Source organism: Bacillus sp. 2175, from assembly GCF_057812155.1.
In genome coordinates this window covers 4,019,725-4,250,410 of sequence record NZ_CM173819.1, presented here as the reverse complement: position 1 = coordinate 4,250,410, position 230,686 = coordinate 4,019,725, and the positions used below count along the sequence as shown (strand labels likewise).

The following is a 230,686-nucleotide window of genomic DNA, read 5'->3' as shown; positions in this document are numbered from 1 at the left end:
TTGATTCATTACGGTGCAGATCGCGTTGTGACAGTTGAAAATGATAAATTAAAATCATATACATCTGATGGTTATGCACAAGCGTTTTTAGCTGTACATGCTGAAGAAAATCCAGAAGGTATTGTCTTGGGACATACAGCACTTGGCAAAGATTTATCACCAAAATTAGCAGCGAAGCTTGAAGCTGGTTTAATTTCTGACGTAACTGCTTTAGAGGTTGAAGGTGGAAATGTTATCTTCACTCGTCCAATTTACTCTGGTAAAGCATTCGAGAAGAAGATTGTAACAGACGGCATCTTATTTGCGACAGTGCGTCCAAATAACATTGCAACTCTGGAAAAAGATGAGTCTCGCAGCGGTGACGTATCTTCTATTACAGTTGATGTGAAAGATTTACGTACAATCATTCAAGATGTTGTCCGTAAAACGGCAGAAGGTGTGGATCTTTCTGAAGCGAAAGTTATTATCGCTGGTGGACGCGGTGTGAAGAGTGAAGAAGGTTTTAAACCATTAAAAGAGTTGGCTGACGTACTAGGCGGCGCTGTTGGGGCATCTCGTGGTGCTTGTGACGCTGAATACTGTGATTACTCATTACAAATTGGTCAAACTGGTAAAGTTGTTACCCCAGACTTATACATTGCATGTGGTATTTCTGGTGCGATTCAGCATTTAGCAGGTATGTCTAACTCAAAAATAATCGTTGCGATTAATAAAGATCCAGAAGCAAGTATCTTTAAAGTAGCTGACTACGGTATTGTCGGTGACTTATTCGAAGTTGTACCTCTTTTAACAGAAGAGTTTAAAAAGTTAAAAGTACATTCATGATTTTAGTACCCTTGAGTTCCAAGTGAAGTACCCCTATATATAGAAAAAGGTGAGAGATCCCCTGTCTCTCATCTTTTTAGTATTTAATCCGTATTTTTATATAGTATAAAGGAACATTTTTTTGTTACAATACATAACGATACATATTATTCGCCACGTATATAAGTTAATGATATACTCTTGGTAGAATATACTTGAAGGAGGAAATAAAATGGCAATTGTAAACGCAAATGACCAAAGCTTCGCAGCTGAAACTAGCGAAGGTGTTGTATTATTAGATTTCTGGGCACCTTGGTGTGGACCTTGTAAAATGATCGCTCCTGTATTAGAGGAAATCGATGCAGAACTAGGCGAAAAAGTAAAAGTAGTAAAAGTAGACGTTGATGAAAACCAAGAAACTGCTCGTCAATTCGAAGTAATGAGCATTCCAGCTCTTTTCGTATTAAAAGACGGTAAAGTAGTTGATCAAGCGTTAGGTTACAAACCGAAAGAAGCGTTAGTAGAATTAGTTTCTAAACACTTCTAAAATAAAAAAAGCTACCATTTGGTAGCTTTTTTTATTTTCTTTTTTACAGTCTTTCCGTTACAATAAAAGAACGTATGTTGGGTGTTTGGGCATAGTATGTTTTCAAGGGAAAATAAAAATGCTAAGTATGTAGAAATGGAGGGAGACGAGTGCACGAACATTTGAAAGAGAAGTTGGCTATTTTACCAGATCAACCTGGTTGTTATTTGATGAAAGATAAGCAAGGAACGGTTATATATGTCGGAAAGGCAAAAGTGCTTAAAAATCGTGTGCGCTCGTACTTTACTGGTTCACATGATGGGAAAACACTGCGGCTTGTAGGAGAAATTGTTGATTTTGAATATATTGTAACTTCTTCGAATTTAGAAGCACTTATTTTAGAGTTAAATCTAATTAAAAAATATGATCCGAAATATAATATTCAATTAAAAGATGATAAAACATATCCTTTTATTAAAATTACAGCGGAGAAGCAACCTCGCTTACTCATTACTCGAAACGTAAAAAAAGATAAAGGGAAATATTTTGGTCCTTATCCAAATGCACAATCTGCTCATGAAACGAAAAAACTGCTAGATCGTATGTATCCACTTCGGAAATGCACGAATATGCCAGATAAAGTTTGTTTGTATTATCATATGGGTCAATGTTTAGCGCCTTGTGTGAAAGAAGTGACGGAAGAACAAAATAAAGAAATTGTAGATGAAATTATTAAGTTTTTAAATGGTGGACATAAAGAAGTTCGTTCAGAACTAGAAATAAAAATGTATGAGGCCTCAGAGAAACTAGAGTTTGAACGTGCAAAAGAGTTGCGTGATCAAATTGCTCATATTGATGCGATTATGGAAAAGCAAAAGATGATTATGAGTGACTTAGTGGATCGTGATGTGTTTGGATATGCAGTGGATAAAGGATGGATGTGTGTTCAAGTTTTCTTCGTTCGAAAAGGAAAGCTAATTGAACGTGATGTTTCTATGTTTCCAATTTACGATGAACCAGAAGAGGGTTTTTTAACGTTTATCGGCCAATTTTATGAAAACAGTAGTCATTTTAAGCCGAAGGAAATTGTCGTTCCAGGAAGTATAGACTCGGAATTAGTAGAGCGCTTTTTAGAAGTGGAAGCGACGCAGCCGAAACGTGGTAAGAAAAAAGACCTTGTAGAATTGGCAAATAAAAATGCGAAGATTGCTCTTGAAGAGAAGTTTTACTTAATTGAACGTGATGAAGAACGAACGATTAAAGCGGTAGATCATTTAGGGAAGCAGCTTGGGATTGAAACGCCATATCGTATTGAAGCGTTTGATAACTCAAATATTCAAGGAACAAATCCCGTTTCTGCAATGATTGCTTTTATCGATGGGAAACCGGCGAAGAAAGAGTATCGAAAATATAAAATTAAAACGGTTCAAGGACCAGATGATTATGAGTCTATGAGAGAAGTTGTGAGGCGCCGTTATACAAGGGCGCTTAAAGAAAATTCACCTTTACCTGATTTGATTATTATTGATGGAGGAAAAGGCCATCTAGCGGCTGCAAGTGATATTTTAGAGAATGAGCTCGGATTATATATTCCGATGGCAGGTCTTGTAAAAGATGATAAACATAAAACCTCCCATTTAATTATTGGGGATCCACCGGAACCTGTGATGCTTGAGAGAAATAGCCAAGAATTTTATTTATTGCAGCGTATTCAAGATGAGGTGCATCGATTTGCGATTACATTCCATCGTCAATTACACGGGAAATCTGTTATTCAATCAGCATTGGATGATATTCCAGGAATCGGTGATAAACGGAAAAAGGTATTGTTAAAACATTTTGGTTCATTAAAGAAGATGAAAGAAGCTTCTATAGAGGAATTTGTCGAAGCGGGTATGCCGAAAAATGTCGCGGAGACGATTTATACGTATTTAACAGATAAGAAGACGTTGTAGTTTACAACGTCTTCTGTTTTTTGGTATAATTTCTGAAGATTTAAAATAAATGCATCTGAATGAAAATACAAAAAAGTCAACTAAACTGATATGTCTAGTTGACTGTAGGTAATGCTTACACTTCAATGAGATCTTTTATATCCCATTTTACAAGAAATGTAATAGAGTCAGAACGTTTTTTCTTTTCTTCGTATGACTCTGCAACGACGTTCCGTTGCTTTTGGATTTGTTCAGCGATGAATCCGGCTTCTAGTTGATAAGAAGAATGTCGTTTTTGTTTTTGACGTTCTGCGATGAGTGTGCCTTTAAGTTGGAACTGCATTTCACGACGCTTATGTTCAACAATGCTTAAAGTGCCCCAGCCAGCCTTTTCAAAGAACTGAATGACTTCTTCAATTGTTTCTAGCGGATATTTTCTTGCAAGGTTTCTACCAGACCAGTATAAAATACCATCTAAATCGTTGCCGATTAAATCAGGTAGTAATTCTTCACGTAGCAATTCATAAGCGAAGGCGTTCAATGAAACATCTTCTAAAGATGTTGTATCGATTGTATTTTTACTCACAATATTCCCCTCTTTCTATAGGGAGTATTATATAACATTTCACATTTATAAAAACAGATTTTTCTTTAGGAAAATCTGAATATATAAGAAGAAAAAAAGAATTGGCAAATTATATGCAAATTATGTATACGTTTTCTTGACGCTTCGACAAAAATAGGAGTAAAATGAACTTGGTATCAAATTATGCTGAAATATTTCGAATAATTTTTTCAGTTTTTCTTATGCCAATAGTGAAAAAACATTATTGTCATAAACTAATCTGAAAACAGCAGTCAAACATTCAAGGGGGGTAATGGGGACATGAAAGGCCGCGAGTATACGTTTCGTAAGTGGCACTCATTAATGGGGGTCATCCCGGTTGGTGTCTTTTTGACGCAACATTTAATTGTAAACAACTTTGCAACACGAGGAGCAGAGGCTTTTAACAAAGCTGCAGGCTTTATGGAGCTCCTTCCATTCCGGTATGCGCTAGAAATTTTCATCATCTTTTTACCGATACTGTACCATGCTATATATGGCTTATATATTGCATTTACAGCTAAGAACAATGCGGTTTCTTACGGTTATTTCCGTAACTGGATGTTCGTTTTCCAAAGAATTTCAGGTATCGTTACGCTGATCTTCATTTCTTGGCACGTCTGGGAAACTCGTATTCAAGCAATGTTAGGTAAAGAGGTAAACTATGATATGATGGCAGATATTTTAAACAATCCAGCTATGTTTGCATTCTACTTAGTTGGTGTTGTTTCAACAATTTTCCACTTTGCAAATGGACTATGGACATTCTGCATCAGCTGGGGAATTACAGTATCTCCACGTTCACAAAGAATCTCTACTTATGTAACATTAGCTATTTTCTTAGGTTTATCTTATGTAGGTGTGAGTGCATTATTAGCGTTCATCGATCCACAGCTAGCAAACCAGTAAGGAGTGGGAGAGCATGAAAGGGAAACTTATAGTAGTCGGCGGTGGCTTGGCTGGCTTAATGGCAACGATTAAAGCGGCAGAAGCAGGAGTAAATGTTGAACTGTTTTCTTTAGTACCAGTAAAACGTTCACATTCTGTATGTGCTCAGGGCGGAATTAACGGTGCCGTAAATACGAAAGGTGAAGGGGATTCTCCATGGATCCACTTTGACGATACAATTTATGGTGGGGACTTCTTAGCGAACCAACCACCAGTTAAAGCAATGTGTGAAGCAGCACCTGGTATCATTCATTTAATGGACCGTATGGGTGTTATGTTCAACCGTACGGAAGAAGGACTTCTTGATTTCCGTCGATTTGGTGGAACGCAACATCACCGTACAGCATTTGCTGGTGCAACAACTGGACAGCAATTACTTTACGCATTAGATGAGCAAGTACGTCGTCACGAAGTAGCAGGACTTGTAACGAAATATGAAGGTTGGGATTTCTTACGAGCTGTTGTTGATGATGAAGGTGTGTGCCGAGGAATCGTTGCACAAGACTTACAAACTATGGAGATTAGAAGTTTCGGAGCAGATGCCGTGATTATGGCAACAGGGGGCCCTGGTATCATTTTCGGAAAATCAACAAACTCCATTATCAATACAGGTACAGCAGCTTCTGCTGTATATCAACAAGGCGCATATTATGCAAACGGTGAGTTCATTCAAATTCACCCAACGGCAATTCCTGGAGACGATAAATTACGTCTTATGAGTGAATCTGCACGTGGTGAAGGTGGACGTGTTTGGACATATAAAGATGGTAAACCATGGTACTTCTTAGAAGAAAAATATCCGGCTTACGGAAACCTTGTACCTCGTGACATCGCAACGCGTGAAATCTTTGATGTTTGCGTAGAGCAAAAACTAGGTATTAACGGTGAAAACATGGTGTACTTAGATCTTTCTCATAAAGATCCAAAAGAACTAGATATTAAACTAGGTGGAATTATTGAAATCTATGAGAAATTTACAGGGGATGATCCTCGTAAACTACCGATGAAAATCTTCCCAGCTGTTCACTATTCAATGGGCGGACTATGGGTTGATTATAAACAGATGACAAATATTCCAGGTTTATTTGCAGCAGGTGAGTGTGATTATTCTATGCACGGTGGTAACCGTCTTGGTGCAAACTCACTATTATCAGCAATTTATGGTGGTATGGTAGCAGGACCAAACGCAATTGAGTATATGAAAGGTCTTTCTAAATCATCTGATGCTGTTTCATCTACTGTATATGAGCAAAATGAATTAATCGAAACAGAGAAATTTAACAATATTTTAACGATGGATGGTAACGAAAATGCGTATGTTCTTCATAAAGAGCTTGGAGAATGGATGACAGATAACGTTACAGTAGTTCGTGAAAATAAAAAATTATTAGAAACAGATGCGAAAATTGAAGAATTAATGGCTCGTTACAAACGTATTAACATTAACGATACAGCAAGATGGAGTAACCAAGGTGCTTCATTTACACGCCAACTTGCAAATATGTTTGAGTTAGCACGTGTTATTACAATTGGCGCATATAACCGTAATGAGAGCCGTGGGGCGCATTACAAACCTGAATTCCCAAATCGTGATGATGCAAACTTCTTAAAAACTACGATGGCAAAATTTGAGGGAGAAGGAAATGCACCAGCATTCCATTACGAGGACGTTGATATTTCGTTAATTAAACCACGTAAACGTGATTATTCTTCAAAACACGATGTAGCTGCTAAGGGTGAAGAGAAGGGGGATAAACAACATGTCTGAGAAAACAATCCGCTTCATCATTACGAGACAAGACGGGCCAGATGCGCAAGCGTTTGACCAAGAGTTTGAAATTCCATATCGTCCGAATATGAATATTATCTCAGCACTTATGGAAATCCGTCGTAATCCTGTTGATTCAAAAGGGAACCAAACAACTCCGATTGCATGGGATATGAACTGCTTAGAGGAAGTATGTGGTGCATGTTCGATGGTGATTAACGGAAAACCACGTCAATCATGTACGGCACTTATCGATCAATTAGAGCAACCAATTCGCTTAAAACCGATGAAGACATTCCCGGTTGTACGTGACTTGCAAGTTGATCGTAGTCGCATGTTTAATGCTCTAAAACGCGTTAAAGCGTGGATTCCAATTGATGGTACGTATGACCTAGGTCCAGGACCAAGAATGCCTGAGAAAAAGCGTCAATGGGCTTATGAGCTTTCAAAATGCATGACATGTGGTGTTTGCTTAGAATCATGTCCAAACGTAAACAGTAAGTCTGACTTTATTGGACCAGCACCGTTATCACAAGCTCGCTTATTCAACTCACATCCAACGGGTGAAATGCATAAAGCAGATCGCTTACGTGCAATTATGGGAGATGGAGGACTAGCAAACTGTGGTAACTCTCAAAACTGTGTGCAATCATGTCCGAAGGGTATTCCTTTAACAACTTCAATTGCGGCATTAAACCGTGATACAACAATTCAATCGTTCAAAGATTTCTTTGGTAGCGATAATAACTATTAATAAATATTGCCTCTTCATATCGAAGAGGCAATATTTATAACTTTATTTTTCTGTTTATTCTGTTTATTTAAAGGTGAAAAGGGGAGATAACAATGAAGAGGATTTCTTATATTGAAGACTTTGAGCAATGGGAAAGTGGTTTTTCGTTTTACAACCCTGTAAAGGTTCGTTTTGGTGAAGTAGATATGTTTGGACATGTAAATAATGTCGTTGCTTTTACTTATTTTGAAGAAGCTCGTATTGCGTTGTTTAAAGAACTTGGATTTATGCAAGAGTGGACACATGCATCATCAGAAACGATGATCGTTGTTGCGGATTTACAATGTAATTTTATTAAGCAAATATATTTTGATGAACAGCTGAAGGTGTATGTAAAGGCAGGATCGGTCGGGAATTCTTCTTTAGATTTACATTATATGGTGAAGAATGCAGCAGGAGAGGTTTGTTTAGTAGGTCGTGGAATGATGGTTCAAGCGTCGAAAAAAACAGGAAGAGGCGAACCATGGCCTGAAGAATGGAAGAAGAAATTACTACAATAATAGAGTGAAAGAAAAATAAGAGAGCAATTTGCTCTCTTATTTTTTGTCTTCCATCGCTTCTTCTAATGTTAAGTGATGTTTATATAGGTATGTAGCGTATGGATTACCAACGTAGCGTAAGTGCCATGGTTCATATGCATATTCTGTTGTATCTGTTTTATCTTCTAAGTAACGAATGACAAAGCCGAATTCATGAGCGTGTTCTGCGACCCATTTTCCTTCTGCTGTCTCCCCGAAGATAGGCTCTAATTGAAATTTAGCTGATTTTGAACTAATATCCATTGCTAAACCCGTTTGGTGTTCACTTGTACCAGGAATTGCGCTTACCGAATTAGCTTCGGCTTTTCCCTGGCGTCTAACGTATGTATCATGCAACGATTTTTGGCGTTTGTATGAACGATAACCAGATACAGCTGTAAGATCAAGCCCTTCTTTTTTCGCAGCTTTAAACATGTTTTCAAGTGCCTCTGCAGCATCTTTTCGCAGCAATGTTTTTTCTTTATCTTTTGGACTAATAAATGGTACATTTGGTCTCGTTAAGTCTTCAGGAATGTATCCATCTGGTAGTTTTCGATGTTTATTAATTAAGACAAGATTAGATTTGGGATTTGTTACCACTGAAAAGTCATTGTCTATTTTCTTTGCATTATGATCAGCTTTTGGAAAAGCAGGAATCTCTTCTTTTTTATGGTTATTATGCTTTTGACTTTCGACAGCTTTTGCTTCATTATGTAGTGGTGTTTTAGAACCAAAGTAAGCGAAAGATGTGATCCCGATTACAATAGTAGTGGCAGAAATAATTATTATCTTTTTCATGATGCCTTGTAATCACAGTCCCTTCTTAATAAAATGTGTAATGTTTTTTTATTATAAATCTAGTTTGTTGGAAAAGGAATATAAGAGTCATAACGTAATAGAAATGCAAAGAAAATGTCAGAAAATGTGTGAATTTGTAGTATTTTTTTATATAATTCATTTCTTATCTTTCATGAAATGCATTTTTTATGTAATATATATACATAAGAAGATGTAGCGATTATCGAGAATAGAGAACTTCTTGTATAGACTGGGAGTGAATGGGAATGGATTTTGCAACAATTATTGGACTTATTTTAGGATTTGTAGCAGTGGTAGTAGGGATGGTCGTCAAGGGCGCTGACATAACAGCCTTATTAAATCCTGCCGCAGCATTAATTATTTTTATCGGTACATTTGCTGCAGTATGTATTGCATTTCCGATGAATCAACTAAAAAGGGTTCCAAAACTATTTAAAGTTCTTTTTGGTTCAAATAAAAAGGATTTAAGTTATGAACAGTTGCTAGAATTATTTGTTCATTGGACATCTGAAAGTAGAAAATACGGTATTTTGTCTTTAGAGCAACAATTAGACAAAATTCAAGATGAATTTCTTTTGCGCGGTATGAAATTTGTGATTGATGGCGTATCCGCAGAAGATTTGGAGCAGATTTTGGAATCTGAATTAGAGGCAATTGAAGAAAGACATGCAAAGGGAGCTGCTATTTTTTCACAAGCTGGTACGTATGCACCGACATTAGGAGTTTTAGGTGCTGTTATCGGTCTTGTAGCTGCGCTTGGTAACTTAACTGATATTGAAAAGTTAGGTCATGCTATTTCGGGTGCGTTTATTGCAACGATTTTTGGTATTTTTTCAGGTTATGTATTATGGCATCCATTTGCAAATAAGTTAAAGCAAAAATCTTCAGCTGAAATTGAGAAAAAACGTTTAATCATTGATTGTTTATTAATGTTACAAGAAGGTACATATCCGTTTATTATGAAGAACCGCATTTTAGGTGCACTTTCTGCAACTGAGCGTAAAAAGCTAGAAAAAGGAGCAGAAAAAAATGCGGAGTAAGAAAAATAGAAGAGGCAAAAAGAAAAAACATGATGAGCATATCGATGAAACGTGGTTAATCCCATATTCTGATATGTTAACGTTGTTATTTGCATTGTTTATCGTTTTATTCGCAATGAGTAGTATAGATGCTGCGAAGTTTAAACAGATGGCAGTTGCTTTTCGAAGTGAATTAGCTGGGGGAACAGGTAACAAAGAATTTTTAAGTGATCAAAAGCCAAATGATGAAAAAGAATTATCAGCAAGTAGCCTTGAGGCAGAACAAGCAAAAAAACAAGAAGAAGCTAGAGCTAAAGAAAAAAAAGAGATGGATGAATTGAAAGCATTACAAAAAAAGATTGATCAATATATTAATGAAAAACAATTATCCTCTTCTTTTCAAACTAAATTAACTGAAAAGGGATTAATGGTGACAATATTAGAAAATATACTGTTTGATTCGGGGAAAGCAGATGTGAAATTAGAATCTTTAGGGATTGCAAAAGAGATGTCTAGCTTACTTGTTTCAGCGTCACCTCGTGAAATTACAGTATCGGGTCATACGGATAATGTCCCTATTGCCAATGCGCAGTTTGCGTCGAATTGGGAATTAAGTACGCAGCGGGCAGTTAATTTTATGCAAGTATTACTGCAAAATAAAGAATTACAACCAGAAAAATTTAGTGCGATTGGATACGGAGAATACCGTTCAATTGCTCCAAACGATACACAAGAAGGAAAGGCAAAGAATAGACGTGTGGAAGTATTTATCTTGCCTTTAACAGAGAAAGTAAAATAAAAGAGGATGGCGAATGCCATCCTCTTTTATTTTACTTCAAATGATTTTAAGTTGTCGCGACGGATTTTATCTTTTTCTGCATCTGATTTTTTGAAATCATAATCATATAAAGCGCCTTCCCAATCGCCATACATTGGATTCGGGAAAATAATGAATTTCTCACCAAATTGTGCTTTTGAATCTGCTACTGTTTGGTTACGATCTTTTACAGATTTTCCATCAAAACCTGTGAAATCAGATAAGTTATCACCGAAGAATAAGACAATATCATGAGTTTGAGAAACGAGTTCACGGCGTTTTTCTTTTCCTTTTTCTTTCGGATCTTGTAGTAATATATGTTCTTTCGTTGCTTGAGGAGCACCTACACGCTCAAGATTTTTAATTGTCGCATCTAGTTGATTCGTTTTACGATTTGAGATGTAGTAAATATCTACACCTTTAGACTCTGTATATTTTAAGAAATCAATTGCGCCTGGAAGGGCTTCAGCCTCAGCTTTGTTAATCCAATCATCCCATTTGTAAGGATAGCCTTTGCCTGTTTTTACGCTCATTGCTTGATGAGGACTGTTATCTAAAACAGTTTCGTCTAAATCAAGCACGATAGCAGGTTTTTTCTCTGTCCCTTTTGCAAGAATTGTATCAAGCTTTAATTGACCAATGTTGTACCCTTGGTAGTAAAGTGCTTTCGTTTCACCGGCTGTTTGATACCATAAATCAGCCATTAATTGTTGTTCTGTTAATTTTACTTTCTCTTCTTTTGCCACTGTTTTCTCTGGTGTTCCTGAACATGCTACAAGTGATGTAGATAGAACCGCTACAGATAATAAAGTGGTAATGCCCCTCTTCATCTTCATATGTATCCTCCTTGATGTTAGAAAATCATTTTATATTATATATTAAAATATAATATTTTTATATGAACATTTGCATATTGTCTTTTGTATATATAGTAGTATGTCCTATATTAGAAAGATGAGCAAAATAATAATAGTTGTTTTGACAATTTTTATTGTCGTAATGACAATTATAATTGACAAAAAGAACTTTGTTATTTACAATTTTAACTAAATAGAACAAATGATGGATTAATGACGATGTTTACATATAAGAGGATGAAGCGCGGTGCTATATTTTGTCTTGAATAAACATAGTCTTTGAAAGAGAGTACGAATGATACTAAAGGGGAGGCTTTATACTTGAGTTTACAAATTCAAAACTTAACGAAACAATTTGGGGAATCAAAAGCAGTTAACGGTTTGCAAATTTCGTTACCAAAAGGTGAAGTACTAGGGTTACTTGGACGAAATGGTGCAGGGAAAACAACAACAATCAAAATGCTTCTCGGATTATTAACGCCTAATGAAGGTTCGATTACATGGGATGGAAAAGCATTTGGAAATAGTGGTGTAACAATTGGGTATTTACCAGAAGAAAGAGGTTTATATACAAAAAGTAGAGTAATAGATCAGCTGCGATATTTTGGTAGATTAGAAGGAATGTCGAAGAAAGAAGTGGATCACGCTATTGATCACTGGTTAGAGCGTTTAGCGATACCAGAATATAAATTTAAAACGGCTGGAGAGCTTTCAAAAGGGAATCAGCAAAAAATCCAATTAATTGCTGCTCTTCTTCATAATCCGGAACTTCTCATTTTAGATGAACCATTCAGCGGCCTTGATCCAGTTAATGCTGGGATGTTAGCTAGTATTATTGAAGAACAAGTACAGAGCGGAAAGACGATTATTTTATCAAGTCATCGTATGGAACAAGTAGAGGCTTTTTGCCAACATGTATGTATTTTGAAAAAAGGTGAAGCAGTCGTAAAAGGACAGCTAAGTGATATTAAGAAAGAATACGGTTTCCGTAATTTAACGATTGAAGATACAGTAGAGAATGAAAAGGGATTAGAAGCTATACATGTATCGTATGAAAAACAACAAGGCCTTCTTTATGTGAAAGTACAAGACGATGCGGAAGCTCTCAAGATTTTGCAACAGTTGCAAGAGCAAGGTGTTAGCTTACGACAATTCAAAATGTTAGAGCCGACGTTAAACGAAATCTTTGTAGAGAGGGCGAAATAACGATGCGTAAATTTTCTCACGTATTTTCATTTTATTTTAGGGAAGCATTTTTATCTAAAAAATCATTAATTACGAGTGCGATTTTATTTTTAGTTGTGTTTGGGATTTTTGCATTTAATCATTTTACTTCAGGCGATGATAAAAATAAGGATAAAGATAAAATTGCAGTTGTAGTAGAGAGTTCCACATATAAAGTACAAAAAGATGAGCTAAATAAGCTATTGCCATCAGCAAAAATAACAATTGGTTCAAAGGATGATTTTGATAAACTGCATAAGCAAGTAGAAGAAGGCGATTTAGATGGTCTATTCCATGTGACGGAAAAGGATGGGGCTCCATCGATTACATATATGTATAATGGATTTCCAAGCCAAGCAACTTCTGCAATTATGGCAGGATATTTAAAGCAACAATATACGATGGTGACGATTGCCAAAAATAATGTTTCACCAGAAATTGCACAGCAATTACAAACAGAAATTCAAGTAAAGCAAGAAGCGATAAAAGATCGTACATCTTCTTTCGGAATTGCCTATTTCTTTACATTTGCTTTATATATGTTTATTGTAGCGTTCGGAAATACAATCGCAATGAATATTGCATCTGAAAAGGCGTCACGTGTAATGGAAGTAATGCTTCCGAAAGTGAAGCCTCTTACGATGATGTATGCGAAAATTTTAGCGGTTGTTTCAACGGCGTTATTGCAACTTGTCATATTGGCGTGTGGTTATCTTATTCCATATTTGTTAGGTTGGGTCGATTTAGAAAGTGCCTCACTACTTGGTATTCCAATTGACTTTACGAAATTAGATGCAAAGGTTATCAGCATGTTTCTTGTTTATTTCATTACGGGATATTTACTTTATGCGATGATGTATGCTGCTGCTGGAGCTGTCGTGTCTAAGACGGAGGATTTACAAGCTGTATCTTTCCCGGTAATGATTTTAATTATGGCTGCATTCTTTATTAGTATTAAATCATTAAGTGATCCGAATAGTACTATCGTCGTTGTAAATTCTTACGTTCCCTTTTTTACACCGATGGTTACCTTCTCACGTATTGTAGCTGGTGAAGCAGGTATGCTAGAAATTACGATAACATTAGCAGTCTTATTGGCGACAATTGCGGTATTAAATGCTGTTACAAGCCGCATTTACGTAAACGGCGTAATGAATTACTCAGATAAAGTGAAATTTAAAGATTTAGCGAAATTTATAAAGCGTCAATAATGAGAGAAAAGCATGATTTCCTATTGAAATCATGCTTTTTCTTTATGTATAAATTAAAAATAGTATATAATGATAAGAGTCGTCTTTTAATAGAATGAATAAAAAGGAGGGTGTGCAGATGGGGATTAGTAGTCGTTTTACAGTAGGTGTTCATATGCTGACATTACTTGCGATAGATCGAAACTCTCGCTGTACCTCTGAATGGATTGCCGGTAGTGTGAATACAAATCCAGTTGTGATTCGTCGCATTACAGGAATGTTGAAGAGAGCAGGACTTGTTGATGTACAAGCTGGTAAAGGTGGTACGACACTTGCTCGAGATTTAGAAGAAATTACATTACTTGATGTATATAAAGCAGTGGAAGTTGTAGAAGAAGGACAGCTATTTTCCTTCCATGAAAATCCCAACATTGAATGTCCAGTAGGAGCTAATATTCAATCAGTATTAGAAATTATTTTAATGCAAGCGCAAGAAGCGATGGAAAACGTACTTGCAAATGTAACGGTAGATCAATTAGTTACAAATTTAAAGTCTAAAATGAAAGAATAAAAAAAAGCGAGCTTCCTCATAATGAGGGCTCGCCTTTTTTTATTCAGAAATATTGAAAATTCTATTTTTCAGTATTTAAAATGAATTTACCTACGATAGCTGCGAAGATACCACCAAGAATTGGTGCTACGATGAATACCCATAGTTGAGAAAGTGCTTCTCCACCAACAAATAAAGCTGGTGCGATACTACGAGCTGGGTTAACAGATGTTCCAGTTAACGGAATTCCTAATAAGTGAATTAAAACTAATGTGAAACCAATTACTAGTCCAGCTAAAGAAGAACTTCCTTTTTTACCTGTTACAGCAACGATAACTAAAATAAATACGAAAGTTAAAATGAACTCAACTAAAAATGCTCCAGATAAACCAAGAGTTCCGAAACCATTTTGTCCTAAATTATCTAAAGGTGTTTTAGCAGATTTTAAAATTGTTACTAACGTTGCAGTTCCTAATAAACCACCTAAAATTTGAGCTAATACATAATAACAAAGTTCCATAGCGTTCATTCGTTTGTTGATGAACATAGCTACTGATACTGCTGGGTTAATGTGACATCCAGAAATTGTTCCGATGCTATATGCCATAGCTACAATAGATAGACCGAAAGCCATAGCGATTCCTAATGTTCCAATTCCTTCAATTCCGCCGCCAGTGACGGCTACTCCAGTTCCGAATAATACAAGTACAAATGTACCAATAAATTCAGCGATTGCTTTTTTTAACATAATTTACCTCCTATTAATGCGCATGAAACGTATTATAACATAAGTTTTAGTATAAAGAGCCAATGAAATACTATTCTGATAAGGCGAAATAGGGGGACAATAAAAAAGAGTATGGTTCATCTCTATAGAACCATACTCTTTTTTTATGCTGATTTTTTCTGTTTAACGACTGGAACAGAACGGTTTAAAATACTATTTGCAACCATTCCTAACATGATAATAATCATTCCGATGAGAGAAAGTCCTCCAGGGAGTGAACCATTTAAGAAAATGATTTCACCAAGCACGGTAAAGACCATCGTTCCAGCTTGTGTTGCTTCAACAGCTCCAAGTAGAGAGAGGTTATCTTTTGCTAAGTCAGTAGCAAAGAAAAATGTCATCGTTGCAATAACACCGGAACATAATGCTAACAGAAATCCTTGAAGCATTTGGTTGGATGTTGGAATGCCAGTAGTAGAAAATCCGTATATACCAAGCAAGATTGTTATAGGAAGACTTCCAATTGCCATTCCTAATACACGTTGGAACGTATCAAGGCGTCCACCAACAAGCTCCATCATTTTTCGGTTACCGAACGGATATAAGAAAGCGGCTAATACGACAGGTAAAAAACCTGAAATGAACTGAGTCATTGTAATATGGCCTGCGGCAGTTGTTTGCATACAAATTACACCAAGTAAAATAAATAATGCAACATATAAGCTACGAAGTGGAATTTTTCCACGTACAAGTTTCGTACCTGATTTTGTTTCTATTTTCACGAAAAATAGTGGTGATAGTAGTAAACCAGCTAAAATCGTAACTTGCCAAGTTCCAGCAACGAGCCAAGCTGGAGAAAAGACAGCTGCGAAACTTAATAAAGAATAAAAACCAATACCGGCAACAGAACCCCATCCGATCCATGCCAATGGATGTTTTTTTAACTCTTCCCATAATCCCCTAAAGTTTTTGCGAAATAAAACGATAAGGAATAAAATAGGAAGAGCAAATAAAAAACGGAAGGAAGCTGTCCAAGCCCAGCTCGTTCCAGATACATTCATTGCTCTATTAATAATAAAGGTTGCAGAAAAAAAGGCCGATGATAAAAGACCTAATAAAATTGCGCGCATGAAGTATAACACTCCTTTCGAAAATAAATAATTATGTATAGTATGATATACTTTTAATTATTAAAAGTAAACTATTTTATACTTTAAGGTGGTTTTATATATGAAAGAAAATGAAGATATGCAAACGAAAGAAGTCATTCAACAAGTTGGACAGTTATTGAGACAAATTCGAAATGAACAGAAATTAAGTTTAGAAGAATTAGCTCATAAAACAGGAGTTAGTAAATTAACATTAGGAAAGATCGAAAGAGGGGAAACAAATCCGACACTAGCTGTCATTTGGAAAATAACGAAAGGGTTATCAATTCCTTTATCCAGATTAATGGTTGTTGGAGAACCTGTAGCTGTTGCGCGCTGTGGAGAAGGATTTGCAGTAGATGAAGGACAAGCGTGGCATTTAGAAACGATGTTCCGTTATACGAAAGAAACAGGGATGGAAATGCACCGTGCTTGTTTACGATCAAATAGTATATATGAGCCAGAAGCTCATCATGAAGGTGCGATTGAGCTTGTAACGGTAATGAAAGGGAAAGTGTCTATTCAAGTGGAGAATGATGTATACGAATTAAATGAGTTTGATTCCATTCAATTTGAAGCGAATAAGAAGCATATTTATAAAAATGAAGAAGAAGAAGTAGCGGTATTACATTTAACGATGAAATATTCTTCATGAAAAAATCACCTATAGGATTCTATAGGTGATTTGCTCTTCTTAAGTATGTGAAATAATGCCGTTAGTACGAACGTGGCATAAGTAATAAACAAATGAAATAAACTAAAAATCCTGTCCCAAAACATAAAACAGCAATAACCCAAATGATACGAATAAGAGTAGAGCTAATATCAAAATATTCTCCTAAACCACCACATATACCAAATAGCATTTTATCAGTTTCGGATTTACATAACTTTTTTGACATATTCCAATCAACTCCTTTTTATATCAAACTGCATACTTTTATTCTATATGGAAATTTATGAGAAGACTATGGGGTTGTATTACATTTTTTTGTGAGAAGTGATCGTATTAATTGTCTTAATTTTCAGTGGATATTAAAATTGTAGTTATGAGGTGATTTTTAATAAAGGGTGGGGAAATAGAGATGACAGTATATTGGTTGGCTAACGTAATGCTTGAATCAGGATATACATATGAAGAAGAGAGAATTTCAAAAACAGAAACAGAATTATGCAGTTTACTTATTGAAGATGGTCGAATTAAAAAAATTATAAAAGGGATTGTTCAAGAGGAAGATATAGTAACTTTTGATGCTAAGAACTTATTAATGTTGCCAGCTTTCAAAGAGATGCACATTCACATTGATAAAACATATTATAGTGGCCCATGGAAAGCTTGTATGCCAGCAGAAAGTATTTTTACACGTTTTAATGAAGAAGAAAAAATTTTACCAAAGCAATTAGCGACTGCCCGAAATAGAGCGGAAAATATGCTAGAGTTACTACTGCAAAATGGTGCAACGAATATTAGAACGCATTGTAATGTCGATCCGATTATTGGGCTTGGTAATCTGGAGGCGACGTTAGCGGCATTAGAAACATATAAAAATCGAGTGTCTAGTAGAATTGTTGCGTTTCCGCAACATGGATTATTGCGCAGTGATTCTGTGCAACTCGTGAAAGATGCGATGCGTATGGGTGCTCATCTAGTCGGAGGAGTAGATCCAGCTACAGTAGATAATGACATTGAAAAGTCATTACATACAATTATGGATATCGCAGTAGAATTTAATGCGGATGTTGATATTCATTTGCACGATGCGAATAATCTTGGAACGTTTACGATGAAGAGATTGGCAAGTTTAACAGAAGAAGCAGGATGGCAAGGCCGTGTAACGATTAGTCATGCACTTGGACTTGGTGGTGTTACTGGTAAAGAGGCTGAAGAAGTGGCAGAAAGACTCGCAAATGTAAATATTGATATTACTTCAACAGTGCCAATTGGTAAACAAGTAATCCCAATTCCGTTATTAGATAAAAAAGGTGTTAAGGTTGCATTAGGCAATGATAGCATTACAGATCATTGGTCACCGTTTGGAACAGGTGATATGCTTCAAAAGGCGAATCGATTAGCAGAGCGTTTTGGGTGGAGTGACGAAAGGTCTTTAGGAAAAGCACTCCGCTTTATTACAGGGGGAAAAGAAACGTTAAATAATGAAGGGAAGCGAGTATGGCCGAATGTAGGGGATGAAGCGAGCTTTGTTTTGACGAATGCGACATGCGCTGCTGAAGCAGTAGCGCGTCAAACAGAAAAACGTTTAGTCGTGTATAAAGGAAATATTGTTGTTGGAAGTTTAAATGAGGTGGAATTAAATAATCTTGTGTAGAAGAATCGTTTAAATATTTTGAGGAGGGTTCTAATGGTGAGTATAGAACTCTTCTTTTTTATTCTTACAATATATTTTTATAGGAAAGCTAGAAGGGATGAAAAAATTGGACAATCAACATAACCAAAATCATATTATGGGAACTTTGCAATGGTTTATATTTTTATTAGCAAATTCAATAGCACTACCAATTGTCGTTGGCGGATTATTTCATCTTACGACGGAAGAAATATTTTATTTAATGCAGCGTACGTTTTTTGTAGTTGGTATATCTTCTTTTTTACAAGGGTGGCTTGGGCATAGACTGCCAATTGCGGATGGGCTGGCTGGATCTTGGGTTGGTGTATTTACCGTACTTGCTTATGCAACGGCCGGACAGGATCAATTACATAGTACACTGCAAATTTTAGAATTAGGAATGATAATCTCCGGTGTTATTTTAATAGGATTAGGAGTAACTGGTTTTATAGGACGTATTTTATTTTTATTTACGCCGCTTGTGACAGGGACGTTTTTACTTTTATTATGTTTACAATTAAGTGGTGTATTTTTAAAAGGAATGTTAGGAATTACAGCTACTATTTCTCAAATCGACGGATTTACAGCAATGATCGCGTTTAGTATATTTCTGTTCGTTATTATACTATCTAATTTTGGAAAAGGCTTTGTCAAAAGTTATGCAGTTTTAATAGGATTAATTAGTGGGTGGATTATTTTTCTCATTGCAGGAAAAGTGACAATCCCATCTCAAGTAACTCATTTTGTGCAACTTCCACATATATTTGCTTGGGGACTTCCAAAATGGAATACAGGTATGGCTGTATCAAGTTTCGTTATGGTATGTATTTTAGTTTCGAATACGGTGGCAGCTATTATAGCAATTAATCAAGCAACTATTCATAAAGCGACTATTGAACAAAAACAGTTGAAAGATGGAACATGGGTTGGGGGGATTTCGCATCTCATCTCTTCTGTATTTTCAACTGTAGGTGTCGTTCCGTTACCAGCAACGGCAGGATTCATACGTTTAACAAAACAAAAGTATATACGATCGTTCTTAATGGCATGTGCGTTACTAGTCGTAATGTCTCTTTTTCCAAGTATTATTCGTTACTTAGCATCTTTACCATCAGCTGTCGCATCGGCTGTTTTAATGGCTTCGTTCGTACAGTTAATTGGAATTGGATTTAATAATATAAAACAAGTGCCGATGAGTGAAAGGAATGTAACGATCTTAGGCGTTGCAGTATTATTTGGCAGCGGCGTTATGTTTTTACCGTCTGGAGCACTCCAATCCTTGCCGTCTGTTATGCAATATATATTCGGTAATGGTTTATTTGTAGGTACGGTTGTAAGTATATTGCTAGAACAAATATGGCGCGTTGGAAAGTAAGTGGATAAAAAGAGTGTACGCACTGTATAAAAGTCTAAAATAACATAGGAAATAAAGCCCATTTTCATTCACCACCTGCACATTTCGTTCATACAATATCTTGACTAAATAAACACCCAACTTACACATACACAGCTCTGGCTTAAGCAAGGAGGGTTATACCAGTTGAAGGAAAAAGCGTATCAATCTAAACCTTTACTCACAAAGAGAGAGAGAGAAGTATTTGAATTGCTGGTTCAAGATAAAACAACGAAGGAAATTGCAGGTGAACTTTTTATAAGTGAAAAGACAGTTCGCAACCATATCTCAAACGCAATGCAAAAGCTAGGGGTTAAAGGACGTTCACAAGCAGTTGTGGAGCTTCTTCGTATGGGAGAGCTCGAATTATAAGAAAGCAGCCGACTTTTATATAAAAGTCGGCTATTTTTTGTTTGCTTCACTTGCTATATGAATGATAAGAACACTCCATACATAAATAGGTAATAAGACCTGCGGTAGTATGTCAACTGAAAAACAAAAGAATTTTTAGTTATCAAAGGCCTATTTACTAAAAAAAGACATCACGAAACTAAACCAGTAACGTATGTAATTTACTGGAAATTAATTGAAAGGTAGCGATGACAAGTTTTATGTCACACTTTCACGCACCTTTCTGGCGTAAAGAGTTGGTGACTACGTAGTAGCGCATCCACCAATCGCACAAGTTTTCTTGCGGTTAGAACGAGTGCACGTTTGTGTTGATGTTTTGGTACTTCATTATATTTTTTTACGTAATATTCTTGATAATCAGATACGTGCCTTCTTACTGAGTTGGCGGCTTCAACTAAGTAATACCGCAAGTAATGATTTCCATTACGGGATAACGAAGTGTTTTCTGCGGTGAATCGACCAGACTGGTGCGTACGCCAATATAATCCGGCATATTTTGCTACCTTGGTTTCATCATCAAATCTTTCGATTTGACCAATCTCAGCGATAATACCGGCGGCGAATACAGGACCAATTCCAGGAATGGACTCAAGTGTTTGCGTTAATCCAGCCATGATTCGCTTAATGGATTTTTCTAGTTCTTTGATTTGCTGTTGATAGGTACGAATCACCGCAATTGATGTTCCTAGAAGAACATCGATTGAGTCTTCTACGACCTTATCCAAACGATAGGAAGAGCGAACAGCCTTTTGAATGGTCGATGCGATACATTTTGGGTCACCGAATCGGTTTTTCCCTTTCTTTTGTAGGAACTCAGCGAGTTCCTCTAAAGGCATGTCAGCTAATTCTTCTAGACTGAATTTTTCAAGAAACAGTTCCATCATGGCGTTGCCAAAGATAGAAGAATCCACTTCTTGTGAGAACGTATTACATTTATAACTTAGGTGTTGGAGAAAATGTTGTTTTTCCTTTGTCAACATTCTAACGAGCTGATAACGAGATCTTGTTAATTGCTGGAGTGCCACATACTGACTTTCTTTTACGATGGACATTTGATTCCGTCCAAATCGTAAGTAATCAGCGATGACAAAGGCATCAATCTCATCTGTTTTATCCATGTCAGAATAGCTTTTCTTGAAATTTGCAATTTGTTTTGGATTCATCAGAAATACCTTTGCCCCAAACCGTTGTAAGTCTTCATCATAATGAAGAAACATAGATGGATGAAAACTATAAACAGATGTGGATTCTAGACCGATTTTAAAAGTTTCAATTTCTTGGTTGGCTATACACTGTAACACTCGCTCTTTGAGCGCTGTGGCACCTGGCAAGTCGTTGTTGACCGAAAAGGAATCTAGCTTTTTCCCTTCACCATTTAAAATACAAGCTTTTATATCAAACGAACTTACATCTAAACCAACAAATAATCTCATGTAAGAGACCTCCCTTCTATTTAGAATCATTCCTCGGACGTCTCGAGATATCTCTAGTGTGCACGCCGACCAACAACCTCGTGTATGAGAGCTAGTCCTGAATCGAAAGCCGCCCTAGAGCTACTAACATCTAGGTTCGAGGGTCAGGCTGCTCAGCCTGCGAGTAGGGAGTCCCGCACGTTCACTGAGAAACACTCTTAATTATGTGGTAAGTCCACAGGAGCGGTAAGAATTGTCCCAAATGATCCTAAGACCATTATCTAGAAATATCTTGAGACGTCCAAGAGTTATTTTACAGGTCTCTCATGAAAGTAAAAAAATTAAGTTTAAACATACTATACGAGGAGGGGATATGTTGAAAAGGATACTGTTAGTTTCAACAAGTGCTCATGATATGAATGGACACCCGACTGGTTTGTGGCTGGAAGAGCTCGCAGCTCCTTATCATGTATTTAAAAAGGCTAAGTTTGATGTTGATATTGTGTCAATAAAAGGTGGGAGAGTACCTATAGATAGAGTGTCTATTCCGAATGGTATACCTCGCGAATTCAAGCATGTAGCTTCTTTATTGCAAAATACGAGGCCGATTTCAAATGTTCATTTTTCGGATTATGATGCGGTTTTATTTGGTGGTGGGCACGGGGCGATTGTAGATTTTCCAGGTAATCCATATGTAGCAAATTTGATTGAGAATATGTATAACAATAACCGGATTGTAGCGGCTGTTTGTCACGGAGTAAGCTCTTTAGTCGGTGTGAAAAATAAGGATGGCTCGTTTTTTGTTGCGGGTAAGCGTATAACAGGTTATACAAACGATGAAGAAAGAGCTGTACATTTAGAAAAGCGCGTTCCGTTTTTGTTAGAAAGTAAGTTGAAAGAAGAAGGAGCTTTGTTTTATGTAGCCCCCAATTTTACGCCGCATGTAGTAGTAGATGGTCATTTAATTACAGGACAAAATCCACAGTCTAGCGTGGAAATAGGTAAGGCTATAAAAAGGGCTGTAAATAAATTATCGTCATTTTAATTTCTGCTCATTTCTTCTTATTAACGGGAATGTCTTCTTTTCAAAAAAAGATGGAGCAATGAATATGCACTTTATATAGAAGAAACCGACTTTCTTATAGAAGGTCGGTTATTTTTCTATCTTGCAAATTACGAAAAAAAGGAGCAAAATAAAAAAGGTCCTAGTCTATACATGGGCAAATGAAAATTTTCATACAGAAGCATTTGAAGTGAGCGAACTTAAAGTGTGTAAAATATAATGATAAACATAAAAGATGATGAATGAGAAAACGGGTGATGAAGTTGAATAGAGCAATCGGTGTTATCGATTCAGGAGTTGGCGGTTTAACAGTAGCGAAGGAATTAATTCGTCAGTTGCCGAAAGAGCGTATCATATATTTAGGAGATACAGCACGTTGTCCTTATGGTCCACGTTCTCGAGAAGAAGTACGTCGATTTACGTGGGAAATGACGGAGCATTTACTAAATTTAAATATTAAAATGTTAGTTATTGCGTGTAATACAGCAACTGCAGTTGTATTAGAAGAGATGCAAAAACAATTACCAATTCCAGTAGTAGGAGTTATTCACCCAGGATCACGTACAGCTTTAAAAGTGACAAACACGTATCACGTTGGGATTATTGGAACGATTGGAACGGTGAAAAGTGGTGCATACGAAGAGGCGTTAAAGTCTATTAATAACCGTGTTATGGTAGAAAGTTTAGCTTGTCCACCTTTCGTTGAACTTGTAGAGAGTGGGAATTTCGAAAGTGAAATGGCGTATGAAGTTGTAAGAGAAACGCTGCAACCACTGAAAAGTACCGATATTGATACACTTATATTAGGGTGTACACATTATCCGATTTTAGGACCTGTTATTAAAAAAGTAATGGGAGATAAAGTGCAACTAATTAGTTCTGGTGATGAAACAGCACGTGAAGTAAGTACAATCTTATATCATAGTAAAATGTTGAATGAAGGAGAAGAACAAAGCGATCATCTCTTCTTAACAACAGGAAAAATAGGCTTGTTTAAAGAAATTGCATCAAAATGGTTCGGTCAACCGATTGAAAATGTGAAGCATATTCATTTAGAAAAAGAATAATAGTAGAATTTATATAAGTGAGCTCCTGAGAAATCAGGAGCTTTTGTTTTATCTTGCTATTTGCTGGGTAGTAAGACCCCTGCTGATTAAAGTTTCAATTTATAAGAGGCACAGCTTGTTCTAAAACGTGAAACAGCTCGTATACATAATAGTACAAACTTAGATTTTAGGGGGGAATGGCATGCCTAAATCCACTTTTAAATGGGTTGTTGGTGCTACTGTGAGCGCTGTTTTACTAACAGGGTGTGGCTTTATAAATCAAGAGAAAGCAACTGAACAAATTGATCCACCAAAACAAGTTACGTATACAGAGGGTGGGAAGAAAGAAGTAGCTAAAAAAGATAAGCAAGGGCAAATGGTAAATAGAGAACTATACCTTGTTGATAAAAATGGTTATGTTGTACCACAAACGTTAGCTATACCTACTCCGAAAGCAAATGAGACTGTGAAGCAAACGTTAGAATACCTTGTGAAAGATGGACCGGTAACGAATTTATTACCAAATGGGTTTCGTGCAGTCATTCCGGCGAATACAACGATGACCTTAGATTTGAAAAAGGACGGAACGGCAGTTATTGATTTCTCTAAAGAAATGAAAAACTATGCGAAAGAAGAAGAGCGTCAAATTGTTGAATCTATAGCTTGGACGTTGACGCAATTTACAGAGATAAAACAAGTGCAGTTCCAAATAAATGGTGAGAAATTGGCAAAAATGCCGGTTGGTGGTACACCGCTTGGTGAAGGAGTGAGCCGTGCAAATGGTATTAACTTCGATGATGAACAAGTAACAGATGTAACAAATACAAAACCAGTCACACTGTATTTTATGGCGCAAAATAATAATAAACAGCAATACTACGTACCAGTCACACGCCGCGTTGCGGAAGGTAAAGAAAATGACTATGCAGCAATTATAGATGAGCTTGTAAAAGGTCCGATCCATCAATCGCTCCTAAATGATTTTAATCCAGGCGTTAAGCTTATTACGAATCCGAAATTACAAGACGGAAACCTTACATTAAACTTTAATGAAAATATATTTGTAAACCCAGATAAAAATATGATTTCAAATTACGTATTGAAGTCGTTAGTTTTATCTTTAACAGAAAAGAAAGGTGTGAAAAATATTTCTATTGAAGTAAATGGAAAAGCAAATCTTATAGATGAAAAGGGCGGAAAGTTAATAAAACCTGTAGATCGTCCAGAAAACGTGAATACAGGTAGTTTTTAATCTTGAATAATTTGATATACTTAAGTAAGAAAGGAGAATTGCTTTTTGGGTTCTCCTTCTTTTATTGTATACATATCATACATTTAAATTTGGCTATACTAACGAGTAGTAATTAAGAGGAGGTTATTTTTATGCGAGTAGATGGTAGAGAGAAAACAGAATTACGCCATATACATATTCATACGAATTATTTAAAACATCCAGAGGGATCTGTATTAATTGAAGTTGGGGATACAAAGGTGATTTGCTCAGCAACAATTGAAGAGCGTGTACCGCCATTTATGCGTGGAGAAGGAAAAGGATGGGTAACAGCTGAATACGCGATGATTCCACGTGCGACAGAACAACGTACAATTAGGGAGTCAAGTAAAGGGAAAGTAACAGGACGTACAATGGAAATCCAGCGCTTAATTGGACGAGCATTACGTGCGGTAGTTGACTTAGAAGCGCTTGGTGAGAGAACGGTTTGGATTGATTGTGATGTTATTCAAGCGGATGGTGGAACGAGAACAGCTTCTATTACAGGTGCATATGTAGCCATGGTATTAGCGTTTGAGAAGTTATTACAAGTAGAAAAAGTATCTAAAATTCCAGTAAAAGATTATTTAGCAGCAACGTCAGTAGGGATTGTTGAAGAACAAGGTGTTGTTTTAGATTTAAACTATGCAGAAGATTCTAAAGCAGACGTTGATATGAACGTGATTATGACTGGAAAAGGCCAGTTTGTTGAAGTGCAAGGAACTGGAGAAGAAGCGACGTTTAGTAGAGCGCAGTTAAATGAACTACTTGATGCAGCAGAACAAGGCATTTTCCAACTGATTGATATGCAAAAAGAAGCGTTAGGTGACATCGTATCTCATATAGAGTAGAGGTGGAAAAAATGAAACAAGTTGTTGTAGCGACAAAAAATATGGGGAAAGTACGTGAATTTGCTGAGTTATTTGAGCGATTTGATTTAGAAGTGAAATCATTACACGATTTTCCTCATATTGAAGAAGTCGAAGAAACTGGTGAAACATTTGAAGAAAATGCGATCTTAAAAGCGGATAGTTTGAGTAGACAGTTGAATGCAATTGTAATTGCGGATGATTCAGGTCTTATTGTAGATGCGTTAAACGGGAAACCAGGCGTGTATTCAGCTCGTTTTGCTGGAGAGCCGAAAGATGATCAAGCGAATATTGATAAAGTGTTACAAGAATTAAATGAAGTAGCGTTTGAAAAGCGTAAAGCTCGTTTCTATTGTGCATTAGCAGTTGCTTTCCCTGAAGGTGATAAAAAGCCTGTCATTGTAAACGGGACATGTGAAGGATTTATTTTAGAACAACGCCGCGGGGAAAACGGCTTTGGATATGATCCGATTTTTTATGTGGAAGAATATAAAAAAGCGATGGCGGAACTAAGTTCAGATGAGAAAAATGCTATTAGCCATCGTGGCCGTGCTCTTCGTAAATTAGAAGAAAAAATCCCGGAATGGTTTTTAGGAGAATAAGGGAGAGAGAATGATGAAAGCTTTAATCGTAAGTGATAGTCATAGCTCTGTGAAGGAATTACAGCAGTTGAAAGAGAAATATGAAGGGAAAGTAGATATCATGATTCATTGCGGTGATTCAGAGCTAACGCCTGCTCATGAAGAACTGCAAGGTTTCCGTGTTGTAAAAGGAAACTGTGATTATGCTAACTTTCAAGATGAAATTGTAACTGATGTAGATGGAATTCGCTTCTTAGTTGTGCATGGACATCGCCATAATGTGAAAATGACATTACAAACGCTAGCGTACCATGCTGAAGAAGTGGGAGCGCAAGTTGCATGCTTTGGACATTCTCACGTATTAGGTGCTGAATTAATCGAGGGCGTTTTATTTATTAATCCAGGCAGTATTTTATTACCACGTCAGCGTGTAGAAAAGACATTTGCTTTATTAGAAATGGATGGAAATCAAATGGAAGTTCGTTTTGAAACGTTAGACGGACAACTAGTTGAACAAGCAGTTTTTAAAAGAGGATAAGAAAATTTATCCTCTTTTAAAAAAGGTGTTGACTTTATGTGTGGTTATACATATAATAAATATTGTCGATAGGGAAACGGCGCTAACGAAGAAAAGAAAATAACATATGCGGGTGTAGTTTAGTGGTAAAACAAGAGCCTTCCAAGCTCTGGTCGAGAGTTCGATTCTCTTCACCCGCTCCATGTCCCAGTAGCTCAGCCGGATAGAGCATACGCCTTCTAAGCGTACGGTCGGGAGTTCGAATCTCTCCTGGGACGCTAAAAAAACCTTGTTATCTTTTGATAACAAGGTTTTTTGTTTGTCTAAAATTTGATGTTTGGGTTATAGGTGTAGTTCATTCTTGATATTTGCGACCTTTCCTTTGATATTAAGTAGTTGCATATGTACTTCTTTTTCTTAAATAAAAAGAGCGCCATTTATGCGCCCTATTCCTCTTATTTAATTTAAAGAATCAATAGGTTTATGATGGAACTCAAATCCATATCCAGATTCTCTTAATTGTTTACTTACAATATTATAAAACTCTTTACCATTCTAGTACAATTCAGCAGCAGTTATCGGAACTTATTCCCGGTAGTGTGTTACAATTAATAGAAGCGGAAAACGAGAATCTCCAATTGACTGGACCTGTGATTGGTTAGATGGTTTAAGAAGGTCGTATAAAAAAGGGAGATGGCGCAAAGATGGCGAGATCAAATGAGAATGATTTAACGGAGAAATTGGCGGAAGGTCACCGGAAATATGGTGATGGCAATTTTACAGTACAGAACATCGGTGATGAAACTAACCCGAATTGGACTGTCGTAAAAAATGTGAGGAAAGGATCGGCAGGCATTCGCGAAGGAGAAGATATATTAAGACTGCGATCAAAATATATAAAATAGTACGGAAATGGGCGGAGCGGGAGTTCGAATCTCTCCTGGGGCGCCAAGAAAACCTTGTTATCTTTTGATAACAAGGTTTTTTGTTTGTTTTAAATTAGTTGTTAATAAACTTGTCAAAGACAAAACCATAATCTTTCACATTATATTGTTTCTTCGTATCAACGAGCCAGTTAAAGGCAATCTCGTTCATCTCTTTAAATTGCTCTGCTAAGTTTACTTGTGCGTTTGAAATACGGCTGAAAGCGTTAGATGCCATATCTAAACTTTTGTGTGCATATTGTAATGTAATATCGTTGTCGTATGAAATTTCTTCAATTTTAAGTAAAGCTTTATATAAATCTTTTAATTCTTCAATATGTTTTTTATGGACATCAATTGAATAGTGTTCATCGCCCATTTGGAACTTAATTTCTACATCTAAATCAATCGTTCCCGCAGTTTCAAGCGCTACGTTTTTAATTTGATATTTACTATAGCTAAAGCGGCGTAGTGTACGTTTTTTACTTGTTGCGCTTGTACCGTCTAAGTGAATTAACCCTTTGTTTGTGAAGCAATATTCATCTGATTTCGATTTAATTAGAAAGTAAATTTTCTCCCCATCTTCATGCATTACATAATCATCGGCATCGACCTTATCATAGTCTTTAGGTGTAATAACAGAACCTACATCGCTTAGTCCTAATACATCTGCGGCCATTTTTTTAAACATATATAATCCCCCTTGTAAATTAAAGTCTTAATTGTACAAAAATATATTAACATGATCTTCATCCTTTGTTTTCTTGTAATACGAAAATATCTGAAGGTAAGTTAAGAAAAGTAATGAATAATTATTTTGATCCTAAATTATTTAGTAAATCTATTAGTTTAAGAGTGGATTCTCCGAAAAATAACCAAGAGAAAAAAGTTAATTTTGCAAGTGATTATAAATAAATTCCGTGAAAGCACCTCAAGCGATATGAGGTGTTTTTCAATCTCTTTTTGAAATCTTACAATTCTGTAAGGTAACTGTAAGGTAGTTCGATGGTAAGAAATTGCTAATCTTTTATAATGAAGATAACAACGATAAAACGAGGAGGCAGAAATGATGAAAGGATTAGTTGTAACGGGCTTGACGGTTGCTTTTGGATTTGTAGCGTATGAGAAATTAACGTATGTAGTTGATGTTGTGAAACATTTGATTGCTTAGAGAAAACAGCCATGAGAGGGAAAGGGAATGAGTGAATGAATGGAATGGTTATTTGGAATTATAGGTACTTGTAGTGTAGTGTTATTGTTCTTTGTCCCAAGTGGTATACTTAGTTCGACAACAAGTTTGTTCTTCTTAAGTTTGTTTGCTTGTACGATGCTTATTATTATGTTTTTAATGAAGCGAAGTAAACCAATCTTCTATTTTAGCATGATTGTTATGGCAATTATTGTTCTCCAAATTATTACCCTTGTAATATACCCCACAATTATAAAAGCTTTCCATTAATGATGAATCCTCTGCGTTTGTTGCTGGGGATTTTTACTTGTACAATTTTAATTTTTAGTAGAGATTTATTTGTATTGGAATGTAAAAATTAAATATTTTTATATTTCAAACAAATAATTTGGGGATGTTGTGTTCTCATTACGCATTTGATATATTTACTTTGAACATAATTAAAATCAAGAAAAAGAGGCGGACGTATGGATAAAAAAGAAAATACGGTCGTATTGTTTCCGCAGCTATCAGAGCGCTATATTGATGAAGGTTTTTTAGCGTTGAAAGAGCGGAAGTTCGAAGATGCATTGCGCTGCTTTGAAATATTACGTCAGTATAATGCGGAAACGGAACAAACGGAATTAGCTTCAGTTATTTGTTTACTCGAATTAAAACGTATGGAAGAAGCGAAAGACAAATGTGAACAGTTGCTTAAAACAGGAGTTGTCTTATTTGGTGATATTCTTGAAACGTACGTGACTATTTTAGTTCAAACAAATGATTATGAAGGTGTTATTGAAACTGTTGAAAAGGTTTTACAAACGAAAGATATAATGCCTGATCAAAAGGAAAAATTAGCGCAGCTTGCTTTATTTGCAGAAGGTATGCTAAATGAGGGAGACGCATCGCTAGTGGATTCAAATTTTGAGTTGAATGAGTTTACTAATGAAATTTTTGGAGAAAACTTTGGACAGAAGCTAAGAGCGATTCAGCGACTTTCATTAAAAGACTTAGATCTTGCATTACCTGTTTTAAAGAAATTTTTAATAGATGAAGAGCAACACCCCTATTTGAAAACTTCTATTTTGTATAAAATGATAGAAAGTCAGGTAGAAGAGGAAATAGAGGTGGAAAAGTTTGGGAATGCAATTAAGGTAATTCCGGCATTTACAGGTCATAATGAGGAGCAATCCAATAACATTATACATAAATTATCAAGTCGATTAGAGCAAAAATATCCCGATATATTTGAAGCGATGGTTACATATTGGAAAGAATTGCAAATTAGCATTTTCCCATTCGCTCTATTAATGGATAAAGAAGAGATTTGGTCAGCTGTTTTAGAGAGAATTGGAAGAAAGCGTTTCGGATTGGCTATTGATGAAGAAGAGCTTATGGCAGCATACAATATCGAATTGGAAGAGTTTCATATTGCCTATCAATGGTTATTACGTGTTGAAAGAGAAGGATATTTGCCCGTATAATTATGAAAAAGAATCGTTCAGTTCTTGAAACGAGCATATTCTATGTTATAATGTAAGGGTTGCAAAAGGCAGAAAACTGCCTGTTTGTAAGAGAAGAGAAGTGTAATTCTCTTACTTAATATGTTTCATATTATTCTCGAACAAAATATACCGTAGTTGTCTTCTGGGCAATTAGTAGATTGGAACATTATATCTGAAAGCTTTTGCTAGAGGATTATTTGTGTATTTGTTATTTCAAAAAAGAGATAATGAAGATCTTAATCTATAGAGGTATGTGCATACATTATTATAGTTGGAGGGAAAGAATAAATGTCTACAAAATGGGAAAAATTAGAAGGTAACGTTGGCGTTTTAACAATCGAAGTTGATGCTAAAGAAGTAAACAACTCTATCGACGCTGCGTTCAAAAAAGTAGTAAAAACAATTAACGTACCAGGTTTCCGTAAAGGAAAAATGCCTCGTCCATTATTCGAACAACGCTTTGGTATTGAATCTTTATACCAAGATGCTTTAGATATCATTTTACCAAAAGCATACGGTGAAGCGATTGAAGAAGCTGGTATCTTCCCAGTTGATCATCCTGAAATCGACATCGAGAAGTTCGAAAAAAATGCTAACCTTATCTTCACTGCAAAAGTTACAGTGAAACCTGAAGTTAAATTAGGTGAGTACAAAGGTTTGGCAGTAGAAAAAGTTGAAACAACTGTAACTGACGAAGATGTAGAGAACGAATTAAAATCTTTACAAGAGCGTCAAGCTGAACTAGTTGTTAAAGAAGAAGGAACTGTTGAAAACGGTGATACAGCTGTAATCGACTTCGAAGGTTTCGTTGATGGCGAAGCATTTGAAGGCGGAAAAGGCGAAAACTACTCTCTAGCAATCGGTTCTGGTACATTCATCCCAGGTTTCGAAGAGCAAGTAATCGGTCTTAAATCTGGTGAGTCTAAAGACGTTGAAGTATCATTCCCAGAAGAGTACCATGCTGCTGAATTAGCTGGCAAACCAGCAACATTCAAAGTAACAATTCACGAAATCAAAACAAAAGAACTTCCTGAGTTAAACGACGAGTTCGCTAAAGAAGCAGACGAAGCGGTTGCAACTCTTGATGAATTAAAAGCAAAACTTCGCACAAACTTAGAAGAAGGCAAAAAGCACGAAGCTGAGCACAAAGTACGTGACGAAGTAGTAGAATTAGCTGCTGCTAACGCTGAAATCGAAATTCCAGAAGCTATGATCAACACTGAGTTAGATCGTATGGTTCGTGAATTCGAGCAACGTTTAAGCCAACAAGGTATGAACCTTGAGCTTTACTACCAATTCACAGGTACTGATGCTGACAAATTAAAAGAGCAAATGAAAGAAGATGCACAAAAACGTGTAAGAATCAATCTTGTTCTTGAAGCTATCATTGAAGCTGAAAACATCGAAGTTACTGAAGAAGAAGTAACTGCAGAAGTTGAAAAAATGGCTGAAATGTACGGTATGCCAGTAGACGCTATCAAGCAAGCTCTTGGAAGCGTAGACGCTTTAGCTGAAGATCTTAAAGTGCGTAAAGCTGTAGACTTCTTAGTAGAAAACGCTGCATAATAAAATAACAAGGCACGATTAAAATCGTGCCTTGTTTTATAAATATAGAAATATATTTATAAAACTTTTCGATGGAGAAGGAAAAGTTCCTTTACAAGTCGAATATACATATTTCAAAAGTTTTAAAAATTTTTTATTTGTACATAACTAGTCATATTATTTGTATTTCTCGCCACGTAGTGACATAATATGTATTTACATACGATACATTTATCGTGTACATACGAAGGCAAGAGGTTAGCACTTTGTAAGGGGTGTGAAAATATGTTTAAATTTAATGATGAAAAAGGGCAATTAAAATGTTCTTTCTGTGGTAAAACACAAACGCAAGTTCGAAAGTTAGTGGCAGGTCCAGGTGTTTACATTTGTGACGAGTGTATCGAACTTTGTACTGAAATTGTACAAGAGGAGCTTGCGAAGGACGAAGAAGTAGAATTCAAAGATGTACCGAAACCGGTAGAAATTCGTGAAATCTTAGATGAGTATGTCATCGGGCAAGATAGCGCGAAAAAAGCACTAGCGGTAGCGGTATATAACCATTACAAACGCATTAATTCTAACAGCAAAATTGATGATGTAGAATTAGCGAAGAGTAATATCGCACTTATCGGGCCAACAGGTAGTGGTAAAACATTACTTGCACAAACGTTAGCGCGTATTCTAAATGTTCCATTTGCAATCGCGGACGCAACATCTTTAACAGAAGCTGGATATGTTGGAGAAGATGTAGAAAATATCTTACTAAAATTAATTCAAGCAGCTGATTATGATGTAGAGAAAGCGGAAAAAGGAATCATTTATATTGATGAGATTGATAAAGTGGCACGTAAGTCCGAAAATCCATCAATTACACGTGATGTATCTGGTGAAGGTGTGCAGCAAGCACTTCTGAAAATTTTAGAAGGTACTGTAGCAAGCGTTCCACCTCAAGGTGGTCGTAAGCATCCGCACCAAGAGTTTATTCAAATTGATACAACGAACATCTTATTCATTTGTGGTGGAGCGTTTGATGGCATTGAGCCGATTATTAAACGTCGCCTTGGTGAAAAAGTAATTGGATTTGGTTCTGAGAAGAAAAATGCTGATGTAAATGAGAAGCATGTTTTATCTCACGTATTACCAGAGGATCTTTTAAGATTTGGTTTAATTCCAGAGTTTATCGGTCGTCTTCCAGTTATTGCGAACCTAGAGCCACTTGATGAAGATGCTCTTGTTGATATTTTAACGAAACCGAAAAATGCACTTGTTAAGCAATTCCAAAAACTATTGGAGCTTGACGATGTTGAGTTAGAGTTTGAAGAAGGTGCACTAATCGAAATTGCGAAAAAAGCAATTGAACGTAAAACGGGTGCTCGTGGACTTCGTTCTATTATTGAAGGCTTAATGCTTGATGTAATGTTCGAACTTCCATCTCGTAAAGATATCGAGAAGTGTATTCTTACAAAAGAAACAGTAGCTGATAATGAGCCGCCAAAATTGGTGTTACAAGACGGTACTGTACTTGATACAAAAACATCTGCATAATGCGAAAGGGAAACAGCAATTTTTATAATTGCTGTTTTTCTTTATGTTTAGCTACGTTCCTCCGCGGAAATACTAAGAGATAAAATATTGCGGGAGGAAATAAATAATGAGCTGGACAAATATATTTTTAGTTGTTCAACTTGTTTTTGGTGTAATTGTCGGATTGTATTTCTGGCATTTACTTCGAAATCAACGAACACAAAAAGTTTCAATTGATCGAGAATCGAAAAAAGAATTAGAACAGCTTCGTAAAATGCGTGAGATTTCTTTAACAGAGCCGCTAGCAGAAAAGGTGCGTCCTACAACCTTTTTAGATATTGTAGGGCAAGAGGACGGGATTAAGTCGTTAAAAGCGGCTCTTTGTGGTCCGAATCCGCAACATGTAATCATATATGGCCCACCCGGTGTTGGGAAAACAGCGGCAGCACGTCTTGTATTAGAAGAAGCGAAACGAAATCCTAAATCTCCATTTCGTACGAATGCAACATTTATTGAACTTGATGCGACAACAGCTCGGTTTGATGAACGTGGTATCGCAGACCCTTTAATTGGTTCGGTGCATGATCCGATTTATCAAGGTGCTGGGGCGATGGGGCAAGCAGGTATTCCACAACCGAAAAAAGGTGCTGTAACAGATGCACATGGTGGTATTTTGTTTATTGATGAGATTGGCGAGCTCCATCCGATTCAAATGAACAAAATGTTAAAGGTGTTAGAAGATCGAAAAGTATTTTTAGAAAGTGCGTACTATAGTGAAGAAAATACAATGATCCCAACATATATACATGATATTTTCCAAAAAGGCTTACCGGCAGATTTTCGCTTAGTTGGAGCAACGACACGTTCGCCAGAGGAAATTCCTCCTGCTATTCGGTCACGTTGCTTAGAAGTATTTTTCCGTGAATTAGATACGGAAGAAATTCAAAAAGTAGCGAAAAATGCCGCGGAAAAAGTAGAAATGCAAATAGGTGAAAATGGTATTGAGATGATTGGGATGTATGCAAGGAATGGACGAGAAGCGATTAATCTCGTGCAAATCTCTGCGGGTATGGCGATAAATGAAGAACGTTCTTTCATTAAGGATGAAGATATAGAGTGGGTTGTTCACTCAAGTCAGCTTACACCGAAATATGAAAAGCGCATTTATCCGATTCCAAGGATTGGTCTTGTAAATGGTCTTGCTGTATACGGACCAAATACAGGTGCGTTATTAGAAATTGAAGTAACAGCAATTCCGGCGAAAGATAAAGGATCGGTAAATGTTACCGGAATTGTGGAAGAAGAAAGTATTGGTAGTCAAACGAAATCTATTCGTCGTAAAAGTATGGCGAAAGGCTCTGTTGATAATGTATTAACAGTACTTCGTTCTTTAGATGTGTTGCCAGAAGGATACGATATACATATTAATTTTCCAGGGGGTATCCCAATTGATGGCCCTTCTGCAGGAATCGCTATGGCAACAGGTGTATATTCTGCGGTGCATCGCACGTATGTAAATAATGAAGTAGCGATGACAGGTGAAATAAGTATACACGGAGAAGTAAAGCCTATTGGTGGTGTATACGCAAAAATAAAAGCTGCGAAAAAAGCGGGAGCTAAGAAAGTCATTATTCCTGCTGAAAATATGCAACCATTTTTGTATACGATCAAGGGAATTGAAATTATTCCTGTCCGTAAGTTAAAAGAAGTATTTGAGTTAACGTTTATGCAAGGAAATATGCATAGAGAGCTAGATGTACATACTAACGTAGACGAAACAGATGCACAATCTATGTAAAAATAAACAATAATAAAATTTGCCAGACTTCGTTTAAGTTTGTATGCTTAATCGGAGTCTTTTTCTTTTCGTGAGGTAGAAAAACAAGCTATTTACAATTGCGCGGAATCTCAGCAATTGCATCTAGGTGTATTGTAATATAAAATAGTTGAACAGGAGTTTAATTTATTATGGAGGTGCTATGTCTAGTATGAATACGAACGAAAGAATCGTGCCCCTCCTACCATTAAGAGGCGTTCTCGTATATCCAACGATGGTTTTGCATCTTGATGTAGGACGTGATAAATCGATACAAGCACTAGAGCAGGCGGCAATGGATGAAAATATCATCTTTTTAGCAATGCAAAAAGAAATGAATATCGATGATCCGAAAGAAGATGACATATATAGTGTAGGTACAGTGGCGAAAGTGAAGCAAATGTTAAAATTGCCGAACGGTACGCTTCGTGTCCTTGTGGAAGGTTTACATAGAGCAGAAGTAATAGAGTTTATCGAAGAAGAAAATGTAGTACAAGTGTCTATTAAAACGGTAACTGAAGAAGTAGAAGATGATTTAGAAGAGAAAGCTTTTATGCGTACGTTACTGGAGCATTTCGAACAATATATTAAAGTTTCGAAAAAAGTTTCAAATGAAACTTTTGCAACGGTAGCTGATGTGGAAGAACCAGGGAGATTAGCTGATTTAATTGCTTCTCACTTGCCGATTAAAACGAAGCAGAAACAAGAGATTTTAGAGATTGTATCTGTAAAAGAACGATTACAAACACTTATTTCAATTATTCAAGATGAACAAGAGTTACTTAGCCTAGAAAAGAAAATTGGGCAAAAAGTGAAACGTTCCATGGAGCGCACGCAAAAAGAATATTTCTTACGTGAGCAAATGAAGGCGATTCAAACTGAACTTGGCGACAAAGAAGGCAAGGGCGGAGAAGTAGAAGAACTTCGTGAGAAAATTGAACAGTCGGGAATGCCGGAAGAAACAATGAAGGCTGCCCTGAAAGAATTAGATCGTTATGAAAAGTTACCAGCAAGTTCTGCGGAGAGTGGTGTTATTCGCAATTATATTGATTGGTTATTAGCGCTTCCGTGGACAGAGGCAACAGAAGATATAATTGATCTTGCTCATTCGGAAGAGATTTTAAATAATGATCATTACGGTCTTGAAAAAGTGAAAGAGCGTGTACTTGAATATTTAGCTGTACAGAAGTTAACGAATTCATTAAAAGGACCTATCCTTTGTTTAGTAGGCCCTCCTGGGGTCGGCAAAACTTCGTTAGCGCGTTCAATTGCAACATCATTGAATCGTAACTTCGTCCGTGTATCTCTTGGTGGTGTGCGTGATGAATCTGAAATTCGTGGTCACCGTCGTACATATGTTGGAGCAATGCCAGGACGCATTATTCAAGGTATGAAAAAGGCGAAAACAGTTAATCCAGTCTTCTTATTAGATGAGATTGATAAAATGTCTAACGATTTCCGTGGAGATCCATCAGCGGCATTACTTGAAGTATTAGATCCAGAACAAAACCATAACTTCAGTGATCATTACATTGAAGAACCATATGATCTATCAAAAGTTATGTTTGTAGCAACTGCTAATACACTTTCAAGTATTCCAGGTCCATTACTTGACCGTATGGAAATCATTTCGATTGCTGGCTATACAGAACTTGAAAAAGTACACATTGCTCGTGAGCATTTATTGCCGAAACAATTAAAAGAACATGGCTTACGAAAAGGTAATTTACAAGTGCGTGATGAAGCGCTGCTTGAGATTATTCGTTATTATACACGTGAGGCTGGTGTTCGTACGCTAGAGCGCCAAATTGCAAAAGTTTGCCGTAAAGTAGCGAAGATTATCGTTACAGCAGAACGTAAACGTATCGTTGTGACAGAGAAAAAGATTGTTGATTTACTTGGTAAACACATATTCCGTTATGGGCAAGCTGAAAAAACAGACCAAGTTGGTATGGCAACAGGTCTAGCTTACACAGCAGCAGGCGGCGATACACTTGCCATTGAAGTTTCTGTAGCGCCAGGAAAAGGGAAACTAATTTTAACAGGGAAACTTGGGGATGTTATGAAAGAATCAGCACAAGCTGCGTTTAGTTATATACGTTCTCGTGCAGAAGAGCTTCAGATCGATCCGAATTTCCATGAGAAAAATGATATTCATATTCACGTTCCAGAAGGAGCAGTTCCAAAAGACGGACCGTCAGCAGGTATTACGATGGCAACGGCACTTATTTCTGCGCTAACAGGTATTCCTGTAAGTAAAGAAGTGGGTATGACAGGTGAAATTACACTTCGTGGTCGTGTATTACCAATTGGTGGTTTAAAAGAAAAAACATTAAGTGCTCACCGCGCAGGCTTAACAAAAATTATTTTGCCAGCAGAAAACGAGAAAGATTTAGATGATATTCCAGAGAGCGTAAAAGAAAACCTTACGTTTGTGCTTGCATCTCATTTAGATGAAGTATTGGAGCACGCATTAGTAGGAGTGAAACAATGAAAGTAACAAAAGCAGATATTGTAATTAGTGCTGTTAAACCAGAACAATATCCAGACAGTGATTTACCAGAAATTGCATTAGCAGGTCGTTCAAATGTGGGGAAGTCTTCCTTTATTAATAAAATTTTAAATCGTAAAAAGTTAGTGCGTATTTCTTCTAAACCAGGAAAAACGCAAACGCTGAACTTTTTCTTAATCAATGAGATGATGCACTTTGTTGACGTTCCAGGTTATGGATATGCAAAAGTATCTAAATCAGAGCGCGCTGCATGGGGGAAAATGATTGAAACGTACTTTACAACTCGTGAGCAATTAGACGCAGCTGTATTAGTAGTTGATTTACGTCACCAACCAACAAGTGATGACGTGATGATGTATGATTTCTTAAAGCATTATGAAATCCCAACAATTATTATTGCGACGAAAGCCGATAAAATTCCGAAAGGGAAATGGCAAAAGCATTTAAAAGTTGTAAAAGAAACGCTTGCTGTTGAAATTGGCGATGAAATTGTTCTATTCTCTTCTGAAACAGGACTTGGAAAAGAAGAAGCGTGGAAAGCAATTCATAAATTTACAAAAACAAAAAACGCGTGACGAATGTCGCGCGTTTTTGTTTTGCTAAATTTTTTAGCGTACGTTTAATGTAACTTCAATATTTCCTCGTGTTGCTTTCGAGTAAGGACATACACCGTGAGCCGCTTCTACAAGTTCTTGTGCTTCGCTATGTGAAACGCCAGCCACATGTACATCAAGTACAGCAGATAGACCGAAACCACCATCTGTATCTTTTCCGATAGAAACGTGAGCAGTTACTTCTGTACTTTCTACTTTCACACGTTTTGTACGAATGACAAGTTGTAATGCACTATCGAAACAAGCTGCATAACCAGCTGCAAATAGTTGTTCTGGATTTGTTGCTTCTCCGCCTGCACCACCTAGTGCTTTCGGCATTTTTACATCAAGATTTAATATGCCATCATCTGAAACTACTTTCCCATTTCTTCCACCTGTTGCTGTTACTGAAGCAGTATATAATTTATCCATATTTATTCCCCTTTTCCATCATTAATTGTTTTCATTGTGTCAATTAGTTTATTTAGTTGAATTAATAAAGAGCGATATTCTTGCTCTGTAATTCCTAAGTTTGTAGCCATCGTTGTCGGTAATGAACAAGCCTTTTCCTTTAAATCGTTGCCTTGTTCTGTTAATTCAATACAAACTTTTCGCTCGTCTTCTTTGGAACGAACACGTTTTACAAGTTTTAATGATTCCATGCGTTTTAACATAGGTGTTAACGTACCAGAATCTAAAAATAGACGTTCTCCAATTTCTTTTACTGTTAGTCCATCTTGCTCCCATAGTACGAGTAAAGTAATGTACTGGGGATACGTAATACCCATTTCTTCTAAATAAGGTCGATAAAAACGAGTAACCTCTCTAGAGCAGGTGTAAATAGAAAAACAAAGTTGGTTATCTAGATGCAAAGAGTCCTCTGTCATAAATAACTCCCTTCCAATTAAGTTGTGCACAATTTAATTTTGTAAAACCAATATAACGAAAAAGAAATACAATGTCAAATACATTGTATTGAGAAAGTCTTTGTTGCATTTTGGAACAATCATACATATTTTCCTTCATGATGAAAGAAGATAGGGAAGATGATGTTATAATTTATATGGAATAGTTTCCATCACTTGATTATGAGGGCTTTTTTTGGTAACGTACAAATAGAGTTATTAATTTATAATCATTATAAAGTAGAAGTTTTTTTATTAGTGTTACTGAATCTCCTTTATTACATACGGAGAATAATTAAAAAATAATCGGTTGTTCACACGATTGTCAGATTCATAAGAGGAAAGTTGTATTATGATAGTAGATAAAGTGATAAAACGGGTGAAGGGGGACATGCTGCGTGCATATTCTTGTTGTTAGTGTAAATTATCGAACAGCCCCTGTAGAATTTCGTGAGAAACTCACATTTCAGGCAGCAGAACTAGAGCGAGCGATGACTACATTACAAAATCAAAAGAGCGTGTTAGAGAATGTCATTGTATCAACTTGTAATCGCACTGAGATTTATGCTGTTGTCGATCAATTACACACGGGACGGTATTATATTAAGAAGTTTTTAGCTGATTGGTTTCAGCTTGAAATAGAAGAAGTCGCGCCATATTTAACTATTTTTGAACAAGATGGTGCAATAGATCATTTATTCCGCGTAACGTGCGGTTTAGATTCTATGGTAGTCGGAGAAACGCAGATTTTAGGTCAAATAAAAGATAGCTTTTTAGAAGCGCAACAAGTTAAAGCAACAGGCACAATTTTTAATGAATTGTTTAAGCAAGTCATTACATTAGCAAAACGTGCCCACTCAGAAACAACAATCGGGGAAAGTGCGATGTCTGTTAGTTATGCTGCTGTTGAGCTTGGAAAGAAAATATTTGGCGAGTTAACAGATTGTCATGTGCTTATTCTTGGTGCTGGTAAAATGGGCGAACTTGCACTGCAAAACTTATATGGAAGTGGTGCTCGTAAAGTAACAGTTATGAATAGGACGCTTTCGAAAGCAGAAGTAATGGCTGAGAAATATATGGGACATGCAAAATCGTTAAGCGAATTACAATGTGCATTATTAGAAGCAGATATTTTAATTAGTTCAACTGGTGCATCGGAGTATGTCATTACGAAAGAGATGATGACGAAGGTAGAGAAAATGCGCTCTGGTCGCCCTTTGTTTATGGTTGACATTGCAGTGCCACGTGATATTGATCCAGCGATTGATGAGCTAGAAGGTTCTTTCTTGTATGATATTGATGATTTACAAGGAGTAGTGGAGGCAAACCGTGCTGAGCGTTTGAAAGAAGCAGAGAAAATTCAATTTATGATTGAAGAGGAAATTGTTCTATTTAAAACGTGGTTAAGTACACTTGGTGTTGTTCCATTAATATCAGCTCTTCGTGATAAGGCACTTGCAATCCAAAGTGAAACGATGGTAAGCCTAGAGCGAAAAATACCAAACCTTAGTGATCGTGAGAAAAAAGTCATTAGTAAGCATACGAAAAGTATTATTAATCAATTATTAAAAGACCCAATTTTAGTAGCGAAAGAAATAGCTGCTGAAGAGGGAGCGAGCGAAAAATTAGCGTTATTTGCGAAGATTTTCGATTTAGAAACGGAAGACGTAGAGAGTTGTGCGGAAGAAGTAGAACATAAAAAAGTGTGGACACCATCCGTTCCATCTTTATAATTTGGAAGGATGATCGGATGAGTTTTTTAAATAACAGTATTATTTATCATATTGCAATTATTTTATATGCTTGTAGCATTAGTTTATATTTTATAGATTATTTCCAAAGTAACCGAAAGGCGAACCGATTTGCTTTTTGGTTACTTGCGATTGTATGGGTCCTGCAGTCTATTTTTATGTTGCTTAGGGCTACAGATTCAGAAACGAATCCTATTTTAACTTTATTATCAGGGATTTATTTTTATGTTTGGTTATTGATTACGATGTCGTTAGTCATTAATCGATTTATGAGAATCGACTTTTTAGTCTTTTTTACAAATGTTGTTGCATTTGGCGTAAGCGCTTTTTCTATTTTTACACCGCTCGGAAAGATGTCGCCAGTACTTGCGGAACAATTAGTTTCAGAACTTGTATACGTGCATGTCGGTATGGCAATTATTTCTTACGCAACGTTTACTGTATCGTTCATTTTTTCTATTATGTACTTATTACAATATCGCCTATTAAAAAAGAAAAAATGGAATGCGAGATTAAGAAGGTTAGGGAATTTACCGAAGCTAGAATCTATGTCTTACGGATTAAATTTATTTTCTGTTCCATTTTTCTTACTAGCAATTTTATTAGGATGTATATGGGGATATACAAAATTGGATAATTTCCATTGGTATGATACGAAAGTAATCGGATCTTTTGTCGTTCTATTTGTGTATTGCACAGGTTTATATTTACGAGCGGCAGATGTGTTGCAAGGTAAGAAAATTGTACAGTGGAATATCGGATCGTTTCTCGTAATGCTAGTAAACATTTTTCTATTAAGCAGTTTATCCAATTTCCACTTTTGGTATTTATAATGAGGAGAGAGAATTATGCGCAAAATTATTGTAGGATCACGAAAGAGTAAACTAGCATTAACGCAAACAAACTGGTTTATTGATCAGTTAAAAGCCCTAGGTCTACCATATGAATTTGAAGTGAAAGAAATTGTCACAAAAGGTGATGTTATTTTAGATGTTACTCTTTCAAAAGTAGGCGGCAAAGGCTTGTTTGTAAAAGAGATTGAACATGCGCTACTTACGAAAGAAATCGATATGGCTGTACATAGTATGAAAGATATGCCAGCCGTACTTCCAGAAGGTTTAATGATTGGCTGTACACCAAAGCGTGTTGACCCTCGTGATGCTTTTATCTCAAAAAATGGAGCATCGTTTAAAGAGTTAGCGGAAGGTGCTATTTTAGGTACGAGTAGTTTAAGACGTAGTGCACAGCTACTCGCTGCGAGACCAGATTTACAAGTTAAGTGGATTCGCGGGAATATCGATACACGTTTACGTAAATTAAAAGAAGAAGATTACGATGCGATTATTTTAGCGACAGCTGGATTACAAAGAATGGGCTGGGATGATGAAGTTATTACAGAACATTTAGATGAAGCGTTATGTGTACCTGCTGTAGGACAAGGTGCATTAGCGATTGAGTGTCGTGAGGATGATAAGGATTTATTACAATTGTTAGCGCATATTAATGATACGATAACAGAAAGAACAGTGGCAGCGGAGCGAGTATTTCTTCATAAACTTGAAGGTGGATGCCAAGTTCCAATTGCTGGATATGCAACCCTTACAGAAAACGATGCAATCGAATTAACAGCTCTTGTCGGCTCTATGGATGGCTCTGTTTTATTAAAAGAGACAGTAGTGGGTACTAATCCTGAGGAAGTAGGATTAGAGGCCGCGGACCGTTTAATTAAGCAAGGCGCCAAAGAACTCATTCTTGCTGCAAATAAGGAGCAACAATAAATATGAACGCTCTCGCTGGAAAAACGGTATTGATTACACGTGCCCAGCATCAAGCGAAACAAATGAGTGTAGCAGTGAAAGAAAAGAGCGGAATTCCATTGGAAATTCCGCTTTTGCGTATGGAAGGTATGTCTCATAGGCAAATTCAACATATTGAAGAGCAGCTACATTCATACGACTGGGTTATTTTTACGAGCAGAAATGGTGTAGCTTTTTTTATAGATAGTTTAAAAAAGAAACTACCACTAACCATTAAAATCGCTGCGGTAGGTGTGAAAACAAAATTAGAGTTAGAAAAAAGGGGCTATCAAGTTCATTTTGTTCCCACTTCATTTGTTGCAGAAGCATTTGCAGAAGAGTTTCTAAAAGAATTAAGTGGAAATGAACGTATTTTATTTCCGAAAGGGAATTTAGCAAGAGAGGTAATTCCGGTTGCCCTACGGGAAATTGGTATTTCTCTAGATGAGCTAACCGTATACGGTACGAAAGTGAATATAGAAAAAAAGCAAGAGCTTATAGCGGCATTGAAGTTAGGGAAAGTAGACATTATTACATTTACGAGCCCTTCAACTGTTACTAGTTTTGTTCGTTTACTTAAGGGTACAAACTGGAGAGAATGGACAAAAAAATGTACAATTGCTTGTATAGGACCTATTACGGAAAAAGAGGCAAGTCTTTATTTTCCGTCTGTTATTGTGCCGAAAGAGTACACTGTAGAAGCATTACTACAATGTGTTTGTGAATCTATAAAATGAAAGAATGGGGATAGAAATCTATGAACTCTTTACAATTTAATCGTCATCGTCGTTTAAGACAAAGCGGGGGCATGCGTGCGCTTGTGCGTGAAACGTTTTTACATACGGAAGATTTTATTTACCCTATTTTTGTATTAGAAGGTGAAAATGTTCGTAATGAAGTTCCTTCTATGCCAGGCGTATATCAAATGTCTTTAGATTTATTGCAAGCTGAAATGCAAGAAGTTGTTGATTTAGGTATTCGTTCTGTTATTGTATTTGGTTTACCTGCTGAAAAAGATGAAGTTGGATCATCAGCATATTGTGATCATGGAATTGTACAACGTGCTATTCAGCAAATTAAAGGTGATTTCCCTGAGCTAGTAGTAGTTGCAGACACATGTTTATGTCAATTTACAAGCCATGGTCATTGCGGTGTAATTGAAGATGGTATTATTTTAAATGACGAGTCTCTTGCAGTTCTTGCGAAAACAGCTGTAAGTCAAGCGAAAGCAGGAGCGGACATTATTGCGCCATCAAACATGATGGACGGCTTCGTAACAGCAATTCGCCATGCATTAGACGAAAATGGTTTTGGACACGTGCCAGTTATGTCGTACGCTGTGAAATATTCATCAGCATTTTATGGACCATTCCGCGATGCTGCGCACGGTGCACCGCAATTTGGTGACCGTAAAACATATCAAATGGATCCGGCAAACCGTATGGAAGCATTCCGTGAAGCAGAATCAGATGTAATGGAAGGTGCAGACTTCTTAATCGTAAAACCAGCGCTTTCTTACTTAGATATCGTTCGTGATGTGAAAAATAACTTTAATTTACCAGTTGTCGCTTATAATGTAAGTGGTGAATATTCGATGATTAAAGCGGCAGCGCAAAATGGTTGGATTAATGAAAAAGAAGTTGTTCTTGAAAAATTAATTAGTATGAAACGTGCAGGAGCAGATTTAATTATTACGTATCATGCAAAAGATGCAGCAAGATGGTTACAAGAAGGAGGCGCTAAATAATGAAAAAGTTTGATAAGTCAATTGCAGCGTTTGAAGAGGCGCAAGACTTAATGCCTGGTGGCGTAAATAGCCCGGTTCGTGCCTTTAAGTCTGTTGGGATGAATCCGTTGTTTATGGAGCGTGGAAAAGGCTCTAAAGTATATGATATCGATGGGAATGAATACATCGACTACGTATTATCATGGGGTCCTTTAATTCATGGTCATGCAAATGATCGTGTTGTAGAAGCGTTAAAATCTGTTGCTGAAAGAGGTACAAGCTTCGGTGCACCAACAGAAATTGAAAATAAATTAGCAAAACTTGTTATTGAGCGCGTGCCATCAATTGAGATTGTGCGTATGGTTAACTCTGGAACGGAAGCAACAATGAGTGCACTACGTTTAGCTCGTGGTTATACAGGTCGTAATAAAATCTTGAAATTTATCGGTTGTTACCACGGTCATGGTGATTCGTTATTAATTAAAGCTGGTTCTGGTGTGGCGACTTTAGGTTTACCAGATAGTCCTGGTGTACCAGAAGGTGTAGCGAAAAATACGATTACAGTAGCTTATAACGATTTAGAAAGTGTAAAATACGCGTTTGAACAATTCGGTGATGATATTGCTTGTGTAATTGTAGAACCAGTAGCAGGAAATATGGGGGTTGTTCCTCCGCAGCCTGGATTTTTAGAAGGTCTTCGTGAAGTAACAGAACAAAACGGTGCATTGCTTATTTTTGATGAAGTAATGACAGGGTTCCGAGTAGCTTATAATTGTGGCCAAGGTTATTATGGCGTAACGCCTGATTTAACATGCTTAGGTAAAGTAATCGGTGGTGGTTTACCAGTAGGAGCATACGGTGGTAAAGCGGAAATTATGCGCCAAGTTGCGCCAAGCGGACCGATTTACCAAGCTGGTACTTTATCAGGTAACCCACTTGCAATGGCGGCAGGTTATGAAACGTTAGTACAGTTAACGCCAGAATCATATGTAGAATTTGAGCGTAAAGCTGAAATGTTAGAAGCTGGATTACGTAAAGCAGCTGAAAAACATGGCATTCCTCACCATATTAACCGTGCAGGCTCTATGATTGGTATTTTCTTTACAGATGAACCCGTTATTAATTACGATGCAGCAAAATCTTCAAACTTAGAATTCTTTGCGGCTTACTATCGTGAAATGGTAGAACAAGGTGTATTCTTACCGCCATCTCAATTCGAAGGTTTATTCTTATCGACAGCACATAGTGATGCAGATATTGAAGCGACGATTGCAGCAGCTGAAATTGCAATGTCAAAATTAAAAGCGTAATGTATTAGAGAAAATCGCTCTCCATAAGGGGAGCGATTTTTTTATTCATAAAGTAAGCTTTCCGCACATAAATCTGTAATGACATATAGTTTGGGAGGGGGAAAAGAAGTGGCTGCAGATCATTCATTACGATTTTCATTAAAAGAATCTGTGTGGTTCCAAAAAGGACAGGAAGTCGAAGAACTTTTGTCAATTTCGTTAGATCCAGACGTTGAGATAGAAGAGCTTGATCATGAAGTAATCGTGAGAGGACAATTAGATTTAACGGGAGAGTATGTTGCACGAAAAGATGATTCAGCGTATTCATTAAGAGAACTATCGCCAGCAAAGTCAATTGATTATGTAGAAACAAGAGAAGATGGGGTTAATGAACTTGTTCATTCCTTTCCACTTGAAATATCAATTCCGAGAAATCGAGTGAAAGTAATTGAAGAGCTATATGTATCAATCGAGGAATTTGATTATGAATTAAAGGAAAATGGTTGCTTACAATTATTAGCGGATATATCTATTACCGGTTTGTGTGATGAAGAGAGAAGCGAGGATGAAGTTGAAGAGGAAGAAACGGTGTATGCTGAGTTAGAAGAAGATTCAGCGCAAGAGGATGAAAATAGACCGGCGCCGCATGTAGAAGAACCAGCATATAAGGAATCAGATGAGTGGGAAGATTACGCATTTGAACCGTTCCAATTAGAGGAAAGAAAAGAGCAGGAATTAGAAGAAGAGAAAATAGAAGAACATGAATTTGTGGAACGTGAAGAGGAGCAAGAAACAACGCCGCAATTTGAACTGTTCGGACGAAAAGATTTCAAGAAAGAAAAAGCAAAAAAGCAGGAAGAACAAGAAGAAGAGTACTCACAGCGAGATGAAAATGCGCTTTATTTAACAAAACTATTTACGAAAGAACCGGAAGAAGAATTTACAAAGTTAAGAATGTATTTCGTGCAAGAAGGGGATACAATTGAATCTATTGCAGACCGTTATGAAACGTCTGTACAAAATTTACACCGTGTCAATCAAACAGAAGATATATTTTTAAATACGGGGCAAATTATTTATATTCCCGTTTCAAGGGTAAAGACGAAATAAGGAAGTGAGTGTTTTCACTCACTTCCTTTCTTAGAGGCTATGTTTTGAATAGAAAGGGTTATTCGTATGGATATTGAGTTGCGAAATCACTATGAACCTATCGTGAGGCAATATAGATTGGATACGCAGCATATGGAAGAGCACGGAAATGTAATGAAAATTTATACGAATCAAGGTCCATATGCACTCAAGAAAATAGAAGGCAGAAAGTTAGAGCGGAATAACTTTCTGCATCATATTCAATATTTGAAGGAGAAAGGTTTTTCAAATTATGTACCTATATATCATGCGACGGATGGAAGTTATATTTTAAGTGACGGGACGTATAATTATTATTTAATGCCTTGGTTAGAACGTGCAGAAGGAAACGGTGATGACAATGATCAATACCATAAAATGTTTCAGACACTTGGAACGTTGCATCAAAAAACTGTGAAGGAAGAAACGTATACGGAAGAAGATTTAGAAAAACATTATACAAGTATATCCGATCGTTGGGAAAATGATGGTGAGATGTTAGAAGAGTTTCTCGTAGAATCTGAATCAAAATGGTATATGTCCCCGTTTGAATTGCAATATTGTACGTACTATCATCATGTAATGAGAGCGCGTGAATTTGCAACGAAGCAATTAAATGAGTGGAACGATGCGATGAAAGAAAAAGAGAAAACGCGTATTACTTTTGTGCATGGTAATGTGTCACTTAATCATTTTTTATTTGACTATGAGCGGAATGGCTATTTTATTAGTTTAGAAAAATCGAAGTTTGCAACGCCTGTGCAAGATATAGTAGGTTTTTATTCACGGTCTTTAAACACATATCCAATCGCAAGAAGTGATCGGTTTGAATGGTTTCAAATGTATCAAAAAAATTTCCCTTTTACGAAAGAAGAGCAACTACTTATGTTTGCGTATATGACGTATCCATCGCAATTTATTCGGCAAATCCAGTCTTATAAGAAAAGAAGAGATAATCGCAACGAGGAAAATGAACTGCGCGGAGTAAAGAGTTTGCAACAATCGCATTGGCTCGTTAGCAATATAGAATATTTCCTGTCGCAATTACAAGCTGCCCAGCAAGGGAACGGATAAAGTAAAGGCATTCTCCGCTGATGATTAGCCTTCACCAATTGGGCGTTTACGGGCAGCAGGGCTCCCATCTAACTTCTTTGCTTCAGCTGAGTTTTGAGGTGGAGGTCTTACTGCCCGCAAATAGCGGGGGAAAGAAGATAAGTAGAGGATTCTACTTATCTTCTTTTTTTTGCACGAAAAGCTGTAGTTTTAAATTTATCTTGACGAATAAGGTTTCGTTTTTTACACTATTGTATATAATAATTAACAATCATATAAATGCCTTGAAGGGGAAGAGTATAACATGAAACGTCTTCAGAGAGGAGAATCATTAGCTGAGAGATTCTCTAGATAGTTATGTTAGAAGGTAGCCCTGGAGCATCTTTTCTGAACGGAATAGTTCTTATTAGGAAAAGACGGATTTGTCCGTTATCAAATTAAGAGTATAAGCAAATTATGAATTTGTTTGTAAATAAAGGTGGTACCGCGATGTCCCTCGTCCTTTTTGGATGAGGGACATTTTTTATTTTAAGGAGGGAAAATAATGTCAAACACGGAAAAGAATTTACCAACTAAATATGATCATATGTCCGTTGAAGAAGGCCTTTATCAATGGTGGCTTGAAGGCAAATATTTTGAAGCAACAGGAGACGAGAAGAAACAACCGTATACAATTGTAATTCCACCTCCGAACGTAACTGGTAAGTTACACCTAGGTCATGCTTGGGATACAACTCTTCAAGATATTTTAACTCGTACGAAGCGTATGCAAGGATACGATGTACTATGGCTTCCAGGAATGGACCATGCTGGTATCGCAACACAAGCGAAAGTAGAAGGAAAACTTCGTGAAGAAGGTATTTCACGTTACGATCTTGGCCGTGAAAAATTCCTTGAAAAAGCTTGGGAGTGGAAAGAAGAGTACGCTTCTCACATTCGTCAACAATGGGGGAAAGTTGGTTTAGGACTAGACTATTCTCGTGAACGATTCACATTAGACAAAGGTTTATCAGATGCGGTTAATAAAGTATTCGTTCAATTATACGAAAAAGGCTTAATTTACCGTGGTGAATATATCATCAACTGGGATCCAGCAACACGTACAGCTCTTTCTGATATTGAAGTAATTCATAAAGAAGTTCAAGGTGCATTCTACCATATGAACTATCCGTTAACAGATGGTTCTGGTCACATTCGTCTTGCGACAACTCGTCCAGAAACGATGCTTGGTGATACAGCAGTAGCAGTTCATCCAGAAGACGATCGTTACAAACATTTAATCGGAAAAACAGTTACACTTCCAATCGTAGGCCGTGAGATTCCGATTATTGCTGATGAGTACGTAGAAAAAGATTTCGGAACGGGCGTTGTAAAAATTACACCAGCTCATGACCCGAATGACTTTGAAGTAGGTAACCGTCATGACTTACCACGCATATTAGTAATGAACGAAGATGGAACAATGAACGAAAAAGCTGGTAAGTATAACGGTATGGATCGTTTCGAATGCCGTAAAGAATTAGTAAAAGACTTACAAGAAGCTGGCGTATTAGTAGAAATCGAGCCACATATGCATTCAGTAGGTCATAGTGAGCGTAGCGGTGCAGTTGTTGAGCCTTATTTATCAACACAGTGGTTCGTAAAAATGGCTCCACTTGCTGAAAAAGCAGTAGCGCTTCAACAAAAAGAAGAAGAAAAAGTAACGTTCGTACCAGAGCGTTTTGAAAACACATATTTACGTTGGATGGAAAATATTCATGACTGGTGTATTTCTCGTCAATTATGGTGGGGACACCGTATTCCAGCTTGGTACCATAAAGAAACTGGTGAAGTATACGTAGGTACAGAAGCACCAGCAGATATTGAAAACTGGAATCAAGATAACGACGTACTTGATACATGGTTCAGTTCAGCGTTATGGCCATTCTCAACACTTGGTTGGCCAAATGAAGATTCAGCAGATTTCAAACGTTACTATTCAACAGATGCACTAGTAACGGGTTATGATATCATCTTCTTCTGGGTATCTCGTATGATTTTCCAAGGTTTAGAGTTTACAGGAGAGCGTCCATTTAAAGATGTATTAATTCACGGTTTAGTTCGTGACGAGCAAGGTCGTAAGATGAGTAAATCTCTTGGTAACGGTATTGACCCAATGGATGTTATCGAGAAGTACGGTGCAGATGCAATGCGTTTCTTCTTATCAACAGGAAGTGCACCAGGTCAAGATTTACGTTTCAGCATGGAAAAAGTAGAATCTACTTGGAACTTCATTAATAAAATTTGGAACGCATCACGTTTCGTATTAATGAACATGGATGATATGAAGTATGAAGAAATCGATTTAACTGGTGAAAAATCAGTAGCAGATAAGTGGATCTTAACGCGCTTAAACGAAACAATCGAAAGCGTAACACGTAACATGGATAAATATGAGTTCGGTGAAGCTGGTCGTTCATTATACAACTTCATTTGGGACGATTTCTGTGATTGGTATATTGAAATGGCGAAACTTCCACTATACGGTGAAGATGAAGCAGCTAAGAAAACAACTCGTTCTATTTTAGCTTACGTATTAGATCAAACAATGCGTCTATTACACCCATTCATGCCATTCGTAACAGAGAAAATTTGGCAACATTTACCGCATGAAGGCGAGTCTATTACAGTAGCTGCGTGGCCAACAGTTCGCGAAGATTTACAAGATACGGAAGCTGCGGCAGAAATGCACCTTCTAGTTGATATCATTCGCTCTGTTCGTAACATCCGTGCAGAAGTAAATACGCCAATGAGCAAAAAAGTTCAAATGCAAATTAAAGCAAAAGATGAGGCTGTACTTGCTCAACTTACGAAAAACAGCTCTTACATTGAGCGTTTCTGTAACCCAAGCGAATTAACAATTCAAACAGACTTACAAGCGCCAGAAAAGGCAATGACTGCAATCGTATCAGGTGCAGAGTTATTCTTACCGTTAGCTGATCTTATCAATCTTGATGAAGAGAGAGCTCGTCTTGAGAAAGAACTTGAGAAGTTCGATAAAGAAGTAGAACGTGTACAGAAGAAACTTTCTAACCAAGGTTTCGTAGCGAAAGCTCCTGCAGCGGTTATTGAAGGAGAGCGTGCGAAAGAGCAAGATTACCTAGAAAAACGCGAAGCAGTTCGTCAACGTCTAGCAGATCTTGAAAAGTAAAAATGTTTTTAGAGACTCACTATATTGGTGAGTCTCTTTTCTTTGCGTATAATAGAACTATGAAAGTTGTCTATTGAAAGGGGAAAAACATACGTGATACATACATACGAAGAAGCGATAGGGTGGATCCATAGCCGATTGAAATTTGGAATTAAACCAGGATTAGAAAGAATGAGATGGATGTTAGAAGAACTTGGAAATCCAGAGCGTCATATAAAATGTGTTCATCTTGCTGGTACAAATGGAAAAGGTTCAACGTTAACATATATGCGTTACATGTTAGAAGGCGCGAAATATAAGGTAGGAACGTTTACCTCTCCTTACATCGAATCATTTAATGAACGCATTAGTGTGAATGGAACACCAATTGCAGACGAAGAGATTACTGAACTTGTAAAGATGGTAAAACCAGTCGTTGAAAAACTAGATGAAACGGATTTAGGGGAAGCGACAGAGTTTGAAATTATTACTGTTATGGCGATTTGCTATTTCGGTAAAGTCAATTTCTGTGATGTTGTTTTATTTGAAACAGGGCTTGGTGGACGTTTTGACTCTACCAATGTTATACACCCTGTCCTCACGATTATTACGAATATCGGTCACGATCATATGCATATTTTAGGAAATACACTAGGGGAAATTGCATATGAAAAGGCGGGGATTATTAAGTCTGGCGTGCCGGTAATTACTGGTGTACAAGATGAAGAAGCTTTGCAAGTCATTCAAAATGTTGCAAAGGAAAACCATGCAAACTTATACGAACTTAGCAAGCATTTTACAGCGTTACATAAACAGTCTAATGAAGATGGGGAACAGTTTGATTTTACTTGTCCTTTTTCCGCATTTGAAGATTTGCAAATCTCAATGAAAGGCATTCATCAAGTAGGAAATGCAGCGTTAGCACTTATGGCAGTAATGTATGTAAAAACATATTTATCATTTTTAATTGAAGAAGAGGAAATAAGAACGGGATTACTGGAAGCATATTGGATTGGGCGCTTTGAAAAGTTGCAAAGTAACCCGGATATTATTATAGATGGTGCTCATAATCCAGAAGGTATCGAAAGCCTTGTGAAAACAGTAGAAGCGCATTACAAAGATAAAAATGTAATAGTGTTATTTACTGCTCTTGGTGATAAACAATTACATAACATGGTAGGCCAATTAGAAACCATTGCAGATGAAATTATTTTTACAACATTCGCCTTTGATCGTGCTATTTCTGCTGATAAGCTTGCATCATATTCACAGAAAGAATCAAAATTAGTTTTTGAAAATTGGAAAGAGGCAATTGATACAAAAGTTGAAATGATAGCAGAAAATGATGTTTTTATCATAACGGGTTCTCTTTATTTCATTTCTGAAGTACGAAAATATATTCGCGAGAAAAACTAGATAGTCTTTGCTATCTAGTTTTTTTGTTCTACAAATGAAGTCAAATGCATACATATAAGATAAATATATAGGGTTATTTGGCGAATTCCTCTGACAAATATCTCGTTTTTTTATGAAATGAATATGATATGATGCGGACAACGATAAGAGGTGAGGTGTGAGTGTATGGACAAGCAATCACGAACGATCTCAGTGAAAGTGAATGGAACAGAAGCGAAGTATGAGGAAAAAAAGAAAGATGAATTTGAATGGATGGTAGTAGAAAGTGAACGACCGAAAAATGTTGTTCCGTTTCAAAAAGCGAAATCAATGTCTGTGGAAAAATACCGAAAGAAGTGGAGTAATACATTAATTGTAATCGTTGCAACTGCAATCATTATCGGTACGGCGTTTGGAATGGGGATGCTTCATTTACTTACTGGACAAGGAACGACAGGAGGAAGTGAAGTGACAGCTTCAAGGCCGACTGGAAATGGAGAATCAAGGGTGGGTGGAACGGCAGAACAAACACCAGCACCGAAAGAAGAAAAACAAAAAGCACAGGCAGGAACGTCATTGGATCCGATGAAATTATTTTTTGTTCAAGGGGGGCTTTATTCTTCTGAAGAAAAGGGACAGGCAGCTCTTGAAGAATGGAAAGGCAATGGGGGCATTGGTGCTTTGAGACCGAGCGGTGATAAGTATGCAATAGTTGTTGGTATTGCTAGCGATGAACAGTCTATAAATCAATTAATGACTAAGTATAAAAATGATGGTGTCTCCGTTTTAAAAAAGAGCTGGGATATAACAGATAAAGCATTGCTGAAAGATGATAAAGAAGTAGGGACATTTTTAACAAAAGTGCAGCCATTATACACTCATTTAGCAAAATATGCTTCTAGCGTACAAGTTGGTGGAAAAAGCAGCCCAAAAGATATAGAAGCAATTGAAAAAGAATGGAAAAAGGTTGAAAAAGAAGGGGAAAGTATGAAACGAGAAGAAGCAAAGAAACTGTATATGTATACGTCGGTAGCTGTACAAACAGTAAAAGATGGGAAGATGGATAAGGAATCTTTGGCGAAATTAAATCAAGTTATTATTGATGGTTTACTCTCGTATGAAAAAATTGTTTCGTAGAAAGTGAAATGATAGGATAATAAAATGAGTAAGAAAGAAGTACATGTACTTCTTTCTTTTCTTTTGAATTTAGAGCAAAGTGCTTTCTCTATGATGGGAATATAATCGTATGCAATAAAGAAGTGTTATTTTAGTTAGAGAAATTAATATTTCTTTCATTTGTGGGCAAACTATTCCTTTGATACGATTAATATAAATTGTTCTGCTTCATGTGAGAAAGGAAGGAGAAAATATGAGAAAAATAATTTTAGCTTCAGGATCACCTCGGAGGAAGGAATTGCTTGAGTTAGCTAGTGTGCCATTTGAAATCGTTGTAAGTGAAGTAGAGGAAACAATTGGTGCATATTCATCGCCTTCTGATATTGTAATGTCGCTTGCCTTGCAAAAAGCATCAGCGGTGGCAGAAAATAATAGTGATCACATTGTGTTAGGTGCAGATACAATTGTTACATATGAGTCGCGTATTCTTGGTAAGCCTTCTAATGAGGATGAGGCGAAAGAGATGTTACAATTACTATCAGGGAAAACACATGAAGTGTATACAGGTGTTGCGATTATAGCAAAAGAAAAAACGGTTACTTTTTATGAGCGTACAGAAGTTACATTTTGGGAGTTAACAGAAGAGGAAATTGATACATACGTCGCGTCGAAAGAACCTCTTGATAAAGCCGGTAGTTATGGGATTCAAGGTAAAGGATCTATTTTCGTTCAAAATATTCAAGGGGACTACTATAGTGTAGTTGGCTTACCAATCGCACGCCTCGTTCGGGAATTAAAACAATTTGATATTGATGTAACCCATGCGTAAAATTGCATGGGGTTTTCTTTGAGAGAACAAATAAAGGGGTGGAGAGATGAACGGTATTCGTGATGTTGTAAGAGAAGAACAGCCACGGGAGCGTTTATTGTTAGAAGGTGCTGGAAGTTTATCAAATCGAGAGCTTCTCGCAGTGTTACTCAGAACAGGTTCTAAAGAAGAAACAGTTTTAAAGTTGTCAGATAAAATTTTACACCAATTTGATGGCTTACGTATGTTGAAAGATGCAACATTAGAGGAGCTAATTAGTATACATGGTATTGGGATTTCAAAGGCATCGCAACTTATGGCAGCCTTTGAACTAGGCAGAAGAATGGTACGTTTAGAATATCAAAATAGATATAGTATTCGAAGTCCAGAAGATTGTGCGAAATACATGATGGAAGAAATGCGTTTTTTACAACAAGAGCATTTTGTTTGTTTATATTTAAATACAAAAAATCAAGTTATACATAGGCAAACGATCTTTATTGGAAGTTTAAACACGTCAATTGTACACCCGAGGGAGGTTTTTAAAGAAGCCTTCCGTCGTGCAGCAGCCTCTATCATATGTCTTCATAACCATCCCTCAGGAGATCCCACGCCGAGCCGTGAAGATATTGAAGTAACAAAACGCTTAGTAGAATGCGGCCAGATTATCGGAATTGAAGTGCTTGATCATATTATAATAGGTGACCATAAATTCGTGAGTTTAAAGGAAAAAGGTCATATTTAAGACTATGCTTTTTACTTATTTTGTTTTATAATGTGATTTATGAGTTTTTTGTAGAAATTTATCTACAAAAAGGATAAAGATATAAAAAACGTACTGTTTTTATAATATAAATTAAGAAAAAATGAGTCCGTGAAAACAAGAAAGGAAGATAAATAATATGTTTGGATTTGGTGGATTTACTCGCGATCTTGGAATAGACTTAGGAACTGCGAACACGCTTGTATATGTAAAAGGAAAAGGTGTAGTTTTACGTGAACCTTCAGTAGTGGCGTTACAAACTGATACGAAACAAATCGTTGCTGTAGGTAGCGACGCAAAACAAATGATTGGTCGTACACCAGGGAACGTTGTGGCACTTCGCCCGATGAAAGACGGTGTAATTGCTGATTACGAAACAACTGCAACAATGATGAAATATTACATTCAACAAGCTCAAAAATCAAACGGTTTCTTCTCACGTAAGCCGTATGTAATGGTATGTGTACCATCTGGTATTACAGCTGTAGAAAGACGTGCAGTAATCGATGCGACTCGTCAAGCGGGTGCTCGTGATGCTTATCCTATCGAAGAGCCATTTGCAGCAGCGATTGGTGCAAACTTACCTGTTTGGGAACCAACTGGTAGTATGGTTGTTGATATCGGTGGTGGTACAACAGAAGTTGCAATTATTTCTCTAGGTGGTATTGTAACAAGCCAGTCAGTCCGTGTTGCTGGTGATGATATGGACGATTCAATCATTCAGTACATTAAGAAAAGCTATAACTTAATGATCGGTGAAAGAACAGCTGAAGCATTAAAATTAGAAATTGGTTCTGCAGGCGAGCCAGAAGGTATCGAGCCTATGGAAATTCGCGGTCGTGATTTAGTAAGTGGTTTACCAAAAACAGTACTAATTCAGCCAGAAGAAATTGCAGATGCATTAAAAGATACAGTAGATGCGATTGTAGAATCAGTTAAAAATACGTTAGAAAAAACTCCACCTGAATTAGCGGCTGATATTATGGACCGCGGTATCGTATTAACAGGTGGCGGGGCATTACTACGTAATTTAGATAAAGTAATTAGTGAAGAAACGAAAATGCCAGTTCTTGTTGCAGAAGATCCATTAGATTGCGTAGCAATTGGAACAGGTAAAGCATTAGACAATATCGATCTTTTCAAAACTGCTGCTCGATAATATTGCAAAATAAAAATCAGTGAAATTAAGAGGGTGTGAACGTGCCACAGTTTTTCTTAAACAAAAGATTAATTGTTTTGTTGGTTAGTATTATTCTTCTCGTGGCATTGATTGGAATCTCATTGAAAGAACGGAACAGTTTAACATGGCCAGAGCAGTTTGTTAAAGATACTGTCGGTGTTGTAGAACGTGTATTCCAAAAGCCAGCGAAATACGTAGCTGGATTCTTCGAAAATGTAGAGGATGTAAAGCGCACGTATGAAGAGAATAAAGAATTAAAAGCAAAATTAGATAATTATGCAGGTCTATCAGGGAAAGTAAAACAATTAGAAGATGATAACAAGAAGCTACAAGAGCTAACTGGTAAAAAAGAGTTAAATAGCGGGTATACTGAAATTCCAGCTACTGTTGTTTCTCGTAATCCAGATAAATGGTACGATTTAATTGGAATTGATAAAGGGGCACAGCAAGGAATTAAAAAAGATATGGCTGTAGTAACTTCACAAGGGTTAGTTGGAAGAGTGAAAAGTGTATCTCAGTTTACATCATCAGTAGAATTACTAAGTTCTATGAGCCGAACAAATCGTGTTTCTGCTATTGTACAAGGGCAAGAGAAAATCTTTGGATTGATTGAAGGTTATGACAAAGAAAAGCAATTACTTCTTTTCACAAAGATTGGCTCTGATGCACCGGTAGTGAAAGATCAACTAGTTGTAACATCTGGACTGGGTGATATTTTCCCGAAAGGTCTTGTAATTGGAAAAATCGTTGAAGTTCAGCCAGATGCATATGGCTTAACAAAAACAGCTTATGTAAAACCTGCCGCTGATTTAAATGACGTAGAGCATATTACGGTTGCTAAACGTGCAACACCTTCAGCGCCATTAGAATAGGAGGAGAAGAAGAGATGATGAAGATATTAAAAAGAGCAGCTCTTCCTCTTTTGCTCCTTTTTGTGTTTCTATTTGAAAATATGTTTGCTACTGTTGTTCCAACGGATGTGTTTTGGAAAGACAGCATAGCAGCACCGCATTTCTTTATAATCGTCTTATGTTTTATTACAGTGTATTATAGTCCGGTCCAAGGGATTTATTACGGACTATTATTTGGCTTCTTATTTGATACCGTATACACAGAACTTGTCGGGATATATATTTTTGCTTATCCGATTTTAGCTTATTTAGTATATAGTGTGATGAAAGTACTACAATTGAATTTATTTATTGTTGTTTCTATCATATTAGCTAGCGTTGTAGCACTAGAGTATTATGTGTATGGATTCTTAACTTTATTAGGACGTACTCATATGCCAGCGTATGTCTTTTTCACAGATCGTCTCCTTTCTACTTTATTGTTAAATGCTATTTTCTTATTGATAGTTTGTTTCCCACTGAGACGATATATAGTGCGTCTTTCAAAAGCGATGGAAGAAAAAGAAAAAAGGATTTTCTAATTTTATGTCGAATTGAATCGGTGGGGTGAACTTTAGTGGAAGAAAAAAAGCAACAAAATGTAACGATAAAAGGGACAAAAGATGGGATAACGCTTCATTTAGATGATTGTTGTTCATTCTCAGAATTATTGGTGGAATTAGACGAAAAACTTTCTACACATTACTACGATGGTGATGGGCGCTCTTTAATTGAAGTGCATGTGAAAGTAGGAAATCGTTATTTAACAGAAGTCCAACAAGAAGAGATTCGTACGTTAATTCGTAATAAAAAGAATCTTGTTGTGGATTCAATTGAAAGTGATGTTATCACTAAAGCAGAAGCAATAGCTTGGAAAGAAGAAACAGAAATTGTCCCTATTTCCAAAATTGTTCGCTCTGGACAAGTTTTACATGTAAAAGGAAATTTGTTGTTAATTGGAGATGTTAATCCAGGCGGAACGGTTATCGCTGGGGGGAATATTTTTGTCGTAGGATCATTAAGAGGAATTGCACATGCTGGGTATTATGGGGATTCGGATGCTGTAATCGCTGCATCTGTTATGAACCCGATGCAACTTCGAATTAGTGATGTGGCAATGCGGGCTCCGGAAGAGAAAGAAGACGGAGCGGAGGCGGCAGAATGTGCGTATATTAATGAGAACAATCACATTGTTGTCGATCGCCTGCAACTTCTCACTCATCTCAGACCTAATTTAACAAAGTTAGAAAGGGGAATTGTATAGCTGTGGGAGAGGCAATAGTAATTACATCTGGAAAAGGCGGAGTAGGTAAAACTACTACATCTGCGAACATTGGTACGGCCCTAGCGTTATCTGGAAAGAAAGTGTGCTTAATTGACACAGATATCGGTCTTCGAAATTTAGACGTAGTAATGGGGCTGGAAAATCGTATTGTATTTGATCTTGTTGATGTCGTTGAAGGGCGTTGCCGTTTACCTCAGGCTCTTATTAAAGACAAACGTTTTGATGATCTTTATTTATTACCTGCAGCACAAACGAGTGATAAATCAGCGGTAACACCTGAACAAATGGATGAATTAATACAAGTATTACGTCAAGATTATGATTACATATTAATCGATTGTCCTGCGGGGATTGAGCAGGGATTTAAAAATGCGGTAGCTGGTGCGGATAAAGCAATCGTTGTTACGACTCCAGAAGTATCCTCAATGCGCGATGCGGATCGTATTATTGGGCTTTTAGAAAAAGAGGATATTGAACCACCGAAACTTGTTATTAACCGTGTACGTAGTCATATGCTTCATGAACAGGATATGTTAGATGTTGATGAAATTGTACGTACATTGTCAATCGAGCTTCTTGGTGTTGTCGAAGATGACGATGAAGTTATTCGAGCTACAAATACAGGTGAACCTGTGGCGTTGCAACCAAGCGGAAAAGCAGCGTTGGCTTATCGTAATATTGCAAGACGCTTGTTAGGTGAGAATGTACCATTACAAGCATTTGAACAAGAAAAGGTATCGGTATTTGCAAAGGTGAAAAACTTCTTTGGAATCCGTTAAGAGCACTTCGCACATATGCGAGGTGCTTTCTTTTTTCTTCACACGAATATCTTTCTTTCTTAGCTCATACATATGTACAAACTGTATACAACTGTTTCTAATGAAATTAGCTTAACGAAAGAAAGGAGACAGTATGAAGAATAGACGCGTAGAAGAAATTAAAAAGCGGATTGCAAAAAGGAAGGCCGAGCAAGAAAGGATGGAGGAAGAGCAGTATTTTAACGGAGGGAATTTCGATAGTGAAGCGGTATTTATTGAAGATGGAGAAAAGGAAATGCATCCTTTATTTCGAAAGGAAGTCTTTTTCTTCAAAGTTTTATTATCAGCAATATTAGTTCTTTCGGTTGCTATTTTATATAAGAATGCTCCTTCTTCATTCAATGGAGCTAAAGCTGTTACAGAAAAAGTGATGAAAGAGGAATTTCAGTTTGCTACTGTAGCGAAATGGTATGAAAAGCAATTTGGAAAACCGCTCGTATTCTATTCGCCGAACGAGAAAAAAGAAGGAAGTATTCAGCAAAAGGATTATGCAATTCCTGCTTCTGGAAAGGTAATGCAAGGGTTTCAAAAAAATGGCCAAGGTGTATTTGTCCAAACAGCTACAAATGCAAAAGTGGAGTCAGTAAATGAAGGGTTAGTTGTTTTTGCAGGCAAGAAAGAGGAACTTGGAAATACAGTTCAAATTCAACATGCAGATGGTACGGAGTCATGGTATGCAAACTTAAACGATATGTCAGTGAAATTATATGATTACGTTTCAAAGAAACAAAAAATTGGAACGGTGAGTAATGATACAAATGATAAAAACGGAAAGTTTTATTTCGCGATAAAAAAGAATGAAAAATTTATTGATCCGATCCAGGTGATATCATTTGATTAAATATAGGGACGTTTTAACGAAAATTTCCGTGCATCCATTATTTTGGGTTATTATTGTCATTGGTATTTTTACTGCGCGTTTTAAAGAGTTACTACTGTTATTTTGTATTGTTCTTATTCATGAACTTGGGCATGCTTTTGCAGCAGCACACTATAATTGGCGTATAAAAAGAATTCAACTTTTGCCGTTTGGTGGCGTGGCCGAGCTTGAGGAACATGGTAATAAGTCATTGAAAGAGGAACTTGTTGTCGTAATTGCAGGACCGATTCAACATGTTTGGATGATGCTGGTAGGTTATATGTTGTTCGAAGTCGGTTGGCTGAATACAGATTTATATTATTTCTTTATGTGGAATAATATAATTATTTTAGCATTTAATTTACTCCCTATTTGGCCGTTAGATGGCGGGAAAGTATTGTTTAATGTATTATCATATCGTTTCCCTTATTTACAAGCACATGAAAAGATGATGCAATTGTCATGTGTTTTTTTTGGTGTAATATTAGGATGGCAGTTACTCTGGAATAGTAACAATATTATGATGTGGATACTACTCATATTTTTAGCAGTGTCATTATATCAAGAGTGGAAACAAAGACGGTATGCATTTATGCGTTTTTTATTAGAACGTTATTATGGAAACAAAAGAGGAATCGAAAAGATTGCACCTATTGAAGTGCAAACGGAAGATCGTTTATATACGATCTTTACAAAATTTCGTAGAGGATATAAGCATTCTATTATCGTCCGTGGAAAATATAAAGAGCATTACACATTGGATGAAAATGAATTGCTCTATGCATATTTTACTGAAAAACGAACAACTTCATCAGTTGAAGAATTAATCGGTTAGTGTTGACGATAGCACTAACCTTTTATTATTGTAAAAGCAAAGAAGATTATAAAGTGAGGAAATAATTTTGAAAACGTTATATGTGAATTACGCTGGTTCGGAAAAGCGCGTTGCAATTGAAGAGAAGAAAAAAATTGTTGAGTTTTTATGGAAACGTAATGAAGAGCAAGAGATTGTTGGGCATATTTATGTTGGACGTGTCGTAAGAACAATTGCTGGAATGAATGCAGCTTTTGTAAACATCGGTTTAGAAAAACATGCTTACCTTTCATACGATGATGTACCATCTTCTTATCGTATACATGAAGGGCAAGCGATACTCGTACAAGTTGTGAAAGAGGCAATTGATACGAAAGGGCCTAAATTGACAGCGAATATAGAATTTACCGGGAAATATGTCGTTTATATGCCGTTTGATGAGATGCGCGCTGTTTCTCGAAAAATAAAAAATAATAAAAGAAGACAACAGTTACTCCAAATTGAAATAGAGGGAACGGGGGGATACATTTTCCGCTCTGCTTCTGAAAAAGGAGCAATTGAAGAAATACAAGCTGAAATGCAAGGGTTACAACAGTTGTATGAAGAGTTAAAAAGAAAAGAGGGCCAAGGAAAGGCGCCGTTATTACTTCATCGACCGGCGACCTTTTTAGATCGTGTATTTCAAGAGAATCCAATTGAAACCATTGAAAAAGTAGTTGTAGATACAAGAAGTATAGTAAAAGAATTAGAAGACAAAGTTGGAAAAGAAAAAGTATCTTTTTATAATGAAAAGTCTTCGATGTTTAACCATTTTGGAATAGAGCGTGAAATTGAGAAAGCACTCCAAAAAATTGTGTGGCTTCCAAATGGTGCTTATTTAATTGTAGAACAAATGGAGACGATGACTGTAATTGATGTGAATACGGGCAAGTTTACGGGAAAACAAAATTTACAAGATACAGTACTTCGCACAAATGAGATGGCAGCTGAAGAAATTGCACGCCAATTAAGACTTCGTGATATTGGTGGTATGATATTAATTGATTTTATTAATATGAAAAAAAGAGAAGATAAAGAAAAGGTAAGAGAATGTCTTATAGCTGCTATGCAAGATGACCGCACATATACAAGGGTGCTCGGCTTTACGGAGCTAGGGATTTTGGAAATGACACGTAAACGTAAAAAGCATTCTTTACGGGACGTATTATTAAAAGAGTGTGTACCTTGCAAAGCGACGGGTTATGTGATGTCGCATGAAACAATTGCGTATGAGTTAGAGAGAGAACTAATCACATATGGCAATATAGAAGATGAAGCGGTATTAATCGCTGCGCCTAAAGAACTGCAAAAACAGTTTTTGCAAAAAGAATTACAAAAAAATATTCCATTTGAAATTTATTTCAAAGATGATAATATCGAAAAGTATGCTATCGTTCGTTTTGGAAGTAAAAAAGAAATTGTAGAGCGGAAAAAATAGTTAGCAGAACATTTATTGACAACCGTCTATGATTCATGATAACATCTTTATGTTATAGTTTATAGCACCTAAACGGCTATATGCTACAACCGCACAAGACAGGTTCCCTAAAGGCATTTATGTCTACCTCGTTTTTGGCGAGTCTTAGTAATTAAGAGGAGGTGCAAGTATGTACGCAATTATCGAAACAGGTGGAAAACAAATTAAAGTTGAAGCTGGTCAAGCAATCTACATTGAAAAATTAGATGTTGAAGCTGGTGAAACTGTTACTTTTGACAAAGTTCTTTTCGTTGGTGGCGAAAACGTTAAAGTTGGTAGCCCAGTTGTAGAAGGTGCAACAGTTACTGCGAAAGTTGAAAAACAAGGTCGCGCTAAGAAAATTATCGTTTTCAAATACAAAGCGAAAAAGAACAATCGTAAGAAACAAGGTCATCGTCAACCTTACACTAAGCTAGTTGTTGAAGCTATCAACGCTTAATTCTGGTTAACATGATTAAAATTACGATAAGTCGCACGAAATTAGGAAGTATCCAATCATTTAAAATGACTGGACATGCCGATTATGCGCCACATGGACAAGACCTTGTCTGTGCTGGAACTACAGCGGTTGTGTTTGGTTCTATAAATGCAGTGGAAGAACTTTGTAATGTGCAAGCAACTATTGAACTCGGAAGTGATGGCGGATTCTTAACATATGAATTGCCTAATGATTTAGACGTTCATACAGCAGAAAAAGCACAAACGCTTTTAGAAGGATTAGTTGTTTCGCTTAAGACGATCGAACTTGATTACGGAAAGTATATCCGTTTAATAGAAAAAGTGCAGGAGGTGTAACGTATGTTAAGATTAGATCTTCAGTTTTTCGCATCTAAGAAAGGTGTAGGTAGTACAAAGAACGGTCGTGACTCTCAGTCAAAACGTCTTGGTGCTAAACGCGCAGATGGTCAAACGGTTACAGGTGGTTCAATTCTTTACCGTCAACGCGGTACAAAAATTTATCCAGGTGTTAACGTTGGTCGTGGTGGCGATGACACTTTATACGCGAAAGTTGACGGCGTAGTACGCTTTGAGCGTCTTGGTCGTGACCGCAAACAAGTGAGCGTATATCCTGTTGCTCAAGAAGCATAAGAACTCACGGAAAACTCTAACCTGAGTGCAGGTTAGAGTTTTTCTATATTAAGGGGTATCTAAATGAATGAAAAATGGACAATTATAGATGCATTGCGCCATTCAAGACATGATTGGCTCAATCGTATGCAGATGGTGAAAGGAAACCTTTCCCTTGGAAAAGTGGAAGAAATTCATAGTCTCATCGATCGTTTTGTCCAAGAAGCGAGACAAGAATCCAATCTGATGGGGCTATCAATGCCTTTATTTTCAGAGTGGATTTTAACATATAATTGGAAACAGCAGCCGTGCTTATTGGAGTACGAAGTATTAGGGAAATTACATAACTTATCTCACTTAGATGAGACTGTATGTACATGGACGAATCAATTTTTCTCGATGCTTCAGCATAGTTTAGACGTATATGTTGAAAATTATGTTTGTATCACAATTGAATGTGACGCGGATAATGCTCGTTTCTTTTTTGATTTTCGTGGTAAGCTAACGAGTGTAGAAGAACTACAGAATTGGCTTGCGACCCAAAACAATAAATGGTATTCCATTTCTTATACAGTGCGAGACGAAGAAGTCTCAGTTATATTACAACCAATTGAAAAAAGTGTGGTGAAATAATGTTTGTAGATCAGGTCAAGATATATGTAAAAGGCGGCGACGGTGGTAACGGTATGGTTGCGTATCGTCGTGAGAAGTATGTACCAAAAGGTGGCCCAGCAGGTGGCGACGGCGGTAAAGGTGCAGATGTTGTTTTCGTAGTTGAGGAAGGCTTACGTACATTAATGGACTTCCGCTACCAACGTCATTTCAAAGCTGATCGCGGTCAGCACGGAATGAGTAAAGGTCAGCACGGACGTAAATCTGAAGATTTACTTGTAAAGGTTCCACCAGGAACAGTAGTAAAAGATGAAAAAACTGGTCAAATTCTTGCCGATTTAGTAACGCATGGACAAACTGCTGTAATTGCAAAAGGTGGCCGCGGTGGCCGTGGTAACTCACGTTTTGCAACAGCTACGAACCCAGCGCCAGAAATCGCTGAGAACGGGGAACCAGGTCAAGAGCGTGATGTTATTCTAGAACTTAAAGTACTAGCAGACGTTGGACTTGTTGGATTCCCAAGTGTAGGTAAATCTACATTATTATCTGTTGTATCATCAGCGCGTCCGAAAATTGCAGAGTATCACTTCACAACAATCGTTCCAAATCTTGGTGTTGTTGAAACTGGTGATAACCGCAGCTTCGTTATGGCTGACCTTCCAGGACTAATTGAAGGCGCACATGCTGGCGTCGGACTTGGACACCAATTCTTACGTCATATTGAGCGTACACGTGTAATCGTGCATGTTATTGATATGTCTGGTTTAGAAGGCCGTGATCCATATGAAGATTACGTAACGATTAATAATGAATTAAAAGAATACAATCTTCGCTTAACTGAGCGTCCACAAGTTGTTGTTGCAAACAAAATGGATATGCCAGATGCAGAAGAAAACTTACAAGCATTTAAAGAGAAAGTGGGAGACGAAGTAAAAATCTTCCCAATCTCAGCTGTAACAAGACAAGGTGTTCGTGACTTATTGTTTGAAGTAGCGAACTTAATAGAAACAACACCAGAATTCCCAATACATGAAGTTGCGGATGAGTCTGATACAAGTGTAATGTACAAATTTGATACTGAAGGTGTTAAATTTGAAATTACACGTGAAAGTGATGGCACGTTTGTTATCTCTGGTTACGATATTGAGAAAACATTCAAGATGACAGACTTCTCACGTGATGAATCTGTACGTCGTTTCGCTCGTCAAATGCGCGGAATGGGTATTGATGAAGCGCTTCGTGCACGTGGTGCAAAAGACGGAGATATTGTAAAAATTCTTGAATATGAATTTGAATTTATCGATTAAGACTGCCGAAATACGGCAGTCTTTTTTTATATCGTAAAAATCGGATTTATATAGGAAAAAATCCCCACTAATTAAATTTTCAATTTATAATAAAAAGGGGAGTGGTTTTAGAAGAATTTTTTTATGGGGAGAAAACGAACATGTATAAAATATTAATTGTAGAAGATGATGAGAAAATCGCGGGAATATTAGAAGAGCATTTAGAAAGGTATGGCTATCAATCATTTAGAGCAAGTGATTTACGTCAAATAAAAGATGAGTTTGTAAAAGTGAATCCTCATCTCGTGTTACTTGATATTAATTTACCGTACTTTGACGGTTTTTATTGGTGTCGTCAAATTCGTACTGTATCGAATGCACCAATTATTTTTGTTTCTGCAAGAACAGGAGAAATGGATCAAGTAATGGCGATTGAAAATGGCGGCGATGATTATATTACGAAGCCATTCCATTTAGATATCGTAATGGCAAAGGTGAAGAGTGCACTTCGCCGTGGTTACGGAGAGTATGCTTCTGCCGCTGAGAGTGATTGTTTAGGTGTAAATGGACTGTTGTTATTCCCGTCTCAGCATATTGTTGAGTGGCAAGGACAACAAACTGAACTGACAAAAAATGAGTTTTACTTATTAGAGTGTTTAATGAAACAGGTGAATCAATATGTAACGCGCGAAGAACTGTTAGAAGCTCTATGGGATGAAGTAGCATTTGTGGATGATAATACATTAACCGTAAATGTAAAACGTGTAAGGAAGAAACTAGAGGAGTTAGGCATTAAAAATGCAATTGTAACGAAACGTGGATATGGTTATGCGCTTTTTACGGAGTGGGGCGAAGGGCATGAAGGTTAAAAATTACCTTATGGGCCGCTTTTCTTTAATTCTTTCTTATATTGTTAGCCTTTGTTTATTTGGGCTCGTTTTACAGCTGCAAAGTCTTTTAGAAAAGAAATCCATTGATTGGAGTACGTGGTTATATGGACTTTTATTAGGAACAGTTGTGTTTACTGTATACCTCATTTACGATTACCGAAAACGGAGTGTGTTTTTAAAGAGGATCGAAAAGTATGTTACTGATGGAAATACATTACATGACTCTTTACTTATTGATGAATCTTATACATCAGAGCAAGAAATGGTCGTTGAATCTTTTACGTTATTAAGACAGCAATATATGAATGAAGTTCATAAACAGCATGCGAAAGAGCAACAGCAAATGATATTTATGAACCAATGGATTCACCAAATGAAAACACCAGTATCTGTTATTGAATTATTGCTGCAAAAGTTTGGCAAAGAGCATCGTGAGGCAAGAGCAACAGTTGAAAGTATTCGTGAAGAAAATAACCGTATACTAAATGGTTTAGATTTAGCGTTACATATGGCAAGACTAGAGCAGTTTGCGAAAGATTATAAGATAGAAGTAGTAAATGTTATAGATGTCGTGCGAGGTATTATTAATGAAAATCGGAAATCCTTTATTCAATCGTCTGTATTTCCGAAAGTGATGTTTGAAGAAGATACTTGTATGGTTGCATCTGATAGAAAATGGCTGAGTATTGCTATAGGTCAAATTGTTGTAAACGCAATCAAGTATACAAAAATTTCAGCGGCAGAGAAAAAAGAAATTCAATTTCAAATTGAAGAGAAAAATCAAAAGGTGTTATTACATATTAAGGACAATGGAATTGGTATTCCAGAGCAAGACGTAAAGCGCATATTTGATCCATTTTTTACGGGAATAAATGGACGTAAAACGAGAGAAGCGACTGGGATGGGCTTATATATTACGAAGGAAATTTGCGATAATTTACATCATGGAATGTATGTCCAATCGGCTGAAGGAGAAGGGACAACATTCACGTTCCAATTTGCAAAAGATGAAGAATATCATACATTGATGAGAAAAATGACAAAACTGTAAGATAACAAAACGTTTTGTAAGGGAAATCACTCGTTTCTTTTTCTTATTTTTCTTATAGTAAATGTAAGAAGAAAACACGTAGGGGGATTAGAAATGAGTGTTCTTGAAGTAAAAGGATTAACGAAGGTGTACCAATCAAAAGGTTCAGTAGCGACGACTGCTTTAAACGATATAAATTTTAAAATAGAAGAAGGCGAATTTGTAGGGATTATGGGTCCTTCAGGAAGTGGGAAAACGACGCTTTTAAATTTATTAGCAACAATTGATAAGCAAACTTCAGGTCATGTGCTTGTAAATGGTGAAGAAATTAATCAAATGCGTGCTGCAAAATTAGCGGAGTTTCGCCGTACACATTTAGGGTTCATCTTCCAAGATTTTAATTTACTTGATACGTTATCCATTAAAGAAAACATTATTTTACCACTTGTAATGGCGAAGAAATCTGTAAATGAAATCGATGCGAAAGTACTAGAAATTGCGAAGTTTTTAAACATCGAAGAAATTTTAAATAAAAAAGTATACGAAGTATCTGGGGGACAACAACAACGTGCAGCAGCAGCGAGAGCAATCATTCATGAACCGACGTTAATTTTAGCAGATGAGCCAACTGGAAACTTAGACTCGAAGTCAGCAAAATCGCTAATGGGCGCTCTGCAAGATTTACACGAGCAAAAGAAAGTAACGATTGCAATGGTTACGCACGATCCAGTAGCGGCTAGTTATTGTGAACGTATCCTTTTCATACGCGATGGAGAAATTTTCTCGGAAATACATAAAGGAAGAACGAAACAAGCCTTTTTCCAAGAAATCCTGGACGTACTTGCGATGCTAGGAGGAGAATATCATGAACTTTCGCCAGCTCGCGCTTAATAACGTAAAAGGAAATTGGCGTAACTATAAAGCGTTTCTTATAAGTAGTTGTTTATCGATTGTCGTATTTTTCATGTATGCTTCTTTTATTTATCATCCAGATGTCGTAAGCGGTAATATTAGTATGAGAAAGATGATCACAAAAGGATTAGAATCGATGAATTATATTGTGGTCATCTTCTCGGCACTCTTTATTTTATATGCAAATTCAACGTTTTTACGAGCAAGAAAAAAAGAGTTTGGTCTACTAACATTAATAGGCGGAACGAAATCGCAGCTCGGCCGAATGATTATATTAGAGCAACTGATGTTAGGTAGTATTGCAATTGTAGTTGGTATTGGGGTTGGGATGCTTTGTTCAAAATTATTTTTCCAAGCGTTAAGCGTATTATTAAAAATAGATAAGACACTTCCACTTGTTTGGAATAGTAAAGCAGTTCTTATTACAGCTGGTGTATACTTTATTCTATTTTTAATCCTATCATTGTTTAGTGTTTGGACAGTAGGACGCTTGCAAATTATTGATTTATTAAGAGAGGCAAGAAAGCAAAAAGTAGAGCCGTTTGCATTTACATGGTTATGTGTAGTTGGTATAGGATGTATTATTGTTGCATATGTACTTAGCTTCCAAGTAACGTTTCTGAATTTCCTCATCCTTTTTTTACCGGTGGTGGGACTGACAATTGGCGGAACGTATTTACTATTTACACAAGGTAGTACAGTTGTATTAAAAGCATTACAAAAAAGAAAGCAATCTTTTTATACGTACCCAAATATGTTCGTCCTTAGCAACCTTATTTATAAAATGAAAGATAATGCTCGTTTTCTATTTGTAATTTCTATCATTACGGCGGTAGTATCTTCAGCGGTGGGTACACTGTACGTATATTTTGAAAATATGAGTGCGAAAACGGTAGAACTTACACCACATGCTATTTCATATGAGGAAAAGGGGTTAAATACGCATAACCTTATTAATGAAGAAAAGGTACAGGAGCTTGTGAAGAGACACGGGTTTGAAGATGCGCGAAAAGTAACATACGTTAAACTACCGGCAACACAGAAAATAACGTTGTTTAATAGTGAACATGAAGTACCGATGACGATTATTTCAGAAAAAGAATATAATGCAGAAGTGCGCAAACAAAAGAGAGAGCAACCTACAGAAGTTCATAATGCACCAGGTAGTGCAACGATGGTTATGGTTGATATGTCAAATGAACTGATGAAGATAGATCGTACGAAACCGTATGAATTTACAATTAACGGACAAAAGCAGTCTGTTCAATTAAATAATCCAACGCAGTATTCTGTTTTTAATGATAGTGAATATCTCATTGTAAATGATCAAGATTTTGAGAAATATGCAAAACTCGTACCAGATGAAGAAAAGTCGAAATATTACGGTTATTATATTGAGGATTGGAAAAGTACAGAAAATCTTGTATTAGATTTGAAAAATGAAATTGTACCAGAAAAGCAAGGGGAATTGAGAAATTCAGTGTTTGCGTATAAGGATATAAGAGAAGGTGGAGCAATTACAATGTTCATCGGTTTCTTCGTAGCGGTACTGTTCTTCTTCTTCGCTTGTAGTATGACATACTTTAAATGGTTTAACGATAAAGAACAAGATCGTATTCAATTTAAATCGTTAAAGAGAATTGGTATGACAGATAAAGAAATTCGCAAAATTGCGATTCGACAAATGGGAGTTATCTTCTTTATCCCAATTTTAATCGGTTCCATTCATAGTGGATTTGCTCTTCATACGTTAGGGAAAATGCTTTATATTAATTTATGGAAATCAGGTGCGCTTGTAATTGGAGCATACATTTTAGCTTCTGCCATTTACTTTATGATCGCGCAAAGAGGATATTTAAAACACGTAAAAAGCTAGGGGAACCTCTAGCTTTTTGCCTATGTAGTAAGTTACAGGAGGACGATAGATGAACATTCGGCAACTAGCGCTGCAAAATATAAAAGGAAATTGGCGTAATTATAAAGTGTTTTTCTTAAGTAGTTGTTTTGCAATATTTGCTTCTTACGCATATATGTCTGTCATTGTGCATCCATATATGCAAGAGACGATGTGGTATCAAAACGTACGCTGGGGACTTATCATATGTAATGTTATAATCATTTCTTTTTTCGTCATATTTATTTTGTACTCTACTTCTATTTTCATAGAAGCACGTAAGAAAGAATTAGGGTTATATATGTTAATGGGAGCAACGAAGTCTAACGTAATAGGAGTGATTATGACCGAGCAAATTTTAATCGGGGTCTTCGCGAATATTTTCGGTATTGGGCTTGGTATGATATTTTTAAAGCTCTTTTTTATGGTATTTAGTATGTTACTGGGGCTTCCGAAAGAACTCCCTGTCATATTTGACGTAAGGGCGATTGGTGTAACATTTATTACATATATGGTCGTTTTTATTTTGTTATCTTTTATAAGTGCTTTACGTATATGGAATATAAAAATCATTCGGTTATTGAAAGAATTTCGAACAGATAAAAAAGAGAAGAAAACATCAAAGTGGCTCTGTTTATTCGGTTTTGCTTGTTTAGTGGGCGGGTATGCATTGGCGCTACAAGTGACGATGGCTACGATAGCGATATACTTTTTCCCTGTGTCTATACTTGTCTTTTTTGGAACGTACTTTTCTTTTACACATGGAGCTACCCAAGTGTTAGAAATAATAAAGAGAAATAAAAAGATTATGTATACATATCCTTATTTATTTATAGTGAATCAATTGTCACATCGAATGAAGGAAAATGGTCGCTTTTTCTTTCTGATGTCTATGGCAACGACGTTTGTAGTTACAGCAACAGGTACGGTGTTCTTATATTTTTCTAGCATGCAAGATATGTGGCGAACTGGAGGGGTACACTCGTTTTCGTACATAGAAAAAGGTATTTCTACTCATGAAGTCTTTGAGGAAGGTGCGGTTGAAAAATTACTGCATCAATATGGGTATGACGATTTTCAATATATGAGTTTTGTTGGAGTGTATGCATCCTTTCAGTCTAGTAAAGGAGAAACAACAATAGTACCGCTTATAAAAGAAAGTGAATATAACCAAGAAGCAAGGAAACAAAAACAAAAAATGTATCGTCCTAAAAAAGGTACAGTGACACTTGTTTATTATAATAAATACAATAATTCGAATGTATATAATCAAAAAGAGATTGAATTGCAAGTAATGAATCAACCATATCAATTCGTATTTAACGGTCAGAAAGAAGGGGTTCAATTTAACCATCACCCTTCGTACATTAATGGTCTGTTCTTCGTTATGAATGATGAAGATTTTGATAGTATAGCAAATCAGGTTCCTGATTCTGAAAAAATGATATATAGAGGCTACACATTACCAAATATCGAAAAGACGAAGAAATTAAATGAAGATTTACGGAAACATATGAAACAAGATAATAATAATGCATTTCGAAGCAATATGGAGTTGTATGTAAATGTGAAAGAAGGCGGCGATATTACTCTATTTGTAGGCTCATTTATTAGTATATTATTCTTTCTTACTTCATGTAGTATCGTTTATTTTAAATGGTTCCATAATATTGCATCGGACCGAAAGCAGTATGGTGCACTCTCTAAACTTGGAATGACGAAGGAAGAAGTATGGAAAATTTCTCGTTGGCAATTATGTATGCTATTTTTTGCGCCAATTATAGTAGGGAGTATGCATAGTGCAGTTGCGTTATATACGTTTCATAATACGCTTTTTATGGATGGATCATTAAGAAAAGTAGGTTTGTTCATTCTGTTTTATATCGCAGCATGTATCATTTATTTCTTCTTCGCTCAAAGAGAATATAAGAAACATTTAGACTAGCGAACGCTAGTCTTTTTTTAATATTCGAAATTTACATAGAAGAATATAAAAAAGTATGGTATAACAGTAAGAAAACGAAAAAGAGGGGAAAAGACGATGATTCGAGTAGGATATTTAGGACCAGAAGCAACATTTACAAATATGGCGGTGAGTCGTTTTTTTCCGGAAGCAGAGCATGTACCATATCGAACGATTCCAGATTGTATAGATGCAGCTGCAAATGAAAATGTAGACTTCGCAGTTGTACCGTTAGAAAATGCAATAGAAGGTTCAGTGAATATAACGGTTGATTACCTTGTACATGAGCAGCCGCTTTCCATTGTAGGAGAAATTACAGTACCAATTCAGCAGCATTTACTTGTACATCCGCAGTATGCAGAAGTGTGGGATGAAGTATATGCAGTGCATTCTCATCCGCATGCCATTGCACAGTGCCATAAATTTTTAAATGAAGAATTAAAAGGAGTAACTGTTCGAGATATGACATCTACAAGTGCTGCTGCGCAATATGTGAAAGAACATCCTGAAGAGAAAATTGCCGCTATTGCAAATGAAGCGGCTGCAGAAAAATACGGATTAACAATTGTGAGACGTAGTATTCATACGCATAAAAATAATCACACACGTTTCTTGGTACTCCATAAGAAAAAGAAAGCAGTACTCCCGAATAACGGAGAGAATCGCGGAGAGAAAACGACGCTTATGATAACGTTACCTGCAGATTATGCAGGTGCCCTATATCAAGTGTTATCAGCTTTCGCATGGAGAAAATTAAACTTATCAAAAATCGAATCGCGTCCGATGAAAACAGGTCTTGGAAATTACTTTTTCTTAATTGATGTTGATAAAGCATACGATGACGTATTATTGCCAGGCGTAACGATGGAACTTGAAGCACTCGGTTTTTCTGTTACTGTGCTGGGGAGTTATTCTTCTTATTGGTTGTAAGATGTAGATGGAATGTTGGTATTTGTCTAATCGTCAATATCATTTCATTGCCTAATATATTTTTTAATAGATTAATAAAATCCCACCTGCAGAAGGTGGGATTCTTTATTTTAACTTCGCAAGACGATCTTCTAACTGACCACGCCAAATATCAGCTAGTTCTGGAACAGCAAGAATTTTTTCAATGCCATCTTTATCTTTTCTATTATGAAAATAAATTTCGTTAGAGAACAAGACAGAAACATTGCTCGGTTGACGTTCTAGTAATGTAATTTTAGAATCTTTACGTACAGTACCTTCTTGAAGAACGCGGCATAGGTAGCCTGTAAATCCAGTTGCTACAATGCGTGGCAGTATGCCAGGGATGCCAAGACGTTTTGAAATTGTGCTACAAGGTACTCTTGCTTGTGTCACTTGAATGATTGTTTCACCTAGTTGATATGTATCTCCGATGCAAACATCACGCTCTAACATATTTGTTACGGTAATGTTTTCGCCAAATGTGGAAGCTGGAAGCGTAGTTTGAAATTCCTCTTCCCATAGTGCGTAATGCTCGTGTGGGTACACACAAACAGCACGATCAGGACCGCCGTGATGTTTTAAATCCGCTACGTCATCACCAAGAAATCCGTCTTTTGAGAGAAAGGCCTCTTCTGTAGGATCTTTACATATACCTGTTATCATTTCTTTATCTTCGCCATATTTCATTTGTTTCGGTTTGCCAATGCTAAAGTGAACGAGTTCAATTCCCATGTTTGATCTCCTTTACGATTGATTACAATATTATAGCATTAAAAAAGCACAGAGGATGATAAAAAACTCTGTGCTTTACATTAATAAACGAGAAATCCTGCTTTATCTAACGCCTCACAAGCAGCATCTAACTTTTCTTTAGAATCTGCTTCAATTGTATGTAAGTGAATACCGTCTGTTAGTTGCGATAGATAGGAAGCATTTGTGTTTTCGATTTTTTGTAAATATTGCTCTACATCAAATCGATTACTTACCATAATTGATGCTGTTAAGTCGCCGTATACAGGATGCTCAACTTTTACATCTTTAATTGTAACGCCATGGTCAACAAGCATTGTAAGTTCTTGACGTACTTCTGCTGGTTTGTGCTGGCATACGATTACGCGTTCAAAAGCTTGTTGTTTCTCTTGTGGTTTTAAATATAAATAGCCTTGGGCAGTCGCAATAATTGGTTCGTTTCGTGCTTTAAGCAAGGAAATATCTTGCACGATAACTTGTCTACTTACGTTTGTCTTCTTCGATAGTTCATTCCCAGATAACGGCTCATTTGCAGCGAGAAGCCACTGAAGGATAAGCTGTCGTCTTTCTTCGCCTAAAATCTTTTTTTGTTCATTTTGTTTCATTATGATTTAACACCTCTATAAAATTGATTTCCAATTGTGTGTAGTGCATGAATAGTAGTATCAATTTGATCTTTCGTTGTTTGTTGTCCGAAAGAGAAGCGGACATATTGTTTGGCCTCTTCATACGTTTTTCCAATTGCAAGCATAGTTTTCGAAGGTTCTTGTTTACCGACTTGGCAAGCACTTCCGGTGGAAATGGCGATACCATGGCGATTACATTCTAACATAGTATATTGACCTTCTATTCCTTTTATTGTAACCCCAACAATATGTGGTAAACAAGAAGTAGAATGACCTTCTACTTCAATTTCTAGCGGAAGTGTTTGTATTTGCCCTAAAAAGTAGGAGCGTAACTCTTTAAAACGTAAACTTTCTTCCCATTGAGTTTTTAATATATTTTCAGCAGCTGTTAAAAAAGATGCGATGCCGGGAACGTTCACTGTACCTGGGCGAAATCCCTTTTCGTGAGAAGTTCCTGGAAATACTTGCTCCCAGCGCGATTGCGGATTTATGTAGCAAGCGCCGACACCTTTTGGTCCGTATATTTTATGTGCTGAAACAGAAAGACTATCAATCCCCATCTCAAAAACATGGATAGGCAGTTTACCAAACGTTTGCACACAATCCGTATGAAATAAAACATTATATTTTTTTAAAAGTGCCCCAATTTCTGTAATGTTTTGAACGGTTCCGATTTCAGAGTTTCCATGCTGTATACTTGCTAGCACAGTATCTTCTGTAATAGCTGCCTCTAAATCTACTAAACAAATGAGTCCATTTTTATCAACAGGAATTTCAGTGATCGTATAGCCTTTTGATTTTAGAGATTGAAAATAACTTCGAATGGATGCATGTTCCATAGGTGTCGTAATAATATGCTTCTTATTTTGGGCATTTAGAAGTGATTGGATCGCAAGATAGTTCGATTCCGATCCACCACTTGTGAAAAATACTCCTTGTTCTTTTCCTCCAATCATTTCCGCAAATGTTTTTCGGCAAACTTGTAATAAAGAAGAAGCCGTTCCTCCAATATCATGTAAGCTTTGTTCATTTCCGAAGTATTGCGACGCTGCTTTCATATATGTTTGTAACGCTTCCTCGCTCATAGGTGTAGTAGCTGCATAGTCAAGATATATCATCATGTAAGTTCCTCTCTCTAGTAAGAGTTACATTTCTTTTACTTTTTAAATGGTAGTGAAAATAAGAATTATAAAAAAACTCTTGTCATTATTTTAAAATTATGTAAATATAGGTGTCAAGACAGTTGAAAAGTGTAAAGTAGGAGGCAACAATTATGCCAAGCGCAGATGTCTTAATTATTGGAAGTGGCGTTGCGGCACTTCGTGTTGCAAAAGAGATTTGTCACGAAAAGAATGTGATTATTATCACAAAGGAGACGAAACGTAATAATAATACACATTTAGCTCAAGGTGGAATTGCCGCAGCGGTAGCTACATATGACAATCCTAATGATCATTTTGAAGATACATTAGTAGCAGGGTGTCATTATAACAATGAAGAAGTGGTCCGTTATTTAGTCGAGGAAGGACCGAAAGAAATTAATAACCTTATTGAGAATGGAATGAAATTTGATGGAGATGAAACAGGTCCTCATCTTGGAAAAGAAGGAGCGCATCGAAAACGTCGTATTTTACATGCAGGTGGCGATGCAACAGGAAAGAATTTATTAGAGCATCTTATTCAAGAAGTAGCTCCATACGTTACGGTAGTGGAACAGGAAATGGTGCTCGATTTTATTATAGAAAAAGATAAATGTGTTGGGGCTTTAACTCGCAACAATAAAGGAGAATTGAAACGTTACAATGCAGATTGTACGGTGTTAGCTTCAGGCGGTATTGGCGGTTTATACGCCTTTACTTCTAATGATGAGACGATTACAGGCGATGGACTTGCAATGGTGTACCGTGCAGGCGGAGAGCTTGTAGATTTAGAGTTTATACAATTTCATCCGACGATGTTATACGCGGGTGGGCGTTGTTCCGGCCTCGTGTCCGAAGCTGTTCGCGGAGAAGGAGCTGTCCTTATAAATGGAAAAGGGCAGCGTTTTATGATGGATATACATTCCGAACAGGATCTAGCACCTCGTGATGTAGTCGCACGGGCTATTCATGAACAGCTACTTGCGGGTGAAAAAGTGTACTTAAACATCGAAATGATTCAAAACTTTGAACAACGCTTTCCGACCGTGTCATCGATATGTAAAACAAATGGAGTCGATATAAATAAAAAACTTATTCCAGTCGTGCCTGGTACTCATTTTCACATGGGCGGCGTGAAAACGAACTGTGATGGAGAGACGTCTATTCCGAACTTATACGCAGTCGGTGAAGTAGCTTGTAACGGAGTTCATGGTGCAAATAGATTAGCTAGTAATTCATTATTAGAAGGTCTTGTGTTTGGAAAAAGAACCGGACGACACATTTTATCTAGAGAGACAAAAGAAAAGGTGAACATGCTAGCTGAAAAGGAACCAAAGTTCATCGTTCTGAATCATTTACCGACGAAAGAAGAAATACAAAAATGCATGATGAAATATGTTGGGATTGTGCGAACAGAGCAAAGTTTATCTTATGCGAAGAGATGGTTTAGTAAGTATGGTGTTCGAAATATGATATTACAACATGATGTTCTTACGAATGAAGAGATAACACTTATTAATATGTTAACGGCTTGTGAGCTTATAGTTGTGTCAGCCTTGCAAAGAGAAGAAAGTATTGGCGGGCATTACCGGAGTGATTATCCAGATAGAAATATAGGAAAGAAAGAGATTGTTCGAGTAAAGAGAAAATTACAACTTGTGTGATGAGGGGAAGAGAGGCTTTATGAACACGATAAAAGTTAAAGAAGCATTAAACCGATTTTTTTTAGAAGATATAGGAGAAAGAGATGTAACATCTCAGCTTATTTTTCCAGATAACTTGCTTTCGAAAGGAACGTTTCTTGCGAAGGATACAGGGGTCTTTGCAGGATGTTTAGTAATTGAATCAGGATTTAAATTAATTGATGAGAGAATTGAAATAGAGCTTCATAAAAAAGATGGGGATCTTGTAGAAAAAGGAGAAATTATTGCAACAGTGCAAGGTCCAATCGCATCGTTATTAACAGCAGAGCGCGTTATATTAAATGTTATTCAGCGTATGAGCGGAATAGCGACGATGACGCGTAAAGCGGTTCTTGCTTTAGATAGCAGTCATACTCGCATTTGTGATACACGAAAAACGATGCCAGGACTACGTATGTTTGATAAGTATGGAGTCGTGTGCGGCGGTGGATTTAATCATCGCTTCGGTTTATATGATGGTGTCATGATTAAAGACAATCATATTGCGTTTGCTGGTTCTATTACAAAAGCTGTTACATCAGTGAAAGAAAAGTTAGGACATATGGTGAAAGTAGAAGTAGAAACAGAAACTGAGGAACAGGTGAGAGAGGCTGTTGCTGCTGGTGCGGATATTATTATGTTCGATAATCGTACGCCAGATGAAATCCGGGAGTTTTCAAAAATTGTACCAAGCGCTATCGTTACAGAAGCTTCAGGGGGCATTACAATTAAAGATTTATCAAAATACGGAAAAACAGGGGTAGATTATATTTCACTTGGAGCGTTAACACATTCAGTGAAAGCACTTGATATTAGTTTCAATATTGAAGAGTAAGGAAAGTGGCTTAGAGGGGGAGAAACGTATATGAGTATTTTAGAACAAGTACAGTCAATTGAAACGATGTTACCAGAGCGTTATTACACGATGTCAACGGAAGATATGGAAAAGCGTGTTCGTGAAATTAAAGAGAAAATGGGGAAAATGTTATTCATTCCAGGGCATCATTATCAAAAAGATGAAGTGGTACAATTTTCAGATGCAGCAGGGGATTCACTTCAGCTTGCGCAAGTTGCAGCGAGCAATAAAGATGCAAAATATATTGTGTTTTGCGGGGTGCACTTTATGGCGGAAACAGCAGATATGTTAACTACAGATGATCAAGTTGTCATCTTACCAGATATGCGTGCAGGTTGTTCGATGGCGGATATGGCAGATATTGAACAAACAGAAAGAGCATGGAAAGAGCTCACGAAATTATTTGGAGATACGATGATTCCGTTAACATATGTGAACTCTACAGCTGCAATTAAAGCGTTTTGTGGTCGTAACGGAGGAGCAACAGTAACTTCTTCTAATGCAAAGCAAATGGTATCTTGGGCGTTTACTCAAAAAGAACGTCTCGTCTTTTTACCAGACCAACATTTAGGGAGAAATACAGCGCACAATCTAGGTATCCCGTTAGATAAAATGGCAGTATGGGACCCACACACAGATTCATTAGAGTACGATGGGGATATAGAAGAAATTCAAGTGATTTTATGGAAAGGACATTGTTCTGTTCATCAAAATTTTACAGTGAAGAATATTGAGAGTGTACGAAAAAATCATTCTAATATGAATATTATTGTACATCCAGAATGTTGCTATGAAGTTGTAGCTGCTTCAGATTATGCAGGCTCAACGAAATATATTATTGATATGATTGAATCAGCGCCATCTAGTAGCAAATGGGCGATTGGTACAGAAATGAATTTAGTAAATCGAATTATTAAGCAACATCCAGATAAAGAAATTGTTTCGCTTAATCCATTTATGTGTCCGTGCTTAACGATGAATCGAATTGATCTGCCTCACTTATTATGGACACTTGAAACGATAGAAAGAGGAGAAGAAATTAACGTTATTAGCGTAGACAAACAAGTAACGGCAGAAGCAGTTCTTGCATTAAATCGTATGTTAGAGCGTGTGTAAAGCAACGGTATTCCCGTTGCTTTTTTTCATACATATAATCATAACGAGAACGAAATGGGCATACATTGTTTTGAAGAAATCATTGTGGTTCTTTATGCTTATTCCACTTCGAATGATATTGAAAATCGAAGAAGTGATAAAAGTGAAAAGAAGTTAATGTTATTTAGAAAGAGTTACTTCAAGAGATTTGTTACTTATAGATAAGTTATACAGGAGGGGGAAAATTTGAAAATTCATATCGTGCAAAAAGGGGATACCCTTTGGAAAATTGCGAAAAAGTACGGAGTGGATTTTGACACGTTGAAAAAAACAAATACACAACTTAGTAATCCAGATTTAATCATGCCAGGTATGAAAATTAAAGTGCCATCAAAGAGTGTTCACATGAAACAACAGGCTGGAGCAGGTTCAGCGCCTCCAAAGCAATACGTAAAAGAAGTGCAGCAAAAAGAATTTGCAGCAACACCAACTCCGCTTGGAATAGAAGATGAGGAAGAAGTTACGTATCAATCAGCACCAATTACACAGCAGCCAGCTATGCAACAAACACAAAAAGAAGTGCAAGTAAAACCGCAGAAAGAGCTGCAAGTAAAGCCACAAAAAGAAGTACAGGTGAAACCACAGAAGGAGATGCAGGTAAAGCCGCAAAAAGAAGTACAGGTGAAACCGCAAAAAGAGGTGCAAAAAGAACAGCCAATTCAAAAAGAAAAACCGTCTGTTATTCAAAAACCACCTGTGATAGAAAAACAAAAACCGGCGGAAAAAGAAAACACGAAGTTTTCGGTAAATGTATTACCGCAGCCGCCACAACCACCAATAAAACCGAAAAAAGAATATAAAATTTCAGATGTAATAAAAAAAGGAAGCGAGTTAATTGCTCCTCAAATTAGTAAAATGAAACCTAACAATATCATTTCTCCGCAAACGAAAAAAAATAATATAATATCGCCGCAAGTGAAAAAAGAAAATGTAGGGAATATAGTGTCGCCGCAAGTGAAAAAAGAAAATGTAGGGAATATAGTGTCGCCGCAAGTGAAGAAAGAGAATGTAGGGAATATAGTGTCACCACAAGTGAAAAAAGAAAATGTAGGAAATATAGTGTCGCCGCAAGTGAAAAAAGAAAATGTAGGAAATATAGTGTCGCCGCAAGTGAAAAAAGAAAATGTAGGGAATATAGTGTCACCACAAGTGAAGAAAGAGAATGTAGGAAATATAGTGTCACCACAAGTGAAGAAAGAGAATGTAGGAAATATAGTGTCACCACAAGTGAAGAAAGAGAATGTAGGAAATATAGTATCGCCAAATGTATCGAAAGAAAATGTAGTTATTCCACAAGTCATACCGCCAAATATTCAAATGCCAAATATAATGCCAATCATGGATAACAACCAACCACCGAATATAATGCCAATTATGGATAACAATCAAATGCCGAATATGATGCCAATTATGGATAACAATCAACCACCGAATATGATGCCAATCATGGATAACAATCAAATGCCGAATATGATGCCAATTATGGATAACAATCAAATGCCGAATATAATGCCAATTATGGATAATAACCAAATGCCGAATATGATGCCAATCATGGATAACAATCAAATGCCGAATATGATGCCAATTATGGATAACAATCAAATGCCGAATATGATGCCAATCATGGATAACAATCAAATGCCGAATATAATGCCAATTATGGATAACAATCAAATGCCGAATATGATGCCGAGTATGGATAACAATCAACCACCAAATATGATGCCCTATCAAATGCCCATGATGCCGCCGAATCCGTATTATCAACAACCAAATCCATATCAAATGCCATATCAGCAAGGAGCGCCGTTTGGACCGCAACATACGTCTATGCCAAACCCGAATATGATGCCAATGGATAATAACATGCCGCCGCTTGTGCAGGGTGAGGAAGATTGTGGATGCGGAGGAGAAAGTAGACTATATAGTCCACAACCAGGCGGTCCGCAATATGCGAATCCTTTATATTATCAACCAACTCAGTCTGCATATGCACCACAGCCAGGAACGATGTATTATCAACCAGATCCACCAAATGTATTTGGAGAGCCCGTTTCAGAAGAAGAGGACGAAGAAGAAGTTTAAAAAGGCGGGAGTATTCCCGCCTTTTTTGCATTCCTGTTAATTAAGAAAAGGCAGTTTTTTTATGAAGTGCTAGAAAATTCCCAGTGAAATATTAACAGTGTAAAAACCTTCTCTGTTACTCATCATAAGAGGGAGCTTTTCAGTAGAGAAGCTCATTCTAACAGAGGGGGTTTTTGTATTGAATACGAAAGTAAAAGTGATTGCTGCTTCTTTGTTAGTTACTAGTGCATTAGCTGCATGTGGTACACCAAAAAACAATGCAATGGATGGACGTAACTACAATTACGAGCGTACATCTTATAATGATACACACCAGTATCGTGATAATGTGACGCGTAATGATCGTTATACAGATTATGTAACATATAGAAATGGTCGTAACGATACAGGATACAATTATTACCGTGATGTAAATTACAATGGACAAATTGCTAATCCGCATCCAACTCGTAATATTACAATGAACAATTCATACATTAACAATGATGGTAAAACAGCTGAAAGAATAACAAATCGTGTGAAACGTATGAATAACGTAGACCGTGTGTCTACAGTTGTATATGGAAACGATGTAGCGATTGCGGTAAAACCACGTAACACAGTGACAAATGAAACGGCGATGGCGAACGAAATTCGTCAAGCTGTTGCAAATGAAGTTGGAAACAGAAACGTATATGTTTCTGTAAGAAATGATATGTTTACTCGTGTCGATGCAATGAGTACGCGTCTACGTAACGGTACAGTTACAAACGATTTTAATCGTGATATAGGAAATATGTTCAGAGACATTCGTTACGGTTTAACTGGTACAGTGCGATAGCAAAACAAAAGAGGAAGGGGGAGCCCTTCCTCTTTATTCATTTTCGTCTTGTAAACGACGTTTTTTAATAAAATAACTAACGGAATAAGAACCTAAAAAGCATATGAAGAGAATACCACCTGTTAAAATAGCTTCAAATAGGGGGCTTTCTGGACTGAAAATGATATAAATAATAGCCATAACGATTCCTACAATAAGAGAGCGTAAAACAATTTTGTAATAAGGAGTTAATTTTATCTCCTTTTCACTTTCTTCTACATCAATTGAAACACTTAACTGTAAATAACTAAGGATTATACTCGTAAGAATAAATACTAGCCATAATGGAGATTTCGTAATTTGATCTATTCCTTCAGTGAATCCGATATAGCCTAAAATACCGATTATACCAAGTGATTGAAAAAGAAAAGCAATACGTACGTTTTTTAACGTTTGCAGAATGAGACGTTCATCCTTTATTTTTTTCACACTACCCATCTCCTGTTTATTATGATTTCGCTGTTACATTAATTGTAACATATACATTACATTTATCAATTTATAATTTACATATAATTTGTTTAGATGAAAGAGGAAATAAAATATTTTTATAAACATGTTGCACTTATACTTTATTAATGTTATATTAGCAAAGCGATGAGCTAATTTACGTAAGACGAGAGATATGCTTAAGTGCTAAACACGCGAATGTGGTCGCCTGGTCTCTCGCCGTAAACGCATCAAGACGCCTGCTTTGCAGGCGTCTTTCATTTTATATAAAAGTAAATGATACATGCAGATGAGGTGAATCCTTATCTGCATTTTTTATATTTTCGAAAGAAATATAATATGGATAAAACCCCCATTTCCGGAAAAACTACTAATGAAAGTATGATCTTGCCTAAAAGAGGTGAACGGAAATGAAATGGATACTGATTGCGATGCAAGCTTTCGTTATAATGTTTTGTTTCGTTTATGAAACGAATGTGAAGGCGGAAGGGCCAGTACCAGAAGTGACGAAAAAAGAACCTGAGGTTACAATTTTATTAGAGCGTATGTATGTTGATGGCGAAGTAAGCGAAGAAATACTTACAGAAAAAGTGACGGATTTAGAAAAGTTTTTACAGCAGTATAAAGAATGGCAGCTCGTTGATCGTGATGATGTACAAATTGTATTGCAAAAGAAAGTTGATGATATTTCTCCGTTATTGAAAACGAGCGGGTATTTTGGTGTTTCAGAGGAAGGGATATTACAAATTTTCAAAGGTGTGCCAAAAAATGATAATGCGATCCATTCTTTCTTTCAAATTGATATGAAAAAGCTTGAGAGCTATGAACGTGCGAAATTGAAACGTGGCATTCGTATTAAATCAAAAGAAGGTTTTGTGAAGACGATTGAAAAAATGAAGCAATACGCAGTTCAAAGTAAGAAAAAAAGCAGCTCATGGTGAGCTGCTTTTTTTCTTATTTATTTTTAGCTAAAATTTCTTTTGCGATTTCATCAATTAGCATATCTTTTCCGATTGGATTGAATGCTTTCGTATTGAAGACTTCATTTAATACTTCATATACGTGATTATTTTTAACTGCTTTATTGTCTTTCCAAACGGCACTGTTTTTGTAGTCTTCGTAAACTTTATCAGCTTCGCCGCCGAAGTTTACAATAAACATTTGGTCAGGCTGGAATGCAACTAGACCTTCTAGTGATACTTGCGCCATCGTTTGTTTTAAATCCGTACCTTTTGTTGCTGGAAGTTTTAAGTCATTAAAGATGATGTCACCGTATCCGAAGCTACCGTATACACGGAAGTTTTGTGGTGTAACTGCAACGAACATAAAGTTCTCATCTTTTGTTTTCTCTTTAATTTTTTTAGATAAAGAGTCTGCTTTCTTATCGTAGTCTGCAATCCATTTGTCTGCTTTCTTCTCTTCGTCAAATAGCTTACCTACTTCTTTAAACTTACCACGCCAGTCTTCTAAGTTTGTTTCTAGAACAACTGTAGGTGCAACCTTTTCTAGTTGATCATAAATTTTTAATTGCCGGTTGTTTAAAATAATTAAGTCTGGTTTTAAAGCAGTAACAGCTTCTAAATCAACTTTAGGTGCCCAGTACCAACCTACTGCTTTTACTCCATCTAACTTGTCTGTTAAGTGATTTTGGATTTTATCTTTATATGTATTTGCTGTACCAACAGGTTTATGTCCAAGAAGTAATAGTTCTTCTGTTGATCCAGATAAGTCAACAATTCTCTTTGGATTTACTGGAATTGTAGCTTCACCTTTAGCATGTTTTACAACTTTTGTTTTCGGTTGTTCTTTTGCTTTCGATTCTTCTTTTTGAGAAGAACAGCCAACGATAGAAAGAACAACAAGCATAATAGTAAATAAAATAAATAGCTTACGTTTCATCCTGATGTAACCCCTTTAATTAGTATTGATAATCATTATCGACTTCTGTATATTAAGGTGCTTTAACCTTTCTGTCAATGGAAAATAACAGAAGTTTCAAGTGGAGAACATTTGTTGGGGCAGTCTCGCTTTTCTATCATTAAATATGTTAAAATGGAATACATGATTTAAGAGGGAGAGATCGTATTTTGTTTGAATATGTTACAGGTTACGTGGAGTATGTAGGGCCGGAATATGTCGTAATTGATCATAATGGAATTGGTTATCAAATTTTCACACCAAATCCGTATGTATTTCAAAGAAGTAAGCAAGAAATCCGTGTCTATACATATCATTATGTGAGAGAAGATATTATGGCACTTTACGGTTTTAAAACACGTGAAGAGCGTTTATTATTTACAAAGTTGTTAGGCGTGTCTGGCATTGGGCCAAAAGGCGCTCTTGCAATTTTAGCTTCTGGTCAAACAGGACAGGTCGTTCAAGCGATTGAGCATGAAGATGAGAAGTTTTTAGTGAAATTCCCAGGCGTCGGAAAGAAAACAGCACGCCAAATGATTTTAGATTTAAAAGGAAAACTAGCAGATGTCGTACCAGATGCATTTGTTGATTTATTCTCAGACACAGAACGTTTTGATGAGAATAAAGGTTCATCAGCTGAGCTTGATGAGGCACTGGAAGCTCTGCGCGCACTTGGATACGCAGAACGCGAAGTTTCTCGTGTTGTACCAGAGTTATTAAAAGAAGCATTAACGACGGATCAGTATATTAAAAAGGCACTTAGTCTTTTACTAAATGGTAAGAGGTGAGTATAATGGACGAACGTCTCCTTTCAGGGGAATCTGCATATGAAGATGCGGATTTAGAATATTCATTACGGCCACAGACGCTCCGTCAGTATATTGGCCAAGATAAAGCGAAACATAATTTAGAAGTATTTATTGAAGCGGCGAAAATGCGTGAAGAAACGTTAGATCACGTGCTTTTATATGGACCACCAGGTCTTGGTAAAACGACGCTTGCGAATATTATTGCCAATGAGATGGGCGTTAATGTTAGAACAACTTCAGGTCCCGCAATTGAAAGACCAGGAGATTTAGCTGCTGTATTAACAGCGCTTCAGCCAGGTGATGTATTATTTATTGATGAAATTCATCGTTTGCATAGATCAATTGAAGAAGTATTGTATCCTGCGATGGAAGACTTTTGCCTTGATATTGTAATTGGAAAAGGGCCTTCAGCACGTTCTGTACGCCTAGATTTACCGCCATTTACATTAGTTGGAGCAACGACACGTGCTGGAGCATTATCGGCACCGCTTCGTGACCGCTTCGGTGTACTTTCAAGGTTAGAGTACTACACAGTAGATCAGCTTTCTGCGATTGTTGAACGTACAGCAGAAGTATTTGAAGTTGAAATCGATTCGTTAGCTGCATTAGAAATTGCAAGACGTGCTCGTGGTACACCTCGTATTGCGAATCGTCTTTTAAGACGTGTACGTGATTTCGCACAAGTTCGTGGTAATGGAACGGTTACGATGGAAATTACACAAATGGCATTAGAGCTACTGCAAGTAGATAAATTAGGTCTAGATCATATTGATCATAAATTACTGCTTGGTATTATTGAGAAATTCCGTGGCGGTCCAGTTGGATTAGAAACGGTTTCAGCAACAATTGGAGAAGAATCTCATACGATTGAAGATGTGTATGAGCCGTATTTATTACAAATTGGCTTTTTACAACGAACGCCGAGGGGCCGAATTGTAACGCCGCTTGCGTATGAACATTTCGAAATGGAGATACCAAAAGTATGACGGAGATGCCAAAGCTGCTTATTACAGCCGGGATCTTACTCATCGTTGTTGGATTAGCTTGGAAGTTCATTGGAAGGCTTCCAGGCGATATTTTTGTGAAAAAAGGAAACGTTACCTTTTATTTTCCTATCATTACATGTATTGTGTTAAGTATTGTATTATCTTTTATTATGTATATAATAAATCGATTTAAATAAGAAATAGGTGGATATAGCTATGGATATAAATCTGTTTGATTTTCATTTACCAGAAGAACTTATTGCACAAGTCCCGTTAGAAGAGCGTGAAACATCAAGATTAATGGTGTTAGACCGTGAAACAGGTGATATTGAGCATAAACATTTTACGGACATTCTTTCTTACTTACATGAGGGGGATTGCTTAGTTTTAAATGAAACGAAAGTTATGCCTGCTCGTTTGCACGGTGTGAAAGAAGATACAGGCGCGCACATTGAAGTACTTCTTTTAAAACAAGAAGAAGGTGATAAGTGGGAAACGCTTGTAAAGCCAGCGAAACGTGTAAAAGAAGGAACTGTTATCTCTTTTGGCGAAGGGAAATTAAAAGCAACTTGCACAGGAACTGCAGATCAAGGTGGACGTCAGCTTGAATTTTCATATGACGGCATCTTCTATGAAATTTTAGATGAACTTGGGGAAATGCCACTTCCTCCATATATTAAAGAGACGCTAGAAGATCGCGATCGCTATCAAACAGTATATGCGAAAGAAATCGGTTCAGCAGCAGCGCCGACTGCGGGACTTCACTTTACAGAAGAGTTACTTGAGAAGTTAAAGCAAAAAGGCGTTCAGTTAGCATTCATTACACTTCACGTAGGACTTGGAACATTTAGACCAGTTTCTGCAGACACGATTGAAGAACACCATATGCACGCAGAATATTATCATATGTCTGAAGAGACAGCGGCATTATTAAATCGTGTGAAAGAGAATGGTGGACGTATTATTACTGTAGGTACGACATCAACTCGTACGTTAGAAACAATTGCAACAGATCATGAAGGTAAGCTTTGCGCCGCTTCTGGATGGACAGATATTTTCATGTATCCGGGATATGAATTTAAAGCAATTGATGGTTTAATTACAAACTTCCATTTACCGAAATCAACATTAATTATGCTTGTAAGTGCATTTGCAAATAGAGATAATGTACTTCATGCTTATAATGAAGCAGTAAAAGAAAAATATCGTTTCTTTAGCTTCGGTGATGCAATGTTTGTTGCATCTCACGCTAAAATGAGAAACAAATAAAAGGAGTAAGTTATGACAGCAATTCGTTATGAATTTATTAAGACATGTAAACAAACGGGTGCCCGTTTAGGTCGTGTGCATACGCCGCACGGTTCATTTGATACACCAACATTTATGCCAGTTGGTACACTTGCAACAGTTAAGACAATGTCACCAGAAGAATTAAAAGCAATGGATTCTGGCATTATTTTAAGTAATACGTATCATTTATGGCTACGTCCAGGTCATGAAATTATTCGTGAAGCAGGCGGCTTGCATAAATTTATGAACTGGGATCGTGCAATCTTAACAGACTCTGGTGGTTTCCAAGTATTCAGTTTAAGTGACTTCCGTCGTATTGAAGAGGAAGGCGTTCACTTCCGCAATCACTTAAATGGAGATAAATTATTCTTATCACCAGAAAAAGCGATGGAAATCCAAAATGCATTAGGTTCAGATATTATGATGGCATTTGATGAGTGTCCACCATTCCCAGCTACTTTTGAATATATGAAGAAATCTGTAGAGCGTACGAGCCGCTGGGCAGAACGTTGCTTAAAAGCGCATGAACGTCCGCAAGATCAAGGTTTATTCGGTATTGTACAGGGGGGAGAGTACGAAGAGCTTCGTCGTCAAAGTGCGAAAGATCTTGTTTCAATGGACTTCCCTGGTTACGCTGTAGGTGGTTTATCTGTAGGCGAACCGAAAGATATTATGAACCGTGTACTTGAGTTTACAACACCACTTCTTCCAGATAATAAGCCTCGTTACTTAATGGGTGTAGGTTCTCCTGACTCGTTAATCGATGGCGCAATTCGTGGTATTGATATGTTTGACTGCGTACTTCCAACTCGTATCGCTCGAAATGGTACATGTATGACAAGTGAAGGTCGCCTCGTTGTAAAAAATGCGAAATTCGCAAGAGACTTCGGTCCGCTTGATCCAAACTGTGATTGCTACACATGTAAAAACTACTCTCGTGCGTACATTCGTCACTTAATGAAATGTGATGAAACGTTCGGAATTCGTTTAACGTCTTATCACAACCTTCATTTTCTGTTAAACTTAATGGAGCAGGTGAGACAAGCTATTCGTGAAGACCGTCTTGGCGATTTCCGCGAAGAGTTCTTTGAACAGTATGGCTTTAATAAACCGAATGCTAAAAACTTCTAATACATAATTTAAAAGGAGGAACAAAAGATGAATGCAGGTATGATGAATATCGTTATGATCGTTGCGATGTTTGCGATTTTCTATTTCTTATTAATTCGCCCGCAACAAAAACGTCAAAAAGCAGTTGCTCAAATGCAAAGTGAGTTAGCAAAAGGTGATGCTATCGTAACAATCGGTGGTTTACACGGTACAATCGAATCAGTAGATGAGACGAAAATTGTTATTAAATCTGGTGGTTCACACTTAACGTTCGATCGCAATGCGATTCGTGAAGTTGTGAAAAACTAATTTGGAAGGCCCTGCATGAAATATGCAGGGCCTTTTTTAGTTACTTTGCTTTGACATATTTACACCGAAAATACCACCGAGTGTACTCGCCCCCATTAATGCTAATTGATAAAGTAATTGTGAGTTCGATAAAGTTTGAGAAAAGCCTAAATAGTTAACTAGAAAAACGAGTATAGTGAACGTGAGACCTGTTGTGAGACCTACTAGCCAACCTTTTCCTTGAGCCTTTTTGCCGGCAGTAAATCCAGACATAAGCATAGATAAAAGAGCGAGTATAAAAATAGTAACGGTTAATGTCCCTTCGTTTATATTCGTAAACTTTAATAAAAGAGCCATAATCATACTAGTAATAGATGCGAGAATTAGTAGTGTAACAATACCGAAGCCAATTGCAGTTGATAATTTTTTCGTTCCATCCATTTATGCATTCCCCCTTTTTAATACAAGCATATTTTCCTTTTGTCTAAGTTAGACTAGTTTCTTTTTTATAGGGGAGTCTATACGTAAAAAAGGAGATGTAGAAATGGAATGGATATCAATAATTGGACGGACAATGCTTTTGTATATCATCATCTTAATTATTTTTCGTCTTATGGGTAAACGTGAGATAGGAGAGCTAAGTGTATTAGATTTAGTCGTATTTATTATGCTTGGAGAAATGGCTGTAGTGGCAATTGAAAATACCGATAAATCACTTTGGCATCAATTAGTTCCGATGACTTTTCTTATGTGCATCCAAATTATTTTGTCAGTCATTTCCCTAAAGTATCAACGCTTTCGGCATTTAATAGAAGGTGAGCCGGCTATTCTTGTAAACGCGGGAAAGATTGATGAAAAGAAGATGAGAAAGCAACGTTATAATATAGATGATTTAATGATGCAATTAAGGGAACAAGGAGTTGGAGATATTCGGGATGTAGAATATGCTATTTTGGAACCGTCTGGGAAGTTATCTGTCTTTCAAAAACAAAAAAATAAACAAGATACATTGCAGTTTACGCTTCCTCTTATTATTGATGGAGAAATTCAATCTAGTCATTTACAAATGATTGAACATACAGATGCATGGCTTATTGAGAAATTAAAAAACTTAGGTTATAACGATGTAACACAAATTTTATACTGTAGTTTTCAAAACGGAAAATTTTTTGTTGATGTAAAAGAAAATTAGAGACTTATTCTTTGAAAGAGTAAGAATGATTAGTGTAACTAATAATCAGTGGAGATTACCCCACTGATTAAAGTTTCACCTTATTTCAAAAATGAAAGTTTACGAATGATAGGGAGACGACTTAACTCTTCTTTTCGAATGAGTTTGAAAGTGAAGAGAAGTACGATATAAACAATTGTTGTTAAAGTGATTTCCCATAATGTTTGTATGCCAAGGGCATGAGAGAAAATAATATATTTATGAAGATAAAAACCGAAGGCGCCTGCGATACCGATGGCAAGTCCGCCGAAAATATAGTCTTTTGCGTAAATGGTAAATGTAATCTTTTTTAAAACAGTAGCGTAGTGAAGAAATGTTACTGTTACAATATTTGCTGCAATAGCGAGAGCAACCCCCATCATTTGAAATTCTGGCCTGGATGCTAGTACAAAAATAACGATTAATTTCACGATGGCTCCAATAAATGTATTCATCATTGCAGCTCTTGCTAAGTTTAAAGCTTGCAAAACAGAGGTAAGTGGACTTTGGAAATAATGAAATAAAAAGCAAGGCGCAAGAAGTTGAATGAATGCTGTTGCGCTGTCTGATCCATACATAAGAGTTAAAACAGGAGAAGCGAATACGTATAATATAACGACAGACCATCCGCCGGTAATTAATGAAATTCGAAGTGCTTGTTGTAAACGGTGCTCCACTAATTTATGTTGTCTTTTTGCCATTGCTTCACTAATAGAAGGGACGAGCGCTGTAGAGAGAGCGTATGTAATAAAGGCGGGTAGTGATAGAAGCGGGAATGCATAACCGTTTAATATACCGTATTGCTGGGTTGCAACAGAAGCAGCGACACCAGCGATTGCTAAGCTTTGCATAACGACAATAGGTTCAAAAAAATATGAAACGGAGCCGATTAAACGACTTCCTGTAGTTGGAAGGGCAATATCCATCAGAGAATAAAATGTCCCTTTGCTTTCCTTTACAGTAGTGAAAAATCCAGAGCGTATTGATAAATGTTTTTCTCGCTGAAATAACGTGAGTAAAAATAATAACGATGCAACTTCACCGAGAACAGCTGATAACATAGCGCCGGCTGCAGCGTATTCTATGCCGTAAGGTAAAAATAATTGAATGCATATAGCGATAATGGTAATGCGGACGACTTGTTCTAGAACTTGCGCATAAGCGCTAGGTTTCATGTTTTGTTTCCCTTGAAAATAACCACGCAAAACAGAAGAAACAGCAATAACAGGAACAACGGGCAAAATGGCCATTAATGGATAGTACGTTCTTTCGTCGGTTAATAATGTTTTTGCTAAAATAGGTGTGAGGAACATAATTCCGATTGTTAAAATGATACTAATAACGGATGTAACAGCTAGTGATACGGTTAATATTTTTTTAACTCTTTGTTTATCGTTCACAGCTTCCGCTTCTGCTACAAATTTTGCGATTGCGACAGGAAGACCAATTTGTGTCAATGTAATTGCTAAAATGAATGTAGGAACGGCCATCATATAAAGACCAACGCCTTCTTCTCCCAAAATACGTGCCATTACTATGCGGTTGATAAAGCCGAGTATTTTTGTAATAAAGCCGGCTATCATTAAAATAAATGCGCCTTTTAAAAAGCTTTGTCTCGTCATGTTCTTCTCCTACCTTCTCAAAATCAATGGAATGATTTACAATAATTTATATGCACGTACGAGACAAGAATGACAAGCATTTAAGAGAGTGAAATATGATAGTGCTCTTGAAAGTAGTTATTGCTGTCCATTAGAGCGGGAATAAAAGCGACTTTTCGTGCGAAATAAGAAGGAGATGTTATAGATGTTAGATAGAGAGGCTTTGGTAGAATCATACCGCGGACAGTTACAAGTCGTTTTAGAAAGTAAAGTAGAAGAGTTTCAAATGTTCGGCTACGACAGAGTGACAGATGATGACATTTGGAAGTTTCTTAAAGTGAAAAAGTGGAAGAAGATAGACAGCGATGTTAGATTGTATGAATTAGTTAATGACGTATTAACAGTAAGTGCTAATGAATATATGACATATTTAACTGTTGAAGCATATCAAGCGCCACTTTGGTCATTTGATGAATATGAAAATAAATAACCGACTGCAATTGGTTTGTTCTTCCTTTTGCAGTATAATGATAGGTATTGATAATCAGGAAATAATTATGTCTAAGATCATATATAAAGGAGGTAGTGAAGAGAGAAAACAAATAATGAAAGTGCAGGTATCGTGAAAACGTACCGGCACAGCTAGTGATGAGCTAGCAAAATTATAGAAAGGAAGTCTACTAACTAGACGTATACACACGTGTAAAAGTGAATCGTAAGAGATTTATTTAAAGTGTTAGTAGCGGAAAGAGGGTACATATGGCAAAGCGTGGTACGAGAATTGCCGCCTTTTTCCTCATCGTTTTATTAATCGGTGGAGTAATTGGTGCGGCAGGAAAAGACATAGCAAAAGGAATTAGTCTAGGACTAGACCTTCGCGGTGGTTTTGAAATTCTGTATGAAGTAAAACCAGCCAAAAAAGGGGACAAAATCGATCGAGACGTACTTGTAAGTACAGTAGGTGCTCTTGAGAATCGTGTCAATGTTCTCGGTGTAAGTGAGCCGAACATTCAAATCGAAGGGCAAGATCGAATTCGTGTACAGCTTGCTGGTGTACAAGATCAGCAAAAAGCACGTGAAATGTTATCAACACAAGCGAAATTAACATTCCGTGATGTAGATGATAATCTTCTTATGGACGGAACGGATTTAAAAGGCGGCGGAGCGAAGCAAACATTTGATGAGCAAGGCCGTGCGAGCGTAGGTCTTACACTAAAGAGCGCTGAAAAATTCCGTGAAGTAACTGAAAAAATTTCAAAAATGCCACCACCAACGAATTTAATGGTAATTTGGCTTGATTTTGAAGAAGGAAAAGATTCGTACAAAGCAGAATCTGCAAAACCGAATCCGAAGTTCTTATCAGCAGCAACAGTAAACCAAGTATTTAACCAAGCTGAAGTATCTATCGTAGGTGGAAACTTCACAGTTGAAAGTGCGAAACAACTTTCATCTTTATTAAATGCAGGTGCACTTCCTGTTGATTTAAAAGAAATGTATTCAACATCTGTTGGAGCGAAGTTTGGTCAACAAGCGTTAGAGCAAACGATTTTCGCTAGTGCGATTGGTATCGCTCTTATTTTCTTATTTATGCTTGTATTCTACCGTTTACCAGGACTTGTAGCGGTTATTATGTTAGGTTTATACGTTTTCGTTACATTACTTGTCTTTAACTGGATGCATGCAGTTCTTACGTTGCCAGGTATTGCGGCGTTAGTGCTCGGAGTAGGTATCGCAGTTGATGCGAATATTATTACGTACGAGAGACTGAAAGAAGAGTTGAAAATTGGTAAGTCCATGATGTCGGCATTCCGCGCTGGTAACCATCGTTCATTAGCAACAATTCTAGATGCAAACGTTACAACTCTTGCGGCAGCTGGTGTGTTATTCGTTTATGGTAATAGCTCTGTAAAAGGATTCGCAACAAGTTTAATCGTAAGTATTTTAGTTGGTTTTATTACGAACGTATTCGGTACTCGTTTCTTACTAGGTTTACTTGTAAAGAGCCGTTACTTTGATAAAAAACCAGGATATTTTGGTGTGAAACAAAAGGATATTATTCCATTAACAAAAGGTGTAGTACATCCGCCAACGAGATTTGATCGTATTAACTTCGTAAATATCGGTCATAAATTCCTTATCTTCTCGATTGTAGTTGTAATTGCGGGTGCAATTATCTTACCAATTTTCAAATTGAATCTTGGTATTGACTTTGCAAGTGGTACACGTATTGACTTGCAATCAAAACAAGCCGTTACGGTGTCTGATGTTCATAAAGATTTTAAAGAACTGAACATTGATGTGAAGGAAGAAAATATTGTACCGACTGGAGATGACAATAAAGGTTTCGCAGTTCGTACATTAGGTGTTTTATCAAAAGATGAAATTGCGAAAACAAAAACATTCTTCCACGATAAATATGGTACAGATCCAAACATAAGTACAGTTTCACCGACAATCGGTAAAGAAATTGCACGAAATGCATTTATCGCTGTACTGATTGCTTCTGCGGTTATCATTTTATACGTAAGTATTCGATTCCGATTTACGTATGCGTTATCTGCAGTACTTGCATTATTACATGACGCTTTCGTTATGGTTGTTATGTTTAGTATTTTCCAACTAGAGGTAGACTTAACGTTTATCGCTGCAGTACTAACAATCATCGGTTATTCTATTAATGACTCGATTGTTACATTTGATAGAAACCGTGAATTATACAAACAGAAAAAACGAGTGCGCGATATAAAAGATCTAGAAGAAATCGTAAATGCAAGTATTCGCCAAACGCTTGGTCGCTCGATTAATACCGTATTAACAGTGTTATTCCCAGTAATTGCACTGCTTATCTTCGGTAGTGAGTCACTACGTAACTTCTCGTTTGCGTTACTTGTTGGATTAATTGTAGGTACGTACTCTTCTGTTTTCGTTGCCTCTCAAATTTGGTTAATGCTTGAAAACCGTCGTTTGAAAAAGGGAAAAAACAAGAAGAAGGTTGAGAAAGTAGAATCTGAACCGCAAGTATAGAAAAGATGATGTCTCTTTATGAGGCATCTCTTTTTTCGTTTGTGGATACAATAAGATAGCAACTTTTTAACAGAAAGAAGATGGAAGAAAGTGGTGGTGTTATCGCTGTTTTTGTTAAAATAAAAAGATAGGTTAAGAAAAGAAGGGATTTTAATTATGGAAAAAGATGAACGTTTTAAACAGGCCGAGTTTGGTGCCATTGTCGGGATCGTTGGTAATATTATATTAGCGATTGTAAAGGCGGTAATTGGTTATATTGGGAACAGTAAAGCGCTATTAGCGGATGCCGTGCATTCTGCATCAGATGTAATTGGTTCGCTAGCTGTACTTTTTGGATTGCGAGCGGCAAAGCAGCCACCTGATGAAGATCATCCGTATGGTCATGGTAAAGCGGAATCGATTTCAGCGATTATTGTTGCGGTATTATTATTTATTGTGGGACTTGAAATCGCGATTTCATCTATAAAAGCTTTTTCGCAAGAACTAGAACCGCCGAAAGGAATTACGATATTTGCTGTTGTTCTTTCAATCGTCGTGAAAGAAGGAATGTTTCAATATAAATTCCGATTAGGGAAAAGGGTAAATAGTGATGCAATTATTGCAAATGCATATGAGCACCGTTCGGATGTGTTTTCTTCAATTGCAGCTTTAATCGGTATTTGTGCAGCTATACTCGGTGGTAAGCTTGGTATAGACTGGCTTGTATATGCTGATCCGATTGCAGGATTAGTTGTTTCGCTTCTTGTTGTAAAAATGGCATGGAGCATTGGAGCGGAAGCAATTCATGCAACGCTTGACCATGTTCTTCATGAGGAGGATGTTATTCCGCTTAGAGAGGCCGTTCTTCAAGTAGATGGTGTGAAAAAAATTGGTTCTTTATATGCACGGGAGCATGGTCATTATGTTATTGTCGATATTAAAGTGTCTGTAGATCCATACATTACCGTAGAAGAAGGACACCGTATTGGAAAACATGTGAAAGAAATACTTATGAAACAAGATAATGTACAAAATGTATTCGTACATATAAATCCGTATTCTCCAAATTAAACATCATTAACATTTTAGTATATAGATATTGCATCGTAGTTTGCATTATATTGTCACCCCTTAATCTGTCTTGTATAATGAACAGGTTAAGGGGTGATTTCGTGTTACAACCGAAGACGCGTTGGAAAGAAAAAGAATATAATGACGAGCGAGTGAGTGAATTAGCAAGTAAATTACAGTTATCGCCACTTGTCGTTTCATTATTCCTCGGTAGAGGACTAGATACAGAAGATAAGATTTTAGATTTTTTAAATACAGAAAATCAAGAATTTCATGATCCATTTTTATTAGAAGGAATGGATAGAACGGTAGAACGTGTAAATAAGGCGATTCAAAATGGAGAGCAAATATTAATATTTGGTGATTACGATGCGGACGGAGTAAGTAGTACGACGGTTTTATATCTTGCTCTTCAAGAATTAGGTGCAGAAGTAGAATTTTACATTCCAAATCGTTTTACAGAAGGGTATGGACCGAACGAAGAAGCATTTCGTTGGGCGCATAGTGCAGGTTTCTCACTGATTATTACTGTCGACACTGGCATCGCAGCAGTACATGAAGCGAATGTAGCGAAAGAGCTTGGAATAGATCTAATTATTACAGATCACCATGAGCCACCGCCAGAATTGCCAGAAGCGCTTGCGATTATACATCCGAAATTAGAAGGTGGCGTATATCCGTTTCACTATTTAGCTGGTGTAGGTGTTGCGTTTAAAGTTGCGCATGCACTATTAGGCCGTGTACCAGAACATTTATTAGAGATTGCAGTAATCGGTACAGTAGCCGATTTAGTATCACTTCATGGTGAAAATAGGTTGCTAGTGAAACGCGGTTTAAAACATATGCGTATGACGAGAAATATTGGTTTGAAGGCATTGTTTAAAGTTGCTAACGTTTCGCAAAGTGAAATTACAGAAGAGAGTATTGGCTTCTCAATTGCACCTCGTATTAATGCGGTTGGGCGTTTAGAAGATGCTGCGCCGGCTGTACACCTTTTATTATCAGATGATCCAGAGGAAGCGAAAGAGTTGGCCGAAGAAATTGATGAGCTGAACAAACTGCGAAAAGATATTGTAAAGCAAATTACAGAAGAAGCTATCGCTGAAGTTGAAAATAAATTCCCGCCAGAAGAAAACAAAGTATTAGTACTTGCAAAAGAAGGCTGGAACCCAGGGGTAATTGGAATTGTTGCTTCTAAATTAGTTGAACGTTTTTATCGTCCGACGATTGTATTAAGCATCGATCCTATAAAAGAAACAGCAAAAGGCTCAGCACGTAGTATTGCAGGATTTGATTTGTTTGCAAACTTATCAGATTGTAGAGAGTTATTGCCACACTTCGGAGGGCATCCGATGGCAGCGGGAATGACGCTACATATGAATGATGTAGATGAATTACGTCGCCGATTAAATGAACAAGCAGATGCGATTTTAACAGAAGAAGATTTTATTCCAATTACAGCAGTTGATGTTTTTTGCAAAGTAGAGGATGTAACGCTAGCGGCAATTGAAGATATGCAAAAACTAGCCCCGTTTGGTATTGGAAATCCGAAACCACGTATTGCAGTAAAAGATGCAGAGTTAGAAAGCATTCGCGCAATCGGATCAGATGGTTCTCATTTAAAAATGGCTCTTCGTGATGGACAAGCAACACTGGATACAATTGGATTTGGTTTTGGTGCATATGCTAAAGAAATCTCTCCAGTTGCAAAAGTATCTGTAATAGGAGAAGCATCCATCAATGAATGGAATAATTTTAAGAAGCCACAACTAATGGTACAAGATATTGCTGTAGAGGCGTGGCAATTATTTGATTGGCGTAGTATGCGTAATGCAGAAGCAAATTTAGCAGAACTTCCGAAAGAAAAAATAACAATGGTGTATTTTTCTGAAGAGGTATTGAATAAATTTTCTTTAGAGAGCTATAAAGAAAAGCTCATGCATGCTTCAGAAGTAACGCATTTAGATGATCAATATATCGTGTTACTTGATTTACCAAAAGGAACCGATGAATTACGTGAGTTATTTAAGGCAGGATTCCCAGCGCGAATTTATACGCTATTTTATCAAGAGAATAACCACTTATTTAGTACAGTTCCTACGAGAGAACACTTTAAATGGTATTATTCTTTCTTAAACCAAAAAACACCATTTTCTTTAAGACAATATGGAGAACAACTATGTCGTCATAAAGGTTGGTCAAAAGATACAGTAAATTTTATGACACAGGTGTTTTTTGAGTTAGAATTTGTTACAATAAAAGATGGCGTCATTTTTATGGCAGACAAAAAACAAAAGCGTGATTTAATTGAATCGAACACATATCGTGAGAAAATGAACCACTTACAATTAGAAAAAGAATTGGTTTATAGCACATATCAGCAACTATATACATGGTTTGAAACGATTCGTAATCATAAAGAAGTAGAACAGTTAGGGTAAAGGATTTGTATTTACAAACCTTTTAGATCTGAGGAGGATTCAGAAATATGGATTTCAAGCAACATATCGCAATTGTACCGGATTATCCGAAAGAAGGTATTGTGTTTAAAGACATTACACCTTTAATGAATGACGGTAAAGCATACAAAGCAGCAACAGATGCAATCGTTGAATACGCAAAAGAAAGAGATATCGATGTTGTAGTAGGACCAGAAGCTCGTGGTTTCATTATCGGTTGCCCAGTTTCTTATGCGTTAGAAGTAGGATTTGCGCCAGTTCGTAAATTAGGAAAATTACCACGTGAAGTAATTACAGTTGACTACGGTAAAGAATATGGTAAAGATGTTTTAACAATCCATAAAGATGCAATTAAGCCAGGTCAACGCGTATTAATTACAGATGACCTATTAGCTACAGGTGGAACTATCGAAGCGACAATTAAGCTAGTTGAAGAACTTGGCGGAGTTGTAGCAGGGATTGCATTCTTAGTAGAGCTTACTTACTTAGATGGTCGTAAAATGTTAGATGGTTACGATGTATTAGTATTAGAAAAATACTAATCACTATATAGGTAAAACTACGGTGATAAAAAGTACCCGTGAATCTCTTGGAGAGGAGCGGGTACTTTTGTATAATTGAACAAAAAATCATGGTGAAATGTCAGTAAAATCTTTTCCTTTTCACAATTCACAATCATTGGGTTATAATGATAGAATATAATTTATTCTATTAAATAAAGATAAAGTCAATTTTCAATAAAAGGTGATTCGATGGCAAATGAGCAGGTACTAACAGCTGAACAGGTACTCGAGAAAGCAAGTCAATATTTAGTGGATGAAGATATTGAGCTAGTAGCACGTGCCTATGAATATGCACGCGATGCGCATAGCGAACAATACAGAAAATCGGGTGAACCGTATATTATTCATCCAATTCAAGTTGCAGGTATTTTAGTTGATTTACACATGGATCCAGCTACGGTATCAGCAGGTTTCTTACATGATGTAGTGGAAGATACAGAGATTACGTTAGAAGATATTGAACGGGAATTTAACAAAGAAATTGCTATGCTTGTTGATGGTGTTACGAAGCTTGGGAAGATCAAATATAAATCTCACGAACAACAACAAGCAGAAAACCATCGCAAAATGTTTATTGCAATGGCTCAAGATATTCGAGTTATTTTAATTAAACTAGCTGATCGTCTTCATAACATGCGTACATTGAAACATTTGCCTCAAGAGAAGCAGCGTCGCATAGCGAATGAAACGCTAGAAATCTTTGCACCTTTAGCACATAGACTCGGAATTAGTACTATTAAATGGGAGCTAGAGGATACGTCACTTCGCTATTTAAATCCACAACAATATTATCGTATTGTAAATTTAATGAAGCGTAAACGTGCAGAACGTGAAGAATACTTAGACGAAGTAATGACTGGTATTCGTGAGAAATTAAAAGAAGTTGCAATTCAACCTGAGATCTCTGGAAGACCGAAACATATTTACAGTATTTATCGTAAAATGGCACTGCAAAATAAACAGTTCAATGAAATTTACGATTTATTAGCTGTACGTGTCGTTGTAAATAGTATTAAAGATTGTTATGCAGTGCTTGGAATTATTCATACGTGCTGGAAGCCGATGCCAGGTCGTTTTAAAGATTATATTGCAATGCCAAAAGCAAATCTATATCAATCTCTTCATACGACTGTAATTGGACCGAAAGGTGATCCACTTGAAGTGCAAATTCGTACGAAAGAAATGCACGAAATTGCAGAATTCGGGATCGCGGCACACTGGGCATACAAAGAAGGAAAAACAGCAGAAACAACAGGTACATTAGAGAAGAAACTCACGTGGTTCCGTCAAATATTAGAATGGCAAAATGAAGCTTCTAATGCAGAAGAATTTATGGAGTCATTAAAAATTGATTTATTCTCTGACATGGTATTCGTCTTTACACCGAAAGGCGATGTAATGGAATTACCACTTGGATCGGTTCCAATTGATTTCGCGTATCGTGTCCATTCGGAAATTGGGAATAAAACAATTGGTGCAAAAGTAAACGGGAAAATGGTGACGCTGGATTATAAATTAAAAACCGGCGATATCATTGAAATTTTAACGTCGAAACATTCATATGGCCCAAGTCAAGATTGGGTAAAACTTGCTCAAACATCTCATGCGAAAAATAAAATTCGTCAATTCTTTAAGAAACAACGTAGAGACGAAAATATTGAAAAAGGCCGTGAACTTGTTGAAAAGGAAGTACGTGGTCTAGAGTATGAGATGAAAGAAGTATTAGCGCCTGATAACTTAAAACGCGTCGCGGAGAAATTTAACTTTGCAAATGAAGAAGATATGTTTGCAGCAGTTGGATATAGCGGAATTACAGCTTCGCAAATTGTTACGCGACTAACGGACAAGTTCCGCAAGCAACGCGAAGAAGAAGAAATTGTTGAAGTCAAAGAAGTTCGTAAACCGATGAAAATTCGAAAATGGGATTCTGGTGTAAAGGTAAGCGGTGCTGATAATTTATTAATCCGTTTATCGAAATGCTGTAACCCAGTTCCGGGTGATGATATCGTTGGGTATATTACGAAAGGCCGAGGTGTATCGATTCATCGCCGTGATTGTGTAAATGTTCATACAGAAGAAGCGATAGAACGTTTATTAGAAGTTGAGTGGGAAGGTAGCCCTGAAAAAGAAATAGAGTATAACGTTGATATTGAAATTTCAGGTTACGATCGCCGCGGTTTATTAAATGAAGTACTGCAAGCTGTTACAGAGACGAAAACATACATTTCAGCTGTTTCTGGTAGAAGTGACCGTAATAAGATGGCAACAATTAATATGTCAATCTCGATTCGTAACTTACAACACTTGAAAAAAGTAGTAGAACGCATTAAACGCGTTCCAGAAATTTATGCAGTACGACGCATGATGCATTAATAGGGAGTGTAGAAAGATGAGAGTTGTTTTACAACGATCAAAGAAAGCGTCTGTCACAGTAGACGGTGAGATCGTAGGACAAATTCCGTTCGGTTTAACATTACTAGTTGGCATTACGCACGAAGATACAGAAAAAGATGCAACTTACATTGCGGAAAAAATTGCAAACTTACGTATTTTTGAAGATGAGAGCGGAAAGATGAATCATTCTGTACTTGATGTAGAAGGACAAGTTCTATCTATTTCGCAATTCACATTATACGGAGATTGCCGCAAGGGAAGACGTCCAAACTTTATGGATGCTGCGAAACCTGATTATGCAGAGCGTTTATACGATTTCTTTAATGAAGAAGTTCGTAAACAAGGATTACATGTGGAAACAGGGAAGTTCGGAGCAATGATGGATGTTTCTTTAATCAATGATGGTCCGGTGACCTTAATTGTAGAAAGTAAATAGTGTTGATAAAAAAGAGAGGGTTATATAATCCTCTCTTTTTTATACATTGTTGTATGTTTTGTTCATTTATTTGGAATTAATAGCAGTTTCGGTTATGTATAACTCTCCCATCAATATGGAACAATAAAAAGTAAAACATCCATATTGAATGTGAGGGATATACGTATGCGTATGAATGAAAAAGGGCATTCTGTTACAAATGGTGCAAATCAACTATTTAACGTGAATTTTCATGATTTTATTTCAAAAGAGCAAAACAATACTTCAATGGAGCTTGCTTCCGAGTTTGGGATTTCTCTTCAAGATGTAAAGCGTTTAAAGAAGCAGATTGAACGTTCTTAGAGCACTTGACAATCCTACTTAACAAACGTATAGTAATTTTATATTTACATATGAATATAACCGTTGATAGAGAAGAGTAAATGAGACACACATGGAAAGAGAAGGAATGTCTTAGGCTGAAAACATTTCTGCATGATGACTGATTGAATGACACTCTAGAGGTTTCAACTTGAACGGCATATACGCTTAGTAGGGATGAACGCACATTTAAGCGTTATTAAAAAAGTGGAAGCATACGTGCTTCAATTAGGGTGGCACCACGGGTATAATACTCTCGTCCCTACTGTTTAAACAGTAGAGGCGGGAGTTTTTTTATTTTTATTAAGATTAAAACAATTTGAGGAGGAACTGAATATGTCTATTCAAATCCCACGCGGAACGCAAGATATTCTTCCAGGCACTGTTGAGTTATGGCAGTATATCGAAGGGCAAGCACGCGAAATTTGCCGTCGTTACAATTATAAAGAAATTCGTACACCAATTTTTGAGCACACTGAGCTATTTTTACGCGGTGTTGGTGATACGACAGATATCGTACAAAAAGAAATGTACTCATTCCAAGATCGTGGAGAGCGCAGCTTAACATTACGTCCAGAAGGTACTGCACCTGTTGTACGTTCTTATGTTGAAAATAAAATGTTTGGTGATGCAACACAACCAACGAAATTATACTATATCGGTCAAATGTTCCGTTATGAAAGACCACAAGCAGGTCGCTATCGTCAATTCGTACAATTCGGTATCGAAGCAATCGGCAGTAATGACCCTGCAATTGATGCAGAAGTAATTGCACTTGCTGTTGAATTTTACCGCGGCATGGGCTTAAAAAATATTAAAGTTGTATTAAACAGTTTAGGTGACGCAGCGAGCCGTCAAGCACACCGTGATGCATTAATCGCACACTTTGAGCCACGTATCGGCGAATTCTGTTCTGACTGTCAATCTCGCTTAGAAAAGAATCCACTTCGAATTTTAGACTGTAAGAAGGACCGTAACCATGAATTAATGGGAACAGCACCATCTATTACAGAATACTTAAACGAAGATTCAGCAATATACTACGACAAAGTTCAAGAACTATTAACGATGATGAATGTTCCGTTTGAAAAAGATCCGAACTTAGTGCGTGGTTTAGACTACTACCAACACACTGTTTTTGAAATTATGAGTGAGGCAGAAGGTTTCGGTGCGATCACTACATTAAGCGGTGGTGGCCGTTATAACGGACTTGTACAAGAAATCGGTGGACCAGAAATGCCAGGTATCGGTTTTGCAATGAGTATTGAACGTTTAATTATGGCGCTAAAAGCTGAAAACATTGAATTACCACTTGAACATAGCATTGATTGTTACGTTGTGGCGCTTGGCGAAAAAGCGAAAGACCATGCTGCAAAAGTTGCGTTCGATCTTCGTAAAGCTGGATTGTCAGTTGAAAAAGATTATTTAGATCGCAAAATGAAAGCACAATTTAAATCAGCAGATCGTCTAAAGGCGAAATTTGTAGCTGTATTAGGAGAAGATGAGCTAGATAAAGGCATCATTAACTTAAAAGATATGGCAACAGGTGAACAAGAAGAAGTAGCGTTAGATGTATTTGCTTCATACGTAGCAGAGAAATTAATATAGGGGGAACTTACAGTGGCTGAAAGAACACATGCATGTGGAAAAGTAACAGTAGAAGCTGTTGGACAAACAGTTCAATTAAAAGGTTGGGTACAAAAACGCCGTGACTTAGGTGGATTAATCTTTATCGACTTACGTGACCGTACAGGTATCGTGCAAGTTGTATTTAACCCAGAAACATCAAAAGAAGCGTTAGAAGTAGCAGAAACAATTCGTAGCGAATACGTATTACACGTAGAAGGTACAGTTGTTGAACGTGGTGAAGGCGCAATTAATGACAATATGGCAACTGGTCGTATTGAAGTACAAGCAACGAAAGTAAATGTACTAAATGCAGCGAAAACAACGCCAATCATCATTGCTGATGATACAGATGCATCAGAAGATGTGCGTTTAAAATATCGTTATTTAGACTTACGTCGTCCAGTAATGTTTAACACATTCAAAATGCGTCATGACGTAACGAAAACAATTCGTAACTTCTTAGACACAGAAGAGTTCTTAGAAGTAGAAACACCAATTTTAACGAAAAGCACGCCAGAAGGAGCTCGTGACTATTTAGTGCCAAGTCGTGTACATGATGGTGAATTCTATGCATTACCACAGTCACCACAGTTATTTAAACAGCTTCTTATGGTCGGCGGATTTGAGCGTTACTATCAAGTAGCACGTTGTTTCCGTGATGAAGATTTACGTGCGGATCGTCAACCGGAATTCACGCAAATCGATATCGAAGCTTCATTCTTAACACAAGATGAAATTTTAGATATGATGGAGCGTATGATGACGAAAGTTATGAAGGATGCAAAAGGTGTAGAAGTTAGTGCACCATTCCCTCGTATGAAATATGCTGATGCAATGGCTCGCTACGGTTCTGATAAGCCAGATACACGCTTTGAAATGGAACTAACAGACTTATCTGAGTTTGCAGCAGGTTGTGGCTTTAAAGTGTTTACAAGTGCTGTAGAAAGCGGCGGACAAGTAAAAGCAATCAATGCAAAAGGTGCTGCAAGTAAATATTCTCGTAAAGACATCGATGCATTAACTGAATTCGTGAAAGTATACGGTGCAAAAGGTTTAGCTTGGCTTAAAGTTGAAGAAGACGGTTTAAAAGGACCGATTGCAAAATTCTTCGGTGAAGAAGATGCAAATGTGTTAATGAGCACATTAGAGGCTACTGCTGGCGACTTATTACTATTCGTAGCAGATAAGAAGAGCGTTGTTGCAGATAGCTTAGGCGCACTTCGTTTACGTCTAGGTAAAGAGCTTGAGTTAATTGATGAAAGTAAATTTAACTTCCTATGGGTAACTGATTGGCCACTTCTTGAGTACGATGAAGATGCAGATCGTTACTTCGCAGCTCACCACCCATTCACAATGCCATTCCGTGAAGACGTTGAGTTACTAGAAACAGCACCAGAAAAAGCACGTGCACAAGCATATGACCTTGTATTAAACGGTTATGAGCTTGGTGGTGGCTCACTTCGTATTTACGAGCGTGACGTACAAGAAAAAATGTTTAAAGCACTTGGATTCTCACAAGAAGAAGCGCAAGAGCAATTCGGATTCTTATTAGAAGCATTCGAATACGGTACACCACCACACGGCGGTATTGCATTAGGTTTAGATCGTCTTGTTATGCTGCTTGCAGGCCGTACGAACCTTCGTGATACAATTGCATTCCCGAAAACAGCAAGCGCAAGCTGCTTATTAACAGAAGCTCCAAGCCCAGTTGCAGAAGCACAGCTTGAAGAGTTAAACTTAAAATTAAGCTTAAAAGAAGAGAAGTAAGAATAGGGTCTAGATGGTTATACTATAACCGTCTAGACTTTTTTTGAGAGGTTGTTTAAAAAGTCCGGTTTAGATAACTGTCGCATCTCATCGTTGCTTCGCCAGTCCGGTGCTCGAGTAGTATTTTTCTACACTGCGCTCCTCCTGGCTTCAGCGCCTCGATCTGCTCGGTTCTCTGAATCCTCTTTTTTAAACGTGTATTGAAAGGAAGTTTAAAAAGTCCGGTTCAGATAACTGTCGCATCTCATCGTTGCTTCGCCAGTCCGGTGCTCGAGTAGTATTTCTACACTGTGCTCCTCCTGGCTTCAGCGCCTCGATCTGCTCGGTTCTCTGAATCCTCTTTTTTAAACGTGTATTTAGGAAGAAATGAAATTCTGGTCTATGTTTTCATTTTCGAAATATGTATTTTTAGGAATTCTATAACTTTTTCTATACAAATAGTCGGAAAAACGCTAGAATACATGGTAGACCATTTTTGTAATAGGAGTGTAGAGCTGAATGTTACATCAATTTTCACGTAATGAATTAGCCTTCGGTAAAGAAGGACTTGAAATATTAAAAAATAGTACAGTCGGTATTTTAGGAATTGGCGGCGTAGGTTCATTTTCAGCTGAAGCGTTAGCGCGTTCTGGAGTAGGACGTCTCGTATTAGTTGATAAAGACGTTGTAGATATTACAAACGTAAACCGTCAAATTCACGCTTTAGTATCTACTGTAGGACGTTCAAAAGTAGAATTAATGAAAGAGCGTATTGCAGACATTAATCCGGAATGTGAAGTAATTGGACTAGAAATGTTTTATACAGATGAAACATATGAGGAGTTCTTTAAACACGGTTTAGATTTCGTAGTGGATGCATCTGATACGATTACGTTCAAAATCCATTTAATTAAACAATGTTTACGTCGTAAAATTAAAATTATCTCATGTATGGGTGCAGCAAATAAAATGGACCCAACTCGTTTCCGTATTGCGGACATTTCTAAAACACACACAGATCCGATTGCGAAAGTCATTCGTACGAAGCTTCGTAAAGAGGGTATTAAAAAAGGTGTAAAAGTTGTCTTCTCTGACGAAAACCCAATCGTAATTCGTGAAGAAGTACGTAAAGAAATCGTACCAGACGAAAATGCAAAAATTCGTAAAGCGAAATTACCGCCTTCATCAAATGCATTCGTACCATCTGTGGCAGGCTTAATTATGGCAAGTCACGTTGTACGTGAACGTATTAAAAATGTAGAAGTGAAACGTGTAGGGCAAGAATAAAAGAAAAGCATATATCCATTTTGGATATATGCTTTTTTATATGTATTAAAGAAATATGGATATTTGCATTACTACTAGTTCAAATGTAAGTAAGGTTAGTAAGTAAAAATCATATTTATCTGATTTATAGGCGGATGTCTTTTTTAGACTGTTAATGGTGAAAAGAGCTAAAGTTAGGACGAGAAGGCCAAGAGTTATTTTGAAGATTATTAATGAAATAGCAACCATCCCCCTTTAAAGGTATATGTTTATAATAATATTTTAGTAAAAAATATCTAATCCGTTTTAGGAGTTTCCTTGTATGACAAGGAGGAATGTTATTGTCAATCTTTGTCGTTAAATCGATATCCTTTATTGAATCGTTGATATATTGCAAGTTGTGATAGATATATTCGAAAAATCGTTGATATATTGCAAGTTACGATAGATATATTCGAAAAATCGTTGATATATTGCAAGTTACGATAGATATATTCGAAAAATCGTTAATATAATTTCATTTACCGACATGTATATATATGATTTACCGAAAACAAACAAGGATGTCACTCAGTTAAAAAAGTGACATCCCTGTTTTTAATTCTCAGCAGAATAAATAATATCTAAATTCCCGTTTTGATCGGTTTTGAAAATCGGGGCAATTTGCTCTTCTTGCTCTTCGACTGAAACAAGTTTTCGAGCACGATCCATAATTCGAACAAGCATCGCGTAATCTTCTTCGATTGCTTGTTGTTTTTTTGTGAGTACCGCTAATTTCGTTTCAAGTTCATGATTCGTTTTTTGCAGAGAAGTGAGCTGAGCTTGTAATACATCATTTTCAGTTTGCAACTTTGCGAGTGAAGGGTTATTATGCTCCAAGTTTTGCAAAAATGAGATGACATTTTGCATCGTAAGTTCTTGTTTACTTGGCGTAATATCTTCAGAAAACTCAGCATCGATTACGAGTTGTTTCGTTTTCGTGAACTGATTTTTTTCTATTTTAGCTTCAGAGCGCTTTAATTCTTTACGTTGTTTCTTCGCAAGCTGCACAGCATCTTCGTAATTCGGTCTTACTTCAGCATTCCATCTAAAGCCGCAAGCTGCTGAAGTCCGGTTCAACGTATCGCCGACTTCATCAAATGCTTTTATTTGTGTACTTCCGCTGCGAATATGTCGTAAAACAGTTTCTGCTAAAAGGAGATCATCTTCTTTTGTCCATGCATCTTGACGTGTTTTCATAAGCGAAGCCTCCATAATGGTGACGTTTTCGTTTATGTTACCCTTTATTTTTCGTTTTATTCGAAGTTTGTAATCTTTCATAAACAGTAGAAAGTGCTTGCTCAAATTTCCCTGTCGTTTTCGGTTTATAATATTGCTTGTTTTTTATTTTATCAGGTAAGTATTGTTGCCTTACCCAGCCGTTTGGATGGTCGTGTGGATATAAATATCCAATGCCTCTTCCAAGTGATTCTGCGCCTTTGTAATGACTATCTTTTAAATGGCTTGGAATGTCACCTGTTTGACCGTTGCGTAAATCGTGTAATGCAGCATCAAGTGCTTTATAAGCTGAATTTGATTTTGGTGATAAGCATAGCTCGATAACGGCATTTGCAAGTGGGATGCGTGCTTCTGGGAATCCAACTCGTTCAGCTGATTCAATTGCAGCTAGTGTACGTGGTCCAGCTTGTGGGCTAGCAAGTCCAATATCTTCATAAGCCATAATAAGAAGGCGTCTGCCAATACTTTGTAAATCACCTGCTTCAATAAGGCGTGCTAAATAATGGAGCGCTGCATTTACATCACTTCCGCGCACTGATTTTTGAAATGCTGATAATACGTCATAATGAGCATCGCCGCCTTTGTCGTGAACGAAGCTCTTCTTTTGTAAGCATTCTTCTGCAATCTCGAGTGTGATTTCAGCCGCTTGATCGTCTGTAGTAAAGCTAGATAATACAGCAAGCTCAAGTGCGTTATAAGCGGAACGCATATCACCACCAGAGGCGTTTGCAAAGTGATGTAGTGCTTCATCTGTTACCGTTACAGCATATTCTCCAAGGCCTTTTTCTTTATCTTCTAAAGCTCTTTTTAACCCAATTAAAATATCATCTTCTGTTAGTGCGTGTAATTCGAAAATTTGACACCTGCTTCGAATAGCGGAGTTTATTGCATGGAATGGATTACTTGTCGTTGCACCAATTAAAGTAAGAAGTCCGCTTTCTAAGTGAGGTAATAGAAAGTCTTGCTTTGCTTTATCTAGACGGTGAACTTCATCTAAAATTAAAACGAGGTGTCGATGCATCTTCGCTTCTTGTACGACAACTTCCATATCTTTTTTATTGTGAGTAACAGCATTCAATAGACGAAACGGGGTACCGGTACTTCCAGCAATTGCACTGGCAATGGATGTTTTTCCTGTACCTGGAGGACCGTATAAAATCATAGATTGAAAATGATTGGCTTGGACCATTCGCCATAAAATCTTTCCTTCACCAACTAAATGTTGTTGCCCAATAATTTCTTGAATATTTGTAGGGCGCATTCGATGTGCGAGTGGTTGTTTCATTTGGACCGTCTCCCTTAATATATAATCTCGTTCTATCGTATCATTTTTTTCTACGAAATTTGAAATAGGATGCTGTTTTATGGGAAAAATAAATGATAATATTTTCATTTTTCTTTCAATTGTAATAATTCCCGAGTTTTTCAATGCGATTTTATGTTATCATTTTGATACACAAGTTGAAATTTCTTATAATACTATATTATGCTATAATTTCATAGGATTTTAAATTGTGTTCTTTTTATAAATAAGATATAACCAATAGAAGTGAAAATTTGAAAAGAGGTGCAAAATAGATGAAAATTTCAACGAAAGGCCGCTATGGCTTAACAATTATGATTGATCTTGCAAAAAAGTTTGGTGAAGGTCCGATTTCATTAAAATCAATTGCGCAGGCACATGACTTATCGGAACATTACTTAGAGCAATTAATTTCACCACTTCGTAACGCGCGTCTAGTAAAGAGTACGCGGGGAGCATATGGGGGATATGTACTATCAGATCAGCCGGCTAACATTACAGCTGGAGATGTAATCCGTGTATTAGAGGGTCCGATTAGTGTTGTAGAAATGATAGAAGAAGAAGAACCAGCACAACGCCAATTATGGATGCGTGTTCGTGATGCGGTGCAAGAAGTGTTAGATAGTACAACGTTAGAAGATTTAGTACGTTATGAGGAAGAAAATCACGGGGGCTATATGTTTTACATTTAATTCCTTGTGAAACGATTTGGAAAGAAGGAGATTTAATGGAACGCATTTACTTAGATCATGCTGCGACATCTCCGACTCACCCAGAAGTGGTCGAAAAGATGATTCCATATATGACAGAAATATTCGGGAACCCGTCTAGTATTCACTTTTATGGACGTCAAACTCGTCACACAGTAGATGAGGCGAGAAGAGTGTGTGCACGCAGCATTCATGCGAATCCGAATGAAATTATATTTACGAGCGGTGGTACAGAAGCTGATAATTTAGCGCTTATCGGTGTAGCACGTGCGAACCGTCATAAAGGTAACCACATTATAACGACGCAAATTGAACATCATGCGATTTTGCATACGTGCGAATTGTTAGAGCGTGAAGGGTTTGAAGTGACATATTTACCTGTCGATGAAACAGGGCGCATTCAAGTTTCTGACATACAAAAGGCATTAACAGAAGAGACGATTCTTGTATCTGTTATGTTTGGGAATAATGAAGTAGGGACGATGCAACCGATTGTGGAAATAGGAAAGCTGTTAAAAGAGCATCAAGCGTATTTCCATACAGATGCGGTACAAGCTTACGGTTTAGTAGAAATTAATGTGAAAGAGTTTGGTATTGATTTATTATCAATTTCAGCTCATAAAATTAACGGGCCAAAAGGTGTAGGTTTCTTATACGCTGGTACAAATGTGAAATTTGAACCGTTATTAATAGGCGGAGAGCAAGAAAGAAAACGCCGTGCTGGTACGGAAAATGTGCCTAGTATTGCTGGGCTTCAGCATGCAATTCTTATAGCTGAAAAAACTCGTGAGCAAAAAAATGCCCAATATGAAGAGTTTAAAGATATAATGGTATCTGTCTTCAAAAATGAAGGCATTACTTTCGAGGTAAACGGAAACTTAGAACATCGCTTACCGCATGTACTTAATGTAAGTTTTACAGGAATGAACATTGAACCGTTTCTTGTGAACTTAGACTTAGCTGGTATTGCAGTATCAAGTGGTTCTGCTTGTACAGCTGGTTCGATTGATCCATCACATGTATTAGTAGCGATGTTTGGAAAAGACTCCGATCAAATACGTTCATCCGTACGCTTTAGTTTTGGACTTGGAAATACGAAAGAGCAAATTGAAAAAGCGGCGTACGAAACAGTGAAAATCGTGAAGCGATTAACACAAAATTAGTATGGGAGGTGACATGATGAACAAACTACCTCACGAAACACGCGTTGTCATCGGAATGTCCGGTGGCGTCGATTCATCTGTAGCAGCACTTTTATTAAAAGAGCAAGGTTATGATGTAATCGGAATTTTTATGAAAAACTGGGATGATACAGATGAGAATGGTGTCTGCACAGCAACAGAAGATTACAATGATGTAATTGAAGTGTGTAACCAAATTGGTATTCCGTATTATGCAGTAAACTTTGAAAAACAATACTGGGATAAAGTATTTACGTACTTCTTAGATGAGTACCGAGCTGGTCGCACACCAAACCCAGATGTAATGTGTAATAAAGAAATTAAATTTAAAGCATTTTTAGAGCATGCAATTGCGCTTGGTGCGGATTATGTGGCAACAGGCCATTATGCACGCGTTGCTTATATGGACGGCGAATATAAAATGCTTCGCGGTGTTGATGACAATAAAGATCAAACATATTTCTTAAATCAATTAAGCCAAGAGCAATTATCAAAAACAATGTTCCCGTTAGGTGAATTAAAGAAACCGCAAATTCGTGAAATGGCGAAAGAAGCTGGCTTAGCGACAGCGGCGAAAAAAGATAGTACAGGTATTTGCTTCATTGGTGAGCGTAACTTTAAAGATTTCTTAAGTAACTACTTACCGGCACAACCAGGTGTAATGCAAACATTATCTGGTGAAGTGAAAGGGAAGCATGACGGTTTAATGTATTATACAATTGGACAACGTCATGGCCTTGGAATTGGTGGTAATGGTGACCCATGGTTTGCTGTTGGGAAAAATCTAAAAGAAAACATTTTATATGTTGATCAAGGATTCCATAACGAACTTCTATATGGTGATGAAGTTATTGCTACGAATGTAGGATGGGTAAGTAACAAAGAAAAAGAAACAGAATTTAAGTGCACGGCGAAATTCCGTTATCGTCAAGAAGACAATAAAGTAACGGTTCAAATCGTTGATGAAAATACAGTTCGTATTCTTTGTGATGAGCCAATTCGTGCAATTACACCAGGACAAGCAGTCGTTTTCTATGATGGAGATGAGTGCTTAGGCGGTGCTACAATTGATGAAGTATACCGTAGTGGTAAGAAATTGGATTATTTAGGATAAATGAGAAGCCTCTGCCGATTAGCGGTTAGAGGTTTCTTTTACATAAAGCGAATTTTCGTTCGCTTGGAAAATACATTCTTTGTTATAATTTGTTGTAGAGGTGAAGGACATGTCAAACAAACTTGAAACAGGTATTCAATATATGCAAGAAGGAAACTGGGAAGAAGCAGCTAAAAATTTTACAGAAGCAATCGAAGAAAATCCGAAAGATGCGCTTGGGTACATTAATTTTGCAAATTTATTAGACGTATTAGGTGATAGCGAGCGAGCGATTTTATTTTATAAACGTGCACTAGAGTTAGATGATAAATCTGCAGCAGCCTATTATGGTTTAGGAAATGTATATTATGGCCAAGAGCAATTTACTGAAGCGAAAGCTGTATTTGAACAAGCAATGCAAGCTGGATTACAATCAGCTGATGTAACATTTATGTTAGGTATCACACATGTACAGCTTGGAAATGATCGTCTTGCACTACCATTCTTACAAAGAGCAACAGAATTAGATGAAAACGATGTAGAAGCTGTATTCCAGTGCGGACTTTGCTTCGCGCGATTAGAACACGTTCAAGAGGCGAAACCTTATTTTGAAAAGGTATTAGAAATGGATGAGGAGCATGCAGATGCGTATTACAATTTAGGTGTTGCGTACGTATTTGAGGAAAATAATGAGAAGGCTCTCGCTTTATTTAAGAAAGCAACTGAAATTCAGCCAGATCACTTTTTAGCGGGTAATGGCGTTCGTTTATTAGAGCAAGAAGCTGAATAAGATAAAAATATAGTTTAATGGGTAGTTATCCCTCATCTAAAAAGGTGGGGGATGTACTGCTCATTAAAGTGAAAATACCGGAAAGGAGAGGAAAAATGGGAAATCAACATGCAATGGATTTGTTTGAGGAAGAGAAAAAGTTTATAAAAGCGCAAGTTCTTCATACCATTTTCCACAACGAAGAAAACCTCTATTCCGTTGTCAGTATGAAAGTCATTGAAACGAATGAAACGTATGACGAAAAGAAAGTAATGATAAACGGTCATTTTCCCCGCATGCATGAAGATGAAGTGTTTACATTGACAGGTCATTTTAAGGACCATCCAAAGTATGGAAAACAATATATGGTTGAAACATTTAAAAAAGAATTGCCGCAAACAAAAGCAGGTATGGTGCAATATTTAGCGAGTGATTTATTTAAAGGGATAGGAAAGCGTACAGCTGAAAAAATTGTGGACCATCTCGGAGAACATGCTATTTCTAAAATTATGGATGACCCTGAGGCATTAAATGGTGTTGTTAATAAACAAAAGGCTCAGGAAATATATGAGACAATTGTTGAACATCAAGGGCTAGAGAAAGTAATGAGCTTTTTAAATGGCTACGGTTTTGGAACGAAACTTTCTATTAAGATTTACCAGCAATATAAAGAGATGACATTAGAAGTGATTCGTAATAATCCGTATCAACTTATCGAAGAAGTGGACGGGATTGGTTTTGGAAGAGCGGATGATATAGGGCGTGCGTTAGGGATATCGGGTAATCATGACGACCGTGTACGCGCAGGATGTTTTTACACATTAGAGAATGTCTCATTACAACTTGGTCACGTTTATATGAGGAAAGATCAACTTGTAAGAGAAACGATGTCACTTTTAAACAATCAAGAAGGAAGAGTGACTGAGGAAGATATTATAGGTTGTATTGAAACGATGCAAAGTGAAGGGAAAGTCATCATAGAAGAAGAACGAGTGTATTTAGCAACGTTATTCTACTCTGAGAAAGGTGTTGTAAAGTCTATTCGCAGGCTTATGAATCAAGAAGAAACACCTTCATTTCCAGAAGCAGAAGTGTTAAAAACGTTAGGTGAAATTGAAGAACAACTGAACGTACAATATGCACCGTTTCAGCAAGAAGCAATTCAAACGGCACTTCATAAACCGATGATGTTATTGACAGGTGGACCAGGAACAGGGAAAACAACAGTTATTAAAGGGATTGTTGAAATGTATGCATCACTACACGGGTTATCGTTAAATCCGAATGAATACAGTGATGATAATCCATTTCCAATACTATTAACAGCTCCAACAGGAAGAGCAGCGAAGCGGATGAGTGAATCGACAGGACTTCCAGCTTGCACAATTCACCGTTTACTTGGTTGGACGCCAGAAGGATCTTTCCAGCGTAATGAAACGGATCCTGTCCAAGGTAAGCTCCTTATTATCGATGAATTTTCAATGGTTGATATTTGGCTTGCAAATCAGCTATTTAAGTCGTTGCCGACGAACATTCAAGTTATCGTTGTAGGTGATGAAGATCAGTTGCCATCTGTAGGACCTGGACAAGTATTAAAAGATTTATTAAATGCAGGCGCAGTTCCGACAGTGAAGCTTACTGAAATTTATCGTCAAGCGGAAGGCTCATCAGTGATTCAACTTGCCCATGCGATAAAAAATGGAACTCTACCACCAGATTTAGCACAAAATCAAAAAGATCGTTCATTTATCGGCTGTACAGGAGCTCAAATTGTTGAGGTTGTGAAAAAAGTTTGTGAAAATGCTAAAACAAAAGGCTTTAGCGCAAGAGATGTACAAGTATTAGCACCTATGTACCGTGGGCCTGCTGGTATTAATGTATTAAACGAAGCGCTGCAACAAGTATTTAATCCGAAGAGGGAAAAGAGTAAAGAAATTGCTTACGGTGATGTTGTGTACCGAAGAGGCGATAAAGTACTGCAACTCGTGAATCAGCCGGAGAGCCAAGTGTTTAATGGTGATATTGGGGAAATTGTTTCGGTGTTTTATGCGAAAGAAAACGTTGAGCAACAAGATATGATTATCGTTTCATTTGACGGAATTGAGGTAACGTATACGAAGCCCGATTTAAATCAAATTACGCATGCATATTGTTGTTCCATTCATAAATCACAAGGTAGTGAATTTCCGATTGTTATTATGCCAATCGTGAAAAGTTACAACCGTATGTTACGTCGTAATTTAATTTACACGGGCATTACAAGAAGTAAGAAGTTCCTTATTATTTGCGGAGAGGAAGCAGCTTTCCAATCTGGTGTAAATCGCCTTGATGATGCAATGCGTCAAACAACCTTAGCTAGTCGCTTGCAAGAATCACAAGGAGAAGTACAGATGGTCACAGTTAATGGCGAGGAAATGGACGTGGAAAACATTTCACCGTATGATTTCATGTAACAAGGTGAAATTATATAGTGAAACTTTCAAACGCATAGCGTTGAAAGGCTCCAGTAAAATGTATAAATGAATGCAGTTTGGACATAATGGCGAATAGAATCTGGGAGACTGTAAGGAGATGAAAGCCATATGTTTATTTGTCCAAATTGCAAAGGGAAAGACATTGGAAAAATAGGTGTCAACCAATTTTATTGCTGGAATTGTTATATCGAATTATCGGTTTCAAAGGGGAAAATCCATACGCATCAAGTTGAGGAAGATGGTTCACTAAGCTCTCTTGATGATTTATTTGATGAGAATGAAAGAACGATCGGATAACGAAAAGGGGGATTTACTTTGAATCTACGCAATTCATTAATCGCATTAGGTGTTGGAGCTGCAGCATATCAATATGCTCGTAAGCAAGATGTATTTTCAAAACGCAATATGAAAAAAGCACGTAAGATGATTAAGTCTTACTTATAATCATTTCGATAAAGTGAAAAACTCCCTTGTAGACAAGGGAGTTTTTTTATGCACCCATATGTAAATAAAAAAGTCCGATCTCTGAGAAAAGATAAGATAGACCGTAGCAGCCAACGCCAAGTATTCCATACTGCCATAATTGCTTCGCTTTTTCTTTACGTGAGGAATGAATAAAGAACCCCTTCCAAATACCGAACCCGATACAAATCCATTCAAGAATCATAAAAAGTGCTGATAATCCAAGCATAAACAAAACCATAATTAGCCCTCCTGATTATATTAATTCATGCTGTATTCTCAGGGGTGGTTGTCCTTGTTATGTTATTTATATGTACGTCTTTAAAAAACAGTATGGTCCGTATGAAAAGATTTTAAAAGTTTCGCACATAACCTACCCCATTTATTTTCAAAATAAAGGTGGAGGAGGTTTTTCATGTGAAGAATCTTAAAATCATTTGGATATATCGTTTAGGATTATTGTTACTTGTTTTTCTTTGTCTGCTCGTCTTTTTAAAAATTAAGCCGCTATGGGCACCGATTATTTTTGTATTTAAAGTAGCAATCACGCCGTTTCTTATCGCGTGTTTTATTGCGTATTTATTGCACCCTTTAATTGAAAAAATTCATAAGGAAGGGATGCCCCGTACACTTGCCATTTTGCTCATTTATATCCTTTTCTTTGGCGGAATTGGTTATGGGATTTATAAAGGAACACCAGTCGTTATTAAACAGTTACAAGAGATTAATGAACAATTTCCGCAGTTTACAAAAATGTACGATTCGTGGATGGATGGCGTTACAGAACAAACGGCGAATTTCCCTTCGTTCATTCATGAAAAGGTGAAACAACTTTTTGTGGGTGTGGAAACGAAGATTCAAGCGCTTTTAAATAAAGTGATGAGTACAGCTCGTGGTGTACTCGATTCATTGCTCATTATTTTCTTAATACCGTTCATTGTATTTTACATATTAAAAGATTATGGTGAGTTTTATCATATCTTTTGGAAACTAGTCCCAAGTAAATGGCGAGGTACGGGGCAAATGCTTGCGAAAGAAATTGATAAATCACTTGGAAGTTATATTCGAGGACAGTTATTTGTTTGTTTAGTATTAGGGGGAGTATCAGCTCTTTCTTTTTGGTTTATCGGTATGAAATATCCATTATTGCTTGGCATTATTATTGGGGTAACGGATATAATCCCGTACTTCGGTCCTATTTTAGGAGCAATCCCGACGTTAATGATTGCAGCAACAGTATCAACGAGTTTACTTATTAAGGCGGGGATCACAATTGCGATTTTGCAATTTGTGGAGAGTAACATTTTATCGCCTTACATCGTTGGTAAGTCACTTCGTATGCATCCCGTTATTATTATGCTTGCCTTACTAGTTGGGGGAGAGGTAGCTGGGATTGTAGGATTGCTAATATCGGTTCCGATTTTAGCAGTTATTCGCACTGTCATTGTTCATGTGAGACCGCTCTTGAAAAAAGAAGATGTGTAAGTATAGAAGCCCTCTATGTAAGAAATAGAGGGCTAATCATATATTTATTTAGAAAGCTGCTCGTGTATCTTTTGAACGAGGGAGCTCACATCATTTGTTTGAATATGTTTTATTTTTTTCCATTCGTTATCATACATAAATACAATTTGATTGTTGAAAAGACGCTTTTGTTCTTTTAGATTAGAAATTTTTGCGAAAGAGTACTCTTCAAATATTGGATTCTTACTTACATCTGGCCCATAAAAGAATAGCCTTTTGTTCGTTAAAACTAGCATTCCTGGCCTTGCGACGGAACGATAAATAAATATGTCTAATGAACATGCTGCGTAAAATAATATCGTTTCGTCAGTCGCTAATATGTTTTTAGCTTTGCTAAGTAAGGTTGTCATTGTGATCGCTCCTTTATTTTATTAACAATAATTTAATTATAACAAAAAAGTAATATTTAGAAATTTTTATAAATTATTCTTATAAGGAGATTCCGATTTATTAATAAATGCATACTATATGAAAAGGCTGTTAAGAATGAATAGTAGAATACTTATGATTAATAAGTAATTAATCCAATATAAATGATTATCTACATTGACAAACTTAAGAGAATTCTATTATATTTAGTCATATAATACATTAAATCAATGACGGAACAAGTACGTTACAGTCCATTTATAGAGAGAAGCTTCCATATGGCTGAAAGAAGCTTTAAATGAAGGGTAACAGAAAGCTAATCCTGAGAGCAGCTAATCACTGCCGTCTTGCCACGTTACGGCACCATGAGGTGATGAATTGATTGTTATTGTAATCAATTCATAATTAGGGTGGTATCGCGAGTTAACTCTCGTCCCTTTTATAGGGACGGGAGTTTTTTATATTTAAGGAGGAAAATACAATGAAACAACTAACAGGCGCACAAATTCGTCAAATGTTTTTAGACTTTTTCCAAGAAAAAGGACATGCAGTAGAACCTAGTGCATCACTAGTTCCGCATGAAGATCCATCTCTTCTATGGATTAATAGTGGTGTAGCTACATTAAAAAAATATTTTGATGGACGTGTAATCCCACAAAATCCACGTATTACAAATGCTCAAAAATCAATTCGTACAAACGATATTGAAAACGTAGGGAAAACAGCTCGTCACCATACATTCTTTGAAATGTTAGGAAATTTCTCAATTGGTGATTACTTCAAAGAAGAAGCAATTACATGGGCTTGGGAATTCTTAACGAGCGACAAATGGATCGGATTCGATAAAGAATTACTATCAGTTACAATCCATCCAGAAGATGAAGAAGCATTCACAATTTGGAATGAGAAAATGGGCGTTCCAAAAGAGCGTATTATTCGCTTAGAAGAAAACTTCTGGGATATCGGTGAAGGACCAAGTGGACCGAATACAGAGATTTTCTATGACCGCGGAGAAGCTTACGGTAATGACTTTAGTGACCCAGAATTATATCCAGGCGGAGAAAACGAGCGTTACTTAGAAGTATGGAACCTTGTATTCTCTCAATTTAACCATAATCCAGACGGTTCATATACACCACTTCCTAAGAAAAACATTGATACAGGGATGGGTCTAGAGCGTATGACATCTATCGTTCAAGATGTGCCTACAAACTTCGATACAGACCTATTCATGCCGATGATTGATGCAACAGAAACAATTTCTGGTGAAAAATATCGTAATGGCGATTTAGAAAAAGATATGGCATTCAAAGTAATTGCTGACCATATCCGTACAGTAACATTCGCTGTTGGTGACGGTGCTCTTCCATCTAACGAAGGCCGTGGTTATGTATTACGTCGTTTATTACGCCGCGCTGTTCGTTATTCGAAGAAATTAAACATCAATCGTCCATTTATGTTTGAATTAGTACCGGTTGTTGGAGAAGTAATGAAAGACTTCTATCCAGAAGTACTTGAAAAGAAAGATTTCATTGCGAAAGTTGTGAAGAACGAAGAAGAGCGTTTCCATGAAACACTTCATGATGGTGAAGCGATTTTAGCTGAAGTAATTGCAAAAGCAAAAGAAGAAAAAACAACTGTTATTTCTGGAGTAGATGCGTTCCGTCTATATGACACATACGGTTTCCCAATTGAATTAACAGAAGAATATGCAGAAGAAGCTGGCATGACAGTTGATCATGAAGGTTTTGAAAATGAAATGGAAAAACAACGTGAGCGTGCACGTGCTGCTCGTCAAGACGTTGATTCTATGCAAGTTCAAGGTGGTGTCCTTGGAGAAATTAAAGTAGTGAGCGAATTCGTTGGTTACGGTACAGTTGCAACAGAAAGTAACGTTGTTGCACTTGTGAAAAATGGCGAATACACAGACAGCTTACAAGCTGGTGAAGAAGGACAGTTAATTCTTGATGTAACACCATTCTATGCTGAGAGCGGTGGACAAATTGCAGACCGTGGTTACCTTCTTGCTGATGGCGTGAAAGTTCTTGTAAAAGACGTACAAAAAGCACCAAACGGCCAAAACTTGCATAAAGTTGTTGTTGAAGAAGGAACATTAACGAAAGATGCGGCTGTAAAAGCTATTATCGATACGAAAAATCGTAGTAGCGTTGTAAAAAATCATACAGCAACTCATTTACTACACCAAGCATTAAAAGACGTACTTGGAACACACGTTAACCAAGCAGGTTCTCTTGTAACTTCTGAACGTCTACGCTTTGACTTCTCTCACTTCGGTCAAGTACAAGCTGACGAATTAGAAAAAATTGAGCGTATGGTAAACGAGAAAATTTGGGAAAGTATTGATGTTGAGATTTCTCAAAAAGCAATCGAAGAAGCGAAAGAAATGGGCGCAATGGCATTATTCGGTGAAAAGTACGGAGATGTTGTACGCGTTGTACAAGTTGGCGATTACAGCTTAGAGCTTTGTGGTGGTTGTCACGTTGAAAATACAGCTTCTATCGGTATTTTCAAAATCGTTGCTGAGTCTGGTATCGGTGCAGGAACTCGTCGTATTGAAGCAGTAACTGGTAAGTCTGCATACGAATTAATGAACGATCAAGTAGGTTTATTAAAAGAAGCAGCAGGAAAAATGAAAACAAATCCGAAAGATATTTTAACAAGAGTTGATGGTCTATTTGCTGAAGTGAAACAACTGCAAAAAGAAAATGAATCTCTTGCTGCGAAATTAAGCAATATCGAAGCTGGAAACTTAACTGATTCTGTAATGACAGTTGATGGTGTGAATGTATTAGCAGCGAAAGTAAATGTTGCAGATATGAACAACTTACGTACGATGATGGATGACTTGAAAAATAAATTAGAGTCAGCAGTTGTTGTATTAGCGTCTGTTAATGACGATAAAGTAAACATCCTAGCAGGTGTAACGAAAGACTTAATTAGCCAAGGTTACCATGCTGGTAAACTTGTGAAAGAAGTAGCTTCTCGTTGCGGCGGTGGCGGTGGCGGCCGTCCTGATATGGCACAAGCAGGGGGTAAAAACCCAGCTCAAGTCGAAGAAGCTTTAGCATTTGTACAAGAGTACGTTAAATCTGTTTCAAAATAAAGAGATAGTAGTGTACAATGGTAGGGAGAGGAGAAGTTCTTCTCCCTATACTTACTATATAAGTGAGGTGCTTGAAATGGACGGTTTTGATAAAACAATGAAGTTTAGCATTCAAGATGAAAAACAGAGTGTCCATGTAAATGATGTACTTTTAACTGTGTATGATGCACTTCAAGAAAAAGGCTATAATCCGATTAACCAAATCGTCGGTTATTTATTAAGTGGAGACCCAGCATACATACCTCGCCATAAAGATGCACGTAGCATCATTCGCAAGCTTGAACGTGATGAGTTAATTGAAGAGCTTGTGAAGTCTTACTTGAAACATCATCGTGAGGAGTAGTTTATGCGGATATTAGGTTTAGATGTAGGTACAAAAACAGTCGGAGTTGCAATTAGCGACGAAATGGGCTGGACAGCACAAGGATTAGAAACAATTAAGATTAACGAAGAACGAGGTCACTTTGGTTTTGATCGTATTTCTGAGTTAGTAAAGCAGTACAATGTGGACAAGATAGTAGTAGGTTTACCTAAAAATATGAATGGTACAATTGGCCCGCGTGGTGAAGCGTGCCAACAATTTGCAGAAAACCTACGAGAGCTGTTACAATTAGACGTTGTAATGTGGGACGAGCGTTTGTCAACAATGGCAGCGGAACGTCTGCTCATTTCAGCCGATGTAAGCCGTAAGAAGCGAAAGCAAGTAATTGATAAGATGGCTGCAGTCGTAATCTTACAAGGATTTTTAGATAGTAAATAAGAGGTGACCAAAATGGAAGAAAATCAAATTACAATTGTAGACGAAAAAGGTAACGAACATTTATGTGAAATTATTTTCACTTTTGACGCTGAAAAATTTGGAAAAAAATCATACGTAGTCTTCTCTCCAATCGGTGAAGTAGACGAAGATGGAGACCAAATTTATGATGCAATGGCTTATGAGCAAAATGAAGAAGAGGGCGGAACTTTACTTCCAATCGAATCTGAAGAAGAGTGGGAAATGGTACAAGAAATGTTCAACACTCTAGCTGATGAGCAAGAAGCTGAATAATAAGTACTGAAAAGATGGACGACATACAGTCCATCTTTTTTTGTATTTATATGTAAAATGAAAGATTTTTTGTCGAAACTGTGTAAGTCTTTGTAGTATAATGAGACGGATTGTAGAAAAATAAAGTGTCAATTAAAAAAGATAAGTGAATTTTTTGCGTTTTTACATCGTGCTGTATAGAAAGGTGTACATACGGTCTACAATTAAGTAAGGAGGAAATGTTTTGATAGAGAATCAAGTGAAAAAGAAGCGTAGACGTATCTTTTTATTTTCGATTATTGCACTGCTTTTAGTTTGTGGTTCAGTCTATGCGTATATTTCATCCGCATTAGGACCAGTTGATAGCGGGAATAAAAAAGAGATTGAAGTAGAAATTCCGAAAGGATCATCTACAAGTAAAATTGGAGAAATTTTAGAAGAAAAAGGCGCTGTAAAAAACGGTACAGTTTTTAGTTTTTATACAAAGGCTAAATCGAAAAGTTTACAAGCAGGTACATATTTATTAAATCCTTCAATGAATGCTGAAGATGTGATTGAACAAATGTCATCTGGCAACGTGCATCGTCCAGCTCTTTATAAAGTGACGATTAAAGAAGGGGCGCAAGTAACTGAAATTGCAGAAACGATTGCGACAGAACTAAAGTGGAATAAAGATGATGTTACGCGTCAATTAAACGATAAAGCATTTATTCAAAAAATGCAGCAAAAGTATCCGAAGTTATTAACGGATAAAATCTTTGATAGCAATATTAAATACCCATTAGAAGGTTATTTATATCCTGCAACGTATTCGTTTTATAAGAAAGATACGACGTTAGAAGAAATTGTAATTCCAATGCTTGAGAAAACAAATGCAATCATTGTTCAAAATGAGGCGAAAATGAAAGCGAAGAATTGGGATGTTCATCAGCTTTTAACATTATCTTCACTTATTGAAGAAGAGGCAACTGGTTTTACAGATCGTCAAAAGATCTCTAGTGTCTTTTATAATCGTTTAGCAAAAGGTATGCCGCTTCAAACGGATCCAACGGTATTATATGCACTTGGAAAGCATAAACAACGTGTATTATACGAAGATTTAAAGGTCAACTCACCGTACAATACGTATGTTGTAAAAGGATTACCGGTAGGGCCGATCGCAAACTCTGGTAAACATTCAGTAGAAGCTGCGTTAGAACCTGCGCAAACAGATTATTATTATTTCTTAGCTGCACCAAGTGGTGAAGTGTACTATGCGAAAACATTAGAAGAGCATAATGCATTAAAGCAAAAATACATTACGAAAAAATAGTGAAATGGGGAGGGATAGCGAAAAAAGTCGCACATCCCTCTTTTTTGTGGTAAAATATATCGGGTTAAAAACTGGCAGAAGAATCGTTTTTAATATCAAAACGGGACGTACAAGCTAAGGATAAAGCTGGCTTGTATTTTTATTGCATTCTATGTGTGAAAAGACGTCATAGAGGCACTTCTCCATGTAAATAAGGAGGACCATTTATGGAGGATGCAGTTAACGAGTACCTATTATCATTTATTGATCCGAAAGATAAATTAATTCTTGAAATGGAAGAATATGCAACAGAAAATCATGTGCCGATTATGGATCGACTTGGAATGGAATTTATGCTGCAATTTTTACGTTTAATTGGACCGAAAAGCATTTTAGAACTTGGAACAGCAATCGGTTATTCTAGTATTCGTATGATGCAAGCTATTCCAAATTCACGTATTGTGACAGTTGAGCGCAATCGTGAGCGATATGAAAAAGCACTTGAATATATAGAACGTTCCCCAGTAACAGATCGTATTTCAGTTATTTACGGTGATGCGTTAGAGACAGGTGAACAAGTAAAAGAACACGGGACATTTGACGTTATTTTTATTGATGCAGCAAAAGGACAGTATCGTCGCTTTTTTGACTTATATGAACCGTTATTAAATCCTGGTGGCGTAATTATTTCAGATAATGTTATGTACCACGGTCTTGTAACGACAAAAGAGAAAATTGAAAACAGACGTACACGTGGTTTAATCCGTCGTATTAAGACGTACAATGAGTGGCTTATGAACCATGAAGGATATGATACAACGATTTTCCCAATTGGTGATGGAGTAGCTGTTAGTAAAAAGAGAGGGTGACCAAGGTATGAAGAAACCTGAATTGTTAGTAACGCCAAGAGCGGTGGCGGATATCGAACAACTTGCGAAAGCAGGAGCAGATGCGGTAATGATCGGTGAGCAAAAGTTTGGTTTACGTTTAGCAGGGGAGTTTTCACGTGAAGATGTAAAACAAGCTGTGAAGATTGCACATGAAAATGGTGTGAAAGTATACGTAGCCATGAACGCTATGTTCCACAACGATAAAGTAGAAGAATTAACAGATTACGTTTCATTTTTAAACGAAGTAAATGTAGATGCAATTGTTTTCGGAGATCCAGCGGTATTAATGGCTGTTCGTGAAGTAGCACCAAATATGCAGTTGCACTGGAATACAGAAACGACAGCAACAAACTGGTTCACTTGTAATTACTGGGGACAAAGAGGATCAAAGCGTGCTGTATTAGCTCGTGAGCTTAGCTTAGATGAAATTGTTGATTTAAAAGAAAATGCTGAAGTGGAACTGGAAGTACAAATTCACGGTATGACTTGTATGTTCCAATCGAAGCGTTCATTAGTAGGAAACTACTTTGAGTATCAAGGACGTAATCTTGACATTGAAAAGAAAAAATATGAAGAGAATATGTTCTTATATGACCCAGAGCGTAACAATAAATATCCAATTTATGAAGATGAAAATGGTACTCACATTATGAGTCCGAACGACATTTGTTTCATCGATGAATTAGAGGAACTAATCGATGCTGAAGTTGATAGCTTAAAAATCGACGGTGTACTAAAAAGCTCTGAATACATTATTGAAGTAACGAAGAAATATCGTCAAGCGATTGATTTATGCGTAGAAGATCGTGATGCATATTATGACGTGAAAGATGATCTATATAAAGAAATAGAAGAAATGCAACCAGTAAATCGTCCGTTAGATACAGGATTCTTCTTTAAAGAAACGGTTTACTAAACGAGGAGGGTGTAGGAAATGACTGTACAAGAAATTTCACGAGTGATCGATGGCAAACGTGTTATTGTGAAGAAACCTGAACTGTTAATCCCTGCGGGTAACTTAGAAAAATTAAAAGTAGCTATCCATTACGGGGCAGATGCTGTATATTTAGGTGGACAAGAATTTGGTCTTCGTTCGAATGCAGGTAACTTTACGCTAGAAGAAATGGCAGAAGGCGTTGAGTTTGCAAAGAAGTATGGAGCGAAAATATACGTAACAACAAATATCTTTGCACATAATGAAAATATGGACGGGCTAGAGGAATATTTAAAAGGGATTGAAAAAGCTGGCGTAACGGGAATTATCGTTGCTGATCCGCTTATCATTGAGACTTGTAAACGCGTAGCGCCTTCTGTTGAGGTGCATTTAAGCACACAGCAATCACTATCCAACTGGAAAGCAGCACAGTATTGGAAAGAAGAAGGTTTACATCGTCTTGTATTAGCTCGTGAAGCAAGCTATGAAGAAATGAAAGAAATTAAAGAAAAAGTGGATATTGAAATTGAAGCGTTCGTCCATGGTGCAATGTGTATCGCATATTCAGGAAGATGTACATTAAGTAACCATATGACAGCGCGTGATTCTAATCGTGGTGGTTGTTGCCAATCTTGCCGCTGGGATTATGATTTAGTTCAAACAGTATCACAACATAAAGATGCAAAAGAGCTTCCTCTATTCCAAGAAGGAGATGCTCACTTTGCGATGAGTCCAAAAGATTTAAATTTAATTTTATCAATTCCAAAAATGATTGAAATCGGAATCGATAGCTTAAAGGTAGAAGGACGTATGAAATCAATCCATTACGTAGCGACTGTAGCAACTGTATATCGTAAAGTAATTGATGCGTATTGTGCGGATCCAGATAACTTTGAGTTTAAACAAGAATGGTTAGATGAGCTTGATAAATGTGCAAATCGTGATACAGCTCCTGCCTTCTTTGAAGGGGTTCCAGGACATCAAGAGCAAATGTTTGGAAATCATAGTAAGAAAACAACGTATGATTTTGCTGGTTTAGTGTTAGATTATAATGAAGAAACGGGCATCGTAACGATTGAGCAACGTAATCATTTCAAACCAGGACATGAAGTGGAGTTCTTTGGACCAGAAATAGAAAACTTTACGCAAACGGTGGAGAAAATTTGGGATGAGGATGGAAACGAATTAGATGCAGCGAGACATCCGTTGCAAATCGTGAAATTCAAAGTGGATCAACGAGTGTATGTGAATAATATGATGCGCAAAAGCATACTTCAATAAGAAAGAGTGATAGTCGAATGGGGACGAATAAGCCTGTTGTAATTGGAATTGCTGGTGGTTCGGGATCAGGTAAAACGAGTGTAACGAAAGCGATTTTTGACCATTTTAAAGGTCATTCTATTTTAATCTTAGAGCAAGATTATTATTACAAAGATCAAAGCCATTTACCAATGGAAGAGCGTTTAAAAACAAATTATGATCATCCGCTTGCGTTTGATAATGATCTGTTAATTGAACATTTGCAGCAGTTGCTTGCATATGAGCAAATTGATAAGCCTGTATATGACTATACATTGCATACGCGTTCAGAAGAAATTATTCCGGTTGAGCCGAAAGATGTAATTATTTTAGAAGGAATTCTTATTTTAGAAGACCCACGTCTTTGCGAGTTAATGGACATTAAATTATTCGTTGATACGGATGCTGACCTTCGTATTCTGCGCCGCATGCAACGTGATATTAAAGAGCGCGGTCGTACGATGGATTCAGTTATTGATCAGTACGTAAATGTTGTACGTCCAATGCACAATCAATTTATTGAGCCTTCTAAGAAATTTGCGGATATTATTATCCCTGAAGGTGGACAAAACCACGTTGCAATTGATATTATGGTGACAAAAATTGCAACAATTCTTGAACAAAAAGTAAATTTGTAATAGCATAGTAAAAGATATACGGTAGGAAGGGATTTTTTCCCTTCTTATCGAATACAATGAAACATGCAACCTCATCTATATATAGGTGAGGGCATATTTATATCAACTTTCCATACATATCTTCTTTATATAAAGAAGAATTGGAAATACGGGGTTGTATGTGACAACTCCGCTAGTGCAAGGGTACTAGAAACCTCCGCTAACAATGGAAGCGGAGGAGTTTTCATATGGAACTCCTCTTTTTTTTCGGGGGATTGGTATATAAAAGGAGTGGAAAATATGTCAACAGAAAAAACATACCCTATGACGCAAGAGGGTAAGCAAAAACTAGAGAACGAACTTGAGCAATTAAAAACAGTAAGACGTAAAGAAGTAGTAGAACGTATTAAAATCGCACGTAGCTTCGGGGATCTTTCTGAGAACTCTGAGTACGATGCAGCGAAAGATGAGCAAGCGTTCGTAGAAGGACGTATTACACAATTAGAAAATATGATTCGTAACGCAGTTATCATTAAAGATACTGGCGAAGTATCTACTGTTGTTACATTAGGTAAAACAGTAACATTTAAAGAATTACCAAACGGAGATGAAGAAGCGTATACAATCGTAGGTAGCGCGGAAGCTGATCCATTCGAAGGAAGAATTTCTAACGATTCTCCAATCGCAAAAAGCTTATTAGGTAAGCAAATTGGTGAGAAAGTAACAATCCAAACACCAGGCGGAGAAATGCAAGTAGAGATTGTCTCTGTAAAATAAAAAAAGATTCTCCTATCGGGAGAATCTTTTTTTCTGTCGAATGAAAAAAATTGTGTAAACCTTAGAGTGATTCGACAAAAAATGTCAAAAAAACACTTTAAGCTTTGATATCATAATTAGAGACCATAGGTTTTAAAAGGGAAAAGGGGCTAATTATGAAACATAAAATCTTTACAGGATTGGTTTGTAGTATCTCCATATTAGGACTTGCTGCATGCGGAACGAATGAAGAAACTACATCATCAAAGGGAGAAAAAGTGAAGCAAGAAGAAAAAAAGGATATTAAAGCAACTGAGAGTTCAAAAGCCTTAGAAAATCCACAAGATAAAAAGGAATTTAATGATTTTGATGTAGCGTATCAATTAGCAATTGTCATGAAAATATTTCAAGATGTAACGATTAAGTATGATTACGCAATTGGGAATCCAGATTATTTATTGCGAGATTCGATGGATCAAAAAACAATAGATGATATGAAGAATATGTTACAAGAACAGGCGAAGAATAATGATAAAATTTTAAAAGATGAAGTGAATCAAGCATATACATATTTAAAACAATCGAAAGTAAGTAATAAAGATGATATTCAAAAAATAATAGATGCACAAAATAATTATTTACATATTGTAGATAAGATGATTACTTGTATTGATTCTGTAACAGTTGAGAATGCAAAAGAAAAAAGAAATGAAATGGATAATCTTAGTAAGGATTATTTAAAAATAGCGGCTAATGTAACAACCACTGTAATTGAAGTTGCTAAAAACACTGGAGTGAATGAAACTGAATTTAGATCGCTTCTTATGAAATTTTTAGAGAAGCCAAAGAAACAATAATAGCCTTATATAATATCTGTTTTTGTTTTGGAGATTGTATAAATAAAATAGTACCTCGTCTAAACTACAATAGACGAGGTGTTTTTTATGAAAATAAAACGGAGAATTACAATTGTTTTAATTTGTTTTATGAGCGTTATGTTTGTATTGCTTTGTCGTTTAATCCAAATTCAAATTATAGATACAGAATCATTTACTGATCGCAAAATAAATTTAATTGAAAAAAGTGTTACGCAACGCACACAATCCATTACAGTAGACGATGGACGTGGGCAGTTTATAGATCGTAATGGTAAAAAAATAGGTGAGGAAAAATATCCTGTTTTAATTATTTTTCCATTTTTACAAATAAAAAATGACATGTTAGAGAAAATCGCGCATATCATTGGTGTGTCGAGACAAGAGATTAGAAGACAAATGAAAAATAATAAAAATGCATTTACACTACAAGGAGAAACTGCTCCATTTCGAGTGACACGAGAGCAGATGGAGAAGGTAAATGAATTACATGTATTAGGTATTGTAGCAGCTGAAGTGCGATTAAAACAAACTGGAGAGATAAATCATTTAATTGGTGATGTAGGGGAGAACGAAAGGGAGTTTCAAAAGCGATATGGAGAATTGAAAAGAATCTCAAAACAAACGCCGATAGGTATTTCAGGATTACAGCAATCATTTGATGAATTTCTATTGACTGATGGAGAGGCAAAAGTATTATATCAAGTAGATCGGCAAGGAGAACCAATTTTCGGAAAGCAAGCGAAATACACTTCACCAGGAAATCCATTTTATCCAGTTAGGATTCAAACTACTTTACATAAAGAGTTGCAGCAAAAAGCAGAAGAAGTGATTGAAGCGAATGAAATAAAGAAGGGGGGACTAGTATTACTTGATGTAAAGACAAATGAAATATTAGCGATGGCTAGTAAGCCGTCTTTACAAGTAAGGGATGAGAATTTATATAAAACTACACTTGAAAATCAAATGTTAACGCCACATTTTCCAGGCTCTGTTTTTAAAACAGTAGTTGCAGCTGCAGTCATTGATCAAAAAGTAAATTTGTTTAATCGGACATTTAACTGTAATAAAGATTTATATGGTGAAAACGACCCGCAAGTTAGGATGGGTACACTTAACTTTAAAGAGAGCTTTGCTAGGAGCTGTAACAGGACATTTTCCGAGTTAGGTAACGAGCTATTACAAAAGGATAAGACGGTGCTAGAAACATACGTAGCAGCTTTAGGAGCAAATGAAAAGGTTGGATGGAAAGGTTCTGTATTTCATACACCTCATTTTGAGCAAATGCCAGAAGAAAAGGGTACTACTATTTGGGGGAATGAAGAAAATAAAAATAGTAAAAAAGCGGTAGAACAAACAGCAATTGGACAGAAAGATGTACGTATATCACCTCTAGCAATTGCAAATATGATGGCGACGATTGCGAGGAATGGAGAAAAGATGGAAGTGAAAGCAGTTGAAAAAATAGTATATAAAAATGGAGCGGATTTTTTTACATTTGAGAGCCATACGTTAAATGGAAAACAGCTTTCGTATGAAACAGTGAAAACATTACAAGAGTTATTAAGAGGCGTTGTAACAAGGGAGAAAGGAACAGGAACGGCATTCCGTTCGTTGCCACTAAGTGTCGCTGGAAAATCCGGGACAGCGCAAACAGGGAAAGGGACGAGGGTGAATCGCTGGTTTGCAGGTTATTTTCCGTATGAGAATCCAAGATATGCTTTAGTTGTTGTTGATCTAGAGACTGATAGCAAAGTGAATAAAGTTACACCTATTTTTAAAGATATGGTAGGAGCAATCTATCAATTGGAGAATGAAAAGTAATCTTGCAATTTATAGTGAAATGTCTTCATTTCATGAAAATATCATTGTAAATGTTCAACCTTTCTAGATTTAATGTTACAATAGCAATTAGGAAAAACTGCATGGAGGTTTGGAGAATGGCAGGAGGATCAAGATTCCAACAGAAACAACAAAAACGTCGTCAAAACGGTGTTTTAAATATTGCAATCGCTATTGTATTACTATTAGTAGCTATTGTAGCATATCAATTGTTCGTTCCTAGTACGAAAGAGCAAGCATCTTCTACTGATAAGAAAGTCTCTCAACAAACAACAAAGAATGAGAAAGCTGGAAAATCAGAAGATAAAGAATCTGCTAAGAAAAAAGAAAAAGAACAAGAGCAAGCAGAAGCTAAGAAAAAAGCTGAAGAAGAGAAGCTAAAGGCTGAAGAAGAACAGAAAAAAGCTGAAGAAGAAGCGAAAGCTAACGAGAAAGTATCAGCTGAGAAAACTGTATCTAAGGCAAAAGAGGCGTATACAAAACCTTCTTGGAAAGCTGTAGGAACAGAACAAGGTTCATCACCAGCGATGACGTTTAAACAGGGTTCATCAGATTGGAATGAGATGCAAAGTGCAATTGCTGCAGGTGTTGAAGTACCGAAAGAGCAATTAGTATTCCATTTTGTTGGAAGAGACAAAACTGGAAAGAGCAAAGCTTATGGTGATGTTCAAGATAAGCAAAGTGGGAAAAGATATTATGTAAATATTGATTGGGTAGACAATGAGGGCTGGAAACCAGTACTTGTTCAAACTCTAAACTAAAAAAGAGAGGCTCCTTAGGAGCTTCTCTTTTTTGTTAACGCAATTTCTTTAATTTAAAATGAACAACCGCGCTATAATACGGTCTTTTGCTTTCAGGATCCATAACCATTTGATGTGAGATGTGATGAACTTCAAGCATAAGTGCTTTATTATTATCAATTTGTTCACTAATTTTTCGTTCTAAAGAAGCTAAGTCTCCCGCTTCAAAAAACTCTACTTTATCTTCTAACATTTCAAAGGTAAATGACATGAAGACGGCCCCTCTCCTATGTAATCAACTATAGTGTAACAAAGAAAAGAAGGAAATACCATGTACATTTCAATTGACATTTTTAGAAAGAGGGAATATCATACTGATAAAACCGATAAGAAAAAGGGGAATTTTTATGGGTACAGAATTTAATGGTTTATTTGATGAGTGGGCTCATACGTACGACTCATTTGTACAAGGCGAAGATATACAATATAAAGAAGTTTTCGCCCATTATGAGGACATTCTAGAGGATGTAGTTAACAAGTCATTTGGTAATGTATTAGAATTTGGTGTCGGTACAGGTAATTTAACAAATAAATTATTACTTGCTGGCCGCACAGTTTACGGTATAGAACCGTCGCGTGAAATGCGCATGATTGCAAAAGAGAAATTGCCAAAAGAATTTTCAATTACAGACGGTGATTTTCTTTCGTTTGAAGTTCCAAATTCAATTGATACCATTGTAAGCACCTATGCATTTCATCATTTAACAGATGATGAAAAAAATGTAGCGATTGCGAAGTATAGTCAATTGCTAAACAAAGGTGGTAAAATAGTGTTTGCTGATACGATATTTGCAGATCAAGATGCATATGATAAAACTGTTGAAACAGCAAAACAAAGAGGTTTCCACCAGTTAGCAAACGATTTGCAAACGGAATACTATACACGTATTCCAGTTATGCAGACTATTTTTGAAAACAATGGCTTCCATGTAACGTTCACGAGATTAAATCATTTCGTTTGGGTAATGGAGGCAACTAAGCAATAGAAAGAGGGATTAGATTGAGAATTGCTGTAATTGGAGCAATGGAAGAAGAAGTACGTATTTTACGTGACAAATTAGAACAAGCAGAGACAGAAACGGTTGCAGGTTGTGAATTTACGAAAGGGCTATTAGCAGGGCATGAAGTAATCTTGTTAAAGTCTGGTATTGGTAAAGTAAACGCAGCGATGTCAACGACAATTTTATTAGAAAAATATAAGCCTGAAAAAGTAATTAATACTGGTTCAGCTGGTGGATTCCATCATTCTCTAAACGTTGGTGATGTAGTTATTTCCACTGAAGTTCGTCACCATGACGTAGATGTAACAACATTTAACTATGAATATGGTCAAGTACCAGGAATGCCGCCTGGATTTAAAGCTGATGAGGCGTTAGTTGCATTAGCTGAGAAATGTATGCAGGCTGAAGAAAATATTCAAGTTGTAAAAGGTATGATTGCAACAGGTGATTCATTTATGAGTGATTCGAACCGCGTTGCAGCCATCCGTGATAAATTTGAAAATCTTTATGCGGTAGAAATGGAAGCAGCAGCTGTTGCACAAGTATGCCACCAATATGAAATTCCGTTTGTTATCATTCGCGCACTTTCTGATATTGCTGGTAAAGAATCAAATGTTTCATTTGATCAGTTTTTAGATCAAGCAGCTCTTCATTCTACAAACTTTATCGTAAAAGTGTTAGAAGAGTTAAAGTAATGTAACAAAAAGGCAACTGTCTCATATAAAGAAAATACATACAGTTGCCTTTTCTTTATTGGCAAACAAGGGGGAGAACACGATGAATGTATATCGTGGAGTTCATGAGTTAATTGGTCATACACCAATTGTAGAAATTACTCGTTTTTCACTTCCGAAAGGAGTCCGTTTATTTGCAAAGCTTGAATTTTATAACCCAGGCGGAAGCGTTAAGGATCGTTTAGGAAGAGAATTAATCGAAGATGCGCTAGAAAAAGGGCTTGTGACCCAGGGTGGAACAATTATTGAACCGACTGCTGGGAATACTGGTATTGGACTGGCACTTGCAGCATTAGAACATGATTTACGTGTTATTGTTTGTGTACCAGAGAAATTTAGTATTGAAAAACAAGAATTAATGAAAGCACTAGGTGCAACGGTCGTGCATACACCGACTGAGCAAGGAATGACCGGTGCAATTGCTAAAGCAAAAGAGTTAGTAAATGAACTACCGAATTCATACTCTCCAAGTCAGTTCGCAAATGAGGCAAATCCTCGTGCATATTTTAAAACACTAGGACCTGAACTGTGGGACGCATTGAATGGAGAGATTAACATATTTGTTGCTGGAGCAGGAACTGGCGGTACGTTTATGGGGACTGCATCTTATTTGAAAGAAAAAAATATAGATATTAAAACAGTTATCGTAGAGCCAGAAGGATCTATTTTAAATGGTGGTAAGGCTGGTTCACATGAGACCGAAGGAATTGGACTGGAATTTATCCCGCCATTTTTGAAGACATCTTATTTTGATGAAATTCATACGATTTCTGATCGAAATGCATTTTTACGAGTGAAAGAATTAGCGAAAAAAGAAGGACTTCTCGTTGGGAGCTCTTCAGGAGCAGCATTTCATGCGAGCTTACTTGAGGCCGAGAAGGCAGCACCAGGTACAAATATTGTAACGATTTTTCCTGATAGCAGTGAGCGCTATTTAAGTAAAGACATATACAAAGGATGGGAATAAAAAATGAGAGCAAAGACAAAGTTAATTCATGGTATTCGCATAGGAGAACCTTCAACTGGATCTGTAAACGTACCGATTTATCAAACAAGTACGTACAAACAAGAAGCAGTTGGTAAGCATCAAGGATATGAATATTCACGTACAGGTAACCCAACACGTGCAGCTTTAGAAGAAATGATTGCTGTATTAGAAAATGGGCATGCTGGATTTGCATTTGGTTCAGGAATGGCTGCTATTACAGCGACAATTATGTTGTTCTCAAAAGGTGACCACGTTATTTTAACAGATGATGTTTATGGCGGAACATACCGCGTTATTACGAAAGTATTAAACCGTTTCGGTATTGAGCATACATTTGTAGATACAACAAACTTAGAGGAAGTTGAAGAAGCGATTCGTCCAAATACGAAAGCAATTTATGTGGAAACACCAACGAACCCACTACTAAAAATTACTGATATTAAGAAAATATCTACTCTTGCTAAAGAGAAAGACCTATTAACAATTATTGATAACACATTCATGACGCCATATTGGCAGTCGCCGATTTCTTTAGGAGCAGATATTGTGCTTCATAGTGCAACGAAATATTTAGGAGGTCATAGTGATGTAGTTGCAGGTTTAGTAGTTGTAAATAGCCCACAACTAGCAGAAGATCTTCACTTTGTACAAAACTCAACAGGAGGTATTCTTGGGCCACAAGATAGCTTCTTACTACTTCGCGGTTTAAAAACATTAGGAATTCGTATGGAAGAACATGAAACGAATTCACGTGCTATTGCTGAGTTCTTAAATAATCATCCAAAAGTAAATAAAGTATATTACCCAGGTCTTGAATCACATCAAAATCACGAATTAGCAACAGAACAAGCAAACGGGTTTGGTGCTATTATCTCATTTGATGTAGATAGTGAAGAAACATTAAATAAAGTACTTGAGAAACTACAATACTTTACACTTGCTGAAAGCTTAGGAGCGGTAGAAAGTTTAATTTCTATTCCATCTCAAATGACACATGCATCAATCCCGGCTGATCGCCGCAAAGAATTAGGAATTACAGATACATTATTTCGTATTTCTGTCGGTATTGAAGATGGTGAAGATTTAATTGAAGATTTAGCACAAGCGCTAGCATAATAAAAAATGCACTGCTCTATATTAGCAGTGCGTTTTTTTATTACGTCTATTTTGTGAAACATTTCACAAAATAGACATACACAAACGAAATGATTTCATGTATATTGAATTCAGGAAACGTTACTCACGAACAAACTTGTGAAACTTTTCACAAACAATGAAATTCATGTAGGAAAGCATCTCTATTTTTTTGTGTTAATTGGGACTTATTTTGACCTACAGGGACATATAAGGACCGTAATAGTAGAATAGGAGGAAATTCACATGGTAGTCAAAGAGAAAGTTGTAAATGAAATGCAGGAAGTAAAAAAGATGATTGATACGCTAGTAAATAATGGTCAACAAGCTTTACAAGCATTAGAAAGTTTTACACAAGAGGAAATTGACAACATTGTTCATGAAATGGCATTAGCAGGTGTTGATCAACATATGCCGCTAGCGAAATTGGCAGTTGAAGAAACTGGCCGTGGTGTATATGAAGACAAATGCATTAAAAATATTTTTGCCACTGAATATATTTGGCATAGTATAAAGCAAGATAAAACGGTAGGGATTATTCACGAAGATCCTCATGAAGAAATAATAGAAATCGCGGAACCTGTCGGTGTAGTAGCTGGAGTAACACCAGTAACGAATCCAACGTCGACAACAATGTTTAAAGCGTTAATTGCGATAAAAACAAGAAATCCAATTATTTTCGCATTTCATCCTTCCGCACAAAAATGTTCTGTGGCAGCAGCGAAAACCGTATATGATGCAGCGATGAAAGCTGGTGCACCAAAACACTGTATTCAATGGATTGAAAGACCGTCTGTTGAAGCGACGAAACAATTGATGAACCATGATGGTGTAGCACTCGTTCTAGCAACTGGAGGCGCTGGTATGGTGAAATCAGCTTACTCTACTGGAAAACCAGCGTTAGGCGTTGGTCCTGGTAATGTACCGTGTTATATAGAAAAATCAGCACATGTAAAACGAGCTGTTAATGATTTAATTTTATCAAAAACATTTGATAACGGTATGATTTGTGCATCGGAACAAGCAATCATTGTCGATAAAGAAATTTATGATGATGTTAAAACAGAAATGATTGAAAACAGTTGTTACTTTGTAACAGAAGAAGAAAGAAAAAAATTAGAAAAGCTCGTTATAAATGAAAATACATGTGCAGTAAATAGTGATATTGTAGGGAAATCCGCACAGTATATTGCCGATTTAGTTGGGATCACTGTTCCTGGACATACAAAAATGCTTGTAGCTGAAATTCAAGGTATCGGAGCAGCATATCCGTTATCCCGTGAGAAACTGAGTCCAGTATTAGCTTGTGTGAAGGCAAATTCATTAGAAGAAGGATTTACATATTGCGAAGAAATGTTGAACCTCGGTGGTTTAGGACATTCAGCAGTTATCCATTCTACAAATAAAGATGTGCAAAAGCAATTTGGGTTACGTATGAAAGCTTGCCGTCTCATTGTAAATGCACCTTCATCACAAGGTGGAATAGGGGATATATATAATGGATTTATTCCATCACTTACACTTGGTTGTGGTTCATACGGAAAGAATTCAGTTTCCCAAAATGTAACAGCGACTCATTTATTAAATATAAAAAGGCTGGCAAATAGAAAAAAGAATATGCAGTGGTTCAAACTGCCACCAAAAATTTATTTTGAAAAACATGCTACAGCTTATTTAGCAAATATGCCTAACATTTCACGTGCATTTATTGTAACGGACTCCGGAATGGTTGAACATGGCTATGTCGATACAGTCGCGCACTATTTAAACAAGAATGCAAATGATGTGAAAGTTGAAGTTTTCTTTGAGGTCGAACCAGATCCATCAGATGAAACTGTTTTCAAAGGTGCGGAAATGATGAAAAGCTTTAAGCCAGATGTAATTATCGCACTTGGTGGTGGTTCAGCTATGGATGCAGCAAAAGGAATGTGGTTATTCTATGAGCATCCAGAAACGACATTCTATGGTATTAAACAGAAATTTTTAGATATAAGAAAACGTACATGTAAATATCCGGAATTAGGAAATAAGGCGCAGTTTGTTGCGATTCCAACGACATCAGGAACGGGATCAGAAGTGACACCATTTGCGGTTATTACAGATAAGAAAAATAATATAAAGTATCCGCTCGCAGATTATGAATTAACACCAGATGTAGCAATTGTTGATCCACAATTTGTAATGACAGTACCACCACATGTAACAGCAGATACTGGTATGGATGTTTTAACACATGCAATTGAGGCGTATGTGTCTGTTATGGCAAATGACTATACAGATGGATTAGCATTAAAAGCTATTGATCTCGTATTCAAATATTTACCGAGAGCATATAAAGATGGAAATGATGAAGAAGCAAGAGAAAAAATGCATAACGCTTCTGCAATTGCAGGGATGGCATTTGCAAATGCTTTCCTCGGTATTAATCACAGCTTAGCACATAAGATTGGACCAGAATTCCATATTCCGCACGGACGCGCAAATGCCATTCTAATGCCGCACGTAGTCCGCTATAATGCTATTAAGCCAAGAAAACACGCATTGTTCCCAAAATATGAGCACTTTGTGGCAGATGAAAGATATGCACATATAGCGAGAATGCTCGGGCTTCCAGCAAGTTCGGCAGCAGAAGGGGTGGAATCACTCGTCCGAGCAATTATTGAGCTTGGAAAAAGCTTAAATATTAATATGAGTATTGCGGGACAAGGAGTCGATAAAGAGCAATTTGAAGAGGTTGTTGGAGTATTAGCAGAAAGAGCTTTTGAAGATCAATGTACAACTGCTAATCCAAAGTTACCGCTTATTTCAGAGCTGAAAGAAATTTATATGGAAGCATATAAAGGTGAATAATGATAAAAAAAGAGCCGCAGTAAAAGCGGCTCTTTTTTTATTGGAAAACATCTCCCAGAATGGCTGTATTTACTGGTCTTTCAGTTTCATAGAATATGATACAGTGAAATGGAGGAGTGAGAATATAATGAAAGAATTAAAAGGAAAAATAGAAGATTATACTCGGTTTGGACAAATGCTTCTCGCTGTAAGTACATTGTTAATGGTTGGCTTATTGATTCCGAGTGGAGCAAAAGAGACAATCCAATTTTTTGTTATGATGGGGAGCATCGTTATATTTTTAAGCTTATCGTTCTTTTTCTTTCAGCGTGTGAAAGTGATGCGTGACCAGCTAGAGGAAAATGAATGTGAATAATATTGTTAACTAGAGCGCAGCGAAAAGAAAAAATCTTTTTGTCGCGCTTTTTGTTTTTTGTAGGAAAATATATGTGTTTCGTGTTGACAATGATAATCCTTATCAATTAAAGTATAATAGTAGTTAATGATTATCATTATCGATTAGAGGTGAAGAAATGAAGAAATCTATTACGCTATTTACAGCGATTTTATCCATTTTTTTCTTGTTAATAGGTTGCAGTGCCAAAGGGGACGAAAAAGCGTCTGCAACCAAAACAGAAAAAGGAAAAGAGAAAATCGAAATTACCGACCTATCAGGAAGAAAGGTAACATTCGATAAAGTGCCAGAAAGTTTTGCAACATTAAGTATGGGGGACATGGATATTATTCATGCTTTAGGTGGAAAAATAGTAGGTCGCCCGGATACGAAATTAACTCTTCCAGAGGAGTTAAAGAAAGCACAAGTAATTGGGAATGCACATCAACCGAATTTTGAGCAAATTGCTAGTTTGAAGCCCGATGTACTTGTTGCTAACAATGGATTCCAAAAGAATGTGCCAACGGTTGAAGGACAAGGAACGCAAGTTATCATTTCTTCTGCGAATTCTGTACAAGATATTCAAAAGAATATTGAATTATATGGAACGGTAATGAAGAAAGAAGATAAAGCAAAAGAAATTAATCAAAAAATGAATGATCAAATGAAGAAATATGAGAAAAAAAGTGATGTGAAAGCATTGCTAGTGTATGGCGCACCAGGAACTTATTTAGCGGCATTACCAACATCTTTATCAGGTGATATTTTAGAAAAAACAGGCGGAAAAAATATTGCTTCTGATTTTCCAGAAACGAAAGAATATCCGCAATATGCACAGCTAAGTGTAGAACGTATTATTGAGGCGAATCCAGATGTCATTTATTTAATTACACACGGAGATCCAAAAAGTGTGAAAAAAGCATTTGAAGGCGAAATGATGAAAAATGAAGCGTGGAAAAATTTAGAGGCAGTAAAACAAAACCGCGTAGTTATTTTGCCACCTGATTTATTTGGATCTAATCCTGGTACAAAAGTTACAGAAGCAATGGACTTTATGTATAAAAGTATACAAGATGTAAGGAAATGATACGTATGGAAAGTAGTGAAGTAGTAAGAGAAAAGGAACATCCTTTTGCGAAAAAAAGATGGATAATAGCAGTTACTTTAGTTGTATTAACAATCCTAGGTCTCTTTTACGGTCTCTTCGCAGGAAGTTTATCCTTTTCTGTACGAGATATTTTAACAGGTATACAAGAGGAAGGTTCGACAGTTCATCGAATTGTATGGGATCTTCGCATACCGAGAGTGCTCATTGGGTTTATAGTAGGAACATGTTTAGCTGCATCTGGTACACTGCTACAAGGGGTTATGAGAAACCCTCTTGCAGATCCTGGTATTATCGGAGTTTCATCTGGGGCAGGCCTTGTAGCAATTGTCATCATGATTTTATTCCCACAGCATCTAGCTTTTTTACCACTAGGGGCGTTTTTAGGAGCTTTCATAACAGCAATGGTTATTTATGCTTTATCATGGCAAAAAGGGGCATCACCTTCAAGAATCGTCTTAGTAGGGGTGTCGATCAATGCATTAATTGGTGCAGCAACGTCAGCATTAATGTTATTACATAGTGACAAAGTACAATCGGTGTTACCGTGGCTAGCGGGCGGTATTGGTGGTGTAAGTTGGGCACATTTAAACATGATTATTTATTATGCAATATTCGCCATTATATTAGCTTTCTTTGGTATTAAGCATATTCGAGTGTTAATGCTTGGAGATGAAATGGCAAAGTTATTAGGACATAACGTGGAAAAAAGTCGGTTTTATTTAATCGTAGTAAGTACATTATTAGCTGGAATTGCAGTAAGTGTGTCTGGTCTTATTGGATTTGTCGGTCTTGTCGTACCACATATGCTACGTTTATTAGTTGGAAATGATTATAGATATTTGCTACCTTTATCATGCCTTGGCGGCGGGGTATTACTTGTTTTTGCGGATGCAATAGCTCGAAGTTGGTTTGACCCAATCGAATTGCCTGTTGGTATTTTACTGTCCTTCTTAGGTGGTCCGTTCTTCTTATATTTAATTCATAGAGGAGGAAAACAAAGTGATTTCCGTTAACAAAGTGTTTTACGCACACTCTGAAAGATTTCAAATGCAAAATATGAATGTACATATTAAGGTTGGAGAAATCGTTAGTTTAATTGGTCCGAATGGATCGGGAAAATCTACTTTGCTTCGTTTAATAGCAAGGCTACTGAAACAAAGCGAAGGGGACATCATTTTAGATGGGAAAAATATTCATATGATGAAGAGTGCTGATGTAGCGAAGCAATTAGCAATGTTACCACAAATGCATGATCATCAATTAGATTTAACAGTGAAAGAACTAATTGAGTTCGGAAGAGGTCCACATAAATCATGGAGTAGCCACTTAAATAAAGAAGATGAAGAAATTGTTGATTGGGCATTGTCTGTTACAAATCTTGAAGGGTATGAATATCGTCTTTTACATTCTTTATCAGGAGGGGAACGGCAACGTGCTTGGATTGCGATGACGCTAGCGCAACGTACAAATGTCTTATTATTGGATGAACCAACAACCTTTTTAGATATCGTTCACCAGTTGGAAGTAATGGAACTTGTTAAACGATTAAATGAGGAGTTTGGAATGACAATTATAATGGTTTTGCATGACATTAACCAAGCTGCTCAATATAGCGATCGTTTACTTGTATTAAAGCGAGGAAAAATTCAGTATGATGGTATACCAGAAGAAGTACTATGCCATGAAATGTTTCAACATGTGTTTGGCATAGATGTAGATATTTTTCAGGGAAGTGACAAGCCTTTTTTTACACCGAAACGAATTTCTAAAAGGGGAGAAGAGCGATGCAAGCAGAAGAGCGTATTACCATTGAATTAGTAAGAGAATTTGTTATGGCAGCTCACGGGGATTTAGAGAAAGTACAAGAGCTATTGGTTGAATCACCAAGCTTACTTCACGCCTCTTATAATTGGGGTGGATCAGATTGGGAAAGTGCGTTAGGCGCATCGGCACATGTAGGTCGTAAAGATATTGCTCTTTATTTACTAGAAAAGGGTGCTCGGATGGATATTTTTGCAGCAGCTATGCTTGGTGAATTAGAAGTTGTACAAGCTATTTTAGTAGCTCAACCAGAAGCATTGCGTGCATCTGGTCCTCATGGTATTTCTCTTCTTCAACATGCACGAATGGGTGGAGAGAAATCTAAGCGTGTATATGATTATTTAGCAATACTATCTTAATGAACGGAAGAAGTTCTTATGTGCGGTAAACTTTTCACTTGAAACAATTGGAAAGTTTACCGCCCGTTAGAACGGGATAAGTATCTAGTATATTTGAAAATCCTACACCCCCCTCAATTGTAGTTTTCTTTATGCTAGTTATGATATGGATGCAGTGGACAATATTTGTCTACTGCTTTTTTTGTTTCTATAAGATTGAATATTCTGTGTTATGTAGTTGATTCATTTATAATAAATGGTAACATTTATTGTGCATACAAAATATGATCGTGAAATTAAGAATAAATTAGTGGAAAGGAGTGAAGGAATGTTTCATACAGACCGTTTACAAATTCGTAAATATACAATGGATGATTTACAGTTCTACGCTTCACTATGGGGAAACGAAAAAGTAATGCGCTATATTGGAAACGGGAAGTTAAAAACATATATGCAATGTAAAAAAAGTTTGGAGGAGTGGGTAATTCCTAGCTATAAAAACGGCCTCGGTTTATTTGTATTAATTGAAAAGGAAACGGGAATACGGATTGGTCATGCAGGATTAGTAAAGCAGCAGATAGATGGAAAAGAGGAAATTGAAATTGGTTATTGGTTATTACCTCAGTATTGGGGAAAAGGCTATGCGAAAGAAGCAGCGGCAGCATTTCGAGACTATGGCTTCCAAGCGTTAAGAATGAATAAATTGATTTCTCTTATTAATCCGGATCACCCCGCCTCAATCTTTGTTGCTAGAAAAACGGGGCTTAGTTATGAGAAAACAACTTCATTTCATGGGATGGATGTTCTCGTTTATTCCATTAGGCGCGTTGGATGAAAAAAGGTTAATTGCATTTTTTGAAGAATGGTATATAAAAATAAAGGGGGGATTACATGTACATTTATCATAATGGACTTATTATTCGTGAGGGAACGAATGGTGTACCTGCATATGCAATTAAGACTTTATTTGAAGATGCCGGTTGGAGCAATGATAATATCCCTTCTTGGCAAATTGAAAAATTCACGATAGCATTTGAAAATTCAACATGGGCATTCACAATTTGGGATGAAGAAGAGATGATTGCCATGGTTAGAGTCGTTTCTGATGGAATCATGGTCGCGAACATAGTAAATTTAGTTGTGAAATGTGAATATAGAGGGAAGGGATTAGGTAAGAAACTTGTCGCTCTTTGCTTGCAAAAGCTACCACATGGTGACTGGTTTGCACATACTTCTGCGAACAATTTTGATTTTTATAGAAGCTGTGGATTTGAAGTTAGAGAGCTATCGAGAAATGGAACATGTGCGTATTATGGATATCAAGTCGCGAAAAGAGATGGTCACCGATAAATGAATGAAAAGTAAAAGTTTAGCGAGGTAATTTTGAGGATTTGATAATAGAGAATGGATTGAGGCACATTTTATGATAAAATAAAAGAAAATTCTGTTTATTATTAGGGGGATAAAAATGAGTATAAAAGTTGGGGATGTATTTAAATATGAAAGAAGATTTACTGAGGAAGAGGTGTTTGAATTTGCAAATATTACCGGAGATAAAGGTAGACACCATGTGGAATATGATGAAAATGGAAGATTAATGGTCCATGGTTTATTGACTGCTAGCATTGGAACGAAAGTAGGCGAAGAATTACATTACATAGCAAGAGAATTAGTAAGTGAGTTTATTAGACCAGTTTTCACAGGAGATACGATCACTTGTGAATTAACTTTAACAAATGTTGAGCAAATGGAAGGCTATAAAAAAGTTTCAATCGAGTCAGTTTATCGCAATCAACACGAAAAGACTGTACTAGTGGGGACAAGTTATGGAATTATAAGGGGATAAAAAAGAAGCCTGTTTAGCAGGCTTCTTTTTTATTATTTAGTAAACACGTTTTCGATTTTCCGCATAACTAGAGATGAGTAGTAATGCAGTTTCTTCTCCTATATTACGAACAATATGAGGAACGCATGCATTCCATGAGAAAGAATCACCTTCTTCTACAATTGCAATATCTTCACCGTGCTGAACTTCTAGTTTTCCGCGTAATACAAGGTGACATTCTTCCCCTTCATGGGCATTTGGTGAGTTTTCTTTCGGGAATCCAGTAGGGATTTCTACTAAAGATAGGCGAAGGCCCCCTTGCTCCGCAACATGTTCAATTCTTTGCTCATCTTTGCCGTATACACTGTATTTCCGTTCTTCTTTTTTGACAATTTTTAATCGATCTTTTTGCTCTAACAATAAATAGGGAAGGGGAACGTTTAAAAAATTGGAGATCGTTTCTAAAGTTGAGATAGATGGTGATGTTTTATTATTTTCAACCTGACTCATAAATCCTTTAGAAAGACCTGTTCCCTCACAAATTTGTGCGATTGTTATGCCCCTACGTTGACGAATTTCACGTATTGCAGAACCAATATTCATAAAATCAAGCTCCTTTTTGTAAACAACTATTTGTATCATAGCAAAAAAAATATATTTTTTCCCAGTGAAAATGAATTGACGAATAAAAAAAATTAGTGTATGTTTTGTAATGTAAATAAAAGTTTTGTATAAGAAAACTATAAAGGAGAGAAAGAAATGAATCAACATATTGGTAACTTAATTATTCGTATCGTGTTAGGGGTAACATTCTTCATGCACGGTTTAACAAAATTCCAATCAGGAATTGACAATATTGCAGGGTGGTTTACAAGCATTGGTTTACCAGGAGGACTTGCATACGGTGTAGCAACATTTGAATTAGTTGGAGGCCTATTATTAATTCTAGGTTTAGGTGTAAGATATATTGGATTATTATTTGCACTTGTTATGGTTGGAGCAATCGTAAAAGTGAAATGGTCAGCTGGTTTATTGGGAGATGGAAAAAATCCTGGTTTCGAATTAGAACTTGCATTATTAGCAATGGGTGCATACTTATTTGTTGCAAAAGCTGATGGTTTTGTAGATAATTTCTTAAAAGAAAAAATGTCAAAGAAGAACTAATTTAAATGGGGGGCTAACAAGATGAGTTTTCAACTTCATCCCGATACAACACTGGATGTTGTTCATTTATACGTATCTAATGTAAAGAAATCACTAGAGTTTTATACGGAAGTACTAAGTATGAAGGTGCTAAAAGAAGAAAAAGCAGTCGTTACATTTGGGAATGAAAATGATGAACCACTTCTTATCATTGAAGAAAAGAAAGAAGCTTTTCCGAAGCAAAGAGGAAGAACAGGGTTATATCATTACGCAATTTTATTACCAAGTAGGCAGGATTTAGCGAATGTTCTTCGTCATCTTGTAGAAATGGTATATCCACTACATGGTGGGGCCGATCATTACTTTAGTGAAGCTCTTTATTTAGCTGATCCAGATGGAAACGGGATTGAAATTTATCATGATCGACAAAAAGAAGTTTGGCGTGATGAGAATGGAGAGCTCCCATTTGTTAGTAACCCGTTAGCTGGTGAAGAATTATTGCAGCAAGGAAGTACATGGAGTGGATTTCCAGCTGGTACTGTGATGGGGCATATTCATTTCCATGTAGCTGATTTAGAGGAAGCGAAACGTTTCTATGTTGATGGTCTTGGTTTTGAAGTAACAATCCCAGCTCGTAATGGAGCGTTGTTCGTATCAGCAGGTGGCTATCATCACCATATCGGTTTAAATACATGGCAAGGTGAAGGGGTACCACCGCAAATGCCAGGTTCTGTTGGTTTGAAATATTTCACAATTGTATTAGCGGATGAAAAACAAAAAGAGCAAGTATGTGAAAGCTTAAAAAATATTGGTAAGATTGCTACGTACAAAGATGGAATATTACAAGTCGAGGATCCATTTGGACATTGTATCCATTTCCAAATAAAAAGAGAAGCCTAAAAAGGCTTCTCTTTTTTATTTTCTTATAATTGCATTTTCGTTTTGTAAAAATAGTTCATCAAATTGTTTTGCAAGCTCAAAATCTAGTTTCGTTAAACCTTTTGCATTCCAAGATGACAAAGTAATAATAACTGCTTTATACTGGATAAGGATAAATGGATGGTGATTATGTTCTTCTGATAGTTTGGCGGCTTCAGAGACAAATTCGACTCCTTTTAAGTAGTCGGAAAACATATATTTTCGTTCAATCCATTTCTCATCTTTTACCATCCATTTATCTACCTTCAATAATTCCTCGTGAACTTCTTCTTCAGTTAATCTTAGCATCATTTTTCACATCCTTTATTGGAAGTAACGCAAGACCATTGTTAATAAGGCGTGTTACAGCTTCGTCAGTTGTGAAAGTAGAAAGTTGATGTAGTAATGCTGCAGATGTTTCATGCCCTTTGTTATGCTCTAAAAGTAACTCTAATACTTCAAGGCGCAGCAACCATTCTTTCGCATAAAATTTATTTAATACTTCTTGAATTGCTACTAATTGATCGATATGCGCGTCGTGTAAAATCCCCTCACTTCGAATATCTCGAACTGTTTGATACATACGCTCGAGTTCATTCAGTACAAGCGGAGCAGGAATTTCTTGAACTTCTTCATCCATTGGGAAAAATGCTGCTGCATCTGCGGCACCTGGGAATACTGAAGTGATTTGTGAGCCAACAGCCATATCAAATGCGCCCCATGAAGCATCAAATAAAACGCGGGCGTTATAAGTAACTGTGCAATCGATAAAGGAAATAAGAGCAATTTTCTTATCATTTTTCACAATATCTGTTACTGTTCCTTTTACATGAATACCACTTGCAAAAGTAAACTCAGCGATAGTTCCAATTTTAATTCCTAATGATTGTAGTTGTTCGTCTGTACAATTTTCTAATGCAATATTTTCAGTAAGTAATCCAATCGGTGTTCCAAATCCGTCACTGTGTACAGAAGTAGAATGATTCGCTAACTGTTTATTATGAAGCGCTAATGCCGTTGGCGAATTTGTTCGCATGTAAATTAATTCACCTGCATCGTTTTCAATTGTCTCGCTAAATGTACCTGTGATTTGTAATCCACTATTTAGCTCAGCTGTTGCATAGTTCTCAGAGCGAATTGCTTTTTCTAAACCTTCTTTTCCACCTGTTTTAAAGGCCATCGTTTTAGAAAATGTTTCAAGCGCATCTGTTAATTCTTCAAAGGATTCACAAACAAATAGTTGTGGTTGCATTTTTGTTACGTCATAAGTTGTCCCTGTACATGCTTCGATAGAAAATGGAACCTTTTCTACAGCGTCTGTTAAGCAATGTTTGCTTTCGCCAACAGAAGAAAGGAGACCAGCACCATATATCTTTGGATCATCTATATTTCCGATCAATCCATATTCTACTGTCCACCAGAAAAGACGTGAAATTTGTTCAGCTTCCGATAAACCAGAAACTAAGTTTTGTTTTTCAATTACAGCATTTTCAGCAGCCTTAACTTCATCAGGAGTAGAAGTAGGGCTTTCTTTTACTATCGTTAATGTACGAACAGCTTCAAATGCATCATGTTCTTCTTTTGTAGAGAAAGCTTTTGCACCAATTTGCCCAAAACGTTTCACATATTTTGCATATGTAGGATCAAGTAAAATCGGTGCGTGTCCTGCGGCTTCATGTACGATATCTGGAGCTGGTGTGTACTCGATATTTTCTACTTTCCGGATATCTGTTGCAATCGGTAGTAATCCGTGTCCTTGAAAATCGAAGAATGCTACGCCAGGAATAAGTCCGTCAATTGTTACAGCGCCCCAGCCGCTTGGTGCCAAACACTCATTCATTTCTTCTACTTTTGGAATTGCATCTATATTAATACCAGATGATTGTAGTCCGTTCACATAGGCTGGATGAGCAACGTCTTTTAAGAAGCTATGATTTTGTCTCATAATGTAACGCCACACAGCGTGATTCACCGGTGTGTATTGATCATAATGTTGTGTGGATACAAATGGTTTTAAATGCGATGGAATTTCTGTTTTCTTTGTCATTTAGACATCCTCCTTTTTTTCAATAAAATTGAATATCGATTTCGTATAGCTTGTATCACCCCCTTTCATTTTTTTGTAAGCGCTTATAAAATTTTATCATAAGATTCGGAATTATTTAACATATGTTTCTGTGATAAATAGAAAAAGCCCCTATCGGAAAATCCGATAGGGGCGAAAGAATCGCGGTACCACCCTATTTGTAAGTGAAAATATACTTACATCTCAATTAATGATAACGGAAAAATTCCGTCTTTTCCTCCATGCATAAAAGCATTACGAAAAAGAAGCTCCAGAATTGTAATTCATACTTATATATGTGCTAATTTCCACCGACCATTAGCTCTCTGTAACAGGGATATAAGATACTACTGCGATTCTTTCAACGCGTATATATGAAATTGTGTAAGAGGATGGATGCAAAAAAGTCCCTATCGGAAAATCCGATAGGGACGATAAAAATCGCGGTACCACCCTATTTGTAAACAACTAATTGTTTACCACTCACTTTACGATAACGGAAAGATCCGTCTTTCTCTTCATGCATAAAAAGCATTACGGGAAAGAAGCTCCAGAATTGTAATTCACGCTTGTATATGTACTGATTCGCACCAACCATCAGTTCTCTGGGACAGTGATATAAGTCGCTACTAGCATTCCTTCAAAGCCGATATATAATTCGTTAAACTAAACTATGTTTTGTATTATAAAACTATATTAAAAAAATTGTCAACAAAAATTTTTTATCCCGTGTTAATGAGCAGTAAAATTCCTACCTCAAAATTCGGTGGGAGAATAATTGCCCGTAACCCCCGATTGGTGAAGGCTAATAATCAGTGGGGATGAACAAAATCTCTACTGATTAAGGTTTCACTTTATTTCACTTCTAAATTAACAGTTAAATTAGAGGTATTGCCAGCTGCATCAGTTGCTACAATGTGAATAGTATTTTTTTCTTCGTGTAATTGAGTGCGATCGAAATAAATGTCATAGCTTTTCTCCCAAGGGTTCAGGAATGCCTGTTCCCATACACCATTTCCGTTAATTTCATATTGCATTCTCACTGGAATACCAGGTGCTTTTTTTAGCTCAGCATGATAAGACTGAGCATTACTATTTTGTAAATCTGGAGCATGCTGAATATTACTTTGAGCAGCGAGAGGTGCATGTTGCAATTCTACAATTACTGATATTTCTTTTGTTGTTTTCGTTTCAACATTTTGAGCAATTTTATGTTCTCCCCACTGTTCAATCGTTGTTTTTAATTGTGGACTAAATTGCTTCTCCTTTTGTAGTGATTCAGCATGAGCGCTTAAAGCTCCAAAACTAGAAAAGACAAGCGCCATGCTTAATAGTGTAGATGTAGTTTTTTTCATTGATACTCCCCCTAATAAAAAGTGACAATATTCAGAAATTAAATCTTACATTTTAGTTATAACTTATAAATATAAATGTTGGCTAAACTATACTTTCAACATAATTCATACCAATCCTCTATGAATTGAAAATTTCTTGGGAAATTTTTTCTGATTATGTCGAATCGATATTTTTCACATATTGTAGGAAGAAAGTGAGGAATGCTATGAGGGAAATGGAGTGATGGTATGAAAAGGCTAATAGTAAGTGGTAGTGTAGTGTTGTTTATGTTTTTGTGTTCTATCACTATTACTAGCGCAGAAAATAATAGTGTGAAAGTTGCTTTTATTCGTCATCATAACCTTTGGATTAAAGTTGAGGGGAAAGAAAAACAACTTACAAAAGGAGAGAACATAACAGGGCCAAAGTGGTCACATGATGGAGAATGGCTGGCATATGTAAAAGGGAAGAAACAAAATATTCTTGAGTTATATCGGCTGAAAGATGGAAAGAAAGTTACGCCGTTTCACTCAGAAGCATCGAATTATCAATGGTCACCAACAGAAAATATAATTGCATTTATATTTACAGGTACATTAAATACATTTGATGTAGAAAAAAAGAATGCAGATTTTGAAAATGTATCGGCTGGTGTAGGGGATTATGCATGGTACCCCGATGGAAAGAACTTTCTTGTATCCTCTGAAGCGCACTTACTTCCAACAGGATGGACAGGGGCTCAGCTATATGAAGTGCAAAAAGATGCACATATGAATCCTCACAAAATGAAGCATTTGTATGCATTGCCAAATCAACATGATGATTTCCTAGCGCTAGTAGCAAGTGGCTTTAAGTGGTCACCAGATCAAAAGTGGATTTCATTTTTAGCAGTACCGACAGCTTCATGGTCAGCTGATAGTAATACGCTTTGCTTAGTTCGTGCAGATGGCAGTCGGTTTGAAAAAGTAGATCAAATGTTACTAAACGCACAATGGTTTCAATGGGCACCATCAAAAAATATATTAGCTTATATTGAAGGGAGCGGAAGAGTTGCATTAGAAAATAAGCATTTAAAAGTAAAGGAATTGCCAGCACTTCAGCAGAACATATTTACGCCGAAAGGATATGTTGATTGGGATTTTGTATGGAAGAACGATAGAGTAATTATCGTTTCACGAGCAAAGGAGGCAGGGATAGAAACTCCACCAGAAAAAAGGCCACTACCATCTTTGTATGAGGTCGATAGTACAAGTAATGCACAGCATCAAATCACAAAGAAAAAGAACAAGCAAGGGGATTACCACCCGATCTTCATGAAGAAGAGTAATCAATTAATTTGGATACGTTCAGACCGTAAGAAAGCGGATGTATGGCTTGCTCATAAAGATGGGAAACAGGAAAAGAAGTGGATTGAAAATATAGATGTACCAGCGTGGTATTATGAGAAATGGAATTGGGAAAATGTCATCTCGGTGAAATAACAATAAAAAACTGCCTAAAAGATCATTTTAGGCAGTTTTTTATTGTTATTTATGCGTTTTATTTGGCTTTTTTTTCGCTGGGTTTCCGTTCCCTTGGCGCTTTCTATTTTGTTCATCTTTTGCTTGTTTTTCATGTAGTGTATCTAAAAATTCATTCGAGTATATAAATGCTAACTTAAATATGTACATTAACGCTTGAATAAATATGTACATTTTCAATTGGATTCTCCATACTGACTCTGAGGTGGTTAGTATGTATATTAAGCTAGATATTCAAACAGAATTTGAGGTTAAAAGTCTTTCAGACTTACCAAATTTTAAAAAACTAATGGGGAACTTAAAAATGAAGATAAATAAAAGTCAATTAGCCAGAGAATTGAATGTGGATCGGCGTACCATAGATAAGTATTTGAATGGTTTTACACCAAAAGGGACAAAAAATAAAACATCGAAAATCGATACATATTATGAAGTGATTGCAGCTCTTTTATCTAGTGATTCTAAACAAATCTTCTACTACAAACGAGTGTTATGGCAGTATCTAACAGACAATCACGGTTTAAAATGTTCACAGTCTGCATTTCGTGCTTATATTAATAGAAAGCCTGAATTTAGAACATATTTTGATGAGGGGAAGCGTATTTTATCAGGTCATTCAGTGGGTGTCCGTTATGAGACACCTCCAGGAGAACAAGCTCAATTAGATTGGAAAGAAAGCATACGATTTGAAACCAAAAGTGGCGAAATCGTATATGTGAATGTAGCTGTACTTTTATTGTCCTACTCGAGATTTAAAGTTTTTCATTTGAATATTTCAAAATCACAAAGTGTTTTAATGTCATTTATGACAGAGGCATTTGAAATGTTTGGTGGTGTACCGAAGGTAATTGTCACGGATAATATGAAGACGGTAATGGATGAAGCTCGAACAGAACACTTTACAGGAACGATTAACAATAAGTTTGCCCAATTCGCTCAAGATTTTGGATTTAAGGTACAACCTTGTATCGCAGGGCGACCAAATACCAAAGGGAAAGTAGAAGCGCCAATGAAACTTCTAGACGAAATTCATGCTTATCAAGGAAGATTCACTTTTGAAGAATTACATGAATTTGTGCAAAAATTATGTGCAAGAATTAATCAAACATTTCATCAAGGGACTGGTAAGATTCCAGTGTTTGCCCTAAAACAGGAAAAGAATCTCCTACAACCACTCCCGAAGAGCGCGATAAGAGATTCCTATATGATTAAGCATAAACTTGTAAAAGTTAATACATCAGGCATGATATCTTACAAATCGAATCAATACTCAGTTCCAGCTGAATATCAAGGTAAAACCGTCGGTTTACAAGTATATGATAATCAAATATATGTTTATCATAACATGAAGTTAATTGTACAACATAAAATCAGCCAATCTAAGCTCAATTATAAAGAAGAACATTATAAAAAAGCATTGGCTAAGTCACTACCTAAATATCCGAACATTGACAATTTGGCGAAACAAAATTTATCAGTAATTGGTGAGGTATATAGAAATGAAGAATAGCTATCAACAATTAACAACAAACCTAGAGTATTTAAAATTAAAACAAATGGCACAACATTTAGGTGACGTAGTCGATTTTAGCATTAATAATGAATTATCCTTCGTAGAGACACTTGTTAAACTGACAAACTATGAGATTGATGTACGAGAACAAAATATGATTCATTCTATGGTGAAAATGGGCGCATTTCCTCATAGAAAGGAGGTTGATGAGTTTGATTTCGAATTCCAGCCGAGTATTAATAAACAACAAATCTTAGATTTTATTTCTCTACGTTTCTTAGAGCAACAAGAAAACATAGTATTTTTAGGACCTAGTGGTGTTGGTAAGACCCATTTGGCCACGTCTATTGGTATAGCAGCAGCTAAAAAGCGAACAAGTACTTATTTTATTAAATGTCATGATTTACTTCAAAATTTAAAACGTGCCAAGATTGAGAATCGCCTAGAATCTCGTTTAAAGCACTATACAAAATACAAATTACTTATTATTGATGAAATTGGGTACTTGCCTATTGATCCGGAGGATGCAAAATTATTCTTTCAATTAATCGATATGCGTTATGAAAAGCGTAGTACCATCCTAACGACCAATATCAACTTCAAGTCTTGGGACGAAGTATTCCAGGACCCTAAACTCGCCAATGCCATACTAGATCGTGTCTTACATCATGCCACGGTGGTCAGTATTGTAGGACAATCCTATCGAATTAAAGATCATTTTAGCAAAGAAAATGATTGATTTTGTACATGCTTAAACAAGCGAAAATGTACATGTTTATCTTGACATTTACAGAGTTACTCATTTTTCTATCACTCCTTTCATTTCGTCCTAATTACTATAACCATTTAGGAGGATAATCATGAGTTAGAAGTTAGGCACTTAATTTTCTTCGATAATGTAAGTAAAATATTCCATACATAACAAATAGCATGAGTAAAACTTGTAACTCTACATTTTCCTTTAAAATAGCTGCGATAGGGTCTGGTAAGTACGGTGATTTATCGTTTGTGTTTAAACCTAACCATTTATTTAAGAGGCTAATGGTACAAAACATAAAAACACCGGACCAGCTTGCCGTAATTGCTTTTTGTTTAATTTTTGTTTCACGTTCATCATCTGTAATCCAAGGATTAGCAGTTTTATCCCGCATTAACGGGCAGTAAGACCCCCACCTCAAAATTCAGCGGAGGCAAAGAAGTTAGGTGGGGATCAACTGTCCGTAAAAGCCCGATTGGTTCAACTAATAATCCGTGGGGGATGAACAAAACCCCCACGGATTAAAGTTTCACTTTATCACTACTAAAAAATCCATTTATGTATCCCCATATAATCATTCCAATTAAGATGGTTATCCATTTCATATTTTTTGATTCACTTCTCCCTTGTAAAAAGTGTTTTACATATCAGTTTTTCATATAGCAGGAATAAAGTATAAGATAGGGAAGAAATATGTAAGAGGATTTCATAAAGAGAGGAGGAAGAGGATGAAAATCGTTTTTGTTCGGCATGGTGAAGGTGAACATACAACGGATTTACCAGAAAGTTTACAAGTGTTTGACCCACCATTGACGAGAGTAGGAAAGGCTCAAGCTAAATTACTTCAATGCAATGTGCCATTGCAAGAGACGGATATATTAATTGTTAGTCCTACACTTAGAACTTTGCAAACGGCGACAATATGGAGTGCGAAAGTTGCTTGTCAAAAACTAGTCCATCCATATGTATCCCCACGTATTTTTCCTTATCGAGAAGGAGCGAAAACATTACCGTGCGATTATATAGTAGATCAGGGAATGATAACAAAGTTATTTCCGCATTTTTCGATAGAGAAAAGCTCAAATAATCAGTTATGGAAGGAAGGTATAAACACTATTTCAGAGAATAGTTTTCAGCAAATAGTAGATGAATTTCTTCTTTGGTGTTATGAACTGGGTGCTGAAAGAATTTGCATTGTATCTCACGATGGAACAATTACAGCATATAGGCAATATTTACAGAAAGTCGTTTTAACTAGATCAGATTTTTTGAAAGAAAGGGGCATATATGAAATGGATTTATCCCATAAAATTCTGATTGATAAGGGCTGATTATAGGATGGGGGTTGTATGTTGAATATTGCATTAGTAGTTGGTTTTAATTCGGATTTAGAAGCGCAATCAATTCGAGCATCTCTTGAATATTTTGGTGCAAGGGTTGTGACATATTGGATTGGTAGACCGAAAGATTTTGTGGAAGTTCTTTCTGGAAAGAACTTATTTAACAATATTAATTATATTATTTTTTGCTTTCATGGTGAAGAAGGGAAGTTTGTCATGGAAGAGTTAGGCGAAGAAGTATATGAACAAGATGAACCGAGAGGGGATTTTGGTACAGAAGAAATTTATAAATATGCAAAATTGCATAATACACATATTGTAAATAGCGGGTGCACGTTAGGGGAGCAAAATCTAGCAAAATCTTTTTTACATAGTGGTGCGAAATCATATATTGGATCGATTGATTATGTAGATGGAAATGCAGCACTTATGTTTACTATACGCTTATTTTATGGGGTTATTAACCATGGGAAAACGTTAGAAGAAGCGTTTCAAGAAGCGAGTTTAATTGATGAGGAGACACATACATTTCGATTCTATAATTAGTGTGAAACAAGTTTATTCTATATTCGAATAAACTTGTTTCACATTTAACTCACATTTTTTTACATTTTTTTCAATGAAAATGGTTATCACTTGTGGTATGATATGTTCAAGTTTTTACAGGTAATAAAAGTTACTATATAAACGTTAGTTTTTAATGTTTCATACGCATGTCACAGATTATTCATAATTAACGTTTGAAAAATAAGTAACTAATGTTATTATATTATCTGTAACTAACTTAATTACAACTTTAGGAGGAAGATATGGTTATTCAATTTTTAAGAGAAAACAAAGCAGTTTCTTTTGCATTAGCAGTAATTCGAGTATATCTTGGTTACACATGGTTAATGGCTGGAATCGGTAAACTACAAGGAAAAGGATTCGATGCAACAGGTTATTTGCAAGGGGCAATTGAAAAATCTAAAGGTGCACAACCGGCTGTTCAATCTTGGTGGGCATCATTCTTACAAGAATTTGCAATTCCAAATGTAGATTTGTTTAATACACTTGTAACATGGGGAGAAATTTTAGTCGGAATTGGTTTAATTGTAGGCTGTTTAACAAAAACAGCGGTCTTTTTTGGTCTTGTAATGAACTTTTCCTATATGTTTAGTGGGTCAATTGGTGTGAACCCTGAGATGGTTATCTTATCTATGTTTGTTCTTGTTTCCGGTATGAACGCTGGGAAATTTGGAATGGATGGCTTCGTTATCCCGAAAGTATTAGGATCAAAAACTCCAAAACGCCAAAAGCAAGCTGCTTAATATATGAAAACGGGTATCTCATTTTGAGATACCCGTTTATGTTATTTTTCAACTTTAATCGGATTGTTCTTAAAGAAATCTTTTACATACCCGACAAATTCTTGTGGTTCTTGGCGAAATGGTGCATGATAACCTTTTTCAATAATATGTAAAGTGCTATTTTTTAAGAATTGATGATACGTTTCTCCTTCTTTCCAGGAAACGCTACTATCATTTCTGCCCCATATAATTAAAGTTGGCTGTTTTATTTCATTTGCATTAATTTTAAGACGTCTAGGCCATAATTTCATTTTATTATAATGCTCTTCATCATTACGTTTGAATTTCACTTTGCTTTCATCATAATCTGTAATAGAAGAAACGGCATTTAAATCAGTCGACAATTGTGGTTTTGGTGAGCCTTGTTTATTAACGAATGTATGAGGGCCACCTGTAGCATCAGTTAAAATAAGGTGAGTAACTGCTTCAGGATATAAATATGTTAAATTTAGAGAAATTTCTCCCCCCATGGAATGCCCCAGTATTGCGAATGAATCATACCCTAGTTTTTTCATTAATTTATAATACAAATTTGCATGAGTTGGAAAAGAATAATAAAAATCCATTGGCTTAGATGAGCGCCCGAATCCTAAAGCATCTACAGAAATAATTGTATGATCTTTTGCTAAATCGGAGTAAATCTTTTGAAAACCATCTGATGACCCTCCAAAGCCATGAATCATAAGTAAAGGTGGTTTTTCATTACCAATCTTTTTAAAGTAAATGGTTTGACCATCTATTTCTACCATTTTTTCCTCGGTAGCTAGTTTCGCTGTAATTGTATTTTTAACTTGTTTTACTTGTTCTACTGGCTTTTCTGCTGCACTACATCCTACTAATAGTGTAAGAGTAAGACAACCTACCATAAAATAGCTAAATCGCTTCAATTAGGTGTCTCCTTTCTAACATAACGCTGTATCTATCATAGCAAATAGCATATTACGATTTCCAGGAAGTTGGCTACCATTTTTTATCATAAGAGGTGAAAGGAGCGTTTCTTGGAAATTTTCTGTTTGAAGAAATTGACGAAATGTAAATTGTGAGTGTGGAACATCAATTCGTACTATACCATTCCAACATTCACATATCTTTTTTAATAATTGGATAGCATCTTCTTCTTGCTGGGCGATAAGTGGATTGATACATAATATATTGCCCTTTTGTATGCATAATGAAAAAGCTTCTATACAGTTATTTCTTTCAATTTTAAAAGAGTGTACGGCCCTTGGTAATAGCAAAGAGTAAAGTAGAGAACGATTCATACCAGTTGCAATTTGATCCAGAGAAGTAACAGGTATAAGGTCTTCTTCTTGTACTTGTTGTAAGTGAGAAGGGTACGTCTTAATAGTTTGCTTTTCAAAACGATGAATCGTTGTTGCTGTTTGAAATCCGCATGATGTGTATAGAGGTTCGCCAGCTTTTGTCGCAATAAGTGCAATGGGTTGTTTTGGATGAATTTGTTCCAAGCAATGATTTAGCAACATGCGCCCTATTCCGCGTCCTTGAAAATTAGGGTGAACAATTAACATACCAATGGAAGCGAAGTTACTTGTAAAGGGAAATACTCCTCCAGTCGCAATGAGTTTGTTTTCATGAATGTAACCTACAAGTGTGCCGATAGAAAGATACATTTCGAATTGTTTTTTCATAAAAATTTCATCGTGTAACCATCCAACAGATTTGCAAAGATTAAGTAATTCAAAAATAAAAGATTCATTTAGCTTTACTATTTTCATAAAGGCTCACCGCATTTCTATTTATTTTCATAAACATAGAGTCAAAATGTAAAAAAAGAGATTTACGTTAAATGAAATCCAACTTGTTTATATTTAAATTGTAAAGGGCGGAATGATTGATACAAAAAGACAAACTTATACAAATTATAACTGATATTTACATAAGTTAACAAAAAATTTACATACAGCTAATTTTCTCTTAATAGTCTTCCATTAAATTTGATAGTGGGAAATGAATAACCTAATTAGGGGGACAAGACAGTGAAAAAGTTTGTGAAAAAAGCATGGCCATTTGCAGTTGTGGCATCATTAGCAGTTACTTCGGTAGCAACATGGAATTTTACTCGTTCTAGTGAGGTTAATGCAGATGAGAACGGAAGCAATGCAAAGATTAAAAATGTTATCGTATTAATTGGGGATGGTATGGGTCCTTCATATATGACGGCTCACCGTTATATGAAAGATAATCCAAAAACCTTTGAAATGGAATCTACAGAATTTGATAAGCATCTTGTAGGAACACAAAAAACATACCCAGAAGATGAACATGAAAATATTACAGACTCTGCATCGGCAGCAACAGCTATGTCAGCAGGAATTAAAACATATAATGCTGCAATTGCAGTTGATAATGATAAAGCGGAAGTGAAAACAGTTCTTGAGCAAGCGAAAGAAAAAGGGAAATCAACGGGACTCGTTGCAACTTCTGAAATTACACATGCAACACCAGCTGCTTTCGGTGCGCATGACATTAGCCGTAAAAATATGGACGCAATTGCAAATGATTATTTTGATGAGAAAATTAAAGGGAAGCATAAGGTAGATGTTATGCTTGGCGGCGGCGTAAAGAACTTTGTTAGAAAAGATCGTAATCTTACAGAAGAGTTTAAGAAATCTGGTTATAGCTATGTAACGGATCGAGATCAATTGTTAAATGATAAAAATGATCAAATTCTTGGTTTATTTGCACCAGGTGGATTAGATAAAATGATTGACCGCAATGAGAAAACACCTTCATTAGAAGAAATGACTAATGCAGCAATTGAGCGTTTGAACAAAAATAAAAATGGTTTCTTCTTAATGGTGGAAGGAAGTCAAATCGACTGGGCTGGACATGATAATGATATTGTTGGTGCAATGAGTGAAATGGAAGACTTCGAAAAAGCTTTCAAAGCAGCGATTGAGTTTGCGAAAAAAGATAAAAATACGTTAGTTGTTGCAACGGCAGATCACGCTACTGGTGGCTTATCTTTAGGTGCCAATGGCGAGTATAACTTTAAAGTAGATCCAATTAAAGCTGCAAAACGCACACCAGACTTTATGGCAAATGAGATTGCAAAAGGTGCAAATGTAGAAGAAACATTGAAAAAGTATATTGATTTACAATTAACTCCAGAAGAAATTCAAGCTGTAAATGATATAGCTCCGTCAAAAGATGTAACAAAGATTGATAATGCAATTGAAGATATTTTCAATAAGCGCTCGGTTACAGGCTGGACAACAGGTGGACATACAGGGGAAGATGTGAACGTGTATGCATTTGGTCCAGGTAAATACTTGTTCTCTGGCGTTCAAGAGAATACAAATATAGCGAAACGTGTCTTTGATATTGTTGGTGGCGGTGATCCGAATAAAGGAAGACGCTAATTAAGAGCGAAAGTGAGGCGAACTGCCTCGCTTTTCTTTTTAGGAGTTGGAAATATGAAAAAAATATTTGCGAAATTAAGATTCCTTCTAGCATTTGTAGTATTACTAGTTGGATGTCAACAAGAAGAGAATAATGTAGCACAAAAATCTACTACTAAAAAAACTGAGGAAAAGGTACAAATAACAAAAGAAGAAGAGAAATCTATTCAAGATGTTATTCATACATTTGTGCGAACGACCAATGAAAAAAATCTTGCAGAACATATGGAGTTATTTTCAAAGAAGATGCCTAGTGCTGAAGACTTAAAAACACAAAAAGAAGCCGCATTTCAAAAGGGAAATAAGAAAATTGAATTGGAACATATAGATATGAAAGTTAGTAAAGTAGGGTATGTTATTGTTGAAACGAAAGAAAAGGAAGTAGACGACAGTATTACTCTTCAAAAGAAAGTACAGTATGCCCTTGGAAAAGAAGAGGATAAATGGAAGATTGAAGAGGTTCGAACAATAGAGAAAAAATAACGTGAAACTTTAATAAGTGTGGAGTCATACTTCCCAAAAATGATAGAAAAAAGGTTCTCATTGGCGAGAACCTTTTTTTATAGTGGTAGCATAATTTGATTTGAACATGCCTCAATATCATCAATATCTTGACGAATTGTGGCCATTTTATTATCCAGATCTTCAGCTTTCATTGCTGCATCATGTAGTTCATCTTTTAAATACTCCGGTATTTTCCCTTCATATTTATAATAAAGTTTGTGTTCTAAACTTGCCCAAAAGTCCATTGCCAGTGTACGTAACTGAATTTCTGCAAATACATCTTTTGTACCAGAATTTAGTGATAAAGGGTATTTAATGATCATGTGTAAACTTTTATATCCGTTTCGTTTTGGGTTAGCGATATAATCTTTTACTTCTATGACTTCCATATCTTCGCGTTTTTGAATGACTTCTTTCAAATGATAGATATCTTCTACGAAGCAACATGTAATACGAATACCAATAATATCTTGTAAATGTGTTTGAGCATTTTCAACTGTTGGTAATAAGCTTTTGCGCTCTAGTTTTTTAATAATACTTTCAGGTTGTTTTAGTCTTGTTTTTATATGTTCAAACGGGTTGTAATCCTCTAGAAATTGAGCTTCCCGGTTCATAATTTCAAATTTAGTTTTTAACTCTTCTAAAGCAAATGTATATGGTAATACAAAAGCTTTCCAGTAGTTAACTGTTGATTGATTATATTCCATTTATATACACACCTTTTCCTATTTGCAAGTGAGGTCGTTATTATACTAAATACCAAATCATATAAGCGCAAGCAGCAAATGATGAGATCATAAAGCGATATTTAGTTTTCATACTTTCAACTCCTTTCGAGTAAGATTTTATATAAATAAACGTGATTGTTAATAAGTTCACTATGTACAGTTTCTATAGTAATAGATTCGTGTGAATTTCGTATGAACTAATTGTTTCAGCTTTTTGTCTTTTTTGCTGTTAATCATAATTATTATTCGGATTTAAAGTGTTTTTATTTGATTTATCTATTTGTATAAATTAATGTATATTTAAATTTACAGTTATCGAGGAGGATATATGGTGAACTTTGAAGAATTAGCAATTGCTAGACGTTCTGCAATGAAATTTATACAAGGTATAGAAATCCCTGATGAGGATTTTAAAAAAATATTTGAGTTAACTAAGCTTTCTCCATCTTGCTATAATTTGCAGCACACACATTATGTTGTAATTCGTGATCAAGAGCGAAAAGAAAGATTAAAAGAATTAGCTTTCGGTCAATATAAAGTATCGAGTGCATCAGCGGTAGTGCTCGTTTGTGGTGATAAAAAAGCATACCAAAATGTTGAAAATATTTACTTCGGTATGAAAGTTTTAAAAATGATTGATGAATGTGAATATGAAGATACAATTAGGCAAACGAAAGGTTTATATGAAGGAAAAGGAGAGCGTTTCATGGAGGATGAAGCGATTAGAAATGCTTCGTTAAGCGCGATGACTTTTATGTACGCAGCTAAATATTATGGCTATGATACATGTCCAATGATTGGTTTCGATGAAAAAGCAGTACAAAGTGAATTAAATATGCCGGAGCATATAGTACCTGTTTTAATGATTACGATAGGAAAAAGTGATACGACTAAAACTCGCCCACGAGGATATCGAAAGCCGATTAGTGAGTTTGTTACATACGAATCGTTTTAATAAAGTGAAACTTTTAATCAGTGGGGGGTCTTACTGCCCGTTAATGCGGGAGAAAATTTATTTAACTATAAAAACAAGGGGATTCTAAATGGAATCTTCTTGTTTTTGCAATTGACAAATGGAATGAAGTTTTATAATATATAAATCGTAATCATTACGTTTTAGTTGCGATTTTTGAAAGAAAGGAGAATTAAATATGCGTGTAAATATTACATTAGCTTGTACGGAGTGCGGTGATCGTAATTACATTTCTAAAAAAAATAAACGAAACAATCCAGAACGCATCGAATTAAAAAAATATTGTCCACGATTAAAGCGAGTAACGTTACATCGTGAAACGAAGTAGAAGACTAGAGATATCTCTAGTCTTTTTTTATAGTTCTTTGGTTTTGTTTGTTATAATTACCTTAAATTGTAATAAAGGGAGCGGTATGATGAATCAAAAAGATAAAGAAAGAAAAGAGCAAGTGGCTCATATTATTAATATTCCAGATGAATATAGTCTTGTTGTAGATGATCAAGAAGGGGGTGATGACCCGTATCATCTATTATGGTGGGAGCATAAAGAGGATCAGGAGAGAACGATACAAATTACATTGAATAGACATACTGGTAATTTAATTGAATTTAGGATAGATGATGAAAATCCTTTTTCAAGTGGCAAGGAAGCGATAGAGGAGAAGAAGGCAAGAGAGATTGCAAATGCGTTCTTGAAAAAATATACAAAAGAAGGATATGAATTCTATACATATGTAACGGTTAAGGACGACAGGCGCGGTTGGAAAGAAGTAAATTATATGCAAGAAGTGAATAGCTATCCATTGCCGAATACAGGGTGCGTTGTGCGAGTGCACTCTTCAGGTAATGTTGTGCATTTTCATTACAATGGACAAAAAGCTATAGAGAAAAAACCGTTATGGCCAAGTGAAATTGTTGAGGAGAATATCGTTTTAGAAAATTTGAAAGCTAGACAAGATATGAGACTTGTATTTATAGATTTAACATACTCTTCATGTGAGTATGAAAACGGGGAAGAAGTAAAAGGGTACCATCTTGTATATGAACCAGAGCCTAGTCATGCGTTTATTGATGCAAGTACAGGTAAAGATTTATTTGGACCAGATCATTATAAATTGCCTTCGGCTGTAGCTGTTGAAAAATCGAAAAAAGGTAACGAACGAGGTGAAGTATTCGAATTATTTGACTGGAATAAAGAAGGTTTTACAAAAGTAGATGAGACAGAAAATGATGATGAAATAAGGATGAAATTTGTTCCGAAAGAGGAATTACAAAAACAGAAAGAAGAAAAGAATCCATATTTAATGAATGAATTCTTTAAAAAGCATTTACCGATGTTGAAATATAATAATTTAGTTAGCGTTACAATTGATAAATTAACCAATGAATTAACTGGTTTTATAAAACTGACAGATGATAAAGAAGTAAAGCAAATACTGTCTAGAGAGGAATGTTTACAAAGAGCACTTCAATTTTTAGAACGAGTTATTCCAGATATCACACAATATCTGCGTCTTTGGGAGGAACGTGAAGAAGCAGAAGATGGGATTGAAAGATTTATCTTTTCTGTATATATAAATGATATTCCGGCAGAGTATAACCAATTTATGATTAACATCAATGCAGAAAATGGTGCTGTTATGCACTACTCGGGGGAGTCTAGCAACTTTATAAAAGAATTGCTCACATATGAAATAACACCAAAAGTAACTAAAGAAAAAGCGTTAGAAATATACAGAGAGGCTATCCGAGTTAAATTAGAATGGTTTTTAGATCATGATGCAGAGGAAACGAAATACAAACTACTTTACAAACAAACGACAGATGAAAAACATAAAGAACCTTTTAATTGTAGGCGGGAAATTCGTTATATTGATGCCCAAGCGGGGAGAAAGATTTGGAGTAAGTAAAATAAAAGAGTTATTTTTCAAAGAAAATAACTCTTTTTATTTTTATACTTTGCCTGTTCGTTTTTCAAAAGTAAATGTGATAGGAAGATTGGAATAAGAACTATCACTTTTAAATATTACTTTCCATTCTTTAGTATGGGCTTTAATTTCAAAATTAAGAAGATTCATCGCTCTACGTTTATCTATTTCTAAAAACATATTATGAATCTCTGGTTCTTGCTGTAAATTAAGAGCCTTTAGTGTGACTGTAAATGTGAAAAAATTCTGTCCTTCATATACTATTTTTGATATTTTTGTTTTTTGTTTATTTAACAGCACATAAAAACGGTCTGATGGAGTTAATTGTACAGAGTCATCAGTAATTTCATTTTCGCTATTATGAAGTTCAACTAAGTAAGATGTACTATGGGAAGAATCTTTTTTGCTTGTAATCTGTAATTCAGTAGGAATCATCGGTATTTCATAAAAATCATTTCTTATTATGTTGTTGTAATCCTCTGAAAATTTACGAACTTCTTTTGGGAAAGAGTCATCTTGTGTACTTAAAAAAGTTTTGTTTTGCTTTGGAATTTTTTTACTAAAATTTAATGTTTCTTTAAAGTAATAATTGGATCCAGTTAAAAATAAACAACTACAGATTAATAAAAAAATTCGATACGGATTTTGAAAGTGAAAGAATAATAGTATACATGTAATAATTCCAATTACATAGAAAATAAAGATAAGTAGTTCTAGTTTTGAGTGAAAGGAGAAACCATAGTTATGAAAAAATTTTATTCCAGTTATAATTTGAGCTCCAAAAAATAAAGAAATTCCAAATTGAAAAAATAATAAATCAGGCCCTCTTTTAATAACAAAAGTAATGAACGAAATGAAAAGTAAAAATACCCCTAAATAAATTGTTACATTTAATAATCGTTCTAATGTAATCATGAATAGTGTCCCCTTTAATAGCATATTCATATATAAATAACAATTTTATTTAATTATAATATAACAATAAAATATTTTAAATGTTAGAAGTGTTGAGTTTTATAAATAAACTGTACAGACACAAACAACCTCACGCCCACATACACATAATAAAGACCACTATTTTGGCGGAGGTGAAAGGTTTGAGTCTATTCGCCGCAATTGGATATATGGTTCGAGAAGTGTTTGTCTTTGTTTCTTATGTGAAGAACAATGCGTTCCCGCAGCCGTTATCATCAGATGATGAGAGAAAGTACTTAGAGTTAATGGAGCAAGGTGATGCTCAAGCGAGAAATCTTTTAATTGAACATAATTTACGGCTTGTAGCTCATATCGTTAAAAAATTTGAGAACACAGGAGAAGATGCAGAAGATTTAATTTCAATTGGTACAATCGGGCTCATTAAAGCGATCGAGAGCTATTCTGCAGGAAAGGGAACGAAGCTTGCGACGTATGCAGCACGCTGTATTGAAAATGAAATTTTGATGCATTTACGTGTACTAAAGAAAACGAAAAAAGATGTTTCACTTCATGATCCGATCGGGCAAGATAAAGAGGGTAATGAAATATCGCTTATTGATATATTAAAATCAGAGTCTGAAGATGTAATTGATATGATTCAGCTTAGTATGGAGTTAGAAAAAATTAAAGAGTATATCGATATTTTAGACGAAAGAGAAAAAGAAGTGATTGTGAAACGTTTTGGACTTGGGCTAGATAAGGAGAAAACACAGCGGGAAATCGCTAAGGCGCTTGGTATTTCTAGAAGCTACGTATCACGGATTGAAAAGCGTGCTTTAATGAAAATGTTCCACGAGTTTGTAAGGGCAGAGAAAGAGAAAAAAGCGAAAGAGTAAAGTGTATTAGAAGCAGCCATATTTAAAATGGGCTGCTTTTTTTATTGTAAATAAGAAAAGAAAACGCGTTATGCTAAGAAGAAATACACGTTCACTGTTGAAAATGACGGATTCTATCTGTAATATTAGAAGGTGCTAAATAATTTAAGAATAATACCATACTTAGTTTTCTGTATATATAATAAGGCTGCTTTATATGATATGTGGGAATAAGAACCAATTTTACATATGATATAGAAAGAAAAGAAGGGAAAACTAAAGTTATAGACTGATTAGGGGGTTTCGCAATTTGCGACGTACATTATATCGACTTATGATAGAACTTACAAATGGTCGCTTTACTTCTTATATATTACGTAAATTTGCACAATCTCGTTTGAGCTCTATCATTATTCCATCGTACGCGAAAGTTTTTCAAATTAATCAAGATGAGATGGAAAAGGGTTTGAAGGAATATAGAACATTGCATGAATTATTTACGCGTAAGCTAAAAGAAGGAAAGCGTAGTATTGATACAGATGCATCGAGTATCGTTAGTCCTGTTGATGGTGTTTTTGCAGATCATGGTCCTATTGAGGATACAAAAACATTTGATATTAAAGGAAAGCGCTATTCAATCGTGGATATGCTAGGTAATGAAGAACGTGCAACGCGATATGCAGGCGGTACATATATGGTAATTTATTTGAGTCCAAGTCATTATCATCGCATTCATAGTCCGCTTTCTGGTTCTGTGACTGAAAGATTTGTACTCGGTAGAAAATCATATCCGGTAAATGCAGCTGGTATGGAATACGGGAAAGAACCACTGTCAAAAAATTATCGTTCTGTTACAGAAGTAAGCAGTGATGGCGAGCATATGGCTCTTGTAAAAGTAGGTGCTATGTTTGTTAATAGTATTGAGCTTTTGCATGAGAGAGACACTGTTCAAAAAGGTGAAGAAATGGCATACTTTACATTTGGTTCAACAGTTGTGTTATTGTTTGAAAAAGATATGATAGAAGTAGTGCAGGAATTAAAGAGTGGACAAGAGCTTCGTCTTGGTGAAAAAATAGCTACTCGCTTAGCTCATAAATAAAGAAAAGCTTTTATAACCGTAAGTAAGAGTTATGGGCAAAGATACTTAATGATGAAATCCCCTAGATGGGAGTACTTGTTTATTCGAGAGCCATCGTAGGATGGCTCTTTTTACAGGGCATCTAATAATTTATCCTTTAACTGTTTGATTGGTAAGGGCTGATTAAACTTTCACTTTATATGTAATCAAGATGATTTGACAAGCTTGTCCTCTAATGAGCGTCTAATGATTTCTTGTTTTATAAGTAAAATGAAGTCGGGATTTAATTTTAGTTCTTTTGCTTTATAATAAGACTCAGTGAGTAACTCAGTGGATAACTGTTCCATATGTTTTGTTTTCAAGGTGAGTCACCTCCTAATAATATAAGGATTGATTCGTTGATGCATTTAATGTACCAAAAAAATATGACAGTCACAAACGAGTGGTTATCCACATACCTAGGTGGATAAAGTGTGTATAGTTTGTTAGTAAATTCCAAATTAACTGCAAAATTAATGTGGAAAATGTGTACAATTTTATCCACAGGTTATATATCGAAAAATGTTGTCGAAAAATTTTATGAAAAATCCTCAAAGAGGTGAAAGAAATTGAAACTATTTTTACCAAATGAATATGTGAAAAATGTATATCATGTTCAACCAGAAGATTTAAAAAAACGTGGGATTAAAGGCGTTATTACTGACTTAGATAACACTTTAATTGAATGGGATCGTCCCAATGCAACGCCGCAACTTGAAAAATGGTTCTTGGAAATGAAAGAGCAAGGCATTCAAGTAACGGTCGTTTCAAATAATAATGAGCAACGTGTGAAAGATTTTGCTGATCCATTAGGTATTCCATTTATTCATAGTGCACGTAAACCATTTGTTCGCGCATTTAAGCGTGCGATACAAGAGATGCGTTTGCAGCCAGATGAAGTTGTAGTAATTGGAGATCAGTTACTGACTGACGTGCTTGGTGGAAACCGAGTAGGCCTTCATACAATTTTAGTTGTACCGGTAGCACAAACGGACGGATTAGTAACGCGCTTTAATCGAAAAATTGAACGAAGAATTATGAAAAATATGAAGAAAAAAGGTTTAATTAACTGGGAGGAATAAAGTTTGACTGAAACAATTAAATGTATTGGTTGCGGTGTAGAAATTCAAACAGAAAATAAAAATGAAGTGGGGTATGCTCCTGCCTCATCTTTAGAGAAAGAACAAGTCATTTGTCAACGTTGTTTTCGCTTGAAGCATTACAATGAAATTCAAGATGTATCGTTAACAGATGATGACTTCCTACGCATTTTAAATGGAATTGGAAAATCAGATGCATTAGTAGTCAAAATTGTAGATATTTTTGATTTTAATGGTAGCTGGTTACCTGGCTTACATCGTTTCGTAGGGAATAATAAAGTATTACTTGTTGGAAATAAAGCTGATTTAATTCCAAAGTCAGTAAAACATGATAAAGTAAAACATTGGATGCGCTATAGTGCAAAGCAGCTAGGATTAAAACCAGAAGATGTCTTTTTAATTAGTGCAGCGAAGGGACAAGGAATTGCTGAACTAGCAGATGCTATTGAGTATTATCGCGGCGGCAAAGATGTTTATGTTGTTGGATGTACGAATGTAGGAAAATCGACATTTATTAATCGTATGATTAAAGAATTTAGTGATGAGACTGAAAATGTAATTACAACATCTCATTTCCCAGGAACAACACTGGATTTAATTGATATTCCATTGGACGAAGAGTCTTCTTTATATGATACGCCAGGTATTATTAACCACCACCAAATGGCTCATTATGTTGGAAAGCAAAGCTTAAAGCTTATTACACCAACAAAAGAAATTAAGCCGATGGTATTCCAATTAAATGAAGAACAAACGTTATTCTTTAGTGGATTGGCACGTTTTGATTATGTAAGTGGTGGTCGTCGTGCATTTACTTGTCACTTCTCGAATCGCTTAACAATCCATCGTACAAAGCTTGAGAAAGCAGATGAATTATATAAAAATCATGCCGGGGATTTATTAAGCCCACCAACGCCAGAAGAATTAGCAAATATGCCTGAGCTAGTGAAATACGAATTTAATATTCGTGAACCTAAAACGGATGTTGTATTCTCTGGATTAGGATGGGTTACTGTGAACGAACCAGGAGCAAAAATTGTTGCACACGTACCAAAAGGAGTAAGTGTTTCACTACGTAAATCTTTAATTTAATATGGAGAGGGATTTATGAAACAATTATATGGTGTAATCGGAAATCCAATTGGACATTCATTATCACCCGTTATGCATAACGATGCATTTGAACACTTGAATATGGATGCCCATTATCATGCGTTCCTTGTTGAAGAGGAATTGCTAGGGGAAGCAGTAAGAGGTTTAAAAGCATTAGGTATTTCAGGATTTAATGTAACAACTCCGCACAAGGTTGCTATTATGGAGTATTTGGATGAGATTGACCCATTGGCAAGGAAAATCGGTGCAGTAAATACAGTGGTTCATAAGGATGGAAGATTAATTGGCTATAACACAGACGGGATTGGTTTTGTTCGAGCGCTGCAGTCAATTAGTAATGAACCACTTCAAGGGAAACGTATTTTGTTACTTGGTTCAGGTGGTGCTAGCCGAGCTATTTATTTTTCTCTTGCTGATGTAGGTGTAAAAGAGATTGATGTAGCCAATCGTACAGTAGATAAGGCGAAGGAACTTATTGCTGCACGTACGGCCGATGTTAATTCTGTTGCTTTGTCGTTAGAAAAAGCGACAGAAGAACAAGGAAATTATGATATTATCATTCAGACGACAACGATAGGTATGCATCCGCACGTAGAATATACGCCATTACAAATTTGTTCGTTAAAAAAAGGAACGATTGTATCAGATATAATTTATAATCCATTTGAAACGAAAATTTTATGTGAGGCAAAAGAGCAAGGTGCAATCATTCAAAATGGTATTGATATGTTTGTTTATCAAGGAGCACTTGCATTTGAAATGTGGACAGGACGCACCCCAAATATCGAGAGAATGAAACAATTAGTTATAGAAAAGCTTGGAGGCTAACATATATGTTAACAGGAAAACAAAAAAGATTTTTACGTGCACAAGCACATCATTTAACACCAATTTTTCAAGTAGGAAAAGGCGGAGTAAATGAAAATATGATTAAACAAATTGCAGATACTTTAGAAGCTCGTGAGTTATTTAAAGTAAGTGTATTACAAAACTGTGAATTTGATCGCCGTGAGGTTGCGGAAGAACTTGCAAAAGGTGCACGTGCTGAAATCGTTCAAGTAATTGGAAGCACAATCGTTTTATACAAAGAATCAAGAGAAAATAAACAAATTAAGCTTCCTCGATAAAAAGATTAGCATGCGCTATTTTTATCGCTGATGCGTAATGATGTAGAGAGCGAAACCAATTGAACTTTTATTAATAGCAACTCTCTTCATTCCTAACCGAGGAGAGTTGCTGTATATAAAAGGAAGGGGCGTTTCTTTTGAGGAAAATTGGCATCATTGGCGGTACATTTGATCCGCCTCACTATGGACATTTGCTAATTGCAAATGAAGTATATCACGCTTTGAACTTGGAAGAAGTATGGTTCTTGCCAAACCAGATTCCGCCACATAAACAAGGGCGGAATATTACAAGTGTAGAAAGTCGTTTACATATGTTAGAGCTCGCGACTGAGGCAGAAGAACACTTTTCTATTTGTTTAGAAGAGCTAAGTAGGAAGGGCCCATCTTATACGTATGACACTATGTTACAATTGACGAAGAAGTATCCGGATGTGCAGTTTCACTTTATTATTGGTGGGGATATGGTTGAATATTTACCGAAGTGGTATAACATTGAAGCTTTACTTAATCTTGTAACGTTTGTTGGAGTTGCAAGACCTGGGTATACATTGCATACACCATATAAGATTACTACAGTGGAAATTCCGGAATTTGCAGTTTCTTCATCCTTATTACGTGAGAGATATAAAGAGAAGAAAACGTGTAAATATTTACTTCCTGAAAAAGTACAGGTATATATCGAGAGGAATGGGTTGTATGAATCGTGAGAATGCACTGCATATTGTCAAACAACAAATGCATGAAAAACGTTATATACACACAATTGGTGTAATGGAGACAGCGATTGAGCTTGCTAAGTTATACGGTGTGGACGAGAAAAAAGCAGAGATGGCAGCTATATTCCATGATTATGCGAAATGTAGAGCAATTTCAGAAATGGAAGAGATTATTAAACGTGAAGATTTGCCGAAAGATTTACTTTGCTATAACAAAGAGTTATGGCATGCACCTGTTGGGGCATACTTAGTAGAAAAAGAAGTAGGCATTACGGATTCTGAAATTTTGCAAGCTATTACATATCATACAAGTGGTCATGAGAATATGACGATGTTAGATAAAGTGATTTATGTAGCTGATTACATTGAACCTGGGCGAAAGTTTCCAGAAGTGGAAGAGGCTCGTAAACTCGCATATACGGATATAAATCAAGCCCTATTATTTGCGTTAAAGAGAACAATTCAATTTTTAATGGAAAAAGATCAGACGATTTATCCATTAACATTCCAAACATACAATGCAGTTATCAAGGAGGAAATGAGTAAATGAACGATAAAGAATTATTAGTATTAGCGGCAAAAGCAGCTGATGATAAGAGAGCAGAAGATATGGTTGTCCTAAATATGCAAGGTATTTCACCAATTGCAGATTATTTCATTATTTGTCACGGAAATTCAGATAAACAAGTGCAAGCAATTGCACGTGAAATTAAATCAAAAGCACATGAGTTCCAAATCGACGTACAACGTATGGAAGGGTTTGACGAAGCACGTTGGGTATTAGTTGATCTTGGAGATGTAGTTGCTCATGTATTCCATAAAGATGAGCGTAATCACTATAATTTAGAGCGTCTATGGGGTGATGTGCCACGTGAAGATATTACAGAAGAGTTAGGCCAATGAAATACGAACAATTTGCATTGTTGTACGACGAACTAATGAATGATGTCCCTTATGATAAATGGGTGGAATTTACAGAGGGAAGTTTACAGCAGGCAGGTATGAAAGAGGCAAAAATTCTTGATGTAGCATGCGGTACAGGTAATGTAACCCTGCCGCTTGTGCAAAAGGGTTACGATTTAATAGGTGTCGATCTTTCAGAAGAAATGTTAACAGTCGCTCAGCAAAAACTAGGCGGAGAAGGGCATTTTATTCCTTTTTACCAACAAGATATGCGCGAGCTTGATGTTCCGGGTGAGTTTGACTGTGTAACGATTTTTTGTGATTCATTAAATTATGTATTGCAAGAAGATGGAGTACAAGAAACATTTAGAAGAGTATTTCACCATTTACGTCAAGATGGTTTGTTTTTATTTGATGTACACTCTTTATATAAAATACATCATGTATTTCAAAATGAAACGTATACAGTGAATGGAGAAGAAATATCTCTTATTTGGAATTGCTTCCCTGGTGAAGAATCAAATAGTGTAGAGCATGATTTAACATTCTTTGTTCAAGATCCAGAAGAAGATGTGTACCATCGGTTTGACGAATGTCACGTGCAACGTGCATATCAAGTGGAAGAGTTAACGAAATGGCTTGAAGAAGCAGGTTTTACAGTGCTTCGTGTAACAGGTGATTTTGAGCGACTTGAAGTTACAGAACAAACAGAGCGTATTTTCTTCATGGCGAAGAAAAACGGATAAAAACAAAAGCAACCGAGAAGGTTGCTTTTGTTTTATAAAGAAGATGTATTTTTAGTTCTAGCATAATCTAAAGATCGTATGCGTAAAGTGTGGGAATAGTAGTTGAAGTGAAAATGTATTGTAAAAAAGTAAGTATTTATAAAAAGGATTTGGAATGAAAATGACGTATTTATTATGTGTGTTTATTGAATTGCTGATCAACGCATTCTAAATCTTCATCAAATTTTTCATGTGTTCGCTCGATTAACTTATGGAACATATCTCCAACGTGTTCTTCTAAAACCCGAATGCCTTCCCCAGTAACGCCGCCTTTCACGCAAACCTTTTCTTGTAAGGTAGGTAATGTGAAGATTTCTTTTTCAAGTAATTTCCCCATCCCCACGACCATTTCACTTACTAAAGTAGTAGCCTCTTCGTGTGTAATATTTGTTTTATCTACAGCAGCGTTAATGAAGCATTGTAGTAAATAACTAAAGAAAGCAGGACCGCAACTTGCTATATCAGATGAAACGCGCGTTATATCTTCTTTTATTACAAGAGGTGTAGAAATGTTTTTGAATAGACGAAGTAGTTTTTGTTGCCATTCTTCAGAGCAATTATCTCCAAATGTAAATAGTGAGGCGCCAGAGAGAGCGCGATTTGTGATACTTGGAATGATACGCGCGACGTGGCAAGGTACGAGAGTCTCTAATTGTGATGGAGATATTGGACTTGTAATAGAAACTAAGCACGTTTCATCAGAAAAATGTTCAGCGTATTTTTTTAGGATAGGGTATATATCTATCGGCTTAACACAAATAAAAATAAGTTGTGATTGTTCGATTACTTCCGGGATTGTTTTTGCTATCTGAACAGAAGGGTATTTTTCTTTTATATGATATGCTTTTGCGGGCGTCCGATTAATGATTGTAAGGCAAGAAGGTTTGACAGCACGGGTTTCTAAAAATGCATCGATTAGTATATTTCCCATGTTTCCTGTCCCTATAATTCCTATGTTCAAAGTTTCATCCCTCCTTCGTAACAGCTTTCTCCTAAACAATATGAATGATGTTATAAATTTATGATTAGAGGTGTAAAATGATGTGGGATTTTCCGAAAAAGTGGTTAGGTTTAGTAGCTATTATTGGAACTTTACTTTTTCTTGTTTTTTGGAAAACGAATCAGAATGTAGAACGAACGCCTATTACAATGAATGTACAAGAGAAGGAGATAGAAAAAAAGGGTAAACCGAAAATATCGGATACAAAGGAACAGAAAAGAACAATTATAATTGATGTGAAAGGAGCGGTTAGTAAAGAAGGGGTATATGAAATGAAGGAAGGAGATCGCGTAAAGGATGCGGTTCAAAAGGCTGGTGGTTTTTTATCAGAAGTAGATATGAAAAAAGTAAATTTAGCACAAATTGTACAAGATCAAATGCTTCTTTATATACCGAGTAAAAATGAGTCAGAACAAGGGGTGCTTACTTCTTCTAAGGAAGATGGCAAGATTCGAATAAATACAGCGGCGAAAGAACAACTAGAAAAAATTACAGGGATTGGCTCTCGAAAGGCAGAAAGTATTTTGAAATATCGAGAAGAACATGGTCCGTTTCAGAAAATAGAAGATTTATTAGAGATTGATGGGATTGGTGCGAAGTCTCTTGAAAAGATAAAAGGTCAAATTATTATTCCGTAAAAGATTGACGAAGTTTTTCTTCTTTCGCTACACTACAAGTAGACAAAAAAGTAGGTGAAAAATATGGAACGAATTTCATGGGATCAATATTTTATGACGCAAAGCCATCTACTATCTTTGCGTAGTACATGTACAAGGCTTGCGGTAGGAGCGACAATCGTTCGCGATAAACGAATTATTGCTGGTGGGTATAATGGTTCAATTAAAGGTGGCGTACATTGTATAGATGATGGTTGTTACGTAATCGATAATCATTGTGTTCGGACAATTCATGCCGAAATGAATGCTTTATTACAATGTGCCAAGTTTGGTGCGAAAACAGAGGAAGCAGAAATTTACGTTACGCATTTCCCTTGTTTACAATGTTGTAAGGCAATTATTCAAAGTGGTATTACAGCGGTTTATTATGCGCAGGATTATAAAAATCATCCATACGCCATAGAGTTATTTGAACAAGCGAACGTAACAGTGAAGCACGTTCCGCTAGAATATGATATTGCTGCATTAGAGGAGCAAAAACGTTATACAGAGTTGAAAGAATTATTTGCGTCTTTAGAAAAAGATAATTTATCAATGGAAGAATTACAGCATGTATTCACGAAAGCAAAAATGATGCTATAAGGAGTGAGTATAAGTTGCAGGAACAATGGGGGTATGTTGCAATCTCATTTATAATAGGGGTTGCAATTGCCTTTTCCTCGTCACTTTTATTGATAGTTTTTTGCCTCTTTTTAAATGTTTTCTTCTGTTTATATCGCACTTCGCGTAAAACCTTCATTTTTTGTATTGTAGCGTGCTTTAATAGCGCCATATACACTTCCTATGTTCAAACGTGGAATAAGCCTCTAGGGGAGTCCTATGGAGTTACAAGAGGGGTTATACAAAATGCACCGCTTGTTAATGGGGATCGCCTATCTTTTCAATTTGAAGATCAGAATAAAAATATAGTGCAGTTAAGTTATAGAATCAAATCAGTCTTGGAAAAGAAAAAAATGCAACAATTATACGCAGGGATATCATGTGTATTCGAGGGTGAGAGGAAAGAACCGGAAACAGCTCGGAATTTTCATGGTTTTAATTACCGTGATTATTTATACAAACAACATATTCATTTCACATTTGAGGCTACATATATTTCTGAATGCTATAAAACATCACTGTCGCTCACGCAATGGATTCTTCTTTTGAGGCAACAAGTAATCTCGAAAGTTACAGAAATGTTTCCAGAGCAATCAGGTGCTTTTATGAATGCATTACTATTTGGTGATAGACAACAAATGACGTTTGAAGTGGAAGAGCAATATCAACAATTTGGTCTTGTACATTTGTTAGCAATTTCAGGTTCGCACATTGTACTGTTAATGGTGATAGTATATTTTATTTTGCTAAGAAGCGGTGTGACAAGGGAGGTAGCAACAATTTGCCTTATCGTTTGTATTCCTTTGTATATGGTTTTAGCAGGGGCGTCACCCTCTGTTATAAGAGCTTCTATAACAGGAGTTTTGATGTTAATTGCTTTTATGTGCTCGATTCGTTTATCTAGTTTAGATGCTTTAAGTGTAACAGCTATATGCATGCTTATATATGACCCTTATCTTGTTTTTAATATTGGATTTCAGTTTTCTTTTGTAGGTAGCTTCGCTTTACTTTTGTCTGCTCCGTTATTGTTAGAGAGTAGCAACGGAGTAATCCGAAATTCTATTTATATTTCTATCATTTCACAGCTCGTTAGTACTCCGATTTTGTTATACCACTTTGGTTATTTTTCTCCATATAGCATTCTCCTCAATCTCTTATACGTTCCGTTTTTATCTATCATTGTATTACCATGTAGCATTATTATTTTACTGTGTATGCCAATTGTCCCGTTTCTCGCAAAAGGATTTGCCGATGTATTATCAATAGGCTTGAGTATGTCTAATGATTTTCTAAGTTATTGTGAAAGTTTACCATTTACCCAGCTTATCTTCGGGGAAACGCCCTTCAATCTTGTAGCTGTATATTGCGCCAGTATTGTCAGCATATTGATGGTTTGGGAACGGAGAGCGCCGAAAAAAATAGTTTGTATAGTTGCGAGTGTATTTCTTTTTATTAGCACATGTCATTATATATATCCATATTTTAGAGGCGGCGGAAGTGTAACATTTATTGATGTTGGACAAGGTGATGCAATATTAATTCGCCTTCCGTATGATAAAGGGATTTATCTTATTGATACAGGTGGAACGCTTCGTGTGAATAAGGAAGAATGGCAACAAAAAAAGCATGAATTTTCTGTTGGAAAGGATGTTTTAATACCCTTTTTACAAAAAGAAGGTATTAAAACAATTGATAAATTAATCGTAACGCATGGAGATGCAGATCATATAGGTGCTGCGCAAGAATTATTATCATATATACCTGTAAAAGAAGTGGTATTTGGCCGAAAGGGAAAAGATGCAGTATTAGAAAAAGTAGTAAAGAAACAGGCATTAGAAAAGGAAATGAAAATAACTGAAGTGGGGGAAGGGGAGAGTTGGAGTGTAAATGAAGCGGAATTTTTCGTTTTAGCTCCAAAAGGAAAAGAAAAAAGCGAAAATAACGCTTCAATTGTAATATGGGCAAAATTTGGAGGGTTGAAGTGGCTATTTACAGGCGATTTGGAAGAAGAAGGGGAAAAGATTTTAGTAGAGGCATATCCAGATTTACAAGTGGATGTTTTAAAAGTTGCTCATCATGGGAGTAATACGTCATCTATAGAGCCTTTTTTGAACGTCATACAGCCTCGTGTAGCGATTATATCTGTTGGTAAGCAGAATAGGTATGGACACCCGCATAAAGAAGTGATAGAGCGTTTTGAGAAGATGGGGAGTGCGATATGGCGCACGGACAAGCAAGGTGCTATTTCCTATGTTTTTAAAGGGGAAAATGGAACCTTTAAAAGTAAAATCACATATGATAAAACACATAATAGATGAAAAAGAGAAGACTGCCATGAAGTGGCAGTCTTTAAGAACCGATAAATTTAATAACAGTTGCAATGATGAAAAGTGTTGCGAAAAAACCAAATGAGACGATAAATCCTACCCCTGAATCAATAGCGTCATTGCGTTTACTTTGAACGTTTTGTTCAAAATCATTCATTTAGAATCCCTCCCCAACATTCCACTTTAGTATAAAATATTGTCAGAAAAAAATCTACAATTTCCATATGAAGAGAAAACGAGCTTTTTTGTTACTTGTAAATCATGAAGTAATGTGAGTTTTTCGTTTCCAAGCATGTTAACAGTTGGCACTTATACTCAAATTTTTATTGCGAATAATAAAGGGAAGGTGATTACCGCACACCAATAAGAAACCCGGGGCTTATTGCGTGGCGTTTAATATAAATAAAGGGACGGGTTATAAAGCCTGTTCCTTTGTACTTGTAAAACAAAAGCTAGGGCATTAGTATAAATATATATTGCCAAGTTAGGGAGTAGGAAAAAGTATGAGTGATATACATAAAAAAATTAAAAAGAAACAGTTTGCTCCGTTATATTTAATATATGGAACGGAAGCTTTTTTTATAAATGAAACGATAAAGCTTATTACGACAGAAGCACTTGAAGAAGAAGATCGAGAGTTTAATGTTGTGACATACGATTTAGAAGAAGCGTATTTAGAAGATGTGGTTGAGGATGCGCGTACGCTTCCTTTCTTCGGAGAACGGAAAGTACTGTTAATAAAATCACCGCTATTTTTGACTTCGCAAAAAGAAAAGTTAGAGCAAAATATAAAAATTTTAGAAGAATACATTGGTGAACCTTCTCCATTTTCTATTCTTGTTTTTGTTGCGCCTTACGAAAAACTTGATGAGCGAAAAAAAATTACAAAACTATTAAAGAAAACAGCAGATGTAGTAGAAGCGAATGCGATGCAAGTACAGGATGTTCAGAAGTGGATTGTTGCTCGTGCAGATGAAGTGCATGTGCATATTGATAACGCGGCTGTTAGTTTGTTGCTAGAGCTTGTGGGAAGTAATGTAACGATGTTGGCGAAGGAAATGGACAAGTTAACGTTATACGTTGGTATGGGCGGAGAGATTACGACGAAACTTGTTGCAGAGCTTGTGCCAAAATCAGTTGAGCAAAATGTATTTGCTTTGACAGAAAAAGTGGTGAAAAAAGATATTGCAGGTGCAATGCAAATTTTGGATGGATTATTTACGCAGCAGGAAGAGCCGATTAAATTGCTTGCGTTATTAGTGAGTCAATTCCGCTTGTTGTATCAAGTGAAAGAGCTACAGCAACGTGGTTATGGACAAAATCAAATTGCGTCTCATATTGGTGTACATCCGTATCGTGTAAAGTTAGCAATGAATCAAACGAAGTTTTTCTCTTTTGAAGAATTAAAAAAAGTGATTATAGAATTAGCGGAAGCTGATTATAGTATGAAGACGGGAAAGATGGATAAGAAGCTTGTGCTCGAATTTTTCTTAATGCGATTAAATCATATGTGATGACACAAAAAAGTTCATGCACTTAGTGCATGAACTTTTTTGTATATAAAAAAACGATCCAAATGGATCGTTTTTTAAACGCCTTACGCGTTTACTTGTTTCGCTAAGCGAGATTTTTGACGAGCTGCAGCGTTTTGGTGGATAAGACCTTTACGAGCTGCTTTGTCAAGTTTTTTAGAAGCAGTTTTGAAAGCTTCTTTAGCATTTTCAAGATCGTTATTAGTAACTAAAGCTTCTACAGTTTTAACAGCAGAACGCATGTCAGACTTGATAGAAGCGTTATGTGCACGACGCTCTTCGCTAAGTTTAGCGCGTTTGATAGCAGATTTGATGTTTGCCATACTTTTCACCTCCCTGGTGCAATCGAATGACTCGATTCTTACATAGAACAAGTGATATTCTATCAAACGGTGAAGAGAATTGCAATAGTATATCCATGAAATTTCACGTAAAGGAAAGAATGACCTTATATAACTTTGGGAAATCTAACGATATTTACTATGAATTACGGAGGAGATACGATGAAAGAACCATTAGATTTAAGTAAATATAGCATTAGAACTGACCTTGCTGTAGAAGCTCATCAAATGTTGCAAGAAAGCCAAGAAGAACAAAAAGGGATACAGGGAGTTATTGTAAAAGAGAGAGAAGAAGAAGGTACTATAATTACAAAAGTAACGATTGATGAAGCTGCCTCTGAAGCGATGGGGAAAAAACCTGGAAATTATTTAACACTTGAAGTACAAGGGATACGTCAGCAAGATACAGAACTTCAACAAAAAGTGGAGCGTATTTTTGCAAAAGAATTTTCTTGTTTCTTAGAAGAGGTTGGAGTTACAAAAGAAGCAAGCTGTTTAATTGTAGGTCTTGGGAATTGGAATGTAACACCAGATGCTCTTGGACCGATAGTTGTAGAAAATGTATTAGTAACGAGACATTTGTTTCAATTGCAGCCTGAAAGTGTAGAAGAAGGATTTAGGCCTGTTAGTGCAATTCGGCCGGGGGTAATGGGGATTACAGGAATCGAAACGAGCGATGTTATTTATGGAATTATTGAGAAGACGAACCCGGACTTTGTAATTGCAATTGATGCATTAGCTGCTCGTTCTATTGAACGAGTAAATAGCACGATACAAATTTCTGATACTGGAATCCATCCTGGATCAGGGGTTGGGAATAAACGTAAAGAACTAAGTAAAGACACATTAGGTATCCCTGTTATCGCAATTGGTGTTCCGACTGTGGTCGATGCTGTTTCGATTACAAGTGATACGATTGATTTTATTTTGAAACATTTTGGTCGAGAGATGAAAGAAGGAAATAAACCTTCACGATCTTTGTTACCAGCGGGATTTTCATTTGGAGAAAAGAAAAAATTAACAGAAGAAGATATGCCGGATGAAAAGAGCAGAAATATGTTTTTAGGTGCTGTTGGTACATTGGAAGAAGAAGAAAAAAGAAGGCTGATTTATGAAGTGCTATCTCCTCTTGGTCATAATTTAATGGTAACCCCAAAAGAAGTAGATACTTTTATTGAGGATATGGCGAATGTAATAGCGAGTGGTTTAAATGCAGCGCTACATCATCAAATTGATCAAGATAATACGGGAGCATATACACATTGAGGGGAACAGATGATTATGGTTTGAGTCGCTTTGCGCTTTTGTGTATATGTAGTGTAGCTTTATGTTTACTTATGATGATAGCAGGAGTGGCACTTGCTAATCATGGTTTGAAAAGTATGAAAGGCTATCAGCAATTGTCATATGAACAAATAGCTCATATGACAGGGACAGAAAGTACAGGTGCTGAATCAGAAATTTTGGGTAGCTCGTTTTCGGCCTCAGAAAAACAACAGCAATTAGAACGTTTAAGAAGTTTTAATGTTGTAGAAGGAATTGGGATGGCGGTAGCAAGTGTAGCTTATGAAATGACGAAGTTCGGGACGGATATAGTTGTTGGGAAAATAAAAGGAATTTTTAGCTAAGAGTAACATGGGAGGCGGTTGTTTTACTGATTTGTAGGACAGCCGTTTTAAAATTTGAAAAGGGTTTGTCTCTTATGGTTTATTCGCATAAGATATAGATAGAATGATTTGTATCGTAAGCAGCACGAGTTTTCATTGAATCTTTGTTGCTCTATTGATATAATCAGTGCTAGTGTATATTGGCGAGACTATTAGGAGTTGAGAACATAGATGAATAAAGAAGAAAGAGCAAAAAGACAGTCCAAAATTCGTAATTTCTCTATTATTGCTCATATTGACCACGGAAAATCAACGTTAGCAGACCGTATTTTAGAGAAAACAAACGCGTTAACACAACGCGAAATGAAAGCTCAGTTGCTTGACTCTATGGATTTAGAGCGTGAGCGTGGTATTACAATCAAATTAAACGCAGTACAATTAAACTATAAAGCAAAAGATGGTGAAGAGTATATTCTTCATTTAATTGATACACCAGGACATGTCGACTTTACGTACGAAGTATCTCGTAGTTTAGCGGCTTGTGAAGGCGCGATTCTTGTAGTAGATGCAGCGCAAGGTATTGAAGCGCAAACGTTAGCAAACGTATACTTAGCGCTTGATAACAATTTAGAAATTTTACCAGTTATTAATAAAATCGACTTACCAAGTGCGGATCCAGAACGTGTACGTCAAGAGGTAGAAGATGTAATTGGTTTAGATGCATCAGAAGCGGTACTTGCTTCTGCGAAAGCTGGAATTGGTATTGAAGAAATTTTAGAACAAATTGTTGAAAAAGTACCAGCTCCGTCGGGTGATTCAGAAGAGCCATTACAATGTATGATTTTCGACTCTTTATATGATCCGTACCGCGGTGTAATTGCTTATATCCGTGTTGTAAATGGAACAGTAAAAGTTGGCGATAAAGTACGTATGATGGCAACGGGTAAAGAATTTGAAGTAACAGAAGTAGGTGTATTTACACCGAAAACTACGCAACGTGACGAGTTAACAGTAGGTGATGTAGGTTTCTTAGCAGCATCGATTAAAAATGTTGGTGACACACGTGTTGGTGATACGATTACACATGCGAAACGTCCAGCTGCAGAGCCGTTAGCAGGTTACCGTAAGTTAAATCCGATGGTATTCTGTGGTCTGTATCCAATTGACTCTGCTCGTTATAACGATTTACGTGATGCATTAGAAAAATTAGAGTTAAACGATTCTGCTCTTGAGTTTGAACCAGAAACATCTCAAGCGCTAGGATTTGGTTTCCGTTGTGGTTTCTTAGGGCTTCTTCACATGGAAATCATTCAAGAACGTATTGAACGTGAATTTAAGATTGACTTAATTACAACAGCGCCAAGCGTTATTTATAAAGTTTATTTAACTAACGGTGAAGATGTTATTGTTGATAACCCATCTAATATGCCAGATCCACAGTCTATCGATCGTGTAGAAGAGCCGTTTGTGAAGGCTTCAATTATGGTTCCGAATGACTATGTTGGAGCTGTAATGGAGATTTGCCAAGGTAAACGTGGAACGTTTATTGATATGCAATATTTAGATGAAACGCGTGTTACATTAACATATGAAATCCCGTTATCAGAAATCGTATATGACTTCTTCGATCAATTGAAATCAAATACGAAAGGGTATGCATCATTTGATTACGAGTTAATTGGCTATAAACCATCTAAACTTGTGAAAATGGATATTCTTTTAAATAATGAACAAGTGGATGCTTTATCATTTATCGTACACCGTGATTCAGCGTATGACCGTGGTAAAGTAATCGTAGAGAAATTAAAAGAATTAATTCCGAGACAACAGTTTGAAGTGCCAATTCAGGCGACTATCGGAAATAAAGTTGTAGCACGTTCTACAATTAAAGCGATGCGTAAAAACGTACTTGCAAAATGTTACGGCGGTGACATTTCTCGTAAGCGTAAACTTCTTGATAAGCAAAAAGAAGGTAAAAAACGTATGAAGTCTGTTGGTTCTGTAGAAGTACCGCAAGAGGCATTTATGGCTGTACTGAAAATGGATGACAACTAATATTTGAAATAAAAAAGAAGTCGTTTGTGCGGCTTCTTTTTTCTGTATAATTACTTTTTAGACATCTGAGCAGCTCTCATTTACAATAATGAGAGAGCTTTTTAGTTCATATAGAGTTAGGAGATTGTTAATGTCCGAAAATATTCGAAAAGATATTCAAGATAAAATACAAAATGGTAATTTTAATTGTGAAAAGGAATTGACGCTTTCTATTATTAGTGGAAAGTGGAAAGTTGTGATACTGTGGCATCTTGGTGTGGAAGGACCACATCGTTTCAGTGAATTACAACGGTTATTCCCAAGCATTTCTCATAAAGTTTTGTCGAACCAATTAAAAGAGTTAATGGAAGATGGAATTGTTGATCGGACAGTATATCCCGAAATTCCTCCTCGCGTTGAGTATTATATGACGGAACTAGGCATGTCACTTTTACCGATCGTTGAAATGATGTATGATTGGGGAAAAATGCGAATGGAACAAATTCGTAATACGTTAGAGAAGTAGAGAACCCTCCGGAGTGCGGAGGTTTTCTTTTTAGAAAGGTAGGAGTTATATTTGGTACAAGCTGCATATATTCATATTCCGTTTTGTCAGCACATTTGTCACTATTGTGATTTTAATAAAGTGTTTATTGAACGCCAACCGGTTGATCAATATTTAGATTATTTAGAGAAGGAAATAATAAATACGGTTCAAAAAATTCCGTTTGATAGTATAAAAACGATTTTTGTGGGCGGGGGAACTCCGACAGCGTTAAATATGGAACAGACAAAAAAATTACTCGAGATTATTAATCGTCATTTGCGTCCGTTCGCCCCAAATTGTGAATTAACATTTGAAGCGAATCCAGGAGATCTGCCGAAAGAGAAGTTGAATGTACTGCTAGAAGGTGGAGTGAATCGAATTAGTTTTGGTGTGCAAACGTTCCGTGATGAACTGCTTGAGAAAATCGGGCGCAAGCATACGAGGGAAGATGCATTCCTCGCGATTCGAGAAGCGCAGGAAGTAGGATTTAAAAATATTAATGTAGATATTATTTATGCTTTGCCAGGACAGACGATAGAAGATGTAAAAGAAACATTAGATATTGCTTTTACGCTTGGTGTACAACATTTCTCTGCATATTCATTAATTGTAGAACCTAAAACAGTGTTTTATAACTTAATGAACAAAGGGAAATTGCGTCTTCCGGGTGAAGACCATGAAGCGAAAATGTATGAAATAGTAATGGATGAAATGGAGAAACACGGTTATAACCAGTATGAAATTAGTAATTTCTCAAAAGGTGACAATAAAAGTAGACATAATCTCACATACTGGAATAATGAAGAGTATTATGGATTTGGAGCTGGAGCTCATAGTTATGTGAACGGGGAACGTATTCAAAATGTAGGTCCGCTGAAGCAATATTTTAATAAAATTGATGAAACAGGATTTCCGTATTTAGATGTTCACAAAGTGACGGAGAAAGAAAGAATGGAAGAAGAGCTGTTCTTAGGGCTTCGAAAAACAAAAGGTGTTTCTAAAACGGCGTTCCGCAATAAATTTAATATAGAGATGGATCAAGTTTTCGCGAAGCAGTTACAAAGCAACCAAGAGCAGGGATTGCTTGAAGAGGAAGATGGACATGTGCGTTTAACGCGAAAAGGAAAATTATTAGGGAATGAAGTATTCCAATCATTTTTGATTGACTAATTAAATGTTCCATAGGCGTGAAAAAGTTTCATTATTTCGTGACGTTTCCGTTGACAATTGAATGTCAATTTTGGTAAGTTATTAATAGATTTAGCACTCAAAGACAAAGAGTGCTAACAGAGGTGATGATGAGATGCTTACGGAACGTCAGCTCTTAATTTTACAAACAATTATTGATGACTTTATTGGATCAGCGCAGCCCGTTGGGTCTAGAACGTTGGCTAAAAAAGATGAAATTACATTTAGTTCAGCTACTATTCGAAATGAAATGGCGGACTTAGAAGAATTAGGTTTTATTGAAAAAACGCACAGTTCTTCTGGACGTGTTCCTTCTGAGAAAGGCTACCGATTTTATGTAGACCATCTTTTAGCACCGCAAAACTTACCGAACGCTGAAATTGTACAAATTAAAGATTTATTTGCTGAAAGAATTTTTGAAGCGGAAAAAATTGCACAACAATCTGCTCAAATTTTATCAGAACTTACGAATTATACGGCCATTGTTCTTGGACCGAAGTTAAGTACAAATAAACTTAAAAATGTACAAATTGTGCCGCTTGATCGTCAAACTGCTGTCGCTATTATTGTAACCGATACAGGGCATGTACAAAGTAAAACGATTACCGTTCCGGAATCTGTTGATTTATCAGATTTAGAAAAAATGGTTAATATTTTAAATGAAAAGCTATCTGGCGTACCGATGGAAGAACTTCATAATAAAATCTTTAAGGAGATTGTTACAGTTTTACGTGGGTATGTTCATAATTACGATAGTGCAATAAAAATGTTGGATGGTACATTTCAAGTTCCGTTATCGGAAAAGATATACTTTGGAGGAAAAGCAAATATGCTTTCGCAGCCAGAGTTCCATGACATTCAAAAGGTTAGATCTTTACTTACCATGATTGATAATGAAGCCGAATTTTATGACATTTTGCGTCATAAACAAGTCGGGATTCAAGTGAAAATTGGTAGGGAAAACTCTTCGACGGCTATGGAGGATTGTAGTTTAATTTCTGCAACATATTCGATCGGCGAAGAGCAACTTGGAACAATTGCTATTTTAGGTCCTACGAGAATGCAATATTCTCGTGTAATTAGTTTGTTACAGTTATTTACGAGACAATTTACTGATGGACTTAAAAAGTAAATGAGAGTAATACATTCGCTCAAGTGATGAAATTTTCATTGCTGTGTGTAATATATAATGCTTAGGTAATCATGCTATGCATGATACCTAATACCTTTTAAGGAGGTGAATATTGTGGAAGAGCGTAACGAACAAGTGGTAGAAGAAGTAAAAGAAGCGCAAGTTGAAGAAGCTGTCACACCAGAAAACAGTGAAGAAACTGTAGAAGAAAAAAGTGAGGCTGCTCTTTTACAAGAAAAAGTAGATGAGCTACAAGCGAAACTAACGGAAACGGAAGGTCGCACATTACGTCTACAAGCTGATTTTGAAAATTATAAGCGCCGTGTCCAAATGGATAAACAGGCTGCTGAAAAATATAGAGCACAAAGTCTAGTTTCAGACATCTTGCCAGCTCTTGATAATTTTGAAAGAGCAATGCAAGTGGAAGCGACTGATGAGCAAACGAAATCCTTGTTACAAGGTATGGAAATGGTGCATCGTCAATTGTTAGAAGCGCTGACTAAAGAAGGTGTGGAAGTGATTGAAGCTGTTGGTAAACAGTTTGATCCTAATGAACACCAAGCTATTATGCAAGTGGAAGATAGTGAATTTGAATCAAACGCGGTTGTGGAAGAATTCCAAAAAGGTTATAAACTAAAAGACCGTGTGATTCGCCCATCAATGGTAAAAGTAAATCAATAATTTACATAAAACTAGGAGGATTCGCCATGAGTAAAATTATCGGTATTGACTTAGGTACAACAAACTCTTGTGTAGCTGTTATGGAAGGTGGAGAACCAAAGGTTATCCCAAATCCAGAAGGAAACCGTACAACACCTTCTGTTGTAGCTTTCAAAAATGAAGAACGTCAAGTTGGGGAAGTTGCAAAGCGCCAAGCAATTACAAACCCAAATACAATCATGTCTGTTAAACGTCATATGGGTACAGACTACAAAGTAGAAGTTGAAGGTAAAGATTATACACCTCAAGAAATTTCTGCAATCATTTTACAAAACTTAAAAGCTTCTGCTGAAGCATACTTAGGTGAAACAGTAACGAAAGCTGTTATTACAGTACCTGCATACTTCAACGATGCAGAGCGTCAAGCAACGAAAGATGCTGGTCGTATTGCTGGTTTAGAAGTTGAGCGTATCATTAACGAGCCAACAGCAGCAGCACTTGCTTACGGTTTAGAAAAACAAGACGAAGAACAAAAAATCTTAGTATATGACTTAGGTGGCGGTACATTTGACGTATCTATCCTTGAGTTAGCAGACGGCACATTCGAAGTTATTTCAACTGCTGGTGACAACCGTCTTGGTGGCGATGACTTTGACCAAGTTATCATCGATCACTTAGTAGCTGAGTTCAAAAAAGAAAATAACATTGATTTAAGCCAAGATAAAATGGCGCTTCAACGCTTGAAAGATGCAGCTGAAAAAGCGAAAAAAGATCTTTCTGGTGTAACACAAACTCAAATTTCATTACCATTCATTAGTGCTGGAGCTGCTGGTCCATTACACTTAGAATTAACGTTAACAAGAGCGAAATTCGAAGAGCTTTCAGCAGGTCTTGTTGAAAGAACATTAGAGCCAACTCGTCGTGCATTAAAAGACGCTGGTTTTGCTCCAAGCGAATTAGATAAAGTTATTCTTGTTGGTGGATCTACTCGTATCCCAGCTGTACAAGAAGCTATTAAACGTGAAACTGGTAAAGAGCCATATAAAGGTGTAAACCCTGATGAAGTTGTAGCATTAGGTGCTGCAGTTCAAGGTGGCGTACTTACTGGTGATGTAGAAGGCGTTCTATTATTAGACGTAACTCCACTTTCTTTAGGTATTGAAACTATGGGTGGCGTGTTCACGAAATTAATCGAGCGTAACACTACAATTCCAACAAGTAAGTCACAAGTATTCTCGACAGCTGCTGATAATCAACCAGCAGTAGACATTCACGTATTACAAGGTGAGCGTCCAATGTCGGCTGACAACAAAACGTTAGGTCGTTTCCAATTAACTGACCTTCCACCAGCACCACGTGGTATTCCACAAATCGAAGTAACATTCGATATTGATGCGAACGGTATCGTTAACGTACGTGCGAAAGACTTAGGAACAAGCAAAGAGCAAGCTATTACAATCCAATCTTCTTCAGGTCTTTCTGATGAAGAAGTAGAACGTATGGTACAAGAAGCGGAAGCAAATGCTGACGCTGACCAAAAACGTAAGGAAGAAGTTGAACTTCGTAACGAAGCTGACCAACTTGTATTCCAAACAGACAAAGTTGTAAAAGATTTAGAAGGTAAAGTAGATGCAGCTGAAGTTGCAAAAGCAACAGAAGCGAAAGAAGCATTACAAGCTGCAATTGAGAAAAACGAGCTTGAAGAAATTCGTGCGAAAAAAGATGCTTTACAAGAAATCGTACAACAATTAACTGTTAAATTATACGAGCAGGCTCAAGCAGCTGCTGGTCAAGCAGAAGGTGCGCAAGGTGCACAAGATGCTGGCGCAAAGAAAGACAATGTAGTTGACGCTGAGTTTGAAGAAGTAAAAGAAGACAAGTAATTCAATTGTAAACATAATAAGTAAGATGACAAAAAGTCAAAGTCAAGCGTGCCTTGACTTTGGCTTTTTTCACGAATGAGAAGCGATGTGTGAGGATCTTAAGTTTTTCGCTTTGCATACTGTAAGTGAGGAAACTTTGTTGCAAAGCACTTTCTTTCGGTGTTAAAATTACGTTTATGTGAAAGATTCGGGGGTTGTAAATTTATGAGTAAACGAGACTATTATGAGGTCCTTGGACTTAGCAAGGGCGCTTCAACAGATGAAATTAAAAAAGCGTATCGTCGTTTGGCTAAAAAATACCATCCAGACGTAAGCAAAGAAGAAAATGCAATTGAAAAGTTTAAAGAAGTACAAGAAGCATACGAAGTGTTAAGTGATGATCAAAAGCGTGCACAGTACGATCAATTTGGTCATGCTGGTGCAAATCAAGGATTCGGTGGATTTGGCGGCGGAGGAGACTTCGGCGGTGGCTTCGGTTTTGAAGATATATTTAGTTCTTTCTTTGGCGGTGGCGGCGGCAGACGTCGTGATCCAAATGCTCCGCGCCAAGGTGCTGACTTACAATATCAAGTCACTTTAGATTTTGAAGAAGCTATTTTTGGTAAGGAATTAAATGTGGAAATTCCAGTAGAAGATCCATGTGATACTTGTAAAGGTAGTGGAGCAAAACCAGGAACTTCAAAAGAAACATGTAAACATTGTTCAGGCTCTGGTCAAGTGAGTGTAGAACAAAACACACCGTTTGGTCGTATCGTAAATCGTCAAGCTTGTGGTCATTGTTCAGGAACTGGACAAATTATTAAAGAAAAATGTACGACATGTCACGGTTCAGGTAAAGTTCGTAAACGTAAAAAAATCAATGTTAAAATTCCAGCGGGTATCGATAATGGTCAACAAATTCGTGTGTCTGGAAAAGGTGAAGCCGGCGTAAATGGCGGACCAGCAGGAGACTTATATGTTGTCGTTCATGTAAGAAGTCATGAATTCTTCGAGCGTGAAGGAGATCACATTATTTGCGAAATGCCATTAACATTTGCGCAAATGGCGCTTGGTGATGAAGTGGAAGTTCCTACTGTTCATGGTAAAGTGAAGCTGAAGATTCCAGCAGGAACACAAACTGGAACAGAATTCCGCTTAAAAGGAAAAGGTGCTCCGAACGTACGTGGATACGGCCAAGGAGATCAATATGTAGTCGTTCGTGTTGTTGTACCGACGAAATTGACTTCGCAGCAAAAAGATTTATTACGTGAATTTGCAGGACAAGAAGAGCAGGATGATAGTTTATTCGGAAAGCTTAAACGTGCTTTCAAAGGGGAATAATGGAAATAAAAAATGGAGTTGGTAAATTGTGAAATGGTCAGAAATTAGTATTCTTACAACAGAAGAAGCAGTAGAAGCTGTCTCTCATATTTTACATGAAGCTGGTGCTAGTGGAGTTGCGATTGAGGATCCAGCGGAGTTAACGAAAGAGCGCGAGCAACAATATGGTGAAATTTATGCATTGAACCCAGATGAATATCCGGCGGAAGGTGTATTAATAAAAGCGTATTTCCCGCAAACGGATTCTTTACATGAAACGATTGCAGGTGTAAAATCATCTATTGATGTGCTTCCATCTTACGACATCGAAATTGGTACTGGAAATATTACCGTTAACGAAGTCAATGAAGAAGATTGGGCTACTGCTTGGAAAAAATATTACCATCCAGTACAAATTTCTGATACATTCACAATCGTACCGACTTGGGAAGAATATACACCATCTTCTCCTGATGAAAAAATCATTGAATTAGACCCGGGTATGGCGTTTGGTACAGGAACTCATCCAACAACAACGATGTGTATCCGTGCTTTAGAAAAAACAGTACAGCCAGGTGACACTATTATTGATGTAGGAACAGGTTCTGGTGTACTTAGTATTGCGGCTGCAAAATTAGGTGCGTCTTCTGTTCAAGCATATGATTTAGATCCGGTTGCGGTTGAAAGTGCAGAAATGAATGTACGTTTAAATAAAACAGATGATATCGTGTCTGTTGGACAAAATAGTCTTTTAGAAGGCATTGAAGGTCCTGTTGATTTAATCGTAGCTAACTTATTAGCAGAAATTATTCTATTATTCCCTGAAGATGCAGCAAGAGTTGTGAAGTCAGGTGGATTATTTATTACATCGGGCATTATTGCTGCGAAGGAAAAAGTAATTTCTGAGGCGTTAGAACAAGCTGGATTTACAATTGAAGAAGTGTTACGAATGGAAGATTGGGTAGCAATTATTGCACGAAATGCGTAATATAGATTTTAGTCTATAATGAAAAGGGGGAGTCTCTCACTATAAGGTGAGAGACTTGCCGTTTGTTATATGAAAAATGATAACGTTTCGTTCTTTTCGTAAGTGTTGACTTACGAAAGGAACGAAACTCTACTAAGGTGATTATATGCAACGTTATTTTGTAGAAGAGAAATATGTAAATGAGACAAGTATTCGCATTGTAGGTGATGACGTACATCATATCGCAAGAGTGATGCGTATGTCAGCTGGTGATCATATTTATTGCTGTGTAAACGGAAAAACAGCAGTATGTTCAATTGATGAAATTACCAGTGAATTTATTAATACGGCTATTGTAGAATGGGTAGAGGCGTCAAGTGAACTTCCTGTTTTCGTGACGATTGCAAGTGGACTGCCAAAAGGAGACAAGCTAGAGTTAATTTTTCAAAAAGGAACTGAGCTTGGGGCAGCTGCATTCTTACCATTTCAAGCATCTCGCTCTATCGTAAAATGGGATGCGAAAAAAGCTGATAAAAAAGTTGAGCGTTTAAGAAAAATTGTGAAAGAAGCTGCGGAACAATCACATAGAAGTGAAATTCCAGAAGTACATGCTCCGGCATCATTTAAGCAATTGCTTTCAATGAGTGGTGAGTATGATGTTTGTCTTGTTGCTTACGAAGAGGAAGCAAAACAAGGTGAGAAATCTAATTTTGCGAAAGCTTTAACGACAATGAAACCAGGTCAAAAGCTATTGATTGTATTTGGCCCAGAAGGCGGTTTAGCTGAGGAAGAGATTACAGCGCTTCGTGAACATAAATTTGTACCATGTAGTTTAGGACCAAGAATTTTAAGAACAGAAACGGCGCCGTTATACGCGTTAAGTGCTGCTTCGTATCATTTTGAATTGATGGGGTGATGATCAATGTCAACTGTTGCGTTCCATACGTTAGGTTGTAAAGTAAACCACTATGAAACAGAAGCCATTTGGCAATTGTTTAAACAAGGTGGTTATGAAAGAACAGAATATGAAAAGAAAGCTGATGTATATGTTATTAACACATGTACAGTAACGAATACTGGGGACAAAAAAAGCCGTCAAGTAATCAGACGTGCTGTGCGTCAAAATCCAGATGCAGTTATTTGCGTAACGGGATGTTATGCACAAACATCTCCAGCTGAAATTATGGCGATTCCGGGTGTAGATATTGTAGTTGGTACACAGGATCGTGAAAAGATGTTAGGTTACATCGAAGAATTCCGTAAAGAGCGTCAACCAATTAATGCTGTCCGTAATATTATGAAAACACGTGTGTATGAAGAACTTGATGTACCTTATTTCACGGATCGTACACGTGCGTCTTTAAAAATACAAGAGGGTTGCAATAACTTCTGTACATTCTGTATCATTCCTTGGGCGCGTGGTTTAATGCGTTCTCGTGATGGAAAAGAAGTTATTAAACAAGCACAACAATTAGTGGATGCAGGCTATAAAGAAATCGTATTAACGGGTATTCATACAGGTGGATACGGCGAAGACATAAAAGATTATAACTTAGCTGGATTACTTCGTGATATGGAAGCGGAAGTAGGGGGATTAAAACGTCTTCGTATTTCTTCTATTGAAGCGAGTCAAATTTCAGATGAAGTAATTGAAGTGTTAGATAAATCTGAAGTAGTTGTACGCCACTTGCATATTCCGTTGCAATCTGGTTCTAATACTGTATTAAAACGTATGCGTCGTAAATATACGATGGAGTTCTTCCAAGAGCGTTTAGATCGTTTGAAAGAAGCGTTACCAGGCCTTGCGATTACATCTGACGTAATCGTTGGTTTCCCAGGTGAAACAGAAGAAGAATTCATGGAAACATACAATTTCATTAAAGAGAACCGCTTCTCTGAGTTACATGTGTTCCCTTACTCAAAACGTACAGGAACACCTGCAGCACGCATGGAAGATCAAGTTCCTGAAGATGTGAAGAATGATCGTGTTCATCGTTTAATTGAGCTATCTAATCAATTAGCGAAAGAATATGCATCAGCGTTTGAAGGTGAAGTGCTTGAAATCATTCCAGAAGAGCAATTTAAAGACGGCGACCGTGAAGGGTTATATGTAGGGTATACAGATAACTACTTGAAAATTGTATTTGAAGGATCAGAAGAATTAATTGGTAAGCTAGTGAAAGTGAAAATTACGAAAGCTGGTTATCCATATAACGAAGCGCAATTTGTTCGTGTTCTTGAAGATGATGTAAAAAAAGAATCAGCTAGCGCATAAAAAGAGCGTGCAACCGGAAACGGTTTGCATGCTTTCTTTATTTGAAGCGGTTAAGTACTATAAGGTGGGGAGGCGTTTCATGCATCCCTGTATGAAAAAAGATGAAATGATAAAAATATAGTTGTCTTCATCAGTAAAGGATACTAGCTATTTGCATAACTTTTGAAAAGGAAATGCTTCTATTCTTCTTTTATTCTGCCAAATAGTTGACCTGAAGTGATAAAATGTATTATAATCGTAAAAGACATGCTGAAGAAGTGTTTCTTTTTGCATGCTGAAGTTAGTATGTAAGTGTGATGTTTCGGAGGGAGGGAAAGAGAATGTCAAAAACAGTCGTTCGTAAAAACGAGTCTTTGGAGGATGCACTTCGCCGTTTTAAAAGATCGGTTTCTAAAACTGGTACACTTGCTGAAGCAAGAAAGCGCGAGTTTTATGAAAAACCAAGTGTAAAACGTAAGAAGAAATCTGAAGCGGCAAGAAAGCGTAAATTCTAAGAGAGGGTGTAAGTTATGAGTCTTCTCGGTCGTTTAAACGATGATATGAAACAAGCGATGAAGAATAAACAAAAAGAAAAATTAACCGTTATTCGTATGGTTAAGGCTGCTTTACAAAATGAAGGTATTAAACTGCAACATACTCTTACTGAAGAAGAGGAAATAACAGTTTTAGCTCGTGAAGTAAAACAGTATAAGGACTCCCTCCTTGAATTTAAAAAAGCTGGTCGTGAAGACCTTGTTAATAAACTGCAAAGTGAAATTCAGATTTTAAGCGCATATTTGCCAGAGCAATTAACTGAAGAAGAACTAGTTGATGTAATCAAGCAAGTTATTTCTGAAGTTGGTGCGACTTCTAAAGCAGATATGGGTAAGGTGATGACTGCTGTTATGCCGAAAGTAAAAGGTAAAACAGACGGATCACTTGTGAATAAGCTGGTTATCCAGCTATTAGCGTAAAAAAACGTCTCATTTCGTATGAGACGTTTTTTTATTGTTCTTATTAAGGAGAAACGCTATATTGCTTAAAAAGGGTTTCTATAAGTGATAGAAACCCCTCTAGTTAAAGTTTCAATTTATTATTTCCTTGTATAATTCCGATTCTACACCTATTCTTACTTCCTTGACTAAAACTTCTTTCGCAAATAAAAGCTAAGTACCGAACCTTCTGAAAATCAGATTGAAGTTTTATAGCTTGCTCTTCAGCATAATCCTCAAAGGTAACGAAAGAGATTCTAACTATTTTAGATTTTGCATCAGTTGCATAAAATGGCCGGATATTACTGTCGATAATTTGTTTTATAACATTCGAAATTTCTTGACTAAAGCCAATTTACTTTCGTATTTCCTCATTTATTAATTCATTTTTTAATGAACCCTAATATTTTTTGAAATTCATATAACAACCATCTATAAAATATTCTTACTTACAACGTAACATTCAGAGTGGAGAAATTTTCTTTTTTTTTGATTTTATCCCTCATTAACGGGCAGCCCGATTGGTGAGGGGGGATTAAAGTTTCACTTTATCTCATTTGTCCAATAAATGACAACTACTTATTCTATGGTCAGTATGTCACATCCAGAACGAATTGTAACAGTTTTTTTCAAGTTTCTAACTTCTCGCTAGGCTCAATTTCTTAATGTAACTTGTACTGATATCCTGTAGGGGCGCATATTCTTGTATTAATACTTCTATTATTAAAGGTAACATCCTCTGATCCATCATTGTCCTGACAAATATGATTTCATATAGCGACTGTTTTAATTAACATGATATGAACTCTTACAGAATATAGTTATGTTAGTGAAGTCGTTATAACACGATAGGCACTTGTGAAGAAATACATATATATGGGATGAGAGGGGGTCTTTCGAGATGAAGAAATTAGAACAAATGAAAAATTGGTTGACAAAACAAGTAGACCTACCAGTGGATGTATTAATGGATCTACCTCGGATTACTCTTGTTGGGCAAATACATATTTATATAGAAAATCATCGGGGGTTATTAGTGTTTTCAGATAAAGAAGTGCGATTACTTTTAAAACACGGTCAATTATTAATTAAAGGACAATCCTTTGTTATTAAAACGATTCTTCCAGAAGAGCTTTTGCTCGAAGGGATAATTGAGCAAGTAACATTTTTAGAAAATGAAAAAAAAGGTGATTGAAGTGAAACTTCCATTTGTGAAGTTTTTCTTCTTTATCCTGTAAAAGTTCCGTTGATAGAGACTGATTACAGTTTTACTCGGTTTCATTTTAGTACGAGCTATTTTAATGTTTCAAATAAAAAGTAGTATATCTACTTTTAGAAAGGTAGTGAAGGTGGTAAATGAAAAATAAATGGTTTATAAAGTGGCTTGGATATGTAAAAGTGCGAATTGAAGGTAGAGGAGCGGAACGGTTTGTTAATGAATGTGTACGGAGGAATTTATTAGTTTGGGATGTTAAAAAGATAGCTGATGAAACGTTAGTTTTTTGTATGTTGTTACGCGATGTGAAAAAAATAAAACCAATTTATAGAAAAAATGAATGTAAATTATATTTTATTGGACGTTATGGTTTTCCTTTTTGGAATAAGCGTTTAATTAAAAATAGTGGATTTTTAATTGGTTTTTTAATTTTCTTTTTTGGTGTGATTGCAATGTCAAATATGGTTTGGAAAATTGAAATTACAGGAGCAAAACCTGAAACGGAATATATATTGATGAAAGAATTGGATAAAATGGGTATTAAAAAAGGGAAACTACAATTTCAAATGCCGAATGTAGAAGATGTACAACGCCATTTGACAGATAATATTAATGCCATTACTTGGGCGGGACTAGAAGTAAGAGGAACGACGTATCATTTTAAAATTGTTGAAAAAAACGAACCGAAGAAAGAAAAGGAACAAAGGCCGCAAAATTTAGTAGCAAAAAAAGAAGCGATTATTACAAAGACGTTCGTAGAAGTTGGAAAGCCGGTTGTACTGAAAAATGATCATGTAGAAAAAGGGCAGATTCTCGTATCAGGAATATATGGTAATGAGGAAAGTCCGACGATTGTTTCAGCGAAAGGTATTGTGTATGGAGAAACGTGGTATACATCTAAGGTGGATGTCCCGTTAAAGACGCAATTCCAAGTGTATACTGGTAATGTATACAATGAACATTTTCTTAAATTTGGGGATACGAAAATAAAAATATGGGGATTTCAGCATGATAAGTATAAACGCTCTCGTACTGAAAGTGTAAAACATGATGTGAAATTATTTGGTTTTACACTGCCGATTGCATATGAAAAAGATGTTGTGAGAGAAGAGGAAGAAGCGAATCGAGAATATACAGAAAAGCAAGCGCTGAAAGTAGCGAAAGAGATGGCCGAAAAAGAACTAAAGAAAAAATTGGATGAACATGCTATGATTGTAAGTGATAAGATTTTGAGTAAAGAGGTTGAGGCGGGTCAACTAAAGGTCACATTGCATTATACTGTGGTTGAAAATATTGCAGAGCCACAACCAATATCCGAATCCGATATTCAAGGAGACTGAGTAATGGCAGAACAATTAGTAGAAATGAACCAAAAATTGGAAAATACTAACGAAGCAATCGCTCTTTTTGGAGTCAATGATGCACATTTAAAAGTAATTGAACGAGAACTGAATGTATCGATCGTAACTAGAGGAGAAACTGTTCATGTATCTGGGGCAGTTGAAACGGTGACACTCGTAGAAAAAATCTTACAGCAATTACTTGTTGTAATTCGTAAAAGTATATCAATTTCAGAGAGAGATGTTGCGTATGCAATTCAGCTTGCACAACAAGGGAAAATTGCTCAATTTGAAGAGTTATATGAAGAAGAAATTTTCAAGACTGCAAAAGGTAAATCCATTCGTGTAAAAACAATGGGGCAAAGACGATATATTCATGCGATGAAGAAGAATGATATTGTCTTTGGGATAGGGCCTGCAGGAACTGGAAAAACATACTTAGCTGTAGTAATGGCTGTGAGGGCTTTAAAACAAGGGTATGTAAAGAAAATTATTTTAACAAGACCTGCTGTAGAAGCTGGAGAAAATTTAGGTTTTTTACCAGGGGATTTGAAAGAGAAGGTAGATCCATACTTACGCCCATTATATGATGCCTTACATGATATTCTTGGACAAGAATATACGCAGCGTATGATGGAGCGAGGAGTAATTGAAATCGCGCCGCTTGCTTATATGAGGGGGCGTACGCTTGATGATTCATTTGTTATTTTAGATGAGGCTCAAAATACAACGGGTGCTCAAATAAAAATGTTTTTAACAAGATTAGGTTTTAGTTCTAAAATGGTTATTACAGGGGATCCTTCACAAGTAGACTTGCCAAAAGGGGTAAAATCAGGACTATCTATAGCTGCTAATATTTTATCTGATGTATCAGGTCTGTCATTTATTACATTAGAACAAACGGACGTTGTGAGACATCCATTGGTGCAACGTATTATTGAGGCATATGATAAAATGGAATGATCCTATTTGTCAGGATCATTTCTTTTTGTATGATAAGGTTGGCGAACGTCATATTTTTTACTATCATGAAAGATAAGGAAAATAAACTATAGGTACTAGTGTATAAAATGTTGCCTCAAAGTATCGTTTGGTAGAAGAAATGAAAGCTATAAATAGTTTCACTTTATTTCTGGAGAGGAGAAGGTATTGAAATCATGTCAAGATCTCAAGAAATTTCTAAGTGGTTTCGTAATTTACAACATTCGAAAAAACTAAGTTGGATTTCTTACGTTGTATTAGGAGCAGTGCTGTTTTTTGCGCTTATGAATAATGTAAAACCAGAGCAATTAGATGTTAATATGTATTCTATTGCGAAAAAGACAATCCATTCTCCTATAAAAATTGAAGATAAAGTTACAACGGATAAAAAGAAAAAAGAAGCCGCTACAAAAGTTGAAGATCAATATACATATAAAAGTGAGTATAAACAAAACAAAGTTGATATTGTGAATGACGTTTTTGCTAAAGTGGATGAAGTGGTGCAAGAGATTAAAGCTGTTGGACCGGATGATCAAAAAAAGATGACTGATGCTGAGAAAGTGGAGAAGTTAAAAAAGAAACTACCCGCTGACTTAACGAAAGAATTATCTGATTCAAACTTACTAAGTTTGATTAATGCAGATTCGAGCCAATTAGTATTAGCGAAAGATGCTGCGGTCACAGCGATTAATAGTATCATGACTGAGCATATTAAAATGGACGAATTGAAAGATGCGAAAGAACGATATGTAAGTGAGATGAATAGTGTTAATGTTGATAATGGTTTAAAAGAGTCAATTAAGGCGCTAGGAAGATATGCAATTTCAGCAAACTATTTTTATGACCCGATCTTAACGAAAGAGAAAAGAAAAGCAGAGGAAGATTTAGTTCCACCTGTTTATATTCTTCAAGGACAAGTTCTTGTTAGAGAAGGTGAAACAATTTCAAGTGATGTGTATAATCAGTTGAAATTAGTTGGTTTGTTAGAAAAAGGGAACGGCTTTCAACCTTATGTTGGATTAGCGGTACTCATTGGTGTGTTACTATACTTTATGCATAAACAATTTGAATTATTTTTAAAGAGAAAAAGAGAAGATAGACCGTATGTTTTAGCGTATATTACAATTTTGTCTATCACAATCGTCTTAATGAAAATCATTAGTTTGTTTCAAAAACTTGAATACGCGGGGATTGCATATGTTGTCCCAGTTGCGATGGGAACAATACTTGTAAAACTAATGATTGGTGATCGATTTGTCTTTTTAACGAGTATGATTTTTTCTGTATGCGGAAGTATTATGTTTAATGAAGGAGTAACGAGTACATTAAATTATAGTGTAGGGATTTACGTATTGTTAAGTTCATTATCGGTTAGTATTTTCTTGCGAGAAAAAAATCGTCGTACAATGATTTTACAAGCTGGTATACTCGTTTCTGTATTAAATGTAGTCGTATTGGCGGCGCTCTTATTATTACGTAATGGGAATTTTTCGCCTCTTGAAATTGGTACGCAATTATTAATGGCTTCACTTTCAGGGATTATATCATCCGTTTTGGCTATGGGGATTTTACCATATTTAGAAAGTGGACTTGGAATCGTATCAAGCATGAAGCTTATGGAACTATCAAGTCCAAATCATCCGCTTTTACGCAGAATTTTGTTAGAAGCGCCAGGGACATATCATCATAGTGTAATGGTAGCGAATCTTTCTGAGGCTGCTTGTGAAGCAGTCGGGGCAAATGGTGTATTAGCGCGTGTAGGGGCATATTATCATGATGTAGGAAAAACAGTACAACCGCAATTTTTTATTGAAAACCAAATGGGAATTGAAAACCCGCATGATAAATTAGATCCTGTAACGAGTAAAGATATTATAATTGCTCACGTAACGGATGGAGTAAGAATGCTCGAAGAATATCATATTCCACAAGAAATTATTGATATCGCTGGGCAACATCACGGTACAACGTTACTGAAATATTTTTATTATAAAGCTATTAAAGAAGATAAAGAAAAATATACAGAAGAGATGTTCCGTTATCCAGGTTCAAAAGCAACTTCGAAAGAATCGGCAATTGTTGGTATTGCTGATAGTGTAGAAGCTGCGGTACGTTCTATGAATCACCCAACGCCAGAACAAATTAATAATTTGGTGCAAAGTATTATTAAAGATCGACTACAAGACGGTCAATTTAGTGAATGTGATTTGACGTTTAAGGAACTACAAATCGTTGGAAAAACGTTGTGTGAAACGTTAAATGGTATTTTCCATTCGCGTATTACATATCCGGAACTTCCGGAAGAAAAGGAGAAAGAATGAGTTTGTTAATTGATTTTATTGATGAAACAGAAGAAGTAAAAGAAGCGTATATGAGTTTAATTCGTGAAGTGTTAGAAAAAGCAGCTCAAATGGAAAATATCGAGGATGGTGCGGAGGTATCGGTGACATTTGTAGATAATGAGCGCATTAGAGAAATTAATCGTGATTACCGAGATAAAGATCAACCTACAGATGTAATATCCTTTGCGATGGAAGAAATGGGAGAAGGAGAAATGGAGATTGTTGGTGCAGAGATGCCACGCATGTTAGGTGATCTTATTATCTCTATTCCAAGGGCGAAAGAGCAAGCTGAAGAGTACGGACATTCTTTCGATCGTGAACTTGGATTTTTGGCATTACATGGCTTTTTACATTTACTTGGTTATGATCACATGACAGAAGAAGATGAAAAAGAAATGTTCGGAAGACAAAAAGAAATTTTAGAAGCTTTTGGATTAGGACGATGAAAAAAGGAAAACTTATAGATAGTTTTGGATATGCTATAGCTGGTATATTCTTTTGTTTTCGTCATGAGCGAAATATGAAAATCCATTATTTAGCCGCAGTCATTGTTATATGCTGCGGCTTTTATTTCCATATTACGAGAACAGAGTGGATGATATTACTTATTGTAATAGGGAGTGTAATGAGTTTAGAAATGGTAAATACGGCTGTGGAAAAAACAGTAGATTTAGCGACTGCCGATATTCATCCATTTGCAAAAATTGCAAAGGATGTTGCGGCAGGAGCGGTTTTATTGTTTGCAATTATAGCTGTTATAATTGGTGCTATTATCTTTTTACCGTATATGGTATAGTTGCATTCCGAAGCTTTTATTAAGCTTTGGAAGTGCCGTAAGGGGCTTTAATGAGAGAGTGTACCTCTTCATAGCTGTGAACAGGAAGGATGCGGGAATATGAATAGTAAACAATTAATTCTAGAAGCAATCGAAGCGCGTAAACAAGCGTACGTACCATATTCTAAATTTCAAGTAGGTGCAGCACTATTAACGCGCGATGGAAAAGTATATCGTGGATGTAATGTTGAGAATGCATCATATGGCTTATGTAATTGTGCTGAAAGAACAGCTTTATTTAAGGCGGTTTCTGAAGGAGATAAAGAATTTGTAGCCATTGCGGTTGTAGCAGATACAAAGCGCCCAGTACCTCCTTGTGGAGCATGTCGACAAGTTATGGTAGAATTATGTAAACAGGATACGAAAGTATACTTAACAAATTTACATGGTGACGTTCAAGAGACGACAGTCGGAGAATTGTTACCAGGAGCATTTTTAGCGGAGGATTTACATGAATAGAAAAGGTTATAAATCAGGTTTTGTCTCTATTATTGGCAGACCGAATGTTGGGAAATCTACATTTTTAAATCGTATTATCGGCCAGAAAATTGCTATTATGAGTGATAAGCCACAAACGACTCGTAATAAAATTCAAGGTGTATATACAGAAAATGATGCACAAGTTATTTTCATTGATACACCAGGAATACATAAACCTAAACATAAACTAGGCGACTTCATGGTGAAGATGGCGCAAACGACATTAAAAGAAGTTGATATCGTTCTGTTTATGGTTAATGCTGTCGAAGGCTTTGGTCGTGGTGAAGAATTCATCATCGAGAAGTTAAAAGAAACGAAACAACCAGTATTTTTAGTAATTAATAAAATTGACCAACTTCATCCAGAGCAATTACTAGAGTTAATTGATCAATATCGTAAACTACATGAGTTTGCAGAGATTGTACCAATTTCTGCGTTAGACGGTAATAATGTGGACGCTTTAATTGGAACAATTAAAAAGTATTTACCAGAAGGACCACAATACTATCCAGATAATCAAGTAACGGATCATCCGGAGAGATTTATTATTGCAGAGCTTATTCGTGAGAAAGTACTACATTTAACACGTGAAGAAGTGCCGCATTCTGTGGCTGTTGTTATCGATGCGATTCAAAAGCGTGAGGGCGGGGCAGTTTATATAAATGCAACGATTGTTGTTGAACGTGCATCACAAAAAGGAATCATCATCGGAAAACAAGGGAAAATGTTAAAAGAAGTTGGTAAGCGAGCTCGTTTTGATATTGAAGCGCTACTTGGTTCTAAAGTATTTTTAGAAGTATGGGTAAAAGTGCAAAAAGATTGGCGTAATAAAATGTCTCAGCTTCGTGACCTAGGTTTCCGCGAGGATGAGTACTAAAATAGAGTCAAGCTGTAATCAGTGGATGGTTGGTTCATCCACTGATTATTGGTTTTTATGAACTTTGATAAATTAGGAAAAATTTTTCTCACATGAAAATGGACAAAATGGGTCAATTTAATAACAACAAAGGAAATTGGTTTATAGGCTACGCTTATTGAGAAAGGTGGATTCTTATGCTAGATTTTACCTGGAAGTTTTTCTCCAAAACAGGAAGCATTGAAACGTACTTGCTTTTGAAAGAAATGGAAAAAGACGTAAACGATGAGATGGATCAACATGAAGAGGAGCTAGCGCATCTAGACTCTCCAATTTCTTGACCCGTTTTGTTCAAACCTTGGATGGTGACGAACATGTTTCAAAAAGTTGAGGGCATCGTTATCCGTACGACAGATTACGGAGAAACGAACAAGATTGTTACAATATTCTCAAGAGAACTTGGTAAGGTAAGTGCAATGGCAAGAGGGGCAAAAAAACCGAAAAGCCGATTAGCATCTGTGTCGCAATTAATGACACATGGCCAGTTTCTTATTCAAATGGGATCTGGGCTTGGAACATTGCAACAAGGCGAGATTATTTCAACTATGAAAGAAATTCGCGAGGATATATTTTTAACTGCTTATGCATCATTTATTGTTGAATTAACTGATAAAGCAACAGAAGATAAAAAACATAATCCGTATTTATTTGAAATGTTATATCAAACGTTGCATTATATGTGTGAGGGTGTTGATCCAGAAGTATTATCATTAATTTATCAAACGAAAATGCTTCCGGTATTAGGGATGCGCCCGTACTTTGATACATGTGCGATTTGTCATCAAGAAACAGACTTTGTCGCCTTCTCCGTTAGGGAAGGCGGTTTTCTGTGCTCACGTCATGCGGAGCAAGACCCGTATCGTATACCGGTAGGAGAAGCTGTTCATAAATTATTACGTCTTTTCTTCCATTTCGATTTACATAGGCTCGGAAATGTATCGGTAAAGGATAGCACAAAAAAACAAATGCGTTTAGTATTGAATACATATTATGATGAATATTGCGGAATTTATTTGAAATCAAGACGTTTTTTAGAACAACTTGATAAGTTTCAAATATAATTTTGGGCCGTATACGGTCCTTTTTACATACTTTCTTTTTCGAATAGCATATTTAGTATATAATATTTAAGAGATAGTATAACTTTTTTCGTTGTGCATTAAAGGTGGTGATTATCATAGAGCTGAATAAACGGCAAGAACATATCATTCAGATTGTAAAAGATCACGGTCCTATTACAGGGGAATCAATTGCAGCGCAATTGGGTCTAACACGTGCGACGCTAAGACCAGACTTAGCAATTTTAACGATGGCTGGTTATTTAGAAGCACGTCCACGCGTAGGTTATTTTTATACGGGTAAAACTGGGGGGCAGCTATTATCTGAAGCTGTTAAGAAAATTAAAGTACAAGATTATCAATCTAGACCGGTTGTAATTGATAAAAATGTTTCCGTATACGATGCAATTTGTACGATGTTTTTAGAGGACGTTGGTACATTGTTCGTTGTAGATCAGATGACTCTATTAGTTGGTGTTGTGTCTCGTAAAGATTTATTAAGAGCGAGCTTAGGAAAGCAGGATTTAACCTCTCTTCCGGTTAATATTATCATGACAAGGATGCCAAACATTGCGATGTGTCGTAGAGAGGATTCTTTATATGATATTGCGATGGAATTAATAGAAAGACAGATTGATGCAATGCCAGTTGTAAAAGATACGAAACAAGGTTTAGAAGTGATTGGGCGAATTACAAAAACAAATATTACACGTGCGTTTGTAAATTTAGTAAATAACGAATAAGTGTAATTTGTTTAAAGTGAGGTAATGTAATGGATAATAAAATCGTATATGTCGTATCTGACTCTGTAGGAGAAACGGCTGATTTGGTTGTTCGAGCAGCAATGGGGCAATTCCCGTTTGCTCCTGATATTAGACGTGTACCGTATGTAGAAGATACAGGGACATTAAAAGAAGTGATTTCGATTGCTAAGAGTAATCAAGCACTTATATGTTTTACGTTAGTTAAGCCTGATATGCGCAAATATTTAGTAACAGAGGCTGCAAAAGAAGGGGTAGAGGCATACGATATTATCGGCCCTCTTATTGATCAAATTGAAGAAATTACGGGGCAAGTGCCGAGATATGAACCAGGCGTTGTCCGTAGGTTAGATGAAGAATACTTTAAAAAGATTGAAGCGATTGAGTTTGCTGTGAAGTATGATGACGGCAGAGATGCACGAGGTATTTTAAAAGCGGATATCGTGTTGATTGGTGTTTCGCGTACATCAAAAACACCACTTTCCCAATATTTAGCTCATAATAAACGCTTGAAAGTTGCGAATGTACCACTCGTGCCAGAAGTTGACCCACCTGAAGAACTATATCAAGTGGCAAAAGAAAAATGTTTCGGTTTGAAAATTACGCCAGATAAGTTAAATCATATTCGAAAAGAACGATTAAAATCACTTGGATTAAGTGATGGAGCAACATATGCAAATATTAATCGTATTCAAGAAGAAATTGATCACTTTGAGGAAGTAATTAGTAAAATAAATTGTCAAGTAATCGATGTATCGAATAAAGCAATTGAAGAAACAGCAAATATTATTGTGAATGCAGTGCAAAACCAAAAAATGTTTTAGCACATTTACCAAAGGTGAATGTGCTTTTTTCGCTCGTGTGAAATATGGTACCTATGGATTTTGTAATAGATTGTAGTGTAATGGTTATACTTATACTCCTTTGTCTTTTAGTATATTCAAGGTGTGAGTTTGTCATCCTGAAATGTAAGATGAAAAAATAAAGGGATATGTAGCGTAGTTGAAGAAAATATATTATAATAAAAAATTGTGATAAAAACCTATATTTTACGTTTAGACTTTAATTTTTCAGAATAAACTAGGGATAGGATTTACGAAAAAGACATGTAATTACGTTAAATCGACAAAATCTATACAAGAAAACGCACATTATGGAAGGATTCACAGAAGGGATGTAGAATACAGAAATATGCAAAGCATCAACAACATATTAGTTGGTGTAGATGTATATCCCGTGAAGGCTGAAATTGTGCAAGTTGGAGCGGAATTTCATGTCGGAATTTTGTTTGTCGCATCATATGCTCATCCTTTAAGGAAATAGCAAGGCAATTGGATCTTTGTAGATACTGAACAAAATGGAGTTGATCGTTATATGGATCAACATGAAAAAGTTACAAATCTCAAGATCAAACAGTATATGTGGCTTGCTACTCTTCTTATAAAAAGGTGTGTATGTATTGTTTCTAAGAGATACATTTGTAACAGATGAGCAAATGTATACAATTTTATATAGCAAGTATGTATATGCGATTTATGCAGATAAAGGACCTATAGGAAAGGTTCAAAATCGTTTATACAATGTAATCGGCAACACTTTCTAACAAGTTTAGAAAAATATTGTCGAATTATAAAGGAATTTTTTAATTTATATCGAATACAAAATACGACACGGAGATGGAGTTATGGGGAACAGAATTCCCGAAGAAGTTGTTGAACAGATTCGGACATCATCCGATATTGTAGAAGTCATTGGTGAATACGTTCAACTTAGAAAACAGGGGCGTAACTATTTCGGCCTTTGTCCATTTCATGGTGAGAATTCTCCTTCATTCTCTGTTTCATCTGATAAGCAAATTTTTCATTGCTTCGGATGTGGAGAAGGTGGAAATGTATTTTCCTTTCTAATGAAAATGGAAGGACTGGCTTTTACCGAGGCTGTTCAAAAGCTAGGCGAAAGAAATGGAATTGCGGTTGCAGAGTATACATCAGGGCAAGGACAACAAGAAGACATATCTGATGACACTGTCATCATGCAACAAGCTCATGAATTATTGAAAAAGTATTATCATCATTTATTAGTAAATACGGAAGAGGGAAATGAAGCACTTTCATATTTATTAAACCGTGGTATTACGAAAGAGATGATTGAGAAGTTTGAAATTGGTTATGCATCACCTGCTTGGGATGCAGCGACGAAAATTTTACAAAAAAGAGGTTTATCGCTGTCTAGTATGGAACAAGCTGGCCTTCTAATAAGAAGTGAGAAGGATGGTAGTCATTATGATCGCTTCCGTGGAAGAGTTATGTTCCCGATCTATACGTTACAAGGTAAGGTGATAGCGTTTAGTGGAAGGGCGTTAGGAGATGACACTCCGAAATATTTAAATAGCCCTGAAACACCGATTTTTCACAAAAGTAAATTGTTGTATAACTTCCACCAAGCAAGACCGTTTATTAGAAAGCGTGGGCAAGTGGTTCTTTTCGAAGGATATGCCGATGTACTAGCTGCGGTAAAAAGTGGTGTGGAAGAAGCTGTTGCGACAATGGGAACAGCTTTAACTGAAGAACAAGCAAAACTTCTGCGACGTAACGTTGAAACTGTTGTTCTTTGCTATGATGGTGATAAAGCAGGGCGAGAAGCGACGATGAAAGCAGGGCAATTATTGCTAAAAGTTGGTTGCCAAGTGAAAGTCACATCCTTGCCAGATAAGCTTGATCCTGATGAATATGTGCAACAATATGGGACTACTGCTTTTGAAAATCTTGTGAAATCAAGTGTGAGTTTTGTTGGTTTTAAAATAAATTATTTGCGTTTAGGGAAAAATTTGCAAGATGAGTCTGGCAAAGAAGAATATGTGAAGAGTGTTTTAAAAGAGTTATCGTTGTTACAAGATGCGATGCAGGCAGAGTCATATTTGAAGTCATTATCGCAAGAATTTTCGTATTCAATGGAAACACTTTTGAACCAATTGCACCAATATCGCAAAGAACAAAAGGTACAGCAAAAACAAATAAAGCAGGTTGCTAAAACGTCTCAAGTCGTTCAAACAAAACCGAAGTTAACAGGTTTTGAAAGAGCGGAAAGAGAAATTATTTACCATATGTTGCAAAGTGCAGAAGTAGCTGTTCGTATGGAATCCCATATAGAAGATTTTCATACAGAAGAACATAAAGGGATTTTATATGAACTATACGCATATTATGAAAAGGGAAATGAACCTTCAGTTGGAACATTTTTAAGTTGGCTCTCTGATGAAAAGTTGAAAAATATTATCACTGATATTTCGACGGATGAATTTATTAATCCAGAATACACAGAAGAAGTGTTGCAAGGCCATTTGGAGACGCTTAGACGGCATCAGGAAAAACTTGAAAAGATGGAAATTATCTTTAAAGTGAAACAAATGGAAAAAACAGATCCTGTAGAGGCTGCTAAATATTATGTAGCATATTTACAAAATCAAAAAGCGAGAAAATAGCTTTTTTGATAAAGTTTTAGTATAATGAATGTTTGTATCTCGCGTAAGGAGGGGAACAGATGGCTGACAAACCAGCTCGTTCTAAACAAATTGAAACTGAAATGACCCTTGAGCAAGTGAAAGAACAACTCACTGAGCTCGGAAAAAAACGTGGCGTTCTTACATATGAAGAGATTGCAGAACGCATGAATGGATTTGAAATTGAATCCGATCAAATGGATGAATACTATGAATATTTAGGTGAACAAGGCATTGATTTAGTTGGTGATAATGACAACGAAGAAGGCCCTAATAATCGCCAAATTACAAAAACAGAAGAAGAGTTTGACCTCAATGATTTAAGTGTACCACCTGGGGTTAAAATCAACGATCCTGTTCGTATGTATTTAAAAGAAATTGGTCGTGTAGACTTACTATCTGCAGAAGAAGAAATTCGACTTGCAACGCGTATTGAAGAAGGCGATGAAGAAGCGAAACGTCGTCTTGCAGAAGCAAACTTACGTCTTGTAGTAAGTATTGCAAAGCGCTATGTAGGCCGTGGTATGCTTTTCTTAGACTTAATTCAAGAAGGTAATATGGGTCTAATTAAAGCTGTTGAAAAGTTCGATTATCGTAAAGGTTTCAAATTTAGTACGTATGCAACTTGGTGGATTCGCCAAGCTATTACACGTGCCATTGCAGACCAAGCGCGAACAATTCGTATTCCAGTTCATATGGTTGAAACAATTAATAAGTTAATTCGTGTACAACGTCAATTATTACAAGATTTAGGTCGCGAACCATCTCCTGAAGAGATTGGTGAGGAAATGGATCTTGCTCCAGAAAAAGTACGTGAAATCTTAAAAATTGCACAGGAGCCAGTTTCTCTTGAAACACCAATTGGTGAAGAAGATGACTCCCATTTAGGTGACTTTATTGAAGACCAAGAAGCAACATCGCCTGCGGACCATGCAGCCTATGAATTGCTAAAAGAACAATTAGAAGATGTGTTAGATACACTAACAGATCGTGAAGAAAATGTTCTACGTCTTCGTTTCGGTTTAGATGATGGACGAACTCGTACGCTTGAAGAAGTTGGGAAAGTATTCGGCGTAACGAGAGAGCGTATTCGTCAAATTGAAGCAAAAGCACTTCGCAAATTAAGACATCCAAGCCGTAGTAAGCGTCTTAAGGATTTCTTAGAATAGGTTATTTTTTAAGTTTACTTCACTTTTGTGAAGTAAACTTTTTTATTTTGTTAATTTTTGTTAAAATTTAGCTATGGGCAACGATTACAATTTCTTGTAATTTATTTTACAGAATTGTCTTTTGATTTGCAAATGCTCATTTTTCGATTTTTCGATTAATTTTGTTTATTATATACAAAAATATATGTAGAAAAGCGAAAAATATGATGAGAAACGTTAATAATTATCGAAATAATAAGCGATATGACAATAAAAAACAATAAACTGAATTTATGGAATATTTTTAACAAGTGGTAGTTTGCTCTTTTCTGATAGAGCGTTTTCAAGTACAATATAAATGACTGAATCATCTAACTATTTAGGGGTATAGAGGGGGGAGAAGAGATATGAAACGTAATCCGCTGATTCCGTTCGCTCTTATTGCAGCATTGGGTATTATCGTTATGTTTGTATTTTCATTTCAGGGGCTAAATAAATCTAAAGAGTTAGCTGATGCAAAAAATGGCGGGAAGCCAGCACAAACGGCATCAAAACCAGAAGATATTGTGAAGCAAAGCTGTACGAGCTGCCATGGTGATCAGTTACAAGGGGCAGTTGGACCTAACTTACAAAAAATTGGTGGGAAACTTTCAAAGGATGAAATTAAAGAAATTCTTTCGAAAGGAAAAGGCAATATGCCTGCCAATATAGTTCCAGCTGATCAAGCCGCTAAAGTAGCTGATTGGTTATCGAAGAAAAAATAAAGTTCCGTATGACAAGCCTTTTGCTTATGCAAAGGGCTTGTTTTTCTATATTTTCTAAAATACGATGAATGATAGAGCGGTGAATTGTTGTTATGGGCTTGCAACAACTACTGTAAATTCATTATCATGGAGACAGACTGACAAGAGAAGGAGTAATGGAAATACATGAATGAAGTAAAGCTTTCAAAACGATTAGAAGAAGTTGTACGTGAAATACCAGTAGGATCTACAGTTGCTGATATTGGATCGGATCATGCGTATTTACCGTGTTATACAATTATAAATAATATTGCTACAAAAGCAGTTGCAGGAGAGGTTGTAGATGGACCATTTCGCTCTGCGCAAGCAACTGTAGCTGAAAGTGGTTTACAAGATAAAGTAGATGTGCGTAAAGGGAATGGATTAGCTGTTATCGCACCAGGAGAAGTAGATGTAATTACGGTTGCCGGAATGGGCGGAGCGTTAATTCGTGACATTTTAGAAAGTGGTAAAGAAAAATTAGAAGGTGTAACACGTTTAATTTTACAGCCGAATATTGCAGCGCATCATATTCGTGAATGGTTTATTGAGAATGGTTGGGAGCTTATCCATGAAAAAATCGTAAAAGAAGATGGGAAAATTTACGAAATTTTAGTAGGGGAGCGCGGAAATGTTGTAGCGCCTTACTCTGAAAATAAACAAGCTGAATTGTTTATGGGACCATTTTTAATAACAGAAAAAAGTGAAGCCTTCGTTGAAAAATGGGAAGGAGAATTAAAAAACTTCCAAAATATTTTAAAACAGTTAGAACGTGCGGCTGATTCTGAAGAAACAAAAGCGAAGCGTGGGGAAGTAGAAGCGAAAATGAAAATGATAGGGGAGGTTTTATCATGAGTAAAATTCCAAACGGCCATGAAATTATTTCTTTATTTGAAAGTATGTATCCGAAGCATTTGGCAATGGAAGGAGATAAGATTGGTCTGCAGATTGGAGCGCTTAATAAACCCGTGCAGCACGTATTGATTGCGCTAGATGTAACGGAAGAAGTTGTGGATGAAGCAATTCAATTAGGGGCAAATGTCATTATTGCTCATCATCCTTTAATTTTTAACCCGTTAAAAGCGATTCATACAGATAAGGTGTATGGGAAAATTATTGAAAAGTGTATTAAAAATGATATTGCAATCTATGCAGCGCATACAAATGTGGATGTTGCTAAGGGCGGGGTAAACGATTTACTTGCTGAGGCGTTAGGATTGCAAAATACAGAAGTTTTGGCACCGACATATGCAGAAGAAATGAAAAAAGTTGTTGTGTTTGTGCCAGTCACTCATGCAGAAGAAGTAAGGAAAGCATTAGGAGACGCAGGTGCTGGTCATATCGGCAATTATAGCCACTGTACGTTTAGTAGCGAGGGTACAGGCACATTTGTACCTCAAGAGGGGACAAATCCTTATATCGGGGAAACTGGACAGTTAGAACGTGTAGAAGAAGTGCGAATCGAAACGATTATTCCAGCTTCCTTACAGCGGAAAGTGATTAAAGCAATGGTAACGGCGCACCCTTATGAAGAAGTAGCGTACGATGTGTATCCGCTTGATAATAAAGGTGAAACGTTAGGCCTAGGAAAAATAGGATACTTACAAGAAGAAATGACGCTTGGCCAATTTGCAGAACATGTGAAACAATCATTAGACGTGAAGGGCGCAAGAGTTGTCGGTAAGTTAGATGATAAAGTGCGTAAAGTAGCTGTACTTGGTGGAGATGGTGATAAATATATAAACCAAGCGAAATTTAAAGGAGCAGATGTATATGTAACTGGTGACATGTACTATCATGTTGCTCATGATGCGATGATGCTCGGTTTAAATATAGTTGACCCAGGACATAATGTTGAAAAAGTAATGAAACAAGGTGTACAAAAGCAATTACAAGAAAAAGTGGATGCAAAGAAACTCAATGTACACATTCATGCTTCGCAGTTACATACAGATCCATTTATATTTGTATAAGAAAAATAAAAACCGTTGCTCATGTAAGCAACGGTTTTTATTATTGTTCTTTTTTCACTTTCACGCGAGGTAATATTTTTTGTAACGGTACTTTTCGAACTCTTTCCCATGTAGCGGGATTCATTGGGTCATATTGCTCTAAGAAAGCGATAACTTCTTTCGTAATTGGCGTTGGAGTAGAAGCACCTGCTGTAACAGCTACGTTTTCTACACCTTGTAGCCACTCTAATTGAATTTCGCTTACATCAGCAACTCGATATGCTTTTGTACCCGCGATTTCTTGTGATACTTGTGCTAAGCGATTTGAATTGTTACTTTTCGGATCACCAACAACAATTGTTAAGTCTGCAACATCAGCTTGTTTAGCGACAGCTTCTTGGCGAACTTGAGTAGCTAAACAAATTTCTTTATGGAATTCTGCTGTTGGGAATTTTTTTTGAATGTCCTCCATTAAATGTTGAACATCCCATTGACTCATCGTTGTTTGATTTGTTACTAAAATTTTATCTGTTGGGATTTCTAATGTTTTTAAATCATCGGCTCTTTCGATAAGGTGAACGATGTCAGGTGCAATACCAACTGCGCCTTCTGGCTCTGGATGATTTTTTTTACCGATATAAATGACATGATACCCTTCCGCTTTCTTAGCTTCGATAAGGTCATGCGTCTTGGTAACATCTGGGCAAGTGGCATCGATTGTTGTTAAACCTTTTTCTTTTGCGCGTTGTTTAACTTCTGGAGAAACACCGTGTGCTGTGAAAATAACAGTACCAGAATCAATTTTATCTAAAATTTCTAAGCGACTTGGACCGTCTAATGTGATGATTCCATCTTCTTCAAAAGCGTCTGTAACATGTTTATTGTGAACAATCATACCTAAAATATAAATGGGTCTCGGCAATGATTTATCTAATGCAGCGTTACGTGCAATTACCATTGCATCGACAACACCGTAGCAATAACCACGAGGGGAAATTTTAACAATTTTCATATGAGTAATCCTCTCCTTCTAAACAAGGGATACTTTTGTGCATAGTCTTTTACATTATAAAGGAGGAGTGGATAGAAAACAAAGGATTGTTACACATATAGTTTTGGTTTTGTTGCTGTTTGTTGAACTGGTTCTTTCGGTAACTCTTTTTCTATTACAGGTTCAATCACTATTTTCTTTCGTTTTCGTTTCTTTTTTTGAGGTGCAGGAGGCGGACTTTCTACCTCAACTGGCTCTGTTACATTTTCCGTTTGATTTTCTTCCGTACTTTTTCCAGAGGTGAGGATTTTAACAATGCTTGGTAGACTACGCATAATAGGACCATACTGTTCGACGACAGGACCTACAGATTGAACGACTTGGGATACTTTTTCGATGTTGTTTATCATATTAGTAGGATTCGAAATTAAGTTCGAAAAGAAACTGCCGATGCCACTGCTTGCTGTTGCGGCAGCTGTAGTTGCGCCGCCGCGCGTTTCATTTGATTCATACATTTGAGGCGGTATCATTTGCTCAGGATGTTGCTGCATGTATGGTTGATATTGTGGATGTTGCTGCTGATATTGTTGGTGGTATTGCTGCTGATATTGCTGTTGATATTGTGGCGGTGGTGGTTGCTGATGCATCATCGGTTGCCCTTCCATTTGTCGGTAAGGTGGAACCATTTGCATAAAAGGCTCGGTTGGATCGTGTTTTTTAAAAAGCTTAGCAAGAAAACCTTTCTTTTTTTGTGCCATTGGTGGTAGTTGTGGAATTGGATATGGTGTATAAGGTTGTTGCCCTGGATTCGGATACATTTGCCTTGTAGGGGATTTCGGAAACATGTGAGAAATCCTCCTTTCTTCAGTTAGGTATATACACATACAATATGCAATAAAAGGGAAGAAGGTTAGTTTTTGAAGTGAAAACCTAAACTAAAGATGGATTTTACTTGTAGATTTCGATATAATGTAGACTTGACTGATTTGTGCGCGCAGTAGAAATTTTAGAAAGAAGGTGTAACTTATGACACAACAAACTTTTACACAGTATGATTTTAAACCATTTTTAATAGATGCAGTTCGTGAACTACGCTTTACAGAGCCGACAGGAATTCAGCAGAAAATTTTCCCGGTCGTGAAAAAAGGTGTAAGTGTAATTGGACAATCCCAAACAGGTTCTGGGAAAACACATGCATACTTACTTCCTACATTAAACAGAATTAATGCAAGTCGTGAAGAAGTACAACTTGTTATTACAGCGCCTACTCGTGAGTTAGCACAACAAATTTACGAAGAAATCGTGAAATTAACAAAGTTTTGTGCGGAAGACCAAATGATTACAGCACGTTGTTTAATTGGTGGAACTGATAAACAACGCTCAATTGAAAAGTTGAAAAAACAACCTCATATCGTAGTTGGAACACCAGGACGTATTAAAGATTTAGTAGAAGAGCAAGCATTATTTGTTCATAAAGCAAATACGATTATTGTCGATGAAGCAGACTTAATGCTTGATATGGGATTCATTCATGATGTAGATAAAATTGCAGCACGCATGCCTAAAAACTTGCAAATGTTAGTTTTCTCTGCAACAATTCCTCAAAAACTAAAACCGTTTCTGAAGAAGTATATGGAGAATCCAGAGCATATTCATATCAATCCAAAACAAGTTGCAGCTGGAAACATTGAACACTATTTAGTGCCTTCTAAACATCGTAATAAAATTGATTTAGTGCATAAAATGCTACTTCAATTTAAACCGTATTTAGCAGTTGTTTTCACGAATACGAAAAAGATGGCAGACCAAGTTGCTGATGGATTAATGGAACGTGGCTTAAAAGTTGGACGAATTCACGGGGATTTATCACCACGTGATCGTAAAAAAATGATGAAACAAATTCGTGACCTTGAATTCCAATATATTGTTGCGACTGATTTAGCAGCACGTGGTATTGATATTGAAGGGATTAGCCATGTTATTAACTATGAGCTACCATCAGATTTAGATTTCTTCGTTCACCGCGTTGGAAGAACAGCACGTGCGGGGCATTCTGGTATTGCAGTGACGATATATGATCCAGCAAACGAAGAAGCGTTAGATAGTTTAGAAAAACAACGTCATATTGAGTTCAAGCATGTAGATTTACGCGGAGATGAGTGGGCCGATTTAGGTGAGCGTCGTCGTCGTAAGAGCCGTAAAAAACCAAATGACGAACTTGATGTTATGGCAACGAAAGTTATTAAAAAACCGAAAAAAGTAAAACCAAACTATAAACGTAAACTTGCAACAGAACGTGACAAAGTGAAGAAAAAATATGGCAATAAAAAAAGATAAGGGGTTTCCCTTATCTTTTTTTTATCCCGCTATTTGTGGGAGATGTAATCAATATGGATAGAAAAGTATTGATTAAAGTTTCACTTAATCCAGCTAATTTAAATGAAAAGTATAGTCTGTATAAATAGTCATATAAATTTGTGTAGTGCATCTTTTGTGAACAAACAATTCACTACATATTTCTACAAATTATGCTATCATTATATCTATTGTATATTGAAGAGGTGATTGTATGTTAAAGATTGGATCTCATGTTTCCATGAGTGGTAAGAAAATGTTATTAGCAGCAAGTGAAGAGGCTGTTTCATACGGTGCAACAACGTTTATGATTTATACAGGTGCACCGCAAAATACACGAAGAAAACCAATTGAAGAATTGAACATAGAAGCAGGAAGAAAACATATGGAGCTGAACGGAATTGAGGAAATTATCGTCCATGCGCCGTATATTATTAATGTTGGGAATACGACGAAGCCAGAAACATTCCAATTAGGCGTAGACTTTCTTCGCATGGAAATTGAAAGAACATCGGCATTAGGTGTAGCGAAACAAATTGTTCTTCACCCAGGAGCGCACGTTGGTGCTGGAGCAGATGCTGGTATTCAACAAATTATTAAAGGGCTTAATGAAGTATTAACGCCAGAACAGACGGTTAACATTGCGTTAGAGACGATGGCAGGAAAAGGAACAGAATGCGGTCGTAGCTTTGAAGAAATTGCAAAAATTATTGATGGTGTAAAATATAATGAAAAGCTATCTGTATGCTTTGATACGTGTCATACGCACGATGCAGGATATGATATTGTAAATGACTTTGACGGCGTATTAAACGAATTTGATAAGATCGTTGGTATAGATCGTTTACAAGTACTTCATATTAATGATAGTAAAAATGTACGCGGAGCAGGAAAAGACCGTCATGAAAACATTGGATTTGGTCACATTGGGTATAAAGCATTGCATCACATTGTACATCATCCACAGTTAATGCATGTACCAAAAATTCTTGAAACACCGTATGTAGGGGAAGATAAAAAAGATAAGAAGCCACCATACAAATTGGAAATCGAAATGCTGAAAAACGGCACTTTTGATGAAGGGCTTCTTGAAAAAATTAAAGCGCAATAAGGAGGGGGAAATCCCCTCCTTATTTTAGTAGTTGCTGAAATAATGTATTTACTTGTTGGGCAGTGGCAGGGGAAGTTACTTTTGCGATTTGTTTTAAGAGCTCTAGTCGCTCGTTGTTATCGTAAATATTAATATTTTTACCCTTCATAAGTAAAACGATTTGATCAGCTTGTGCGGCTGTAATGGGAACTTCATATTCTTTGCTATATTTTAATAACTCTTTTGTAGAAATATGATTTAATTTTTTATTAACAATTTGTTTAATGAGGTTCATCTTATTATCCTCCTTCACGCGTTCTTCTATCGAAATATATGAGCATATAGCTTGTACATATTCGTATGGAGTTTCTTTTTTCATGAGGAAAAGAAGCGTATGTTATAATATAAGGACAAAACTACAGAAAAAGAGTAAAGGGAGGACTTATGGAGCAAAAGCAACATCGAAAAGAAAGTGTTATTCATCTCATTTATCGTTTAGTTATGATTATTTTTGGAGCAGCATGCGCGGCGGTAGCAATTGAACTATTTTTAATGCCAAATAAAATTATTGATGGTGGAATTATTGGTATTTCTCTTATATTAGATTATCTTACTCCTAACATTTGGTGGTTAAGTTTTTCTACTTTAGTCGTTGTTCTCAATATCCCATTTATGTATTCCGGTTATAAGCAAATTGGAAAAACATTTATGTTATCTTCGACATTTGGTATTGTAGCATTAGCTTTCATTGAGTCAACGTTACATGCGGTACCACCATTTACAACAGAACCTATTTTAGCGACAGTGTTTGGTGGTCTTATTTTAGGTCTTGGTGTAGGACTTGTAATTCGTCATGGTGGATCGCTAGATGGAACTGAAATTATGGGGATTTTATTAACGAAGAAATTACCGTTCTCTGTTGGTGAATTCGTAATGTTTGTGAACTTATTTATTTTTGCATGGGCAGCATTTGTGTTTGGTGTGGAACAAGCGATGTATTCTGTTATGACGTACTATATCGCATTTAAAACGATCGATACAGTAATTCAAGGGCTAGATGAAACGAAGGCGGTTTTAATTGTATCTGATCAATATGAGGAAGTATCAAACGCGATTTTGCATCGTCTTGGCCGTGGAACTACAAAGCTTGTAGCGAAAGGTGGTTACACGGATAAAGAAAAAGAAGTTATTTATGCAGTTGTAACGCGTCTAGAAGTGACGAAGTTAAAATCAATTGTGCATGAAATTGATGAAAATGCGTTTGTTACGATTATGAGCACGCAAGAGACAAATGGTGGTAAGTTTAAATCGGCTATTCACTAAAAAGTTTATAGGAATATTTTTCGAAAGCAGAGAATTTTTCTCTGCTTTTTGTTATAATAGTAAGGTTTCTTGAAAAAATAGATATATTTTAGGCAGATTGGTTTACAACTATAATAAGCTGTACTATAATTCAAATAGATATAAATCGGAATCATTCTGAATTAAAATAGGTGAGATGCTATGAATAATATATTAGAAATTGAAGGTTTAACATTCCGATACGAAGATCGGAATGTGTTAGAAAATATTAATTTGCAAGTTCCGAAGGGAGCTTTTTTAGGTTTAGTGGGACCGAATGGTTCAGGTAAATCAACTTTACTTAAGTGTTTATTAGGTGTTTTAAAGCCAAAAGAAGGAAGCATTCGCGTGTTTGGCGTTGATAGTAAGAAGTTTAAGGAATGGAACAAAGTTGGTTATGTATCCCAAAAGGCAAATAGTTTCAATTCTGGTTTTCCAGCAACTGTTTCTGAAGTTGTGTCAATGGGACTTGTTTCGAAAAAAGGGCTTTTTCGCTTTTTCACAAAAGAGGATAAGAAAAAGGTAGAAAAAGCAATTGCTGATGTAGGGATGAGTGAGTTTCAAGGTCGTAACATTGGAGAGCTTTCTGGTGGACAGCAACAGCGTGTATTTATTGCTCGTGCGCTCGTTAGTGATCCTGAATTGCTTATTTTGGACGAGCCTACTGTTGGAATCGATGTGAAAAATGTGGAAAGTTTTTACGAAATATTAGAGGATTTAAACAAAAGGCTCGGGATCACATTAATTCTTGTTACTCATGATATGGGAGCTGTTACTGAAAAAGTAACACATGTTGCATGCCTAAACCAACATCTACATTTCCATGGGAATGTAGAGAAGTTCCGAGAGTTAGAAGATGCAGAAATGTCCGTCTTATATGGACATCATGTTCATCGTTTAGAACACGAACATGAGCATCACGGGAGGATATAATGATACAAGATTTTTTACAATATGACTTTTTACGTAATTCTTTATACGCAGGTATTTTAATTGGACTTGTTGCACCGTTAATTGGTGTGTTTGTTGTTATTCGTCGTTTATCTCTTATTGCGGATGCATTAAGTCACGTGACGTTATCGGGTATTGCAGCAAGTTTATTACTTGAAAAAACCATTTTTACAGGTGGGTTTTTAAACCCCTTATATATGGGGATGATTTTCTCGATTGGTGGAGCGCTACTAATCGAAAAGTTACGAACTGTATATAAGCACTATCAAGAATTAGCAATTCCAATTATCCTTTCGGCAGGGATGGGGGTTGGAGTTATTTTCATTTCACTTGCAAATGGATTTAACACAGACTTATTTAGTTATTTATTTGGTAGTGTCAGTGCTGTAACAAGTACAGATTTAATTATTATTGGGATTGTAGCAATTGTTGTTGTTGCGACAATTATTTTATTATATAAAGAGCTGTTTCTATTATCATTTGATGAGGAATACGCAGTATCAACTGGTTTAAGAGCGAAATGGATTCACTTTATTTTCATTATATTAGTTGCTCTTGTCATTGCAGTATCAATGCGTGTAGTGGGGGTTCTTCTTGTATCATCATTAATGACGTTACCAGTTGCAGCAAGTATTCGTATTGCTAAAGGATTTAAACAAACAATTTTCTTTTCCATTTTATTTGGTGAAATTGCAGTAATTGGTGGAATGTTTGCTTCGTATCAACTTGATCTAGCGCCAGGTGGTACAATTGTTATGATAGCAGTTCTTATTTTAATCGGTGCGATTTTATGGAAGAAGAAAAAAACTGCATAAAGTAGGGATAGGTATGAATCTAACAGAAGCTTTACGCCTAATGAAAGAAAAAGGATACAAACATACTGGAAAAAGAGAAGAGATGCTCAGATTATTTGCAGCACATAATCGTTATTTAACTGCGAAAGACGTTTTAGAGCATATGAAGGACGATTATCCAGGGCTTAGTTTTGATACGATTTATCGTAACTTAACAGTTTTTGCTGAGATTGGTGTTTTAGAACAAACGGAATTAAATGGTGAAAAACATTTTCGTTTTACTTGTTCTATTATGGAACATCATCATCATTTTATTTGTTTGGATTGTGGGGGAACGAAAGAGATTACTTCCTGTCCAATGGATTTTATGAATAAAGATTTTACCGGTTATGAAGTAACGGGGCATAAGTTTGAAATATATGGTCGTTGTCCAAAATGTGCAAAGTAAAAGCTCGTCGGTTATATAACTGACGAGCTTTTTTACGTAGAAAAGAAGGTTGCTCACAAATGTTGTGGCAACCTTCTTTTTATTGTTCTTGTGTCTCTTTTTCTTTTTCTCGTTCAGCAGCCATTTCAGCAGCAATTACGTCGATTTCTTTTTTCAGTTCTTCTACCATTGTTTCTTCTGGTACTTTACGAACGACTTGCCCTTTACGGAATAATAATCCCTCTCCACGTGCACCGGCAATACCGATATCAGCTTCACGAGCTTCACCAGGGCCATTTACAGCGCAACCAAGTACTGCAACTTTAATTGGTACTTGAAGTGTAGAGATGTATTCTTCCACTTCGTTAGCGATGCTAATTAAATCAATTTCAATACGACCACAAGTTGGACAAGAGATAAGTGTTGCTGCGTTAGACGCAAGACCGAATGATTTTAATAGTTCACGAGCAACTTTTACTTCTTCAACTGGATCAGCACTTAATGAAATACGTAGTGTATTTCCGATGCCTTTATTTAAGATTGCTCCAAGACCAGCAGCACTTTTTACAGTTCCGGCAAACAATGTTCCAGATTCTGTAATACCTAAATGTAATGGATAATCAAAAGCACGAGCAGCTTTCTCGTATGCTTCAATTGCTAAGTTAACATCAGAGGCTTTCATAGATACGATAATATCGTGGAAATCTAGGTCCTCTAAAATTTTAATATGATGTAGCGCGCTCTCAACCATACCATCTGCAGTTGGGTACCCGTACTTTTCTAAAATATGACGCTCTAATGAACCAGCGTTTACACCAATACGGATTGGAATACCGCGCTCTTTTGCTGCATTTACAACAGCTTCTACTTTATGGCGACGACCAATGTTACCTGGATTGATACGTACTTTATCAATGCCGCCTTCAATTGCTTTTAAAGCAAGGCGATAATCAAAATGAATATCAGCAACAAGTGGAATGTTGATTTGTTTTTTTATATCAGCAATAGCATCTGCTGCGCGTTCATCTGGAACGGCAACGCGGACGACTTGACAGCCGGCTTCTTCTAAACGCTTAATTTCAGCAACTGTTGCTTCAACATCATGTGTTTTTGTTGTTGTCATACTTTGTATAATTAATTCATTATTACCGCCGATTGTTAAATTACCGACTTTAACTGGACGTGTTTTTGTACGATGAGTCATTTCATTCACGAATAGATCGCTCTCCTTATAAAAGAAGTTTCTTATTTAGTCCCTCATATCAATGATAGTATACGTGATATAGGGCTATAGAAACCGAAGTACTCGGTTTCACTTTTACTATTGTATCAGCGCCTTTATGTAATTGACAAGGATTAAGTGATAGCTTATTGATATAAGGGGAATTTATAAGACTTTCCAATTTGTATTTTTGTAGCAGATGTACTTTTGTTTAATTGTTTAAAGTCGTCAATGACTTTTTCTATGGAAGGAATTTTTTTCTTGTTAATTTGTTCTGTAATAGAAAGAACTGTCTCACCAGTTTTTACTTCAATTGTTTTATAAGATACATCCGTTTCTTTTTCTGTTTTGTTCTCTTTATTCTGCTGACTGTCTGTGTTTTCTTTTTTAATCGTTTGAGCAGCAGTTGTTTTTTTATATGAACTTAACATCGGTAAAGTACCGATTTTTATATCGTAATAAAATATATAACCGAGAACAAGCACGAATAGGAATATACCTAATCTCTTCATATTCTTCACTCCTTTGCTAGGAATATATGCTTGTCCAAAAAAAAAATGCCTATTTAGGCATTTTTTTTCGTTCTTATTTTTCTTTCGGTTTTGGAACTTCTTTAATCGTTAAGTACAGAACAATTAAAACAACTGCGATATAGATGAATGTTGATCCAGGTACGACAATCTTACATGCATCCATAATCATAAAGAAGATTGTTGGGATTGTGTAGCTGTATGCAGTTAGTGTCCAAACTTGTTTATAGGATAGTTTACGTTGACCGCTCATAGCAGAACCGATGAACGCAAGTAAAGTCACACCTACAAAAGTGATGAATAATTGGAATAGGTACACTAAGAATCCAATAACAAATAATAAAATTGGATAAATATTATCGAATAAAGAAATAAATTCTTGTAGATCTTTTTTCTCAAGAGATGCACCTAACAAATCGTTATAAGAATACGTTTGTATTTGACCATTTCCCATAGAGACTACTTTATCTTTTAAAACAAATAAACCTGTTTTATTTTGATATTTTTCTAGGTCTGTTGAATTTGGATCAAATACGAAAAGTGCATTTCCTTCTTCTTTTTCAATAGGTTGATCAATATCGGCTTTTAGTTCGCCATTTTCAATTTTAAAATCAGGTAAATCTTTATCGATGACTTGATTTACCATGCTTACACCATCTTGGATAAAACTACCGTACAAAAAAGTTCTTGGAATAGTAGTAATTAAGCAAAGTAGCATAATATACAAAATGGTTTTACCGATTTTTTGAAAACGGAATAGCGCCATATCTTTAGGCGAGTATATGCTTTTTACGAATTGGGTAAATATGGACATAGATTCACTTCCTTTATGTATGTATAAAATCATTGTAACGTAGTAATCTAGAGAATCTCAAGATATATTATATTTACATATAGTGGAGATAACTAAATTTCTTTTATTAACTTTCTTCTTTTAAATAAGAAAAATACAATTGACACTTTTCTTTTCTATATGGTAAATTTATCTTACATTTCTTAAAGAGCATATCCGATAGGAATTCCTTTATTTGATATGTTGTTACATACATAATTGTGGACCCTTAGCTCAGCTGGTTAGAGCAGACGGCTCATAACCGTCCGGTCGTAGGTTCGAGTCCTACAGGGTCCATATCCATTTCACATGTTTATTATGTTAGCAGGAAGCTTCCTTGTAGAAGGAAGCTTTTTTTACGGAATATATGAGCATTTTAATTGAAAAGAAGTGGGGATTTTGCTACTTTAATGATAGCAAGACAATGTGATTTATTTGTTTGCACCCTATGGCAATTAGGGTAGAATGAAGTTGTATGTCACTTAAGTGGCAATACATAAACTGGGAGGAATATAACAATGGCAAAACACGAATTACCAAATTTACCTTATGCGTATGATGCTTTAGAGCCTCACTTTGACAAAGAAACAATGAACATCCATCATACAAAACATCACAACACGTACATTACAAACTTAAACGCTGCTTTAGAAGGTCATGCAGAATTAGCTGACAAAAGCGTAGAAGAATTAGTTGCAAACTTAAACGAAGTACCAGAAGCAATCCGTACAGCAGTACGTAACAATGGTGGCGGACATGCTAACCATACATTCTTCTGGACAATCCTATCTCCAAACGGCGGAGGACAACCTGTAGGTGAACTTGCAACTGCAATTGAAGCAAAATTCGGTAGCTTCGATGCATTCAAAGAAGAATTCGCAAAAGCTGGCGCAACTCGCTTCGGTTCTGGTTGGGCTTGGTTAGTAGTAAACAATGGTGAGTTAGAAGTAACAAGCACTCCAAACCAAGATTCTCCTTTAACTGAAGGTAAAACGCCAGTTATCGGTTTAGATGTTTGGGAGCATGCTTACTACTTAAACTACCAAAACCGTCGTCCAGACTACATCGGTGCATTCTGGAACGTTGTAGATTGGAACGCTGCTGAAAAACGTTACCAAGAAGCAAAATAATTGTAACAAATATAGAAAAAGCTAGGGGAGAGCCCCTAGCTTTTTTCTATGCTTTCCTTTTACATAATTGGGCTTGTCTTTGGAAGACTAGAACATGAAGTAAAGGAGAGTTGTGTATGAAATGGAAACATATAATTGGTGACGTTGAAGTGAATCGGGATTTAGTGTTATTGCTCCTTATAGGAGGTTTATACACGCTCGCAATTTCTTTATCGAATACGTTTGTAAATATTTATTTATGGAAACAAACACAAAATTATGTGAATCTTGGCTTGTATAATTTAGCCAGCGTGGTATTACAGCCTCTCACATTTCTTGTAGGGGGGAAATTAGCGAAACGTATCGATCGCTCGATTTTATTACGAATAGGGGTAGGAACGCTCGCAATTTTTTTTATCGTTGTCTTAGTAGCAGGGAAAAGTGCTTCTCAGTATATTCTATTAATGGGGGCTCTTTTAGGAGTAGGATACGGTTTTTACTGGTTGGCTTTTAACTTATTGACATTTGAAATTACAGAACCAGAAACAAGAGATTTCTTTAATGGGTTTCTTGGACTTCTTACATCCTTCTCTGGGATGATTGGACCAATAGCAGCAGGATACACAATTTCACGTATGGAGAAATGGAGTGGCTATACTGTTATATTCTTTCTTTCATTAGTTCTATTTGCAATTGCTGTCGTCTTAAGCTTCTTTTTATCTAAAAGAGAATGTGAAGGGCGTTATGAAATCGTGCAAGTATTGAAAGAACGACGGATTGATAAAAATTGGGGAAAGATTACACGAGCTCATTTTTTCCAAGGATTGAGAGAAGGGACGTTTATTTTTGTCATTTCAGTATATGTTTATTTAGCAACTAATAGTGAGTTCGCATTAGGGAAATACAGTTTAGTGAACTCTGCTGTATCCTTTGTATGTTATTACTTAGTTGCTCGTATGTTAAAGAAGGAGTGGCGAAAAAAAGCAATTTTACTTGGGGGCATTATTTTATATGCTGTCGTCTTTTTAGTTATTTTCAATGTTACATACACGAAATTACTTATTTATGCGGCATGTATTGCGATTGCATATCCTATTTTACTTGTTCCGTACGGATCAATGACATATGATGTAATTGGTAGAGCGAAAAATGCGAGAGAATGGCGTGTGGAATATGTCGTTGTTCGGGAGTTATGGTTAAACGCCGGAAGAATCTGTTCCATTTTAAGTTTTTTATGTGCTGTACTATTCTTTCCACCTGAAAAAAGTTTACCTTACTTATTATGTATTTTAGGTGCTGGACATTTTCTTATTTATTTTGCAGTTAAAAATGTCAAATATGATGAGGGAAATGCGAGTAAAACAAGTGTTGTAACGCAAGAGAACGCGCAAAACCAAACTGAACCAGAAGGTTAACTTCTCGTTTGTTTTATGCTAGAATAGAAAAAGATGTAAGACAGCAGTGAGGACACCTGTATGAGGGTGTCCCTTTCACATTACATAGCTGTTGGTAGAGGGGGTTTGTATGAGCAAGAAGCAGAAGCAAAATAAGAAAAAGACCCACGTTCCTTTTCGATTAAACGTGTTGTTTTTCTGCGTGTTTTTAATGTTCTCCGCGGTTATTGTAAGGCTCGGATATGTACAAATTGTTCGCGGTGAAGAATATAAGAATGAAGTGGAGAAGAAAGAAAACTCAACGATAAGTAATCCTGTACCGCGTGGGAAAATATTTGACCGTTATGGGCGACCTGTAGTAGATAATGCAGCCATTCGTACTATTACATTTACAAAAATGAAGGGATCAACTGCAGAGGATCGCTTAGAAACAGCGAAAAAGCTAGCAGATTTGATTGAAGTACCGACAGATAAATTAACAGATCGCGATAAAAAAGATTATTGGCTTGCTATGCATAAAGAGGAAGCTAAAGAAAAAATTACGAATAAAGATCGTCAAGAGTTTAAAGATAAAAAAATTGATGATAAAGAATTAGACGAGCGTCAGAGAAGTCGTGTAACAGAAGAAGAGATTAATCAATTATCCGCCAAAGATCTAGAAATACTAGCGATTAAGAGTAAGATGGACGGCGGATATGCAATGACACCTCAAGTTATTAAAAAGGATGCTACAGAAAAGGAATATTCGATTATTAGTGAAAACCTAGCAGCATTACCAGGTGTAGATACGAATGTTGATTGGGAGCGAAAATATACGTACGATGATTTATTCCGAAGTGTACTTGGTGGGGTGTCGACATCTGATGAAGGCTTACCGAGAGAAAGACTAGATTACTATCTTGTTCGTGATTACAATCGAAATGACCGAGTAGGAAAAAGTTATCTTGAACAACAGTATGAAGATAGCCTGCATGGTACGAAAGCAGAAGTTAGAAATGTTACAGATAAAAACGGTAATATTTTAGAAACGATTAATGTATCAAAAGGACAAAGTGGTAATGACCTGAACTTAACAATTGATATGGAATTACAAAAGCGCGTGGAAGATATTCTTGCGAAGAATTTAATGAGGTTTAAAGGAAGTGAACCTCTTTTAGATCGCGCATTTGTTGTAATGATGAACCCAAAAAATGGTGAAGTTTTATCTATGGCGGGGAAACAATTAGTTAACGAAGATGGTCAAACGAAAGTAAATGACTTTGCATTAGGTACCATGACAAGTTCTTATCCGATGGGGTCAACTGTAAAAGGTGCAACAGTACTTACTGGATATCAAACTGGTGCGATTCAACCAGGGGCAGTACAATTGGATGAACCAATTAAATTAAAAGGTACACCTACGAAGTCGTCTTGGAAAACGATGGGATACATTAATGACCTTACAGCTTTAAAAATGTCTTCTAACGTTTATATGTTTAAAACAGCGATGAATATCGCCGGTGTTCCATATGTGAGAGGTGGTACGTTAGATATACCTCAAAAAGCATTTGATACGATGCGTTATTATTTCGGACAGTTTGGACTTGGTGTAAAAACAGGAATTGATTTACCGAATGAATCTGCTGGTCAGATGGGTAAGAGTAGTCAACCAGGTTTCTTACTAGATTTATCAATTGGACAGTATGATACGTATACACCGCTTCAATTAGCGCAATATATTTCGACGATTGCCAATGGCGGATATCGTATGCAACCACAAGTTGTAAAAGAAATTCGTCAACCGGCAGTGAAACCAGATGAAGTTGGGAAAGTTGTTCAATCTATGGAACCGAAAGTATTAAATCGTATTGATATGCCGGAATCGCAAATTAAACGCGTTCAAGAAGGATTTAGACAAGTGTATAATGATTCAGGTGGTACAGCTACAAAGTACTTTACAGGTGCAAAATATAAAGCTGCTGGGAAAACTGGTACAGCTCAAACTGTGTATGGTGGAGATAAAGAGATTGGTAGAAATGCAAAAGGTGAACGTGTGGAAACATATAACTTAACATTAGTAGGTTATGCGCCACTTGAAGATCCAGAAGTAGCATTCTCTGTTGTCGTTCCATGGGTACATGATGATAAGACTGGTATTAATGGATATATTGGTCGTGAAATTATGGACGCTTACTTTGATTTGAAAAACAAAGAAGTAAATGGTGAAGCTCCAAAAGATGATAAAGACAATAAAAACAAAGATCAAGATGATGAATAAAAAAGTTGTAAAAAAGCACACTATATGAAAAGATAGTGTGCTTTTTTTTATGGTTTATGCATATCGTGTAATAAATGTGGACAAGTATACAACATTTAAAAAACGCGGCCCTATAAATGATACTTGTATATGGTGGGATAGGGGATAAATATTTTATAGGGAAATCATCAGAGGAAATGAATAGCTACTACTGAATTAAAATTGTATCGTATGTTGATTTTTGTGGAACTTTACAAAACTTTTACAAACAATTAAAACCGAATTAATAGTTTAGCAGTATTCTTATATCTGTAATCCTGTTATTTCCGGTTACTTCTAGGAGGAAGAACACGTGAAATGGATGCATACACCGATTAAGATTTTCGTATTATCAATATGGTTCCTCTGTTTTGAAATGTCTACTGCATTTGCTTTAAATGATACGGGAGAAGTGAGAGTTGATGGATCCTCAACGGTTTTTCCTATTATAGAAGCAGTAGCGGAGGAATATACAAAGGTGCATCCAGACGTGAAAATTTCCATCAGTATTTCTGGAACTGGGGGAGGATTTAATCGTTTCAGTAAAGGAGAAGTAGATATAAATAATGCTTCGAGAGTAATGAAACAAGTCGAGAAAAATGAAATGAAGAAAAACTCTATTCAGTTCACACCTTTTGAGGTTGCTAACGACGGTCTTACGATTGTTGTGAATCGCCATAATACATGGGTAGACGATATGTCAGTAGACGAGTTACGACTACTTTGGAGTGAAAATGGAAGAGAGAAGCGATGGTCACAAATTCATTCAACATGGCCACGTGAACAAGTGAAGTTTTATGCACCAGGCGTAGACTCTGGTACGTATGATTATTTTCAAAATGTCATCTTACAAAATCATCGCATTGTAAAAAAAGTCTCTTTGTCTGAAGATGATCAAGTTATTATGCAAGGGGTAATGAATGATAAACATGCCATTGCTTTTGTAGGATATGCTTATTATATGGCTAATCGAGATAAGGTGAAAGCAATAAAAGTAAATGGTGTATTTCCGACGAAAGAGACCATTCAATCAGGTAAGTATAAGCCGTTATCTAGGCCGCTACTTGCTTATGTGAATAATGCATCTATCCGAAATAAAATGAATGTAGCAAACTATGTTGAGTTTATGATTCAGCATGTCGGTAACCTCGCTGAAGAGGTCGGGTATGTAAAATTACGAAAAGAAAAATACAATGAACAGCTGCGTATGTTAACAGAAATAAAAAGGTAATGTCAGGGTGGAAAGGGGTTTTCATCTTTGGCTCATAATGACAAAAGTCAAATTACATTTTCTGTACAACATTTGATTGAAAGAAATACAAAACAAAGAAAAAAAAAGCAGCGAATCAATCGAATAGTGCCTTTATTACTAAAAATAATTGCTAGCGTTTCTATTGTGACGACACTTGGAATTGTTTTTACGCTCTCTAATGAAACAATCATGTTTTTTCAAAAAATATCATTATACTCCTTTTTGACGGAGAAAGAATGGTTACCATTTTTTGAAGACCCTAAATTCGGTATATTACCACTCATATGTGGAACGTTCCTTATAACTGCAATTGCTATGTTTGTAGCAATTCCTATCGGTTTAGCGTGTGCCGTATTTTTAAGCGAATATGCTTCAAATAGTGCACGGAAAATATTAAAGCCGATGTTAGAGCTATTAGCAGGTATCCCGACAATTGTATATGGTTTTTTTGCATTAACAATTGTTACGCCGCTTTTACAAAGGCTTATACCAGATTTACAGTTTTTTAATGCGATTAGTCCAGGAATCGTTATCGGATTTATGATGATGCCTACAGTTGCATCTCTATCTGAAGACGCGATGAGAGCTGTGTCGAAAGGGACGAAAGAAGCTTCATTAGCACTCGGGGCGACGCGGTTTGAAATGGTAAAACAAGTGGTGTTTCCGTCCGCTTTTACAGGGATTATGGCAGCAATTATATTAGCGGCTTCTCGTGCAATTGGTGAAACGATGATTGTTGTAATTGCAGCAGGATCCACACCGAATGTATCGCTTGATCCGACACATTCTATTCAAACGTTAACAGCCTATATTGTGCAAGTAAGTTTAGGTGATGCTCCGCATGGAACGATTACGTATTACAGCATGTATGCTGTAGGTGCAACGTTATTTTTGTTTACCTTTATTATGAACATCATTTCGCAGTCTATTATGCGCCGTTTTAGGAGGATGACATAATATGCGAATGTTGAATCATAAAAAAATACAAAAAAACATGGCATCACGCTTTTTAAAAGATCGAATTTACAAATTGTTATTTTATATAGCAATTTTATTTTCAATGGTAATTTTGTTTTTGTTACTGTTTCAAATTGTTGAAAAAGGTATAAGTTATCTTTCAATAAATTTCTTTACAAATTTCGCTTCACGTAATCCGAAAGAAGCTGGTATTGCTGCAGCTTTGTCAGGGACAATATTATTTATGAGTATTGTTATACCTGTTTCTTTTATATTTGGAGTTGGAACAGCACTTTATTTAGAGCAATATGCGAAGGAATCTCTATTTAAAAAAATAATAGAGATTAATAATCAAACGTTAGCAGGAGTACCATCCGTTGTATTTGGATTGCTTGGTTTAACTATTTTTGTATATGCTCTTCATTTAGGAGAGAGTATAGTTGCAGCAGCACTGACGATGAGTCTACTCGTTTTACCAACAGTTGTTGTGGCGAGTCAAGAAGCAATTCGATCAGTACCAAGTGTATTATTAGAGGGTTCTTACGGATTAGGTGCTACGAAGTGGCAAACGATGTATCAAATTGTATTGCCATATGCTTTCCCAGGGATTATAACGGGCTGTACGTTAGCGATATCAAGAGCAATTGGAGAAGCTGCACCACTATTAGTTATTGGGGCACTTGCGTTTGCAAATTATGTTCCATTTAGTATGTTTGATAGATTTACAGTTCTACCAATTCAAATTTTTAATTGGATGAGTAGGCCACAAGAAGAATTTCAGTATGTAGCAGCAGCTGGGATGATTGTTTTGTTAGGTTTGTTGCTATTTATTAATATATTTGTTTTATGGTTACGAAATCGAAAATAAGTTGGAAGTGGATGAAAGGGGAATTCAAATGGTAGCAACAGTAGTAAATGTACAGGTGAAAAACGAAGAGAAAATCGAGACTGCGCCAAAGAAGGTAGTATTTGATACGAAAAACTTAAATTTATGGTATGGGGAAGACCATGCTTTAAAAGATATTAATTTAAGTATTCATGAGAATGAAGTTACAGCCATTATCGGTCCAAGTGGCTGTGGTAAATCAACTTACTTAAAAACATTAAATCGCATGGTAGAATTAGTACCGATTGTTCGAACTACAGGTGTAATTGAATATAGAGAACGCAATATATTTGATAAATCATATCCAGTTGAAGAATTAAGAACGCATGTAGGAATGGTGTTCCAAAAGCCAAATCCATTTCCAAAATCTATTTATGAGAATGTAGCATACGGTCCAAAAATCCATGGTATTCGTGACAAAAAGACATTAGATGAAATTGTTGAAAAAAGTTTACGTGGAGCAGCGATTTGGGATGAGTTAAAAGATCGTTTGCACGATAATGCATACGGTTTATCTGGTGGACAGCAACAGCGTCTATGCATCGCACGCTGCTTAGCTATTGAGCCAGACGTTATTTTAATGGATGAGCCAACATCGGCATTAGACCCAATTTCAACATTAAAAGTAGAAGAATTAATTCAAGAGCTAAAGAAAGATTTTAGTATTGTTATCGTAACGCATAATATGCAACAAGCAGCGCGTATTTCAGACAAAACAGCTTTCTTCTTAAGCGGGGAAGTTGTGGAGTATACAGATACAAACAAATTATTTACGACTCCTTCAGATAAGCGTACAGAAGATTATATTACAGGTCGCTTTGGTTGATATCGTTTCAAAGCTAAGAGCAAATGCCCTCTTAACAGAGGGCATTTCTTATTTTATCTTACTGTTAATAGAGAACTAATACTTCTCCTTATCTTAAGGTTTATTACAAGCGCAAGAGGCTATGTAGGAGATTTACCCCGCTATTTGCGGGCAGTAAGACCCCCACCTTAAAATTTAGCGAAAGCAAAGAAGTTAGGGAGGGGATCTTGCTGCCTATCAAATCCCGATTGATGAGGGTTGATTAAAGTTTCACTTTTATATAATGGCACATAATATTGAGGGGGAAGAAAAATGGTAAGAGAACAGTTTCAAGGTGATTTAAAAGCGTTACAGCAAAAGGTGATCGAGCTTGGAGAATTAGCAAATGCGGCTTTATTGATGGCTATGGAAGGTCTGCATACAAGGGATGTAGAGAAAGCGTTAGAGGTCATTGATGGTGATTACCGCATGGATAATTTAGAAGAGGAAATAAACGATCTTGCGCTTATGCTCATTACGAAGCAGCAACCTGTAGCAAGTGACTTAAGAAGGATTTTTATTTCAATTAAAACAGCGACAGATTTAGAGCGTATTGCAGATCATGCTGTTAATATTGCAAAGGCTACAATTCGTCTTGGGGAAAAAGAAGTGGCTGTTAGTTTGCACAACCTGGATGAAATGTTTGCGGTTGCAAATGAGATGTTGCATTTAGCGCTAGAAGCATATGAACAAGAAAATTTAACTTTTGCGAAACAAATTGCTGAAATGGATGATTCCGTTGATGAAATATATGGAAAAGCAATTCGTGAGTTTATATCGTCGGTTCCGGAACAA

Annotated in this window: 234 protein-coding genes, 3 tRNA genes, 3 pseudogenes and 6 other annotated features (2 of these 246 running past the window's edge); of the genes and pseudogenes, 197 read left to right on the top strand and 43 right to left on the bottom strand. The window is 36.4% G+C overall.

The features are described 5' to 3' along the window. From etfA to uvrC, 3 genes are all read left to right on the top strand, one after another. Nucleotides 1-825, top strand: the 3' portion of a protein-coding gene (gene etfA, locus ACXKY9_RS22015) for an electron transfer flavoprotein subunit alpha (RefSeq protein ID WP_000101949.1). 153 nt of this gene lie to the left of the window's left edge; the window shows 825 of its 978 coding nt (coding positions 154-978); its start codon lies off the left edge, out of view; it ends in the stop codon at nt 823-825. 211 nt (nt 826-1,036) lie between these two features. Further along, entirely contained in the window at nt 1,037-1,351 is a 315-nt protein-coding gene (gene trxA, locus ACXKY9_RS22010; RefSeq protein ID WP_001018943.1) for a thioredoxin, read from the top strand. A 149-nt stretch (nt 1,352-1,500) separates the two neighbouring features. Next, nucleotides 1,501-3,285, top strand: a complete 1,785-nt coding sequence (uvrC, locus tag ACXKY9_RS22005; RefSeq protein WP_000544296.1) for an excinuclease ABC subunit C — start codon at nt 1,501-1,503, stop codon at nt 3,283-3,285. A gap of 115 nt (nt 3,286-3,400) precedes the next feature. Here the strand turns inward: uvrC and ACXKY9_RS22000 are convergent, their stop codons facing one another. Continuing rightward, nucleotides 3,401-3,850, bottom strand: a complete 450-nt coding sequence (locus ACXKY9_RS22000) for a YslB family protein (RefSeq protein WP_000042226.1) — start codon at nt 3,848-3,850, stop codon at nt 3,401-3,403. 300 nt (nt 3,851-4,150) lie between these two features. Here ACXKY9_RS22000 and sdhC point away from each other — a divergent pair, with 300 nt between their 5' ends. The 4 genes from sdhC (at nt 4,151) to ACXKY9_RS21980 (ending at nt 7,877) form a co-directional block, all read left to right on the top strand. After that, nucleotides 4,151-4,777, top strand: a complete 627-nt coding sequence (gene sdhC / locus ACXKY9_RS21995; protein WP_000678354.1) for a succinate dehydrogenase cytochrome B558 — start codon at nt 4,151-4,153, stop codon at nt 4,775-4,777. A gap of 13 nt (nt 4,778-4,790) precedes the next feature. Beyond that, a complete protein-coding gene (gene sdhA / locus ACXKY9_RS21990) occupies nt 4,791-6,584 on the top strand; it encodes a succinate dehydrogenase flavoprotein subunit (RefSeq protein ID WP_000676750.1) in 1,794 nt (597 codons plus the stop codon). Next, nucleotides 6,577-7,338, top strand: a complete 762-nt coding sequence (gene sdhB / locus ACXKY9_RS21985) for a succinate dehydrogenase iron-sulfur subunit (protein WP_001291824.1) — start codon at nt 6,577-6,579, stop codon at nt 7,336-7,338. Before sdhA ends, sdhB begins: the two co-directional genes overlap by 8 nt. 92 nt (nt 7,339-7,430) lie before the next feature. Beyond that, the gene (locus ACXKY9_RS21980; RefSeq protein ID WP_000822734.1) at nt 7,431-7,877 is read left to right on the top strand and encodes an acyl-CoA thioesterase; all 447 of its coding nucleotides are present in this window, start codon (nt 7,431-7,433) and stop codon (nt 7,875-7,877) included. Between the two features lie 36 nt (nt 7,878-7,913). Here the strand turns inward: ACXKY9_RS21980 and ACXKY9_RS21975 are convergent, their stop codons facing one another. Next, nucleotides 7,914-8,693 carry a M15 family metallopeptidase gene (locus ACXKY9_RS21975; RefSeq protein ID WP_000720201.1) on the bottom strand — a complete coding sequence of 260 codons (780 nt, stop codon included), beginning with the start codon at nt 8,691-8,693 and terminating at the stop codon, nt 7,914-7,916. A 266-nt stretch (nt 8,694-8,959) separates the two neighbouring features. Here ACXKY9_RS21975 and motA point away from each other — a divergent pair, with 266 nt between their 5' ends. Both motA and motB read left to right on the top strand, forming a co-directional pair. Then, nucleotides 8,960-9,754 (top strand): flagellar motor stator protein MotA, encoded by a 795-nt coding sequence (gene motA / locus ACXKY9_RS21970; protein WP_000344853.1) that lies wholly within the window; start codon nt 8,960-8,962, stop codon nt 9,752-9,754. Further along, on the top strand, nt 9,744-10,532 hold the full coding sequence (gene motB, locus ACXKY9_RS21965; RefSeq protein WP_001256734.1) for a flagellar motor protein MotB: 789 nt from the start codon (nt 9,744-9,746) through the stop codon (nt 10,530-10,532). The genes motA and motB overlap by 11 nt, the downstream gene beginning before the upstream one ends. A gap of 26 nt (nt 10,533-10,558) precedes the next feature. On the opposite strand, the gene ACXKY9_RS21960 is transcribed toward motB, so the two are convergent. After that, nucleotides 10,559-11,386, bottom strand: a complete 828-nt coding sequence (locus ACXKY9_RS21960) for a 5'-nucleotidase, lipoprotein e(P4) family (protein WP_000782774.1) — start codon at nt 11,384-11,386, stop codon at nt 10,559-10,561. Between the two features lie 342 nt (nt 11,387-11,728). Between ACXKY9_RS21960 and ACXKY9_RS21955 the strand changes: the two genes are divergently transcribed. The 3 genes from ACXKY9_RS21955 (at nt 11,729) to ACXKY9_RS21945 (ending at nt 14,392) form a co-directional block, all read left to right on the top strand. Beyond that, nucleotides 11,729-12,613, top strand: coding sequence for an ABC transporter ATP-binding protein (locus ACXKY9_RS21955; RefSeq protein WP_000058117.1), 885 nt, complete (start codon nt 11,729-11,731; stop codon nt 12,611-12,613). 2 nt (nt 12,614-12,615) lie between these two features. Further along, the gene (locus ACXKY9_RS21950) at nt 12,616-13,842 is read left to right on the top strand and encodes an ABC transporter permease (RefSeq protein WP_001224975.1); all 1,227 of its coding nucleotides are present in this window, start codon (nt 12,616-12,618) and stop codon (nt 13,840-13,842) included. 118 nt (nt 13,843-13,960) lie between these two features. Beyond that, a complete protein-coding gene (locus tag ACXKY9_RS21945; RefSeq protein ID WP_000512998.1) occupies nt 13,961-14,392 on the top strand; it encodes an Rrf2 family transcriptional regulator in 432 nt (143 codons plus the stop codon). Nucleotides 14,393-14,453: 61 nt separating this feature from the next. On the opposite strand, the gene ACXKY9_RS21940 is transcribed toward ACXKY9_RS21945, so the two are convergent. Next, nucleotides 14,454-15,119 carry an aquaporin gene (locus ACXKY9_RS21940; RefSeq protein ID WP_000913213.1) on the bottom strand — a complete coding sequence of 222 codons (666 nt, stop codon included), beginning with the start codon at nt 15,117-15,119 and terminating at the stop codon, nt 14,454-14,456. Between the two features lie 143 nt (nt 15,120-15,262). Beyond that, the gene (locus ACXKY9_RS21935; RefSeq protein WP_001201633.1) at nt 15,263-16,228 is read right to left on the bottom strand and encodes a DMT family transporter; all 966 of its coding nucleotides are present in this window, start codon (nt 16,226-16,228) and stop codon (nt 15,263-15,265) included. A 100-nt stretch (nt 16,229-16,328) separates the two neighbouring features. Here ACXKY9_RS21935 and ACXKY9_RS21930 point away from each other — a divergent pair, with 100 nt between their 5' ends. Then, nucleotides 16,329-16,901 (top strand): helix-turn-helix domain-containing protein, encoded by a 573-nt coding sequence (locus tag ACXKY9_RS21930; RefSeq protein ID WP_000661924.1) that lies wholly within the window; start codon nt 16,329-16,331, stop codon nt 16,899-16,901. Nucleotides 16,902-16,962: 61 nt separating this feature from the next. On the opposite strand, the gene ACXKY9_RS21925 is transcribed toward ACXKY9_RS21930, so the two are convergent. After that, entirely contained in the window at nt 16,963-17,148 is a 186-nt protein-coding gene (locus tag ACXKY9_RS21925; protein WP_000038411.1) for a PspC domain-containing protein, read from the bottom strand. Between the two features lie 183 nt (nt 17,149-17,331). Between ACXKY9_RS21925 and ACXKY9_RS21920 the strand changes: the two genes are divergently transcribed. The 3 genes from ACXKY9_RS21920 (at nt 17,332) to gerE (ending at nt 20,356) form a co-directional block, all read left to right on the top strand. Beyond that, the gene (locus tag ACXKY9_RS21920; RefSeq protein WP_000219550.1) at nt 17,332-18,573 is read left to right on the top strand and encodes an amidohydrolase family protein; all 1,242 of its coding nucleotides are present in this window, start codon (nt 17,332-17,334) and stop codon (nt 18,571-18,573) included. A gap of 97 nt (nt 18,574-18,670) precedes the next feature. Beyond that, nucleotides 18,671-19,966 carry a purine/pyrimidine permease gene (locus ACXKY9_RS21915; protein WP_002132615.1) on the top strand — a complete coding sequence of 432 codons (1,296 nt, stop codon included), beginning with the start codon at nt 18,671-18,673 and terminating at the stop codon, nt 19,964-19,966. 165 nt (nt 19,967-20,131) lie between these two features. Then, nucleotides 20,132-20,356, top strand: a complete 225-nt coding sequence (gene gerE / locus ACXKY9_RS21910; protein ID WP_000659484.1) for a spore germination transcription factor GerE — start codon at nt 20,132-20,134, stop codon at nt 20,354-20,356. A 242-nt stretch (nt 20,357-20,598) separates the two neighbouring features. Here the strand turns inward: gerE and ACXKY9_RS21905 are convergent, their stop codons facing one another. Then, nucleotides 20,599-21,828, bottom strand: a complete 1,230-nt coding sequence (locus ACXKY9_RS21905; RefSeq protein ID WP_001236345.1) for an IS110-like element ISBth166 family transposase — start codon at nt 21,826-21,828, stop codon at nt 20,599-20,601. A 352-nt stretch (nt 21,829-22,180) separates the two neighbouring features. On the opposite strand from ACXKY9_RS21905, the gene ACXKY9_RS21900 reads away from it, so the two are divergent. The 8 genes from ACXKY9_RS21900 (at nt 22,181) to ACXKY9_RS21865 (ending at nt 27,431) form a co-directional block, all read left to right on the top strand. After that, nucleotides 22,181-22,852, top strand: a complete 672-nt coding sequence (locus ACXKY9_RS21900; protein ID WP_000919605.1) for a type 1 glutamine amidotransferase domain-containing protein — start codon at nt 22,181-22,183, stop codon at nt 22,850-22,852. A gap of 275 nt (nt 22,853-23,127) precedes the next feature. Beyond that, complete coding sequence (gene racE, locus ACXKY9_RS21895; RefSeq protein ID WP_000774010.1) at nt 23,128-23,937, top strand: glutamate racemase; 810 nt, start codon at nt 23,128-23,130, stop codon at nt 23,935-23,937. 181 nt (nt 23,938-24,118) lie between these two features. Continuing rightward, on the top strand, nt 24,119-25,168 hold the full coding sequence (gene gerM, locus ACXKY9_RS21890) for a spore germination protein GerM (protein WP_001126749.1): 1,050 nt from the start codon (nt 24,119-24,121) through the stop codon (nt 25,166-25,168). Between the two features lie 131 nt (nt 25,169-25,299). Next, nucleotides 25,300-26,037 carry a ribonuclease PH gene (gene rph, locus ACXKY9_RS21885; RefSeq protein WP_001261771.1) on the top strand — a complete coding sequence of 246 codons (738 nt, stop codon included), beginning with the start codon at nt 25,300-25,302 and terminating at the stop codon, nt 26,035-26,037. A gap of 11 nt (nt 26,038-26,048) precedes the next feature. Next, nucleotides 26,049-26,657, top strand: a complete 609-nt coding sequence (locus ACXKY9_RS21880) for an XTP/dITP diphosphatase (RefSeq protein ID WP_000815943.1) — start codon at nt 26,049-26,051, stop codon at nt 26,655-26,657. A gap of 13 nt (nt 26,658-26,670) precedes the next feature. After that, the gene (locus ACXKY9_RS21875) at nt 26,671-27,174 is read left to right on the top strand and encodes a metallophosphoesterase (protein WP_000645506.1); all 504 of its coding nucleotides are present in this window, start codon (nt 26,671-26,673) and stop codon (nt 27,172-27,174) included. Between the two features lie 108 nt (nt 27,175-27,282). Then, nucleotides 27,283-27,356, top strand: a tRNA-Gly gene (locus tag ACXKY9_RS21870). Between the two features lies 1 nt (nt 27,357). Continuing rightward, nucleotides 27,358-27,431: transfer RNA gene (locus ACXKY9_RS21865), tRNA-Arg, on the top strand. Nucleotides 27,432-27,612: 181 nt separating this feature from the next. Here the strand turns inward: ACXKY9_RS21865 and ACXKY9_RS21860 are convergent. Then, nucleotides 27,613-27,705 (bottom strand): annotated as a pseudogene (locus tag ACXKY9_RS21860) (DUF6572 domain-containing protein); the annotation flags it as partial. Nucleotides 27,706-27,857: 152 nt separating this feature from the next. Here ACXKY9_RS21860 and ACXKY9_RS21855 point away from each other — a divergent pair. Further along, on the top strand, nt 27,858-28,058 hold the full coding sequence (locus tag ACXKY9_RS21855) for a hypothetical protein (protein WP_000124460.1): 201 nt from the start codon (nt 27,858-27,860) through the stop codon (nt 28,056-28,058). 94 nt (nt 28,059-28,152) lie between these two features. On the opposite strand, the gene ACXKY9_RS21850 is transcribed toward ACXKY9_RS21855, so the two are convergent. Next, on the bottom strand, nt 28,153-28,767 hold the full coding sequence (locus tag ACXKY9_RS21850) for a PH domain-containing protein (RefSeq protein ID WP_000473868.1): 615 nt from the start codon (nt 28,765-28,767) through the stop codon (nt 28,153-28,155). A 519-nt stretch (nt 28,768-29,286) separates the two neighbouring features. Here ACXKY9_RS21850 and ACXKY9_RS21845 point away from each other — a divergent pair. From ACXKY9_RS21845 to ysxC, 7 genes are all read left to right on the top strand, one after another. Then, complete coding sequence (locus ACXKY9_RS21845) at nt 29,287-29,535, top strand: hypothetical protein (protein ID WP_001983650.1); 249 nt, start codon at nt 29,287-29,289, stop codon at nt 29,533-29,535. Between the two features lie 197 nt (nt 29,536-29,732). Next, nucleotides 29,733-30,731 carry a hypothetical protein gene (locus ACXKY9_RS21840; RefSeq protein WP_000358278.1) on the top strand — a complete coding sequence of 333 codons (999 nt, stop codon included), beginning with the start codon at nt 29,733-29,735 and terminating at the stop codon, nt 30,729-30,731. 309 nt (nt 30,732-31,040) lie between these two features. After that, nucleotides 31,041-32,318 carry a trigger factor gene (gene tig, locus ACXKY9_RS21835; RefSeq protein ID WP_000105215.1) on the top strand — a complete coding sequence of 426 codons (1,278 nt, stop codon included), beginning with the start codon at nt 31,041-31,043 and terminating at the stop codon, nt 32,316-32,318. Nucleotides 32,319-32,582: 264 nt separating this feature from the next. After that, a complete protein-coding gene (gene clpX, locus ACXKY9_RS21830; RefSeq protein WP_000472289.1) occupies nt 32,583-33,842 on the top strand; it encodes an ATP-dependent protease ATP-binding subunit ClpX in 1,260 nt (419 codons plus the stop codon). A 106-nt stretch (nt 33,843-33,948) separates the two neighbouring features. Continuing rightward, on the top strand, nt 33,949-35,619 hold the full coding sequence (lonB, locus tag ACXKY9_RS21825; RefSeq protein ID WP_000119180.1) for an ATP-dependent protease LonB: 1,671 nt from the start codon (nt 33,949-33,951) through the stop codon (nt 35,617-35,619). A 181-nt stretch (nt 35,620-35,800) separates the two neighbouring features. Continuing rightward, nucleotides 35,801-38,131, top strand: a complete 2,331-nt coding sequence (gene lon / locus ACXKY9_RS21820; RefSeq protein ID WP_000097285.1) for an endopeptidase La — start codon at nt 35,801-35,803, stop codon at nt 38,129-38,131. Next, the gene (gene ysxC / locus ACXKY9_RS21815) at nt 38,128-38,724 is read left to right on the top strand and encodes a ribosome biogenesis GTP-binding protein YsxC (protein WP_000869116.1); all 597 of its coding nucleotides are present in this window, start codon (nt 38,128-38,130) and stop codon (nt 38,722-38,724) included. Before lon ends, ysxC begins: the two co-directional genes overlap by 4 nt. A gap of 33 nt (nt 38,725-38,757) precedes the next feature. On the opposite strand, the gene ACXKY9_RS21810 is transcribed toward ysxC, so the two are convergent. Further along, the gene (locus tag ACXKY9_RS21810) at nt 38,758-39,174 is read right to left on the bottom strand and encodes an organic hydroperoxide resistance protein (RefSeq protein ID WP_000359781.1); all 417 of its coding nucleotides are present in this window, start codon (nt 39,172-39,174) and stop codon (nt 38,758-38,760) included. 2 nt (nt 39,175-39,176) lie between these two features. Continuing rightward, nucleotides 39,177-39,629, bottom strand: a complete 453-nt coding sequence (locus ACXKY9_RS21805) for a MarR family winged helix-turn-helix transcriptional regulator (protein ID WP_000133923.1) — start codon at nt 39,627-39,629, stop codon at nt 39,177-39,179. 416 nt (nt 39,630-40,045) lie between these two features. On the opposite strand from ACXKY9_RS21805, the gene hemA reads away from it, so the two are divergent. The 32 genes from hemA to pheA all read left to right on the top strand — a co-directional run bounded on the left by hemA (nt 40,046) and on the right by pheA (nt 73,588). After that, on the top strand, nt 40,046-41,380 hold the full coding sequence (gene hemA, locus ACXKY9_RS21800) for a glutamyl-tRNA reductase (protein ID WP_000547867.1): 1,335 nt from the start codon (nt 40,046-40,048) through the stop codon (nt 41,378-41,380). 17 nt (nt 41,381-41,397) lie between these two features. Beyond that, nucleotides 41,398-42,231 carry a cytochrome c biogenesis protein gene (locus ACXKY9_RS21795; RefSeq protein WP_000008991.1) on the top strand — a complete coding sequence of 278 codons (834 nt, stop codon included), beginning with the start codon at nt 41,398-41,400 and terminating at the stop codon, nt 42,229-42,231. Between the two features lie 15 nt (nt 42,232-42,246). After that, the gene (gene hemC, locus ACXKY9_RS21790; RefSeq protein ID WP_001226396.1) at nt 42,247-43,176 is read left to right on the top strand and encodes a hydroxymethylbilane synthase; all 930 of its coding nucleotides are present in this window, start codon (nt 42,247-42,249) and stop codon (nt 43,174-43,176) included. Nucleotides 43,177-43,178: 2 nt separating this feature from the next. Next, complete coding sequence (gene hemD, locus ACXKY9_RS21785) at nt 43,179-43,931, top strand: uroporphyrinogen-III synthase (RefSeq protein WP_000992340.1); 753 nt, start codon at nt 43,179-43,181, stop codon at nt 43,929-43,931. 20 nt (nt 43,932-43,951) lie between these two features. Continuing rightward, a complete protein-coding gene (gene hemB, locus ACXKY9_RS21780; RefSeq protein ID WP_001087065.1) occupies nt 43,952-44,941 on the top strand; it encodes a porphobilinogen synthase in 990 nt (329 codons plus the stop codon). After that, the gene (hemL, locus tag ACXKY9_RS21775; RefSeq protein ID WP_000712943.1) at nt 44,941-46,230 is read left to right on the top strand and encodes a glutamate-1-semialdehyde 2,1-aminomutase; all 1,290 of its coding nucleotides are present in this window, start codon (nt 44,941-44,943) and stop codon (nt 46,228-46,230) included. Before hemB ends, hemL begins: the two co-directional genes overlap by 1 nt. A 78-nt stretch (nt 46,231-46,308) precedes the next feature. Continuing rightward, nucleotides 46,309-47,319 (top strand): stage VI sporulation protein D, encoded by a 1,011-nt coding sequence (gene spoVID / locus ACXKY9_RS21770; protein WP_003285397.1) that lies wholly within the window; start codon nt 46,309-46,311, stop codon nt 47,317-47,319. Between the two features lie 66 nt (nt 47,320-47,385). Then, a complete protein-coding gene (gene ysxE, locus ACXKY9_RS21765) occupies nt 47,386-48,411 on the top strand; it encodes a spore coat protein YsxE (RefSeq protein WP_000350653.1) in 1,026 nt (341 codons plus the stop codon). Between the two features lie 254 nt (nt 48,412-48,665). Next, nucleotides 48,666-48,897, top strand: a binding site (T-box leader). A 37-nt stretch (nt 48,898-48,934) separates the two neighbouring features. Then, on the top strand, nt 48,935-51,580 hold the full coding sequence (locus tag ACXKY9_RS21760; RefSeq protein ID WP_000072250.1) for a valine--tRNA ligase: 2,646 nt from the start codon (nt 48,935-48,937) through the stop codon (nt 51,578-51,580). Nucleotides 51,581-51,673: 93 nt separating this feature from the next. Continuing rightward, nucleotides 51,674-52,975 (top strand): bifunctional folylpolyglutamate synthase/dihydrofolate synthase, encoded by a 1,302-nt coding sequence (locus ACXKY9_RS21755; RefSeq protein ID WP_000582068.1) that lies wholly within the window; start codon nt 51,674-51,676, stop codon nt 52,973-52,975. A 165-nt stretch (nt 52,976-53,140) separates the two neighbouring features. After that, nucleotides 53,141-54,091: a hypothetical protein gene (locus ACXKY9_RS21750; protein ID WP_000361014.1), complete on the top strand. Its 951-nt coding sequence runs from the start codon at nt 53,141-53,143 to the stop codon at nt 54,089-54,091. A gap of 232 nt (nt 54,092-54,323) precedes the next feature. Beyond that, a complete protein-coding gene (locus ACXKY9_RS21745; protein WP_001226291.1) occupies nt 54,324-54,899 on the top strand; it encodes a Maf family protein in 576 nt (191 codons plus the stop codon). A 46-nt stretch (nt 54,900-54,945) separates the two neighbouring features. Then, nucleotides 54,946-55,623 carry a DNA repair protein RadC gene (gene radC / locus ACXKY9_RS21740; RefSeq protein ID WP_001013391.1) on the top strand — a complete coding sequence of 226 codons (678 nt, stop codon included), beginning with the start codon at nt 54,946-54,948 and terminating at the stop codon, nt 55,621-55,623. Nucleotides 55,624-55,780: 157 nt separating this feature from the next. After that, nucleotides 55,781-56,800 (top strand): cell shape-determining protein MreB, encoded by a 1,020-nt coding sequence (gene mreB, locus ACXKY9_RS21735; protein ID WP_000466736.1) that lies wholly within the window; start codon nt 55,781-55,783, stop codon nt 56,798-56,800. Nucleotides 56,801-56,841: 41 nt separating this feature from the next. Next, nucleotides 56,842-57,693, top strand: coding sequence for a rod shape-determining protein MreC (gene mreC / locus ACXKY9_RS21730; RefSeq protein ID WP_001135490.1), 852 nt, complete (start codon nt 56,842-56,844; stop codon nt 57,691-57,693). A gap of 14 nt (nt 57,694-57,707) precedes the next feature. After that, complete coding sequence (mreD, locus tag ACXKY9_RS21725) at nt 57,708-58,253, top strand: rod shape-determining protein MreD (protein ID WP_000975766.1); 546 nt, start codon at nt 57,708-57,710, stop codon at nt 58,251-58,253. A gap of 35 nt (nt 58,254-58,288) precedes the next feature. Next, nucleotides 58,289-58,975, top strand: coding sequence for a septum site-determining protein MinC (minC, locus tag ACXKY9_RS21720; protein ID WP_000391525.1), 687 nt, complete (start codon nt 58,289-58,291; stop codon nt 58,973-58,975). Nucleotides 58,976-58,977: 2 nt separating this feature from the next. Further along, on the top strand, nt 58,978-59,775 hold the full coding sequence (gene minD, locus ACXKY9_RS21715) for a septum site-determining protein MinD (RefSeq protein WP_000503309.1): 798 nt from the start codon (nt 58,978-58,980) through the stop codon (nt 59,773-59,775). A gap of 133 nt (nt 59,776-59,908) precedes the next feature. Next, nucleotides 59,909-60,655 carry a stage IV sporulation protein SpoIVFA gene (gene spoIVFA / locus ACXKY9_RS21710; protein WP_000797471.1) on the top strand — a complete coding sequence of 249 codons (747 nt, stop codon included), beginning with the start codon at nt 59,909-59,911 and terminating at the stop codon, nt 60,653-60,655. Beyond that, nucleotides 60,648-61,508, top strand: coding sequence for a stage IV sporulation intramembrane metalloprotease SpoIVFB (gene spoIVFB / locus ACXKY9_RS21705; protein WP_000599055.1), 861 nt, complete (start codon nt 60,648-60,650; stop codon nt 61,506-61,508). Before spoIVFA ends, spoIVFB begins: the two co-directional genes overlap by 8 nt. A 67-nt stretch (nt 61,509-61,575) precedes the next feature. Next, the gene (locus tag ACXKY9_RS21700; RefSeq protein WP_000855488.1) at nt 61,576-62,964 is read left to right on the top strand and encodes an Rne/Rng family ribonuclease; all 1,389 of its coding nucleotides are present in this window, start codon (nt 61,576-61,578) and stop codon (nt 62,962-62,964) included. 77 nt (nt 62,965-63,041) lie between these two features. Beyond that, nucleotides 63,042-63,119: a sequence feature (ribosomal protein L21 leader region), on the top strand. 14 nt (nt 63,120-63,133) lie between these two features. After that, nucleotides 63,134-63,442 carry a 50S ribosomal protein L21 gene (rplU, locus tag ACXKY9_RS21695; protein ID WP_000270907.1) on the top strand — a complete coding sequence of 103 codons (309 nt, stop codon included), beginning with the start codon at nt 63,134-63,136 and terminating at the stop codon, nt 63,440-63,442. A gap of 11 nt (nt 63,443-63,453) precedes the next feature. Continuing rightward, nucleotides 63,454-63,798: a ribosomal-processing cysteine protease Prp gene (locus ACXKY9_RS21690; protein WP_002001054.1), complete on the top strand. Its 345-nt coding sequence runs from the start codon at nt 63,454-63,456 to the stop codon at nt 63,796-63,798. A gap of 3 nt (nt 63,799-63,801) precedes the next feature. Beyond that, nucleotides 63,802-64,092: a 50S ribosomal protein L27 gene (gene rpmA / locus ACXKY9_RS21685; protein WP_000944958.1), complete on the top strand. Its 291-nt coding sequence runs from the start codon at nt 63,802-63,804 to the stop codon at nt 64,090-64,092. 63 nt (nt 64,093-64,155) lie between these two features. Further along, nucleotides 64,156-64,704, top strand: a complete 549-nt coding sequence (locus ACXKY9_RS21680; protein ID WP_001003584.1) for a sporulation initiation phosphotransferase B — start codon at nt 64,156-64,158, stop codon at nt 64,702-64,704. Further along, nucleotides 64,704-65,990, top strand: coding sequence for a GTPase ObgE (gene obgE / locus ACXKY9_RS21675; protein WP_000497128.1), 1,287 nt, complete (start codon nt 64,704-64,706; stop codon nt 65,988-65,990). The genes ACXKY9_RS21680 and obgE overlap by 1 nt, the downstream gene beginning before the upstream one ends. 140 nt (nt 65,991-66,130) lie before the next feature. Continuing rightward, the gene (locus ACXKY9_RS21670; RefSeq protein ID WP_001986640.1) at nt 66,131-66,838 is read left to right on the top strand and encodes a response regulator transcription factor; all 708 of its coding nucleotides are present in this window, start codon (nt 66,131-66,133) and stop codon (nt 66,836-66,838) included. Further along, a complete protein-coding gene (locus ACXKY9_RS21665; RefSeq protein ID WP_000865415.1) occupies nt 66,828-67,910 on the top strand; it encodes a HAMP domain-containing histidine kinase in 1,083 nt (360 codons plus the stop codon). The genes ACXKY9_RS21670 and ACXKY9_RS21665 overlap by 11 nt, the downstream gene beginning before the upstream one ends. Nucleotides 67,911-68,003: 93 nt before the next feature. Next, nucleotides 68,004-68,780, top strand: a complete 777-nt coding sequence (locus ACXKY9_RS21660; protein ID WP_000114529.1) for an ABC transporter ATP-binding protein — start codon at nt 68,004-68,006, stop codon at nt 68,778-68,780. Continuing rightward, nucleotides 68,755-70,677 (top strand): ABC transporter permease, encoded by a 1,923-nt coding sequence (locus tag ACXKY9_RS21655; protein WP_001011422.1) that lies wholly within the window; start codon nt 68,755-68,757, stop codon nt 70,675-70,677. Before ACXKY9_RS21660 ends, ACXKY9_RS21655 begins: the two co-directional genes overlap by 26 nt. Before the next feature lie 49 nt (nt 70,678-70,726). Next, on the top strand, nt 70,727-72,640 hold the full coding sequence (locus ACXKY9_RS21650) for an ABC transporter permease (protein ID WP_001026366.1): 1,914 nt from the start codon (nt 70,727-70,729) through the stop codon (nt 72,638-72,640). A 96-nt stretch (nt 72,641-72,736) separates the two neighbouring features. Then, nucleotides 72,737-73,588 (top strand): prephenate dehydratase, encoded by an 852-nt coding sequence (pheA, locus tag ACXKY9_RS21645; protein ID WP_000621701.1) that lies wholly within the window; start codon nt 72,737-72,739, stop codon nt 73,586-73,588. Nucleotides 73,589-73,693: 105 nt separating this feature from the next. On the opposite strand, the gene ACXKY9_RS21640 is transcribed toward pheA, so the two are convergent. The 3 genes from ACXKY9_RS21640 to ACXKY9_RS21630 form a co-directional block, all read right to left on the bottom strand. After that, nucleotides 73,694-74,341, bottom strand: coding sequence for an MOSC domain-containing protein (locus tag ACXKY9_RS21640; protein WP_000510665.1), 648 nt, complete (start codon nt 74,339-74,341; stop codon nt 73,694-73,696). An 80-nt stretch (nt 74,342-74,421) separates the two neighbouring features. Next, complete coding sequence (locus ACXKY9_RS21635; RefSeq protein ID WP_000812272.1) at nt 74,422-74,964, bottom strand: transcription repressor NadR; 543 nt, start codon at nt 74,962-74,964, stop codon at nt 74,422-74,424. Then, nucleotides 74,964-76,106, bottom strand: a complete 1,143-nt coding sequence (locus tag ACXKY9_RS21630; protein ID WP_000973772.1) for an IscS subfamily cysteine desulfurase — start codon at nt 76,104-76,106, stop codon at nt 74,964-74,966. The genes ACXKY9_RS21635 and ACXKY9_RS21630 overlap by 1 nt, the downstream gene beginning before the upstream one ends. Nucleotides 76,107-76,258: 152 nt before the next feature. On the opposite strand from ACXKY9_RS21630, the gene nadB reads away from it, so the two are divergent. The 5 genes and pseudogenes from nadB (at nt 76,259) to ACXKY9_RS21605 (ending at nt 82,725) form a co-directional block, all read left to right on the top strand. Continuing rightward, nucleotides 76,259-77,788: an L-aspartate oxidase gene (gene nadB / locus ACXKY9_RS21625; protein ID WP_001138529.1), complete on the top strand. Its 1,530-nt coding sequence runs from the start codon at nt 76,259-76,261 to the stop codon at nt 77,786-77,788. A gap of 19 nt (nt 77,789-77,807) precedes the next feature. After that, entirely contained in the window at nt 77,808-78,641 is an 834-nt protein-coding gene (nadC, locus tag ACXKY9_RS21620) for a carboxylating nicotinate-nucleotide diphosphorylase (protein WP_001092208.1), read from the top strand. A gap of 30 nt (nt 78,642-78,671) precedes the next feature. Next, nucleotides 78,672-79,778 carry a quinolinate synthase NadA gene (nadA, locus tag ACXKY9_RS21615; RefSeq protein WP_000025344.1) on the top strand — a complete coding sequence of 369 codons (1,107 nt, stop codon included), beginning with the start codon at nt 78,672-78,674 and terminating at the stop codon, nt 79,776-79,778. Between the two features lie 225 nt (nt 79,779-80,003). After that, nucleotides 80,004-80,160: pseudogene (gene safA / locus ACXKY9_RS21610) on the top strand (SafA/ExsA family spore coat assembly protein); the annotation flags it as partial. A 1,923-nt stretch (nt 80,161-82,083) separates the two neighbouring features. Continuing rightward, nucleotides 82,084-82,725 (top strand): YhcN/YlaJ family sporulation lipoprotein, encoded by a 642-nt coding sequence (locus ACXKY9_RS21605; RefSeq protein WP_001093541.1) that lies wholly within the window; start codon nt 82,084-82,086, stop codon nt 82,723-82,725. 33 nt (nt 82,726-82,758) lie between these two features. Here the strand turns inward: ACXKY9_RS21605 and ACXKY9_RS21600 are convergent, their stop codons facing one another. Next, entirely contained in the window at nt 82,759-83,193 is a 435-nt protein-coding gene (locus ACXKY9_RS21600; RefSeq protein ID WP_000721242.1) for a hypothetical protein, read from the bottom strand. A 431-nt stretch (nt 83,194-83,624) separates the two neighbouring features. Here ACXKY9_RS21600 and ACXKY9_RS21595 point away from each other — a divergent pair, with 431 nt between their 5' ends. Beyond that, entirely contained in the window at nt 83,625-84,155 is a 531-nt protein-coding gene (locus ACXKY9_RS21595) for a BofC C-terminal domain-containing protein (RefSeq protein WP_000871169.1), read from the top strand. A gap of 13 nt (nt 84,156-84,168) precedes the next feature. Here the strand turns inward: ACXKY9_RS21595 and ACXKY9_RS21590 are convergent, their stop codons facing one another. Beyond that, a complete protein-coding gene (locus ACXKY9_RS21590; protein ID WP_000823605.1) occupies nt 84,169-85,113 on the bottom strand; it encodes an iron-hydroxamate ABC transporter substrate-binding protein in 945 nt (314 codons plus the stop codon). A gap of 188 nt (nt 85,114-85,301) precedes the next feature. Between ACXKY9_RS21590 and ruvA the strand changes: the two genes are divergently transcribed. The 6 genes from ruvA to yajC are packed head-to-tail and all read left to right on the top strand — an operon-like array spanning nt 85,302 to nt 89,635. Beyond that, nucleotides 85,302-85,919, top strand: coding sequence for a Holliday junction DNA helicase RuvA (ruvA, locus tag ACXKY9_RS21585; RefSeq protein ID WP_000464513.1), 618 nt, complete (start codon nt 85,302-85,304; stop codon nt 85,917-85,919). 5 nt (nt 85,920-85,924) lie between these two features. Then, nucleotides 85,925-86,926: a Holliday junction branch migration DNA helicase RuvB gene (ruvB, locus tag ACXKY9_RS21580; protein WP_000344448.1), complete on the top strand. Its 1,002-nt coding sequence runs from the start codon at nt 85,925-85,927 to the stop codon at nt 86,924-86,926. Then, nucleotides 86,923-87,123: a DUF2905 domain-containing protein gene (locus tag ACXKY9_RS21575; RefSeq protein ID WP_000138162.1), complete on the top strand. Its 201-nt coding sequence runs from the start codon at nt 86,923-86,925 to the stop codon at nt 87,121-87,123. Before ruvB ends, ACXKY9_RS21575 begins: the two co-directional genes overlap by 4 nt. A 19-nt stretch (nt 87,124-87,142) precedes the next feature. Beyond that, nucleotides 87,143-88,195: a tRNA preQ1(34) S-adenosylmethionine ribosyltransferase-isomerase QueA gene (gene queA / locus ACXKY9_RS21570; protein ID WP_000354034.1), complete on the top strand. Its 1,053-nt coding sequence runs from the start codon at nt 87,143-87,145 to the stop codon at nt 88,193-88,195. 12 nt (nt 88,196-88,207) lie between these two features. Further along, nucleotides 88,208-89,347, top strand: coding sequence for a tRNA guanosine(34) transglycosylase Tgt (gene tgt, locus ACXKY9_RS21565; protein WP_000125365.1), 1,140 nt, complete (start codon nt 88,208-88,210; stop codon nt 89,345-89,347). Nucleotides 89,348-89,374: 27 nt separating this feature from the next. Beyond that, a complete protein-coding gene (gene yajC / locus ACXKY9_RS21560) occupies nt 89,375-89,635 on the top strand; it encodes a preprotein translocase subunit YajC (RefSeq protein WP_000991115.1) in 261 nt (86 codons plus the stop codon). Between the two features lie 36 nt (nt 89,636-89,671). Here yajC and ACXKY9_RS21555 read toward each other — a convergent pair whose 3' ends face one another. Then, nucleotides 89,672-90,055, bottom strand: coding sequence for a TIGR04086 family membrane protein (locus tag ACXKY9_RS21555; protein ID WP_000349150.1), 384 nt, complete (start codon nt 90,053-90,055; stop codon nt 89,672-89,674). Between the two features lie 103 nt (nt 90,056-90,158). Between ACXKY9_RS21555 and ACXKY9_RS21550 the strand changes: the two genes are divergently transcribed. Further along, nucleotides 90,159-90,806, top strand: a complete 648-nt coding sequence (locus ACXKY9_RS21550) for a DUF421 domain-containing protein (protein WP_000454818.1) — start codon at nt 90,159-90,161, stop codon at nt 90,804-90,806. An 80-nt stretch (nt 90,807-90,886) separates the two neighbouring features. Here ACXKY9_RS21550 and spoVB read toward each other — a convergent pair whose 3' ends face one another. Then, nucleotides 90,887-92,446 carry a stage V sporulation protein B gene (gene spoVB, locus ACXKY9_RS21545; RefSeq protein ID WP_000198300.1) on the bottom strand — a complete coding sequence of 520 codons (1,560 nt, stop codon included), beginning with the start codon at nt 92,444-92,446 and terminating at the stop codon, nt 90,887-90,889. Nucleotides 92,447-92,630: 184 nt separating this feature from the next. On the opposite strand from spoVB, the gene ACXKY9_RS21540 reads away from it, so the two are divergent. From ACXKY9_RS21540 to ACXKY9_RS21490, 11 genes are all read left to right on the top strand, one after another. After that, the gene (locus tag ACXKY9_RS21540) at nt 92,631-92,915 is read left to right on the top strand and encodes a post-transcriptional regulator (protein ID WP_000886978.1); all 285 of its coding nucleotides are present in this window, start codon (nt 92,631-92,633) and stop codon (nt 92,913-92,915) included. Nucleotides 92,916-93,184: 269 nt separating this feature from the next. After that, on the top strand, nt 93,185-95,449 hold the full coding sequence (gene secDF, locus ACXKY9_RS21535; protein ID WP_001119072.1) for a protein translocase subunit SecDF: 2,265 nt from the start codon (nt 93,185-93,187) through the stop codon (nt 95,447-95,449). Between the two features lie 156 nt (nt 95,450-95,605). After that, entirely contained in the window at nt 95,606-96,499 is an 894-nt protein-coding gene (locus tag ACXKY9_RS21530) for a cation diffusion facilitator family transporter (RefSeq protein WP_000409746.1), read from the top strand. 101 nt (nt 96,500-96,600) lie between these two features. Then, complete coding sequence (gene recJ, locus ACXKY9_RS21525) at nt 96,601-98,940, top strand: single-stranded-DNA-specific exonuclease RecJ (protein WP_000941236.1); 2,340 nt, start codon at nt 96,601-96,603, stop codon at nt 98,938-98,940. A gap of 47 nt (nt 98,941-98,987) precedes the next feature. Further along, complete coding sequence (locus tag ACXKY9_RS21520; RefSeq protein WP_000346215.1) at nt 98,988-99,500, top strand: adenine phosphoribosyltransferase; 513 nt, start codon at nt 98,988-98,990, stop codon at nt 99,498-99,500. Nucleotides 99,501-99,710: 210 nt separating this feature from the next. Beyond that, entirely contained in the window at nt 99,711-101,894 is a 2,184-nt protein-coding gene (gene relA / locus ACXKY9_RS21515) for a GTP diphosphokinase (protein WP_001262811.1), read from the top strand. A gap of 16 nt (nt 101,895-101,910) precedes the next feature. Continuing rightward, complete coding sequence (locus tag ACXKY9_RS21510; protein ID WP_001266965.1) at nt 101,911-102,351, top strand: D-tyrosyl-tRNA(Tyr) deacylase; 441 nt, start codon at nt 101,911-101,913, stop codon at nt 102,349-102,351. Nucleotides 102,352-102,516: 165 nt separating this feature from the next. Beyond that, nucleotides 102,517-102,693, top strand: a complete 177-nt coding sequence (locus tag ACXKY9_RS21505) for a hypothetical protein (RefSeq protein ID WP_001242605.1) — start codon at nt 102,517-102,519, stop codon at nt 102,691-102,693. 54 nt (nt 102,694-102,747) lie between these two features. After that, nucleotides 102,748-102,978, top strand: a binding site (T-box leader). 69 nt (nt 102,979-103,047) lie between these two features. Next, a complete protein-coding gene (hisS, locus tag ACXKY9_RS21500) occupies nt 103,048-104,319 on the top strand; it encodes a histidine--tRNA ligase (protein WP_000027082.1) in 1,272 nt (423 codons plus the stop codon). 12 nt (nt 104,320-104,331) lie between these two features. Continuing rightward, nucleotides 104,332-106,107 carry an aspartate--tRNA ligase gene (gene aspS, locus ACXKY9_RS21495; protein WP_000840898.1) on the top strand — a complete coding sequence of 592 codons (1,776 nt, stop codon included), beginning with the start codon at nt 104,332-104,334 and terminating at the stop codon, nt 106,105-106,107. 498 nt (nt 106,108-106,605) lie between these two features. After that, nucleotides 106,606-107,373, top strand: a complete 768-nt coding sequence (locus ACXKY9_RS21490; RefSeq protein ID WP_000903182.1) for a tRNA threonylcarbamoyladenosine dehydratase — start codon at nt 106,606-106,608, stop codon at nt 107,371-107,373. A 576-nt stretch (nt 107,374-107,949) separates the two neighbouring features. Here the strand turns inward: ACXKY9_RS21490 and ACXKY9_RS21485 are convergent. Together ACXKY9_RS21485 and ACXKY9_RS21480 are read right to left on the bottom strand one after the other, a co-directional pair. Continuing rightward, on the bottom strand, nt 107,950-108,591 hold the full coding sequence (locus tag ACXKY9_RS21485; RefSeq protein ID WP_000857722.1) for an RsfA family transcriptional regulator: 642 nt from the start codon (nt 108,589-108,591) through the stop codon (nt 107,950-107,952). 37 nt (nt 108,592-108,628) lie between these two features. Further along, nucleotides 108,629-109,915: a replication-associated recombination protein A gene (locus ACXKY9_RS21480; protein ID WP_000812919.1), complete on the bottom strand. Its 1,287-nt coding sequence runs from the start codon at nt 109,913-109,915 to the stop codon at nt 108,629-108,631. A 293-nt stretch (nt 109,916-110,208) separates the two neighbouring features. On the opposite strand from ACXKY9_RS21480, the gene cymR reads away from it, so the two are divergent. The 7 genes from cymR (at nt 110,209) to ACXKY9_RS21445 (ending at nt 116,604) form a co-directional block, all read left to right on the top strand. Further along, nucleotides 110,209-110,625 (top strand): cysteine metabolism transcriptional regulator CymR, encoded by a 417-nt coding sequence (gene cymR / locus ACXKY9_RS21475; RefSeq protein ID WP_000704116.1) that lies wholly within the window; start codon nt 110,209-110,211, stop codon nt 110,623-110,625. Between the two features lie 35 nt (nt 110,626-110,660). Further along, nucleotides 110,661-111,806: a cysteine desulfurase family protein gene (locus ACXKY9_RS21470; RefSeq protein ID WP_000439894.1), complete on the top strand. Its 1,146-nt coding sequence runs from the start codon at nt 110,661-110,663 to the stop codon at nt 111,804-111,806. A gap of 16 nt (nt 111,807-111,822) precedes the next feature. Then, nucleotides 111,823-112,938 (top strand): tRNA 2-thiouridine(34) synthase MnmA, encoded by a 1,116-nt coding sequence (gene mnmA / locus ACXKY9_RS21465; protein WP_001038010.1) that lies wholly within the window; start codon nt 111,823-111,825, stop codon nt 112,936-112,938. A gap of 109 nt (nt 112,939-113,047) precedes the next feature. After that, on the top strand, nt 113,048-113,707 hold the full coding sequence (locus ACXKY9_RS21460) for a tetratricopeptide repeat protein (RefSeq protein ID WP_000066409.1): 660 nt from the start codon (nt 113,048-113,050) through the stop codon (nt 113,705-113,707). Between the two features lie 95 nt (nt 113,708-113,802). After that, the gene (gene recD2, locus ACXKY9_RS21455; RefSeq protein ID WP_000528086.1) at nt 113,803-116,139 is read left to right on the top strand and encodes an SF1B family DNA helicase RecD2; all 2,337 of its coding nucleotides are present in this window, start codon (nt 113,803-113,805) and stop codon (nt 116,137-116,139) included. A 129-nt stretch (nt 116,140-116,268) separates the two neighbouring features. Continuing rightward, nucleotides 116,269-116,457, top strand: a complete 189-nt coding sequence (locus ACXKY9_RS21450) for a hypothetical protein (RefSeq protein ID WP_000469281.1) — start codon at nt 116,269-116,271, stop codon at nt 116,455-116,457. An 18-nt stretch (nt 116,458-116,475) separates the two neighbouring features. Next, nucleotides 116,476-116,604, top strand: coding sequence for a YrzQ family protein (locus tag ACXKY9_RS21445; protein WP_001053553.1), 129 nt, complete (start codon nt 116,476-116,478; stop codon nt 116,602-116,604). Nucleotides 116,605-116,650: 46 nt separating this feature from the next. On the opposite strand, the gene ACXKY9_RS21440 is transcribed toward ACXKY9_RS21445, so the two are convergent. Continuing rightward, entirely contained in the window at nt 116,651-116,863 is a 213-nt protein-coding gene (locus tag ACXKY9_RS21440) for a hypothetical protein (protein WP_000242535.1), read from the bottom strand. A gap of 176 nt (nt 116,864-117,039) precedes the next feature. Here ACXKY9_RS21440 and ACXKY9_RS21435 point away from each other — a divergent pair, with 176 nt between their 5' ends. Further along, nucleotides 117,040-118,107, top strand: a complete 1,068-nt coding sequence (locus tag ACXKY9_RS21435; RefSeq protein ID WP_000793128.1) for an AI-2E family transporter — start codon at nt 117,040-117,042, stop codon at nt 118,105-118,107. 44 nt (nt 118,108-118,151) lie between these two features. On the opposite strand, the gene ACXKY9_RS21430 is transcribed toward ACXKY9_RS21435, so the two are convergent. Continuing rightward, entirely contained in the window at nt 118,152-118,496 is a 345-nt protein-coding gene (locus tag ACXKY9_RS21430) for a PH domain-containing protein (RefSeq protein ID WP_000209585.1), read from the bottom strand. A 240-nt stretch (nt 118,497-118,736) separates the two neighbouring features. Then, nucleotides 118,737-118,956 (top strand) — a binding site (T-box leader). A gap of 40 nt (nt 118,957-118,996) precedes the next feature. Between ACXKY9_RS21430 and alaS the strand changes: the two genes are divergently transcribed. The 13 genes from alaS (at nt 118,997) to ACXKY9_RS21365 (ending at nt 131,934) form a co-directional block, all read left to right on the top strand. Further along, on the top strand, nt 118,997-121,639 hold the full coding sequence (alaS, locus tag ACXKY9_RS21425; protein WP_038413739.1) for an alanine--tRNA ligase: 2,643 nt from the start codon (nt 118,997-118,999) through the stop codon (nt 121,637-121,639). Nucleotides 121,640-121,715: 76 nt separating this feature from the next. Then, on the top strand, nt 121,716-121,982 hold the full coding sequence (locus ACXKY9_RS21420; protein WP_000348590.1) for an IreB family regulatory phosphoprotein: 267 nt from the start codon (nt 121,716-121,718) through the stop codon (nt 121,980-121,982). Between the two features lie 3 nt (nt 121,983-121,985). Next, nucleotides 121,986-122,399: a Holliday junction resolvase RuvX gene (gene ruvX / locus ACXKY9_RS21415; RefSeq protein WP_001221193.1), complete on the top strand. Its 414-nt coding sequence runs from the start codon at nt 121,986-121,988 to the stop codon at nt 122,397-122,399. A gap of 12 nt (nt 122,400-122,411) precedes the next feature. Beyond that, entirely contained in the window at nt 122,412-122,690 is a 279-nt protein-coding gene (locus ACXKY9_RS21410) for a DUF1292 domain-containing protein (protein ID WP_000392247.1), read from the top strand. Between the two features lie 223 nt (nt 122,691-122,913). Further along, the gene (mltG, locus tag ACXKY9_RS21405) at nt 122,914-123,981 is read left to right on the top strand and encodes an endolytic transglycosylase MltG (RefSeq protein WP_000572137.1); all 1,068 of its coding nucleotides are present in this window, start codon (nt 122,914-122,916) and stop codon (nt 123,979-123,981) included. 206 nt (nt 123,982-124,187) lie between these two features. Further along, entirely contained in the window at nt 124,188-124,829 is a 642-nt protein-coding gene (locus ACXKY9_RS21400) for an O-methyltransferase (RefSeq protein WP_000389102.1), read from the top strand. A 7-nt stretch (nt 124,830-124,836) separates the two neighbouring features. Beyond that, nucleotides 124,837-125,766: a peptidase U32 family protein gene (locus tag ACXKY9_RS21395; RefSeq protein ID WP_000742807.1), complete on the top strand. Its 930-nt coding sequence runs from the start codon at nt 124,837-124,839 to the stop codon at nt 125,764-125,766. An 18-nt stretch (nt 125,767-125,784) separates the two neighbouring features. After that, complete coding sequence (locus ACXKY9_RS21390) at nt 125,785-127,065, top strand: peptidase U32 family protein (RefSeq protein WP_000217974.1); 1,281 nt, start codon at nt 125,785-125,787, stop codon at nt 127,063-127,065. A gap of 17 nt (nt 127,066-127,082) precedes the next feature. Further along, complete coding sequence (gene udk, locus ACXKY9_RS21385) at nt 127,083-127,721, top strand: uridine kinase (protein ID WP_000537078.1); 639 nt, start codon at nt 127,083-127,085, stop codon at nt 127,719-127,721. Between the two features lie 279 nt (nt 127,722-128,000). Further along, a complete protein-coding gene (gene greA / locus ACXKY9_RS21380; RefSeq protein ID WP_000102591.1) occupies nt 128,001-128,477 on the top strand; it encodes a transcription elongation factor GreA in 477 nt (158 codons plus the stop codon). Between the two features lie 155 nt (nt 128,478-128,632). Beyond that, on the top strand, nt 128,633-129,313 hold the full coding sequence (locus tag ACXKY9_RS21375) for a hypothetical protein (protein WP_000680878.1): 681 nt from the start codon (nt 128,633-128,635) through the stop codon (nt 129,311-129,313). A gap of 87 nt (nt 129,314-129,400) precedes the next feature. Beyond that, nucleotides 129,401-131,155: a peptidoglycan D,D-transpeptidase FtsI family protein gene (locus tag ACXKY9_RS21370; RefSeq protein ID WP_000695155.1), complete on the top strand. Its 1,755-nt coding sequence runs from the start codon at nt 129,401-129,403 to the stop codon at nt 131,153-131,155. A 116-nt stretch (nt 131,156-131,271) separates the two neighbouring features. Beyond that, on the top strand, nt 131,272-131,934 hold the full coding sequence (locus ACXKY9_RS21365) for a YrrS family protein (RefSeq protein WP_000897099.1): 663 nt from the start codon (nt 131,272-131,274) through the stop codon (nt 131,932-131,934). Between the two features lie 34 nt (nt 131,935-131,968). Here ACXKY9_RS21365 and ACXKY9_RS21360 read toward each other — a convergent pair whose 3' ends face one another. After that, the gene (locus ACXKY9_RS21360; protein WP_000010984.1) at nt 131,969-132,184 is read right to left on the bottom strand and encodes a YrzA family protein; all 216 of its coding nucleotides are present in this window, start codon (nt 132,182-132,184) and stop codon (nt 131,969-131,971) included. Nucleotides 132,185-132,320: 136 nt separating this feature from the next. On the opposite strand from ACXKY9_RS21360, the gene ACXKY9_RS21355 reads away from it, so the two are divergent. The 13 genes from ACXKY9_RS21355 (at nt 132,321) to ACXKY9_RS21295 (ending at nt 144,166) form a co-directional block, all read left to right on the top strand. After that, nucleotides 132,321-132,959, top strand: coding sequence for a class I SAM-dependent methyltransferase (locus ACXKY9_RS21355; protein ID WP_000536315.1), 639 nt, complete (start codon nt 132,321-132,323; stop codon nt 132,957-132,959). 14 nt (nt 132,960-132,973) lie between these two features. Then, nucleotides 132,974-133,669, top strand: coding sequence for a 5'-methylthioadenosine/S-adenosylhomocysteine nucleosidase (gene mtnN / locus ACXKY9_RS21350; RefSeq protein ID WP_001217030.1), 696 nt, complete (start codon nt 132,974-132,976; stop codon nt 133,667-133,669). An 82-nt stretch (nt 133,670-133,751) separates the two neighbouring features. Continuing rightward, entirely contained in the window at nt 133,752-134,675 is a 924-nt protein-coding gene (locus ACXKY9_RS21345) for an O-acetylserine dependent cystathionine beta-synthase (protein WP_001103880.1), read from the top strand. 3 nt (nt 134,676-134,678) lie between these two features. Continuing rightward, nucleotides 134,679-135,812: a bifunctional cystathionine gamma-lyase/homocysteine desulfhydrase gene (locus tag ACXKY9_RS21340; protein WP_001201907.1), complete on the top strand. Its 1,134-nt coding sequence runs from the start codon at nt 134,679-134,681 to the stop codon at nt 135,810-135,812. A 264-nt stretch (nt 135,813-136,076) separates the two neighbouring features. Then, on the top strand, nt 136,077-138,680 hold the full coding sequence (gene adhE / locus ACXKY9_RS21335) for a bifunctional acetaldehyde-CoA/alcohol dehydrogenase (RefSeq protein ID WP_000260502.1): 2,604 nt from the start codon (nt 136,077-136,079) through the stop codon (nt 138,678-138,680). A 127-nt stretch (nt 138,681-138,807) separates the two neighbouring features. Then, the gene (locus ACXKY9_RS21330) at nt 138,808-139,035 is read left to right on the top strand and encodes a YrhC family protein (protein ID WP_000661265.1); all 228 of its coding nucleotides are present in this window, start codon (nt 138,808-138,810) and stop codon (nt 139,033-139,035) included. A 157-nt stretch (nt 139,036-139,192) separates the two neighbouring features. Beyond that, nucleotides 139,193-140,140, top strand: a complete 948-nt coding sequence (locus ACXKY9_RS21325) for an ABC transporter substrate-binding protein (RefSeq protein WP_000748457.1) — start codon at nt 139,193-139,195, stop codon at nt 140,138-140,140. A 5-nt stretch (nt 140,141-140,145) separates the two neighbouring features. Continuing rightward, nucleotides 140,146-141,174 (top strand): FecCD family ABC transporter permease, encoded by a 1,029-nt coding sequence (locus tag ACXKY9_RS21320; RefSeq protein WP_002132647.1) that lies wholly within the window; start codon nt 140,146-140,148, stop codon nt 141,172-141,174. Further along, nucleotides 141,161-141,979, top strand: coding sequence for an ABC transporter ATP-binding protein (locus tag ACXKY9_RS21315; protein WP_000626551.1), 819 nt, complete (start codon nt 141,161-141,163; stop codon nt 141,977-141,979). Before ACXKY9_RS21320 ends, ACXKY9_RS21315 begins: the two co-directional genes overlap by 14 nt. After that, nucleotides 141,946-142,341 (top strand): ankyrin repeat domain-containing protein, encoded by a 396-nt coding sequence (locus ACXKY9_RS21310; RefSeq protein WP_001147403.1) that lies wholly within the window; start codon nt 141,946-141,948, stop codon nt 142,339-142,341. The genes ACXKY9_RS21315 and ACXKY9_RS21310 overlap by 34 nt, the downstream gene beginning before the upstream one ends. A 235-nt stretch (nt 142,342-142,576) precedes the next feature. Beyond that, nucleotides 142,577-143,155: a GNAT family N-acetyltransferase gene (locus ACXKY9_RS21305; RefSeq protein WP_002132649.1), complete on the top strand. Its 579-nt coding sequence runs from the start codon at nt 142,577-142,579 to the stop codon at nt 143,153-143,155. A 56-nt stretch (nt 143,156-143,211) separates the two neighbouring features. Further along, nucleotides 143,212-143,670: a GNAT family N-acetyltransferase gene (locus ACXKY9_RS21300; protein ID WP_000276118.1), complete on the top strand. Its 459-nt coding sequence runs from the start codon at nt 143,212-143,214 to the stop codon at nt 143,668-143,670. Nucleotides 143,671-143,788: 118 nt separating this feature from the next. After that, nucleotides 143,789-144,166, top strand: a complete 378-nt coding sequence (locus ACXKY9_RS21295) for a hotdog family protein (protein WP_000025015.1) — start codon at nt 143,789-143,791, stop codon at nt 144,164-144,166. 36 nt (nt 144,167-144,202) lie between these two features. On the opposite strand, the gene ACXKY9_RS21290 is transcribed toward ACXKY9_RS21295, so the two are convergent. Continuing rightward, nucleotides 144,203-144,748 carry a helix-turn-helix domain-containing protein gene (locus ACXKY9_RS21290; RefSeq protein ID WP_001020693.1) on the bottom strand — a complete coding sequence of 182 codons (546 nt, stop codon included), beginning with the start codon at nt 144,746-144,748 and terminating at the stop codon, nt 144,203-144,205. 156 nt (nt 144,749-144,904) lie between these two features. Between ACXKY9_RS21290 and ACXKY9_RS21285 the strand changes: the two genes are divergently transcribed. Continuing rightward, nucleotides 144,905-145,309, top strand: a complete 405-nt coding sequence (locus tag ACXKY9_RS21285) for a DoxX family protein (RefSeq protein WP_001071553.1) — start codon at nt 144,905-144,907, stop codon at nt 145,307-145,309. Between the two features lie 21 nt (nt 145,310-145,330). After that, entirely contained in the window at nt 145,331-146,188 is an 858-nt protein-coding gene (locus ACXKY9_RS21280; protein WP_000009845.1) for a VOC family protein, read from the top strand. Between the two features lie 15 nt (nt 146,189-146,203). On the opposite strand, the gene ACXKY9_RS21275 is transcribed toward ACXKY9_RS21280, so the two are convergent. The 3 genes and pseudogenes from ACXKY9_RS21275 to ACXKY9_RS21265 form a co-directional block, all read right to left on the bottom strand. Beyond that, nucleotides 146,204-146,518: a 4a-hydroxytetrahydrobiopterin dehydratase gene (locus tag ACXKY9_RS21275; RefSeq protein WP_000979538.1), complete on the bottom strand. Its 315-nt coding sequence runs from the start codon at nt 146,516-146,518 to the stop codon at nt 146,204-146,206. Further along, on the bottom strand, nt 146,499-148,253 hold the full coding sequence (locus ACXKY9_RS21270; RefSeq protein WP_000163190.1) for an aromatic amino acid hydroxylase: 1,755 nt from the start codon (nt 148,251-148,253) through the stop codon (nt 146,499-146,501). The genes ACXKY9_RS21275 and ACXKY9_RS21270 overlap by 20 nt, the downstream gene beginning before the upstream one ends. A 164-nt stretch (nt 148,254-148,417) precedes the next feature. Beyond that, nucleotides 148,418-148,645: a binding site (T-box leader), on the bottom strand. 50 nt (nt 148,646-148,695) lie between these two features. Then, nucleotides 148,696-148,924, bottom strand: a binding site (T-box leader). Nucleotides 148,925-149,326: 402 nt separating this feature from the next. Continuing rightward, nucleotides 149,327-149,626 (bottom strand): annotated as a pseudogene (locus ACXKY9_RS21265) (hypothetical protein); the annotation flags it as partial. 228 nt (nt 149,627-149,854) lie between these two features. Between ACXKY9_RS21265 and ACXKY9_RS21260 the strand changes: the two are divergent. Next, the gene (locus tag ACXKY9_RS21260) at nt 149,855-151,087 is read left to right on the top strand and encodes a TolB family protein (protein WP_000825726.1); all 1,233 of its coding nucleotides are present in this window, start codon (nt 149,855-149,857) and stop codon (nt 151,085-151,087) included. A gap of 45 nt (nt 151,088-151,132) precedes the next feature. Here the strand turns inward: ACXKY9_RS21260 and ACXKY9_RS21255 are convergent, their stop codons facing one another. After that, nucleotides 151,133-151,276, bottom strand: coding sequence for a DUF4023 domain-containing protein (locus ACXKY9_RS21255; RefSeq protein WP_033676052.1), 144 nt, complete (start codon nt 151,274-151,276; stop codon nt 151,133-151,135). Nucleotides 151,277-151,340: 64 nt separating this feature from the next. On the opposite strand from ACXKY9_RS21255, the gene istA reads away from it, so the two are divergent. Together istA and istB are read left to right on the top strand one after the other, a co-directional pair. Further along, nucleotides 151,341-152,636 (top strand): IS21-like element IS232 family transposase, encoded by a 1,296-nt coding sequence (gene istA, locus ACXKY9_RS21250; protein WP_000275580.1) that lies wholly within the window; start codon nt 151,341-151,343, stop codon nt 152,634-152,636. Then, nucleotides 152,626-153,378: an IS21-like element IS232 family helper ATPase IstB gene (gene istB / locus ACXKY9_RS21245; RefSeq protein ID WP_000798699.1), complete on the top strand. Its 753-nt coding sequence runs from the start codon at nt 152,626-152,628 to the stop codon at nt 153,376-153,378. Before istA ends, istB begins: the two co-directional genes overlap by 11 nt. A 133-nt stretch (nt 153,379-153,511) precedes the next feature. Here the strand turns inward: istB and ACXKY9_RS21240 are convergent, their stop codons facing one another. Beyond that, the gene (locus ACXKY9_RS21240; protein ID WP_002101335.1) at nt 153,512-153,790 is read right to left on the bottom strand and encodes a hypothetical protein; all 279 of its coding nucleotides are present in this window, start codon (nt 153,788-153,790) and stop codon (nt 153,512-153,514) included. Nucleotides 153,791-154,124: 334 nt separating this feature from the next. On the opposite strand from ACXKY9_RS21240, the gene ACXKY9_RS21235 reads away from it, so the two are divergent. The 3 genes from ACXKY9_RS21235 to ACXKY9_RS21225 all read left to right on the top strand — a co-directional run bounded on the left by ACXKY9_RS21235 (nt 154,125) and on the right by ACXKY9_RS21225 (nt 156,046). Then, on the top strand, nt 154,125-154,727 hold the full coding sequence (locus tag ACXKY9_RS21235) for a histidine phosphatase family protein (protein ID WP_000706244.1): 603 nt from the start codon (nt 154,125-154,127) through the stop codon (nt 154,725-154,727). Between the two features lie 18 nt (nt 154,728-154,745). Then, nucleotides 154,746-155,282, top strand: coding sequence for a hypothetical protein (locus ACXKY9_RS21230; protein WP_000931928.1), 537 nt, complete (start codon nt 154,746-154,748; stop codon nt 155,280-155,282). Nucleotides 155,283-155,545: 263 nt separating this feature from the next. Continuing rightward, nucleotides 155,546-156,046, top strand: coding sequence for a DoxX family protein (locus ACXKY9_RS21225; protein WP_000236592.1), 501 nt, complete (start codon nt 155,546-155,548; stop codon nt 156,044-156,046). 41 nt (nt 156,047-156,087) lie between these two features. On the opposite strand, the gene ACXKY9_RS21220 is transcribed toward ACXKY9_RS21225, so the two are convergent. Together ACXKY9_RS21220 and ACXKY9_RS21215 are read right to left on the bottom strand one after the other, a co-directional pair. Further along, nucleotides 156,088-156,972 (bottom strand): alpha/beta fold hydrolase, encoded by an 885-nt coding sequence (locus tag ACXKY9_RS21220; RefSeq protein ID WP_000819810.1) that lies wholly within the window; start codon nt 156,970-156,972, stop codon nt 156,088-156,090. 15 nt (nt 156,973-156,987) lie between these two features. After that, nucleotides 156,988-157,821 carry a GNAT family N-acetyltransferase gene (locus ACXKY9_RS21215; RefSeq protein ID WP_000706692.1) on the bottom strand — a complete coding sequence of 278 codons (834 nt, stop codon included), beginning with the start codon at nt 157,819-157,821 and terminating at the stop codon, nt 156,988-156,990. 261 nt (nt 157,822-158,082) lie between these two features. On the opposite strand from ACXKY9_RS21215, the gene ACXKY9_RS21210 reads away from it, so the two are divergent. Both ACXKY9_RS21210 and ACXKY9_RS21205 read left to right on the top strand, forming a co-directional pair. Then, a complete protein-coding gene (locus ACXKY9_RS21210) occupies nt 158,083-159,468 on the top strand; it encodes an alkaline phosphatase (RefSeq protein ID WP_000714912.1) in 1,386 nt (461 codons plus the stop codon). Nucleotides 159,469-159,522: 54 nt separating this feature from the next. Next, nucleotides 159,523-159,990 carry a hypothetical protein gene (locus ACXKY9_RS21205; protein WP_000717905.1) on the top strand — a complete coding sequence of 156 codons (468 nt, stop codon included), beginning with the start codon at nt 159,523-159,525 and terminating at the stop codon, nt 159,988-159,990. Nucleotides 159,991-160,067: 77 nt separating this feature from the next. Here ACXKY9_RS21205 and ACXKY9_RS21200 read toward each other — a convergent pair whose 3' ends face one another. After that, nucleotides 160,068-160,718 (bottom strand): GTP pyrophosphokinase, encoded by a 651-nt coding sequence (locus ACXKY9_RS21200; RefSeq protein ID WP_000456230.1) that lies wholly within the window; start codon nt 160,716-160,718, stop codon nt 160,068-160,070. Between the two features lie 349 nt (nt 160,719-161,067). Between ACXKY9_RS21200 and ACXKY9_RS21195 the strand changes: the two genes are divergently transcribed. The 3 genes from ACXKY9_RS21195 to ACXKY9_RS21185 all read left to right on the top strand — a co-directional run bounded on the left by ACXKY9_RS21195 (nt 161,068) and on the right by ACXKY9_RS21185 (nt 163,622). Continuing rightward, nucleotides 161,068-161,694 (top strand): nitroreductase family protein, encoded by a 627-nt coding sequence (locus tag ACXKY9_RS21195; protein WP_000245978.1) that lies wholly within the window; start codon nt 161,068-161,070, stop codon nt 161,692-161,694. A gap of 196 nt (nt 161,695-161,890) precedes the next feature. Then, nucleotides 161,891-162,040, top strand: coding sequence for a 50S ribosomal protein L33 (gene rpmG / locus ACXKY9_RS21190; RefSeq protein ID WP_001265617.1), 150 nt, complete (start codon nt 161,891-161,893; stop codon nt 162,038-162,040). An 88-nt stretch (nt 162,041-162,128) separates the two neighbouring features. Continuing rightward, nucleotides 162,129-163,622: a YcdB/YcdC domain-containing protein gene (locus ACXKY9_RS21185; protein WP_001072068.1), complete on the top strand. Its 1,494-nt coding sequence runs from the start codon at nt 162,129-162,131 to the stop codon at nt 163,620-163,622. Nucleotides 163,623-163,664: 42 nt separating this feature from the next. Here the strand turns inward: ACXKY9_RS21185 and ACXKY9_RS21180 are convergent, their stop codons facing one another. Then, the gene (locus ACXKY9_RS21180) at nt 163,665-164,585 is read right to left on the bottom strand and encodes a hypothetical protein (protein WP_003285365.1); all 921 of its coding nucleotides are present in this window, start codon (nt 164,583-164,585) and stop codon (nt 163,665-163,667) included. Nucleotides 164,586-164,737: 152 nt separating this feature from the next. On the opposite strand from ACXKY9_RS21180, the gene sigK reads away from it, so the two are divergent. Continuing rightward, nucleotides 164,738-165,451 (top strand): RNA polymerase sporulation sigma factor SigK, encoded by a 714-nt coding sequence (gene sigK, locus ACXKY9_RS21175; RefSeq protein ID WP_000051382.1) that lies wholly within the window; start codon nt 164,738-164,740, stop codon nt 165,449-165,451. A 289-nt stretch (nt 165,452-165,740) separates the two neighbouring features. Beyond that, a complete protein-coding gene (locus tag ACXKY9_RS21170; RefSeq protein ID WP_001255000.1) occupies nt 165,741-166,529 on the top strand; it encodes a phosphatidylserine decarboxylase in 789 nt (262 codons plus the stop codon). A gap of 185 nt (nt 166,530-166,714) precedes the next feature. Here the strand turns inward: ACXKY9_RS21170 and ACXKY9_RS21165 are convergent, their stop codons facing one another. Continuing rightward, complete coding sequence (locus tag ACXKY9_RS21165) at nt 166,715-166,870, bottom strand: sporulation histidine kinase inhibitor Sda (protein WP_000850094.1); 156 nt, start codon at nt 166,868-166,870, stop codon at nt 166,715-166,717. A gap of 246 nt (nt 166,871-167,116) precedes the next feature. On the opposite strand from ACXKY9_RS21165, the gene ACXKY9_RS21160 reads away from it, so the two are divergent. The 8 genes from ACXKY9_RS21160 to ACXKY9_RS21125 all read left to right on the top strand — a co-directional run bounded on the left by ACXKY9_RS21160 (nt 167,117) and on the right by ACXKY9_RS21125 (nt 172,252). After that, a complete protein-coding gene (locus ACXKY9_RS21160; protein WP_000765314.1) occupies nt 167,117-167,629 on the top strand; it encodes a YqeG family HAD IIIA-type phosphatase in 513 nt (170 codons plus the stop codon). Between the two features lie 3 nt (nt 167,630-167,632). Continuing rightward, nucleotides 167,633-168,739 (top strand): ribosome biogenesis GTPase YqeH, encoded by a 1,107-nt coding sequence (gene yqeH, locus ACXKY9_RS21155; protein WP_000140799.1) that lies wholly within the window; start codon nt 167,633-167,635, stop codon nt 168,737-168,739. 15 nt (nt 168,740-168,754) lie between these two features. Continuing rightward, nucleotides 168,755-169,588, top strand: coding sequence for a shikimate dehydrogenase (aroE, locus tag ACXKY9_RS21150; protein ID WP_000812077.1), 834 nt, complete (start codon nt 168,755-168,757; stop codon nt 169,586-169,588). A 5-nt stretch (nt 169,589-169,593) separates the two neighbouring features. Next, nucleotides 169,594-169,887: a ribosome assembly RNA-binding protein YhbY gene (gene yhbY / locus ACXKY9_RS21145; RefSeq protein WP_000955224.1), complete on the top strand. Its 294-nt coding sequence runs from the start codon at nt 169,594-169,596 to the stop codon at nt 169,885-169,887. A gap of 137 nt (nt 169,888-170,024) precedes the next feature. Further along, nucleotides 170,025-170,594: a nicotinate-nucleotide adenylyltransferase gene (nadD, locus tag ACXKY9_RS21140; protein ID WP_001226048.1), complete on the top strand. Its 570-nt coding sequence runs from the start codon at nt 170,025-170,027 to the stop codon at nt 170,592-170,594. Next, the gene (gene yqeK / locus ACXKY9_RS21135; protein WP_001078474.1) at nt 170,584-171,153 is read left to right on the top strand and encodes a bis(5'-nucleosyl)-tetraphosphatase (symmetrical) YqeK; all 570 of its coding nucleotides are present in this window, start codon (nt 170,584-170,586) and stop codon (nt 171,151-171,153) included. The genes nadD and yqeK overlap by 11 nt, the downstream gene beginning before the upstream one ends. Continuing rightward, nucleotides 171,150-171,506 (top strand): ribosome silencing factor, encoded by a 357-nt coding sequence (gene rsfS, locus ACXKY9_RS21130; RefSeq protein WP_000998193.1) that lies wholly within the window; start codon nt 171,150-171,152, stop codon nt 171,504-171,506. Before yqeK ends, rsfS begins: the two co-directional genes overlap by 4 nt. Further along, nucleotides 171,503-172,252: a class I SAM-dependent methyltransferase gene (locus ACXKY9_RS21125; RefSeq protein ID WP_000873080.1), complete on the top strand. Its 750-nt coding sequence runs from the start codon at nt 171,503-171,505 to the stop codon at nt 172,250-172,252. Before rsfS ends, ACXKY9_RS21125 begins: the two co-directional genes overlap by 4 nt. Nucleotides 172,253-172,424: 172 nt before the next feature. On the opposite strand, the gene comER is transcribed toward ACXKY9_RS21125, so the two are convergent. Next, entirely contained in the window at nt 172,425-173,252 is an 828-nt protein-coding gene (gene comER / locus ACXKY9_RS21120; protein WP_001020560.1) for a late competence protein ComER, read from the bottom strand. 77 nt (nt 173,253-173,329) lie between these two features. On the opposite strand from comER, the gene ACXKY9_RS21115 reads away from it, so the two are divergent. The 3 genes from ACXKY9_RS21115 to ACXKY9_RS21105 all read left to right on the top strand — a co-directional run bounded on the left by ACXKY9_RS21115 (nt 173,330) and on the right by ACXKY9_RS21105 (nt 176,886). Beyond that, nucleotides 173,330-173,929: a helix-hairpin-helix domain-containing protein gene (locus ACXKY9_RS21115; RefSeq protein WP_000989929.1), complete on the top strand. Its 600-nt coding sequence runs from the start codon at nt 173,330-173,332 to the stop codon at nt 173,927-173,929. Between the two features lie 63 nt (nt 173,930-173,992). Then, complete coding sequence (locus ACXKY9_RS21110) at nt 173,993-174,550, top strand: ComE operon protein 2 (RefSeq protein ID WP_000439773.1); 558 nt, start codon at nt 173,993-173,995, stop codon at nt 174,548-174,550. Between the two features lie 14 nt (nt 174,551-174,564). Next, nucleotides 174,565-176,886 (top strand): DNA internalization-related competence protein ComEC/Rec2, encoded by a 2,322-nt coding sequence (locus ACXKY9_RS21105; protein ID WP_002132665.1) that lies wholly within the window; start codon nt 174,565-174,567, stop codon nt 176,884-176,886. A 31-nt stretch (nt 176,887-176,917) separates the two neighbouring features. On the opposite strand, the gene ACXKY9_RS21100 is transcribed toward ACXKY9_RS21105, so the two are convergent. Continuing rightward, complete coding sequence (locus tag ACXKY9_RS21100) at nt 176,918-177,052, bottom strand: YqzM family protein (protein WP_000997609.1); 135 nt, start codon at nt 177,050-177,052, stop codon at nt 176,918-176,920. A gap of 346 nt (nt 177,053-177,398) precedes the next feature. Between ACXKY9_RS21100 and holA the strand changes: the two genes are divergently transcribed. Continuing rightward, on the top strand, nt 177,399-178,409 hold the full coding sequence (gene holA, locus ACXKY9_RS21095) for a DNA polymerase III subunit delta (RefSeq protein WP_001279908.1): 1,011 nt from the start codon (nt 177,399-177,401) through the stop codon (nt 178,407-178,409). A gap of 83 nt (nt 178,410-178,492) precedes the next feature. Here the strand turns inward: holA and rpsT are convergent, their stop codons facing one another. Continuing rightward, on the bottom strand, nt 178,493-178,750 hold the full coding sequence (gene rpsT / locus ACXKY9_RS21090; protein WP_001274011.1) for a 30S ribosomal protein S20: 258 nt from the start codon (nt 178,748-178,750) through the stop codon (nt 178,493-178,495). Nucleotides 178,751-178,930: 180 nt separating this feature from the next. On the opposite strand from rpsT, the gene gpr reads away from it, so the two are divergent. The 33 genes from gpr to ACXKY9_RS20925 all read left to right on the top strand — a co-directional run bounded on the left by gpr (nt 178,931) and on the right by ACXKY9_RS20925 (nt 210,662). Further along, complete coding sequence (gene gpr / locus ACXKY9_RS21085; RefSeq protein WP_000662616.1) at nt 178,931-180,034, top strand: GPR endopeptidase; 1,104 nt, start codon at nt 178,931-178,933, stop codon at nt 180,032-180,034. Beyond that, complete coding sequence (locus tag ACXKY9_RS21080) at nt 180,031-180,396, top strand: YqxA family protein (RefSeq protein ID WP_001215034.1); 366 nt, start codon at nt 180,031-180,033, stop codon at nt 180,394-180,396. Before gpr ends, ACXKY9_RS21080 begins: the two co-directional genes overlap by 4 nt. Nucleotides 180,397-180,606: 210 nt before the next feature. Next, nucleotides 180,607-182,430 (top strand): elongation factor 4, encoded by a 1,824-nt coding sequence (lepA, locus tag ACXKY9_RS21075; RefSeq protein ID WP_001030951.1) that lies wholly within the window; start codon nt 180,607-180,609, stop codon nt 182,428-182,430. Between the two features lie 130 nt (nt 182,431-182,560). Beyond that, a complete protein-coding gene (locus ACXKY9_RS21070; protein ID WP_001293539.1) occupies nt 182,561-182,935 on the top strand; it encodes a winged helix-turn-helix transcriptional regulator in 375 nt (124 codons plus the stop codon). A 51-nt stretch (nt 182,936-182,986) separates the two neighbouring features. After that, complete coding sequence (gene hemW, locus ACXKY9_RS21065; RefSeq protein ID WP_000249425.1) at nt 182,987-184,126, top strand: radical SAM family heme chaperone HemW; 1,140 nt, start codon at nt 182,987-182,989, stop codon at nt 184,124-184,126. Between the two features lie 133 nt (nt 184,127-184,259). After that, nucleotides 184,260-185,276: a heat-inducible transcriptional repressor HrcA gene (gene hrcA, locus ACXKY9_RS21060; RefSeq protein ID WP_000954941.1), complete on the top strand. Its 1,017-nt coding sequence runs from the start codon at nt 184,260-184,262 to the stop codon at nt 185,274-185,276. A 114-nt stretch (nt 185,277-185,390) separates the two neighbouring features. Next, complete coding sequence (grpE, locus tag ACXKY9_RS21055; protein ID WP_000392711.1) at nt 185,391-185,957, top strand: nucleotide exchange factor GrpE; 567 nt, start codon at nt 185,391-185,393, stop codon at nt 185,955-185,957. A gap of 26 nt (nt 185,958-185,983) precedes the next feature. After that, nucleotides 185,984-187,819, top strand: a complete 1,836-nt coding sequence (gene dnaK, locus ACXKY9_RS21050; RefSeq protein ID WP_000034700.1) for a chaperone protein DnaK — start codon at nt 185,984-185,986, stop codon at nt 187,817-187,819. Between the two features lie 204 nt (nt 187,820-188,023). Beyond that, on the top strand, nt 188,024-189,139 hold the full coding sequence (dnaJ, locus tag ACXKY9_RS21045) for a molecular chaperone DnaJ (RefSeq protein ID WP_000043948.1): 1,116 nt from the start codon (nt 188,024-188,026) through the stop codon (nt 189,137-189,139). 28 nt (nt 189,140-189,167) lie between these two features. Beyond that, on the top strand, nt 189,168-190,106 hold the full coding sequence (gene prmA, locus ACXKY9_RS21040) for a 50S ribosomal protein L11 methyltransferase (RefSeq protein ID WP_000872117.1): 939 nt from the start codon (nt 189,168-189,170) through the stop codon (nt 190,104-190,106). 145 nt (nt 190,107-190,251) lie between these two features. After that, nucleotides 190,252-191,001: a 16S rRNA (uracil(1498)-N(3))-methyltransferase gene (locus tag ACXKY9_RS21035; RefSeq protein WP_001190159.1), complete on the top strand. Its 750-nt coding sequence runs from the start codon at nt 190,252-190,254 to the stop codon at nt 190,999-191,001. A gap of 6 nt (nt 191,002-191,007) precedes the next feature. After that, on the top strand, nt 191,008-192,360 hold the full coding sequence (mtaB, locus tag ACXKY9_RS21030; protein WP_000108679.1) for a tRNA (N(6)-L-threonylcarbamoyladenosine(37)-C(2))-methylthiotransferase MtaB: 1,353 nt from the start codon (nt 191,008-191,010) through the stop codon (nt 192,358-192,360). A gap of 320 nt (nt 192,361-192,680) precedes the next feature. After that, complete coding sequence (gene rpsU / locus ACXKY9_RS21025; RefSeq protein WP_000048061.1) at nt 192,681-192,854, top strand: 30S ribosomal protein S21; 174 nt, start codon at nt 192,681-192,683, stop codon at nt 192,852-192,854. A gap of 15 nt (nt 192,855-192,869) precedes the next feature. Next, complete coding sequence (locus ACXKY9_RS21020) at nt 192,870-193,313, top strand: GatB/YqeY domain-containing protein (RefSeq protein ID WP_000054562.1); 444 nt, start codon at nt 192,870-192,872, stop codon at nt 193,311-193,313. A 919-nt stretch (nt 193,314-194,232) separates the two neighbouring features. Continuing rightward, nucleotides 194,233-194,526: a sporulation protein YqfC gene (gene yqfC / locus ACXKY9_RS21015; RefSeq protein WP_000732269.1), complete on the top strand. Its 294-nt coding sequence runs from the start codon at nt 194,233-194,235 to the stop codon at nt 194,524-194,526. A gap of 161 nt (nt 194,527-194,687) precedes the next feature. Further along, nucleotides 194,688-195,887, top strand: coding sequence for a sporulation protein YqfD (gene yqfD / locus ACXKY9_RS21010; protein ID WP_000792499.1), 1,200 nt, complete (start codon nt 194,688-194,690; stop codon nt 195,885-195,887). Between the two features lie 3 nt (nt 195,888-195,890). Continuing rightward, nucleotides 195,891-196,850: a PhoH family protein gene (locus ACXKY9_RS21005; RefSeq protein ID WP_000840499.1), complete on the top strand. Its 960-nt coding sequence runs from the start codon at nt 195,891-195,893 to the stop codon at nt 196,848-196,850. A gap of 194 nt (nt 196,851-197,044) precedes the next feature. Continuing rightward, a complete protein-coding gene (locus ACXKY9_RS21000) occupies nt 197,045-199,189 on the top strand; it encodes an HD family phosphohydrolase (protein WP_000091514.1) in 2,145 nt (714 codons plus the stop codon). Continuing rightward, a complete protein-coding gene (gene ybeY / locus ACXKY9_RS20995) occupies nt 199,186-199,656 on the top strand; it encodes an rRNA maturation RNase YbeY (RefSeq protein ID WP_000054679.1) in 471 nt (156 codons plus the stop codon). The genes ACXKY9_RS21000 and ybeY overlap by 4 nt, the downstream gene beginning before the upstream one ends. Continuing rightward, nucleotides 199,653-200,006 carry a diacylglycerol kinase family protein gene (locus tag ACXKY9_RS20990; protein WP_000715469.1) on the top strand — a complete coding sequence of 118 codons (354 nt, stop codon included), beginning with the start codon at nt 199,653-199,655 and terminating at the stop codon, nt 200,004-200,006. Before ybeY ends, ACXKY9_RS20990 begins: the two co-directional genes overlap by 4 nt. A 99-nt stretch (nt 200,007-200,105) precedes the next feature. Beyond that, nucleotides 200,106-200,504: a cytidine deaminase gene (locus ACXKY9_RS20985; protein ID WP_001086282.1), complete on the top strand. Its 399-nt coding sequence runs from the start codon at nt 200,106-200,108 to the stop codon at nt 200,502-200,504. After that, the gene (era, locus tag ACXKY9_RS20980) at nt 200,497-201,402 is read left to right on the top strand and encodes a GTPase Era (protein ID WP_001080229.1); all 906 of its coding nucleotides are present in this window, start codon (nt 200,497-200,499) and stop codon (nt 201,400-201,402) included. Before ACXKY9_RS20985 ends, era begins: the two co-directional genes overlap by 8 nt. Before the next feature lie 176 nt (nt 201,403-201,578). Further along, nucleotides 201,579-201,722 carry a YqzL family protein gene (locus ACXKY9_RS20975; protein WP_000883924.1) on the top strand — a complete coding sequence of 48 codons (144 nt, stop codon included), beginning with the start codon at nt 201,579-201,581 and terminating at the stop codon, nt 201,720-201,722. Between the two features lie 33 nt (nt 201,723-201,755). Next, entirely contained in the window at nt 201,756-202,502 is a 747-nt protein-coding gene (gene recO / locus ACXKY9_RS20970; protein WP_000487013.1) for a DNA repair protein RecO, read from the top strand. Nucleotides 202,503-202,609: 107 nt separating this feature from the next. Next, nucleotides 202,610-203,242 carry a transcriptional regulator CcpN gene (gene ccpN / locus ACXKY9_RS20965; RefSeq protein WP_000583756.1) on the top strand — a complete coding sequence of 211 codons (633 nt, stop codon included), beginning with the start codon at nt 202,610-202,612 and terminating at the stop codon, nt 203,240-203,242. A 29-nt stretch (nt 203,243-203,271) separates the two neighbouring features. Next, nucleotides 203,272-204,084, top strand: coding sequence for a pyruvate, water dikinase regulatory protein (locus ACXKY9_RS20960; protein WP_000368936.1), 813 nt, complete (start codon nt 203,272-203,274; stop codon nt 204,082-204,084). A 367-nt stretch (nt 204,085-204,451) separates the two neighbouring features. Then, complete coding sequence (locus tag ACXKY9_RS20955; RefSeq protein WP_002062334.1) at nt 204,452-204,583, top strand: hypothetical protein; 132 nt, start codon at nt 204,452-204,454, stop codon at nt 204,581-204,583. A gap of 136 nt (nt 204,584-204,719) precedes the next feature. Beyond that, nucleotides 204,720-204,863 carry a hypothetical protein gene (locus tag ACXKY9_RS20950; protein ID WP_000479733.1) on the top strand — a complete coding sequence of 48 codons (144 nt, stop codon included), beginning with the start codon at nt 204,720-204,722 and terminating at the stop codon, nt 204,861-204,863. 81 nt (nt 204,864-204,944) lie between these two features. Continuing rightward, a complete protein-coding gene (dnaG, locus tag ACXKY9_RS20945; RefSeq protein WP_000528222.1) occupies nt 204,945-206,741 on the top strand; it encodes a DNA primase in 1,797 nt (598 codons plus the stop codon). 59 nt (nt 206,742-206,800) lie between these two features. Then, the gene (gene rpoD / locus ACXKY9_RS20940; RefSeq protein WP_000764066.1) at nt 206,801-207,928 is read left to right on the top strand and encodes an RNA polymerase sigma factor RpoD; all 1,128 of its coding nucleotides are present in this window, start codon (nt 206,801-206,803) and stop codon (nt 207,926-207,928) included. A 386-nt stretch (nt 207,929-208,314) separates the two neighbouring features. Next, entirely contained in the window at nt 208,315-208,671 is a 357-nt protein-coding gene (cccA, locus tag ACXKY9_RS20935; protein ID WP_000828141.1) for a cytochrome c550, read from the top strand. Nucleotides 208,672-208,836: 165 nt separating this feature from the next. Continuing rightward, a complete protein-coding gene (locus ACXKY9_RS20930) occupies nt 208,837-209,544 on the top strand; it encodes a tRNA (adenine(22)-N(1))-methyltransferase (protein WP_001006545.1) in 708 nt (235 codons plus the stop codon). Beyond that, the gene (locus ACXKY9_RS20925; RefSeq protein ID WP_000036232.1) at nt 209,541-210,662 is read left to right on the top strand and encodes a Nif3-like dinuclear metal center hexameric protein; all 1,122 of its coding nucleotides are present in this window, start codon (nt 209,541-209,543) and stop codon (nt 210,660-210,662) included. Before ACXKY9_RS20930 ends, ACXKY9_RS20925 begins: the two co-directional genes overlap by 4 nt. A 40-nt stretch (nt 210,663-210,702) precedes the next feature. Here ACXKY9_RS20925 and ACXKY9_RS20920 read toward each other — a convergent pair whose 3' ends face one another. Both ACXKY9_RS20920 and vrrA read right to left on the bottom strand, forming a co-directional pair. Continuing rightward, nucleotides 210,703-211,653 carry a 4-hydroxy-3-methylbut-2-enyl diphosphate reductase gene (locus ACXKY9_RS20920; protein ID WP_000706659.1) on the bottom strand — a complete coding sequence of 317 codons (951 nt, stop codon included), beginning with the start codon at nt 211,651-211,653 and terminating at the stop codon, nt 210,703-210,705. Between the two features lie 89 nt (nt 211,654-211,742). Then, nucleotides 211,743-212,477: a VrrA/YqfQ family protein gene (gene vrrA, locus ACXKY9_RS20915; RefSeq protein WP_000484170.1), complete on the bottom strand. Its 735-nt coding sequence runs from the start codon at nt 212,475-212,477 to the stop codon at nt 211,743-211,745. A 181-nt stretch (nt 212,478-212,658) separates the two neighbouring features. Here vrrA and ACXKY9_RS20910 point away from each other — a divergent pair, with 181 nt between their 5' ends. Together ACXKY9_RS20910 and ACXKY9_RS20905 are read left to right on the top strand one after the other, a co-directional pair. After that, nucleotides 212,659-213,969, top strand: a complete 1,311-nt coding sequence (locus ACXKY9_RS20910) for a DEAD/DEAH box helicase (protein ID WP_000194015.1) — start codon at nt 212,659-212,661, stop codon at nt 213,967-213,969. A gap of 232 nt (nt 213,970-214,201) precedes the next feature. Then, a complete protein-coding gene (locus ACXKY9_RS20905; RefSeq protein ID WP_000912460.1) occupies nt 214,202-215,098 on the top strand; it encodes a deoxyribonuclease IV in 897 nt (298 codons plus the stop codon). 19 nt (nt 215,099-215,117) lie between these two features. Here the strand turns inward: ACXKY9_RS20905 and ACXKY9_RS20900 are convergent, their stop codons facing one another. Beyond that, complete coding sequence (locus tag ACXKY9_RS20900; protein ID WP_001048954.1) at nt 215,118-215,372, bottom strand: DUF2624 domain-containing protein; 255 nt, start codon at nt 215,370-215,372, stop codon at nt 215,118-215,120. Nucleotides 215,373-215,521: 149 nt separating this feature from the next. Here ACXKY9_RS20900 and ACXKY9_RS20895 point away from each other — a divergent pair, with 149 nt between their 5' ends. The 4 genes from ACXKY9_RS20895 (at nt 215,522) to ACXKY9_RS20880 (ending at nt 218,611) form a co-directional block, all read left to right on the top strand. Further along, nucleotides 215,522-216,400 (top strand): YitT family protein, encoded by an 879-nt coding sequence (locus ACXKY9_RS20895; RefSeq protein WP_000435963.1) that lies wholly within the window; start codon nt 215,522-215,524, stop codon nt 216,398-216,400. 180 nt (nt 216,401-216,580) lie between these two features. Next, nucleotides 216,581-217,351 carry a metal ABC transporter ATP-binding protein gene (locus ACXKY9_RS20890; protein ID WP_001059662.1) on the top strand — a complete coding sequence of 257 codons (771 nt, stop codon included), beginning with the start codon at nt 216,581-216,583 and terminating at the stop codon, nt 217,349-217,351. Further along, nucleotides 217,351-218,184, top strand: a complete 834-nt coding sequence (locus ACXKY9_RS20885) for a metal ABC transporter permease (RefSeq protein ID WP_000613815.1) — start codon at nt 217,351-217,353, stop codon at nt 218,182-218,184. The genes ACXKY9_RS20890 and ACXKY9_RS20885 overlap by 1 nt, the downstream gene beginning before the upstream one ends. Before the next feature lie 13 nt (nt 218,185-218,197). Then, nucleotides 218,198-218,611 (top strand): Fur family transcriptional regulator, encoded by a 414-nt coding sequence (locus tag ACXKY9_RS20880; RefSeq protein ID WP_001054516.1) that lies wholly within the window; start codon nt 218,198-218,200, stop codon nt 218,609-218,611. Between the two features lie 79 nt (nt 218,612-218,690). On the opposite strand, the gene ispG is transcribed toward ACXKY9_RS20880, so the two are convergent. The 3 genes from ispG to yqgB all read right to left on the bottom strand — a co-directional run bounded on the left by ispG (nt 218,691) and on the right by yqgB (nt 221,156). Next, nucleotides 218,691-219,794: a flavodoxin-dependent (E)-4-hydroxy-3-methylbut-2-enyl-diphosphate synthase gene (ispG, locus tag ACXKY9_RS20875; protein ID WP_153577907.1), complete on the bottom strand. Its 1,104-nt coding sequence runs from the start codon at nt 219,792-219,794 to the stop codon at nt 218,691-218,693. A 164-nt stretch (nt 219,795-219,958) separates the two neighbouring features. Further along, the gene (gene yqfZ / locus ACXKY9_RS20870) at nt 219,959-220,324 is read right to left on the bottom strand and encodes a protein YqfZ (protein ID WP_000825416.1); all 366 of its coding nucleotides are present in this window, start codon (nt 220,322-220,324) and stop codon (nt 219,959-219,961) included. A 73-nt stretch (nt 220,325-220,397) separates the two neighbouring features. After that, nucleotides 220,398-221,156 (bottom strand): protein YqgB, encoded by a 759-nt coding sequence (gene yqgB / locus ACXKY9_RS20865; RefSeq protein ID WP_000021899.1) that lies wholly within the window; start codon nt 221,154-221,156, stop codon nt 220,398-220,400. A 241-nt stretch (nt 221,157-221,397) separates the two neighbouring features. Here yqgB and ACXKY9_RS20860 point away from each other — a divergent pair. The 9 genes from ACXKY9_RS20860 to phoU form a co-directional block, all read left to right on the top strand. Then, nucleotides 221,398-221,471: transfer RNA gene (locus ACXKY9_RS20860), tRNA-Ile, on the top strand. Between the two features lie 221 nt (nt 221,472-221,692). Then, on the top strand, nt 221,693-222,304 hold the full coding sequence (gene sodA / locus ACXKY9_RS20855; protein ID WP_001052031.1) for a superoxide dismutase [Mn]: 612 nt from the start codon (nt 221,693-221,695) through the stop codon (nt 222,302-222,304). A gap of 116 nt (nt 222,305-222,420) precedes the next feature. Next, nucleotides 222,421-223,698, top strand: a complete 1,278-nt coding sequence (locus ACXKY9_RS20850) for an MFS transporter (RefSeq protein ID WP_000871385.1) — start codon at nt 222,421-222,423, stop codon at nt 223,696-223,698. A 109-nt stretch (nt 223,699-223,807) separates the two neighbouring features. Next, complete coding sequence (locus tag ACXKY9_RS20845; RefSeq protein ID WP_000038982.1) at nt 223,808-225,934, top strand: peptidoglycan D,D-transpeptidase FtsI family protein; 2,127 nt, start codon at nt 223,808-223,810, stop codon at nt 225,932-225,934. A 331-nt stretch (nt 225,935-226,265) separates the two neighbouring features. Further along, nucleotides 226,266-227,183 carry a PstS family phosphate ABC transporter substrate-binding protein gene (locus tag ACXKY9_RS20840; RefSeq protein ID WP_000871805.1) on the top strand — a complete coding sequence of 306 codons (918 nt, stop codon included), beginning with the start codon at nt 226,266-226,268 and terminating at the stop codon, nt 227,181-227,183. Between the two features lie 27 nt (nt 227,184-227,210). Continuing rightward, complete coding sequence (gene pstC, locus ACXKY9_RS20835; RefSeq protein ID WP_000940895.1) at nt 227,211-228,161, top strand: phosphate ABC transporter permease subunit PstC; 951 nt, start codon at nt 227,211-227,213, stop codon at nt 228,159-228,161. A 1-nt stretch (nt 228,162) separates the two neighbouring features. Next, a complete protein-coding gene (gene pstA, locus ACXKY9_RS20830; protein ID WP_001242564.1) occupies nt 228,163-229,029 on the top strand; it encodes a phosphate ABC transporter permease PstA in 867 nt (288 codons plus the stop codon). Between the two features lie 28 nt (nt 229,030-229,057). Continuing rightward, nucleotides 229,058-229,873, top strand: coding sequence for a phosphate ABC transporter ATP-binding protein (gene pstB, locus ACXKY9_RS20825; RefSeq protein ID WP_000226681.1), 816 nt, complete (start codon nt 229,058-229,060; stop codon nt 229,871-229,873). A 291-nt stretch (nt 229,874-230,164) separates the two neighbouring features. Then, a protein-coding gene (gene phoU, locus ACXKY9_RS20820; protein ID WP_000251243.1) for a phosphate signaling complex protein PhoU crosses the window boundary here: on the top strand, nt 230,165-230,686 show its 5' portion. The gene runs 135 nt beyond the window's last position; the window shows 522 of its 657 coding nt (coding positions 1-522); its start codon is at nt 230,165-230,167; its stop codon lies beyond the right edge, outside the window.

Bases quoted from the DNA above. Each gene is read 5' to 3' on its own strand.
- ACXKY9_RS21440 (WP_000242535.1), bottom strand. From the start codon at position 116,863: ATGGTTTTGTTTATGCTTGGATTATCAGCACTTTTTATGATTCTTGAA.
- ACXKY9_RS20905 (WP_000912460.1), top strand. From the start codon at position 214,202: ATGTTAAAGATTGGATCTCATGTTTCCATGAGTGGTAAGAAAATGTTA.
- ACXKY9_RS21420 (WP_000348590.1), top strand. From the start codon at position 121,716: ATGGACGGTTTTGATAAAACAATGAAGTTTAGCATTCAAGATGAAAAA.
- ACXKY9_RS20990 (WP_000715469.1), top strand. From the start codon at position 199,653: ATGAAAAAAGGAAAACTTATAGATAGTTTTGGATATGCTATAGCTGGT.
- spoIVFA (WP_000797471.1), top strand. From the start codon at position 59,909: ATGAAGAATAGACGCGTAGAAGAAATTAAAAAGCGGATTGCAAAAAGG.
- ACXKY9_RS21230 (WP_000931928.1), top strand. From the start codon at position 154,746: ATGTTGAATATTGCATTAGTAGTTGGTTTTAATTCGGATTTAGAAGCG.
- lepA (WP_001030951.1), top strand. From the start codon at position 180,607: ATGAATAAAGAAGAAAGAGCAAAAAGACAGTCCAAAATTCGTAATTTC.
- hemB (WP_001087065.1), top strand. From the start codon at position 43,952: ATGAACTCTTTACAATTTAATCGTCATCGTCGTTTAAGACAAAGCGGG.
- ACXKY9_RS21875 (WP_000645506.1), top strand. From the start codon at position 26,671: ATGAAAGCTTTAATCGTAAGTGATAGTCATAGCTCTGTGAAGGAATTA.
- ACXKY9_RS21255 (WP_033676052.1), bottom strand. From the start codon at position 151,276: ATGTACATATTTAAGTTAGCATTTATATACTCGAATGAATTTTTAGAT.
- ACXKY9_RS21020 (WP_000054562.1), top strand. From the start codon at position 192,870: ATGAGTCTTCTCGGTCGTTTAAACGATGATATGAAACAAGCGATGAAG.
- relA (WP_001262811.1), top strand. From the start codon at position 99,711: ATGGCAAATGAGCAGGTACTAACAGCTGAACAGGTACTCGAGAAAGCA.
- rsfS (WP_000998193.1), top strand. From the start codon at position 171,150: ATGAACGATAAAGAATTATTAGTATTAGCGGCAAAAGCAGCTGATGAT.
- ispG (WP_153577907.1), bottom strand. From the start codon at position 219,794: ATGACTCATCGTACAAAAACACGTCCAGTTAAAGTCGGTAATTTAACA.
- mnmA (WP_001038010.1), top strand. From the start codon at position 111,823: ATGAACAAACTACCTCACGAAACACGCGTTGTCATCGGAATGTCCGGT.
- ACXKY9_RS21320 (WP_002132647.1), top strand. From the start codon at position 140,146: ATGGAAAGTAGTGAAGTAGTAAGAGAAAAGGAACATCCTTTTGCGAAA.
- ysxC (WP_000869116.1), top strand. From the start codon at position 38,128: ATGAAAGTAACAAAAGCAGATATTGTAATTAGTGCTGTTAAACCAGAA.
- ACXKY9_RS21480 (WP_000812919.1), bottom strand. From the start codon at position 109,915: ATGAAACAACCACTCGCACATCGAATGCGCCCTACAAATATTCAAGAA.
- dnaJ (WP_000043948.1), top strand. From the start codon at position 188,024: ATGAGTAAACGAGACTATTATGAGGTCCTTGGACTTAGCAAGGGCGCT.
- hemD (WP_000992340.1), top strand. From the start codon at position 43,179: ATGAACGCTCTCGCTGGAAAAACGGTATTGATTACACGTGCCCAGCAT.
- rpmA (WP_000944958.1), top strand. From the start codon at position 63,802: ATGTTAAGATTAGATCTTCAGTTTTTCGCATCTAAGAAAGGTGTAGGT.
- rpmG (WP_001265617.1), top strand. From the start codon at position 161,891: ATGCGTGTAAATATTACATTAGCTTGTACGGAGTGCGGTGATCGTAAT.
- ACXKY9_RS20910 (WP_000194015.1), top strand. From the start codon at position 212,659: ATGACACAACAAACTTTTACACAGTATGATTTTAAACCATTTTTAATA.
- ACXKY9_RS21100 (WP_000997609.1), bottom strand. From the start codon at position 177,052: ATGAATGATTTTGAACAAAACGTTCAAAGTAAACGCAATGACGCTATT.
- ACXKY9_RS21795 (WP_000008991.1), top strand. From the start codon at position 41,398: ATGAGTTTTTTAAATAACAGTATTATTTATCATATTGCAATTATTTTA.
- nadB (WP_001138529.1), top strand. From the start codon at position 76,259: ATGCCAAGCGCAGATGTCTTAATTATTGGAAGTGGCGTTGCGGCACTT.
- yqeK (WP_001078474.1), top strand. From the start codon at position 170,584: ATGAATCGTGAGAATGCACTGCATATTGTCAAACAACAAATGCATGAA.
- ACXKY9_RS21630 (WP_000973772.1), bottom strand. From the start codon at position 76,106: ATGATGATATATCTTGACTATGCAGCTACTACACCTATGAGCGAGGAA.
- cymR (WP_000704116.1), top strand. From the start codon at position 110,209: ATGAAAATTTCAACGAAAGGCCGCTATGGCTTAACAATTATGATTGAT.
- vrrA (WP_000484170.1), bottom strand. From the start codon at position 212,477: ATGTTTCCGAAATCCCCTACAAGGCAAATGTATCCGAATCCAGGGCAA.
- trxA (WP_001018943.1), top strand. From the start codon at position 1,037: ATGGCAATTGTAAACGCAAATGACCAAAGCTTCGCAGCTGAAACTAGC.
- ACXKY9_RS20900 (WP_001048954.1), bottom strand. From the start codon at position 215,372: ATGAACCTCATTAAACAAATTGTTAATAAAAAATTAAATCATATTTCT.
- ACXKY9_RS21660 (WP_000114529.1), top strand. From the start codon at position 68,004: ATGAGTGTTCTTGAAGTAAAAGGATTAACGAAGGTGTACCAATCAAAA.
- ACXKY9_RS21490 (WP_000903182.1), top strand. From the start codon at position 106,606: ATGTTACATCAATTTTCACGTAATGAATTAGCCTTCGGTAAAGAAGGA.
- ACXKY9_RS20845 (WP_000038982.1), top strand. From the start codon at position 223,808: ATGAGCAAGAAGCAGAAGCAAAATAAGAAAAAGACCCACGTTCCTTTT.
- ACXKY9_RS21410 (WP_000392247.1), top strand. From the start codon at position 122,412: ATGGAAGAAAATCAAATTACAATTGTAGACGAAAAAGGTAACGAACAT.
- ACXKY9_RS21035 (WP_001190159.1), top strand. From the start codon at position 190,252: ATGCAACGTTATTTTGTAGAAGAGAAATATGTAAATGAGACAAGTATT.
- ACXKY9_RS21450 (WP_000469281.1), top strand. From the start codon at position 116,269: ATGTTTATTTGTCCAAATTGCAAAGGGAAAGACATTGGAAAAATAGGT.
- ACXKY9_RS21940 (WP_000913213.1), bottom strand. From the start codon at position 15,119: ATGTTAAAAAAAGCAATCGCTGAATTTATTGGTACATTTGTACTTGTA.
- ACXKY9_RS21925 (WP_000038411.1), bottom strand. From the start codon at position 17,148: ATGTCAAAAAAGTTATGTAAATCCGAAACTGATAAAATGCTATTTGGT.
- ACXKY9_RS21205 (WP_000717905.1), top strand. From the start codon at position 159,523: ATGAAAAAAATATTTGCGAAATTAAGATTCCTTCTAGCATTTGTAGTA.
- ybeY (WP_000054679.1), top strand. From the start codon at position 199,186: ATGAGTTTGTTAATTGATTTTATTGATGAAACAGAAGAAGTAAAAGAA.
- istA (WP_000275580.1), top strand. From the start codon at position 151,341: ATGTATATTAAGCTAGATATTCAAACAGAATTTGAGGTTAAAAGTCTT.
- ACXKY9_RS21555 (WP_000349150.1), bottom strand. From the start codon at position 90,055: ATGGATGGAACGAAAAAATTATCAACTGCAATTGGCTTCGGTATTGTT.
- era (WP_001080229.1), top strand. From the start codon at position 200,497: ATGAATAGAAAAGGTTATAAATCAGGTTTTGTCTCTATTATTGGCAGA.
- ACXKY9_RS21935 (WP_001201633.1), bottom strand. From the start codon at position 16,228: ATGCGCGCAATTTTATTAGGTCTTTTATCATCGGCCTTTTTTTCTGCA.
- adhE (WP_000260502.1), top strand. From the start codon at position 136,077: ATGGTAGTCAAAGAGAAAGTTGTAAATGAAATGCAGGAAGTAAAAAAG.
- ACXKY9_RS21345 (WP_001103880.1), top strand. From the start codon at position 133,752: ATGAATGTATATCGTGGAGTTCATGAGTTAATTGGTCATACACCAATT.
- ACXKY9_RS20850 (WP_000871385.1), top strand. From the start codon at position 222,421: ATGAAATGGAAACATATAATTGGTGACGTTGAAGTGAATCGGGATTTA.
- tig (WP_000105215.1), top strand. From the start codon at position 31,041: ATGTCTACAAAATGGGAAAAATTAGAAGGTAACGTTGGCGTTTTAACA.
- ACXKY9_RS21505 (WP_001242605.1), top strand. From the start codon at position 102,517: ATGCGTATGAATGAAAAAGGGCATTCTGTTACAAATGGTGCAAATCAA.
- ACXKY9_RS21400 (WP_000389102.1), top strand. From the start codon at position 124,188: ATGGAGGATGCAGTTAACGAGTACCTATTATCATTTATTGATCCGAAA.
- dnaG (WP_000528222.1), top strand. From the start codon at position 204,945: ATGGGGAACAGAATTCCCGAAGAAGTTGTTGAACAGATTCGGACATCA.
- ACXKY9_RS21110 (WP_000439773.1), top strand. From the start codon at position 173,993: ATGGAACGAATTTCATGGGATCAATATTTTATGACGCAAAGCCATCTA.
- istB (WP_000798699.1), top strand. From the start codon at position 152,626: ATGAAGAATAGCTATCAACAATTAACAACAAACCTAGAGTATTTAAAA.
- ACXKY9_RS21810 (WP_000359781.1), bottom strand. From the start codon at position 39,174: ATGGATAAATTATATACTGCTTCAGTAACAGCAACAGGTGGAAGAAAT.
- ACXKY9_RS21665 (WP_000865415.1), top strand. From the start codon at position 66,828: ATGAAGGTTAAAAATTACCTTATGGGCCGCTTTTCTTTAATTCTTTCT.
- spoVID (WP_003285397.1), top strand. From the start codon at position 46,309: ATGACATATAGTTTGGGAGGGGGAAAAGAAGTGGCTGCAGATCATTCA.
- ACXKY9_RS21000 (WP_000091514.1), top strand. From the start codon at position 197,045: ATGTCAAGATCTCAAGAAATTTCTAAGTGGTTTCGTAATTTACAACAT.
- ACXKY9_RS20885 (WP_000613815.1), top strand. From the start codon at position 217,351: ATGATACAAGATTTTTTACAATATGACTTTTTACGTAATTCTTTATAC.
- ACXKY9_RS20895 (WP_000435963.1), top strand. From the start codon at position 215,522: ATGGAGCAAAAGCAACATCGAAAAGAAAGTGTTATTCATCTCATTTAT.
- ACXKY9_RS20925 (WP_000036232.1), top strand. From the start codon at position 209,541: ATGAGTAAAATTCCAAACGGCCATGAAATTATTTCTTTATTTGAAAGT.
- ACXKY9_RS20955 (WP_002062334.1), top strand. From the start codon at position 204,452: ATGCAAAGCATCAACAACATATTAGTTGGTGTAGATGTATATCCCGTG.
- gerM (WP_001126749.1), top strand. From the start codon at position 24,119: ATGCCTAAATCCACTTTTAAATGGGTTGTTGGTGCTACTGTGAGCGCT.
- ACXKY9_RS21530 (WP_000409746.1), top strand. From the start codon at position 95,606: ATGGAAAAAGATGAACGTTTTAAACAGGCCGAGTTTGGTGCCATTGTC.
- mreB (WP_000466736.1), top strand. From the start codon at position 55,781: ATGTTTGGATTTGGTGGATTTACTCGCGATCTTGGAATAGACTTAGGA.
- racE (WP_000774010.1), top strand. From the start codon at position 23,128: ATGAAGTTGAATAGAGCAATCGGTGTTATCGATTCAGGAGTTGGCGGT.
- ysxE (WP_000350653.1), top strand. From the start codon at position 47,386: ATGGATATTGAGTTGCGAAATCACTATGAACCTATCGTGAGGCAATAT.
- yhbY (WP_000955224.1), top strand. From the start codon at position 169,594: ATGTTAACAGGAAAACAAAAAAGATTTTTACGTGCACAAGCACATCAT.
- ACXKY9_RS21325 (WP_000748457.1), top strand. From the start codon at position 139,193: ATGAAGAAATCTATTACGCTATTTACAGCGATTTTATCCATTTTTTTC.
- ACXKY9_RS21915 (WP_002132615.1), top strand. From the start codon at position 18,671: ATGAAAAAATTGGACAATCAACATAACCAAAATCATATTATGGGAACT.
- sdhA (WP_000676750.1), top strand. From the start codon at position 4,791: ATGAAAGGGAAACTTATAGTAGTCGGCGGTGGCTTGGCTGGCTTAATG.
- ACXKY9_RS20890 (WP_001059662.1), top strand. From the start codon at position 216,581: ATGAATAATATATTAGAAATTGAAGGTTTAACATTCCGATACGAAGAT.
- ACXKY9_RS21370 (WP_000695155.1), top strand. From the start codon at position 129,401: ATGAAAATAAAACGGAGAATTACAATTGTTTTAATTTGTTTTATGAGC.
- ACXKY9_RS21880 (WP_000815943.1), top strand. From the start codon at position 26,049: ATGAAACAAGTTGTTGTAGCGACAAAAAATATGGGGAAAGTACGTGAA.
- ACXKY9_RS21290 (WP_001020693.1), bottom strand. From the start codon at position 144,748: ATGAATATTGGTTCTGCAATACGTGAAATTCGTCAACGTAGGGGCATA.
- yqgB (WP_000021899.1), bottom strand. From the start codon at position 221,156: ATGTCCATATTTACCCAATTCGTAAAAAGCATATACTCGCCTAAAGAT.
- aroE (WP_000812077.1), top strand. From the start codon at position 168,755: ATGAAACAATTATATGGTGTAATCGGAAATCCAATTGGACATTCATTA.
- ACXKY9_RS21595 (WP_000871169.1), top strand. From the start codon at position 83,625: ATGAAATGGATACTGATTGCGATGCAAGCTTTCGTTATAATGTTTTGT.
- ruvB (WP_000344448.1), top strand. From the start codon at position 85,925: ATGGACGAACGTCTCCTTTCAGGGGAATCTGCATATGAAGATGCGGAT.
- ACXKY9_RS21185 (WP_001072068.1), top strand. From the start codon at position 162,129: ATGAATCAAAAAGATAAAGAAAGAAAAGAGCAAGTGGCTCATATTATT.
- ACXKY9_RS21690 (WP_002001054.1), top strand. From the start codon at position 63,454: ATGATTAAAATTACGATAAGTCGCACGAAATTAGGAAGTATCCAATCA.
- queA (WP_000354034.1), top strand. From the start codon at position 87,143: ATGGATATAAATCTGTTTGATTTTCATTTACCAGAAGAACTTATTGCA.
- ACXKY9_RS21640 (WP_000510665.1), bottom strand. From the start codon at position 74,341: ATGGGAATTGAACTCGTTCACTTTAGCATTGGCAAACCGAAACAAATG.
- sdhC (WP_000678354.1), top strand. From the start codon at position 4,151: ATGAAAGGCCGCGAGTATACGTTTCGTAAGTGGCACTCATTAATGGGG.
- yqfZ (WP_000825416.1), bottom strand. From the start codon at position 220,324: ATGAAGAGATTAGGTATATTCCTATTCGTGCTTGTTCTCGGTTATATA.
- ACXKY9_RS21950 (WP_001224975.1), top strand. From the start codon at position 12,616: ATGCGTAAATTTTCTCACGTATTTTCATTTTATTTTAGGGAAGCATTT.
- ACXKY9_RS21845 (WP_001983650.1), top strand. From the start codon at position 29,287: ATGGAATGGTTATTTGGAATTATAGGTACTTGTAGTGTAGTGTTATTG.
- ACXKY9_RS20880 (WP_001054516.1), top strand. From the start codon at position 218,198: ATGAATCTAACAGAAGCTTTACGCCTAATGAAAGAAAAAGGATACAAA.
- lonB (WP_000119180.1), top strand. From the start codon at position 33,949: ATGAGCTGGACAAATATATTTTTAGTTGTTCAACTTGTTTTTGGTGTA.
- ACXKY9_RS21125 (WP_000873080.1), top strand. From the start codon at position 171,503: ATGAAATACGAACAATTTGCATTGTTGTACGACGAACTAATGAATGAT.
- ACXKY9_RS21215 (WP_000706692.1), bottom strand. From the start codon at position 157,821: ATGAAAATAGTAAAGCTAAATGAATCTTTTATTTTTGAATTACTTAAT.
- ACXKY9_RS21180 (WP_003285365.1), bottom strand. From the start codon at position 164,585: ATGAATATGCTATTAAAGGGGACACTATTCATGATTACATTAGAACGA.
- pheA (WP_000621701.1), top strand. From the start codon at position 72,737: ATGATTCGAGTAGGATATTTAGGACCAGAAGCAACATTTACAAATATG.
- ACXKY9_RS21115 (WP_000989929.1), top strand. From the start codon at position 173,330: ATGATGTGGGATTTTCCGAAAAAGTGGTTAGGTTTAGTAGCTATTATT.
- ACXKY9_RS21200 (WP_000456230.1), bottom strand. From the start codon at position 160,718: ATGGAATATAATCAATCAACAGTTAACTACTGGAAAGCTTTTGTATTA.
- mtaB (WP_000108679.1), top strand. From the start codon at position 191,008: ATGTCAACTGTTGCGTTCCATACGTTAGGTTGTAAAGTAAACCACTAT.
- ACXKY9_RS21375 (WP_000680878.1), top strand. From the start codon at position 128,633: ATGAAACATAAAATCTTTACAGGATTGGTTTGTAGTATCTCCATATTA.
- obgE (WP_000497128.1), top strand. From the start codon at position 64,704: ATGTTTGTAGATCAGGTCAAGATATATGTAAAAGGCGGCGACGGTGGT.
- ACXKY9_RS21760 (WP_000072250.1), top strand. From the start codon at position 48,935: ATGTCAAACACGGAAAAGAATTTACCAACTAAATATGATCATATGTCC.
- ACXKY9_RS21310 (WP_001147403.1), top strand. From the start codon at position 141,946: ATGCAAGCAGAAGAGCGTATTACCATTGAATTAGTAAGAGAATTTGTT.
- ACXKY9_RS20960 (WP_000368936.1), top strand. From the start codon at position 203,272: ATGGATAATAAAATCGTATATGTCGTATCTGACTCTGTAGGAGAAACG.
- ACXKY9_RS20975 (WP_000883924.1), top strand. From the start codon at position 201,579: ATGCTAGATTTTACCTGGAAGTTTTTCTCCAAAACAGGAAGCATTGAA.
- tgt (WP_000125365.1), top strand. From the start codon at position 88,208: ATGACAGCAATTCGTTATGAATTTATTAAGACATGTAAACAAACGGGT.
- recD2 (WP_000528086.1), top strand. From the start codon at position 113,803: ATGGGAAATCAACATGCAATGGATTTGTTTGAGGAAGAGAAAAAGTTT.
- spoVB (WP_000198300.1), bottom strand. From the start codon at position 92,446: ATGACGAGACAAAGCTTTTTAAAAGGCGCATTTATTTTAATGATAGCC.
- ACXKY9_RS21575 (WP_000138162.1), top strand. From the start codon at position 86,923: ATGACGGAGATGCCAAAGCTGCTTATTACAGCCGGGATCTTACTCATC.
- yajC (WP_000991115.1), top strand. From the start codon at position 89,375: ATGAATGCAGGTATGATGAATATCGTTATGATCGTTGCGATGTTTGCG.
- secDF (WP_001119072.1), top strand. From the start codon at position 93,185: ATGGCAAAGCGTGGTACGAGAATTGCCGCCTTTTTCCTCATCGTTTTA.
- ACXKY9_RS21460 (WP_000066409.1), top strand. From the start codon at position 113,048: ATGTCAAACAAACTTGAAACAGGTATTCAATATATGCAAGAAGGAAAC.
- rpoD (WP_000764066.1), top strand. From the start codon at position 206,801: ATGGCTGACAAACCAGCTCGTTCTAAACAAATTGAAACTGAAATGACC.
- ACXKY9_RS21275 (WP_000979538.1), bottom strand. From the start codon at position 146,518: ATGATGCTAAGATTAACTGAAGAAGAAGTTCACGAGGAATTATTGAAG.
- ACXKY9_RS21920 (WP_000219550.1), top strand. From the start codon at position 17,332: ATGACAGTATATTGGTTGGCTAACGTAATGCTTGAATCAGGATATACA.
- hemC (WP_001226396.1), top strand. From the start codon at position 42,247: ATGCGCAAAATTATTGTAGGATCACGAAAGAGTAAACTAGCATTAACG.
- motA (WP_000344853.1), top strand. From the start codon at position 8,960: ATGGATTTTGCAACAATTATTGGACTTATTTTAGGATTTGTAGCAGTG.
- ACXKY9_RS21225 (WP_000236592.1), top strand. From the start codon at position 155,546: ATGGTTATTCAATTTTTAAGAGAAAACAAAGCAGTTTCTTTTGCATTA.
- ACXKY9_RS21070 (WP_001293539.1), top strand. From the start codon at position 182,561: ATGTCCGAAAATATTCGAAAAGATATTCAAGATAAAATACAAAATGGT.
- ACXKY9_RS21390 (WP_000217974.1), top strand. From the start codon at position 125,785: ATGACTGTACAAGAAATTTCACGAGTGATCGATGGCAAACGTGTTATT.
- udk (WP_000537078.1), top strand. From the start codon at position 127,083: ATGGGGACGAATAAGCCTGTTGTAATTGGAATTGCTGGTGGTTCGGGA.
- ACXKY9_RS21240 (WP_002101335.1), bottom strand. From the start codon at position 153,790: ATGCGGGATAAAACTGCTAATCCTTGGATTACAGATGATGAACGTGAA.
- ACXKY9_RS20920 (WP_000706659.1), bottom strand. From the start codon at position 211,653: ATGAAAATTGTTAAAATTTCCCCTCGTGGTTATTGCTACGGTGTTGTC.
- yqfD (WP_000792499.1), top strand. From the start codon at position 194,688: ATGAAAAATAAATGGTTTATAAAGTGGCTTGGATATGTAAAAGTGCGA.
- ACXKY9_RS21005 (WP_000840499.1), top strand. From the start codon at position 195,891: ATGGCAGAACAATTAGTAGAAATGAACCAAAAATTGGAAAATACTAAC.
- ACXKY9_RS21805 (WP_000133923.1), bottom strand. From the start codon at position 39,629: ATGACAGAGGACTCTTTGCATCTAGATAACCAACTTTGTTTTTCTATT.
- recO (WP_000487013.1), top strand. From the start codon at position 201,756: ATGTTTCAAAAAGTTGAGGGCATCGTTATCCGTACGACAGATTACGGA.
- ACXKY9_RS21260 (WP_000825726.1), top strand. From the start codon at position 149,855: ATGAAAAGGCTAATAGTAAGTGGTAGTGTAGTGTTGTTTATGTTTTTG.
- sdhB (WP_001291824.1), top strand. From the start codon at position 6,577: ATGTCTGAGAAAACAATCCGCTTCATCATTACGAGACAAGACGGGCCA.
- ACXKY9_RS21655 (WP_001011422.1), top strand. From the start codon at position 68,755: ATGAACTTTCGCCAGCTCGCGCTTAATAACGTAAAAGGAAATTGGCGT.
- nadA (WP_000025344.1), top strand. From the start codon at position 78,672: ATGAGTATTTTAGAACAAGTACAGTCAATTGAAACGATGTTACCAGAG.
- rpsU (WP_000048061.1), top strand. From the start codon at position 192,681: ATGTCAAAAACAGTCGTTCGTAAAAACGAGTCTTTGGAGGATGCACTT.
- ACXKY9_RS21470 (WP_000439894.1), top strand. From the start codon at position 110,661: ATGGAACGCATTTACTTAGATCATGCTGCGACATCTCCGACTCACCCA.
- nadC (WP_001092208.1), top strand. From the start codon at position 77,808: ATGAACACGATAAAAGTTAAAGAAGCATTAAACCGATTTTTTTTAGAA.
- hemL (WP_000712943.1), top strand. From the start codon at position 44,941: ATGAAAAAGTTTGATAAGTCAATTGCAGCGTTTGAAGAGGCGCAAGAC.
- ACXKY9_RS21365 (WP_000897099.1), top strand. From the start codon at position 131,272: ATGGCAGGAGGATCAAGATTCCAACAGAAACAACAAAAACGTCGTCAA.
- ACXKY9_RS21650 (WP_001026366.1), top strand. From the start codon at position 70,727: ATGAACATTCGGCAACTAGCGCTGCAAAATATAAAAGGAAATTGGCGT.
- dnaK (WP_000034700.1), top strand. From the start codon at position 185,984: ATGAGTAAAATTATCGGTATTGACTTAGGTACAACAAACTCTTGTGTA.
- ACXKY9_RS21340 (WP_001201907.1), top strand. From the start codon at position 134,679: ATGAGAGCAAAGACAAAGTTAATTCATGGTATTCGCATAGGAGAACCT.
- hisS (WP_000027082.1), top strand. From the start codon at position 103,048: ATGTCTATTCAAATCCCACGCGGAACGCAAGATATTCTTCCAGGCACT.
- ACXKY9_RS21960 (WP_000782774.1), bottom strand. From the start codon at position 11,386: ATGAAGATGAAGAGGGGCATTACCACTTTATTATCTGTAGCGGTTCTA.
- ruvX (WP_001221193.1), top strand. From the start codon at position 121,986: ATGCGGATATTAGGTTTAGATGTAGGTACAAAAACAGTCGGAGTTGCA.
- ACXKY9_RS21745 (WP_001226291.1), top strand. From the start codon at position 54,324: ATGAGAAAAATAATTTTAGCTTCAGGATCACCTCGGAGGAAGGAATTG.
- ACXKY9_RS21305 (WP_002132649.1), top strand. From the start codon at position 142,577: ATGGTAACATTTATTGTGCATACAAAATATGATCGTGAAATTAAGAAT.
- rph (WP_001261771.1), top strand. From the start codon at position 25,300: ATGCGAGTAGATGGTAGAGAGAAAACAGAATTACGCCATATACATATT.
- ACXKY9_RS21270 (WP_000163190.1), bottom strand. From the start codon at position 148,253: ATGACAAAGAAAACAGAAATTCCATCGCATTTAAAACCATTTGTATCC.
- ACXKY9_RS21540 (WP_000886978.1), top strand. From the start codon at position 92,631: ATGTTAGATAGAGAGGCTTTGGTAGAATCATACCGCGGACAGTTACAA.
- ACXKY9_RS21750 (WP_000361014.1), top strand. From the start codon at position 53,141: ATGGACAAGCAATCACGAACGATCTCAGTGAAAGTGAATGGAACAGAA.
- ACXKY9_RS20985 (WP_001086282.1), top strand. From the start codon at position 200,106: ATGAATAGTAAACAATTAATTCTAGAAGCAATCGAAGCGCGTAAACAA.
- ACXKY9_RS21195 (WP_000245978.1), top strand. From the start codon at position 161,068: ATGGTGAACTTTGAAGAATTAGCAATTGCTAGACGTTCTGCAATGAAA.
- ACXKY9_RS21520 (WP_000346215.1), top strand. From the start codon at position 98,988: ATGGATTTCAAGCAACATATCGCAATTGTACCGGATTATCCGAAAGAA.
- alaS (WP_038413739.1), top strand. From the start codon at position 118,997: ATGAAACAACTAACAGGCGCACAAATTCGTCAAATGTTTTTAGACTTT.
- ACXKY9_RS21285 (WP_001071553.1), top strand. From the start codon at position 144,905: ATGAATCAACATATTGGTAACTTAATTATTCGTATCGTGTTAGGGGTA.
- ACXKY9_RS21590 (WP_000823605.1), bottom strand. From the start codon at position 85,113: ATGAAACGTAAGCTATTTATTTTATTTACTATTATGCTTGTTGTTCTT.
- ACXKY9_RS21355 (WP_000536315.1), top strand. From the start codon at position 132,321: ATGGGTACAGAATTTAATGGTTTATTTGATGAGTGGGCTCATACGTAC.
- ACXKY9_RS21945 (WP_000512998.1), top strand. From the start codon at position 13,961: ATGGGGATTAGTAGTCGTTTTACAGTAGGTGTTCATATGCTGACATTA.
- ACXKY9_RS21930 (WP_000661924.1), top strand. From the start codon at position 16,329: ATGAAAGAAAATGAAGATATGCAAACGAAAGAAGTCATTCAACAAGTT.
- ACXKY9_RS21430 (WP_000209585.1), bottom strand. From the start codon at position 118,496: ATGACAACCTTACTTAGCAAAGCTAAAAACATATTAGCGACTGACGAA.
- ACXKY9_RS21900 (WP_000919605.1), top strand. From the start codon at position 22,181: ATGTTGAAAAGGATACTGTTAGTTTCAACAAGTGCTCATGATATGAAT.
- ACXKY9_RS21850 (WP_000473868.1), bottom strand. From the start codon at position 28,767: ATGTTTAAAAAAATGGCCGCAGATGTATTAGGACTAAGCGATGTAGGT.
- ACXKY9_RS21510 (WP_001266965.1), top strand. From the start codon at position 101,911: ATGAGAGTTGTTTTACAACGATCAAAGAAAGCGTCTGTCACAGTAGAC.
- greA (WP_000102591.1), top strand. From the start codon at position 128,001: ATGTCAACAGAAAAAACATACCCTATGACGCAAGAGGGTAAGCAAAAA.
- ACXKY9_RS21975 (WP_000720201.1), bottom strand. From the start codon at position 8,693: ATGAAAAAGATAATAATTATTTCTGCCACTACTATTGTAATCGGGATC.
- gpr (WP_000662616.1), top strand. From the start codon at position 178,931: ATGAAAGAACCATTAGATTTAAGTAAATATAGCATTAGAACTGACCTT.
- yqfC (WP_000732269.1), top strand. From the start codon at position 194,233: ATGAAGAAATTAGAACAAATGAAAAATTGGTTGACAAAACAAGTAGAC.
- clpX (WP_000472289.1), top strand. From the start codon at position 32,583: ATGTTTAAATTTAATGATGAAAAAGGGCAATTAAAATGTTCTTTCTGT.
- cccA (WP_000828141.1), top strand. From the start codon at position 208,315: ATGAAACGTAATCCGCTGATTCCGTTCGCTCTTATTGCAGCATTGGGT.
- ACXKY9_RS21840 (WP_000358278.1), top strand. From the start codon at position 29,733: ATGGATAAAAAAGAAAATACGGTCGTATTGTTTCCGCAGCTATCAGAG.
- motB (WP_001256734.1), top strand. From the start codon at position 9,744: ATGCGGAGTAAGAAAAATAGAAGAGGCAAAAAGAAAAAACATGATGAG.
- ACXKY9_RS21550 (WP_000454818.1), top strand. From the start codon at position 90,159: ATGGAATGGATATCAATAATTGGACGGACAATGCTTTTGTATATCATC.
- pstB (WP_000226681.1), top strand. From the start codon at position 229,058: ATGGTAGCAACAGTAGTAAATGTACAGGTGAAAAACGAAGAGAAAATC.
- ACXKY9_RS21635 (WP_000812272.1), bottom strand. From the start codon at position 74,964: ATGAAACAAAATGAACAAAAAAAGATTTTAGGCGAAGAAAGACGACAG.
- ACXKY9_RS21280 (WP_000009845.1), top strand. From the start codon at position 145,331: ATGAGTTTTCAACTTCATCCCGATACAACACTGGATGTTGTTCATTTA.
- ACXKY9_RS21680 (WP_001003584.1), top strand. From the start codon at position 64,156: ATGAATGAAAAATGGACAATTATAGATGCATTGCGCCATTCAAGACAT.
- ACXKY9_RS21295 (WP_000025015.1), top strand. From the start codon at position 143,789: ATGAGTATAAAAGTTGGGGATGTATTTAAATATGAAAGAAGATTTACT.
- ACXKY9_RS21855 (WP_000124460.1), top strand. From the start codon at position 27,858: ATGGCGAGATCAAATGAGAATGATTTAACGGAGAAATTGGCGGAAGGT.
- lon (WP_000097285.1), top strand. From the start codon at position 35,801: ATGTCTAGTATGAATACGAACGAAAGAATCGTGCCCCTCCTACCATTA.
- pstA (WP_001242564.1), top strand. From the start codon at position 228,163: ATGCGAATGTTGAATCATAAAAAAATACAAAAAAACATGGCATCACGC.
- ACXKY9_RS21235 (WP_000706244.1), top strand. From the start codon at position 154,125: ATGAAAATCGTTTTTGTTCGGCATGGTGAAGGTGAACATACAACGGAT.
- ACXKY9_RS21670 (WP_001986640.1), top strand. From the start codon at position 66,131: ATGTATAAAATATTAATTGTAGAAGATGATGAGAAAATCGCGGGAATA.
- mreD (WP_000975766.1), top strand. From the start codon at position 57,708: ATGATGAAGATATTAAAAAGAGCAGCTCTTCCTCTTTTGCTCCTTTTT.
- ACXKY9_RS21485 (WP_000857722.1), bottom strand. From the start codon at position 108,591: ATGAAAACACGTCAAGATGCATGGACAAAAGAAGATGATCTCCTTTTA.
- hrcA (WP_000954941.1), top strand. From the start codon at position 184,260: ATGCTTACGGAACGTCAGCTCTTAATTTTACAAACAATTATTGATGAC.
- rplU (WP_000270907.1), top strand. From the start codon at position 63,134: ATGTACGCAATTATCGAAACAGGTGGAAAACAAATTAAAGTTGAAGCT.
- ACXKY9_RS20930 (WP_001006545.1), top strand. From the start codon at position 208,837: ATGAATGAAGTAAAGCTTTCAAAACGATTAGAAGAAGTTGTACGTGAA.
- ACXKY9_RS21330 (WP_000661265.1), top strand. From the start codon at position 138,808: ATGAAAGAATTAAAAGGAAAAATAGAAGATTATACTCGGTTTGGACAA.
- ACXKY9_RS21395 (WP_000742807.1), top strand. From the start codon at position 124,837: ATGAAGAAACCTGAATTGTTAGTAACGCCAAGAGCGGTGGCGGATATC.
- radC (WP_001013391.1), top strand. From the start codon at position 54,946: ATGAACGGTATTCGTGATGTTGTAAGAGAAGAACAGCCACGGGAGCGT.
- ACXKY9_RS21300 (WP_000276118.1), top strand. From the start codon at position 143,212: ATGTACATTTATCATAATGGACTTATTATTCGTGAGGGAACGAATGGT.
- holA (WP_001279908.1), top strand. From the start codon at position 177,399: ATGAGTGATATACATAAAAAAATTAAAAAGAAACAGTTTGCTCCGTTA.
- rpsT (WP_001274011.1), bottom strand. From the start codon at position 178,750: ATGGCAAACATCAAATCTGCTATCAAACGCGCTAAACTTAGCGAAGAG.
- ACXKY9_RS21360 (WP_000010984.1), bottom strand. From the start codon at position 132,184: ATGTCATTTACCTTTGAAATGTTAGAAGATAAAGTAGAGTTTTTTGAA.
- ACXKY9_RS21980 (WP_000822734.1), top strand. From the start codon at position 7,431: ATGAAGAGGATTTCTTATATTGAAGACTTTGAGCAATGGGAAAGTGGT.
- ACXKY9_RS21905 (WP_001236345.1), bottom strand. From the start codon at position 21,828: ATGAGATTATTTGTTGGTTTAGATGTAAGTTCGTTTGATATAAAAGCT.
- sodA (WP_001052031.1), top strand. From the start codon at position 221,693: ATGGCAAAACACGAATTACCAAATTTACCTTATGCGTATGATGCTTTA.